This is a genomic window from Clostridium subterminale (genome assembly GCF_039521425.1).
In the GTDB taxonomy this organism is placed as follows: Bacteria; Bacillota; Clostridia; order Clostridiales; family Clostridiaceae; genus Clostridium_J; species Clostridium_J subterminale.
This window is the reverse complement of the sequence record NZ_BAAACI010000001.1, coordinates 865,072-1,095,757: the sequence shown is the minus strand read 5'-3', so window position 1 is coordinate 1,095,757 and position 230,686 is coordinate 865,072. Positions and strand designations below refer to the sequence as shown.

235 protein-coding genes, 1 tRNA gene, 1 pseudogene, 1 riboswitch and 2 other annotated features (2 of these 240 running past the window's edge) are annotated in these 230,686 nt (G+C 29.7%); of the genes and pseudogenes, 222 read left to right on the top strand and 15 right to left on the bottom strand.

What is annotated here, in order from left to right:
• On the bottom strand, positions 1-368 hold the 5' end (the start) of the coding sequence (locus ABDZ93_RS05580) for a sensor histidine kinase (RefSeq protein WP_343824402.1). It extends 1,462 nt beyond the left edge of the window; 368 of the gene's 1,830 nt are visible here — the first part of the coding sequence; its start codon is at positions 366-368; the stop codon falls past the left edge of the window.
• 196 nt (positions 369-564) lie between these two features.
• Between ABDZ93_RS05580 and ABDZ93_RS05575 the strand changes: the two genes are divergently transcribed.
• The 6 genes from ABDZ93_RS05575 (at position 565) to ABDZ93_RS05550 (ending at position 4,485) form a co-directional block, all read left to right on the top strand.
• Positions 565-945, top strand: coding sequence for an NAD-binding protein (locus ABDZ93_RS05575; RefSeq protein ID WP_343824400.1), 381 nt, complete (start codon positions 565-567; stop codon positions 943-945).
• A 1-nt stretch (position 946) separates the two neighbouring features.
• A complete protein-coding gene (locus ABDZ93_RS05570) occupies positions 947-1,312 on the top strand; it encodes an NAD-binding protein (protein WP_343824398.1) in 366 nt (121 codons plus the stop codon).
• A 2-nt stretch (positions 1,313-1,314) separates the two neighbouring features.
• Positions 1,315-1,722, top strand: coding sequence for an NAD-binding protein (locus ABDZ93_RS05565; RefSeq protein WP_343824397.1), 408 nt, complete (start codon positions 1,315-1,317; stop codon positions 1,720-1,722).
• On the top strand, positions 1,707-2,396 hold the full coding sequence (locus ABDZ93_RS05560; protein ID WP_343824395.1) for a potassium channel family protein: 690 nt from the start codon (positions 1,707-1,709) through the stop codon (positions 2,394-2,396). Before ABDZ93_RS05565 ends, ABDZ93_RS05560 begins: the two co-directional genes overlap by 16 nt.
• 77 nt (positions 2,397-2,473) lie before the next feature.
• On the top strand, positions 2,474-4,000 hold the full coding sequence (locus ABDZ93_RS05555; protein WP_343824393.1) for a TrkH family potassium uptake protein: 1,527 nt from the start codon (positions 2,474-2,476) through the stop codon (positions 3,998-4,000).
• Complete coding sequence (locus ABDZ93_RS05550; RefSeq protein ID WP_343824391.1) at positions 3,979-4,485, top strand: hypothetical protein; 507 nt, start codon at positions 3,979-3,981, stop codon at positions 4,483-4,485. The genes ABDZ93_RS05555 and ABDZ93_RS05550 overlap by 22 nt, the downstream gene beginning before the upstream one ends.
• A gap of 58 nt (positions 4,486-4,543) precedes the next feature.
• Here ABDZ93_RS05550 and ABDZ93_RS05545 read toward each other — a convergent pair whose 3' ends face one another.
• Positions 4,544-5,002, bottom strand: a complete 459-nt coding sequence (locus ABDZ93_RS05545) for a threonine/serine exporter family protein (protein WP_343824389.1) — start codon at positions 5,000-5,002, stop codon at positions 4,544-4,546.
• Position 5,003: 1 nt separating this feature from the next.
• Positions 5,004-5,771 carry a threonine/serine exporter family protein gene (locus ABDZ93_RS05540; RefSeq protein WP_343824387.1) on the bottom strand — a complete coding sequence of 256 codons (768 nt, stop codon included), beginning with the start codon at positions 5,769-5,771 and terminating at the stop codon, positions 5,004-5,006.
• Positions 5,772-6,022: 251 nt separating this feature from the next.
• On the opposite strand from ABDZ93_RS05540, the gene ABDZ93_RS05535 reads away from it, so the two are divergent.
• The 9 genes from ABDZ93_RS05535 (at position 6,023) to ABDZ93_RS05495 (ending at position 16,382) form a co-directional block, all read left to right on the top strand.
• Entirely contained in the window at positions 6,023-7,381 is a 1,359-nt protein-coding gene (locus ABDZ93_RS05535) for a sigma-54 interaction domain-containing protein (RefSeq protein ID WP_343824385.1), read from the top strand.
• Between the two features lie 334 nt (positions 7,382-7,715).
• Positions 7,716-8,762: a 2,4-diaminopentanoate dehydrogenase gene (gene ord, locus ABDZ93_RS05530; protein WP_343824382.1), complete on the top strand. Its 1,047-nt coding sequence runs from the start codon at positions 7,716-7,718 to the stop codon at positions 8,760-8,762.
• A gap of 35 nt (positions 8,763-8,797) precedes the next feature.
• A complete protein-coding gene (ortA, locus tag ABDZ93_RS05525) occupies positions 8,798-9,094 on the top strand; it encodes a 2-amino-4-oxopentanoate thiolase subunit OrtA (RefSeq protein WP_343824380.1) in 297 nt (98 codons plus the stop codon).
• A gap of 24 nt (positions 9,095-9,118) precedes the next feature.
• Positions 9,119-10,531: a 2-amino-4-oxopentanoate thiolase subunit OrtB gene (gene ortB, locus ABDZ93_RS05520; RefSeq protein WP_343824378.1), complete on the top strand. Its 1,413-nt coding sequence runs from the start codon at positions 9,119-9,121 to the stop codon at positions 10,529-10,531.
• Positions 10,532-10,603: 72 nt separating this feature from the next.
• Entirely contained in the window at positions 10,604-10,966 is a 363-nt protein-coding gene (locus ABDZ93_RS05515) for an ornithine aminomutase subunit alpha (protein WP_343824376.1), read from the top strand.
• A complete protein-coding gene (gene oraE, locus ABDZ93_RS05510; protein WP_343824374.1) occupies positions 10,966-13,146 on the top strand; it encodes a D-ornithine 4,5-aminomutase subunit OraE in 2,181 nt (726 codons plus the stop codon). The genes ABDZ93_RS05515 and oraE overlap by 1 nt, the downstream gene beginning before the upstream one ends.
• Positions 13,147-13,312: 166 nt before the next feature.
• Positions 13,313-14,641, top strand: coding sequence for a GlmL-related ornithine degradation protein (locus tag ABDZ93_RS05505; protein WP_343824372.1), 1,329 nt, complete (start codon positions 13,313-13,315; stop codon positions 14,639-14,641).
• Between the two features lie 46 nt (positions 14,642-14,687).
• Complete coding sequence (gene orr / locus ABDZ93_RS05500; RefSeq protein WP_343824370.1) at positions 14,688-15,842, top strand: ornithine racemase Orr; 1,155 nt, start codon at positions 14,688-14,690, stop codon at positions 15,840-15,842.
• A gap of 30 nt (positions 15,843-15,872) precedes the next feature.
• Positions 15,873-16,382 (top strand): flavin reductase family protein, encoded by a 510-nt coding sequence (locus ABDZ93_RS05495; RefSeq protein ID WP_343824368.1) that lies wholly within the window; start codon positions 15,873-15,875, stop codon positions 16,380-16,382.
• A 212-nt stretch (positions 16,383-16,594) separates the two neighbouring features.
• Here the strand turns inward: ABDZ93_RS05495 and ABDZ93_RS05490 are convergent, their stop codons facing one another.
• Positions 16,595-16,861 (bottom strand): DUF1294 domain-containing protein, encoded by a 267-nt coding sequence (locus tag ABDZ93_RS05490; protein WP_343824367.1) that lies wholly within the window; start codon positions 16,859-16,861, stop codon positions 16,595-16,597.
• 181 nt (positions 16,862-17,042) lie between these two features.
• Between ABDZ93_RS05490 and ABDZ93_RS05485 the strand changes: the two genes are divergently transcribed.
• From ABDZ93_RS05485 to hcp, 17 genes are all read left to right on the top strand, one after another.
• Positions 17,043-17,948 (top strand): AEC family transporter, encoded by a 906-nt coding sequence (locus ABDZ93_RS05485; RefSeq protein ID WP_343824366.1) that lies wholly within the window; start codon positions 17,043-17,045, stop codon positions 17,946-17,948.
• 72 nt (positions 17,949-18,020) lie between these two features.
• Positions 18,021-18,443 carry a MarR family winged helix-turn-helix transcriptional regulator gene (locus ABDZ93_RS05480; protein WP_343824364.1) on the top strand — a complete coding sequence of 141 codons (423 nt, stop codon included), beginning with the start codon at positions 18,021-18,023 and terminating at the stop codon, positions 18,441-18,443.
• 99 nt (positions 18,444-18,542) lie between these two features.
• Entirely contained in the window at positions 18,543-18,896 is a 354-nt protein-coding gene (locus tag ABDZ93_RS05475; RefSeq protein WP_343824362.1) for a carboxymuconolactone decarboxylase family protein, read from the top strand.
• A gap of 98 nt (positions 18,897-18,994) precedes the next feature.
• Entirely contained in the window at positions 18,995-20,689 is a 1,695-nt protein-coding gene (lpdA, locus tag ABDZ93_RS05470) for a dihydrolipoyl dehydrogenase (protein ID WP_343824360.1), read from the top strand.
• Positions 20,682-21,602, top strand: a complete 921-nt coding sequence (lplA, locus tag ABDZ93_RS05465) for a lipoate--protein ligase (RefSeq protein ID WP_343824358.1) — start codon at positions 20,682-20,684, stop codon at positions 21,600-21,602. Before lpdA ends, lplA begins: the two co-directional genes overlap by 8 nt.
• A 276-nt stretch (positions 21,603-21,878) precedes the next feature.
• Positions 21,879-22,112, top strand: coding sequence for a TIGR04540 family protein (locus tag ABDZ93_RS05460; RefSeq protein ID WP_343824356.1), 234 nt, complete (start codon positions 21,879-21,881; stop codon positions 22,110-22,112).
• A gap of 335 nt (positions 22,113-22,447) precedes the next feature.
• Positions 22,448-23,797 (top strand): TrkH family potassium uptake protein, encoded by a 1,350-nt coding sequence (locus ABDZ93_RS05455; RefSeq protein ID WP_343824354.1) that lies wholly within the window; start codon positions 22,448-22,450, stop codon positions 23,795-23,797.
• A 57-nt stretch (positions 23,798-23,854) separates the two neighbouring features.
• Positions 23,855-24,307: a peptide-methionine (R)-S-oxide reductase MsrB gene (gene msrB, locus ABDZ93_RS05450; RefSeq protein WP_343824352.1), complete on the top strand. Its 453-nt coding sequence runs from the start codon at positions 23,855-23,857 to the stop codon at positions 24,305-24,307.
• Between the two features lie 172 nt (positions 24,308-24,479).
• A complete protein-coding gene (locus ABDZ93_RS05445; RefSeq protein WP_343824351.1) occupies positions 24,480-26,492 on the top strand; it encodes an ATP-dependent DNA helicase in 2,013 nt (670 codons plus the stop codon).
• 383 nt (positions 26,493-26,875) lie between these two features.
• Positions 26,876-29,782 (top strand): acyl-CoA dehydratase activase, encoded by a 2,907-nt coding sequence (locus ABDZ93_RS05440; RefSeq protein WP_343824350.1) that lies wholly within the window; start codon positions 26,876-26,878, stop codon positions 29,780-29,782.
• 3 nt (positions 29,783-29,785) lie between these two features.
• Positions 29,786-31,108, top strand: coding sequence for a 2-hydroxyglutaryl-CoA dehydratase (locus ABDZ93_RS05435; RefSeq protein ID WP_343824348.1), 1,323 nt, complete (start codon positions 29,786-29,788; stop codon positions 31,106-31,108).
• Between the two features lie 154 nt (positions 31,109-31,262).
• A tRNA-Glu gene (locus tag ABDZ93_RS05430) sits at positions 31,263-31,337 on the top strand.
• A 165-nt stretch (positions 31,338-31,502) separates the two neighbouring features.
• A complete protein-coding gene (locus ABDZ93_RS05425; protein ID WP_343824347.1) occupies positions 31,503-31,700 on the top strand; it encodes a hypothetical protein in 198 nt (65 codons plus the stop codon).
• Positions 31,701-31,883: 183 nt separating this feature from the next.
• Complete coding sequence (locus ABDZ93_RS05420) at positions 31,884-32,054, top strand: aspartyl-phosphate phosphatase Spo0E family protein (protein ID WP_343824344.1); 171 nt, start codon at positions 31,884-31,886, stop codon at positions 32,052-32,054.
• 192 nt (positions 32,055-32,246) lie between these two features.
• Positions 32,247-33,215, top strand: a complete 969-nt coding sequence (locus tag ABDZ93_RS05415) for a lysylphosphatidylglycerol synthase domain-containing protein (RefSeq protein ID WP_343824342.1) — start codon at positions 32,247-32,249, stop codon at positions 33,213-33,215.
• Between the two features lie 34 nt (positions 33,216-33,249).
• Positions 33,250-33,930, top strand: coding sequence for a Crp/Fnr family transcriptional regulator (locus ABDZ93_RS05410; RefSeq protein WP_343824340.1), 681 nt, complete (start codon positions 33,250-33,252; stop codon positions 33,928-33,930).
• Positions 33,931-34,131: 201 nt separating this feature from the next.
• Positions 34,132-35,772, top strand: coding sequence for a hydroxylamine reductase (gene hcp / locus ABDZ93_RS05405; protein ID WP_343824338.1), 1,641 nt, complete (start codon positions 34,132-34,134; stop codon positions 35,770-35,772).
• A 268-nt stretch (positions 35,773-36,040) separates the two neighbouring features.
• Here the strand turns inward: hcp and ABDZ93_RS05400 are convergent, their stop codons facing one another.
• Positions 36,041-36,367, bottom strand: a complete 327-nt coding sequence (locus tag ABDZ93_RS05400; RefSeq protein WP_343824336.1) for a hypothetical protein — start codon at positions 36,365-36,367, stop codon at positions 36,041-36,043.
• Between the two features lie 662 nt (positions 36,368-37,029).
• Here ABDZ93_RS05400 and hflX point away from each other — a divergent pair.
• The 5 genes from hflX to ABDZ93_RS05375 all read left to right on the top strand — a co-directional run bounded on the left by hflX (position 37,030) and on the right by ABDZ93_RS05375 (position 43,529).
• On the top strand, positions 37,030-38,277 hold the full coding sequence (gene hflX, locus ABDZ93_RS05395; RefSeq protein WP_343824335.1) for a GTPase HflX: 1,248 nt from the start codon (positions 37,030-37,032) through the stop codon (positions 38,275-38,277).
• A gap of 287 nt (positions 38,278-38,564) precedes the next feature.
• Positions 38,565-39,770: a BaiN/RdsA family NAD(P)/FAD-dependent oxidoreductase gene (locus tag ABDZ93_RS05390; protein WP_343824333.1), complete on the top strand. Its 1,206-nt coding sequence runs from the start codon at positions 38,565-38,567 to the stop codon at positions 39,768-39,770.
• 424 nt (positions 39,771-40,194) lie between these two features.
• Complete coding sequence (locus ABDZ93_RS05385; protein ID WP_343824331.1) at positions 40,195-40,770, top strand: hypothetical protein; 576 nt, start codon at positions 40,195-40,197, stop codon at positions 40,768-40,770.
• 72 nt (positions 40,771-40,842) lie between these two features.
• Positions 40,843-41,103, top strand: a binding site (T-box leader).
• 202 nt (positions 41,104-41,305) lie between these two features.
• Positions 41,306-42,640 carry a branched-chain amino acid transport system II carrier protein gene (brnQ, locus tag ABDZ93_RS05380; RefSeq protein ID WP_343824329.1) on the top strand — a complete coding sequence of 445 codons (1,335 nt, stop codon included), beginning with the start codon at positions 41,306-41,308 and terminating at the stop codon, positions 42,638-42,640.
• A 124-nt stretch (positions 42,641-42,764) separates the two neighbouring features.
• The gene (locus tag ABDZ93_RS05375) at positions 42,765-43,529 is read left to right on the top strand and encodes a MerR family transcriptional regulator (protein WP_343824327.1); all 765 of its coding nucleotides are present in this window, start codon (positions 42,765-42,767) and stop codon (positions 43,527-43,529) included.
• Between the two features lie 101 nt (positions 43,530-43,630).
• Here ABDZ93_RS05375 and ABDZ93_RS05370 read toward each other — a convergent pair whose 3' ends face one another.
• Positions 43,631-45,361, bottom strand: a complete 1,731-nt coding sequence (locus ABDZ93_RS05370; RefSeq protein WP_343824326.1) for a WG repeat-containing protein — start codon at positions 45,359-45,361, stop codon at positions 43,631-43,633.
• Positions 45,362-45,563: 202 nt separating this feature from the next.
• Here ABDZ93_RS05370 and ABDZ93_RS05365 point away from each other — a divergent pair, with 202 nt between their 5' ends.
• The 15 genes from ABDZ93_RS05365 (at position 45,564) to ABDZ93_RS05295 (ending at position 60,754) form a co-directional block, all read left to right on the top strand.
• Entirely contained in the window at positions 45,564-46,241 is a 678-nt protein-coding gene (locus tag ABDZ93_RS05365; protein ID WP_343824324.1) for a cytochrome c biogenesis CcdA family protein, read from the top strand.
• Positions 46,242-46,250: 9 nt separating this feature from the next.
• Complete coding sequence (locus tag ABDZ93_RS05360; RefSeq protein WP_343824322.1) at positions 46,251-46,841, top strand: TlpA family protein disulfide reductase; 591 nt, start codon at positions 46,251-46,253, stop codon at positions 46,839-46,841.
• A 142-nt stretch (positions 46,842-46,983) separates the two neighbouring features.
• Positions 46,984-47,313: a winged helix-turn-helix transcriptional regulator gene (locus ABDZ93_RS05355; protein ID WP_343824320.1), complete on the top strand. Its 330-nt coding sequence runs from the start codon at positions 46,984-46,986 to the stop codon at positions 47,311-47,313.
• 29 nt (positions 47,314-47,342) lie between these two features.
• On the top strand, positions 47,343-47,582 hold the full coding sequence (locus ABDZ93_RS05350; protein WP_343824318.1) for a hypothetical protein: 240 nt from the start codon (positions 47,343-47,345) through the stop codon (positions 47,580-47,582).
• A 461-nt stretch (positions 47,583-48,043) separates the two neighbouring features.
• On the top strand, positions 48,044-48,466 hold the full coding sequence (locus ABDZ93_RS05345) for a hypothetical protein (RefSeq protein WP_343824316.1): 423 nt from the start codon (positions 48,044-48,046) through the stop codon (positions 48,464-48,466).
• Positions 48,467-48,769: 303 nt separating this feature from the next.
• Entirely contained in the window at positions 48,770-50,569 is a 1,800-nt protein-coding gene (gene pepF, locus ABDZ93_RS05340; RefSeq protein ID WP_343824314.1) for an oligoendopeptidase F, read from the top strand.
• Between the two features lie 384 nt (positions 50,570-50,953).
• A complete protein-coding gene (locus tag ABDZ93_RS05335; RefSeq protein ID WP_343824312.1) occupies positions 50,954-51,691 on the top strand; it encodes a M15 family metallopeptidase in 738 nt (245 codons plus the stop codon).
• Positions 51,692-52,104: 413 nt separating this feature from the next.
• Positions 52,105-53,424: an MATE family efflux transporter gene (locus ABDZ93_RS05330; RefSeq protein ID WP_343824310.1), complete on the top strand. Its 1,320-nt coding sequence runs from the start codon at positions 52,105-52,107 to the stop codon at positions 53,422-53,424.
• A gap of 91 nt (positions 53,425-53,515) precedes the next feature.
• A complete protein-coding gene (locus ABDZ93_RS05325) occupies positions 53,516-54,349 on the top strand; it encodes a MerR family transcriptional regulator (protein WP_343824308.1) in 834 nt (277 codons plus the stop codon).
• A gap of 22 nt (positions 54,350-54,371) precedes the next feature.
• Positions 54,372-54,926, top strand: coding sequence for a histidine phosphatase family protein (locus ABDZ93_RS05320; RefSeq protein WP_343824306.1), 555 nt, complete (start codon positions 54,372-54,374; stop codon positions 54,924-54,926).
• A 95-nt stretch (positions 54,927-55,021) separates the two neighbouring features.
• On the top strand, positions 55,022-55,693 hold the full coding sequence (locus tag ABDZ93_RS05315; RefSeq protein WP_343824304.1) for a response regulator transcription factor: 672 nt from the start codon (positions 55,022-55,024) through the stop codon (positions 55,691-55,693).
• 39 nt (positions 55,694-55,732) lie between these two features.
• A complete protein-coding gene (locus ABDZ93_RS05310) occupies positions 55,733-56,791 on the top strand; it encodes a sensor histidine kinase (RefSeq protein WP_343824302.1) in 1,059 nt (352 codons plus the stop codon).
• Positions 56,792-56,885: 94 nt separating this feature from the next.
• Positions 56,886-57,656 carry an ABC transporter ATP-binding protein gene (locus ABDZ93_RS05305; protein WP_343824300.1) on the top strand — a complete coding sequence of 257 codons (771 nt, stop codon included), beginning with the start codon at positions 56,886-56,888 and terminating at the stop codon, positions 57,654-57,656.
• On the top strand, positions 57,646-59,631 hold the full coding sequence (locus ABDZ93_RS05300) for an FtsX-like permease family protein (protein WP_343824298.1): 1,986 nt from the start codon (positions 57,646-57,648) through the stop codon (positions 59,629-59,631). The genes ABDZ93_RS05305 and ABDZ93_RS05300 overlap by 11 nt, the downstream gene beginning before the upstream one ends.
• Positions 59,632-59,863: 232 nt before the next feature.
• Complete coding sequence (locus ABDZ93_RS05295; RefSeq protein ID WP_343824295.1) at positions 59,864-60,754, top strand: class I SAM-dependent methyltransferase; 891 nt, start codon at positions 59,864-59,866, stop codon at positions 60,752-60,754.
• 113 nt (positions 60,755-60,867) lie between these two features.
• On the opposite strand, the gene ABDZ93_RS05290 is transcribed toward ABDZ93_RS05295, so the two are convergent.
• Entirely contained in the window at positions 60,868-61,437 is a 570-nt protein-coding gene (locus tag ABDZ93_RS05290; protein ID WP_343824293.1) for a GNAT family N-acetyltransferase, read from the bottom strand.
• A gap of 11 nt (positions 61,438-61,448) precedes the next feature.
• Positions 61,449-62,240 (bottom strand): lipid II flippase Amj family protein, encoded by a 792-nt coding sequence (locus ABDZ93_RS05285; protein ID WP_343824292.1) that lies wholly within the window; start codon positions 62,238-62,240, stop codon positions 61,449-61,451.
• A gap of 191 nt (positions 62,241-62,431) precedes the next feature.
• Here ABDZ93_RS05285 and ABDZ93_RS05280 point away from each other — a divergent pair, with 191 nt between their 5' ends.
• The 15 genes from ABDZ93_RS05280 (at position 62,432) to ABDZ93_RS05210 (ending at position 73,612) form a co-directional block, all read left to right on the top strand.
• Positions 62,432-62,803: a GntR family transcriptional regulator gene (locus tag ABDZ93_RS05280; RefSeq protein ID WP_343824290.1), complete on the top strand. Its 372-nt coding sequence runs from the start codon at positions 62,432-62,434 to the stop codon at positions 62,801-62,803.
• Positions 62,804-63,517: a hypothetical protein gene (locus ABDZ93_RS05275; RefSeq protein ID WP_343824288.1), complete on the top strand. Its 714-nt coding sequence runs from the start codon at positions 62,804-62,806 to the stop codon at positions 63,515-63,517.
• A gap of 9 nt (positions 63,518-63,526) precedes the next feature.
• On the top strand, positions 63,527-64,225 hold the full coding sequence (locus tag ABDZ93_RS05270; RefSeq protein WP_343824286.1) for an ATP-binding cassette domain-containing protein: 699 nt from the start codon (positions 63,527-63,529) through the stop codon (positions 64,223-64,225).
• Positions 64,212-64,907, top strand: coding sequence for a hypothetical protein (locus ABDZ93_RS05265; RefSeq protein WP_343824284.1), 696 nt, complete (start codon positions 64,212-64,214; stop codon positions 64,905-64,907). Before ABDZ93_RS05270 ends, ABDZ93_RS05265 begins: the two co-directional genes overlap by 14 nt.
• A 4-nt stretch (positions 64,908-64,911) precedes the next feature.
• Entirely contained in the window at positions 64,912-65,160 is a 249-nt protein-coding gene (locus ABDZ93_RS05260; RefSeq protein ID WP_343824282.1) for a hypothetical protein, read from the top strand.
• A gap of 124 nt (positions 65,161-65,284) precedes the next feature.
• Entirely contained in the window at positions 65,285-66,193 is a 909-nt protein-coding gene (gene nadA / locus ABDZ93_RS05255; protein ID WP_343824280.1) for a quinolinate synthase NadA, read from the top strand.
• A gap of 1 nt (position 66,194) precedes the next feature.
• Positions 66,195-67,517: an L-aspartate oxidase gene (locus ABDZ93_RS05250; protein WP_343824278.1), complete on the top strand. Its 1,323-nt coding sequence runs from the start codon at positions 66,195-66,197 to the stop codon at positions 67,515-67,517.
• Positions 67,495-68,334 (top strand): carboxylating nicotinate-nucleotide diphosphorylase, encoded by an 840-nt coding sequence (gene nadC / locus ABDZ93_RS05245; RefSeq protein WP_343824544.1) that lies wholly within the window; start codon positions 67,495-67,497, stop codon positions 68,332-68,334. The genes ABDZ93_RS05250 and nadC overlap by 23 nt, the downstream gene beginning before the upstream one ends.
• A gap of 243 nt (positions 68,335-68,577) precedes the next feature.
• Positions 68,578-69,255 (top strand): pseudouridine synthase, encoded by a 678-nt coding sequence (locus ABDZ93_RS05240; RefSeq protein WP_343824276.1) that lies wholly within the window; start codon positions 68,578-68,580, stop codon positions 69,253-69,255.
• Between the two features lie 132 nt (positions 69,256-69,387).
• Positions 69,388-69,687, top strand: coding sequence for a zinc-ribbon domain-containing protein (locus ABDZ93_RS05235; protein ID WP_343824274.1), 300 nt, complete (start codon positions 69,388-69,390; stop codon positions 69,685-69,687).
• 6 nt (positions 69,688-69,693) lie between these two features.
• Positions 69,694-70,059, top strand: coding sequence for a DUF2085 domain-containing protein (locus ABDZ93_RS05230; RefSeq protein WP_343824272.1), 366 nt, complete (start codon positions 69,694-69,696; stop codon positions 70,057-70,059).
• 117 nt (positions 70,060-70,176) lie between these two features.
• The gene (locus tag ABDZ93_RS05225) at positions 70,177-71,982 is read left to right on the top strand and encodes an FUSC family protein (RefSeq protein WP_343824270.1); all 1,806 of its coding nucleotides are present in this window, start codon (positions 70,177-70,179) and stop codon (positions 71,980-71,982) included.
• 51 nt (positions 71,983-72,033) lie between these two features.
• Positions 72,034-72,507, top strand: a complete 474-nt coding sequence (gene msrA / locus ABDZ93_RS05220) for a peptide-methionine (S)-S-oxide reductase MsrA (protein WP_343824268.1) — start codon at positions 72,034-72,036, stop codon at positions 72,505-72,507.
• Positions 72,508-72,606: 99 nt separating this feature from the next.
• Positions 72,607-73,170, top strand: a complete 564-nt coding sequence (locus tag ABDZ93_RS05215) for an NUDIX hydrolase (protein WP_343824266.1) — start codon at positions 72,607-72,609, stop codon at positions 73,168-73,170.
• Positions 73,171-73,174: 4 nt separating this feature from the next.
• On the top strand, positions 73,175-73,612 hold the full coding sequence (locus ABDZ93_RS05210; protein WP_343824264.1) for an N-acetyltransferase: 438 nt from the start codon (positions 73,175-73,177) through the stop codon (positions 73,610-73,612).
• A gap of 12 nt (positions 73,613-73,624) precedes the next feature.
• Here the strand turns inward: ABDZ93_RS05210 and ABDZ93_RS05205 are convergent, their stop codons facing one another.
• Positions 73,625-74,008 carry a DUF5658 family protein gene (locus ABDZ93_RS05205; protein ID WP_343824263.1) on the bottom strand — a complete coding sequence of 128 codons (384 nt, stop codon included), beginning with the start codon at positions 74,006-74,008 and terminating at the stop codon, positions 73,625-73,627.
• A 644-nt stretch (positions 74,009-74,652) separates the two neighbouring features.
• Here ABDZ93_RS05205 and trpB point away from each other — a divergent pair.
• Positions 74,653-75,819: a tryptophan synthase subunit beta gene (gene trpB / locus ABDZ93_RS05200; protein ID WP_343824261.1), complete on the top strand. Its 1,167-nt coding sequence runs from the start codon at positions 74,653-74,655 to the stop codon at positions 75,817-75,819.
• 367 nt (positions 75,820-76,186) lie between these two features.
• Here the strand turns inward: trpB and ABDZ93_RS05195 are convergent, their stop codons facing one another.
• Positions 76,187-77,530 carry an aminotransferase class V-fold PLP-dependent enzyme gene (locus ABDZ93_RS05195; RefSeq protein WP_343824259.1) on the bottom strand — a complete coding sequence of 448 codons (1,344 nt, stop codon included), beginning with the start codon at positions 77,528-77,530 and terminating at the stop codon, positions 76,187-76,189.
• 148 nt (positions 77,531-77,678) lie between these two features.
• Here ABDZ93_RS05195 and ABDZ93_RS05190 point away from each other — a divergent pair, with 148 nt between their 5' ends.
• The 61 genes from ABDZ93_RS05190 to ABDZ93_RS04890 all read left to right on the top strand — a co-directional run bounded on the left by ABDZ93_RS05190 (position 77,679) and on the right by ABDZ93_RS04890 (position 140,490).
• Positions 77,679-78,119: an RrF2 family transcriptional regulator gene (locus ABDZ93_RS05190; protein WP_343824257.1), complete on the top strand. Its 441-nt coding sequence runs from the start codon at positions 77,679-77,681 to the stop codon at positions 78,117-78,119.
• Positions 78,112-79,320, top strand: coding sequence for a cysteine desulfurase NifS (nifS, locus tag ABDZ93_RS05185; protein WP_343824255.1), 1,209 nt, complete (start codon positions 78,112-78,114; stop codon positions 79,318-79,320). The genes ABDZ93_RS05190 and nifS overlap by 8 nt, the downstream gene beginning before the upstream one ends.
• 2 nt (positions 79,321-79,322) lie before the next feature.
• The gene (nifU, locus tag ABDZ93_RS05180; protein WP_343824253.1) at positions 79,323-79,751 is read left to right on the top strand and encodes a Fe-S cluster assembly scaffold protein NifU; all 429 of its coding nucleotides are present in this window, start codon (positions 79,323-79,325) and stop codon (positions 79,749-79,751) included.
• Positions 79,752-79,764: 13 nt separating this feature from the next.
• The gene (gene mnmA, locus ABDZ93_RS05175; RefSeq protein ID WP_343824251.1) at positions 79,765-80,844 is read left to right on the top strand and encodes a tRNA 2-thiouridine(34) synthase MnmA; all 1,080 of its coding nucleotides are present in this window, start codon (positions 79,765-79,767) and stop codon (positions 80,842-80,844) included.
• 146 nt (positions 80,845-80,990) lie between these two features.
• Complete coding sequence (gene nifU, locus ABDZ93_RS05170; RefSeq protein ID WP_343824249.1) at positions 80,991-81,392, top strand: Fe-S cluster assembly scaffold protein NifU; 402 nt, start codon at positions 80,991-80,993, stop codon at positions 81,390-81,392.
• A gap of 108 nt (positions 81,393-81,500) precedes the next feature.
• Entirely contained in the window at positions 81,501-82,010 is a 510-nt protein-coding gene (locus tag ABDZ93_RS05165) for a PRC-barrel domain-containing protein (RefSeq protein ID WP_343824247.1), read from the top strand.
• The gene (locus ABDZ93_RS05160) at positions 82,003-83,037 is read left to right on the top strand and encodes an AI-2E family transporter (protein WP_343824246.1); all 1,035 of its coding nucleotides are present in this window, start codon (positions 82,003-82,005) and stop codon (positions 83,035-83,037) included. The genes ABDZ93_RS05165 and ABDZ93_RS05160 overlap by 8 nt, the downstream gene beginning before the upstream one ends.
• A gap of 127 nt (positions 83,038-83,164) precedes the next feature.
• Positions 83,165-83,334 (top strand) — a binding site (T-box leader).
• Positions 83,335-83,418: 84 nt separating this feature from the next.
• Positions 83,419-86,064 (top strand): alanine--tRNA ligase, encoded by a 2,646-nt coding sequence (gene alaS, locus ABDZ93_RS05155; RefSeq protein WP_343824245.1) that lies wholly within the window; start codon positions 83,419-83,421, stop codon positions 86,062-86,064.
• 62 nt (positions 86,065-86,126) lie between these two features.
• Complete coding sequence (locus ABDZ93_RS05150) at positions 86,127-86,378, top strand: IreB family regulatory phosphoprotein (protein WP_035133250.1); 252 nt, start codon at positions 86,127-86,129, stop codon at positions 86,376-86,378.
• Between the two features lie 247 nt (positions 86,379-86,625).
• Positions 86,626-87,039 carry a Holliday junction resolvase RuvX gene (gene ruvX, locus ABDZ93_RS05145; protein WP_343824241.1) on the top strand — a complete coding sequence of 138 codons (414 nt, stop codon included), beginning with the start codon at positions 86,626-86,628 and terminating at the stop codon, positions 87,037-87,039.
• Positions 87,040-87,171: 132 nt separating this feature from the next.
• Positions 87,172-87,435, top strand: coding sequence for a DUF1292 domain-containing protein (locus ABDZ93_RS05140; protein ID WP_343824240.1), 264 nt, complete (start codon positions 87,172-87,174; stop codon positions 87,433-87,435).
• A gap of 39 nt (positions 87,436-87,474) precedes the next feature.
• On the top strand, positions 87,475-87,918 hold the full coding sequence (locus tag ABDZ93_RS05135; protein WP_343824238.1) for a Fur family transcriptional regulator: 444 nt from the start codon (positions 87,475-87,477) through the stop codon (positions 87,916-87,918).
• 179 nt (positions 87,919-88,097) lie between these two features.
• Positions 88,098-89,765, top strand: a complete 1,668-nt coding sequence (locus ABDZ93_RS05130) for a ribonuclease J (RefSeq protein WP_343824236.1) — start codon at positions 88,098-88,100, stop codon at positions 89,763-89,765.
• Between the two features lie 214 nt (positions 89,766-89,979).
• Positions 89,980-91,803, top strand: a complete 1,824-nt coding sequence (gene typA / locus ABDZ93_RS05125; RefSeq protein WP_343824234.1) for a translational GTPase TypA — start codon at positions 89,980-89,982, stop codon at positions 91,801-91,803.
• Positions 91,804-91,827: 24 nt separating this feature from the next.
• A complete protein-coding gene (gene mltG, locus ABDZ93_RS05120; RefSeq protein ID WP_343824232.1) occupies positions 91,828-92,817 on the top strand; it encodes an endolytic transglycosylase MltG in 990 nt (329 codons plus the stop codon).
• Between the two features lie 196 nt (positions 92,818-93,013).
• Positions 93,014-93,712, top strand: a complete 699-nt coding sequence (locus tag ABDZ93_RS05115; RefSeq protein ID WP_343824230.1) for an O-methyltransferase — start codon at positions 93,014-93,016, stop codon at positions 93,710-93,712.
• On the top strand, positions 93,663-94,889 hold the full coding sequence (locus ABDZ93_RS05110) for a peptidase U32 family protein (RefSeq protein WP_343824228.1): 1,227 nt from the start codon (positions 93,663-93,665) through the stop codon (positions 94,887-94,889). Before ABDZ93_RS05115 ends, ABDZ93_RS05110 begins: the two co-directional genes overlap by 50 nt.
• The gene (gene udk / locus ABDZ93_RS05105; RefSeq protein ID WP_343824226.1) at positions 94,889-95,515 is read left to right on the top strand and encodes a uridine kinase; all 627 of its coding nucleotides are present in this window, start codon (positions 94,889-94,891) and stop codon (positions 95,513-95,515) included. The genes ABDZ93_RS05110 and udk overlap by 1 nt, the downstream gene beginning before the upstream one ends.
• 89 nt (positions 95,516-95,604) lie before the next feature.
• A complete protein-coding gene (locus ABDZ93_RS05100) occupies positions 95,605-97,269 on the top strand; it encodes a peptidoglycan D,D-transpeptidase FtsI family protein (protein WP_343824225.1) in 1,665 nt (554 codons plus the stop codon).
• A 128-nt stretch (positions 97,270-97,397) separates the two neighbouring features.
• Complete coding sequence (gene sigK, locus ABDZ93_RS05095; protein WP_343824224.1) at positions 97,398-98,099, top strand: RNA polymerase sporulation sigma factor SigK; 702 nt, start codon at positions 97,398-97,400, stop codon at positions 98,097-98,099.
• A 316-nt stretch (positions 98,100-98,415) separates the two neighbouring features.
• On the top strand, positions 98,416-99,414 hold the full coding sequence (locus ABDZ93_RS05090; RefSeq protein ID WP_343824222.1) for a type IV pilus twitching motility protein PilT: 999 nt from the start codon (positions 98,416-98,418) through the stop codon (positions 99,412-99,414).
• A gap of 306 nt (positions 99,415-99,720) precedes the next feature.
• Positions 99,721-100,980, top strand: a complete 1,260-nt coding sequence (gene ftsA / locus ABDZ93_RS05085; RefSeq protein WP_343824220.1) for a cell division protein FtsA — start codon at positions 99,721-99,723, stop codon at positions 100,978-100,980.
• On the top strand, positions 100,977-102,089 hold the full coding sequence (gene ftsZ, locus ABDZ93_RS05080) for a cell division protein FtsZ (protein WP_343824218.1): 1,113 nt from the start codon (positions 100,977-100,979) through the stop codon (positions 102,087-102,089). Before ftsA ends, ftsZ begins: the two co-directional genes overlap by 4 nt.
• A gap of 313 nt (positions 102,090-102,402) precedes the next feature.
• Positions 102,403-103,206 carry a sigma-E processing peptidase SpoIIGA gene (gene spoIIGA / locus ABDZ93_RS05075; RefSeq protein WP_343824216.1) on the top strand — a complete coding sequence of 268 codons (804 nt, stop codon included), beginning with the start codon at positions 102,403-102,405 and terminating at the stop codon, positions 103,204-103,206.
• Between the two features lie 41 nt (positions 103,207-103,247).
• Positions 103,248-103,958: an RNA polymerase sporulation sigma factor SigE gene (gene sigE, locus ABDZ93_RS05070; RefSeq protein ID WP_343824543.1), complete on the top strand. Its 711-nt coding sequence runs from the start codon at positions 103,248-103,250 to the stop codon at positions 103,956-103,958.
• 73 nt (positions 103,959-104,031) lie between these two features.
• On the top strand, positions 104,032-104,805 hold the full coding sequence (sigG, locus tag ABDZ93_RS05065; protein ID WP_147519479.1) for an RNA polymerase sporulation sigma factor SigG: 774 nt from the start codon (positions 104,032-104,034) through the stop codon (positions 104,803-104,805).
• A gap of 486 nt (positions 104,806-105,291) precedes the next feature.
• Positions 105,292-106,854: a ClC family H(+)/Cl(-) exchange transporter gene (locus tag ABDZ93_RS05060; RefSeq protein ID WP_343824212.1), complete on the top strand. Its 1,563-nt coding sequence runs from the start codon at positions 105,292-105,294 to the stop codon at positions 106,852-106,854.
• An 87-nt stretch (positions 106,855-106,941) separates the two neighbouring features.
• Positions 106,942-107,199, top strand: a complete 258-nt coding sequence (locus tag ABDZ93_RS05055) for a YlmC/YmxH family sporulation protein (protein ID WP_343824210.1) — start codon at positions 106,942-106,944, stop codon at positions 107,197-107,199.
• An 85-nt stretch (positions 107,200-107,284) separates the two neighbouring features.
• Positions 107,285-107,740 carry a transcriptional regulator NrdR gene (nrdR, locus tag ABDZ93_RS05050; RefSeq protein ID WP_343824208.1) on the top strand — a complete coding sequence of 152 codons (456 nt, stop codon included), beginning with the start codon at positions 107,285-107,287 and terminating at the stop codon, positions 107,738-107,740.
• 1 nt (position 107,741) lies between these two features.
• Positions 107,742-108,476, top strand: coding sequence for a peptidoglycan editing factor PgeF (pgeF, locus tag ABDZ93_RS05045; protein WP_343824206.1), 735 nt, complete (start codon positions 107,742-107,744; stop codon positions 108,474-108,476).
• The gene (locus ABDZ93_RS05040; RefSeq protein ID WP_343824541.1) at positions 108,476-109,186 is read left to right on the top strand and encodes a response regulator; all 711 of its coding nucleotides are present in this window, start codon (positions 108,476-108,478) and stop codon (positions 109,184-109,186) included. The genes pgeF and ABDZ93_RS05040 overlap by 1 nt, the downstream gene beginning before the upstream one ends.
• Positions 109,176-110,909: a HAMP domain-containing sensor histidine kinase gene (locus tag ABDZ93_RS05035; protein WP_343824204.1), complete on the top strand. Its 1,734-nt coding sequence runs from the start codon at positions 109,176-109,178 to the stop codon at positions 110,907-110,909. Before ABDZ93_RS05040 ends, ABDZ93_RS05035 begins: the two co-directional genes overlap by 11 nt.
• 230 nt (positions 110,910-111,139) lie before the next feature.
• Positions 111,140-111,985, top strand: coding sequence for a phosphate ABC transporter substrate-binding protein (locus ABDZ93_RS05030; protein ID WP_343824202.1), 846 nt, complete (start codon positions 111,140-111,142; stop codon positions 111,983-111,985).
• An 85-nt stretch (positions 111,986-112,070) separates the two neighbouring features.
• Entirely contained in the window at positions 112,071-112,979 is a 909-nt protein-coding gene (gene pstC / locus ABDZ93_RS05025; protein WP_343824200.1) for a phosphate ABC transporter permease subunit PstC, read from the top strand.
• A gap of 1 nt (position 112,980) precedes the next feature.
• Positions 112,981-113,805 (top strand): phosphate ABC transporter permease PstA, encoded by an 825-nt coding sequence (gene pstA, locus ABDZ93_RS05020; RefSeq protein WP_343824198.1) that lies wholly within the window; start codon positions 112,981-112,983, stop codon positions 113,803-113,805.
• A gap of 29 nt (positions 113,806-113,834) precedes the next feature.
• Positions 113,835-114,584: a phosphate ABC transporter ATP-binding protein PstB gene (gene pstB / locus ABDZ93_RS05015; protein ID WP_343824196.1), complete on the top strand. Its 750-nt coding sequence runs from the start codon at positions 113,835-113,837 to the stop codon at positions 114,582-114,584.
• A gap of 60 nt (positions 114,585-114,644) precedes the next feature.
• The gene (phoU, locus tag ABDZ93_RS05010; RefSeq protein ID WP_343824194.1) at positions 114,645-115,298 is read left to right on the top strand and encodes a phosphate signaling complex protein PhoU; all 654 of its coding nucleotides are present in this window, start codon (positions 114,645-114,647) and stop codon (positions 115,296-115,298) included.
• 197 nt (positions 115,299-115,495) lie between these two features.
• Positions 115,496-116,830 carry a DUF512 domain-containing protein gene (locus ABDZ93_RS05005; protein ID WP_343824192.1) on the top strand — a complete coding sequence of 445 codons (1,335 nt, stop codon included), beginning with the start codon at positions 115,496-115,498 and terminating at the stop codon, positions 116,828-116,830.
• 1 nt (position 116,831) lies between these two features.
• Positions 116,832-118,151 carry a ribosome biogenesis GTPase Der gene (der, locus tag ABDZ93_RS05000; protein ID WP_343824190.1) on the top strand — a complete coding sequence of 440 codons (1,320 nt, stop codon included), beginning with the start codon at positions 116,832-116,834 and terminating at the stop codon, positions 118,149-118,151.
• Between the two features lie 138 nt (positions 118,152-118,289).
• Positions 118,290-119,294: an NAD(P)H-dependent glycerol-3-phosphate dehydrogenase gene (locus ABDZ93_RS04995; RefSeq protein WP_343824188.1), complete on the top strand. Its 1,005-nt coding sequence runs from the start codon at positions 118,290-118,292 to the stop codon at positions 119,292-119,294.
• A gap of 134 nt (positions 119,295-119,428) precedes the next feature.
• Positions 119,429-120,373 carry a M15 family metallopeptidase gene (locus tag ABDZ93_RS04990; protein WP_343824186.1) on the top strand — a complete coding sequence of 315 codons (945 nt, stop codon included), beginning with the start codon at positions 119,429-119,431 and terminating at the stop codon, positions 120,371-120,373.
• A gap of 139 nt (positions 120,374-120,512) precedes the next feature.
• Entirely contained in the window at positions 120,513-121,991 is a 1,479-nt protein-coding gene (spoIVA, locus tag ABDZ93_RS04985; protein ID WP_343824184.1) for a stage IV sporulation protein A, read from the top strand.
• Positions 121,992-122,248: 257 nt separating this feature from the next.
• Positions 122,249-123,232 carry an asparaginase gene (locus tag ABDZ93_RS04980; protein ID WP_343824182.1) on the top strand — a complete coding sequence of 328 codons (984 nt, stop codon included), beginning with the start codon at positions 122,249-122,251 and terminating at the stop codon, positions 123,230-123,232.
• An 85-nt stretch (positions 123,233-123,317) separates the two neighbouring features.
• Positions 123,318-123,417: riboswitch (purine riboswitch) on the top strand.
• A 72-nt stretch (positions 123,418-123,489) separates the two neighbouring features.
• Positions 123,490-124,881, top strand: coding sequence for an NCS2 family permease (locus tag ABDZ93_RS04975; RefSeq protein WP_343824180.1), 1,392 nt, complete (start codon positions 123,490-123,492; stop codon positions 124,879-124,881).
• Between the two features lie 268 nt (positions 124,882-125,149).
• Entirely contained in the window at positions 125,150-126,028 is an 879-nt protein-coding gene (locus ABDZ93_RS04970; RefSeq protein WP_343824178.1) for a YicC/YloC family endoribonuclease, read from the top strand.
• A gap of 16 nt (positions 126,029-126,044) precedes the next feature.
• Positions 126,045-126,317, top strand: coding sequence for an extracellular matrix/biofilm regulator RemA (gene remA / locus ABDZ93_RS04965; protein ID WP_035132703.1), 273 nt, complete (start codon positions 126,045-126,047; stop codon positions 126,315-126,317).
• 1 nt (position 126,318) lies between these two features.
• Positions 126,319-126,918, top strand: coding sequence for a guanylate kinase (gene gmk / locus ABDZ93_RS04960; RefSeq protein ID WP_343824176.1), 600 nt, complete (start codon positions 126,319-126,321; stop codon positions 126,916-126,918).
• Positions 126,919-126,923: 5 nt separating this feature from the next.
• A complete protein-coding gene (gene rpoZ / locus ABDZ93_RS04955; RefSeq protein WP_343824174.1) occupies positions 126,924-127,214 on the top strand; it encodes a DNA-directed RNA polymerase subunit omega in 291 nt (96 codons plus the stop codon).
• Complete coding sequence (gene coaBC / locus ABDZ93_RS04950; RefSeq protein WP_343824173.1) at positions 127,207-128,394, top strand: bifunctional phosphopantothenoylcysteine decarboxylase/phosphopantothenate--cysteine ligase CoaBC; 1,188 nt, start codon at positions 127,207-127,209, stop codon at positions 128,392-128,394. The genes rpoZ and coaBC overlap by 8 nt, the downstream gene beginning before the upstream one ends.
• Before the next feature lie 120 nt (positions 128,395-128,514).
• The gene (gene priA, locus ABDZ93_RS04945; RefSeq protein WP_343824539.1) at positions 128,515-130,710 is read left to right on the top strand and encodes a primosomal protein N'; all 2,196 of its coding nucleotides are present in this window, start codon (positions 128,515-128,517) and stop codon (positions 130,708-130,710) included.
• A 12-nt stretch (positions 130,711-130,722) separates the two neighbouring features.
• On the top strand, positions 130,723-131,163 hold the full coding sequence (gene def, locus ABDZ93_RS04940) for a peptide deformylase (RefSeq protein ID WP_343824171.1): 441 nt from the start codon (positions 130,723-130,725) through the stop codon (positions 131,161-131,163).
• A gap of 11 nt (positions 131,164-131,174) precedes the next feature.
• Complete coding sequence (gene fmt, locus ABDZ93_RS04935; protein WP_343824169.1) at positions 131,175-132,119, top strand: methionyl-tRNA formyltransferase; 945 nt, start codon at positions 131,175-131,177, stop codon at positions 132,117-132,119.
• Positions 132,120-132,151: 32 nt separating this feature from the next.
• Positions 132,152-132,847: a zinc metallopeptidase gene (locus tag ABDZ93_RS04930; RefSeq protein WP_343824168.1), complete on the top strand. Its 696-nt coding sequence runs from the start codon at positions 132,152-132,154 to the stop codon at positions 132,845-132,847.
• A gap of 46 nt (positions 132,848-132,893) precedes the next feature.
• Complete coding sequence (rsmB, locus tag ABDZ93_RS04925) at positions 132,894-134,225, top strand: 16S rRNA (cytosine(967)-C(5))-methyltransferase RsmB (RefSeq protein ID WP_343824166.1); 1,332 nt, start codon at positions 132,894-132,896, stop codon at positions 134,223-134,225.
• 8 nt (positions 134,226-134,233) lie between these two features.
• Entirely contained in the window at positions 134,234-135,268 is a 1,035-nt protein-coding gene (rlmN, locus tag ABDZ93_RS04920) for a dual-specificity RNA methyltransferase RlmN (protein WP_343824164.1), read from the top strand.
• A 6-nt stretch (positions 135,269-135,274) separates the two neighbouring features.
• Positions 135,275-136,006 carry a Stp1/IreP family PP2C-type Ser/Thr phosphatase gene (locus ABDZ93_RS04915; protein WP_343824161.1) on the top strand — a complete coding sequence of 244 codons (732 nt, stop codon included), beginning with the start codon at positions 135,275-135,277 and terminating at the stop codon, positions 136,004-136,006.
• Positions 136,003-137,985 carry a Stk1 family PASTA domain-containing Ser/Thr kinase gene (gene pknB / locus ABDZ93_RS04910; RefSeq protein WP_343824537.1) on the top strand — a complete coding sequence of 661 codons (1,983 nt, stop codon included), beginning with the start codon at positions 136,003-136,005 and terminating at the stop codon, positions 137,983-137,985. Before ABDZ93_RS04915 ends, pknB begins: the two co-directional genes overlap by 4 nt.
• Positions 137,986-138,057: 72 nt before the next feature.
• A complete protein-coding gene (gene rsgA, locus ABDZ93_RS04905) occupies positions 138,058-138,921 on the top strand; it encodes a ribosome small subunit-dependent GTPase A (protein ID WP_343824159.1) in 864 nt (287 codons plus the stop codon).
• On the top strand, positions 138,918-139,568 hold the full coding sequence (rpe, locus tag ABDZ93_RS04900) for a ribulose-phosphate 3-epimerase (protein WP_343824157.1): 651 nt from the start codon (positions 138,918-138,920) through the stop codon (positions 139,566-139,568). Before rsgA ends, rpe begins: the two co-directional genes overlap by 4 nt.
• A 1-nt stretch (position 139,569) precedes the next feature.
• Complete coding sequence (locus ABDZ93_RS04895) at positions 139,570-140,199, top strand: thiamine diphosphokinase (RefSeq protein ID WP_343824155.1); 630 nt, start codon at positions 139,570-139,572, stop codon at positions 140,197-140,199.
• A gap of 135 nt (positions 140,200-140,334) precedes the next feature.
• Entirely contained in the window at positions 140,335-140,490 is a 156-nt protein-coding gene (locus ABDZ93_RS04890; protein WP_343824153.1) for a hypothetical protein, read from the top strand.
• Between the two features lie 157 nt (positions 140,491-140,647).
• Here the strand turns inward: ABDZ93_RS04890 and rpmB are convergent, their stop codons facing one another.
• A complete protein-coding gene (rpmB, locus tag ABDZ93_RS04885; protein WP_035132719.1) occupies positions 140,648-140,839 on the bottom strand; it encodes a 50S ribosomal protein L28 in 192 nt (63 codons plus the stop codon).
• A gap of 223 nt (positions 140,840-141,062) precedes the next feature.
• Between rpmB and ABDZ93_RS04880 the strand changes: the two genes are divergently transcribed.
• Genes ABDZ93_RS04880 through ABDZ93_RS04855 form a run of 6 tightly spaced genes read left to right on the top strand, consistent with a single transcriptional unit; the run spans position 141,063 to position 146,775 of the window.
• Entirely contained in the window at positions 141,063-141,413 is a 351-nt protein-coding gene (locus ABDZ93_RS04880; protein ID WP_147519512.1) for an Asp23/Gls24 family envelope stress response protein, read from the top strand.
• Positions 141,414-141,426: 13 nt separating this feature from the next.
• Positions 141,427-143,073, top strand: coding sequence for a DAK2 domain-containing protein (locus tag ABDZ93_RS04875; protein ID WP_343824149.1), 1,647 nt, complete (start codon positions 141,427-141,429; stop codon positions 143,071-143,073).
• A 46-nt stretch (positions 143,074-143,119) separates the two neighbouring features.
• Positions 143,120-145,153 carry an ATP-dependent DNA helicase RecG gene (gene recG / locus ABDZ93_RS04870; protein WP_343824147.1) on the top strand — a complete coding sequence of 678 codons (2,034 nt, stop codon included), beginning with the start codon at positions 143,120-143,122 and terminating at the stop codon, positions 145,151-145,153.
• Between the two features lie 18 nt (positions 145,154-145,171).
• The gene (gene rsmD / locus ABDZ93_RS04865) at positions 145,172-145,726 is read left to right on the top strand and encodes a 16S rRNA (guanine(966)-N(2))-methyltransferase RsmD (protein WP_343824145.1); all 555 of its coding nucleotides are present in this window, start codon (positions 145,172-145,174) and stop codon (positions 145,724-145,726) included.
• A 3-nt stretch (positions 145,727-145,729) separates the two neighbouring features.
• On the top strand, positions 145,730-146,224 hold the full coding sequence (coaD, locus tag ABDZ93_RS04860; protein WP_343824143.1) for a pantetheine-phosphate adenylyltransferase: 495 nt from the start codon (positions 145,730-145,732) through the stop codon (positions 146,222-146,224).
• Entirely contained in the window at positions 146,224-146,775 is a 552-nt protein-coding gene (locus ABDZ93_RS04855; RefSeq protein ID WP_343824141.1) for an ATP synthase subunit B family protein, read from the top strand. The genes coaD and ABDZ93_RS04855 overlap by 1 nt, the downstream gene beginning before the upstream one ends.
• Here ABDZ93_RS04855 and ylbJ read toward each other — a convergent pair.
• On the bottom strand, positions 146,772-147,950 hold the full coding sequence (ylbJ, locus tag ABDZ93_RS04850) for a sporulation integral membrane protein YlbJ (protein WP_343824139.1): 1,179 nt from the start codon (positions 147,948-147,950) through the stop codon (positions 146,772-146,774). The genes ABDZ93_RS04855 and ylbJ overlap by 4 nt on opposite strands.
• A gap of 172 nt (positions 147,951-148,122) precedes the next feature.
• Positions 148,123-149,343: a nucleotidyltransferase gene (locus ABDZ93_RS04845; protein ID WP_343824138.1), complete on the bottom strand. Its 1,221-nt coding sequence runs from the start codon at positions 149,341-149,343 to the stop codon at positions 148,123-148,125.
• A gap of 177 nt (positions 149,344-149,520) precedes the next feature.
• On the opposite strand from ABDZ93_RS04845, the gene pta reads away from it, so the two are divergent.
• The 19 genes from pta to ABDZ93_RS04750 all read left to right on the top strand — a co-directional run bounded on the left by pta (position 149,521) and on the right by ABDZ93_RS04750 (position 166,896).
• Positions 149,521-150,522: a phosphate acetyltransferase gene (gene pta / locus ABDZ93_RS04840; RefSeq protein WP_343824136.1), complete on the top strand. Its 1,002-nt coding sequence runs from the start codon at positions 149,521-149,523 to the stop codon at positions 150,520-150,522.
• Positions 150,523-150,618: 96 nt separating this feature from the next.
• Entirely contained in the window at positions 150,619-151,815 is a 1,197-nt protein-coding gene (locus tag ABDZ93_RS04835; RefSeq protein ID WP_343824134.1) for an acetate/propionate family kinase, read from the top strand.
• 200 nt (positions 151,816-152,015) lie between these two features.
• Positions 152,016-152,558, top strand: coding sequence for a YceD family protein (locus ABDZ93_RS04830; protein ID WP_343824132.1), 543 nt, complete (start codon positions 152,016-152,018; stop codon positions 152,556-152,558).
• Between the two features lie 2 nt (positions 152,559-152,560).
• A complete protein-coding gene (rpmF, locus tag ABDZ93_RS04825; protein ID WP_035132741.1) occupies positions 152,561-152,743 on the top strand; it encodes a 50S ribosomal protein L32 in 183 nt (60 codons plus the stop codon).
• A gap of 102 nt (positions 152,744-152,845) precedes the next feature.
• Positions 152,846-153,838, top strand: coding sequence for a phosphate acyltransferase PlsX (plsX, locus tag ABDZ93_RS04820; RefSeq protein ID WP_343824129.1), 993 nt, complete (start codon positions 152,846-152,848; stop codon positions 153,836-153,838).
• Positions 153,839-153,976: 138 nt separating this feature from the next.
• Complete coding sequence (acpP, locus tag ABDZ93_RS04815; RefSeq protein WP_343824127.1) at positions 153,977-154,207, top strand: acyl carrier protein; 231 nt, start codon at positions 153,977-153,979, stop codon at positions 154,205-154,207.
• Between the two features lie 141 nt (positions 154,208-154,348).
• Positions 154,349-155,047: a ribonuclease III gene (gene rnc / locus ABDZ93_RS04810; RefSeq protein ID WP_343824125.1), complete on the top strand. Its 699-nt coding sequence runs from the start codon at positions 154,349-154,351 to the stop codon at positions 155,045-155,047.
• Positions 155,040-156,125 (top strand): elongator complex protein 3, encoded by a 1,086-nt coding sequence (locus tag ABDZ93_RS04805; RefSeq protein WP_343824123.1) that lies wholly within the window; start codon positions 155,040-155,042, stop codon positions 156,123-156,125. The genes rnc and ABDZ93_RS04805 overlap by 8 nt, the downstream gene beginning before the upstream one ends.
• 232 nt (positions 156,126-156,357) lie before the next feature.
• Positions 156,358-159,915, top strand: coding sequence for a chromosome segregation protein SMC (smc, locus tag ABDZ93_RS04800; RefSeq protein WP_343824121.1), 3,558 nt, complete (start codon positions 156,358-156,360; stop codon positions 159,913-159,915).
• An 11-nt stretch (positions 159,916-159,926) separates the two neighbouring features.
• Positions 159,927-160,838, top strand: a complete 912-nt coding sequence (gene ftsY, locus ABDZ93_RS04795) for a signal recognition particle-docking protein FtsY (RefSeq protein WP_343824120.1) — start codon at positions 159,927-159,929, stop codon at positions 160,836-160,838.
• Between the two features lie 70 nt (positions 160,839-160,908).
• The gene (locus ABDZ93_RS04790; protein WP_343824118.1) at positions 160,909-161,256 is read left to right on the top strand and encodes a putative DNA-binding protein; all 348 of its coding nucleotides are present in this window, start codon (positions 160,909-160,911) and stop codon (positions 161,254-161,256) included.
• A gap of 11 nt (positions 161,257-161,267) precedes the next feature.
• Entirely contained in the window at positions 161,268-162,629 is a 1,362-nt protein-coding gene (gene ffh / locus ABDZ93_RS04785) for a signal recognition particle protein (protein WP_343824116.1), read from the top strand.
• A 39-nt stretch (positions 162,630-162,668) separates the two neighbouring features.
• A complete protein-coding gene (gene rpsP / locus ABDZ93_RS04780; protein WP_035132758.1) occupies positions 162,669-162,911 on the top strand; it encodes a 30S ribosomal protein S16 in 243 nt (80 codons plus the stop codon).
• A gap of 29 nt (positions 162,912-162,940) precedes the next feature.
• Positions 162,941-163,168, top strand: a complete 228-nt coding sequence (locus tag ABDZ93_RS04775; RefSeq protein WP_343824114.1) for a KH domain-containing protein — start codon at positions 162,941-162,943, stop codon at positions 163,166-163,168.
• A 255-nt stretch (positions 163,169-163,423) separates the two neighbouring features.
• Complete coding sequence (gene rimM / locus ABDZ93_RS04770; protein WP_343824112.1) at positions 163,424-163,921, top strand: ribosome maturation factor RimM; 498 nt, start codon at positions 163,424-163,426, stop codon at positions 163,919-163,921.
• The gene (trmD, locus tag ABDZ93_RS04765) at positions 163,921-164,646 is read left to right on the top strand and encodes a tRNA (guanosine(37)-N1)-methyltransferase TrmD (RefSeq protein WP_343824111.1); all 726 of its coding nucleotides are present in this window, start codon (positions 163,921-163,923) and stop codon (positions 164,644-164,646) included. The genes rimM and trmD overlap by 1 nt, the downstream gene beginning before the upstream one ends.
• Before the next feature lie 111 nt (positions 164,647-164,757).
• The gene (rplS, locus tag ABDZ93_RS04760) at positions 164,758-165,102 is read left to right on the top strand and encodes a 50S ribosomal protein L19 (RefSeq protein ID WP_035132767.1); all 345 of its coding nucleotides are present in this window, start codon (positions 164,758-164,760) and stop codon (positions 165,100-165,102) included.
• Positions 165,103-165,218: 116 nt separating this feature from the next.
• Positions 165,219-166,082, top strand: a complete 864-nt coding sequence (gene ylqF, locus ABDZ93_RS04755; RefSeq protein ID WP_343824108.1) for a ribosome biogenesis GTPase YlqF — start codon at positions 165,219-165,221, stop codon at positions 166,080-166,082.
• 67 nt (positions 166,083-166,149) lie between these two features.
• Entirely contained in the window at positions 166,150-166,896 is a 747-nt protein-coding gene (locus ABDZ93_RS04750; protein WP_343824535.1) for a ribonuclease HII, read from the top strand.
• Between the two features lie 67 nt (positions 166,897-166,963).
• Here ABDZ93_RS04750 and ABDZ93_RS04745 read toward each other — a convergent pair whose 3' ends face one another.
• A complete protein-coding gene (locus ABDZ93_RS04745) occupies positions 166,964-167,326 on the bottom strand; it encodes a YraN family protein (RefSeq protein WP_343824106.1) in 363 nt (120 codons plus the stop codon).
• Between the two features lie 346 nt (positions 167,327-167,672).
• On the opposite strand from ABDZ93_RS04745, the gene ABDZ93_RS04740 reads away from it, so the two are divergent.
• The 7 genes from ABDZ93_RS04740 (at position 167,673) to ABDZ93_RS04710 (ending at position 173,984) form a co-directional block, all read left to right on the top strand.
• Positions 167,673-168,419, top strand: coding sequence for a magnesium chelatase domain-containing protein (locus tag ABDZ93_RS04740; RefSeq protein ID WP_343824104.1), 747 nt, complete (start codon positions 167,673-167,675; stop codon positions 168,417-168,419).
• A 531-nt stretch (positions 168,420-168,950) separates the two neighbouring features.
• Positions 168,951-169,298, top strand: coding sequence for a ribonuclease H1 domain-containing protein (locus tag ABDZ93_RS04735; RefSeq protein ID WP_343824102.1), 348 nt, complete (start codon positions 168,951-168,953; stop codon positions 169,296-169,298).
• Positions 169,299-169,493: 195 nt separating this feature from the next.
• A complete protein-coding gene (locus ABDZ93_RS04730; RefSeq protein WP_343824100.1) occupies positions 169,494-169,691 on the top strand; it encodes a helix-turn-helix transcriptional regulator in 198 nt (65 codons plus the stop codon).
• Between the two features lie 142 nt (positions 169,692-169,833).
• The gene (locus tag ABDZ93_RS04725; protein WP_343824098.1) at positions 169,834-170,211 is read left to right on the top strand and encodes a hypothetical protein; all 378 of its coding nucleotides are present in this window, start codon (positions 169,834-169,836) and stop codon (positions 170,209-170,211) included.
• 125 nt (positions 170,212-170,336) lie between these two features.
• Complete coding sequence (locus ABDZ93_RS04720; RefSeq protein WP_343824097.1) at positions 170,337-171,614, top strand: FtsK/SpoIIIE domain-containing protein; 1,278 nt, start codon at positions 170,337-170,339, stop codon at positions 171,612-171,614.
• Positions 171,607-172,200, top strand: a complete 594-nt coding sequence (locus ABDZ93_RS04715; protein ID WP_343824095.1) for a hypothetical protein — start codon at positions 171,607-171,609, stop codon at positions 172,198-172,200. Before ABDZ93_RS04720 ends, ABDZ93_RS04715 begins: the two co-directional genes overlap by 8 nt.
• A gap of 260 nt (positions 172,201-172,460) precedes the next feature.
• Complete coding sequence (locus ABDZ93_RS04710) at positions 172,461-173,984, top strand: RNA-guided endonuclease InsQ/TnpB family protein (protein WP_343824094.1); 1,524 nt, start codon at positions 172,461-172,463, stop codon at positions 173,982-173,984.
• Positions 173,985-174,767: 783 nt separating this feature from the next.
• Here ABDZ93_RS04710 and ABDZ93_RS04705 read toward each other — a convergent pair.
• Positions 174,768-174,974 (bottom strand): helix-turn-helix domain-containing protein, encoded by a 207-nt coding sequence (locus ABDZ93_RS04705; protein ID WP_343824093.1) that lies wholly within the window; start codon positions 174,972-174,974, stop codon positions 174,768-174,770.
• 362 nt (positions 174,975-175,336) lie between these two features.
• Between ABDZ93_RS04705 and ABDZ93_RS04700 the strand changes: the two genes are divergently transcribed.
• From ABDZ93_RS04700 to ABDZ93_RS04400, 61 genes and pseudogenes are all read left to right on the top strand, one after another.
• Complete coding sequence (locus tag ABDZ93_RS04700; RefSeq protein WP_343824091.1) at positions 175,337-175,636, top strand: hypothetical protein; 300 nt, start codon at positions 175,337-175,339, stop codon at positions 175,634-175,636.
• 41 nt (positions 175,637-175,677) lie between these two features.
• Positions 175,678-175,956: an antitoxin Xre-like helix-turn-helix domain-containing protein gene (locus ABDZ93_RS04695; RefSeq protein WP_343824089.1), complete on the top strand. Its 279-nt coding sequence runs from the start codon at positions 175,678-175,680 to the stop codon at positions 175,954-175,956.
• 427 nt (positions 175,957-176,383) lie between these two features.
• Positions 176,384-176,854: a hypothetical protein gene (locus tag ABDZ93_RS04690; RefSeq protein WP_343824087.1), complete on the top strand. Its 471-nt coding sequence runs from the start codon at positions 176,384-176,386 to the stop codon at positions 176,852-176,854.
• 16 nt (positions 176,855-176,870) lie between these two features.
• The gene (locus ABDZ93_RS04685) at positions 176,871-177,728 is read left to right on the top strand and encodes a hypothetical protein (protein ID WP_343824085.1); all 858 of its coding nucleotides are present in this window, start codon (positions 176,871-176,873) and stop codon (positions 177,726-177,728) included.
• Between the two features lie 15 nt (positions 177,729-177,743).
• The gene (locus ABDZ93_RS04680) at positions 177,744-177,929 is read left to right on the top strand and encodes a DUF5659 domain-containing protein (RefSeq protein WP_343824083.1); all 186 of its coding nucleotides are present in this window, start codon (positions 177,744-177,746) and stop codon (positions 177,927-177,929) included.
• Positions 177,930-177,949: 20 nt separating this feature from the next.
• Positions 177,950-179,719, top strand: a complete 1,770-nt coding sequence (locus ABDZ93_RS04675) for a DEAD/DEAH box helicase (protein WP_343824081.1) — start codon at positions 177,950-177,952, stop codon at positions 179,717-179,719.
• Positions 179,720-180,256: 537 nt separating this feature from the next.
• Positions 180,257-180,439 carry a hypothetical protein gene (locus ABDZ93_RS04670; protein WP_343824079.1) on the top strand — a complete coding sequence of 61 codons (183 nt, stop codon included), beginning with the start codon at positions 180,257-180,259 and terminating at the stop codon, positions 180,437-180,439.
• 41 nt (positions 180,440-180,480) lie between these two features.
• Positions 180,481-183,432, top strand: coding sequence for an AAA family ATPase (locus ABDZ93_RS04665; RefSeq protein ID WP_343824077.1), 2,952 nt, complete (start codon positions 180,481-180,483; stop codon positions 183,430-183,432).
• A gap of 512 nt (positions 183,433-183,944) precedes the next feature.
• Positions 183,945-184,700: a hypothetical protein gene (locus ABDZ93_RS04660; protein ID WP_343824075.1), complete on the top strand. Its 756-nt coding sequence runs from the start codon at positions 183,945-183,947 to the stop codon at positions 184,698-184,700.
• A 296-nt stretch (positions 184,701-184,996) separates the two neighbouring features.
• Positions 184,997-185,593, top strand: a complete 597-nt coding sequence (locus ABDZ93_RS04655) for a hypothetical protein (RefSeq protein ID WP_343824073.1) — start codon at positions 184,997-184,999, stop codon at positions 185,591-185,593.
• Between the two features lies 1 nt (position 185,594).
• The gene (locus tag ABDZ93_RS04650; RefSeq protein ID WP_343824071.1) at positions 185,595-185,924 is read left to right on the top strand and encodes a hypothetical protein; all 330 of its coding nucleotides are present in this window, start codon (positions 185,595-185,597) and stop codon (positions 185,922-185,924) included.
• A gap of 40 nt (positions 185,925-185,964) precedes the next feature.
• Positions 185,965-186,543: a GIY-YIG nuclease family protein gene (locus ABDZ93_RS04645; RefSeq protein ID WP_343824069.1), complete on the top strand. Its 579-nt coding sequence runs from the start codon at positions 185,965-185,967 to the stop codon at positions 186,541-186,543.
• A 53-nt stretch (positions 186,544-186,596) separates the two neighbouring features.
• Positions 186,597-186,836, top strand: coding sequence for a hypothetical protein (locus ABDZ93_RS04640; RefSeq protein WP_343824067.1), 240 nt, complete (start codon positions 186,597-186,599; stop codon positions 186,834-186,836).
• Between the two features lie 29 nt (positions 186,837-186,865).
• Positions 186,866-187,015 carry a hypothetical protein gene (locus tag ABDZ93_RS04635; protein ID WP_343824065.1) on the top strand — a complete coding sequence of 50 codons (150 nt, stop codon included), beginning with the start codon at positions 186,866-186,868 and terminating at the stop codon, positions 187,013-187,015.
• A 4-nt stretch (positions 187,016-187,019) separates the two neighbouring features.
• Positions 187,020-187,322, top strand: coding sequence for a hypothetical protein (locus ABDZ93_RS04630; protein WP_343824063.1), 303 nt, complete (start codon positions 187,020-187,022; stop codon positions 187,320-187,322).
• Complete coding sequence (locus ABDZ93_RS04625) at positions 187,322-187,486, top strand: hypothetical protein (RefSeq protein WP_343824061.1); 165 nt, start codon at positions 187,322-187,324, stop codon at positions 187,484-187,486. The genes ABDZ93_RS04630 and ABDZ93_RS04625 overlap by 1 nt, the downstream gene beginning before the upstream one ends.
• Before the next feature lie 86 nt (positions 187,487-187,572).
• Positions 187,573-188,103 (top strand): hypothetical protein, encoded by a 531-nt coding sequence (locus ABDZ93_RS04620; protein WP_343824059.1) that lies wholly within the window; start codon positions 187,573-187,575, stop codon positions 188,101-188,103.
• Positions 188,104-188,170: 67 nt separating this feature from the next.
• On the top strand, positions 188,171-188,344 hold the full coding sequence (locus ABDZ93_RS04615) for a hypothetical protein (RefSeq protein WP_343824057.1): 174 nt from the start codon (positions 188,171-188,173) through the stop codon (positions 188,342-188,344).
• Positions 188,344-188,520, top strand: a complete 177-nt coding sequence (locus ABDZ93_RS04610; protein WP_343824055.1) for a hypothetical protein — start codon at positions 188,344-188,346, stop codon at positions 188,518-188,520. Before ABDZ93_RS04615 ends, ABDZ93_RS04610 begins: the two co-directional genes overlap by 1 nt.
• Before the next feature lie 199 nt (positions 188,521-188,719).
• The gene (locus tag ABDZ93_RS04605) at positions 188,720-189,169 is read left to right on the top strand and encodes a phBC6A51 family helix-turn-helix protein (RefSeq protein WP_343824053.1); all 450 of its coding nucleotides are present in this window, start codon (positions 188,720-188,722) and stop codon (positions 189,167-189,169) included.
• A gap of 248 nt (positions 189,170-189,417) precedes the next feature.
• Positions 189,418-190,065, top strand: coding sequence for a recombinase family protein (locus ABDZ93_RS04600; protein WP_343824051.1), 648 nt, complete (start codon positions 189,418-189,420; stop codon positions 190,063-190,065).
• Positions 190,066-190,067: 2 nt separating this feature from the next.
• Positions 190,068-190,277, top strand: coding sequence for a hypothetical protein (locus ABDZ93_RS04595; protein WP_343824049.1), 210 nt, complete (start codon positions 190,068-190,070; stop codon positions 190,275-190,277).
• A gap of 60 nt (positions 190,278-190,337) precedes the next feature.
• Complete coding sequence (locus tag ABDZ93_RS04590; protein ID WP_343824047.1) at positions 190,338-192,068, top strand: phage terminase large subunit family protein; 1,731 nt, start codon at positions 190,338-190,340, stop codon at positions 192,066-192,068.
• Between the two features lie 24 nt (positions 192,069-192,092).
• Positions 192,093-193,409 (top strand): phage portal protein, encoded by a 1,317-nt coding sequence (locus tag ABDZ93_RS04585; protein WP_343824046.1) that lies wholly within the window; start codon positions 192,093-192,095, stop codon positions 193,407-193,409.
• On the top strand, positions 193,396-194,289 hold the full coding sequence (locus tag ABDZ93_RS04580; RefSeq protein WP_343824044.1) for a minor capsid protein: 894 nt from the start codon (positions 193,396-193,398) through the stop codon (positions 194,287-194,289). Before ABDZ93_RS04585 ends, ABDZ93_RS04580 begins: the two co-directional genes overlap by 14 nt.
• Positions 194,290-194,369: 80 nt before the next feature.
• A complete protein-coding gene (locus ABDZ93_RS04575; RefSeq protein WP_343824042.1) occupies positions 194,370-195,035 on the top strand; it encodes a capsid assembly scaffolding protein Gp46 family protein in 666 nt (221 codons plus the stop codon).
• A gap of 125 nt (positions 195,036-195,160) precedes the next feature.
• Positions 195,161-195,964, top strand: coding sequence for a N4-gp56 family major capsid protein (locus ABDZ93_RS04570; protein ID WP_343824040.1), 804 nt, complete (start codon positions 195,161-195,163; stop codon positions 195,962-195,964).
• 71 nt (positions 195,965-196,035) lie between these two features.
• A complete protein-coding gene (locus ABDZ93_RS04565; RefSeq protein WP_343824038.1) occupies positions 196,036-196,326 on the top strand; it encodes a hypothetical protein in 291 nt (96 codons plus the stop codon).
• 14 nt (positions 196,327-196,340) lie between these two features.
• The gene (locus tag ABDZ93_RS04560) at positions 196,341-196,658 is read left to right on the top strand and encodes a hypothetical protein (RefSeq protein ID WP_343824036.1); all 318 of its coding nucleotides are present in this window, start codon (positions 196,341-196,343) and stop codon (positions 196,656-196,658) included.
• A complete protein-coding gene (locus tag ABDZ93_RS04555) occupies positions 196,655-196,969 on the top strand; it encodes an HK97 gp10 family phage protein (protein ID WP_343824034.1) in 315 nt (104 codons plus the stop codon). Before ABDZ93_RS04560 ends, ABDZ93_RS04555 begins: the two co-directional genes overlap by 4 nt.
• Positions 196,970-196,980: 11 nt before the next feature.
• On the top strand, positions 196,981-197,337 hold the full coding sequence (locus ABDZ93_RS04550; RefSeq protein ID WP_343824032.1) for a hypothetical protein: 357 nt from the start codon (positions 196,981-196,983) through the stop codon (positions 197,335-197,337).
• Between the two features lie 15 nt (positions 197,338-197,352).
• A complete protein-coding gene (locus ABDZ93_RS04545; protein ID WP_343824030.1) occupies positions 197,353-197,919 on the top strand; it encodes a hypothetical protein in 567 nt (188 codons plus the stop codon).
• Positions 197,920-198,033: 114 nt separating this feature from the next.
• Positions 198,034-198,522, top strand: a complete 489-nt coding sequence (locus tag ABDZ93_RS04540; RefSeq protein WP_343824028.1) for a hypothetical protein — start codon at positions 198,034-198,036, stop codon at positions 198,520-198,522.
• Between the two features lie 77 nt (positions 198,523-198,599).
• A complete protein-coding gene (locus ABDZ93_RS04535) occupies positions 198,600-198,851 on the top strand; it encodes a hypothetical protein (RefSeq protein ID WP_343824026.1) in 252 nt (83 codons plus the stop codon).
• 43 nt (positions 198,852-198,894) lie between these two features.
• Positions 198,895-200,583 carry a phage tail tape measure protein gene (locus ABDZ93_RS04530; RefSeq protein WP_343824024.1) on the top strand — a complete coding sequence of 563 codons (1,689 nt, stop codon included), beginning with the start codon at positions 198,895-198,897 and terminating at the stop codon, positions 200,581-200,583.
• 15 nt (positions 200,584-200,598) lie between these two features.
• Complete coding sequence (locus ABDZ93_RS04525; RefSeq protein ID WP_343824022.1) at positions 200,599-201,336, top strand: hypothetical protein; 738 nt, start codon at positions 200,599-200,601, stop codon at positions 201,334-201,336.
• Positions 201,337-201,387: 51 nt separating this feature from the next.
• Positions 201,388-202,164 (top strand): hypothetical protein, encoded by a 777-nt coding sequence (locus ABDZ93_RS04520; RefSeq protein ID WP_343824020.1) that lies wholly within the window; start codon positions 201,388-201,390, stop codon positions 202,162-202,164.
• Positions 202,146-204,101: a phage tail spike protein gene (locus tag ABDZ93_RS04515; RefSeq protein WP_343824018.1), complete on the top strand. Its 1,956-nt coding sequence runs from the start codon at positions 202,146-202,148 to the stop codon at positions 204,099-204,101. Before ABDZ93_RS04520 ends, ABDZ93_RS04515 begins: the two co-directional genes overlap by 19 nt.
• A gap of 16 nt (positions 204,102-204,117) precedes the next feature.
• On the top strand, positions 204,118-204,318 hold the full coding sequence (locus tag ABDZ93_RS04510; protein WP_343824016.1) for a BhlA/UviB family holin-like peptide: 201 nt from the start codon (positions 204,118-204,120) through the stop codon (positions 204,316-204,318).
• 232 nt (positions 204,319-204,550) lie between these two features.
• The gene (locus ABDZ93_RS04505; protein ID WP_343824014.1) at positions 204,551-206,152 is read left to right on the top strand and encodes a recombinase family protein; all 1,602 of its coding nucleotides are present in this window, start codon (positions 204,551-204,553) and stop codon (positions 206,150-206,152) included.
• Positions 206,153-206,241: 89 nt separating this feature from the next.
• Positions 206,242-207,129 (top strand): annotated as a pseudogene (locus ABDZ93_RS04500) (YifB family Mg chelatase-like AAA ATPase); the annotation flags it as partial.
• Positions 207,130-207,147: 18 nt separating this feature from the next.
• Entirely contained in the window at positions 207,148-208,227 is a 1,080-nt protein-coding gene (gene dprA / locus ABDZ93_RS04495) for a DNA-processing protein DprA (protein WP_343824012.1), read from the top strand.
• Between the two features lie 185 nt (positions 208,228-208,412).
• Positions 208,413-210,497, top strand: a complete 2,085-nt coding sequence (gene topA / locus ABDZ93_RS04490; protein ID WP_343824010.1) for a type I DNA topoisomerase — start codon at positions 208,413-208,415, stop codon at positions 210,495-210,497.
• A gap of 233 nt (positions 210,498-210,730) precedes the next feature.
• The gene (gene codY, locus ABDZ93_RS04485; protein WP_343824008.1) at positions 210,731-211,507 is read left to right on the top strand and encodes a GTP-sensing pleiotropic transcriptional regulator CodY; all 777 of its coding nucleotides are present in this window, start codon (positions 210,731-210,733) and stop codon (positions 211,505-211,507) included.
• Between the two features lie 489 nt (positions 211,508-211,996).
• Positions 211,997-212,698 (top strand): 30S ribosomal protein S2, encoded by a 702-nt coding sequence (gene rpsB / locus ABDZ93_RS04480; RefSeq protein ID WP_035132782.1) that lies wholly within the window; start codon positions 211,997-211,999, stop codon positions 212,696-212,698.
• A gap of 128 nt (positions 212,699-212,826) precedes the next feature.
• On the top strand, positions 212,827-213,747 hold the full coding sequence (gene tsf, locus ABDZ93_RS04475) for a translation elongation factor Ts (RefSeq protein WP_343824005.1): 921 nt from the start codon (positions 212,827-212,829) through the stop codon (positions 213,745-213,747).
• Between the two features lie 193 nt (positions 213,748-213,940).
• Positions 213,941-214,663, top strand: a complete 723-nt coding sequence (pyrH, locus tag ABDZ93_RS04470; protein ID WP_343824003.1) for a UMP kinase — start codon at positions 213,941-213,943, stop codon at positions 214,661-214,663.
• A gap of 17 nt (positions 214,664-214,680) precedes the next feature.
• On the top strand, positions 214,681-215,238 hold the full coding sequence (gene frr, locus ABDZ93_RS04465) for a ribosome recycling factor (protein ID WP_035132788.1): 558 nt from the start codon (positions 214,681-214,683) through the stop codon (positions 215,236-215,238).
• 90 nt (positions 215,239-215,328) lie between these two features.
• Positions 215,329-216,087 (top strand): undecaprenyl pyrophosphate synthase, encoded by a 759-nt coding sequence (gene uppS, locus ABDZ93_RS04460; protein ID WP_425544755.1) that lies wholly within the window; start codon positions 215,329-215,331, stop codon positions 216,085-216,087.
• A 15-nt stretch (positions 216,088-216,102) separates the two neighbouring features.
• Positions 216,103-216,897 carry a phosphatidate cytidylyltransferase gene (locus tag ABDZ93_RS04455; protein ID WP_343823999.1) on the top strand — a complete coding sequence of 265 codons (795 nt, stop codon included), beginning with the start codon at positions 216,103-216,105 and terminating at the stop codon, positions 216,895-216,897.
• Positions 216,898-217,140: 243 nt separating this feature from the next.
• A complete protein-coding gene (locus tag ABDZ93_RS04450) occupies positions 217,141-218,295 on the top strand; it encodes a 1-deoxy-D-xylulose-5-phosphate reductoisomerase (RefSeq protein WP_343823997.1) in 1,155 nt (384 codons plus the stop codon).
• A 64-nt stretch (positions 218,296-218,359) separates the two neighbouring features.
• Entirely contained in the window at positions 218,360-219,361 is a 1,002-nt protein-coding gene (rseP, locus tag ABDZ93_RS04445; protein ID WP_343824533.1) for an RIP metalloprotease RseP, read from the top strand.
• A 9-nt stretch (positions 219,362-219,370) separates the two neighbouring features.
• Positions 219,371-220,420, top strand: a complete 1,050-nt coding sequence (gene ispG, locus ABDZ93_RS04440; RefSeq protein ID WP_343823995.1) for a flavodoxin-dependent (E)-4-hydroxy-3-methylbut-2-enyl-diphosphate synthase — start codon at positions 219,371-219,373, stop codon at positions 220,418-220,420.
• Between the two features lie 15 nt (positions 220,421-220,435).
• On the top strand, positions 220,436-224,767 hold the full coding sequence (locus ABDZ93_RS04435) for a PolC-type DNA polymerase III (RefSeq protein WP_343823994.1): 4,332 nt from the start codon (positions 220,436-220,438) through the stop codon (positions 224,765-224,767).
• Positions 224,768-225,318: 551 nt separating this feature from the next.
• Positions 225,319-225,780: a ribosome maturation factor RimP gene (rimP, locus tag ABDZ93_RS04430; protein WP_343823992.1), complete on the top strand. Its 462-nt coding sequence runs from the start codon at positions 225,319-225,321 to the stop codon at positions 225,778-225,780.
• 16 nt (positions 225,781-225,796) lie between these two features.
• Positions 225,797-226,882 (top strand): transcription termination factor NusA, encoded by a 1,086-nt coding sequence (nusA, locus tag ABDZ93_RS04425; RefSeq protein WP_343823990.1) that lies wholly within the window; start codon positions 225,797-225,799, stop codon positions 226,880-226,882.
• A 16-nt stretch (positions 226,883-226,898) separates the two neighbouring features.
• Complete coding sequence (gene rnpM / locus ABDZ93_RS04420) at positions 226,899-227,168, top strand: RNase P modulator RnpM (protein WP_343823989.1); 270 nt, start codon at positions 226,899-226,901, stop codon at positions 227,166-227,168.
• The gene (locus ABDZ93_RS04415; protein WP_343823987.1) at positions 227,158-227,472 is read left to right on the top strand and encodes a ribosomal L7Ae/L30e/S12e/Gadd45 family protein; all 315 of its coding nucleotides are present in this window, start codon (positions 227,158-227,160) and stop codon (positions 227,470-227,472) included. Before rnpM ends, ABDZ93_RS04415 begins: the two co-directional genes overlap by 11 nt.
• Before the next feature lie 17 nt (positions 227,473-227,489).
• A complete protein-coding gene (infB, locus tag ABDZ93_RS04410; protein ID WP_343823986.1) occupies positions 227,490-229,574 on the top strand; it encodes a translation initiation factor IF-2 in 2,085 nt (694 codons plus the stop codon).
• A gap of 18 nt (positions 229,575-229,592) precedes the next feature.
• Complete coding sequence (gene rbfA, locus ABDZ93_RS04405; protein WP_343823984.1) at positions 229,593-229,955, top strand: 30S ribosome-binding factor RbfA; 363 nt, start codon at positions 229,593-229,595, stop codon at positions 229,953-229,955.
• Positions 229,945-230,686: the 5' portion of a DHH family phosphoesterase gene (locus ABDZ93_RS04400; RefSeq protein ID WP_343823982.1), read on the top strand. 233 nt of this gene lie beyond the right edge of the window; 742 of the gene's 975 nt are visible here — the first part of the coding sequence; its start codon is at positions 229,945-229,947; its stop codon lies off the right edge, out of view. Before rbfA ends, ABDZ93_RS04400 begins: the two co-directional genes overlap by 11 nt.

Sequence of the window (230,686 nt, the reverse complement as noted above, 5' to 3'; positions counted from 1 at the left end):
AAAAAATTCTGGCTATACTGAAGATAGTAAGTATCTAGGTTATTTACATATTCCATTTCTCCATCTTCAGTTATATTATTTTTTTCAAAGTAAAAATTGTCTAAAAATAAAGAGCTATTTTTAGAATATTCAGAGAGAGCTTCTTCTTTATCACCAGATATGTAAAGAAATAAGCTCTGTTGTTGATTATAAAGTGCATCCTTCATATTTTCAACAGATTGAATACTTTTATAATTGTTAGTTAAAAGCCCATCTATATCATTTGAAATTGTAATTAAGTTTCTAACTGAAACTAATCCTAGCAATGACATTGCTAGGATTATAACAATATAAATAAGTGATAGTTTTCCATTTAAGGTTTTAATCATAGTTTTCACTCCTTCAGTTAATTCTTATAGTAAAGTAAAGCAAAATATAGCAAAGCTAAGATTAATTAAGCTAATTTAAAAACTTCAATTTCTGAAGTATGGATAATTGTTAATAGTACTTTTAGCTTACTTTGATATTTATATCTAATAAGATTAGAATTAGTAGGTAGTAAAAATTACGTAGGAAGGTAATATTATGTATAACTTAATTATAGGTTACAATAACTCAAGTATCAACTTAATTAAATCACTTATATATAAAGAAAAAGTTGTATTTTTAATTGATGATAAACCATCAGAAGAAATTCAAATAAAGAATAAATTTCTTTATTATTATCAAGTGGATATAACTGATATGAAACAGATACTGGATAAGTCATCGAAAGCAATGTTATCACATGTTTTTATAATAACTGAAGATGATTATTTAAATTTAATGATTGAAGATACTTTGAAATATTTAAATAATGTACAAGTTGTTTATAATTTTAGAGCATTAGAAAAGATATCTACCAATGGTAATAAAAATTCATATCTTCAAGATTTCTTTGAACCATTAGGTAAGGAGGGAATTTAATTTGTTTGTTGTCGTTATTAGTGAAAGCAAATTTATTAATTTATATAAGGAAAGTTTAGACGATTTAAACTTAGATTTCTCGAATGTAATTTCACCACAAGAACTTTCACCAGCATTTTCCGATATCTTTAATAATTACTTATTAAAAAGAGCAGATGTGGTAGTGATTATTACACCTAAAGATCAGTTTAATTTCTATATTTCAAAGGTTTGTAAAACTTTTTATGAAACTAAAAAGGTTATTACATTAATTAATAATTCAAACAATAAAGATATTTTTACTTCAATTGGAGTTTTAGACGTAATAGATTTTAATTGCTATGCAAAAGAAACTTTATATAAATTTTTAGAAAAAGGAGCAGTTTAAATATGTATATTATTATTATTGGATGTGGTAAGATGGGAAGCAAATTGGCTACAGACTTAGCTGAAACATCTCATGATATATGTGTAATAGATAGAGACGAGGAGAAAACGGATAAACTAGGTTCGGGATTTAATGGAAGGATACTAAATGGGGTTGAAATTGATATTGATTTACTAGAAGAAGCAGGTATTGAGGAAGCTGATGTACTACTAGCTCTAACTCAAAACGATAATATAAATATTGTTGCCTGTGAAATAGCACAGAATATTTATAAGGTTCCAACTGTAATTGGAAGAGTATTTAATGATGATAGGTGTCACATTTATAATTCCTTAGGCATTAAAACTATTAATCCTATAAAACTAGCTGTTGGAAATATTAAGGAGGATATAAAATGCGAGCAGTTGTAATTGGTGGAGGTAAGGTTGGTTATTACTTAATAAAAAACCTATTAAATATTGGATGTTTAATAACTTTGATAGAAAAGAATTATGATATATGTAAGAAAATATCTAATGAATTAGATATTGAAGTAATATGTGGTGATGGATCAAATTTAGAAGAATTATCAGAAGCCATTGAAGGAACAAATACTATTGTTGCAGCAGTTACAGGTAAAGATGAGGAAAATTTGATCATTTGCCAAATGAGCAAGCGTAATTTCTCTATTAAAAGTGCTATTGCAAGAATTAACAATCCTAAAAACAGACAGTTATTTAGTAAATTAGGTATAACATCTACTGTTTGTAGTACAGAAGTTATTTCAACTTTAATTGAAAATGAACTTGTAGAGGATAATTTTAAAATTGTAAAAACTTTAGATAGAGGAGAAATGGTAATAATTGAAGCTTATATAGATAAAAATTCCTACTGGAGAGATATGGACATTAAAAGCTTAATTTTACCAAATGACAGTATAATAGTTTCTATTTTAAGAAATAACGAGATTATCTATCCTAGAGGATATACAAAAATCTTACTTGACGATACGGTTGTACTGATAACAAATACCAGTGTATCTCATACATTAAGAAAATCTATTTATGGAGATGGTAGTAATGGTAAGAAATTCGGATTATTTTAAGGGAATATTATTTGAAATCCTAGTTGTAGGAATATATATTATAGTAATTTTTCTTTTGAGTTTTTTAGGGTGATGAAATGAGTGAAAAATATTTAAAGGACTTTAAAGTCATAAATTATTATGTTGGAATTATTATATTGGGAACAATTTCCTTAATGCTTATCCCTATCATCGTAACTATTTTTTATAAAGAGTGGAGTTCGCTTGTAGATTTTATTCTCGCTCTATTTATTGGATTATCTATAGCATTTTCTCTGATTCTTTCGGGAAAAGACGAAAAAGAAAATAACAAAATTGAATGGAAACACGGCCTTATTATTGCATCGTATTCATGGCTGATTTTAATGCTTTTATGTGCCCTTCCTTATGTTTTTAGTGGACATGCAAAATCTTATTTAGATGCTTGTTTCGATGTGATGAGTGGCTTTACTACAACTGGAGTATTTCTTATGCAGGATATAGATCATATGTCTCTTGGAGTTAATATGTGGAGACATATACTAACATTTGTAGGTGGGCAAGGCATGGTCGTATTAGCTTTATCAATACTAATTAAAAATTTTTCTGGTGGATATAAGATGTATGTAGGTGAAGGAAAAGATATTGGACTTTTACCTAATATTAAGGGAACTTCCAAGGCCATTTGGAAAATTAGTATGATATATTTAGTAATTGGTACATTAGCACTTACAATTGATGGTTTATTTATAGGATTATCACCATCTAATTCATTTATGCATGGACTATTTATATTTGCATCAAGTTGGAGTACTGGTGGATTTGCTCCAATGTCTCAAAATATATTGTATTATCATAGTTTTTCATATGAATTAATTACAATGGTATTGTTCATAATTGGTTCGTTAAATTTTGGTCTTCATTTTGCAGTTATAAAGGGAAATAGAAAAGAAATTTTTAAAAATGTTGAAGCACAAAGCTTTTTTATAACTTCTTTTATTCTTACAGGATTATTAGTTATGTTCTTATCAAAGACAGGAGTATACACAGATGCTGTTTCCCTATTTAGAAAGGGTGCTTATCAGCTTTTATCTGCACATACCACCACTGGATTTGGCAACCTTTATGCTAGGCAACTATTATTTGAATGGGGAGATTTTGCAATTTTTATTATGACAATTGCAATGCTTATTGGAGGAAGTGCATGTTCAACAGCCGGTGGATTTAAGGGACTAAGGATGGGTATTGTCTGTAAGGGAATAATTGCAGATATAAAAAGAGTTCTTAGTTCTGATAAAAAGATTTTAACTACAAAAGTTCATCACATTAAGGATATAATTTTAGATGATAGTTTAGTAAAATCATCAATGCTTATAATACTTTGTTATATTGCTATGTTTATTTTTGCAACTTTACTTGGAACATATTATGGCTACTCACTTGTAGAATCAGCTTTTGAGGCAGCTTCTGTAGCTGGAAATGTTGGATTATCTATAGGAGTAACTTCTATAACGATGCCTATACCACTAAAGATTTGTTATATCGTTATTATGTATCTAGGTAGATTAGAGTTTATTTCAGTATTTGCATTAATAGGGTATTTTATAGGAGGAATTAAAAAGTTATGTGTAAGATACAAAAAATAATGTTAATTACAATTATTACAGTGATTTTTTCTTCATTAACGGTACTAGCTAGTGAGGTTACAACTTCTGTAAGCGATCTTATTGATAATGGTCACAAATATGACTCTAAAGTTATAAATATTCAAGGTGAGGCTATTGGTGAACTTTTAGAAAGAGGGGAATATTCATTTGTTAATATGAATGATGGAACCTCTGCCATAGGTATTTATTTAAAAACTATAGATGGAGAGATGATTAAATCTTATGGAAATTACCATAAGATTGGAGATTCAGTAAGAGTTACAGGGGTTTTCAATAGAGCCTGCAAAGAACATGGTGGAGATATGGATATACACTGTGATTCAATGCAAATAGTTTCTAATGGATATGAAAGTACCCATATTATTAGTAAATTCAAGATAATTTTTATTATTGTATTGATGCCTTTTGTAATCTACGGAGCAATGAAGACTTATGGAGTAATTAGAAAAAATCGTAAGGATTAAATATGAGTAATTAAAGAGAAAAATCACATCTAGTTATGTGTTCTTTTCTCTTTAGTTATTATTTAACATTTTCAAGTTTTCGTTGATTTCTTCTGATTTTTAATTTTTGCATCAATCTACTTAATGTAGATACTAAAATAATTCCAACAGCTATAACCCCTGCCAAAGAAATGGTTTCAATACCATAATTTAATGATTTATCTACATTACCTTTAACTGCCTCAAAAACTGTATAATACATTCCACTTCCAGGAACTAAAGGAATAAGAGAACAAACTAAAAATAATGTAACAGGATTTTTTAAAACCCTAGAGAAAATTTCAGCATAGACACTAATGCTAATAGAGGCTATTAGCATAGCCAATACGTTAGAGCTTGATAGGTTTAAAGTTAGACTATAAAAGAACCACCCCACGGCTCCTCCTAGAGCGGCAAAGAACAAATTCCTATCTCTTACATTAAAGAGAACCCCAAAGCCTAAGGAAACAATAAATGCATATACAACTTGAAAAAACATTTTACATCCCTCCCAGAATAAACATCCATATTTTGAAACTAAAAGCAGCTCCAATAGCAATGGCTCCAGCTATCATTATAGCTTCTAGAGTTCTTGAAAGGCCTGAAAGTAAGTCTCCAGCTATGGTATCACGAATAGCATTGGTGATAACAAGACCCGGAACAAGCAACATAATTGAACCTATAATTATCTTATCTTGATGAAATATAGGATTTATATAGGAAAAGAAAATTCCAATTATAGCCGCTAAAGCACCACCTGACACATTAATAAAAAAGTCATTAACACTTAAACGAGATAACATAGAAGATAATAAATTAATTAAAATTCCTGCACCAAATGATATAATAAAGTCATTAAAGCTACCACCAAAAAGTAGGGTAAATGTACCAGTGGTTACTCCAGCAAAAAAAGTTTTTATCTTGTTAGAGTATTTTGGAAAGCTTCTTATATATTTCAATTCTTTTTTTAGTTCATCTAAAGTTAAAGGGTTGCCTTGTATTTGACGAGATAAATTGTTAATTAAGGCTACCTTTTCTAAATCAGTGGACCTAGAAGTAATTCTCTTAATTATTGTACTGTTCCTACCATTTTCATCCATAGTTGAAGTGATTATTGCTGTAGGAGAAACAAAGCTTTCAGCATTAACTACGCCATAAGATTGACATATCATATTTATTGTTTGTTCAACCCTGTAGGTTTCACCACCATTTTCAAGCATTATTTTTCCGGCTTCTGCAGCCAGGTTTACTATATTATCAGTAATCATAGTAGTACTCCTTTTGTTATATAAACTAAAACATATGCAATATCTTATTATTAACATTCATTAAAGATATTATAGAACAAAAAACAAGATAATGTATAATTGTTAGAATAATAAATTTATTATATTACAATATTGTGTTAAATTTATTATATAGGTAAATATTATAGGGCTACAATAATCAAAGATAACTTTCAATATGAAATTGTTTTCAATTTTAGGTTTAATTATATGGGATAGCTAAGGGGGATTTTATGGATAATGTAAATATATTATTAGAAAGTCTAATTAGTAACTTAAAAGAGGGGCTTCACATAGTTGATGATAAGGGAAAGACCATCTACTATAATCATGCCATGGAAAATATAGAAGGTATGAAAAGTGAAGATGTTATGGGAAAAGAAATTCATGAGTATCTTAAGGATATAGAACATTCAACTATACTAGGAAGTTTAAAAGGTGGACATACCTATAGAGATACTATACAAAACTATAGTAATGGGGCAGGTAAGATAATAACTAGTGTAAATTCTACTATTCCAGTAATGGTAGATGGAAAGGTTGAGGCAGTAATTGAGATAGCTAGAGATATGACTCAGATAAAAAAATTAAATGAAACTATATGTCAGTTAGAAAACAAAAGTAAATCAAAGAGAAATTATTATACCTTTAATGACATCATAGGAAGTAGTAAGATACTAAACGAAGAAATTTTAAAAAGTAAAAGAGCAAGTATATCTAATTCTTCTGTGCTCATATATGGAGAAACTGGATGTGGTAAGGAATTATTTGCTCAAGGTATACATTATGAAGGAATAAGAAGAGACAAGCCTTTTATAGCTATTAACTGTGCAGCGATACCAAGTACACTCTTAGAGGGTATGCTATTTGGGACGGTTAAAGGTAGCTTTACAGGAGCAGAAAATAAAAAAGGACTGTTCGAAGAAGCTCATAGAGGAACTATTCTACTTGATGAAATAAATTCTATGGATCCATATTTACAATCTAAATTATTAAGAGTACTTCAAGATGGATATATTAGGCCACTAGGAAGTAATAAGATTATTGATATAGATGTAAGGATTATAGCAACAATAAATGAGGAAGCGGATAAACTTATAAGAGAAGGAAAGCTTAGAAAAGACTTTTATTATAGATTAAGTGTAATTAAATTAATCATACCACCTCTTAGAGAACGTAAAGAAGATATAAGCGATTTATGTGACTTCTTTATAAAGTACTATAATGGCATTCTATGTAGAAATGTAAAAGGGATTAGTGAAGATGTTATGGAGGGATTTTTAAATTATAGTTGGCCTGGAAATATAAGAGAACTTAAAAATAATATAGAAAGTGCTATGAACATGGTGGAAGATGGAGAAATACTAACAAAGGAGTGCTTTGGTAATAAGATTAATTCCGTAGTAGAAGTAACTGCAGAAGAGGGATTTAGAGGAGATATCTCTTTAAATGAATATATAGATAATATTGAAAAAAATATAATAGAGAAGAGTTACCAAAAGAACAATAATAACATAACAAAAACTTCAGAGGAATTAAAAATATCCAGACAGAACCTTCAATACAAACTAAAAAAATATGAGTTACTCTAATTACTTACTATTTAGGAATGAATATATGCAGAAAATATAAATAATATGTTAATAAAAGAATAAATTAAATATTAAAAAAATTAAAAAGTAAATATGCCTAAAATTCGGCAAAGCGTATGCAAAATTATTTGCACACGCTTTTTTCATAGATAAAATCGAGTATATATAGAAAAATTTTTTGCAGTAAAATTTAAAAAATATTGGAATTATATACATTTATCATAATAAGAGTTAGAAAATATAGAGAATTCTATAATTTTATTGGCATGAAAGTTGCTGTAATAGATATTAGTGAAATATATAAAAATAATTTAATCATAAGGGGGATTAAAAAATGGAAAATGTTAAAGTAGCAATTTGGGGCTTTGGAGCTATGGGAAGTGGAATGGCAAAGATGCTTCTAACTAAAAAAGGTGTAGATATAATAGGTGTTTGTGATATGCACCCTGACAGAGCTGGAAAAAGTATTTTTGAAGTTCTAGGAGTAGAGAGAGGCGATAGAAAAGATGTAATAATAAAAGCTAACATAGATGAAGTATTAACAGAAAAATGCTGTGACATTTGTTTATGTGCAACAGATTCTTTCACTAAAAATGCTTTTCCAAAATTAAAATCTGTACTTGAAAAGAAAATAAATGTTATTTCTACAGCAGAGGAAATGTCTTATCCTCAAGCTAAAAATCCTGAGCTAGCTGCAGAATTAAACAGAATTGCAAAGGAAAATGGAGTTACGATTCTTGGAACAGGTATAAACCCAGGATTAATTATGGATTTACTTGTTGTATGCTTAACCGGTTGTATGACTGAAGTAACTCATGTAGAAGCTAAGAGAGTAAATAGCTTATCTCCATTTGGACCAGCCGTTATGGAAGAGCAAGGAGTTGGTATGAAGGTTGAGGATTTCAATGCAGGAGTTAAAGATGGAAGCTTAGCAGGTCATGTTGGTTTTATAGAATCTGTAAATATGATAGCAGATGCCATGGGATGGAAAGTTGATAAATTTGAACAGCAAATGGCTCCAATAGTAACTACTGTAGATAGAAAATCACCTTATGGCTTTGCAGCTGCTGGAGATGTAGCAGGAGTTAATATGACAGGTCAAGGATATGTTGATGGAGAAGTAAAAATAGATATGATTCATCCACAACAAATCGAACCTGAAATGGAAGGTACATTTACTGGAGATTATATAACAATTAAGGGTACACCAGAAGTTAATATGTCAATTAAACCAGAAGTTGATGGTGGACTTGGAACAATTGCTATGTGCGTTAATATGATTCCTCATGTAATTAATGCTAATCCTGGATTAAAAACAATGATAGATTTACCAGTACCAAGGGCTATAATGGGAGACTTTAGAAATTTTATAGATAGATAAACTTATTTAATTATAAATTTGCTTCGGAGGTGAAGATGTTGATTAAGAAGGGTACATTTATTGAAATAGAAACAGTTGTATTACAATGTGAAGATAGATCACCAGCAATTCCAGAAGATACAAAGGAAACTCCACTTAAAATGTGGGTTAGGGGTTTCGTAAATTCAGATTGTGAGCTGGGCGATGAAGTTGAAATCACTACAACTATTGGAAGAACTATGAGGGGTATAGCTAAGGTGGTAGAACCTTCATATTCTCATAATTTTGGTAGCTATGTAAGTGAAATAACCTATATTGGAAAACAAGCTAAGGAAATGATTTTCAATAATTAGTTATACAGAAAGTAGGTGATTGATATGAATAAGTACGAAGAAGTTATGAGCAGAAAAAATCAAATTATGATTAAGTCTGTAGGAATGGATTTTGACAAATATGAAAAGGGAAGTATAGCTTTTGATTATGAAGCAATGATGAGAGATATAGGATATTCCCTAAGTGATATTATGAAAATTCAACGAGAAGTAGGAGTTGGAAATACACCTCTCTTAGAATTAAGAAATATTACTGCCTTGGCAAGAAAGGTATCAAAGACTGGAAAAGCAGCTAGAATATTTGTAAAGGATGAAAGTTGTAATCCATCTGGAAGTTTTAAAGATAGAAGAGCATCTGTATCTGTGTATGATGCTAAGGAAAGAGGCTATAAAGGTGTTGCATCAGCTACTTCTGGAAACTATGGAGCGGCAGTAGCATCTCAAGCAGCTATGAAAGGATTAAAATGTACCATTGTTCAAGAATGTTATGACTCTAAAAAAGTAGGACAACCAGAAATTCTAGAGAAGGGCAGAAAATGTGAATGGTTAGGGGCTGAAGTTTTACAATTAACAGTAGGACCAGAATTATTCTACACATATTTGCAGACTTTAGAAGAAACAGGTTTTTATAATGCATCCTTATATTCTGCCTATGGAATAGCTGGAGTTGAAACTTTAGGTTATGAGATAGCTACAGAATGTAGAGAGAGATTTGGAAAGGATCCAGAAGCTGTAGTAATTACCCATGCAGGTGGTGGTAATGTTACTGGTACAGCAAGAGGACTTATAAAGGCAGGAGCAAGTAATACAAAAGTTATTGGAGCTTCTGTAAATTTACAAGGTCTTCATATGGCAAGTGATAAAGCCTTTAATAGAAAATCCTTTACTACTGGACACACTGGATTTGGTATTCCATTCATGGTATGGCCAGATAGAAGTGACGTACCAAGAAGTGCAGCAAGACCTCTTAGATATTTAGATAGATATGTAACCTTGCCACAAGGGGAAGTTTTCTACATGACTGAGCTTTTAGCACAGCTTGAAGGACTTGAAAGAGGACCAGCTGGAAACACTTCTTTAGCAGCAGCCTTTGTCATAGCTCAAGAGATGGAAGATGACGCAATCTTAGTAGTTCAGGAGACTGAGTACACTGGTGCTGGGAAGCATATAGTTCCACAATTAACCTTTGCAAAGGAAAATGGAATTAAAGTGCTTAGAGGTAATCCAATGGATGAAGTTCCGGGAGAAAATATTATACTTCCAGAGGATCCATCTTATTTGCAAATAGATAATAAAGAGCTAGATGATTATAGAAAATCATTAATTAAAAACACAGTAAAGCTTTTAGAGGAAAAGGAAATTGGACAGGTAGATTTAGATTTCTTATGTGAGGAAACAAAACTTAGAAAAGAAACAGTAATAGATATGCTTAAAGAATTTGGGGTTAATGTGAAATAGGGTTAATAAGTAAATAGGGTAAAGATAAATAATGTGTGAAATAATAAAAAAACCATTAGGGGGAGAGAAGTAGTGAAAAGAGAAGACGATTTTGAAGTAAGAAGAAAACATTTAGAAAGTTTAAGCGATGAAGAATTATATGAAAGGTTTTGGAAATTGACAGAAGAAATAGTAAATCCTATGGTGGATTTAGCATATGGAAATACCTCATCCTCTATAGAAAGGTCAGTACTTCTTAGAATGGGCTTTTCAAGTATAGAATCTCAAGCTATAGTTCAAGAAGGCTTAAAATCAGGACTTCTTGGAAAAGGTATGGGAAACGTAGTTTTAAAATATGCAAAATTAAAGAGTGTGCCATATTTAGAAGCTGGTAGAGAACTTGGAGAAGGAAAAGGCTGGAATGAAGTAACTAATTTATTTGGGGGGGATAAATAATGCTAGATATAAATAAGAAAATAGATGTAGCAGAAATACTTAAGGACTTAGATAAGTATGAACCTAAAAGAAGAGGTTGGCATTGGAGAGAAGAATATAAAGAGCCAATGGGAGAGTTTGAATATAAGGAGATATCAAAACCACTAAAAAATAGTAAAGCACTTCCATCAGCAACTAGCTTTGCTAATATAGACCCTCAACCAAAAGCTGTAATAACTTCAGAAATAGCTTCAGGAAGATTTGAAGATGATATTAGAAGAATGAGAATGGCAGCTTGGCATGGTGCAGATCATATAATGGTTATAAGAACATCAGGACAAAGTCACTATGATAGTTTAATTGAAGGAAGTCCAGAAGGAACTGGTGGAGTTCCAATAACTAGAAAAGAAGTTAGAGCTACAAGAAAAGCTCTTGATATGATAGAGGAAGAAGTAGGAAGACCAATAAATTTCCACTCCTATGTATCAGGGGTTGCAGGTCCAGATATTGCTGTAATGTTTGCAGAGGAAGGAATAAATGGAGCTCACCAGGATCCTCAATATAATGTACTTTACAGAAACATAAATATGGTTAGATCCTTCGTGGATGCAGCAGTAGCAAAACATATAATGGCATGGGCTGATATTTTACAAATAGATGGAGCACATAATGCAAATGCAACTGCAATGAAGGGCTATAAGGTAATGCCTGAACTTATGGTTCAACATGCTATAAATTCAAAATTCTCTGAGAAGGTTGGTATGAAACAAAGCAATATATCACTATCTACAGTACCACCAACAGCACCACCAGCTCCATGTTTAAGATATGATTTACCTTATGCTGTAGCACTTAGAGATTTATTTAAAAACTATAAAATGAGAGCACAGATGAACACAAAATACATGGCATCTTGTACTAGAGAAGCTACAGTAACCCATTCATTAAACTTGTTAATATCTGAACTTACTTCAGCAGATATTCAAAGTACAATCACTCCTGATGAAGGAAGAAATGTACCTTGGCATTATAATAATATCCATGCTGTAAATACAGCTAAGCAAGCTTTAATTGGTATGGATGGCTTAATGGATATGATAGAGCTTAAAAAGGATGGATATCTTCCGGGGAAGGTTAGAGAACTTAAGGAAAGAGCAGTATTATTCCTAGAGGAAATGATTGAAAATGGTGGATACTTCAAAGCTGTAGAAGATGGATTCTTTGTAGATTCAGGAGAATATCCAGAAAGAAATAGTGATGGTATTGTAAGAAAGATAGATGGAGGTATTGCTGTTGATACAGTAGTTCCAAGAGATAAAGAATACTTTGCTCCAGTATGTGCTCACTTTGGATATAATAATGTTCCAGAAGAATATAACAAACCATGTGATGCAATAGATGAATGTACATTATGTAATCATAGCAAAATAGTTTATATAGATGAACTTGATGAAGAAGATAATGTTAATGTAAGAATGGCTAAAAATAGTAAAGAGGAAGGAACTATAATTCCAGAAGTAGAGTGGAAGAATGATGGCTATGTATCTACAACATTATTCCTAACTGAAGAGGAAAATATAGCAGAGGCTGCAGCCCTTGAAATAGGAAGACGAATGAATTTAACTGATGTAGAAGTTATTCATAAACAAGTTATGCAAGATGCAGAAGGTACTTTAGTAGAAATCAAAGGTAGAGTAAGCTTTGCAATTAAAAAAGATGAACTTAAGATTCCAGAAAAGCAAGAGCTTTTACCAGATGATGTAATGAGAGATTACGTTAAGAATAATCCTATTAGAGTGGTAGCTGCTACTGTTGGAGAAGATGAACACTCTGTTGGGCTAAGAGAAATTATAGATATTAAGCATGGTGGTATTGAAAGATATGGTATAGATGTAGTATATCTTGGAACTTCTTGTCCAGTAGAAAAATTAATAGATGCAGCTATTGAAACAAAGGCTCAAGCTATAATAATGAGTACTATTATCACTCACAATGATGTACACACTAAGAACATGCAAAAGATTCATGATTTATGCATAGAAAAAGGTGTAAGAGACAAATTCATAATAGCTTGTGGAGGAACTCAAGTAACTAATGAGATTGCTGTAGCTCATGGTATGGATGCAGGCTTTGGTAGAGGAACTCATGGAAATAATGTTGCATCCTTTATCATTGAAACCTTAATGAAAAAAGAACAATAATAATTTGAAGATTTATTATTAGATAAACTAGATTAAATAATAAAAAATATATGATATTTATATAAAGTACTGGGGGTGTCTCAAATAATTAAACTAAGTTTACCTTAAGGATAGATTAATGCTTAGTAAAATTTTGAGGTATCCCCTTTAAACTAGGAGGGCAGCTATGAGAGTTGAATATTTAATAGCGGAAATCGGAAGTACAACCACTGTAGTAACAGCCTTTAATTTTAAAAAAGGAGTTGAGGTTGTAGGACAAGGTAAAGCCTTTACTTCTGTTTTACAAGGTGATGTAACTATTGGACTTAGAAATGCAATTAATGAAATGGAGGAACAGTTAGGAGAATCCATTGAATATGACAGAATGATAGGTACTAGTAGCGCCGCAGGAGGCTTAAAGATAACTGTTCATGGATTAGTACAAGATATGACAGTTAAAGCTGCAAAGGAAGCAGCCCTGGGTGCAGGTGGAATTATAAAAATGGTAACAGCAGGTAGGCTTAGAAGAACGGATATTAAAAAAATAAAAGAAATAAATCCTAATCTTATAATGATTGCAGGGGGGACAGACTATGGAGAGAGGGAAACTGCCTTAGACAATGCTGAAATTATAAGAGATGCTGAGCTAAATATCCCTGTGGTTTATTGTGGTAATATAGCTAACCAAGAGGAAATAAAAGAGATATTTGAAGGTAGAGAACTTTATGTAATAGATAATGTATATCCTAGGGTAGATGAATTAAATGTTGAGCCTGCTAGAGGAATAATTCAAGATGCTTTTGAAGTAAATATTGTTAAAGCGGGTGGCATGGATAAAATTAAGGAAATGGTGGATGGAGCTATAATGCCAACTCCTGGAGCTGTAATGGAAGCCACAAAGTTACTCTATGAAATAATTGGTGATGTAATAGTTGTGGATGTTGGAGGAGCTACTACAGATGTTCATTCGGTAACAGAAGGTAGTGTGGAAATTTTAGATATATTAGTGACTCCAGAACCAAAAGCAAAGCGTACCGTAGAAGGTGATTTAGGGGTATATGTAAATAGAGAAAATGTATTAGAGCTTTTACAACATCACGAATTAGAAGGAAGAACTAAGGATAGTATAAGTAGTTTTATTAAACCTATTCCAACTACAGAAGAAGAGAAATATTGGAGTAGGGTCCTTGCTCAAAAGGCTGTAAACACTGCCATAGATAGACATGTAGGGCAAATTAAAAGAGTATACAATTCAGGAAGAAAGTTTAGTGCCTATGGAAAGGATTTATCAATGGTTAAATATATCATAGGTACAGGGGGTGCTCTAACTAGGTTAGGTAAAGGCAAGGAAATGCTAGAGAGTATAAAGGATGTTAAGGGAGACATTACCATGCGTCCCACAAAAGATGCAAGGGTACTACTAGATAATATGTATATCATGGCCTGTGCTGGAGTTTTAAGTAGAGAAAATAAGGAAGCTGCAATAGAATTGCTTAAAGCTAGTTTAAATTTATAATGACAAATTAAATTTTTAGTTTCTGTAAAGGAGGGGGAGTTAGAGAATGGAAAAATGTTATTCAGAAGTAGAATTAAATCAAGAAAATTTAACTTATAATACTGCCATTGAACAAAAGTTATGGAAAGAAGAAGTAAAGTATAGATATCCTAGAATTGAAATTGATTTAAAAAAATTAACCTATAATACTAAATTTTTATTAAATATGTGTAATGGAAAGATGATAGATGTAGCTGTAGTAACTAAGGTATTTTGTTCACACCACGATATAGTTCAAGGTGTTTTAGATGCAGGGGTAAAAACCATAGGAGATTCAAGAGTGGCAAATTTAAAAAAGATAGCAAATTTAAATTGTGAAAAGCTACTGCTTAGAATTCCAGCTCTTAGTGAAGTAAGGGAAGTGATCATGTATAGTGATATTTCCCTTAATTCAGAGATAGATACAATTAAGGCATTATCAAAGGAAGCTATAAGAGCTAAGAAAACTCATAAAATAATTTTAATGGTGGATTTAGGAGATTTAAGGGAAGGTGTTTTAGAGAAAGATGCACTAGAAATGTCCAGGGAAATTATTAAATTGCCTAATATAAAGCTTATGGGGATAGGAACAAATTTAACTTGCTATGGAGGAGTAATACCCGATGAAGTAAATTTAGGAAGGTTGCTTAAAATAAAAAACACTATAGAAGAAGAATTAAATATTAAGATACCTATAGTATCAGGAGGAAATTCTAGTAGTTTGTATATGGTAATGAATAAAACTATTCCAGAAGGAATTAATAATTTAAGACTTGGGGAGTCAGTGGTTTTAGGAAGAGAAACTGCTTATGGAAGAGATATTCCAGGAATGTTTAAAGATGTGTTTACCTTAAAAGGTGAAATCATAGAAATTAAGGATAAGCCATCAGTACCAATAGGAAATATTGGCATGGATGCTTTTGGTGAGGTTCCAACCTTTAAGGATAGAGGAACAATAAAAAGAGCTATAATTTCAATGGGAAGACAAGACGTAAAAATTGATGGAATAACTCCTAGAGATGAAAAAATAAGAATATTAGGTGGCAGTAGTGATCATCTTTTATTAGATGTAACGGAAAGTGAAGCTAACTACAAAGTTGGTGATATAATTTCCTTTGATGTAGATTATGGAGCATTATTATCTTCAATGACCTCATCCTATATAAATAAGTGTATAATGTAAATAAAAAAATAATTTTAAGGAGAGATTTGAATGGTTGATTTTAAATTATTTACTGAAGACTTAAATGTAGCAATAAGGAATCTACATGAAAAAGGTGCCTTTTTAACTGTAAAGGCTGGAGATGAAGTTAATACTATGACAATAGGTTGGGGAAATGTTGGCTTCCAATGGGGAAAACCTATATTTACAGTACTAGTAAGAAAGCATAGACATACCTTTTCTATTATAGAAAAAGCTGATAACTTTACTGTAACAATTCCTCTTGATGATAGCTTAAAGGAGGAAATTAAATTCTGCGGTACTAAATCAGGAAGAGACTATGATAAATTTAAGGAATGTAATTTAAAACTAATTCCAGCTAAAACTGTAGATACTCCAATAATAGAAAAATCTAATGTATTGACTTATGAATGTAAAATAGTTTATAAACAAGAAATGAATCCAGAGTTTTTATCTGATTCAATAAAGAGCTCAAGCTATCCAGCAGAGGACTATCATGTATTATATGTAGGTGAAGTAGGAGCTTGCTATAAACTATAAAACTGTATTTTAAATTGAATTAATAGCTTCCTATATAAATATTTGTATAGGAAGCTATTTTTATATGGAACTATAAAAATAGTTAACTATGAAGCTATAAAACTATATAACTAGTTAACTATTTGTTCTATTCATGCGGGTTTCAGGGGTTTACTATATAATACCAGTGAAAACATACTGAAAGTTCAAGGATCAAGAAGCCATTTCTATAATTATAAACTGCTAAAATAAGTTAATATAGCTATTTGTATAACAAGGATAAGAGGAATACCAATAGTGAATTTTTTATGCTTAGTTTTATGTCTAAAAGTGCTCATACCAGCTAACATACCAATGGAACCTCCTATTATAGATATACAGATAAGAGCTTTTTCACTAACTCTCCATTGTCTTTTTATAGCCTTCCTTTTATCTATTAACATTATAAAAAATCCAATTAGGTTTATTACTACTAAATATAGAATAAAATTATTAAACATAAGACCTCCTAAAGTATTTATATATTTAATTTATATTATATAAAAATAAAAAGCAATAAAAGTGTATTTAATTTAAATAATAATTAAGTTTAACAATAAATATAAAATAATAATTAAAAACCAAAGAAAATAGAGTATAATTAGTATGAAATTTAATTTTTTATGTATGGGGGATAATTTAATGGATGCAGTAAATCAAGTTTTAGTTCTATCCATTATGATGGTTATAGGAATATATGCTAGAAAGAAAGGCTTTATAGATGATAGAGTAGAGAAGGGATTAAGTGCAATATTAATCAATATAACTTTACCGTTAATGATAATAAATAGTTTTTGCTTAGAATTTGATAAAGATATTATGGGAAATGCTATAAAGATATTTTTATATTCTATAGTTATACATTTAGTACTACTTATTTTATCAAGATGTATATATTTTAAAGCTAATGATAGAAAGAAACCGTTACTTATATTTACAACATCTTTTTCTAACTGTGCATTTATGGGATATCCAGTATTAAACAGTATTTTTGGAGAAATAGGAGTGTTTTATGCTTCAATTTTTACTATGGTATTCACTGCTTTAGTGTGGACCATAGGGGTATCTTTGTTTACAGGGAAAATATCTATGAAGGAAGCTAGTAAAAGCATTTTAAAAAATCCATCTATATGGGCTGTAATTATAGGAATTATAATATTTGTAGGTCAAATTAAACTACCCTTTGCCATTAACTCAACGGTAAAAAGTGTAGGAAATATGACCACTCCAATATCTATGATAATCATTGGCTCTATGCTTTGTGGTTCTAACATAAAGGAAATGATAGGAGATTTTAGTTTATACTATTTATCTATTGTTAGACTAATTTTAGTTCCTATAGCAACATATTTTACTATGAATATGTTTAATATAGATTCAATGTTGGTAGCTATATGCACTTTACTTATGGCTATGCCAGGAGCGGTGGTAGGACCTGTAATTGCATTATCTTCTGGTGGAGATGGTAAGTATGGCTCACAGTGTATATTTATAACTACACTTTTATCCGTAATAACTATTCCACTATTTATATATTTAGTAAGATAATTAATTATATAGGTAATAGGTTTTAATGATTTAGCTATTTTAAATAAGTATAGAAGGGAATGTAAATTATATATGTTTGATTTAGATGATTGCATTGCATTTATAACAAATAAAAGTGCAAAGAAATTAGCTGACGAATTTAATAGAAGATTACAAGAGAATGGTACAACTAGAGTACAATGGATAGCTTTATTTTATATAGGAAAAGCAGGAGAAATTTCTCAAAAAGAACTTTCGGATTATATGGATATAAAAGAGTCCTCAATGGTAAGACTTATAGACAGAATGGAAAAGGAAGAGTTGGTAGAGAGAAGAAAGGATTCTGAAGATAGAAGAATAACAAAGATAATATTAACTGATAGAGGCAAATTTTTAAAAGAAGAATTGATGCCTATAGGACAAGAGTTTCAGAATGATGTAGTAAAGGGAATATCAAAAGAAAATCTAGAAGTTTTTAAAGAGGTTTTACAAAGGATGACATATAATATATCTTAGCTATTGACAATACCACCCCATGGTGGTATTTTTATATCATAAATACTTGCAGTGCTAATAATTGCACTAGCAACTATTAAACGATATGGGGGTATAGATATGAAAAAAGATGTAAGAGAAATGTTAAATGACTTCATGAATGGACTAGGTGAATTAGGAGAAACTAATGGAGAGAATGTTAACGCTTTCATGGGATTATTAGGTACAACATACGCAGAAGGTGCATTAGATACTAAAACAAAAGAATTAATTAGTGTTGGAATTGCAGCTTATAACAGATGTGAATATTGCATAGTTTTCCATGTTTATAAAGCTTTAGAAGCAGGAGCAATAAGAGCTGAAATAATGGAAGCTGCTATGGTATCTGTTGCCTTTGGTGGTGGTCCAAGCATGGCATATTCTGTCACACTACTAAAAGATGCTATTGACGAATTCGAAAAAGATTTTAACTAATTAAGATTTTAAATTTAAGACCCTGAGTATTATGCTCAGGGTCTTAAATACAGAATCTTAAATTAATATATATTTTTAGTATTAAAGGAGATGTTGAAATGGATATTAAGTTAGAAAGTCTATCAGGAAAAAGTAAATCTGCTAAAGTAGGTAAAATTAATATACAGGTTGGAGATAACGTTAAGTTAAATGATGTATTATTTCAGATAGAAACAAATAAAGGAAATTCACCTGTAAAAGCTAAAGGAAGCTATAAAATTGAAGAAATAAAGGTTACAGAGGGACAAGAAGTAAAGGTTGGAGATACATTACTTATAGTAAGTGGAGAAGTTATAGCAAAAGAAACTAAAAAAGTTGATTACTTTGGTAGCTTAATACAGGGTAAAAAAGAAAATTTAAATATAGACCTTTTAGTAGTAGGTGCAGGACCTGGAGGGTATGTTTCTGCTATATATGGAGCTAAAAAAGGATTAAACACTATATTAGTGGAAAAGGATAATTTAGGAGGAACTTGTCTTAATGTAGGATGTATTCCTACAAAATCTTTAGTTAAATCTTCTGAAGCATACAATGAAGCATTGAACGGAGAAGAATTTGGATTTGAAGCAAAAGATATAAAGCTAGATATGAAAAAGGTTATAGCTAGAAAAGATAAAATTAGAAATAATTTAGTTGGTGGTATAGATTATCTATTAAATAAAAACAATATAAGACTTATAAAGGGAGAAGCATCCTTTATAGATAATCATAAAGTATTAGTGAAAAAAGGTAAAGATGAATATACTATTGAAGCTAAAAACATTATTATTGCTACTGGTTCTAAAATATCAAAAATAAGTATTCCAGGTATAGAACTACCTTTTGTATTAAATAGTACAGAAGCTCTTAGTAACACAGAATTACCAAAATCAATTACTATAATTGGTGGTGGAGTTATTGGTATGGAATTTGCATTCTTGTATTCAAATTTTGGAGTTAAAGTAAACGTGGTTGAATACGAAAATAGAATTCTTAATATGGTGGATTTAGATGTTTCTGAGGAAATACTTGATATAGCAAAATCAAAGGGCATAGGTATATATACAAGCTCAAAGGTTACTAGAATTGAAAAATCTGAATCAGGTGAAGGTATAGTTATATTTGAAAATGAAGGTAATGAAAAGCTTTTAGTTTCAGAAAAAGTATTAGTTGCAATTGGCAGAGAGCCTAATGTGGAAGGACTAAATCTTGAAAATACTGATATAGAACTGAATGATAGAAATAGAGGTATAAAGGTTGAAAGTAATTTAAAGACGAATGTGGAAGGTATATATGCCATTGGAGATGTTAATAACAAGATCCAATTAGCCCATGTAGCTTCACACCAAGGAATTGTATCAGTTGATAACATATTAGGAGAAAATAAAGAGATGCAGTATGAATGCATACCTAATGTAATATTTACAGCCCCAGAAATTGCTTCAGTTGGTCTTACAGAAAAACAATGTATTGATAAAAATATTAATATAAAAATAAGCAAGTTCCCTTTTGCAGCCAACGGAAAAGCATTAACTATGGGTCAAGAGTATGGATTTATTAAAATAATAAAAGATTTAGATTCAGGTAAAATTGTTGGAGGGTCAATAATAGGTCCAGATGCTTCATCACTAATAAGTACTCTAACTCTTATTATTCAGCAGAACATATCAGAAGAGAGCATAGCAGAAACTGTATTTGCACATCCAACTACAGGTGAAGGTATTCATGAGGCAGTATTAGGATTATCTATAGGAGCAATACATTATAATGAATAAAGTAATTATATCAAAGGAAGTTAATCCCTATTATAATTTAGCTCTAGAAGAAGATTTGTTTAGAAATATAAAGTCAGGAGAAACCATATTATATCTTTGGCAAAACGAAAATACTGTAGTTATTGGAAGAAATCAAAATCCTTATAAAGAATGCGATTTAGGTTATATGAAGGAAAAAAATATCATATTAGCAAGGAGAATATCTGGAGGAGGAGCAGTTTTTCATGATTTGGGAAATTTAAACTTTACTTTTATAACAAAGGAAATTGATAGTAATTTAGATAAACAACTTCAGATTATAAAGGATGCTGTAGAGGAGTATGGTTTTAAGGTTGAGTTTTCAGGAAGAAATGATTTACTTTTGAATAATAGAAAATTTTCAGGACATGCGTTTTATTGTGAAGATGGTAATTATTTTCACCATGGTACTCTTATGATAGATGTAGATATTACTAAACTTGAAAAAGTTCTTACTCCATCTAAGTTAAAACTAAAATCTAAAGGCATAGAATCGGTAAAAAGTAGAGTGATAAATTTAATAGATATTTGTAGTGAATTAACAGTAGAAAATTTAATACAGTCATTGGTAAGTTCCTTTAAAAATATTTATGGAAATTTTCAAAAAATAGATATTTATAATATGAGCAACTATGTACCTAAACTATATGATGAATATTCTAGTAAGCTGTGGAATTATGGTGAAAGTCCACAATATGATGTAGTCTTGGAAGAAAAAACTGGCATAGGAAATGTGGACATAAATTTAACAGTGGAGTCAGGAAAAATAGTAAGGGTTAAAATATTTTCAGACACTTTGGAGAATATCGATTTAAGGAAAATTGAAGAACAGCTTATAGGTATCATTTTCTCCAGAGAGGAAGTTATAAAATTGATAGAAAAGTATATAAGTTAGATTATAGAAAAAATGGGTATAGAAATATTTATATAAACCATAATATTCTTAGGCTAAAATATATTTACCTCAGCTAGATAAGTCAAGAAAATTTAATATTTTTAATATGGATTATATTTTAATGATATAATCCATATTTTTATGTAAAATAAACCTTGGTAATTAAAAATAATGTAGGGTATAATATGTATATTGTCAATGTAGTAGCTAATAAATAAATTTTTGCTAATACATTAATATTATAATTATTATTGTAAAACTATGGAGGATTATAGCATGAGAACAATTTATAAAAATCCTAAGGAATTAGGTGCTTGTTTAAGAGACATTGTAGATTTATACAGAGATGATTTAATGACCTACGATAAATTATCAGATAAGGTTATTAAAATTGTAGATTCCAATGTAGAAAGATTCTTTAAAAATGGCGATGTTGAAATAAAGATTGCGAATATACTAGAGGAAGATAGAATAGCAATTATAAAAGATATATTAGAAAAAAACAATTAAAAAGCCTTATTGCATAAACATATAAAAAAGATAAGCTTTATTGATTTAAATAATATAAGTTTATCTTTTTTTATTTAGGTTAAGTTTAAAAAAATTAATTGTATAAAAATATACACACATGTACATAGAAATAGTTGTGTATACTAAAGTTGATATATTAAATTTAAATTATATATAGCAATGTTAAATCCGTGTTAAATAGTTAAATTTTATCACAAAGTCTATTTAATAAGGTGTATAAATTATATATGATGTATGAAGGAAATCAATTACAAATCATTAAATTTAAAATAAGAAGATGTTTATTTGAAGACTTATAGACTGGGGGTAATTTTATGGAAAGTCTTAAAATTTTAAAGAAAACTAAATTGAGTGAAGTGCAGGTATTAGCTCTTGGGTTTTTTATAGTAATTTTTATTGGAGGTACAATATTAAGTTTACCCATATCATCTGCTAGTGGAGAGGCTACAAATTTCTTGGATTCACTATTTACGGCTACATCTGCTACCTGTGTTACAGGGTTAGTTACAGTAGATACAGGTACTCATTGGAACTTATTTGGGCAGACGATTATTATGATACTAATCGAAATCGGTGGTCTTGGATTTATGTCTTTTGCCACTTTTATATCTGTATTAATAGGAAGAAGAATTACTTTAAAGAGTAGACTATTAATGCAAGAAGCTATGAATACTTTTAATATTCAAGGGTTAGTAAAAATGCTTAAAAAGGTTATGCTATTTACTTTTATTATACAGTTTATAGGAGCATTGATACTATCGACTCAGCTAATACCAGAGTTTGGTGCAGCTAGAGGTTTATATATTAGTATATTTAGCTCTATATCTACCTTTTGCAATGCTGGATTCGATTTATTTGGAAATTTTAATAGTTATACAGGATATTATGATAATTCTATTATACTTTTAACTGTAAGTGCATTAATAGCTATTGGAGGATTAGGCTTTATTGTATTGTTAGATCTTTATAACTATAGAAATACAAAAAAGTTATCTTTACACTCTAAGTTAGTGTTATTAATAACTGCTATACTAATAGTGGGAGGAACTATAGTCATGTTTATTCTAGAATACAATAATCCTAATACTATAGGAAATATGAATTTTAAGGACAAAATAGTAAACTCTATTGTAGCTTCCATAAGTCCAAGAACAGCAGGAATTAATAGTGTACCAATAGATAAGATGACTACAACATCAAAGTTTGTAACTGTTATACTTATGTTTATTGGAGGTTCCCCAGGCTCTACAGCAGGTGGATTAAAAACTTCCACCTTGGGTATAATTTTATGTACAGCTATTTCCGTAATTAGAGGAAAAGAAAATGCTGACATATTCGGCAGGACGATTCCTAGAGGATTACAATTAAAAGCTATTACTCTTTTAATTATAGGAATGGGATTAGTAATGACAGTTACCATGATGCTTACTATAGCTGAGCCAAATGAAGCCTTTTTAGATGTATTATACGAAGCTACATCAGCTTTTGGAACAGTAGGATTAACTACAGGTGTAACTCAGAGGCTGAGTGAACCGGGAAAAATCATAATTATCACGTTAATGTATTTAGGAAGAGTAGGTCCACTTACTGTAGTAATGGCTATAGTAAGCAGAAAGAAAGGCGCCAATTACAAGTATCCAGAAGGAAAGATATTGATAGGATAACACATTTGTGAAATATTAAATAAAAAAACTGTTTTGTATTTAGGAGGTTAATATGGTATGGATAATAAATATATGAAAAGAAGTAAGGAAGAGTTGAAAAAAATATTAACCAAGGAGCAATATAACGTAACTCAAGAAAATGGAACTGAGCTACCTTATATAAATGAATACTTTGATTTTTATGAAGAAGGTATTTATGTAGATATAACAACAGGAGAACCTTTATTTATATCTAGTGATAAGTTTAATTCAGGATGTGGATGGCCAGCTTTTTCAAAGCCAATTGATAGAGATTTTATTAAAGAAAATATAGATAAAAGTCATGGAGTGGTTAGGACGGAAGTGAGAAGTAAAAATGGAGATTCTCACTTAGGGCATGTATTCTGTGATGGACCTGATGAACTAGGTGGATTAAGGTATTGTATAAATTCAGCTTCACTTAAATTTATTCAAAGTGATAAGATGAAGGAAGAGGGATATGAAGAGTACTTAGATTTACTAGATAAATAAATGTACAGATGAGAGTATGGCATTAAGATGTGATTAAATAGATTTATCTATTTAATCACATCTTTTTCTATGTTTAAGAAATTAAATATAGAAATCTACGGTTGTATTTTAAGAAGAAAAATGTGAAAATATAGCTATGTTATTAAAAGGTTTAACAAGAGGAGGGATATATATGTTTTGGTTTTCAGAAGATAGTAAGACATTGGAGATGAAATTTTCTAAGGAAGATGAATTACAACAGCTAGTATGGAATTTTTTTATGAATAAAATTCCTAAGCTAGGTTTTGAGCAAAGAGAAGGACAAGAAGACATGGCTTTAGATATATGTAATGCCATAGCTGATAGAGAACATACTATAGTGGAAGCAGGAGTAGGAATAGGAAAATCCTATGCATATATAGTTCCCTTACTTTATTATAATAAGCTTTTTAATAAACCTGTATTAATTGCTACATCAACTATAGCTTTGCAAGAGCAACTTATTAAAGATGTTAAAAGAATTTGTTCCTATATAAATCATAAACCAGAAATAGTTTTAGCTAAAGGCATGACTCATTTTGCATGCAAAAGTAGAGTAGATAAATATTTTAAAGAGATTCATAGAAAAGATTTTAATGATGATATGGAAATATTATGTAATTATATAAATAATGGAGTAGTCGATAGAAAAAATATCAAATTAGATGTAGATAATAGTATATGGGACAATGTAAATGTAAAGGCAACAGATCACAATAGTTGTGAACATTATAATAGTTGTAGTTTTATGTCTCTAAGAAGAGATATGCTAAATACGGATGGTGTAATTTTATGTAATCAGGACTTATTAACCGTACATTTTCAAAAGTTAAAGAATGGACAAAAGGGGCTTTTAAATGAGAAGATAGATTTAATTGTTATAGATGAAGCTCATAATTTAGAGGAAAAGGTTAGAGCATCTTTAATTGAAAGTTATAACAAATATAAAATAAAATCTATTTTAAAAGATATAATTGAAACTATAAAAATATCATCAGTAAGAAGAGAAAGTTACGAAATTTTTATGAATGTAACCGATACTTTAAATATTATTTTCAATAAACTAAGTAATCAAGTAAAAAAACAAATTAATTCATCACCTAAGGGTGAAGAAATGGAAAAGTTTTTTATTAACATAGATGAAATACGAGAAGAGCTTTTACTTTTGAATAGTAAAATTGATTTAATAAATTATAAGATACAATTTTATAGTGATAATAATTTATGTGAAGAAATATTAGAGGAGTTAGAGAATCTTAGAGAATTTATAAAAAGTTTGATAGATATAAAGAGTAAGAATTTATTTTGGTTAGAAAACTTTAAAGATATTCATATATTTGCATGTCCTAAAGATATAAGTAAGGAGATAAATTCTTTATATTTTGACAAGTTAAAAACTACTATATTAACTTCAGCAACCATTGCAGATAAGAACCAAGGTAGTGAAGAAGAGAGATATGAGTATTTTATTAAAAGTACAGGATTTCCAACAAATTCAGGATTTTTATCACCACCAAAACCATCACCTTTTCCTTACAATGATAATGCCATGATATACTATACAGAAAATATGCCTCATCCAGTAGAAGAGAGAGAAGGGTTTATAAAAATTGGAGCGGAAAAAATAGTAAGGCTTCTGAATATTACAAAGGGAAAAGCTTTAGTTTTATTTACTTCTAAAAGTGATCTTAAGGAAGTTTATGAAATACTAAAACATAAAAATTTAGGATATAGTCTTTTAAAACAACAGCATATGTCTTCTCAGGATGATATACTTGAAGAATTTAAAAAAGATGAGAATTCCGTATTATTAGCTACAGGAACATTTTGGGAAGGAATAGATATGCCTGGAAAATCATTATCAAATTTAATTATATTTAAGCTACCATTTCCGGTACCAGATCCAATTATAGAATATAAGAGGACTTTATCAGAAGATTTTTTAATGGAGATAAGTGTACCGTTAATGATAGTAAAACTTAGACAAGGAGTAGGAAGGCTAATAAGAAAGCATGATGATAAGGGGATAGTAGCAATCTTAGATTCTAGAATTGGTGAATTGTCAAATAGACCATATAAAGATATAGTATTTGAATCTCTCCCTATTAAAAATAGAACTAATGATATAAGAAAAATAGAAAATTTTTGGATGAAAATGGATGAATAGAGCTTAAGCAAGATATAGAAAGAAAGTCATTCTATATCTTGTTTTTTATTATAAATATCATGAAATAACGGCTTAAAGTACATTAACAGTAACTTGAAAATATTTTATATAAGTAATATAAATTAAAGTATATGATTGTATATTTATAAATATTTAATAATAAAGTAATATTTATGAAATTAAAAAACTATAATTTCTAAAGAAGGAGAAATAGTTATTTGCGGTATGTTAAATAATAGTTAAATATATATTATTTAGTAAAAAAATATGTTATCATATGTTGTTTAGATAATATTTATAAGATTTATATAACTAAATCTTTAATTTTTTGTTTTAAAAGGTTAAAAGCTATATAGTATGGCATTGATTTAGGGGGGGGTACTATGAAAATAGGAATTGATGTGGGCTCAACCACAATTAAATCTGTGGTTTTAAATAACTTTGGAGAAGTTATTTATCAATCATATGAACGTCATTATTGTAATATAAAAGAAAAGACTTCAGAATTGCTAAAGAAAATTAGAGACAAGTATCCAAGGGAGAAATCCATGGAACTAAGCATCTCTGGATCTGCTGCTATGGGGATGGCAGAAAAATGGAAGGTACCCTTTGTTCAAGAGGTTTATGCAACAAGGATTGCTGCAACTACTTTAGAAGATGATGTGGATGTTATCATTGAATTAGGGGGAGAAGATGCTAAAATACTATTTTTAAAGGATGGTATGGAAGTAAGGATGAATGGCTCATGCGCAGGTGGAACAGGAGCATTTATTGACCAAATGGCTACTTTGTTAAATATGTCCTTAGAAGAAATGAATGAAGCTGCTAAGCATTATAATAAGATTTATACTATTGCTTCTAGATGCGGAGTTTTTGCTAAGTCAGATATTCAACCTCTTTTAAATCAAGGGGTAGTAAAAAGTGATTTATCTGCGAGTATTTTCTTTGCTGTTGTAAATCAAACTATTGCAGGGTTAGCTCAAGGTAGAGTTATAAAAGGTAATGTATTATATCTTGGAGGACCACTAAGCTTTAACTCAGAATTGAGAAAAGCCTTTGATAAAACTTTGAGGTTAACAGGAAAGTGTCCAGATAATTCACTATATTATGTTGCTTTAGGAGCAGCCTACTATGCAAGTGAAAAAGTAGATATAGATAACTTGATTATTACTTTAAATAGTTATAAGGAAGAAGAGACTTATACTATGGCACCACCACTATTTACAACAAAAGAAGCCTATGATGAGTTTAAGCTTAGACATGAAAAAAGTAAGGTATTGATAAAGGATGGAATAGATATTTCATCACCAATAACTATAGGAATAGATTCTGGTTCTACTACTATAAAGATTGTTGCTATTAATGATAATAAAGAAATTGTATCTTCAATTTATAGACCTAATAGTGGAAATGCTGTAGAGGTAGTCAAGGAATACTTAGAAAATTTATATAATACATATCCAGAAGTTAAAATTTCAGCTGTTGCAGCAACTGGATATGGTGAACAATTAATAAAAAATGCCTTTAAAGCGGATTATGGTATTGTAGAAACTGTAGCTCATTTTACAGCAGCTAAACATTTTATGTCTAATGTTGACTTTATTATTGATATAGGAGGACAAGATATAAAATGTTTTAAGATACATAATGGAGCTATAGATAATATATTTTTAAATGAAGCTTGTTCGTCAGGGTGCGGTTCTTTCTTACAGACATTTGCTAATGCTCTAGGATATTCAGTGGAAGAATTCGCTCAATTAGGATTATTCTCTAAAAATCCAGTAGATTTAGGTTCTAGATGTACTGTATTTATGAATTCTTCAGTAAAGCAGGTGCAGAAGGATGGGGCTACCATAGAAGATATATCAGCAGGATTATCTGTTAGTGTGGTTAAAAATGCACTTTATAAAGTAATTCGTGCCAGTAATGCAGAATCCTTAGGAAAAAACATTGTAGTTCAAGGAGGAACTTTTCTAAATGATGCTGTGCTTCGTGCCTTTGAACAAGAATTAAATGTACAAGTTCTTAGACCTACAATTTCTGGGCTTATGGGTGCTTATGGAGCAGCTTTATATGCTAAGGAAAAAAATAAAGAGAAGAGTACTCTTCTTAATAAGAATGAACTAAGAAATTTTAACCATGAAGTAAAAATGACTAACTGTGGGCTATGTAATAATCATTGTAGATTAACTATAAATACCTTTGGAGAAAGTAGAAAGTATATTGGAGGAAATCGCTGTGAGAGACCTATAAATAATAAAAATCATGGAGAAGTGACTAATATATATGAGTATAAGAGACGTTTGCTAGATAGTTATCCTAGAATTTCAGGTAAAAGAGGAAAAATTGGAATTCCAATGGGATTAAATATGTATGAATTATATCCATTTTGGTATAAGTTTTTTACAAGTTTACAATTTGAAGTAGAAAAATCCGAGCCATCCTCAAGGGAAGTTTATCTAATGGGGCAAACCACTATACCATCAGATACTGTATGTTTTCCAGCAAAATTAATTCATGGACATATACAGTCATTAATAAATGGTGGAGTAGATACAATTTTTTATCCATGCATGACCTATAATATACAAGATAGTTCAGCTGATAACTGTTATAACTGCCCTGTAGTTGCATATTACTCTGAAGTAATTGAAGGAAATATGCCGGATGTTTCAAAGGTAACCTATATTTATGATTATATAGGAATTCATAGACCTAAGGATTTTCCAAAGAAGATGCATAAAATATTGATGAAATATTTTAAGAATATATCTTTAAAGGAAGTTAAGGAAGCAACTGCTCTTGCTTACAAAGAATATGAAAGATATTTTGAAAAAGTAAGGATAAAAGGTGAGGAAATTATTGAGCAAGCAGGAAAGGAAGGTAAAGATATAATTATCCTTGCAGGTAGACCTTATCATATAGATAGTGAAATTAATCATGGAATTGATAAGTATATTAATAGCTATGGAGCTGCAGTTATATCTGAAGATGTGATTTCTCATAAGGTAGATAAGTTAAATCTTCAGGTATTAAATCAATGGACATATCATGCTAGATTATATAAGGCAGCTAAGTATATAACAGACAAGCCTAACATGAATTTAGTTCAGTTGGTTTCCTTTGGTTGTGGTGTAGATGCAATAACTACAGATGAAGTAAGAGAAATTTTAGAAGATTCAAATAAGATATACACCCAAATTAAGATAGATGAAATTACTAATTTAGGAGCGGTACAAATAAGACTTCGTAGTTTATTTGCAGCAATCCATCAAGGGGAGGGTGAATAATTAATGGATAAGGAAAATAAAGTAACCTTTACTAAAGAGATGAGTAAAGATTATACTATATTAATGCCCATGATGGCACCTATACATTTTGAAATTTTAAAAAATGTATTTGTAAATAGTAAATATCACATAGAACTTTTAACTAATAAAGGTGAATCTGTAGTACAAACAGGACTAAAATATGTTCATAATGACACTTGCTATCCAGCTTTACTTGTTATAGGTCAAATGATAGATGCTTTAAATAGTGGAAAGTATAATATTAATAAAACAGCTTTAATTATCACTCAAACTGGTGGAGGATGTAGAGCATCCAACTATATATACTTACTTAGAAAAGCTTTAAAAAAGGCTGGGTATGGACAGGTTCCTGTTATTTCTTTTAATTTAGCTGGAATGGAAAAAGATAGTGGCTTTAAAATTACATTGCCTATGGTTCATAAAATGTTATCAGGAATTATTTATGGAGATCTTTTAATGCATTTAGGCAATCAAGTTAGACCTTATGAAATAAATAAAGGTGAAGGTGAAAAAGTAGTAAAAAGATGGATTGAAGAATTAACTTTGCAATTTAAAAATAATAAGGCTTTTTCCATAAGAAAAATTAAGGCTAATATGGATAATATAACAAAAGATTTTGCAAATATAAAAATAGAAAAAACTCCTAAAGTAAAAGTTGGTATAGTAGGAGAGATATATATTAAATATGCAAGTTTAGGAAATAATGATTTGGAAGCATTTTTAGCTACACAGAATTGTGAAGTTATGATACCAGGAATTCTTGGATTTGTATTTTATTGTACGGACGAAAGAATAGACAATATAAATCTTTATGGTGGAAGTAAGGTAGTTAAGTTCATTGTTCAAAAATTTATGAATTACCTAATGAAAATTGAGAGTTTACTTATATCTTCAGTAAAGGAAAATTCAGATTTTATACCACCATCATCCTTTAAAGAGACTAAAAAGTTAGCAAAGGGTGTAGTTGGATATGGTAATAATATGGGAGAAGGGTGGCTTCTTACAGCAGAAATGTTAGAGTTAAATAATTTAGGATATAAAAACATTATTTGCACTCAACCTTTTGGATGCCTGCCAAACCACATAGTAGGTAAGGGAATGGTAAGAAAAATAAAAAATAATCACCATGATGTAAATATTGTGCCTATAGATTATGACCCTGGTGCTACTAGAGTAAATCAAGAAAATAGAATTAAACTTATGCTTGCCATTGCTAAGGAACAGCTAGAGGAAAGGGAACTTCATATTAAGCCTAAAGATGTTGATGCTAATATTGAGATAGATAAGGAAATTGCATCAGTATAAAAAACCTATGAATTTTAAGAAAGTCATTCAATCACAAATCCCAATAGATATTAATAAATCTATTGTATAATAAAATAATTCATAATATGGAATTTAATTAGATAATATGATATTATTAACAGGTAAAGAGAACAGATAACTTAACTGTTAATAAGGCTTGTTGGTCAAGTGGTCAAGACGCCACCCTCTCACGGTGGAAACAGGGGTTCGATCCCCCTACAGGCTACCATATTAATAAAAGGATTTAGCTATTAAAGCTAAATCCTTTTAATTTTTATATTGAAAATTACTTTCAAAGAATAGATAATATTTGAATTTTTGGATTATATAAATGGGTATATGAATCTTACTTATTGAAGATAATAATATAAATTACATTTTAGGAGGTAAAATTATGACTTTAAAAAATGAACATCATTCTCTATTACAAAATAATCCAGGGACTATAGAAAGAGACCTTGGAAATGAAGTAAGAAATATAGTTAGTGATAATGAATTAAAAAGTGAAGCTAACACAAAGAGGAACAAGGAATCTATAGAAAATTCCATAGAAAAAGGTGAAGGATATCTTTACAACACATTAGAAGATTAACATAGTGAAATAATTATATATTAAGAGAAGCAAATTTACTTTATTAATAAGTAGATTTGCTTTATTTATTTTATTAATTACAATAGTATAAAATAATTAATTTTAAATAAGTGTTAAAATTAATTATTTTTTATAAAGAAGAAACCCTCTTATTGCTATAATTATAGCGAAAGGAGGGGCGATATGGAAAAAATTGATAAAATGGATAAAAAGGTTTGTGAAATGAGACAAAATTTACAAAAGTTAATTAGTGAAAAAACTAATTTACTAGATCCAGAAGTAATTATCGCAAGCCAAAAACTCGATGTGGTTTTAAATGAGTATCATACAATACTTAGAAAAATCCTCGAGTAACACAAAGGTTGGAGAGATTTAAAGTCTCTCCTTCAAGGAGCCGAAATAAATCAATAAAAGTATACCATATAATCTAAAATATAGATTTTAATGCATATAAGTAGTAGAATGGTAATATGTTGAAGATATAAGCTAAATAAAATATGTATAAATATTTTATTTAGCTTTCAAATTGGATTAGGGGGACGTAATGTGAGTGGTGGTCAAGGAAAAAGCAAAGTGAAAAGTGGAGGAAAGATTTTAGTTCCTATAATAATTATGTTTTTTGTAATTTATGAGGCTAGAAGTATATTTAAGGAGATAGATATAAATCAGGTTCTAGATATATTAAGAAATATACCTAATACATATCTTGTAATATTTTTAATATCTGCAATTATATCTATATCATTTTTGTGCTTTTATGATGTAGTACTAGCCGATCATTATAAATATAATATAAATAAGTTTAAGGTATTTGTAGTTGCCTGGATTGCTCATAGCTTTAATGACATAATAGGTTTTGGTGGGCTTACAGGAGCTACACTTAGAACAGTTTTATTTAAAGATGAAAATATTGATACTAAGGACATGATAAATTTTAACATGATACTAATACCAACCACTATAGTAGGATTATCTGTAATGTGCTATTTAGGAGTATTAAATGTATTTAAAATATATCCACTGTTACATAGTCAAAAGTGGCTCTGGATAGTGATATTAATATTCTGTGCCTTTTTGCCTATATATTATTTTTTAGATAGGTTTACTTGGTTAAGCAATAAACTTGAAAAATTAAATTTATACTTTGAAGGAAGTGTAAATTTAAAGATAAGATTAACACTTCTATCTACCTGTGAGTGGATAGTAAGAAGTATAATGTTTTTTACCATATCTAAATATTTTAAAGGTGATGTAAGCTTTTTATCAGTTACAGGAGTAAATATATTGGCCTGTATTGCTGCACTTATAAGTTTTATACCAGGAGGTGTAGGTTCCTTTGATTTAGTAGCTATAATGGGACTTAAAGCTATGGGATATTCGCCTAACTCAGCTTTGTCAATAACACTTTTATTTAGACTATATTACTTTATAATACCTTGGATTATTGGTGTAATTTTATGGATAGCCAGAAGTGTATTAAGGTCAAATAAATTAGGTAATCATATAAGAGAATAAAATAAGTTAATATAAGAAAAGAAGAGGATGTACAATGAAAGATATATTAAATGCATTACAGAATAACTTTCTTTTTAAAGGAATTGATTCTGAGAATTTGAAAAATATTTATGAGGAAACAAAATACCATATTAATAAATATAATAAAGGAGAAATTATTGCTCATGAGGAAGAAGAGTGTAGTACTGTAGGGCTTATTTTAGAAGGAAACATTGAGCTCCAAAGGATATATCCTAGTGGTAAATATATAGTTTTAAACAAGCTTTCTGTTGGTGATGTGTTTGGAGAAGCTATAATATTTTCAAAGCAGGGTAACTATCCAGCTACAGTTATAGCACTAAATCAATGTAGTATATTATACATAAATAAAGGAGACATGCTAGAACTATTTTCAAGGGAAAAAAGAATACTTGAAAATTTCTTAGAACTTCTTAGCAATAAGGTGCTAATGTTAAATTCTAAAATTAAAAATATATCCTTTAAGAATATAAAACATAGAGTTATAAATTACATACTAGAAGCTATGAAATTGCAGAAGGGTAACGTAGTTAAATTAAAAGAAAACAAAGAAAGTATTGCAGCAGCTTTAGGAATTCCAAGACCTTCTTTGTCAAGAGAGCTTATAAATCTTAGGGATATGGGATATATAGATTTTGATAGAAGCAATATAAAAGTATTAGACATAGAAGCTTTAGAGGAAGAAATGTTTAATTAAACATGATGCAAGCAATAAGTATTATGAAATCCTAGATATTTAATAAAATCTTGTAAAAAAATATATATTATTATAGGAATTCGTAACATAGGTTACGGACTCCTATAATTTTTTTATGTACAATAATACCATAGTTCAGATGAATTCAATTATTAAATTAGTAAAATAAAAATATTATTAAGAAATAAAGGGGAGTTAAATATGGAGAATAAGATGTTTTGTTTTCAATGTCAAGAAGCAGCAGGTTGCAGCGGATGTACTGTAAGAGGAGTTTGTGGTAAGACACCTGATCTTGCAAAACTTCAGGATTTATTAATATACACTACAAGAGGATTATCAGAAGTTGCTACAAGAGCTAGAGAAGAAGGAGTAACTGTTTCTAATATAATAAATAGAGCTGTAACTATGAATCTTTTCACTACAATTACAAATGCAAACTTTGATGATGCAGTATTCTATAAAATGGTCAAAGAAACTTTAAATCTTAAGGAAGAATTACTTTCAAAATTAAGTAACAAAGAAGGTTTAAGTAGTGCTGCATTATGGACAGCTGAAGCAGAAGCAGAAATGGATAGTAAAGCTGGCTTAGTAGGAGTATTGGCTACTGACAATGAAGATATTAGAAGTCTAAGAGAAATGATAACTTACGGATTAAAAGGATTAGCTGCATATGTTAAACATGCTAATGCACTAGGATATGATGATGAAGCTATATGTGCATTTATGCAAAAAGCTTTAGCTGCAACAGCAGACAATAAGATAACAGTAGATGAATATATAGCATTAACATTAGAAACTGGTAAAGTTGGAGTAGATGGTATGGCATTACTTGATAAAGCTAATACTGAAAGCTATGGACACCCAGAAATTACAAAAGTAAATATTGGAGTAAGTAATAAGCCTGGAATTCTTGTTTCTGGACACGACTTAAAAGACTTAGAGCAATTGTTAATTCAAACAGAGGGTACAGGAGTAGATGTATACACTCACTCAGAGATGTTACCAGCTCACTACTATCCAGCATTTAAAAAGTACTCACACTTCATAGGAAACTATGGAAATGCATGGTGGAAGCAAACAGAAGAATTTGAAAGCTTTAATGGACCAATTCTTATGACTACAAACTGTATAGTACCACCTAAAGATAGCTACAAAGCAAGAGTGTTTACTACAGGTGCTGCAGGATATACAGGATGCACACATATTGCAGCTGATGAAAAAGGAAATAAAGATTTTTCAGCATTGATAGAATTAGCAAAAACTTGTGAAGCTCCAATAGAAATTGAACACGGAGAAATCATTGGAGGTTTTGCACACAATCAAGTATTAGCCTTAGCTGATAAAATTGTAGAAGCAGTAAAAACTGGAGCTATAAAGAAATTCTTTGTAATGGCAGGTTGTGATGGTAGACAAAAGAAAAGAGAATACTACACTGACTTTGCAAAGGCATTACCACAAGATACAGTAATCTTAACTGCAGGTTGTGCAAAATATAAATATAACAAGTTAGATTTAGGAGACATTGGAGGAATTCCAAGAGTACTTGATGCAGGTCAATGTAATGACTCATACTCACTAGCACTAATTGCTTTAAAATTAAAAGAAGTATTTGAGTTAGAAGATATAAATGAATTACCAATAGCATTTAACATTGCATGGTATGAGCAAAAGGCAGTAATAGTTTTATTATCTCTACTACACTTAGGAGTTAAAAACATTCACTTAGGACCAACACTTCCAGCATTCCTATCACCAAACGTAGCTAATGTTTTAGTTGAAAACTTTGGTATAGGTGGAATAACTACCGTAGAAGATGATATGAAAATGTTCATGGAAATGTAATTGAAAAAATTAAATCTATAGTTAAACCCAATATGTAACTGTTAAAAGAGGTTCACTAAAATTAATATTCTAGTGAACCTCTTAATTTAGAGTAAATTTCTTTATCCGATGACTACCAGCTCTAATACTCCAACTTTTTTAGAGTGGGAGTTAAGAGCTGTTACGTCTCTGGATAACGCTTTCCCATAAAGGACAACGAATTCTAAGTATCAAAAATACTGATACTTAGAATTCTGTTAGTAAGCTTCAGAGAAGCTAAGAAATCTGTTTATTTAAGACGAGATTCAATCCAAGCTAGGGCACCTGGGTACATAGAACCATCATTGTCTAAAGTAACTTGAGAAATGAAGAATATTTCATTATCTTCTTTTACTTCATCTAAAGCTATCTTTATATCCTTAGAATTCATTTCAGTATGTAAAAGAAATGTAGTTGGCATAATATTTGCCCAAGATCCCAAAGATTTAATTTTTCTAGGTAGATTACTATGGTGATGATGATGCTCGTGGTTGCAATTTTCATCATGTTCGTGATCATGGTCACATTCATGGTTATGAGTTTCAGCTATATAATAAGTTATTTGATATACTGACATTTTATTACCTCCTCTAGGTAAGTTTATGTTATTTAACATGTATTATACATAAAATGAAAGTGATTTGCAATTAATAATTCATTTAAATGATAGTATGTAAGAAATTTAAAATATATATTTTATAGGTTTATAAAATAATTTATTTATTAATAAGTCATTATAATGTTTACAACTTAAGCAATGTATGCTATATTATTGGTAAATGATTACAAAGAAAAGGAGCGGTATGAAATGAAAAAATTATTTATAGTTTTAAAGAAATTTAATAAAATCCATACTGCTTATAAAGATAAGGTTATTTAAGGCTTTATTTATGTAATTTATTATGTTATTAATTAAGTAATTATAATACCTTGAGCAGAGAAATGGATAACTTTCTATGCCAAGGTATTTTTTTATTATTATATTAAATTTTTAGATTTGGAGGATGTAAAAATGAGAATTAAGAGTAGTATTTTTAGTGTTAGACTAAGAGGTTAAAAGGCGGTTTTATGATTTGGCCTTAGATGTGGCTATCTAAAGTGTAATTTAGATAGTAGAATTTGCTCCTAAGATATATCATGGAGATTTCTTTAAAGGATATTAACTTTAAAGTTAAAATTCTATAATCATAAATCCGTACTATAGGAATTAAAAATAGTATGATTAAGGAGATTATGGAAATGAAAAAAATAGGAATAGTAGTAGGGATAAATATAAATAATGAAAGTGGATTTGAAGAATCTATAGTTGAGCTTAAGAATTTATGTATGGCTTGCAATATTGAAGTTGTAGGAGAACTTGTACAAAATTCAAAACAAATTAACAAGGCACATTATATTGGAAGTGGAAAGCTTGATGAATTAAGAAGTTTAGTAAATAGAGAAGAAGCTGACATAGTAATTATTAATAATGAATTATCCTCATCTCAATTGAGAAATATAGAAAAGAGTATAGAATGTGAAGTTATGGACAGAACGGCATTAATACTAGATATATTTGCAGAAAGAGCGAAAACTAGAGAAGCAAAGCTTCAGGTAGAGGTAGCAAGGCTTCAGTATTTATTGCCAAGACTAATCGGTGCTAATGAAAATTTAGGGCGTCAAAGTGGTGGTGTAGGAACAAGAAATAAAGGTGCTGGAGAGAAAAAATTAGAGCTTGATCGTAGGAAGATTGAGGAAAAAATAGCTGCACTAAATAAAGAGCTTGAAGAGTTAAAACATCAAAGAGAAACACAGCGTAATTTAAGAAGAAAGTCTAGTGTGCCAAGAATAGCTTTAGTAGGATATACTAATGCAGGAAAATCATCAATTATGAATAGTATGATAGATACATTTAGAGATAGTGAAGAAAAGAAGGTTTTTGAAAAGGATATGTTATTTGCAACCTTAGAAACATCTATAAGGAGTATACAGCTAGAGGATAATAAAAAGTTCTTATTATCTGATACAGTAGGATTCGTAAGTAACCTACCACACGATTTAATAAAGGCCTTTCGTTCTACTTTAGAAGAAGTTTGTGAAGCAGACTTATTACTTCATGTTGTAGATATCTCTAATCCAGATTATAAACATCAACTTAAAGTAACCAATGAAACTTTAAAAGAAATAGGAGCAGAATCAGTTCCTATGATTTATGTTTATAATAAGATCGATTTATTAGATGGTTATTTAGCTGAAGAAAATGGAGTTTATATATCAGCAAAGAAGAAGTTAGGGATAGATAAACTTATAGAGACTATATCTAGCAAGGTATTTAATGATTATATAAATTGTAATATGTTTATACCTTATGACAAAGGGAATTTGTTATCTTATTTAAATGATAATGCAAGAGTTATAGATAGAAAATATAGCAATGATGGTACAGAGTTGTCTATTGAGTGTTCTAACATAGATTATGAAAAGTATAAGGAGTATGTAATAGGCTAAACTCTAAAATGAGGCATATGGAATAAGCAAAATAAAATAGTATAAATAACCTAGTTCACTTCAGGTTGATTTTTAAAGAGAAATCTAGATGAACTAGGTTTTTTTATGTAGTGAATAATCTAAGTTTTTATAGATTATGTTATAGTTTTAAATTAAAGTGTTATAGGGTATTATATAAGTGAAATGTACATAGAATTCTTGGTCTAAGAGAAAAAATTAATACATATAAAAATTATAAGAGCTACATGTTCATAAGAGTAATAGAAGATTAGTGAGGAGAGAAGTATATGGCAAAGGTTATAGTTGTTGGAGGAGGACCTGCTGGGATTATGGCAGCCCTTAGTGCAGCAAAAAATAATGAGGTATTATTAATTGAAAGAAATAATGAGATAGGTAAGAAATTAAAGCTTACAGGAGGGGGAAGATGTAATATAACAAATAATAGACCTATAGAAGAGCTGTTTAATAAAGTAGTAAATAATAAAAAATTTCTATATAGTGCTTTTTATACTTTTTCTAATGAAGATTTATTAGATTATTTTTCAAAAAATAACCTAGAGTATAAGATTGAATATGATGAGAAGGTATATACAAAAAGTGATAAAGCTGATGATGTTATAGAAGTTCTTAAAAATGATCTCCTAAAAAATGGAGTGAAGATTTTATATAATACTATGGTTGAAGATTTTATAGTTGAAGATAACACCATAAAAGGAGTTGTCATTAATAAAGAAGAAAGAATATATGGTGATAAAATTATAGTAACAACAGGTGGGAAGAGCCATCCAACTACAGGATCAGATGGAGCTATATATAGTATATTAAGGAAATATGGACATACTATAAAACCACTATATCCAGCACTAATTCCACTAGTCATAAAGGAAGACTTCATAAAAAACCTACAAGGGGTATCCATGAAGGAAGTAGTTCTTAAGACAAAAATAAAAAAGAAAAAGATAGAAATCTTTGGTGATATTATATTTACTCATTTTGGAATATCAGGGCCAGGAGTTTTAAAGTTCTCTTCATACATAAATAAGGAATTAGAGAATGGTGAGATAGAGATTGCTTTAGACTTTTTAGAAAGCAAATCTAAAGAAGAGCTGTCGGATATAATTAGAAGTAATCCTAATAAAGATATATTAAATAATTTAAAGGGGATTCTACCTCAAAACTTTATAAAAGAGATATTAAACTTACTAGAATTAGCAGAAACTAAACCTAGGGATTTAAAGAAAGAGGACGAAAGAAAGCTTATAGATTATATAAAAGAAATGAAACTTACCGTTAAAGAAACACTGACTATAAAAGCTGCTATGGTAACTAGTGGAGGGGTAGAGGTAAAGGAAATAAAATCTTCCACTATGGAATCTAAAATAATAAAGAATCTTTTCTTTGGTGGAGAAGTAGTAGATGTAGATGCAGAAACAGGAGGATATAATCTTCAGATAGCATTTTCTACAGGATATTTAGCAGGTAGCGACTTCTAAATATTTATACAATTAAGGCATCTTCAAAAAATAAGTAAGTCAGAATGCTCGTCTATTTTGTATTATCTGATGACTATCCGCTCTAATACTCCCATCTTCTTAAAAGTGGGAGTAAAGAGCGGCTACGACCCTAGATAACGATTTCCCCTAAAGGACAACGACTTCTAAGTATCAAAAATACTGATACTTAGAAGTCTGTTAGTAACCTTCAGTGGGAGTAAAAACCCCCTCTGAAGCAAAGAACTCTGTTTATACTGCGTTAACAGAACCCTTAGATAGTGCTACTATCTGCGGAACCTGTTTCCTTGTCTAACTTAAAATATACTTCCAATCTTTGACTTATTATTTATTTTCAGATGCCTAATATATAAACAATAAAAAGTATGATATAATAATTATTATTAAATAGAGTAAGGAGAGTATTATGGAGAGTAAAGTAGCTTTATTATATGAAAATGGTGAATATAGTATATGTATAAATGAGACAGTTATTAATACTTATGATAATATAGAAGATTCGTTTGAAAAGTTTAAAATGGTTGTAAAAAATAACTCAGTAGCAAAGGCTACTAGTTGGGATAGTATTGAAGAAAATTTAATGGAAGTTAAAGATGAAAGATTAGAAATAAATAGTGAATATAAAACTATAGCCTTTGAATCCATGAGATATTTTTATAATACAGGAAAGATATTTTATATAAAAAATGGTGAAATGGTGGAACTTATAAGAGGATATAATTTATTCTATTTTACTTTAACTATGGTTTTAGAAGGCAAAGTTCAAGGTTGTGAGGATATATTAGAGTTTTGCAAAGAAGTTCTAGATAATAAAATTACTTATGGAATTACTGATACAAGTATTTTAGTTTCATCAGCGGCCTTTAATTACGGATATACAGAATATAATTTTACAAGTGGAAAAATCAATAAGGGTGCATCTATAGAAAAATGTAGTTTTGATGAATTTAAGGCTTATGTATTAGGAATCATTAGAAAATAAAAAATTATAAAAGTATAAAAAAATATTGACATAAGTTTAATTTGCGTATATTATGAATAACATATAAATTCAATAAATTCTATGAAGAGAAAAAGTAAGTAGTATTTTTGCTCCAAAGAGAGTTGGCATCTTGCTGAAAGCCAATGTTCAATATACAACTGAAAATCATCTCTGAGAAGCGACGCCGAAATATTTTAGTAGGTTTTGCCGGAGTTTTTCACCGTTAAAAGAAAAGCGTATTGTTGGATACGTAGCTAAGTGTTGTAAGTGAATCTATTTATATAAATTTGCTTACAAAATTAGGGTGGTAACGCGGTTTAACCCGTCCCTTGTTTTTCAAGGGACGGGTTTTTTGTTTGCATTAGAGATCTAAAGTATGAATGTAGTTTAACAGAGACATAGAAAATATTTTGAATATATATCATCACTACAGAAAGAGTCTTAGGATTCTAATTAAATAAAAAAGGAGGAGATATTATGGATAATGAAGATGCCTTAATATAAAATTTATAGTATAAACAAGGGGGAGACAAGAGTGAACAACTTATCGAAAAAAGATTTAGTATTAATAAGCTTAATGCTTTTCTCATTATTTTTTGGAGCAGGGAATTTAATATTTCCACCATTTTTAGGACAATCAGCTGGGGGAGCAACTTGGATTTCTATGGCAGGATTTTTTATAACAGCAGTAGGATTTCCAGTTTTAGGAGTAGTTGCAGTGGCTAAATCAGGTGGATTGTATAATCTAGCAAAAAGAGTTAATCCTTTATTTGCAAGTATATTTACAGTACTTATTTATTTATCTATAGGTCCTTGTTTAGGTATTCCTAGAGCAGGAAGTTTACCCTTTGAAATGGCAATAGCACCATACTTACCACAGAGTGTTTCAAAACCAGGGGCTCTATTTATCTTTACCCTAGTATTCTTTTCAATAGCCTACTGGATTTCATTAACACCTGCGAAACTAGTAGATCGTATGGGAAAAATTTTAACCCCTACTTTACTAATATTAATCTCTCTAATCTTCATAGCTACAATTTTTAAACCCTTAGGTAGCTATGGGATAGCCACAGAAGAATATATAAATTCGCCTTTTGTTAAGGGATTTCTAGAAGGATATTTAACTATGGATACTATAGCTGCTTTAAACTTTGGAATAGTTATAGCCTTAGCTATAAAATCTAAAGGGATTAAAGAGGAAAAAATAATTATTTCAGCTTCTGTAAAGGCTGGTATAATAGCAGGGATATTATTAATAGTAATTTATTCTATACTGGCACACTTAGGAGCAACCAGTGGAGGAAGATTTGGAGCTACTGAAAATGGAGCACAAACTTTAACTAATATCATGACCTATATATTTGGAAAACCAGGAGCTGTACTTTTAGCAGTGATATTTACATTGGCTTGTCTAACAACTTGTGTTGGACTTATAACTTCCTGCAGTCAATACTTTTCTACATTAACTAGTAAATTATCATATAAAACTTGGGTTAGAATATTATCAATTTCTAGTATGACCCTTGCCAATATGGGATTAACAAAAATTCTTGCTATATCAGTGCCGGTATTAAATGCAATTTATCCAATAGCAATAATGCTTATAGTCCTTGCAATGTTAGATAAGTTATTTAATGGAAGTACATTTGTATATGGATTAACAATATTATTTACAGGAGTTGTAAGTGTTATTGATGCATTAGGACAAGTTGGAATAGAATGGAGTTTTATTGTGAATTTATTTAACAAGTTACCTCTTTATTCTAAAGGATTAGGGTGGGTTGTACCTGCACTAATAGGTATAACATTAGGAACTATATACAAGGTAGTTGAAGAAAAGATAAGTTATAATAAAGTAAGTGAAATATAAGAACATTATGGAAGAAAGGCATAATATAAATAGATTAAAATTTAAAGGGAAAATAATTTTTATAAAAGCTGTTGACATTCACGCTGCGTAAAGCTGTATATTAAATATTGAGAGGAGTGAGAATATGGAATATACAGTGCAAAAATTAGGTACGTTAGCAGGAATAAGCACAAGAACCCTTAGATATTATGATGAAATAGGAATTCTTAAGCCGGCAAGAATTAATTCATCAGGATATAGAATTTATGGGCAAGAAGAAGTGGATAGACTACAACAAATATTGTTTTATAGGGAATTAGGGGTTAATTTAACGGATATAAAAAATATAATAAATGAATCTTCCTTTGATGGTTTTAATGCACTTATAGAACATCATCAGAAACTCCTTGAAAAAAGAAAACAGATAGATTTGTTAATAGCTAATGTTGAAAAGACTATAGCTAATAAAAAAGGAGGAATTAAGATGAGTAATAAAGAAAAGTTTGAAGGCTTCAAACAAAAACTAATAGATGAAAATGAGAAGAAGTACGGTAAAGAAATAAGAGAAAAATATGGCGATGAGGAAATAAATAAATCTAATGCAAGAGTGAAAGGTATGTCAGAAAAAGAATATGAGGAAGTGACAAACCTTGCAGAAGAAATTATAAATACTTTAGAAGCGGCTTTTAAAACTGGTAATCCAGCTGGAGAACTAGCTCAAAAAACAGCAGAATTACATCGCAAATGGATAGAATATTACTGGAGTAGTTATAGTAAAGAAGCCCATGCAGGACTAGCTCAAATGTATGTAGATGATGAAAGGTTTACTGCATATTATGATGCAAAACAACCAGGGATGGCAGCTTTTTTAAGAGATGCTATATTCATATATACTGAAACTGACAAATAAAACTTTTAACATTAAAACTTAAGGATATGAAAGTATGTCTCCAAAGTATAAGTTTTTTAGATAAACTTAGTGTAAGGCTTTGGAGACATCCTTATTTATTATTAATTAAATGAGTTATAAAAACTTCCCTCTTTGCAAAGCATAGAATCTACATATTTAAAAGGAATTTTGAAGGTAACAAAACCAGCAGCATAAGGTGCAATCTCATAAGGTGCAAAATATATATAAAGATTATCTTCATCTACATAAAAGCTTTGATCAATAGTAATACTTTTAAAGCCATCTTCATATACATAAGAATATTGAGGATCAGTTTCTATCATATTCTTTATGATTTTATTTATTTCATTTATCCAATAAGTAGTACAACTAAATAAATCAGATAAGGAATAAAATTCTCCAGTTTTTAAGTTAATATTTGGTGTACTTCTAGTTGTCATACCATGAGCAGCACCAAAGGGATAATAATAGGTATTTATTTCTGGAACATATAAATCTTTTTTAAAGAATAAAGTTTCAAAATTTCCATAGAGATTATAGTCTAAGACTTCATTACTATCAACTACCTTAAGAGCGCATAATTCCCTTAATCTTGAATTGATATTTTCTATTACTATAGATGGGGTAGACTTGTGAATTTGAGGATAATATACTAAATAATTTACATTAGGTTTATACTTAAGCTTCAGTAGAGTATATTGATCATTTAAATTAATTCTATTATTAGGTTCATAAATTATATCACCATTCTTACTCATGTAATACGGAACATAGTCTATATTGGCATAAACTATGTCACACTGAAGATCTAAGATACCGGTGCCTTTAACTATAGGAAGATTTCTAGCTATTCTACCATTAAGGTCTATAAAGAAACTATTTTCAAGATTATAGGCAGAGGCTAATCCATTTTTAAATTTTTCCACATCCAAAAAGTTGAAATCTGTAAGGATATTACCTTTGTTATCACCTAATGCGTATATATTATTCATAAAGATATCAGCATTAGTACCACGATAAATACCTAATGCAAATCTATTTTCTCCAACATATTTTATGTGGTCATAAAGGAAAGGATATAAAATATGGTCAGATAAGGTTACAACACCATATCCACCTATATAATTAGGCGAGGTACTTACTACCATGTACCCATCATTTACAGGGGAAGCAGATGTAAATTTAGGTTTTATAAGAACATGACCGTATATATCTACATACCCAATAAGCCCTCCTAGGGTTTCGGAAAAAGTTAATACATTTTCATTATAATTACCTACAAATTTATAAGGAAAGGTTGTAAGAATAGCTCCACTTTTATCAATTACCTGATAGGTACAGTCACGGGATTTAACTAATGCATAGTTATTTTTAAAGTCACTACCTTCTAAATAATTTGGTGGAATTACTTCATTACCATCTCTATCTATATAACCATAGAGATGTTCATCGGAGGAAGTTTTAATATTAACAAGGGCTAAAGAATCACTATAGCTAGAGACGAAGACATATGGTTTTTTAGTAATTATTTTTCCACTTTCATCTATAACACCCATAATATCTTCTTGTACATATACAGCTCTAGATTCTACGAAAGGCTCTATAGAATTATATACAGGTGGAATTACATATTCTCCATTAATGTTAATAACACCACAATTATCATCTTTGCAAACTATAGCTAGTTTATTTTCATCGAAGCTTGCTGCTTTAGAAAAATCAGGTGATATAATAAAATTTCCTTTAGAATCAATATATCCATAGAAGCTTCCTTTTTCTGTATTTGTTAGAGCTGGATATAAATCTATACAAGATCTTTTAAAATCACTCATAAATACACTCCTATTCATTACTTAATATTAGTGTATTTAAGTTTATTTAATATGTTTCAATGAATTTATAAAGTTTAACACAAATAAGAATTAATTATTAAATTTATATGCATTATAATAGAAGGTTACCAAAAAGTGACCAATTGAAAGGTTAGATGTATATTGATATATTTATTGTAAATAATTTTGAGAGGAGTAAGATATGGAATATATTTTATTATTTTTAGAAGGAATTATAACCTTTATATCTCCATGTATTTTACCAATGTTGCCTATTTATATTTCTTACTTTGCGGGAGATAATAATTTAGAAGATGAAAAGAAAAATAACGCTTTAATAAATGCTCTAGGATTTGTAATTGGTTTTACAATAATATTTACCTTATTAGGAACCTTAGCGGGAACCTTTGGAAGCTTTATTAGAAATTACTATACACTACTAAATATAATAGGTGGAGGAATAATAGTTATATTTGGTCTAAACTATATGGGGTTATTTAGAATTCCAATTTTAGAGAGAAGCTTTAAGATGGATATGAAAATAAAATCCCTTAAATTTATATCTTCAATTTTATTTGGAGTAGTTTTTGCAATTGGATGGACACCATGTGTAGGTACATTTTTAGGCTCAGCCCTTATGATTGCTGCTAATAGTCAGCATGTTTTAAAGGGAGCTTTAATGCTGTTTGTCTATAGTATAGGATTAGGAATCCCATTTATTATGTCTGCTATTTTAATAGGGAAGTTAAAGGAAACCTTAGATTTCATAAAAAGAAATTATAAAATAATCAATGGGATTTCTGGAATAATTCTTGTAGTCATAGGAATTGCAATGATGACGGGTTATTTAAATAAAATACTTTCAATTTTAAGTTTTTAGGAGGTAATTATGAAAAATAAAAACATAATTATATGGATAATAGGCTTCATTATATTTTTTATAGTGGTTTATCTAGGATATAATGAACTATCATCTAGATATGAAAAAAATAAAACAAATGACAACAAAGAAATAAGTGATAATCTTAACCAAGGTGAGGATGGTAGTGCGGAAGATACAAAGGTGGAGGCTACAGATTTTACAGTATATGATGAAGAAGGAAAAGTAGTTAAACTATCAGATTATAAGGGAATACCTATAGTGTTAAATTTTTGGGCTAGTTGGTGTGGACCTTGCCAGAGTGAAATGCCTCACTTCAAGAAAGCATATGATAAATATGGAGAAGATGTCAAGATTTTAATGATAAATATGACAGATGGACAAAGAGAAACTGTAGAAAGTGCTAAAAAGTTTATGGAAGATAATGGATATGATATGATTACCTTATATGATAAGGACTTAGATGCTGCTATGAAATATAATATTTCAGGTATACCAAGAACTGTTTTTATTGATAAGGATGGATTTATTGAAATAGATAGAGTTGGGGTAGTGAATGAAGAATTTTTAGATGAAATGATAGGGAGAATTAAGAAATAGACAATACTATTAACAATTAGTGAAAAAATTTATTAAGGGTAGCTAAAGAAAAATAATACAGGTATAATAGATACTTAATAGCGTATACTGACTTAATTATATGACAGTATTTCATAGAGGTATATACTAAAGGAGAGAAGTTATGTTTGTAGCAAATAATGAAGAATATCACTGCCCGGTAGAAGCTTTAGCCAATATTTTAGGAAAGAAATGGGTAGCTAATATAATTTGGTCACTAAGGAAAGATAGTAAAAGATTTGGAGAATTAAAGCGTCGCATGAAGGGATGTAGTAAGAAAATGCTATCTCAGCAGTTAGAAATTCTTATAAATAGTGAAATCATAGATAATGAAAAAGAGATAAACAACAATCAAGTAGAGTCAATTTATTATCTTACACCTAAGGGAAAAGCCCTACTTCCAGCTATTGAGCAAATGATTTTGTGGGGAGAAAAAAATTTACCTTGCAAGTAAGACTTTAATAAAAATAAGGAGAAAGCAAGATGAATAAAATAAAATTTAGTTTAAATAAGTTTTCTAATTTTCTATTTTATATAGGAATAATTTTAGGGATTATAGGTTATTATCAAATCTATAAGGAAAGAGCTATGATACCTTCAGGAGTATGTCCTATAGATAATAATAGAGGCTTGATTATAATATCAGCGTTGATTCTCATTAGTTCAGTAATAACTTCCATCATATATGAAAGAAACTTAAAAAAGAAAAGCTTAAAAGAATAATATAAAAAGGATATCTTAAGGCTATTAAAGTTAATAGGCTTAAGATATCCTTTTATGTTAAATTTATAATGAACTTTAGGTTTTAAAGTATTAATAAAATAAGTTATAATGGTTATTAGTAATGATAATTTAGGGGAAACTATTGTCATAGTTAAATATATAATTTTTGCGAAGAAAATCCCTTGAGCTAAATATTTTACGTACATAAATATTTAGTTTTTTAATTTAAACTGTTTAAATATGAAGCTATTTAAAATTATACCTATTTATATAGAAAACTATATAAATATATAACTATTTAAATAGTTGTTCTGTTCATGCGGGTTTCGGGGGTTTGCCATTTAAATAGAGGAGTAAAAACATGCTAATATATGAAGCGCAATAGCTATATTGTTAGCTCATTTTATTAGTATAACAAGTTAAAAAGGCAAATACATAGGACGATTAAAAAGGAGCTTAAAATGGAAAACTATATAACTAAAGATAATGAGTTTTATAATGATGTGGAAAATTTAGAAAAATTAAATGAGTATAAGTCAGACATAGATGAAGCAATTAGAACTATCATTTTTAAAGAAGATAGATTAGTTTTTGCTAGTGTAGTAAAGGTAGCGGATATTACTAACATAACTGTTTTTAAGTATCCTGAATTAAGAGGATATATTTTAGAGAAAATAAAGTTTGAAAAGGAAATTCAAGCTATAAATAAAAAAGTAGATAGAGCTATAGCTAGATTAAATAAAGGGAATAGAAGAATTACTTTTATTTCTTTAATGAATAGCTGCAAGTTTAACTCTGATCATGTATATAAGAATCCATACATAAAGGAGAGAATTAGGGTTGCTGTTATTGAAAATACTAGAAGCTTCTATAAAAATAAGTAGATATTTTACAAAAATGTATATTAGGGTATAATGGTATTTAGGAAAAATTTTATCCTATGACTACCAGCTCTAATACTCCCATCTTCTTCAAAGTGGGAGTGAAGAGCTGCTACGTCTCTGGATAACGATTTCTAAAGCTTCGCAGAAGCTAAGAACTCTGTTAATCCGATGACTACCAGCGCTAATGCTCCCACCTTCTTCAAAGTGGGAGTAAAGAGCTGTTGCGTCCCTGGATAACGATTTCTAAGAATTCTGTTTATAAATAATTAAATTCATTATTAAATAACAATATGGAGGTGCAATATGGCAACATTAGAAAAAGTAAAGACAAGAGATGAAGTAGAAGAAAAATATAAGTGGAAAGTAGATAAAATGTATGCTACTGATGAAAAGTGGGAAGAAGATTTTAAAAATTTAAAGGAAAAGGCTCCGAGTCTTTTGGGATTTAAGGGTCAGCTTAATGTGGGACCTAAACTTTTAGATTATTTACATCAATATGAAGAATTAGGGAGCCTATATGAGGATTTAGTAGTATATGCTCACTTAAGAAGTGATGAAGATAAATCTAACTCTAAATATCAAGTTATGATGGATAAAATATCTACTTTTGGAGCTGAACTCAGTGGAATAGTTTCATTTTTCCTACCAGAACTTTTATCCATGGAAGTTGAAGAAGTTAAGAAACTTATAGAAAATACTGCTGGCTTAAAACATTATGAAAGATATATTACTAATATTTTTGAAGGAAAACCTCATATTTTAAGTGAAGCAGAAGAAAATATATTAGCAAATGTTAGTGATTGTCTAAGTGCACCAAGCAACATATTCACTATGCTTACTAATGCTGATATAACCTTCCCAAAAATAAAAGATGAAGATGGAAATGAAGTAGAACTTACTGCTTCAAATTATTCAGTATTTATAACAAGTAAAGACAGAAAAGTCAGAAAAGAAGCCTTTGAGGCACTGTTTAATACCTATAAGAAGTATGAAAATACAGTATCAACTTCTTATACTGCCGCTGTAAAGAACTTTATTTTTGAAAGTAAAATTAGAAAATACAACTCTTGTCTTGAAGCATCTTTGAAACCTAATAAAATTCCTGTAGAAGTATATAAAAATGTAGTTAATACAGTTAATAAAAGAATAGACTCTCTTCATAGATATGTAGAGTTAAAAAAGAAATTACTTAACTTAGATGAAATTCATATGTATGACCTATATGTTCCAATTATTGATGCACCAAAGTTTAATATAACGTTTGAAGAAGGAGTAGCTCTTTGTGAAAAGGCTCTAAAGCCAATGGGAAAAGAGTATATAGATATCTTTGATAAAGGTGTTAAAGAAGGTTGGATTGATGTATATGAGAATAAGGGAAAAAGAGGAGGAGCCTACTCTAGTGGAAGTTATACTTCTATGCCATATATCTTATTAAACTATAAAAATCAAGTGAATGATGTATCTACTTTAATCCATGAAATGGGTCATAGTATACATTCACATTATTCAAGAAACAATCAACCATATACCTATGCAGATTATGAGTTATTCTGTGCTGAGGTGGCATCTACTACTAATGAGTGTTTATTAATAGACTATTTAATAAAAAATGAAGAAGATAAAGCTAAAAGATTATATTTAATAAATCAACAACTTGAAGGAATTAGAACTACTGTATTCAGACAGACTATGTTTGCAGAGTTTGAAATGATAGTCCATGAAAAGATGGAGCAGGGTGAGGCTTTATCTAGTGATGATTTATGTCAAATCTATCATGACTTAAATGTTAACTACTTTGGAGAAGCTATGGTAGTAGATAGTGAAATAGACATTGAATGGGCAAGAATTCCTCACTTCTATAGAGATTTTTATGTATATCAATATGTAACAGGCTTTGCAGCTGCTAACTCCTTCTATGAAAAAATTCTTAATGAAGGGGAAGGAGCAGTAGAGAAATATAAGAGCTTCTTAAAAGCTGGGTGTAGCGACTATCCAATTGAAATACTAAAAAAAGCTGGGGTAGACATGACTACACCAAAACCATTAGAAGATACAATTAATAGGTTTGATCAGCTTTTATCCATGTTAGAGGATGAAATTTAAAAATTATATATTTTAATTAAACAACACTTTGGTATTAGGAAGTTTTTATAATACTAAAGTGTTGTTTTTATTATAAAAGGGCAATACTGATACCTATAATCCACTGTCAAATATATGCCTAGCTTTACTATATGAAAATTAAGTTTGTTTTCCTAAAAAATTTTAAAAAGTAAATTTACAATTGTGAAATTTACTCAGTTATATGCTTATTTGGGAAAAATAATAACACTGTAGTACATTAGAAATAATACAAGTATAACTTTTATATAATCAAATGAAGAATACATTCAGTAAAAGCTGCATTTTACAACTTTGAAACAAAAATATAGAGATGATGAGAAATCTCCTTTGTATATTTAATATAAGAAAAGGAGGAGGGTACAAATGAAAAAAAGAAAGAGTAAAAAGAAAATTAAAAATAAAGCAAGGTTTAGTATAATACTTATAATATTTATAGTTGGTATAAGTTTAAGTGAAAAAGGTATCAAATTATTAGTGGAAAAAAATATGGAAAAATATAACTTATCAAAAGTTGAAAATAAAGAAAAAGTTTTAGAGGATAAAGAGATTCTAATGGTAAATAGAGATAACCCTTTAGATAAGAATTTTGTACCTAAAAATTTAGTTAAACCTAATACTAAATTTATAGGTAATGGTGATCCTAATGTTAATAAGTTAGAAGCAGTTGCAGCAAGAGCATTAGAAAATCTTTTTCAGGATGTCAAGGATGAAGGGATAAATCTACTTGGAGTATCTGGTTATAGAGATTATAATTATCAGAAAAAACTCTATGATAATGCAGTTATGAGTTCAGGAAAAGCATATGCAGATAAGTATACTGCAAAGCCTGGTACTAGTGAACATCAAACAGGATTAGCAATGGATATACTTTCAGAGGACTATCAGGTATTAGATGATGGATTTAAGAACACTGATGCCTATAGGTGGATAGAGAAAAACTGTAGTAAATATGGATTTATTATAAGATATCCTAAAGGTAAGGAGAATATCACAGGCTATAATTATGAACCGTGGCATTTAAGATATGTAGGAAAAAAAGTAGCAGAGGAAATAATGAAAAATAAAATTACTCTAGAAGAGTACATAGAAATGAAAAAATAAGAATGTTACAATGAAATAAAGATACATAATTAAAATTAATATTACTTAGAGAAGAAAAAATATCTTTAGATGAACTGAATATAGAGGAATGTGTTATAAATGCTTGTGAAGCTTTAAGTTATAAGGCTAATAGTAAGGATTTAGATAAGATAAACTTGATTTAAAGAACTCTATAAAAACTATTTTTAAGGTAGGATATAGATTAGAAAATTAAATTTTCTAATCTATTTTGTTGGATGTTTAATGGGGCTGTTTCAGAACTAATTTTTTTAGTTAATGCTAAAACAGCTTTATGATTTATAGGGAAAATAAGTATATAAATTTATGGATATATTTGAAAAAACTATTGACTCTATACTAAGGATAGACTTTATTATGTATAAGGTAGGATAAAAAACGAAGGAGAATAAAGTATGGAAAAAGATAATATGTTAAAAGAGTTTTTTAAGTATGCAGTACCTTCTGCACTTGCCATGTTTATATCATCTTTATATACAGTAGTAGATGGAATATTTGTAGGACAAGGTGTGGGTGATTTAGCATTAGCAGCAGTAAATATTGTACTTCCGTTTACAGTGATGTTATTTGGACTGGCTTCAATGTTTGCAATAGGTGGAGGAGCTTTAGTATCTAAAAACATAGGTGCAAAGAATATAGATAGAGCAGTAAGCATTTTTAGACAAGTATTTAAGTTTCTTTTAATAGCTAGTGGTATTATAAGTATTATATGTATTATATTCACAGAACAAATAGTAACTATGTTAGGAGCAACATCAAATTTAAAAGGGTTAGCTGTAGAATATCTAAGATTTTATGCAATCTTTTGTATACCTAACTTAATAGGGATAGTACTAAGTAGTTTTGTTAGAAATGATGGAAGACCAAAACTTGCAATGATATCAACAATTGCAGGAGCAATAACTAATATTGTACTAGACTATGTATTTATATTTAAGTTTGGATTAGGTATAAAGGGAGCTGCAATAGCTACAGGACTTGGTCAAATTGTCACAGTATCTGTATTATTGCCACATTTTATTATGAAGAAAGGTTACTTAACCTTTGGGAATGTAAGAATAAATAAAAGTGATTTAAAAGAGTTCTGCTTAATAGGATTCCCATCGTTTTTCGCCCAAGGGAGTTATTCAATAATGGTGTTAATACATAATATTGTTTTAGTTAATTTCATTGGAGAAATGGGAATTTCAGCTTATAGTATAATTAACTATATAACAACAAATATATATATGGTTCTTTATGGATTAACTTTAGGGGTACAACCTCTTATCAGTTATAATTTTGGTAAAAAAGATGGGGAAAAGATGTTAGGATTCTTTAAAGTAACATGTATATTCTCCACATTGATAAGTGGATTTTCTGTTGTAGTATGTTTTGTGTTTGGGCCAACACTCATAGGTATATTCACGGCAGATCCTGTCATTGCAAACCTTGCATACATAGCACTTAGAATAGCAAGTATAAGTTATTTCGTAGTTGGAATAAATTTAAATACATTAGTTTATTTTCAAGCTTTAGAAACACCAAAGTATTCAAATTTAAGTTGTCTTTTAAGGTCTGTTATATACTTACCGATTTCATTAATGATACTCTATAAAATATTTGGAGCAAATGGAATCTGGGCAGGTACAATATTGTCAGAAAGCCTTACATTTATAACTATAAGTATAATGGCAAATATAAGAGTTTCTACCAAAGAAGTATTAAGTGTATAGAATTTAGCATAGTAAGGCTGTCCAAAATTTAAATGTTTTTGGACAGCCTATTTTGGAAATTTAGGATATAATAGTATGGAGGTGATAGTATATGGATACAAGATTTTCAATTGGTGAAGTATCTAAACTTCATAATATTTCTATACAAACATTGAGGCACTATGACAAAATTGGCTTACTAAAGCCTGTATATGTAAATGAAAAGAGCAAATATAGATATTATTCAGTAAAACACTTTATAATTTTAGATTTGATAAAACAATGTAAAGCAATGGGGTTATCTCTAGATGAAATAAAGATACTAGTAAATAATTATACTTCTATTAACTCTATTTTAGATATAATAACAAAGCAAAAAGAAATAGTAGAAGAGAAGATAAAAGAGTTGGATAACATAAAAAATAATATATGTTTTTTAGAGGATAGAATTCAAACAGTATTAAAAGAGGGGGTAGATGAGCCTTTTATAAAATACTGTGGTGAAAGAAAATTTATAAAATATAGTAATACACATAGATATACAGAAGAATTTGAAATAAACCTATCTAAAACCTTAGGATATATAGAAAAAAAATATGGAAGTACTAATAAAGAACTAGTTTTTCCAACATCCTATGTAGATTTTAAAAATCAAGAAAAGTTAACATACAATAATTTGATGATAAGTATAAATGAAAATATGGACATAGATGAGAAAAAAGTAATTACATTAAAGTCTGGAAATTATATTACAATAAATTTTGATGATGATTATAAAGATACAAGCAAATATTACAGAAAGTTAGTTGAGTATATTGAAAAAAATAATATAATAGTTAGTGGAACTTTTTATGAGATATACATAATGACAAGATGCGGAATAGATAAAGAAGAAAAAGCTTTAGGACAAATTCAAATTTTAATAGACGAAAATAAGGAATTTTAAATGACAATATAGGAGTGATAGCATGAAGAACATTTATCTAATTAGACATTGTAAGGCATTTGGACAGCCGGCTGAGGCAGAGTTAACAGAGGTCGGCATTGGTCAAGCAATAGAATTAAAGAATTATTTATTAAAATATAATATTAATTATATAGTATCTAGTCCCTATGTAAGGGCTATAAAGACAATAACACCCTTTGCAGAACACTTAGATTTAAAAATAAATATTGATGAAAGGGTAAGAGAAAAATTATTACTACCTTATGTAGTAGAGGATTATACCCCCTATTTATTAGCAGCCTATGAAGATATGGATATAACCTTTCATGGAGGAGAATCTTCAAATCAAGCTACTAAAAGAGCCACCGAAGCTTTAACTGATATTTTAAAACTAGAAGAGGAAAATGTAGCAATAGTGACCCATGGAGAGTTATTTTCCTTGATAATGAGGTACTTTAATAAAGTTTCAGGTTTTGATTTTTGGAAAAACTTAAGTAATCCTGATGTATATTTATTGAGATTTAAAAGTAATGATATAAATAGTATTATAGATATTAAGAGAGTATGGACAGATTAGAATAAATCAAAAAATCCTTAAAAAAAGATAAAAGCACAATAAGTTTTGTTAAAATACACCAAATTAGATATAATCATAGAAGAGGTGATTAACTTATGAAAGAAAAAATTTTCATTATCGAAGATGAAGAAAAGATTAGAAGAGAGCTAGGCACTTTTTTAAGTAGATATGGATATGACATTGTGACTTCTGATAATTTTGAAGATATAGTAGAAGAGGCTTTAGAAGCAGAGCCTAATTTAGTATTATTAGATATTAATTTACCTTATTATGATGGATACTACATTTGCAGAGAAATAAGAAAAACTTCTAGTGTGCCTATTATTGTTGTAACTAGCAGAGATAGTGATATGGATGAATTAATGAGTATGAATCTAGGGGCTGATGATTTCATTACTAAACCCTATAATACTCAAATACTTTTAGCTAGAATTGCATCAATTATTAGAAGAACCTATAGCAGTAATGATATGGAGATTTTTACTTGTAGAGGACTTAAATATAATCTTTCTACTAGTGAAATAGAGTTTAATGATGAAAAACAAGAATTAACTAAAAATGAAAGTAAAATTCTATATACATTAATTAAAAGTAAGGAAAAAATAGTTTCTAGAGATGAACTTATGAAATGTCTATGGCAATCTGATGAGTTTGTAGATGACAATACCCTAACTGTAAACATAAATAGATTAAGAAAAAAAATAGAGGAAATAGGAGCTGTTGGCTATTTACAAACTAAAAGAGGGCAGGGATATATTTTAGCTTAAAATATTAGGATGAATTAAAGCTAAAGGAAGGACAGTTTTATGAAGTTTAGAGAATATATAAAAGAAAAGATGATTTTTTTAGTTATAAACTTAATAACTCTTCTATTCACAGGAATCTTGTTAAAAGCACTAAAGGTAGATAGTTATGCTATTATTTTTGTTGGAGTTTTAAACTTTATAGGAGCATCCTTGTTTTATATATATGATTATTTTAATAAAAGAAAATATTATAATAATCTTTTACAAGGGTTAAATAATTTAGATAAGAAATATCTTATATCTGAAATAATAGGAGAGCCAAATTTCTTAGAAGGAAGAATTTTATATGAAGTAATTCAAGAGACAGATAAAGCCATGAATGATGAAATATCTGCTTTGAATATTAAAAATAGTGAATACAAGGATTATATAGAGCTATGGGTTCACGAAATTAAAACACCTATAGCATCCAGTAGATTGACAATAGAAAATAATCCATCCTCTGTGACTCAGAGTATAGAAGAGGATTTAGATAAGGTAGAAAATTATATAGAGCAAGCTCTTTTTTATACTAGAAGTAATAATATAGAGAAGGATTATATGATTAGAGAGATTAATCTTAAAAACTCTATTAGCACAACTATAAAAAGAAATGCGAGAATCCTTATTGAAAAAGGAATTAAAATTGAAATGGATAATGTAGATAAAACAGTCTATGCAGATAGTAAATGGGTAGAATTTATATTAAATCAGATCATATCAAATTCAATTAAATATATGAAATTTCCTAAGAGTAGTAGGGAGAAGTCATCAAGTAAAGGAAATAAAAAACAAGATACTATTAAAATATACTGCATAGAAAAAGCAGGAGACATTATTTTAAATATAGAAGACAATGGTATAGGCATTGGTGAAAGCTCCATAGGTAAAGTATTTGAAAAAGGGTATACCGGAGAAAACGGAAGAATCTTTGGAAAATCCACAGGAATAGGATTATACCTTTGCAAAAATCTTTGTGAAAAGCTAGGACTTGGTATAAAGATAAGGTCTAAGGTTGGTGAAGGTACTACAGTATCCATTTTGTTTCCTATAAATAAAATGTTCATATTAAAAAGTTAACCTAACAAAAATGTAAGTTTTCTGTTAGGTTTTTCTATGGATGGAGATTTTCTATACATGTAATATATAGGTATAGAGAACAGGAGGAAAGAAAATGAATAAAGAAGTATTAAAAGTAAGTAATATAGAAAAGTATTATGGAAGTAATGGAAATATAACTAAGGCTATAAATAACATTAGTTTTTCTGTAGAAGAAGGAGAATTCATAGGAATAATGGGGGCTTCTGGTAGTGGGAAAACAACCTTATTAAACTGCATATCTACCATAGATAAGGTAACTAGTGGTCATATTCATATTGAAGGAAAGGATGTAACTTCAATAAATTCTAAGGGATTAGCTAAATTTAGAAGAGAAAATTTAGGGTTTATATTTCAAGATTTTAATCTTTTAGATACCTTAACTGCCTATGAAAATATTGCACTAGCACTAACTATTGGAAAGGTAAATCACAAAGAAATTAATAGTAGGGTTGAAGAAGTTGCTAAGAGCTTAAATATAGAAGAAGTTTTAAACAAGTATCCTTACCAAATGTCAGGTGGTCAAAAACAAAGAGTGGCATCAGCTAGAGCCATTATAACAAAGCCATCTTTAGTACTTGCAGATGAACCTACAGGTGCTTTAGATTCAAAATCTGCAAAGATGTTACTAGAGAGTTTAGAAGATTTAAATTGTAAATTAAGAGCTACTATAATGATGGTAACCCATGATGCCTTTACAGCTAGTTATGCAAATAGAATTTTATTTATTAAGGACGGAAAGATATTTAATGAATTAATTAGAGGAAAGGATTCAAGGAAGGAATTCTTTAATAAGATCATTGAAGTGGTAACTCTACTTGGAGGTGACCAAAGAGATGTATTTTAAATTAGCTGCTAGAAATTTAAAAAGAAGTTTTAAGGATTATACTATTTACTTCTTAACATTAGTATTTGGTGTATGTATATTTTACACCTTTAACTCCATTGAAGCTCAAAGCATTTTAATGGAAGTTAGTGAAATGCATAAAAATATGTTTCATCTAATAAGCAACATTATGGGAGTAGCATCTATATTTATTTCCTTCATATTAGGATTTTTGATAGTCTATGCTAACAGTTATTTAATTAAAAGAAGAAAAAAAGAGTTTGGAGTTTATATGACTTTAGGTATGGAAAACTCTAAGTTATCCTCTTTATTATTTATAGAAACTATGATGATAGGAGTAGTTTCTCTGGGATTAGGTCTTATATTAGGAATATTTTTATCACAAGGACTATCTGTTGTTACGGCAAAACTTTTCAAAGTAGACTTAACTACTTTTAAATTTATATTTTCTATGGATGCATTTATAAAAACTATTATTTGCTTTGGAGCTATATATTTTATAATTCTTATCGTTAACTCTATTACTGTAAGAAAGGTAAGGCTAATAAATTTATTGACTTCTGCTAAGGTTAATGAAAAAGTGAAGATTAAAAATGTATGGACTTCTGTGGTGATATTCATAATTAGTGTAGTAACTATAGGTTATGCATATTACATAGTGCTTAAAAATGGAATATCTACTTTTGATAAAAATCTATTAATAGCTATTGGACTTGGAGCTGTGGGAACATTCCTGTTTTTCTTCTCCCTTGCAGGATTTTTACTTAAGGTTGTTCAAAGTAGTAAGAAGATATATTTAAGAAATTTAAATATGTTTGTATTAAGACAAATTAACAGCAAGATTAATACCACATTTATATCTATGACCTTTATATGTCTAATGCTATTTGTAGCTATTTGTACTCTTTCAGGAGGACTTGGAATAAGTACAGCTATGAATGCTAAGATTAAAGATCTAACACAGTTCGATATGAGCTTTTGGGATAATGGAGGAGCAGATATAGAAGCAGTGTTAAAGGAGCACAATGTAGATGTATCAAAATATGAAGATAACTATGTAAGTTTTAAGTATTATGATAGTGGAGTTAGCTATAAAGATTTTTTAAGTAAAAATGGATTAAAGAATGGAGACAATTATTATCCTGTATCTAAGAATTTAAACATTAATGTCATGAAAGTATCTGATTTCAATAAGCTAATGAAAATGCTAAATAAAGAAGAAATAAGTCTTAAAGCTGGAGAGTATGCAGTTTTTGGTGATATAAGTGATATGACTAAAAATCTACAAGAAGCTTTAGATAATGGCAGAGAAATCAGTATAGGCAGCAACAAACTTAGACCTTACAATGGAAAGGCTTTAGATGTAGTAATTTACTCTTCTATGATGAAGCATAATATTTGTACATTTTTAGTAGAGGACTCACTAGTAGAAAATCTAACACCTATTATGGGTAATTTAAATATAAACTTTAGTGATGATGGAAGTGAAATAATAAAAGACTTAGAAGAGAATATTAGAGGGAACTATGCAGATGGAAATCTACAGACTTATTATTTAATCAGGAATGAAATAATAGAACAGTCTACTGGACTAGGAGCTTTAGCTTCATATCTAGCAATATACATGGGAATCATATTCCTAATCACATCAGCAGCAGTATTAGCACTTCAACAGCTATCAGAATCTGCAGATAATACAGAAAGATATAACCTTTTAAGAAAGGTTGGAGTAGAGGAAGCTATGATAAATCACTCTATATTGACTCAAGTAGCAATTTATTTTATGACGCCTCTATCCTTAGCTATAATTCATTCCATAGTAGGACTAAAACTAGCTTCCGATATAGTAGCAATATGGGGAGGAGCAAGTATGGTAGAGCATGTATTTATTGCAGCCTTTGTACTAGTTATTGTTTATGGTGGTTACTTCTTAGCAACATATTTCGGAAGTAAAAAAATGATTAAAGGAAATTAGTAAAAAGTATAAATTTTAAAGCATATTAATATAGTGAAACTACTTCAAAATAAATAGATTTTGAAGTAGTTTCTTTTTAATGTATAGATATTTATAATAGAAAATGCTACCATATAAATAATAAATTTTAATTATATGGAATAAAAAATCTTTTAAAAAAAAATAATTTGAGGAGCTTGTTGAGTAGACAGAACAGGTAATATTACCATAATTTTATTAAAGGGGAAAAATTATGAATGAGTTATATTGGAATGGAAGATTGGATTTTTTAAAAGCCATACGTACTGGCTGGTGCAATGATGATTATATAGAATTCCTTGTAGAGAAGGTTTGGAAAATTAGTAAGCCTGTAAATATCATTGATTTTGGTTGTGGCTTTGGATATGTTGGATTACTATTATTGCCCATATTACCTAAAGGAAGTACATATACAGGTATTGATATTAGTGATACACTCTTAGATGATGCAAAAAACATTTTTGCAAATTCAGGTTATATAACAAAATTTATAAAGGCGGATTTGAATGAGTATACACCAACTGAAGATTATGACATAGCTATATCGCAAGCAGTCTTAAGACATATTCCAAATACAAAGAATATTCTTGAAAAAATGATACAATCAGTTGTAAGTGGTGGTTTAGTTGTTTGTATGGAGGCAGATCTAGAAATAGAAAAGACAGGTCAATATTTTAGTGGATTAGATTACATTGAACTTGGAATGATACCTTTACATCGAAAAATGTATAAGAAAGAATTAGAAAATGGAGGTAGAGACTATAGAGTTGGTGTTAAAATTCCTGAAATTATGCAAGAGTTAGGGTTACACAATGTTGGTGTGCGAATGAATGATAGGGTTAAATTTATTAATCCCCATGGTAATAAAGAAGAACATGCTAAGCAGTTTGATGCAATTACTACGGCTTGGAATTGGAATAAACAACTATCGGAGAATGAAAAAGTTGACTATATAAATTCTCTTATAAATAGAGGTTTAAGTGAGCAGGAAGCTAAAATGTACTTAAATGGTGAGTCAAAAATAGGTGAATATGTTATGAGAAATAAAGATAGTGCCTATATTATTCAAACACCATGTACCCTTATATCTTATGGTACAAAATAGTGAAATAGACTCTCTAAAAATGTAAAGTAGCTAGGTTTGTATTGATACAAGCCTAGCTACTTTTATATTGTAAATTAAATTTTACTAGAAGGTCTAGTTAAAAGTATAAGCGATTATTCAATGAAAGGATTTAGTAAGGCCATATGTACATGGTCCTCCCACTTTCCATTAATTTTTTGATATTTTTTAGATAAACCTTCATCTTGAAATTTAAGCTTATTTAGTACATTTAAAGAAGAATAATTATTAGGCATAACGGTAGCCTCGATTCTATGGAGGTTATACTCATTAAACATAATTTCTATTCCTTTTTTTAGTACCTCTGTAATGTACCCCTTATTGATTTCTTTATAATCAATGCTATAACCTACATGACAAGATTGAAAGTAACCTCTTATTATATGATTAAAGCATATAGTACCTATGATATTTCTAAAATTTGTATCATCCTTTTTAAATATCCAAAGTCTTAATTGAGTTCCATTATCTATATCAATTAATTCTTGTGTTAAGGCTTTTTTTCGATTTTCTATGGTATAAAAGCTTTCATTTCTCAGCGGATCAAATTTCTTTAAATGTTCCCTATTACGATTGAAATAATCTAGTACCAGGTTAGCATAGGATTCATCTATAACCTTTAAAATAAGTCTTTCGGTTTCATATATTTTATACAAATTGAACACCTCTCATTATATTAAAGAATTTTAGCTACTAATACTATTATATAAGAAGCTGGGATAAGTAGTGGAAGAGCAGCAAAGGTTCCTATAGTTTTACTTCCTATCATGGCAATAACACAGCTACGGAAATCTTCTTCAGGGCACTTACCATCTATAACATCATCAGTCATAATGGATAGTTGTGGATCTATAAAAATAGACATTAGGATTGTAGCAAATCCATTTATCACTGAGGATAGGGTTATACAAGTTGCCCTTAAATCAGGAACTATGGTACCAGCATAAATTGGTGCTAACGATCCTACAGTTAATATTGCAACTGCAATTATATTATAAATTATTATTTTTAAAGGTAACTTTTTAAAATTAATTTTAGTTACACTTTCTTTCACTGGAATTGAAATGCAGTCTCTCATATAATGGACACCTGCCTTTGAAAAACTGTGCATAATCAGCTTGGGTATAGATTTATCAATTGAAAAACGGATAACCCCTTTATAAAATAATTTCTGAAAAGTAGGAATTAGAAATGCACCTACTAGGGTAGCTATACCAGAAACTATAATGATTAAATTAAAAAGGTTTAATACATCACTTCCCCCTGTACTATTCTCAACAAACTTTGTTAACAGAGGGGCTTGAAAAGTTAAGGCTGTTCTTGATACTAAAGATAATACATTAAATACAGCAAAGGTTATTGCTATTTTACCTGTTCTAACACCTACAAGTCTCACAGAATAAGCTAATGTTCCGATTATGGAAATTATAAAATTTAAAACTAAAACAATTATAATTTGAGTACTCAAAATTATTCCTCCGTTCTATTTTCAAATATATCTACATTTTTACAACAATTAGAAATTTATTATTAGTATATACCATATTTATAAATAAAACTAGGTGGTTGAATTTAAATGGAAAATTATCCTTGACTTTCATAAAATACTACTGTACTATTTAAGTAATACAGTAGTACGGTGGAGGTGAAGAAGTAACTTTGAACATAAATAATTTTGAATTTAATAATAATGAACCCATATACTTTCAAATAATTGAGTTAATAAAGAAATCCATTGCAACTGGAGAATTGAAGCCTGGAGATAAGCTACCTTCAGTTAGAGAAATGTCAGCATCATTGGGAGTCAATCCTAATACTCTTCAGAGAGCTTATGGAGAGCTTGAAAGGTTGGGAGTAACTTATACTAAAAGAGGAATGGGTTCCTTTGTATCCGAAGAAAAAGCGAATTCAGATGATCTTCAGGATAAAATGGGAAAAGAAATAGCAAAAAAATTTCTTAAAGATATGAAATCTATAGGCATATCAAAGAAAAGAGCTTTAAAAATTATTGAATTAATGGAGGAAGAGTAAATGAAAATGGGGTTTAAAAAATCTTTAATTTTAAGTGGATATAACAAGGGGATGTTAATTGCTATTGCAATCTATGGAATTTGCTATGGGATACTTTACATTGCATATTTAAATGGATTAGTAGGTATTAAAGATGAAGTTTATTTAGCTTTAACAGGAAGTTCAGTTGCAAACAACTTAATTTATCCAATTCATATTATTACTGGTTTATTGGAAGAAATTATGCCCATAGTACTGGGGATCATACTTTTTACAAATTACTTGAAAATATTTTCATATAAGGCCATAAGAATAAATATAACACCTATAAGTAATAGGAAAAAAATAAGTAATTTATTTTTAATTTATGGTATGTATTATCTAATGTATATGGCAATTTCTATTATATTTGCGATTTTAATAGGCGGAATTGAAGAAGTAAATATAATTAAAATAATGGTACATTATATTAGTAGAATAGGATCAGGTGGAGCTATAATACTGCCTCTTATTATTGCAGATGTGAAAGGTAAGAGCGAATTACTCGAAACTTATGGAAATATGTTTTGGGGAGCTATGCTAATACTATTAACAGGTATAGCTATTTTAATTATTATGATTTCATTAGATACTCAGGGAATGGGACAACGTGTAGTTGATAGGTTACTTTTTATAATAAGCATCATTGAAGGCTGCTATATTCTAAAAAAAATAGATAAATTAAAGATAGCATAGGGGGAATTGATGGTGATTAAATTAATTAATATAAATAAGGTATATGATAATAAAGTTATCCTTGATAATGTAAATATAGAAATAAATAAGGGGGAAATAATAGGACTTTTAGCTCCTAATGCAGAGGGGAAAAGTACTTTTCTTAAAATATTGGGAGGTCAGATATCCTTTGATAGTGGGGAATATTATTTTCAAGGTAAAGCCTTTAATTATAAGGACAAAGGACTAATTGGATATATGAATGATACACCAATAATGCCACATAGCTGGAAGGTAAGTGAATGTGTAGATTATTATGAGGAATATTTTAAAACCTTTAATGTGGAAAAATCATTAAATATGCTAAAAAGGTTTAATTTGGATTTGAATAATAAAGTTAAGAACTTGTCAAAAGGAGAAAATGAAAAGCTACATCTAGCACTAGCATTAGGAATAGATGGAGTGTTATACATCATGGATGAACCTCTTGCATCTATTGATTTAATTGCTAGAGAAGAAGTTATAAGTATAGTCTTAGAAAATTTTAGTTCAGAAAGCACTATGATAATTTCAAGTCATTTAGTAGCAGATATAGAAAGAATGCTTGATAGAGTTATTCTTTTGAAGAATGGGAAGATAGAAAAAAATCTACTGGTAGAAGATCTAAGAATGGAAGGGAAATCAGTGGTTAAGCTTTATAAGGAGGTGTATGGGAATGGTAAAAATTAAAAGGAATTGGTTATATGATGTAAATACAGTTATACTAATTTTTATGAGTAGTGCAGTAGTAATAGGCGTAGTTTCATTACTTTTTATAAATATTAAGCCAATAACCAAAGAAGAATTTCGAGTTATAAAAACTATATATAATCAAATATTTAATATGTCATTATTTGGTTTTTCTATATATCCTTTCTTTGCTTTTGGAGCTATATGTCCACAAATGGGAAAAGAAAAGATATATTTGAATACTTCTAATTTGCCTTTTAGTAAGAAGCAGTTATTTTGGAAGGGAATTAAGGGATGGCTTATGATTTTTCCAATATATCTTTTAGTGGGTATACTAGTAGGCTTATTAGTTAGTATAAAAACTGAAACCTCTGGAAGAGTTTATTTGTGTTCCATTTTACAATCAATAGCTATTATAGTATTTCTATTAGTATTACAAATGCAAGTGATAGCAGCAATTATATTAGTTTATGCTAAAAGAATAAAATGGTATAAGGCTATGTCAGGAATTATATTAGGGAATATAATTTTAATGGAACTATGTATGTTAGGAATAGAAGTTTTTAATATTGATACTCTTAATAATTTAAATTGGATGTTTGGAATTTTAGTTATATTTATTCTGGGGAGTATAATTTTGCTTTCTGCTTGTTGGCAAGATGTTGAGAATATAAATAGATAATTATGTGACTAAGAGTTTTACGTCTACAGCAGTTGGAATTACAGTAGATGAAGGACTTTTATCTCTAGATGATAGAGTATTAGAATTATTTCTTGAAGATGCTCAAATATGTCCATCAGATAATCTTATAAACTTAAAAATTAAGGATCTTTTAAAAATGGCAGTAGGTCATGGTAATGGATATTTAATGGCAGATTGTAGCTTTGGAACTACACCAAGAGGAGAGGTTTGGCTACATCTTGCTAGTAGTTAGTAACAGCTTAAATTTTATATAAACATTTTCTATGATAACTTCACATATTATTGACAAGCTCCAAGATGGTGCTATACTAGGTGTATATACAGATGTATAGTTACATGACGGAGGTGTGTAAAATTTGGGTTTAAAAGAAGACATATTAAAGTTAAAAAAAGAGAAGAATGCTTTAGTTTTAGCTCATCTTTATGAAAAAGCAGAAATACAGGAAGTTGCAGACATAGTAGGAGACTCATATTTTTTAAGCAAGAAAGCTATGGAAAGTTCTAAAGATATAATAGTATTTTGTGGAGTAAAATTTATGGCTGAGAGTGCCAAAATATTATCACCTAATAAAAGGATATTAATTCCAGTAAATGATACTACATGTCCAATGGCAGATATGGCTACAGTAGATAAATTAAAAGCTATGAAATTAAGAAATCCTAAAGCAAAGGTAGTAACATATATAAATTCAAATGGAGATATTAAAGCATTATCTGACGTTTGTGTTACATCATCCTCTGCTAAGTCAATTTTAAATAACATAGAGGAAGAAGAAATAATATTCCTTCCAGATAGAAATCTAGGTAGTTATTTGCAAGAAAATATACAGAGCAAGAAATTTATACTTTATGATGGGTTTTGTCCAGTTCATGAAAGAGTTGAAGAGGAAGAGGTTTTAACTTTAAAGAATAGATATCCAAATTTTAAGGTACTAGTTCATCCAGAGTGCTCTAAAAAAGTAAGAGATTTGGGAGATTTTATAGGAAGTACTTCTGAACTTATAGAATATAGTGTTCAAGATGGAACTAATGGATTTATAGTAGTAACAGAGGAAGGCGTTCTTTATCAGATGAAAGAAAAAAGTCCCAATAAAACCTTTATCCCTATAGAAAGTGGAATGATTTGTCCCAATATGAAAAAAATATCAATGGAAGATTTATATAATTGCTTAATTAATGAGGAGTTTGAAGTGCATATTGAAGAGGAGCTAAGATTGAAAGCACATAAATCTTTAGAAAATATGCATCTTCTATCTAATAAGTAAAATGAATATAAAATATGATGTATTAATTATAGGGACAGGTATTGCAGGCCTTTATACTGCTTGTAATTTGAAGGATAATCTTAGGGTTTTAATAATAACTAAAAATAAGTTAAGAGATTGCAACAGTTATCTAGCTCAAGGTGGTATTTCAACCCTAAGGGATATTGAAGACAAGGAAGCTTTTATAGAGGATACTTTAAAAGCTGGTAATTACAAAAATAAAGTGGATGCTGTTACCCAGATAGTTGAAAATTCTACTGACAATATTAATAGACTATTGAGTTTAGGAGTAGATTTTGATAAGGATACTCATGAGTTAAACTATACTAGAGAAGGCGGTCATAGTAAGTATAGAATAGTACATTCTAAAGATGAAACCGGGAAGGAAGTAATAGAGAAGCTAATCAATTATGTTTCTAGTAAAGAAAATATAACTATATTAGAAGATGCTACATTACTAGATATAATTCAATATAAAAATAGGTGTATAGGTGGAGTTATAGAATACGATAATGAGATTATAACAATAAATGCTAAAGCTACAGTATTAGCTACTGGTGGCATTGGGGGGATCTTTAATTCTACCACAAATATAGAAACTATCACAGGGGATGGTCTTAGTATTGCATTAAAGCATAATGTTCTTATGAAGGATATATCCTATCTTCAACTTCATCCTACCGTATTATATGAAGAAGAGGTAAGAGGGCGTAAGTTATTGCTATCAGAATCCCTTAGAGGAGAAGGTGGAGTAATAAGAAATGCATTGGGAGAGAAATTTGTAAATCCTCTATTACCTAGAGATATAGTTTCAAGAGAGATTTTAAAGGAGACATGTAAGACACCTCAAACACCCTATGTTTACTTAGATATGACTAATAAATCTAAGGAATTTTTAATCAATAGATTTCCATATATTTATGAGCAATGTTTAAAACGTGGATATAAGATGGAGAAGAATTTATTGCCAATTGCTCCAGCCCATCATTATTGTATGGGAGGAATTAAGGTTGATTTAAATTCAAAAACCTCCATGAAAGATTTATATGCTATAGGTGAGGTTAGCTGTACAGGTGTACATGGTAGCAATAGATTAGCAAGCAATTCTTTATTAGAGGGTTTAGTTTTTAGTAGAAAGGCAGCACAGCATGTTAATTTACTTGTAGATGAAGGTGAAGATAAGCTAAGTGGCGAATTGGTTGAAAGAATAAATCTTAAGGCTATAAGTGGTGTTAAAAATGCAAATGAGGAATATAAGTATAAGTTTATTAGTTATTTGAAGGGAAAGGTAAATGGTGAATATGTTAAACTTTTTAATTGTTGATGATATTATTAAGAGAGCTTTAAAAGAAGATAGTCCCTATGGGGATGTAACTGTATCAGCTATAGTTTCTCCGCTAGAAAGAGCTGAGGTTGATTTAATAGCTAAAGAGGAAGGTATAATTTGTGGATTAGATATTTTTAAAAGGGTATTTGAAATCTTAGGAGAAGTTGAAGTTAACTTGTTTGTTAAGGATGGAGACTTAGTAAAGAATACTATGGTTATCGGTAAAGTAACAGGAAATGCGGGCAACATATTAGTAGGAGAAAGAATAGCCCTTAATTTACTTCAAAGAATGAGTGGTATTTCTACTTTAACTAACAGATATGTAAAGAAACTAGAGGGACTTAATACAAAAATATTAGATACTAGAAAAACTACACCTAATTTAAGAGTTCTTGAAAAGTATGCAGTTAAAATTGGAGGAGGAGTAAATCATAGATTTTCCTTATCCGATGGAATACTTATTAAAGATAATCACATTGGATATGCAGGTAGTATAAAAGAAGCCATTGAGTTAGCTAAAAAGAATTCTTCTTTTGTAAGAAAAATAGAAGTTGAAACTGAAACTAGAGAGCAGGTTTTGGAGGCTCTAGAAGCAGGAGCTGATATAATTATGCTTGATAATATGAGCCCAGATTTAGCAGGAAATATGGTTGAACTAATAAATGGAAGAGCTTTAACAGAGTGTTCAGGTAATATTACCTTAGAAACAGTGTTAGACTACGGTAAAACTGGAGTAGATTATATTTCATCTGGAGAATTAACTCATTCTGTAAAGGCCTTTGATATCTCACTAAAAAACTTTAGGAAAATATAAATATAAAGTGATATAATTATTTTAAGTATGATTACTATGTTGAAATATATGGTAATCATATTTTTTATTTAATGGATTAAATAAACAGAGTTCTTTGCTTCAGAGGGAGATTTTACTCCCTCTGAAGTGTAGAAATCGTTATCCAGGGACGTAGCAGCTCTTTACTCCCACTTTGAAGAAGATGGCGTATTAGAGCTGGTAGTCATCGGATAAATATTAGTATGACAAAGGAAAGGACAACATATGAGAATTAATAAATTATTTAGTAATCTTGGAATCTGTTCAAGAAGAGAGACTAATAGGCTTATAGAAGAGGGAAGGGTAAAAGTAAATGGAATACTTTCTATTCCTGGGCAATGGGTAGAACTAGAGGATGAAATTTTAATTGACAATAGGCCTATTACAGCTAGGAAGAAAATTTATATAGCCTTTAATAAGCCCATAGGAGTTACATGCACTGCAGCTAGTGATGTGGAAAATAACATCATTGATTTCATAAATTATGAAGAATATATATTTCCAGTAGGAAGATTAGATAAAGAATCTCATGGATTAATTCTCATGACTAATGATGGTGAACTAGCAAATAAAATATTAAATTCAGATAATTATCACGAAAAGGAGTATGTAGTAAAGGTAGATAAACCTATAGATGATAATTTTGTAAGTAACATGTCTACAGGTGTATGTATTCTGGGAGAAAAGACTCGACCTTGCAGCATTATAAAAGTAGATGAATATACCTTTAAAATTATATTAACTCAAGGACTAAATAGACAGATTAGAAGAATGAGTAAAGTCTTAGGATATAATGTGATAGATTTAAAAAGAATAAGAATTTGTTCTATAAATGTAGAAGGAATAGAGAAAGGTATGTGGAGATATCTTACTGAAGATGAAGTTAGGGTCTTAATGATATAAAAGAAGTAATATATTTCCTATGTATATACTATAACTTGGAAATTTTTGTTGCAATATTAATAAAAAATTTATATAATGTTAATAGAAAATGTAGAAAATAAAATAATATTAAACATTAAGGGGGTAAAAAGGATGTTTTGTAAAAATTGTGGAAAAGAAATAGACAATAATGCAGAAATATGTCCGTTGTGTGGAGTAAGAGTAAAGGAAGCCAAATCGGGGGCTGTAGATAATCCATCTCATTTAGCGGGTATAGCATCATGTTGTTTTCCGATAGTAGGAATAATTTTATATTTCTTATGGAAAGATGAAAAACCTAAGTCAGCTAAAACACTTTGTTACTGGATGATAGGTGGAGTAGTAGCTTGGATAGTGTTCTATATTTTATGCATTGTTATAGGCTTTGCATCAGAAGCAATGTATTACTATTAAAATCAAATGAAGTCTATAGATAAATTACTACATTATATGTTTCTGTGTCATAGAATACCTGAAAGATCTTTTTTTTATAAGGGAAAGCAGTTTCCAATATGTGCAAGATGTACTGGAATACTTATAGGATATTTATTTGGAATTATATATATTATATTTTCTGAAAAACCTCATCTTTTAATTGAGATTTTACTTATCATGCCATTAGCTATTGACGGCATGGGACAATTTTATGGTTATTGGACTAGTAATAATATAAGAAGGTTATTAACAGGAATTTTTGCAGGTATTGCTGCCATAGGCTTTTTTAGAGCTGCTATAGTTCTAGGACTTAACACTGGAAGATACATATTTAAATTAATTATTATGTAAAAAGACATCCTAAATTTTAGGATGTCTTTTTTTAGTTATTACAATATTATATAGAATACATAAGTTAATTTAGCTAATAATAAGTAGATAAATATTTATAATAAGGATGTTAGTGTTATGTATAATAAACTAGTAAAGAAATTTAATATGAATACATATTCAATGATAAAGCATGGCTCAGTAGCTGTAATAACTCTGTTTGGAGTAGGCATATTATTTGGAGTTAAGAATATAATGATTGCGTTCCCTATAGCCCTTACTTCAACGGTTATGGGAAGACAAAATTTTCAGGTTAAAACCTTTAATAAAGCCATTAAAATAATCCTTATTGATTTAGTTATTGTTCTAACAGCATATTTTTCATCTATAAATATATTTTGGGGGATACCTATAAACTTTTTTGCTATTTTTCTTATAATGTATACTATAGTATCGCCCTATGATTTAACTTTTTATAAACCCTTTATAATGCTATATGTATTTACTCAATATGCGCAGGTATCATTAGGAGAACTACCTTTAAGAATTTTATCTGTAATCTTTGGAGTTTTAATAGTAGTAGGAGCAAGTTATATAAATAGAGTAAATGAAAGGTCTATTTTAGGAAAAAGCATGCAAGAGGCCTTTATTTTAATAAACAAGCAATTTAAAAATATCTTAAGGGGAGAGTATGATAATACCATAGAAGATAAATGTTCCAAAATAATGAGAGATATTGCTTATAAAGTATATGTAACAAGACATAGAAGATACTTAACCACTAACCTAGGGAAAGTTCAATTTCAAATATTTATTAATGTAGAATACTTTAATTTATACATGATTCAAGTGTATGGAGGTATTAAAAATTCAAGTATTTCTTGGGAATATATAGAAAAATTAAAAGAAATAGTAGAAGATATAATAGAGTTATGCAAAGATGATTTAGAGCTACAAACTATAAAAAAATCTATTGAGAACTTTATAAAAGAGTGGAATAAAGATGAGGAATATCACTTAGAGATGTCCTTAATACTAGAAAACCTTCTTAGTAGTATTAAGGAATTGAACTCCATAGAGAAAAGAGGTTCTAATAAAGTATACAAAGAGTGGGCTAGAGCTGACATAGATAAAACCAGAGTGACCTTCAAAGAATATTTTAGACCTAATACTATAAGATTTAAATTTGCTATTAGAATGGCAATAACCCTTACTATAGCACTACTTATTGGAGAGTTTTTAGGTTTTTATAAAGTAATATGGGCAGCAATAACTGTAATGTCTATTATGCAACCTTATTATGAAGATACTATTAAAAAGGCTAGAGAGAGAGTTATAGGAAATATATTAGGCATTTTATTTACAGGAATATTTATTAATCTGGTGGATTCTAGAATAGTTACTTTAGGAATTTTAACTATTTCTCTTTACTTAATTTATGCTTTTAAAGAATATTATAAAATATCACTATTTACGGCTATCGCATCCATATGTATAGCATCTTTCACAGAAAATATAAATGTATTGATTTCATATAGAATAGTATACGTAATTATAGGGGTAATTATTGTCGTTATAGCCAATAGAGTTGTTTTCCCATATAGGCTAAAGGATGGAGTGGAACAACTTATAGATAAAATTGCTAGGCTGAATAAAAAGCTCATAGAAGATAGTATGGAATTTTTGAAAAGTAATAAGCAGATTCATGAAATAAGAGATTTGATTATTCATTCAACTCTTTTATGTCAAAAGCTTTATATGAGAAATCTTCAATATAATGATGAAGAAATTAATAAATTTATAGCCATTAATAATAAATATGTGATAGAAGTAGGATATAGGGTATTAATGGTCTATGAGAAAAATGAAGATGTCAAGAAGGAAAGTATAGAAGCTGTATTGAAGTTATATGAAGACTTTAATAATAAGATAAGACATATGTAATAGTAAGAAAAATTATAGGTATTAAAGAAAGTGTATAAAGGAGTTAATAAAATGAAAAGAATTGTACTAGCAGGAGGATGCTTTTGGGGAGTAGAGGAGTTTTTTTCTAGAATTCATGGTGTAATAAATACAGAAGTGGGATATGCCAATGGTAGGACAACAAATCCTATATATGAAGATGTTTGCTATGGAAATACATATTTTGCAGAAGTATGTATGGTAGATTTTGATGAAAGTATAATTCCCTTAGAAGAAATATTAAATAAATTTTGGTCAATTATAGATCCAACCACACTGAATAGACAGGGAAATGATATAGGAAGTCAATATAGAACTGGAGTTTATTATGTTGATAAATCAGATGAAGAAATAATTATAAAAGCCATGGAGAAATTACAAAAGAACTATATAAAGAAGATAGCAACAGAAATAAAACCCTTAGAAAGTTATTATAAAGCCGAAGAATACCATCAAAGGTATTTAAAGAAAAATCCTAATGGATATTGTCATATAAGTTTAGATTGATAGGAGGTTCAATGCAGTTTATCTATACTGTATTGAACCTTTATGTTACTATAAAGTAAATAATTTTAAATTATAAAATGCTATAAAGGAGGCTTAACCATGGGATGGATTGAGGAGATAAAAAATTATATTCCACATAATGAGGAAGAAGAAAAAGATAAAAATGTGGCTTTATTAAGTATAAGTCAATTTAATAATTTGTTGACTAGAGAAAATCCATTAATTCATGTAACCAGTTCAGGTTATATTGTAAATAATCGTAGAACTAAAGTTTTAATGGTTCATCATAATATTTATAAAACTTGGTGTTGGACAGGTGGTCACGCTGATGGGGATGAAGATTTACTTCATGTAGCAATAAAAGAAGCTAAGGAAGAAACAGGAGTAGAAGATATAAGACCTATTACTCCAGAGATATTATCTCTAGACATAATAGAGGTTATTGGACATTATAAAAGAGGAAAATATGTATCAGCACATCTTCATCTATCCCTTGCATATTTGCTAGAAGCTGATGAAGAGGAAGAAGTTAAAATTAAAGAAGATGAAAATAGTGGAGTTAAATGGCTTCCTATTGATGAAATCTACAAATATAGTAACGAGGTTAATATGATAAAATTATATGAAAAATTTAATGATAAAATAAAAAGTAGAGGGTGGTAATGCTATGAGTATAAGAGAATTCAATATAGAAGATTTAGAGGAAGTAGTGGCTATATGGCTAAATAGCAATATAGCAGCTCACAATTTTATACATGAAGATTATTGGAATTCTAATTATGAATTAGTGAAAACTCAATATATACCAAATTCTGAAACATATATTTATGAAGAGGAAGGCAAAGTGAAGGGGTTTTTAAGTATAATGAAGGGTGAGTTTATAGGTGCAGTTTTTGTAAATGTTAATTATCAATCAAAAGGTATAGGTAAAGCACTTATTAACTATGTCAAGGAAAGATATAATAAGCTATCACTTACTGTTTATGAAGAGAATATACGAGCAGTAAAATTTTATAAAAGAGAAGGGTTCAATATTATTCTTTCACAAATTGATGAAGCTACAGGTAAAAATGAATTAATTATGGAATGGAAAATGGATAGTTAGTTATAAGTGCTATTAAAATAGTATTCTCTTTGTATATAATAAAACTATAAGATTAAAGCCATGAAGAAGATTGATTATTATATACATTGTAAGTACTAAATTAGCAGTGATATTTGAAATTAATAGACCATTTAATGTTGCACTTTTTAGTCGATAATTCCAGTAAAGGATAACTAACAATACTATAGACATTTTTAAAAAGAAAGATAAAGGAATATTAGTCACAATATTTTTTGCCATAACATTAGCCTCAAAAAATAGGCCTCCATACTTGCCGACAAAGATCCAAGTAAAAAATAAATCACTAATATTTAAAAAGAAAATAAAAAGTAATTTTTTTCTTATAGATCTTGAAGTTATAATTTCTGATTTAGTTGTAAATTTAATAAAATTCATACAATAACACCTCACAAAAAAATATATCCATATTATGTTAAAGTATACTGTTATGGTAGAAGAATTTATATGAATTATAACTTAACAAGTGATTATTATATAATAACTAATAATCGTTGATGAAAGTACTATAGTTTTTTTATATAGTGTTGACATGTCCACTGTATAAAATATATAATAGAAAAAACATACAATGGTAAAAAATAAATATAATTTAGTTTGATGATAAGGAAGAGTAGTTTAATTTAGCTTTGATAAAGAGAGTTGGGGATGGTGGAATCCTAGCATGAAGGAATTAGATGAATGGACCTTTGAGAAATAAGAGGAAATCAATGGTGAGAGTACTTGATATCGTAGGCTACACGTTATAGTAGATGGAGTATGTAAGTACTTGAAATTAAGAGGCATATTGATAAATTTGTATTAGTGTATTTATCGATGGCAATTTAGGTGGCACCACGGAACTATCTCCGTCCTATTTTTATAGGACGGAGTTTTTTTATTGCTTTTTATTATTGTGTGGGAGTATTTGGATTGTTTTAGGTGGTGGTATGTATGAAATGAGAGTGGGAAGAAGTTAAAGAAAAACTTAATAGATTTAATAAAAATTATAGAATTATTTTTTGAGAAAAGGAGAGTTTATTATGAAAGGATACTTTGGTAAATATGGTGGAGCCTATGTTTCAGATGATGTGAAAAAGGCTTTAGGTGAGTTGGAAGAAGCTTTTGAAAAAGCTATTGAAGATAAGGAATTTATGAGGGAGTATAATTATTATTTAAAAGATTATAGTGGTAGGGAAACACCATTATATTTTGCTGAGAACCTAACAAAGTTTTGCGGAGGAGCTAAAGTGTATTTAAAGAGGGAAGATTTAAATCATACAGGAGCCCATAAAATAAATAATGTTTTAGGACAAATACTATTGGCTAAGAGAATGGGTAAAAATAAAGTAATTGCAGAAACAGGGGCTGGTCAACATGGAGTTGCCACAGCTACTTTAGCCGCAAAATTTGGAATGGAATGTGAAATCGTAATGGGGGAGGAAGATATAAAAAGACAAGAGCTTAATGTGTTTAAAATGAAAATATTAGGAGCAAAAGTTACTCCAGCAAATAGTGGTACTAAAACATTAAATGATGCAGTGAATGAAGCTTTAGAAAAATGGGTTAAAAATATTTCAGATACTTTTTATGTCCTTGGTTCTGCAGTTGGACCCCATCCTTACCCAAGGATTGTTAAGGAATTTCAGAAAATAATTGGTGAAGAGGCTAGAAAACAAATATTAGAAAAGGAAAATAAACTTCCTAATTATGTAGTTGCCTGTGTTGGGGGAGGAAGTAATGCCATTGGAATATTTACAGCCTTCCTAGAAGATAAAGATGTTAATCTTGTTGGAGTAGAGGCAGCAGGTTATGGAGTAGAAACAGAAATGCATGCTGCTACAATAACAAAAGGAAGAGAGGCTATTATTCATGGTATGAATACCCTTGTTTTAAAGAATGATAGTGGAGATGTTAAAGAAGCGTATTCTATTTCCCCTGGACTTGACTATCCAGGAGTTGGTCCTGAACATGCATTTTTAAGTGAAATTGGTAGAGCAAGATATAAATATATTACAGATAATGAAGCTATAAATGCTTTTATGACTTTATCAAAGTTAGAGGGAATAATACCAGCCGTTGAAAGTGCTCATGCTATTGCTTACACTATTAAATTAGCAAAAACTCTAAAACAAAATGAAGTGATAGTAGTAAGTCTTTCAGGACGAGGTGACAAGGATGTGTCTACTATAAGTAAACTTCTTAATTAGTACATTTAAGCTGTTGCTAATTTAATCATATAATTTTATAAATGAAATGCTTTTATTTTACTTTGAGTATGAAAATTTTACCTAGTTTACTATATAAATATTAATATAGGAAACTAGGTAAATAGTTATTCTATTCATGTAAGTTTGAAGGGATTCTGACTTTTAAGAGTATAAATATATCTGGATGAGGAATATTAACAGATGCATTATTAGCACTTTAAATCGAAATAACAAATTAGTTTAATTAAAATATAAAAGCTGTCTCAGATAACTTGCCTATGTGTTACATTAATGTTGAAATTGAACTTAAACTACTTAAATTCAATTTCAACACAGAGTAAAACTTAGTGGATTCTGGGACGGCTTTCTATATTAAGCTACTTTGTATTGAGCTATATTTTTTAAGATAATAACCCTTATTATCTGTAATTTTTTTTATGGCATATAAAAACTTATCGATTTCATCTATTGTATTGTAAATTCCAAAACTAACTCTAACCATACCAGGCTGAATATCTTTAGATACAAGAGTCAATTTTTCTATCATGGAGTCAGGAATTTTTAAAAGCCTTTGTAGATATGGATGAGCACAGAAACATCCACTTCTTACAGCAATGCCAAATTCATAAGCCAGTATTTTAGCAACTATAGTATGATGCATTCCCTCTATATTAAATGGAATAATGCTAACTTTATTTTGAAAGTCGGAATAATTGCTATATATTGTTACTGAATGTATAGATTGAAGATGTTTTGTAGTATATACAGTTAAATATTTTTCATATTCATCTATATTTGACATTCCAATTTGTGAAAGCTGATTTATAGCAGCACCTAAAGCTATTGAACCAATAAGGTTTGGAGAGCCAGCTTCTTCCTTATCAGGGGAAGCAGTCCATATTACTTTATCGTGAGATACGAATTTAATGGTTCCTCCACCGGTATGGTCAGGTTCATACTCATTAAAAAAATCTTTAGGTCCAATTAATACACCACAACCAAATGGGGCATACATCTTATGTGCTGAAAAAGCAACAAAATCAATAGGTCCTAAAGGGAGTTGAAGTCCTACAGAAAATTTACTGTGAGGAATTAGTTGAGCTCCATCCACTAAAATCTTAGCTCCATAACTATGAGCTAAATTTGCTATGGTATATATAGGGTTTTTAATACCAGTAACATTCGAAGCTCCAGTTATTGCAACTAAAGAAATTCTTCCATTATATAGTTCTAGTTTAGATTTTAAGTCATTCATATCTAAATAACCGTCATCATCTACTTCTACATATTTAACTTCAAAGTTTTTTCTCCATGGCAAATCATTAGAATGATGCTCCATAGAAGTGGATAGAATAATTGATTCCTTATATTGACTAGATAATATACCAGCTAGCTTATTTATAGCTTCAGTACAGTTTTTTACATATATAACATCCATCATATCGCTATAATCATTTATGAAAAATTTCACAATTTCTCTTGAGGTCTCATACATATAGGTGGATAATTGTGATTTATATCCATCTCCTCGATGTATTGAGGAGTAATAAGGAGAAAAATTTATTACTTCATCAATTACAGATTTTAATGGAGGCGTTGTAGCTGCATTATCGAAATTGATACCTATGCAATATGATTTATCTAATAATGGAACTTTAATATTTACTCCATAAACTAACTCTCTATACGGGTTATCCTTAAAGTTACTCATTTTTTACCTCCTTAAATAAATAGTTGTTATTATATATTATTAAAGATATATTTTATTGGTGCAGATATTAAAAGAATAGTTGACATAAACACTCTGATTTGATATTATTAAACCATAGTAAAGTACTCAACATTAAGGAATGATGTTTATGAAGTTATCAACCAAGGGAAGATACGGAGTTAAAGCTATGGTCGATCTAGCTATTAACTTTGGAAAGAGTCCCATATCTATTAAGAGTATTTCAAACAGACAAAATATTTCAGAATATTATCTTGAACAGTTATTTTCTGTTTTAAGAAAATCAGAGCTAATAAAAAGTATAAGAGGAGCCAATGGAGGATATATTCTAGCCAAGGATCCAAAGGAAATCACGGTATATCAAATATTGGATGTGTTGGAAGGGCCTATTGAAATTTCAACATGCCTAGATAGTGATGGCTGCAACAATATTGATTGTTGTGCAACTAGAATAGTATGGAAAAAAATTAAGGATAGTATTGACTCTGTAACAATGGCAATAACTTTACAGGATATTGTAGATGATTATTCTAACATATTGAAAATTAAAGGAGTGGACCTAAATGAATAAAACAGTTTATATGGATTATGCGGCAACAACATACACAAAACCAGAAGTATTAGAGGAGATGATACCTTACTTTACGGAGTTCTATGGTAACCCATCATCTATATATTCGATTTCAAGGGAAACTAAAAAAGCTATAGATAAAGCAAGAAATAGAGTGGCAAAAGCTATTAACGCCGATCCAATGGAAATATATTTCACTGGCGGTGGATCAGAAGCAGATAACTGGGTAATCAAAGGAATAGCACTTGCTAACCAAAATAAAGGAAATCATATCATAACTACTAAAATAGAACATCATGCTGTACTTCACACTTGTGAATATCTTGAAAAACAAGGGTTTGAAGTAACTTATTTGGATGTAGATGAAGAAGGACTTATTAGATTAGAAGAACTTAAAAATGCTATTAAGCCCAATACTATATTAGTAACTATAATGACTGCTAATAATGAGATTGGTACTGTACAACCTATTAAAGAAATAGGTGCTATATGTAAGGAAAGAAAAGTTTTCTTCCATACAGATGCAGTTCAAGCTATAGGTCATATAGAGATGGATGTTAAAAATATGGATATAGATGCATTATCTTTATCAGGACATAAAATTTATGGTCCTAAAGGTGTTGGAGTTTTATACCTTAGAAAAGGTATAAGAATTCATAACTTACTTCATGGTGGAGCTCAAGAGAAAAATAGAAGAGCGGGAACAGAAAATGTAGCTGGAATAGTTGGCTTAGGAAAAGCTATAGAACTAGCTATGGAAAACTTAACCAAAGAAAAAGAAAGATTAATTTACCTAAGGGATAAACTTATAAAGGGATTGTTAGAAATTCCATATTCCAAACTTAATGGTTCTGTAGGAGATAGAAGACTTCCAGGAAACGTAAATATTAGTTTCGAATTTATCGAAGGTGAATCAGTTCTTTTAATGCTTGATGCAAAAGGAATATGTGCTTCTAGTGGAAGTGCATGTACATCTGGATCTTTAGATCCATCTCACGTATTATTGGCTATAGGACTTCCTCATGAAGTTGCTCATGGTTCATTAAGACTTACTATGGGTGCTAAAACAACAGAAGAAGAAGTAGATTATGTAATAGAAACTGTACCTGCAATAGTACAAAGACTTAGAGATATGTCACCATTATATGACAGTTTCTTAAATGGAAAAATTAAAAGTTTTTTTAATAAGGAGGATAAATAATTATGATATATAGTGAAAAGGTAATGGATCATTTTACAAATCCAAGAAACGTTGGAGAAATAGAAAATGCTAGCGGAATTGGAGAAGTTGGAAATGCTAAATGTGGAGATATAATGAGAGTTTATTTAAAAGTTGAAGATAATAAAATCGTAGACTGTAAATTCAAAACTTTTGGATGTGGATCTGCCATAGCTTCTTCAAGTATGGCTACAGAGCTAATAAAAGGAAAAAGTTTAGATGAAGCATGGACACTTACAAATGTAGCTGTAGCAGAAGCTTTAGATGGACTTCCACCAGTTAAAATGCACTGCTCAGTTCTTGCAGAAGAAGCTATTCATAAAGCTATAAATGATTACAGAGAGAAACAAGGATTACAGACTTGGGATTACGAAGAGCATGATGATATACATGATCAAGTCCATGGAGAATAGGTGTGATACTTAAATGAAGAAAAAAGTTGTAATAGGGATGAGTGGAGGAGTTGATAGTTCTGTAGCAGCATATCTTTTAAAAGAACAAGGATATGATGTAACTGGAATTATGATGAAGCTTGCCCCAGATAATCCTGAATATGCGGAAAATGAAGGAGGATGCTGCTCTCTTTCAGCAGTTAATGATGCTAGACGAGTAGCAGATGTTTTAGATATACCCTTCTATGTTATGAATTTTAAAGCTCCTTTTAAAGAGCATGTAGTGGACAATTTTGTAGAGGAATATTTCAGCGGAAGGACCCCAAATCCATGTATAGAATGTAATAGAAAAATAAAGTTTGAAGAGTTTTTAAGAAAAGTTCAAGGGTTAGGTGCTGATTATATTGCTACTGGGCATTATGCTACTATAGACTTTGAAGAGGGAAGATATAGATTAAAGCGCTCAGAAGATGATAGAAAAGATCAAACCTATGCTTTATATACTCTAACACAAGATCAATTAGCACATACCTTAATGCCTTGTGGAGCTTATTCTAAAACAGAAATCAGAGCTATTGCTGAAAAGATAGGTCTAGAAGTCTTTAGAAAAAAAGACTCTCAAGAGATTTGTTTCATACCTGATAACAATCATGGTAGTTATATTTCTAGATTTAGTGGAAGAGAAGTTGTACCAGGAAATTTTGTAGATAGTACTGGAAGAGTTTTAGGAAAACATAAGGGCATAGTTTATTATACTATAGGGCAGAGAAAAGGTCTTGGAATTGCTCTTGGAAAGCCTGTATTTGTAACTAACATAATCCCGGAAAGAAATGAAGTAGTTTTAGGAGAAGAGTCAGAAATCTTTAATACTACCCTTATCGCTAAAAATATAAATTTAATTCCTAGGGATAGAATAGAAGGAGAGATTATGGTTCAGGCTAAGGTAAGATATTCAGCTAAACCAGCTCCTGCAAGGCTAGCACAATTAGATGAAAATCATATTAAGTTAGAGTTTGAAACCCCTCAGCGAGCTATAACTAAAGGGCAGTCTGTTGTTTGCTACCATGGTAACATAGTTGTTGGTGGGGGAATTATTGAGACTGTTGTAAAATAATAAATTATACTTGATTTTAAAGCACAATAAAAAAGTATTGAATAATATGTCAGGGTTGTCTTAAAGTATTTATTTAGGCCTATTAATAATGTAAGCTTAGTATAATCTTTAAGGCAATCCTTGATGCTATTCTAGGAGGTATTTTTATGGATTACAGTGATAAAGTTCTAGAACATTTTTATGCACCAAGAAATGTAGGTACTTTACCTGATGCTGATGGTATAGGTGAGTGTGGAGATGTAAAGTGTGGAGATGTTATGAAGATATATTTAATCATAGAAGATAATGTGATTAAAAATGCTAAATTTATGACCTTTGGTTGTGGATCTGCTATTGCCTCATCTAGTATTGCCACAGAACTTATTATTGGAAAGACTCTAGAACAAGCATGGAATCTTACTAATGAATCTGTTATAGAAGCGTTAGATGGGTTACCATCTTCTAAGATTCATTGCTCTGTACTTGCAGAACAAACTATACATAAGGCTATTAATAACTATAGAGAATCTTCTGGTCTTGAAAAGTGGAAAGATAAGTATGACAAGTAATAGATGATATTTATAGTTATACATCATAGTCCAGTTTAATATTAGTATAAACTCTCTTTAAATAGGCAAGGATAGAAATATCATTTCCTATTGAAGGGAGTTTATTTTATGGCTAAAAGTAGAGATTACATCTATATGGATGTAATGAATATCCAAGGAAAAAATGTAGGATATATAAAGGATTTATTAGTTGATTTTAATAAGGGGGAAGTGATAGGATTTAAAATTAATCCATATAGGCTACTGGGTAAGGAGTTTAACATACTAAAAGAGAATATAGTATATTACAAGTCTCAGTTAATAATTAACAATATAGTTAAGGATAGGTATTTGGAATTTTCAACTATTATGAATATGCATGTCATAGACAAATATTCAAATATATTAGGTTTAGTAAGTGAGATTATATTTGATGATGACTTTCAAATAAAAGGACTTGCAATAAAGGATTATAATATATTCAGTATGTTTAAAAGTAGAAGTATTCTATTAAAATCAAATTTAATACTAGGAGATGAGTATATACTATATACAGCTGAAAATATCAATATCGATTTGAAATGTATGCCTAATGTGGGAAAGAAAAAAGCTACTAATAAGGATGTATATTATGAATAAGATTGATTGGAATTGGAGTATATTAGGTAAGTTAGCAATAGCTCTATTAAGCATAGGTATAATAATATTTTTATTATGGAAATTTCCTATTTTTACAGAGGTATTAGGAGTGGTGACAATATCCTTTATAATTTCATATAGTATTAGACCTTTTCATAAGCTTTTTATAAAAAGGGGCGTTAATAGAAAGTTAAGTGCTTTAATAGTAATTCTCTCTATTTTATTATTTGTAGTTATAATATTTTCTATTTTAATTCCATGGATATATAATGAAAGCGCTAATTTTACAGAAGTAATAGGTGAGATGAAAAGTTATTATGAAAGAATTACCGGAAATATTAAATATGTTACTGATAGTCCTTTTGTTAAGGAGGTATTATATAATTCCTACGGAAAATTTAAAGATACACTTATGATAATTGTAACGAATTTATTATCAAAAATTGTATCCATAGCTGAAAATATGCTATTGTTATTTATAATACCAACTTTAGTATATTTCTTTTTAAGTGACGGAGATAGCATTTCAAAGGGAATCATGAAATATATGCCTTTTAACAATAAACACGCCATTAGAAGAGCTTTAAATCATATAGATAAGGTAATGGAAAGGTATATAATAACTCAATTTGAATTATGTGGAATAATTGGTGTATTAACTTTTATAGCACTAAAGATAAGTGGTATAAAATATGCTTTAATATTATCTTTAGTAAATGCAGTGTTTAATATAATACCATACTTTGGACCAGTTATAGGAGCCATTCCCATAATTCTAATAGCACTTTTGACATCTACTAAGAAAGCTATTATAGTTGTATTTTGGTTATTTGTAATTCAACAGTTAGAAGGAGATATTATATGTCCTAAAATTTTAGGTGAAACTGTAGATTCTCATCCAGTAACCATATTATTACTACTTATAATAGGTGGGAGTATAGGTGGAATTTTAGGGATGATTATTGTAATTCCAGTATGGGTAATGATTAAAATAGTAGTATGTGAAATAGATTATTATTTATTTTAGTTTAGAATTGTTGACAATTGCTGAAATGCTAAATATAATTTATCATATAAGTAGAGAACCCAAATTTACGATTTGGTGTGAATCACTTACTCAGCGAACGTAGTGAGTCGAGTTTCATATAAATAAATATGAAGTTATGATAAGAATTAGTAGATATGGGAAGCTTTCAGAGAGAAAGTGGTTGGTGAAAACTTTCAGTGAAACATATTGAAGCTGTCTTGGAGCTATAATTAATTAAGAGATACTAGTTAATCTAGTATAATTAGGGTGGTAACGCGGAAAACTTTCGTCCCTTTTCAGGGATGGAAGTTTTTTTTATTTTATTTTAGTAAAAATTGAATAAAAGTCATTGATATTAGAAAGAATTAGGAGGAATGTAATATGAATAGTATGAGTTTAAATGAAATAAGAGAAAGTTTTTTAAAGTTCTTTGAAAGTAAAGAACATTTAAGATTAAATAGTTTTTCTTTAGTGCCTAAAAATGATAAGAGTCTTTTACTAATAAATGCTGGTATGGCACCTTTAAAGCCATACTTTACTGGTATTCAGACACCGCCAAGTAAAAGAGTTACAACTTGTCAAAAGTGTATAAGAACTGGTGATATTGAAAACGTAGGTAAAACTTCAAGACACGGTACTTTTTTTGAGATGTTAGGAAACTTTTCTTTTGGAGATTATTTTAAAGAAGAAATTATAGTATGGGCTTGGGAATATATAACGGAGATTTTAAAAATATCAAAGGATAAACTATATGTAACTATATATCTTGAGGATGATGAAGCATTTGATATTTGGACTGCAAAAACTGACATAGATCCAAGTAAAATTTTTAGATTAGGCAAAGAAGATAACTTCTGGGAGCATGGTGCTGGTCCATGTGGTCCGTGTACAGAAATTCACTATGATAGACAATCAGATCTTCAACAAATAAAGACTACTGAAGAATTCATTAAAGCTAGTGATGAGGATAGAATAATTGAATTTTGGAACTTAGTTTTCACACAATTTGATGGAGATGGTAAAGGTGGATATGAGAGATTAGCCAATCCTAATATAGACACAGGAATGGGATTAGAGAGAATATCTACTATAATGCAAGGTGTGGATAATATATTTGAAGTAGACACAATTAAAGATGTTTTAAATGCAGTTTGTAAAAAATCTGGTAAAATCTATGGTGATAATAAAGACTTAGATGTATCTATAAGAATAATCACTGATCATATAAGAAGTTTAACTTTTATGATTGGAGATGGAATTTTACCATCTAATGAAGGTAGAGGATATGTCTTAAGAAGACTTCTAAGAAGAGCTGCACGACACGGAAGAATTTTAGGAATTTCAGGTATATTCTTAAATGAACTTTGTGATGTAGTTATTAAAAGTTCAAAGGATGCTTACGGAGAGCTAGAAGAGAAAAAAGATTATATTAAAAAGGTTATAGGTTTAGAAGAAGAGAGATTTGAAGAGACTATAGATCAGGGTATGGATATATTAAAGTCTTATATTGATGAGATGAATACAGAAAATACAAAGATTTTAAGCGGCGAAAAAGCATTTAAACTTTATGATACATTTGGGTTTCCTGTGGAGCTTACTGAAGAAATTTTAGTTGAAAAAGGAATGGAAATTGACTTTGAGGCTTTCCACAAAGAAATGGAAAATCAAAGAAATACAGCAAGAGCTGCAAGAGGTACTTCAAACTACATGGGAAATGATGAAGGTGCATTAAATAATATTCCAATGGAAATAACTACTGAGTTTTTAGGATATGATGCCATAAGTAGTAAGGGTAAAGTATTATTTATGATAAAAGATGATGAGTTTATAAACCAGGTAGGCGAAGGTGAAAAATTTGTAGTTGTTACTGATAAAACTCCATTTTATGCAGAAATGGGTGGCCAAGTAGGAGACGTAGGAACTATATACACTGATAAATTCCAAGGAAGAGTCTACGATTGTAAAAAGAGTACTAGAGGTCATATACTTCACTTTGTGGAAGTTATTAAAGGTGAGCTTAGAATAAATGATATAACTGAGCTATTAGTAGATTCAGCTATGAGAAGTAATATATGTAAAAATCATACAGCTACTCATATGCTTCATGAATCTTTAAAGGAAGTTTTGGGAGATCATGTAAATCAAGCAGGTTCTTATGTTGATGGAGATAGATTAAGATTTGACTTTACTCACTTCTCGGCTATGACTCCAGAACAACTTAAAGAGGTAGAAGAGAATTTAAATAGTGAAATTCTTAAAGCTTATGATGTAAATACGGAAGTTATGACTATAGATGAAGCTAAAGAAAAGGGAGCTGTAGCTCTATTTGATGATAAGTATAAAGAGGATGTAAGAGTTGTATCTGTAGGTGAATATAGCAAGGAGCTATGTGGTGGAACTCACGTTAAAAATTCAGGAGAAATTGGGCTGTTTAAAATTCTAAGTGAGAGTGGAGTAGCAGCTGGAATTAGAAGGATTGAAGCTGTTACAGGTATTAAATCTGAAAGCTATGTAAATGAAAAAGAAGAATTATTAAAAGAAATATCTGCAACATTAAAATGTGGAGAAAAAGATTTATTAAATAAGTTAAATGGATTACTTTCTACTTTAAAAGAAAAAGAAAAAGAAATACAAGGATTAAAAGAAAAACTAGCTAGTGGTATTGAAGATGAAATAATTAATGAGGCTGAAAATATTAAAGGAATCAATGTGATTGCAGCTGCTTTAGATGATATTGAAGGAGATGCACTTAGAAACTTATGTGATAAACTTAGAAGTAAGGTTTCAGATGCAGTAGTAGTTCTTGGTAGTAGAGTTGCTGGGAAGGTTCAGTTTGTAGTAATGGCTAGTAAGGAAGCAGTTGCAAAGGGTGCCCATGCTGGAAAGATTATTAAAGAGGTAGCTATCATCACTGGCGGTGGCGGTGGCGGAAGACCTGACATGGCACAAGCAGGTGGAAAGAAACCAGAAAAACTAGATGAAGCAATTTCAAAGGTAAGTCAAATAGTAGAAACTTTAGTAAAATAGTATACTTTTTGCATTCAATGATGGTATAATAGAAAATAAAGTAAGGGTAAGAAGGTGATATAATGGATAAACAACATACAGTTCAGTTTGATGTAATGAAAGATAAGAAAGATATGACAAAAGTTATACTAACTGATGTATATGATGCTCTAATTGAGAAGGGCTATAATCCAGTTAACCAGTTAGTAGGATATCTTATATCTGGCGACCCAACTTATATAACTAACTATAATGGCGCAAGAGCATTAGTAAGTAAACTAGAGAGAGACGAGATATTAGAAGAAGTTTTAAAATCTTATCTAGATATAAAATAAAAATGCCTTTTAAGGCATTTTTATTTTAAAATTACACATAATATAGAATATGTAAAAGTGTAATATGGTTCATTAAAGATGTATATAGTGTTGGAAGAATAAATTAATTTTATTCATTAATGTTAATTATAACAGTATAAAATTATTAATTTGTAATGAGCAGAATAAGGGGCATCTATATAAGGATAAAGAAGAGGTTTATCATAATGGATTTCCTATGTTCGCAATATGCAGTGAGGAGAAGGACATGAGAGTACTTGGATTAGACGTGGGTGACAGAACTATTGGAGTAGCTATAAGTGACCCACTAGGCTTTACAGCTCAAGGAATTACTACCATTAGACGAAAAAAGGAAGAGGCAGATATAGAAGAAATTATAAAAATATGTAACGAATATAATGTTGATACTATAATTTCGGGACTACCTAAGAATATGAATGGTACTATAGGTGAGCAAGCAGAGAAGGTACAAAGATTTTGTGAAGCTTTAAAGGAACATGTAAATATAGAAATTAAATTTTGGGATGAAAGACTTACTACTAGGGCGGCCCATATGGCTATGTTAGAAGCTGATATGTCAAGAAAAAAAAGAAAAGGTTTAGTTGATAAGATAGCGGCTACATATATTTTGCAAGGATACTTAGATAGTCTTAGTAAATAGTAGTTACATGTCTAAGATTATATATAGTATAAATTTAATTAGGTAATTATAACTTACATAATGGAATTATATTATGGATAAGTTTTATATAGAAAGAAAAATATCACGAAGATATAGAAGGAGGGAATTTTCATGGAAAATTTTTTAGAAAATATAACATTGACTGACGAAGAGGGTAATGATGTTGAGTTTGAAGTTATAACCAAGTTAGAAATAGAAGAGACAGAGTATTTTATAGTAGCACCTATTGATGATGAAAATGAGGATGCAATTGCACTAAAAGTTGTAAAGGATGAAGATGGAGAAGAATACTTTGCAACAGTAGAGGATGAAGAAGAGTTTAACATAGTTAATGATGCTTTTGAAACTCTATATGATGAAGGGGTTATAGAATAAATATACTTCACCTAGTGGTGGAAGGAGTTGTGTTAATTTATGTCTAATGTGAAAATTGAAAATTTAAAACTTATTCTAAAAGAAAAGGGCTATAAATTGACACCTCAAAGAAGGTCTATACTTGATGAAATTATTAAAAATGAAGGTAGCCACTTAACCACAGAAGAAATATATGATTTAGTAAAGGTTAATTGTCCAGAGATTGGACTTGCAACTGTATATAGAACTGTTCAGTTATTAGAAGAAATGGGAGTTCTATATAAACTTGATTTAGATGATGGATGCAGTAGATACGAACTTTGTGATGAAGATGAAAGTCATCAACATCATCATTTGATTTGTCAAAATTGTGGTAAAGTCATTGAGGTTGAAGGAGATCTTTTAGAGGAGTTAGAACAGATAATAGAAAAAAAATACAACTTTAAAATTAAAAATCATAGTTTAAAGTTTTATGGAATTTGTGATAATTGTTCTTTACAATAATAAGAACTTTATTATTAGTAGAGATGTTATATAAATCTATACTATATGATATTTAAATTTCTATTAAGAATTAAATATCTATATGTGCAGATTAAATTAAGATGCTCAAAAAAACTTATCTTTTATTAATAAAGTTGGCAGAGCATAAAGTAAATTATGTAGAAAAGGAGGGTAGAGTTTTGAAAAAAGAAAAAGAGAAGATTAAAATAATTCCTTTAGGGGGATTAAATGAGATAGGTAAGAACCTAACTGCTATAGAATATAAGAATGATATAGTTGTTATCGACTGCGGACTTAAATTTCCAGATGATGAGATGTTGGGAATTGACGTAGTTATACCAGATGTTACCTATCTAGTTAAGAATGCTGATAGAGTAACTGGAATATTCTTAACCCATGCTCATGAAGATCATATTGGTGCTCTACCATATGTATTAAAGCAAATTAATGTTCCTGTTTATGGGACTAAACTTACACTGGGAATCGTGGAAAGTAAATTAAGAGAGCATGCATTATTAGGAGTGGTTGACTTAAGAGAAGTTAAACCAAAAGATATCTTAAAGCTTACTAGTGTATCTGTAGAATTTATTAAAACAAATCACAGTATAGCAGATTCGGTAGCTATAGCTATACATACACCATTAGGTGTAGTACTTCATACTGGAGATTTTAAGATTGACTTTACACCTATAGATGGCAAGGTTACAGATTTAACTAGATTTGCAGAGCTAGGAAAAAAGGGAGTAACAGTACTTCTAGCAGATAGTACTAATGTAGAGAGACCAGGATATACTATGTCTGAAAGTATAGTTGGGGAAAGTTTTGAAAAAATTTTCCATGGTGCTAAGGGAAGAGTTATTGTTGCAACCTTTGCTTCTAATATTCATAGGGTTCAACAGATAATTACAGCAGCTAAAAAGTATAATAGAAAAGTTGCTCTTTCAGGTAGGAGCATGGAAAATATTATTGCGGTTGCTATAGATCTTGGATATATTACTATAGAAGAAGATGCATTAATAAGTATAGATTCTATAGGGAAATATCGTGATGATGAAATAGTTATGATAACTACTGGAAGTCAAGGTGAACCTATGGCAGCTCTTTCAAGAATGGCGGCTTCTGAGCATAAAAAGGTAAATATACAAAAGGGAGACCTAGTAATATTATCTGCATCGCCAATACCGGGAAATGAGAAATTAGTTTCTAAGGTTATAAACCAATTGTTTAAACAGGGGGCAGAAGTAGTATATGAATCCCTAGCAGAAGTCCATGTATCAGGTCATGCCTGCCAGGAAGAGTTAAAACTTATGCAGTCTTTAGTAAAACCAAGATTCTTCATCCCGGTTCATGGGGAATATAGACATTTAAAGCAACATGGTGAACTAGCTGTTAAGTTAGGATTGCCAGAAAAAAATGTGTATATAGGAGAAAATGGAGATCTTATTGAAGTTAGTAGAACATCTATAAGAAAAGCAGGTACAGTAGCTTCAGGTCAAGTCTTTGTAGATGGACTTGGAGTTGGAGATGTAGGAAATATTGTTCTAAGAGATAGAAAACATCTATCACAGGATGGTATTTTAACTGTTGTAGTTACTATGGGTAAAGGTACTGGAAGTGTTATTGCAGGTCCAGATATAATTTCAAGAGGCTTTGTCTATGTTAGAGAATCTGAAGATTTAATGGATAAGGCTAGAGAGGTTGTTAAAGAGGCTCTTGCACATTGTGAAGAAAAACACATTACAGAATGGCCTACTATAAAAGCAACAATTAGAGAAGCTCTAAGAGAGTATCTATATGAAAAGACTAAGCGAAGACCAATGATTTTACCTATAATTATGGAAGTTTAAACAAGTTTCATTTTTCATTAATTGCTTTAAGAGAAGATTACACAAATAGTAATTAATGATAAATCTATTCTGTATTGGGATTTAATAATGTTTTAATAACATTGACTTTTTATCCACATAATATTAGAATTGAAATAGTTAATTTAAATTGGATACTTAAGTATCCAATTTTATTTTGTAGTTTATTATTAAAATAAAATTTTGGAGGAAAAATATGAATTTATATACAAGAGAAGATATAAGAAACATTGCTATAATAGCCCACGTTGACCACGGTAAGACAACTTTAGTGGATGCACTTTTAAAGCAAAGTAAAGTGTTTAGAGAAAATGAAGTAATGCAGGAAAGAGTTATGGACTCAAATGACTTAGAGAGAGAAAGAGGAATAACTATTCTTTCAAAAAATACTGCAGTAATGTATAATGGAGTTAAAATAAACATTATAGATACTCCAGGCCATGCTGATTTTGGTGGAGAAGTTGAGCGTGTACTTAAAATGGTAGATAGTGTTTTACTTGTAGTAGATGCTTATGAAGGAGCTATGCCACAAACTAAGTTCGTTCTAAAAAAGGCCCTTGAGCTTGGACTAGATCCAATGGTTGTTATCAATAAAATTGATAGAAAAGATGCAAGACCAGAGGCCGTTATAGATGAAATCTTTGACTTATTTGTAGAGTTAGGTGCTACAGATGAGCAATTAGATTTTAAAGTAATATATGCATCTGCTAGAGATGGAGTTGCTGTATCAGAACTTGAAGATGAACCTGTAGATATGGTTCCACTATTCGAAGCAATTATTGAAAATGTGCACCCACCAAAAGGTTACATAGACGAGCCATTACAAATGCTAGTAACATCAATAGATTACAACGAATATGTTGGTAAAATTGGAATAGGTAAGATTGAAAGAGGAGCTATTAAAAAGAATCAAACAGTAGCTCAAATGTCAAAGGACGGATCAAAGAAAAATGTAAAAGTATCAAATGTTTATACTTACGATGGATTAAAAAGAGTTGAGGTAGAAGAAGCTAAACTTGGTGATATTATAGCTATATCAGGAATTCCTGGTATCAATATTGGAGAAACAATAGCAGATGCTGCAAACCCAGAAGCATTACCATTTGTAGATATTGATGAGCCAACTCTTAGTATGAACTTTATAGTTAATAACTCACCTTTTGCAGGTCAAGATGGAGACTTTGTTACATCTAGACACTTAAGAGATAGACTTATGAAAGAACTTGAAACTAATGTAAGTTTAAGAGTTGAAGAAACTGATTCAGCAGACTCATTTAAAGTTAGTGGAAGAGGCGAACTTCACCTTTCAATTCTTATTGAAACTATGAGAAGAGAAGGATATGAATTCCAAGTATCTAAGCCATCCGTTATATACAAACATGAAAATGGAGAACTTTTAGAGCCTATGGAAAACTTAACAATGGACGTACCAGAAGAGTATATGGGAGTTGTTATGGAAAAGATGGGTCCTAGAAAAGCAGAGATGGTTAACATGACAAGTGCTGTTAATGGATACACAAGACTTGAATTTAAAGTTCCATCAAGAGGAATAATTGGATTAAGAAATGAGTTTATGACTGAAACTAGAGGAAATGGAATAATGAACCACGTTTTAGTCGGTTATGAAAAATACAAAGGTGACATAGTTGAGAGAAACAGAGGATCTCTAGTTGTTTTTGAATCTGGAGAGTCTATTGGATATGGATTATTCAATGCACAAGAAAGAGGAAGATTATTTATAGGACCAGGAGTACCAGTATATCAGGGAATGGTTTGTGGAGAATGTTCTAGAAATGAAGATATCGAAGTTAACGTATGTAAGAAAAAACATCTTTCAAACACAAGATCTTCGGGATCAGATGATGCATTAAAATTAATACCAGTACCTAATATGTCATTAGAACAATGTATAGAATTTATAGCTTCTGATGAGCTTGTAGAGGTTACTCCAAAAACTATAAGATTAAGAAAGAAAATACTAGATCCAACCCTAAGAAAGAGAGCAGCATTAAAAAAATAATATTTCCATTCATGGGGGTGTAATATGAAGAAAATTGTAGGTATAGTTGTAATAGTGCTAATAGCAATATTAACAGCCAGTGGCTTTTATTACATTTATGCGACAAAGTCTCCATTAAAAGGTGATGAAGTCACCATAGTTGTAAATGAGGGGGATTCGCTTTACAACATATTAGATAGGTTAGATAATCAAGGATTAGTAAAAAATAAAATGTTAACCAAGGTTTATATGAAGTTGCATAATACTTCAGTGGAACTTGTACCAGGAACATTTAAGGTGTCAGGTAAATCAAGTTTTGAGGAAATAATTGCTGTTTTAGAAAATAAAAACAATGAAGGATCTATATCTGTAACTATTCCAGAAGGATATGATATAGAAAAAATGGCTATATTATTTGATGAAAAAGGATTATTTACTAAGGATGAGTTTTTGAAAGCAGTAAAGGAATATCCAGCTCCAGATTATATTCCAGCAAAGGAAGGAAGAAGATATGATTTAGAAGGATTTTTATTTCCTGATACATATTTCTTTAATCCAGGGGTTAAGCCTAATGAAGTTATTGCTACTATGAATAATGCTTTTAATTCTAAAATTAAGAGTATTATTCCTGAAGGAACTAATGTTTACGATATAATAACTATAGCTTCTCTTATAGAAAATGAAACTAGAGTTGAGGAAGAAAGACCATTAGTTTCATCAGTTATATACAATAGGTTAAAGAGTGAAGATACGAAGAAGCTACAGATTGATGCTACAGTTATATATGCTTTAGGTGAGCATGTAGATACAGTTTTATACAAGCATTTGGAGATAGATTCACCTTATAATACTTATAAAATTAATGGGTTGCCAATAGGTCCTATATCTAGTCCAGGGTTATCATCAATTTTAGCAGCAGTTAAGCCTGAAAGTACTGACTACTTATTTTACGTTTTAGAAAAAGATAAAATGCATCATTATTTTACTGATAATTATGAGGACTTTGAGAATAAGAAAAAAGAATTAGGATACTAAAATATTAAATTTATCATAAGAAGTTATAAGCTCAATAATTTTGAGCTTATAACTTTGTACTAAAAAAATTATAAGGAAAACTTTAATCTATGTAGTTATTATATTCTTAGTAATAAGTGTATATGATATGGATAAGAGGTTTTGAATATAGTGTATAAATAAAAATTAAATTATATAGGATTATATGGAGGAAGATATGAGCGGTATTACATATGATTATATGGAAAAGTACTTAAGAGGTCTCATAGGAGATTCTAAAGGGATGTTAAAAGAATTAGAAGATTTTGCGGAAGAAAATGCAGTACCTATAGTTCAAAAGGAAACTGCTAGATTAATAGAGTTTATGATTAATTTGAAAAAACCTAAAAAAATACTTGAGCTTGGAACGGCAATAGGATACTCCTCCATTTTAATGTCCTTAGCATCGGAAAATAATGTTACTATAACTACCATTGAAAGAGATGAAAAAATGGTAAACATAGCAATTGAAAATATAAAAAAGGCAGGTTTAAATGATAAGATATCAATAATACAAGGTGATTGTTTGGAAGTTCTTGAGAACTTAGATGATGAGTATGACTTAATTTTTATGGACGCAGGAAAAGGTCATTATTGTGAGTTTTTACCTCATTGCATAAGAATGTTATCAAAGGATGGAATAATTATATCAGATAATGTATTATTTAGAGGTATGGTTGCATGTAAAGACCTGATGATAAAAAGAAAGATTACTATAGTAAAAAGAATGAAGAAATATATGGAGACAATCTCAAAGGATGAAAACTTACTTACAACAGTAATACCAATGGGAGATGGTATAGCATTGACAGTTAGGAGGAATGAAAATGAAAACACCGGAACTATTAGCTCCAGCAGGGAACTTGGAGAAGCTTAAAGCAGCAATAAATTTTGGAGCAGATGCAATATATCTAGGTGGTAGCAAGTTAAATCTTAGAGCCTTTGCAGATAATTTTAGTAATGAAGAATTATTAGAAGGTATAGAATTTGCTCACTCAAAAGGAAAAAAAGTTTATGTAACTTTAAATGTATTTCCACACAATGATGATTTAGAAGGGTTAGAAGAATATCTAAAAGAATTATATGAAGCAGGAGTAGATGCAATTATAGTTTCAGATCCTGGTATAATTATGATGGCTAGAGAAACAGTACCAGATATGGAGTTACATTTAAGTACTCAAGCAAATACTGTTAACTGGAAGACTTGTGAGTTTTGGCACAAGATGGGCGTTAAAAGAGTTGTTTTAGCTAGAGAATTATCTCTTGCAGAAATTAAAAAAGTACAAGATAAAATACCTGAAACTATGGATTTAGAGATATTTGTTCATGGTTCTATGTGTATGGCATATTCAGGAAGATGTCTTATATCAAACTATATGGTAGGAAGGGATTCTAATAGGGGATCTTGTGCACAACCATGCAGGTATAAATATCATCTAGTAGAGGAAAAGCGCGAAGGAGAGTATTATCCTATCGTGGAAGATGATAAAGGAACATATATAATGAATTCTAAGGATTTATGTATGATTGAACACATTCCAGAATTAATGGGAACTGGAGCACTATCATTTAAAATAGAAGGTAGAATGAAGAGCACTTACTACGTTGCAAGTGTTGTTAAAGCATATAGAGAAGCTATAGATGAATACATGAGATCACCAGCAGAATATAAATTTAATCCAAGATGGCTAGAAGATTTAAATAAACCTAGTCATAGACAATATTATACTGGATTCTATTTGAATGAAGAAAATAAACAAGTTCAAGATAGCTCAGCTTATGTAAGAAATTATGACATTATAGGTATAGTTAAGGATTATAACAAAGAAACGGAAATAGTTACCATTGAGCATAGAAATAAAGTAGTCGAAGGATCTCAAGTTGAAGTTTTAAGACCAATAGGCTCAAATAAGCAAGTTGTACTAAGAGATCTTCATGATGAAAAAGGAAATAAAATTGAGTCAGCACCTAGTGCTAAAATGATATATACTGCTAAAGTTGATGAAGAATTAGAAGAAAATGATATTATTATAAAGGCTAAGGAGGAAGTTTAATGAAACGTCCAGTTATAATAGGAATAACAGGTGGAACTGGTTCAGGGAAAAGTACCATAGCAAAGGAAATATGTAAAAGCTTTGATGGAAATTGCATAGCTATGATAGAACAAGATTGTTATTATAAGGACCAAAGCCATTTAACTATGGAGGACAGAGTAAAGACAAACTATGATCATCCATATGCCTTCGATACAGCCTTATTAGTAAGTCATTTAAAGTCTATAAATGATGGTAAAGCTATTGAAAAGCCTCAGTATGACTTTGAGGTACATAACAGAAAAAAAGAAACTATTCTAGTGGAGCCAAGAGAAATAGTAATAGTTGAAGGAATCCTTGTCCTTGAGGATGAATCGCTTAGAGATATGCTAGACATAAAAATATATGTAGATACTGATGCAGATGTAAGATTTATAAGAAGGCTAGTAAGAGATATTAATGAAAGAGGAAGAACTGTAGATTCAGTAATAACTCAATATTTAACTGTGGTTAAGCAGATGCATGAACAGTTTACAGAAAACACCAAGAAATATGCAGACATTATTATACCAGAGGGTGGCCATAATAAAGTAGCTATAGAAGTTATTAAAGGAAATATACATCAGATATTAGCAAGACAAGATTAAATAAAATATAATTCAGTGTATACAAGTTTCAAAATTTGGTATTAAACACCTTTCTTTAGTCAAAGATTATACTAAAGGAGGTGTTTTTATTGTTTCAAAAAAGTTTCAAAAGGCAGATAACTGCTAGAAACTATTGCCTATTATCTATTATTGTATTAATGTTTATAGGATTAATTATAAGGTTTATCCATGTTCAATTAATGGAAGGGCCTACACTTTTAGTATCTGCTAATGAACAATATTACTATGAAGAGGATATAAATAATATTAATTTTAAATTGCTTGATAGAAATAATAATAATCTTTTTGAGAGTACATTAAAATATTATGTAGTGATAGATCCATTAACCTTTTATACACTAAACGAAGAAGTAGCTTTTATTTCAATGAAAAATGTATCCTATATACTACGAAGTTTTAAGAAAGATTACGATATCTCTTTATTACAGTATGAAATGGAGAATGGAAATAAACAATATGAGATTGATAAAGAATGCTATGAAAAATTAAAAAATATAGAAGATGTAAAAGGAATGTATGTATATGAATATACTGAATATAAGAAGAATAATGATTGGAATATAAAAAATATAATAGCTAGTGGAGTAAAATATTCTGATAATTCCAAGATGAAAGATGAGGGAACTTTAGAAAGAGAAATATATGAATATACGAAGGATAATAAAAAAGAACAATTAAAGCTTGAAAAGGATGTTAGTGGTAATATTATTAAAGAAGTATTTAGTGATATAAAAGGTAATAATAATGTAGTTACAACCTTAGATTATAATATTCAAAGAAAGATAGAAGAAATTTTAAAAAGTAAAAATTATGAAGAATATGGTCAAATTGGAGCAGTATTAATGGAAAGCGGCACTGGTGATATATTATCAATGGCGCAGAAAAATGATAGTTTATCTAATGTAAATATTGGAATACCTAGTGGAAATGGTTTTCTACTTGGTTCTACTTTTAAAACTATAGTATATGAAGCAGCATTGGAAAATCAACTAATAGGAATAGATGAAAAGTTTTATTTAAAGGGGATTTTCCCTAAAAGTATTGAAAAGTTAGGTTCATATAATATGGAACAAGCATATATAGCATCATCCAATGATACGTTTGCTCAGATTGGGTGGAAGGTTGGAATGGATAGAATATATGAATTATCTAATAGATTAGGATTATTTAATAAGACCCTAAATCTTCAGGATGAGAAAAGTGGAACTATAGAAGGATATAAGGTAGAAAACAACTTAGATATTATTACTAATACTTCTATAGGGCAAACAGTGAGAACTACACCTATAGCAGCTTTATCTATTCCCAATACAGTAGTTAATGGTGGTAAGTATATTAAACCTAAAATTATAAAGGAAATTGTAAGTGAAAAAGGTAAAACTTTAAAGAAGTATGAAAGTGAATCTAGAAAGGTGTTTAGTGAAAGTACTGCTAACATAATTAAAGCAGGTATGATAGGTGTAGTAAATGATGATCTTGGTACAGGAAGTAATGCTAAAATAGATAATATAGAAGTTGGTGGAAAAACTGGAACTACTGAATATTTTGAAGGAGATAAAAAGTGTTCTGATGGGTGGTTTGCAGGTTTTTTTAAATACGATAACAAATACTATTCAATGGCTATATTTTTACCACAAATAGAAGAAAAGAGTGGAAGTAGTCAAGTTGCATGTTCTATATTTAAGGATATAATAGAAAATTTAATTCAAGGTAATTATATGCAATTAAATTAAAGTTAGATTTCATGTTATATGATATACCTAAAATTTGAAATTTTTCTTTTAAATAAATATTTCAATATAGTCACTTTTCCCCTAAAGTAAACATATTATAATAATAAGCACTATTAGGGGGAGCATAAATGTTTTGCTTGAGTTGGTTATTAAACGTAATTAGCGAATATGCCTTACTTACAGGATATGTTTCAGGAAATAACTCTTTTCCACAACCACTTACAGAAGTAGAAGAAAAAGAATATTTACAAAGATTAAAAGATGGAGAGCCTGAAGCAAAAGGTGTCTTAGTTGAAAGAAATCTAAGATTAGTAGCACATATAGTTAAAAAATATTCATTTCCTGGGAAAGAAGTAGACGATTTAATATCAATTGGAACTGTAGGATTAATTAAGGCTATAGATTCATTTGATATGGATAAGGGAACTAGGTTAGCAACTTATGCTGCAAGATGTATAGAGAATGAGATTCTTATGCTCATCAGAAACAACAAGAAAATTCGAAGTGAAGTATATTTGCAAGATCCTATAGGTTTAGACAAAGAAGGAAATGAAATATCTCTTATGGACATATTAAGTAGTGATAAAGATTCCATTTTGGAGGTAGTAGAAAATAAAATACAAGTGAAAAAGTTATATTGTATACTGGAAACGTGTCTTCAAGAAAGAGAGAGAAAAATAATAGAAATGAGGTATGGGTTAATAGATGGAAAACCAAAAACTCAACGAGAAATAGCTTCAATATTAGGTATTTCAAGATCTTATGTATCGAGAATAGAAAAAAGAGCATTAAAGAAACTACTTAAAGAATTAAATTTTGGCGAAAGTTAATAATGTATCTTAATTAAATATTTGACATATAATTGTTTTTATACTGTTAAAGATATTGATATGTATTGATTCATAAAGAGATTATGAATCAATACATATCATATTTTTTAGAAACTTTTAGTCTAATACTAAAGAAATTAAAGAAATTAAAGAAATTAAAGAAATTTTAAATGCCAATATAAATATAAATAAATTTAATACGATTATATACATTGATAAGCTAATGAAAATTATAGTAAACTTAAAGTGAAATAAAAAATTAGAAATGTAATAATGTAGGTGGAAATATATTTTATGATGTATAAGGAGATAACAAATGGAGTTAAAGGAACTTTTAAAATATGTGGTTGAAAATGAAGGTTCAGATCTGCACCTGTCTGTAGGAGCACCACCAATTCAAAGAAAAAATGGAGAACTATTAAATGTAATAGAAGAAGTTTTATCCCGAGAAATAGTTAAGAAATACAGTAAGGAAATCCTTGGAGAAAATTATTTGATATATAATGAAGTAGGGGAGATGGATATACTATATACTCTACCTGATGTAGGAAGGTATAGGGTTAATATATATAAGGAGAGGGGTTTTGATACTATTGCAATTAGAGTAATACCAGTAAAAGTTCCCACTATAGAAGATTTGAATATGCCTACAATTATAAAGGAATTTACAAATAAAAAAGATGGCCTAATTCTTATAACTGGTCCAACAGGAAGTGGTAAGAGTACTACCATGGCTGCTATGATAAATGAGATAAATTCAAATAAAAAAACTCACATTGTAACTTTGGAGGATCCTATAGAGTATTTACATAGTCATAAAAAATCACTGATAAATCAACGGGAAATAGGAAGAGATACTGAAAGTTATGATAGTGGACTAAGAGCTATCCTTAGAGAAGATCCAGATGTGATTTTAGTAGGAGAGATAAGAGATTTAGAAACTATGTCAGCAGTGCTTCTAGCAGCAGAGACAGGACATCTAGTAATTTCTACATTACACACCATTAGCGCTTACAAAACTATTGATAGAATTATAAATTATTTTCCCTCAGAACAGCAATTAAGGATACGAAATCAACTTTCTACGGTGTTAAGAGGGATAGTATGTCAAAGATTATTTAAGAAGATGGATGGTAGTGGAAGAATTGCAGCTCTAGAAGTAATGGTTAATACCCCAGCAGTTCAAAATTTAATTAGGGAAGGAAAAATACATCAAATACCATCAGCTATGGAAACTTCATCAAAATATGGTATGCAAACTATGGAAATGGCTATAAGTAAAATTAATAGATATATAGATAAAGAAGAGTTATAAAATGATAGGGTTATGTTGATGAAAACCTATAATATCAATGGTATGGGGAATTTAACTATTGTGTTTTTTAAAATTAAGTTTTATACTATAGATAGAATATAAATGATTAAATGGCATATTTATATTCTATTGAAATAATTTCATTAATTACATGCATATTGTAGGGTGGTATTATAGAGACTAGACAGTATATAAATTTATTCTGAAAATATCCTTCTATTTTGAAGGAATTTCAACTTTTATGTTGAATATACCTTTGTACACTGTAAACTTCTTAGGAAGTAGAATGTGGGAGGAATATGATATATGAATAATTACATTGTTGGGATAGATATAAGTTCTTCAAAGGTGTGTGGAGTAGTTGGGAGATTAGATCAAGAAAAAAAAATACAAATTGTGGGCATTACTACTTCAGATTATGAAGGAATTAAAGATAATGTAATGTTGGATGAAGAGGATATTTCTTATATATTGCGCAATGTAGTAGAGCGTTTAAAGGAAATTGTAAATTCACCATTAGAAGAAGCATACTTATCTGTACCAATTTCCTTATGTGAAATTGTAAAGACTAAAGGGGTTTTGTCATTCCCTGAAATAAAAGAGATTAGCAAAGAAGACATATTAAATGTAGGAGAAGTTGCAAGGTTTTGTGTTGGCAAGGATCAAGAAATTGTCCAAGTTGATATTGAAGAATACATAGTTGATTCTATGAAGAATATTACTAATCCATTAGGAATGAAAGGAAAAGTACTAGAATCAGAAGGCAACGCATTTATACTAAGTAAAAAATATGTTGATGGATATAAAAAATGTTTAAAAGAAGCTGGAATTGAAGTAAAGGGATGGGTAGTAAATGCTATAGGTATAGGCAAGGATATAATTGAAGATTTTGAGCTTGCTAAAGGTGTAGCAGTCATTGATATCGGAAGTTCTAATATGGAAGTTACAGTTTTTAAGAATAATAGATTCTTAGATTGCTTTTCAGTATCCTTAGGTGGTAAGAATATTACAAATGATATTTCTATCTGCCTAAAGTTGTCATTACAAGATAGTGAAAGACTAAAATTTAAATGCAATACTTTATTGAAAGAAAACTCCATAGGAAATCATACAATAAAGATTAACACTAACGGAGATAGTATAGTTGAAATTAATTATGAAATGTTAGTGGATATAATAGGTGAAAGAGTTAAAGAACTACTTGAAATAATAAGTAAGCGCATTGAAAAAGAGCAATTAAGTGATCAAATTGGCAATTTCGTAATTGTTGGAGGTGGAATATCTTTATTTAGAGACATTACGACTATAGCTTCAGAGCTATTAGGAAAGCCAGTTAGAATAGGTGTTCCAAGTTATGTTGGAGCAGCAAATCCAATATATTCAACAGCTACAGGAATCATAAGAGATGTTTTAAGTAAAGAACAATTATTTAATAATGAAAATAGTTCCTGTGAAAGTAGTAATGAAAATTTAAGTAGTAGCAATAATGGAAATAAAGAAAATAAGTTTATAACAAGAATAAAAGGAATTCTAAAGAGTTTTTCTAATGAGGAGGTAATAAAGTGATTGATTTCGATGTTCAAAATGATGATTTATGCAAAATTAAAGTTGTAGGCTGTGGTGGCGGTGGGAACAACGCTGTAAATAGAATGATTGAAGAAGGACTTAAAAATGTTGAATTTATAGGTATTAATACAGATAAACAAGCACTAGTTTTATCTAAAGCAGAGTTTAAAATTCAATTAGGAGACAAGCTTACTAGAGGTTTAGGTGCAGGTGCTAATCCTGAAATAGGAAGAAAAGCTGCAGAAGAAAGTAAAGAAGAAATAATTGAAGCACTAAAGGGTGCAGATATGGTATTTGTTACTTGTGGAATGGGTGGAGGAACCGGTACAGGAGCTGCACCGGTAGTAGCAGAAATAGCAAAATCTATGGGGATTTTAACTGTAGGTGTTGTAACTAAGCCTTTCCCTTTTGAAGGAAGAAAAAGAATGATTCATGCAGAAGCTGGGATTAAGGCTTTAAAGGAATCTGTTGATACATTAGTTACAATTCCAAATGAAAGACTATTATCTCTTGTAGATAAAAAAACTACCCTTGTAGAATCTTTTAGAAAAGCTGATGATGTTTTAAAACAAGGTGTACAAGGTATATCTGACTTAATAACTATACCAGGATTAATTAACCTTGACTTTGCAGATATCAGTACTATCATGGTTAATAAAGGTCTTGCTCATATGGGAGTAGGTGTTGGAACTGGTGATAATAGAGCACAAGATGCTGCAAGAGAAGCAATAGCTAGCCCACTTTTAGAAACTTCAATTATAGGAGCTACTGGAGTGCTCTTAAATGTTACTGGAGGATCTGATTTATCTTTATTAGAAATTAATGAAGCAGCGCAAATAGTACAGGAAGAAGCAGACCCAGATGCAAATATTATATTTGGGGCTGTAATTGATGAGAGCTTAAATGATGAAATAAGAATAACAGTTATTGCTACGGGATTTGATTGTGAAAAAGCTAAAATGGAAAGTGGAGTAAGCTTTGACTCTATTAAAAGTCAGAGTCCTAAATCAGAGGTAGCAGCAACTCAATCAAGTGAAGCTACTACACCTTCTAAAGAGGAAAGTGAAGATTTTACAGTTCCTACATGGCTTAGAAAAAGCATGAGATAATATAAGTACGTATTTTATAGAGGGGCTATTGCAGAATGATTTTTAATCATTCTGCAATAGCCCCTTTTTATTTAAATTTTATAAAAATCAATGGAAAAGACTTAAATAGAATTAATCATATTCTATTTAAGCCTTTTATTTTTTTAAGCAGTTTATGTTTAAATTGCACAGTTTATTTTTGAATAAATACCTAATTTAAAAAATAAATCGTAAAATGACATAATTTTCTAGTAATAAGATGAAGTTTTACAATAGAATTTTACAAATTTTACCGTGACTAATCTATATAATAATCTTTAAGGGGGTAAATAAAATGGTAGTGTACTTAGATATACTTTTGCTGGAAAACTTTTTAGTAAATTTATTTTTACTAACAATAACCATGCAAACTATAAAAAAGAAGGTTTCAATGGGAAGATTAATGTTAAGTTCAGCTATTGGTGCTTCATATGTTTTAGCGATAGTAATTCCGAAACTACAGTTGTTTACGTCTACACCCTTTAAAATAATAGTAGCAATACTAATGATAATAATATCCGTTAAAGATAAAAGTATGTTTGAAGTATTAAAGGCTACAGGAATATTTATACTATATTCTGTACTTCTTGCAGGAATGGCTTTTTATATAGCTATAAAGGATAATCCATCTTTATCATCAAGTGCTATGATATATAATTTTTCTTATAAAAATCTTATATTGTCTTTAATGATTGTTTATATATTAATTTATAAGTTGGTTGTATATGTAAAAGATAGACGATCCTTAACTAATTATGTGTACACCACAGAAATATGTATAGATAATGTTAAGACTATAATAAAAGCATTTCTAGATACAGGTAATGAACTTAGAGAGCCAGCAACTAATTTACCTGTAATAATTGTAGAAAAGAAGTTTTTTAAAGATTTAAATTTAAAAACCCATAACATATATAATATCCCTTATTCCGTTGTCAGTGGAGGTAATGGAAAACTTATTGGAATTAGACCAGATAGCGTGAAAATAAATATTAATGGGGATATAAGAGAAGAAAGTTTGATATTGGCATTTTGTGATAAAAAGCTTAGCAAACATAGTGATTATAATGGACTTTTACCAAGGGGGATTATAGAATAGGAGGAATTTTTATGAATAAGCTATTAAAAAGATTTTTAGAAATGAGAAATAGGTTGCAGAGTATATTAAGTAGATTTTTAAGTAAGTTTAAGGGGTTTGCCAAATCAATATACTACATAGGGGGAAATGATGCATTGCCACCACCGTTGACTAAAGAGGAAGAAGAAATTTTGGTAGAAAACTTAGAAATGGGGGATGAAAGTATAAGATCTATCCTAATTGAACGTAACTTGAGATTAGTAGTTTATATAGCAAGAAAATTTGAAAATACAGGAGTAAATGTAGAGGACTTGATATCAGTAGGAACTATAGGACTTATAAAGGCTGTAAATACCTTTGCTCCTGAAAAGAAGATCAAGTTAGCAACATATTCTTCTAGATGTATAGAAAATGAAATACTTATGTACCTAAGAAGAAATAACAAGATAAAAACAGAAATATCTTTTTATGAGCCGTTAAATATTGATTGGGATGGAAATGAACTATTATTATCAGATATATTAGGGACTGATAGCAATGTAGTATATAACTATATAGAAGAAGAGGTGGATAAGCAACTTCTTGGAATTGCTATGAATAAATTAAATAGTCGGGAGAAAGAAATAATAGAGTTGAGATTTGGACTAAATGGAATTACAGAAAAAACCCAAAAGGAAGTTGCTGATATGCTTGGTATATCTCAATCCTACATTTCTAGGCTAGAAAAAAGAATAATTAAGAGACTTAAAAAAGAAATTAATAAAATGTTATAAGGTTGTCTTTAGTATAAAAAAACTACATCAGGAGATAATTTTAATGTAATTATTCTGAAGGGAATGAGACCTTATGATGATTAATAAAGTAGAAATTTGTGGAGTGAATACTTCGAAACTACCTGTATTAAAAGAGAAGGAAATGAGGGAACTACTAATCAAGATAAAGCAAGGTGATAAGGGCTGTAGAGAGGATTTTATAAAAGGAAATCTAAGGTTAGTGTTAAGTGTGATTCAAAGATTTAATAACAGAGGGGAAAATGTGGATGACTTATTTCAAGTAGGCTGCATAGGTCTTATGAAGGCTATTGATAATTTTGATTTAAGTCAAAATGTTAGATTTTCCACTTATGCAGTACCGATGATAATTGGAGAAATTAGAAGATACCTTCGGGATAATAACTCTATTAGAGTAAGTAGATCTTTAAGAGATATTGCTTATAAGGCATTACAAGTAAGAGATAAGCTTGTTAACAAGGATAATAAGGAGCCAACTATCTCTCAAATTGCAAAAGAACTAGAAATGCCTAAAGAAGAGGTAGTATTTGCACTAGATGCAATTCAAGACCCGATTTCATTATTTGAACCTATTTACCATGATGGTGGAGATGCCATATTTGTTATGGACCAAATTAGTGATAGCAAGAATTTAGATGATGGATGGCTTGAAAATATATCAATAAAAGAAGGCATGAAGAAGCTTACAGATAGGGAAAAATTAATCTTAAATTTAAGATTTTTTCAAGGAAGGACCCAAATGGAGGTTGCTGATGAAATTGGAATATCTCAAGCTCAGGTTTCAAGGTTAGAGAAGACAGCACTTAAACATATGAGAAAACACGTGTGATATGAATATTTACAGGTAGGTAGCTTAATTTTAGAATTAAAACTAGATGCAATATTTTATGTAATTAATTCATAGTATATTAGAAATTTATATTGCAAAAAAGTTAAAATTGAAATTTATAAGTAAGCAAAAAGGAGCCTAGGCTCCTTTTTGCTTTATAGGATATTATAGATTTAAAATATGTGAATAATTGGATATAAGTTTTCATATATAGATAAATATTTATAAATTATTCAATGAACTATATAAAGAGGTTATGTGCTATTAAGATTAAAAATTAGATAAAATTTGATTAAAAGATAGTTGTTCTGTTAAAATATTTTTATGATAGATATTATTTGATTTAGTGTGTTAAAGTTCTTCATGAATTTATTATCTTAATATAAAAAATAGGGTATTGTGATTCAATCACAATAGAAGTTATTAATAGGATTAGTTATACTACAATATTTTACTAATTAAAAATTTAGATAAGGTGGTGGAAGAATGGAAGGAGAAAAAGTAAAGGAAATTCTGATGCATAGGAAAAATATGAAGTTTAGATTGGTGATTCAAGGAATTATTATAGGCTTAGTAACTGGAGGAGTAATAGTAATAAACCGGGTATTGATAAACAAATTGTCTATGTCCTTTAATAAATTATATTTATGGGGAAGTAAAGATTTACTAAAAGCAACTATAGTAATAGGAGTTTTAGCTTCCATTGGATTATTAGTTGGAATTATGGTAAGGCAGGAAGGGATGATTTCAGGGAGTGGTATTCCACAGGTAAAAGGAAGAGTTATAAATAAATTAAAAATGAATTGGCTTAGAATATTAATATATAAATTTATTGGGGGATTTTTATCCTTAGCAGCAGGACTTTCTGTTGGAAGAGAAGGCCCATCGGTTCAAATTGGAGCTTCTATAGGAGAAGGAGTTGCAGAAAAAACTTATAAAAAGATGCCAGTTAAAAAGGAATTTTTGATAACAGCAGGAGCATCAGCAGGGTTGTCTGCTGCATTTAATTCACCTTTATCCGGTATAATATTTGCGTTAGAAGAAATTCACAGAAATTTTTCTCCACTAGTATTATTGACAGTTATGCCAGCTGCTATAACTGCAGATTTTGTATCAAAAAGGTTTTTAGGCATTGAACCAGCATTAACTGTTGGTGCAATGGAAGCCTTACCATTAAATTATTATTGGATTTTAATTATATTAGGTATTCTAACGGGAATAATGGGAGTTATATTTTCAAAGGGGATATATTTATTTCAAGATATATACTCTAAATTTAAAAATATACCTCAAGAAGTTAAAGTAATGATACCATTTATAATAACAGCGATTACTGGATTAGTAGCACCTATGTTATTAGGTGGCGGTCATGAATTAATATTAGATTTATCATTAGGAGAAAAATCAATTTTATTTTTAATAACAGTATACATAGTTAAATTTTTGTTGCTTTTAATTTGTTTTGGATCTGGAGTACCAGGAGGTATATTCCTTCCAATGTTATTATTAGGATCAATTATAGGAGCCATAGTTGGAGATCTTTCAATAGATATTTTTGGAATAAATAATTCGTTTATTATCAACTTTATAGCATTAGGTATGGCTGGATATTTTGCTGCTGTAGTTAAAGCTCCTATAACGGGAATTATTCTTATAATGGAAATGACTGGTTCGTTTAATCATTTATTGTCTTTATCAGTGGTAGTTATAATTTCATACATTACTTCAGAATTGTTAAGAAATGAACCTATTTATGAAGTACTATTAGAAAGACTACTTAAAAAGGTCGGATTAACTAAAGAAGAAAATAATAGCAAAAAGACTATACTAGAATTTTGTATTGAAATGGGAAGTATAGTGGAAGGAAAATTTATAAATGAAGTTAATTGGCCAAAAGGATGTCTTCTTGTATCTATAAAAAGAGGAGATAAAGAAATAATACCAACAGGTACTGTAAAGTTAATTGGTGGAGATTATATAGTTGTTTTAGTAAATATAGATAAACGATCTTTTGTAATAGAAGAAATAAATAAACTTTCTTTAGTATAAAAAAGAGTCCAAGCTCCCTTTTTTGTTCTATACTATTTTAAAAAGAATATAGATAAAATGATATGAAATTTAAGGAGGGAGTTTTTTATGGAGACTTCAATGTTTGCGGTAAATAGTTTGAAAACCATGGAAATTATAGATATTAATACAGGTACTAAGCTTGGGTATATAAAAGATTTTAAAGTTAATTGTGAAGAATATAAATTAGAAGCTATCATACTTCCAACGCAGAAATCTGGATGGTTTTCCAAAAATGAAGACATAGAATTACCTTGGGAGAGAATTAAAAAAATTGGAGTAGATGTTATTTTAGTAGATGGAGAGGGAATTGTTGAAAATAATTAGAAGAAAAGAATTAATTATATACAAATAGTGAATACTTTGTGTATAATCGTAGTATAAACAGAAAAACTTAGAGGATGTGATTAAAGTGAAGTGTCCTTATTGCAATGGAGAAGAAAGTAAAGTTGTAGATTCGAGAGCAACAGAAGATGATGGTGCAATTAGACGAAGAAGAGAATGTCTTAATTGCAATAAAAGATATACTACCTATGAAAAAATAGAGGATATACAAATATTTGTTATTAAAAGAAATTTAACTAGAGAGGTATTTAACAGAGATAAAATCATAAGTGGGGTTATAAGAGCCTGTGAGAAAAGACCTGTATCAAGACTAGAAATAGAAAACTTAGTAAATTCGATTGAAAAAAGACTTAATAATACCATGACTAGTGAAATAAATTCTGAGGAAATAGGAGAATTAATATTGGAGAAATTGAAAAGTATGGATGAAGTTGCTTATATAAGATTTGCATCTGTATATAGAAAGTTTGATGATATTAATAGCTTCATAGAAGAGATAAAGGGATTAAGTGGTGATAAGTAATATGAAATCTTCTAATATAGAAAATTATGAATTTCTAACCTATGATTTAGGTGATGTAACCATTGGATTTTCTACAGCAAAATATGACTTAAACTTCAATAAAGCTCTTGATGAAGGAAAATCCAATTTGAATAATTTAAAAAAATGGTTTGGAGTTAATGATGTTGTATTTTTAAATCAAGTTCATGGAACTAAAGTATATTCTTATGATAAAAATGTGTCTATAGTAAACTATAATGGAGATGGTGTTGTAACAAAAGAAAAAAATGTGGCTGTAGGAGTATTTACAGCGGACTGTGTACCGATAGTTCTAGTGGATACTAAAAATAAAGTAATAGCAGCTCTTCATAGTGGTTGGAAAGGAACTTTAAATAATATAGTTTCTCAGGGTGTTAAAGTTATGAAGGAAAATTACGGTTGTGATGAGAGCTATATTAAAGCTTTTATAGGACCTCATAATAAAAGTTGTTGCTATGAAGTAAGCCGGGAGCTTATAGATACTTTTAAAGATTATGATTTATTTAAAAATAAACAGATTAATTACGGTAGAAACTTAGATTTACAAAAATGTGTTGAAATACAGTTAACAAATGAAGGAATAAAAAAAAGTAGTATAGTATGTTTAAACTTATGTACATACTGTAGCAGGAATAAAAAATTATATTCCTATAGAAAAAAAGAAGAATCTCATGGGAGGTTATTTTCCTTTGCATTTATTCATGAGATTAAGGAGTGATATTTATGGAGAAAACAATATTAGTAGTTGATGATGAGGCACATATTCAAGAGCTAATCAAATTTAATTTAATTAAAAATGGATTTAAAGTTATAACTGCTGATAATGGAATTGATGCATTAAAAATAGCTGAGGATGAAAAGCCAGATCTAATATTTTTAGACCTTATGTTGCCAGGGATGGATGGATTAGAAGTATGTAAGTCTATTAGAAAAAAATCATCGATAGAGTCTACTCCAATAATTATGATTACAGCTAAAGGTGAGGAGCTAGACAAGATTTTAGGATTAGAGTTAGGCGCAGATGATTATATAACGAAACCTTTTTCGGTTAGAGAATTAGTAGCTAGAGCTAAAGCTATATTAAGAAGAACTAGTTTTAAACAAGAGGATAATAGCTATAAATTTGGAGATATAAGTATAGATTATCAAAAACACGAAGTATATAAAGGAAAAGAAAGAATAGAACTTACATTAAAGGAGTTTGAACTCTTAGAAATACTCATAAAAAATAAAGGCAAAGTTATGACAAGAGATTTTCTTTTGGATAAGATATGGGGATATGAATATGTAGGAGAAACTAGAACTGTAGATGTCCATGTAAGACATCTGAGACAAAAGATAGAGGAGAATGATAAGAATCCAATTTATATCCAAACTATTAGAGGTATAGGATATAAATTTAATTATGGAGAAAGTTATGAAAGATAATTCACAAAGAACTATGAAAAAAAGACTAATGCTAAGTGTTTTTGTAGCATTAGTTTTTGTATTGGGATTTATAACCACAGTATTTTATGCAATAGCTACCTATGAAAGTGAAGATAATGCAAAAGAGCGATTAAGTGTATATGCTTATCTAATAAGTGAACAGTTACATAATATTGACCAAGATAATTTTTCTAAGATAGTAGATAAAATGAAAAATTTGAATGTTAGAATTACCATTATAAATAGCAATGGTACTGTTGAGTTTGATTCTTTAGGTAGTGAAAAAAAATTAATAAATCTGAATCATAGAGATGAAGTTATCATGGCTAAATCTAAGGGAGAAGGAACTGCTACTAGATACAGTGATAGGGAAGGTACATATGTTATTTATTATGCTGTAGCTATAGCAGATGGTACAGTGATTAGAACTTCGACCCCTGTGAAAGGAACTCATGAATTAAATAGTGCATATATATTATGGTATGGTGGTGCTATACTTATAACGATTCTTATTTCTCTTTGGATTGCCAATAAGTTATCATATATAATTGTTAAACCAATTAGAGATTTAGATGTTGTTACTTCCATGGTTATTAATGGAAATTTAAGTAGAAGAATTAAGATTACTACCAATGACGAACTTGGTAAGTTAGCTTTGAATTTTAATCAGATGGCAGACAGACTTGAAAATAGTTTACATGAAGTAAGTGAAAAGCAAAATAGACTTTCAGCAATACTTCAAAGCATGGAAAGTGGAGTAATAGCTATAGATAATAGTCATAATATTATAATGATAAACAACTATGCAAAGAAAATTTTTAATATTAAACAAGATGTAGTAGGAAAGCCAGTTGAAAATATATGTAACGAAGTAAATTTAAAATTCATGTTTTCTATGAGAGATAGAGATATTAAGGAGTTTAAGTTAAATGTTCCTACTATGAAATTTCTAAGGGTTAGAACTGCAGATATTATAGTTCATAATCATCAACATATTGGAGCTGTAGCAGTAATACAAGATATTACAGACTTAAAAAAGCTAGAAAGTATGAGGACTGAATTTGTGGCTAACGTATCTCATGAACTTAAAACACCTCTTACATCTATAAGGGGCTTTGCTGAAACTTTAAAAGAGGTTGATGATGAAGCGACTAAGAAAAAGTTCTTAACTATAATAAATGAAGAGGCAGAAAGACTTACAGCACTTATATCAGATATATTATTGTTATCTCAGATTGAACATAAACAAGAGTTCAAGAAAGAAGTGTTTAATGCAAATAAGGCTATAGAGGATGTATTCTATTTAATGAAGAATACTGGAGAACAAAAGCAAGTATATGTCAGCATAGTAGGAGATGAGATACCAGATATTTTAGGAGATAAGGATAAGTTTAAACAAATGCTTATAAATTTAGTGGATAATGCAATAAAATATAGTGAAGCTTTTGATACAGTAGTAATTACAAAGATTGTTTATGATACCTATTTTAAAGTTATGGTAGAAGATACTGGTATGGGAATTGCCGAGGAATATATACCAAGACTTTTTGAAAGGTTCTATAGGGTTGATAAAGCAAGGTCTAGGGCAAAGGGTGGAACTGGATTAGGTCTTGCTATAGTTAAACATATAATCATTGGATTTAATGGTAATATAGATGTAGAAAGCACTTTAGGGGTTGGAACTAAATTTATTATTACAATTCCATATTATACAGAAAAATAAAATTAAAATATTATATAGTAAATTTGTTAAGGGCTAGAGGGAATCCTCTAGCCCTTTTCTTGTGAAAATTACTAATAAAATCATAACTTAAATTGATGAATCTTTCCATTTGTGTTAACTATAATTAACTTAAGTAAAGTTTTTTTAATAAAGGTATAATAATGGGTTAACTAATAAAGACTAAAATAAGTATTGTAAGATAAATTAAAAGTAAATTGGAGGGAAATAATATGAAAAAGAAATCAATAAAAATATTAATAGCAGGAATAGTTGCAACAATAACTATGGGATTATTAGTAGGTTGTGGAGGAAAGGATACTTCCAATTCAGATAATAGCAGTGATAGTGTAACAATTAAAATATCAGGCTCAACTTCTGTAGGACCATTAATGGAAAAAGAAGCAATGGGCTACAAAGAAGAAAATCCAAAGACTACTGTTGAGGTTCAACAAATAGGATCTTCTGCAGGAATAAAAAATGCTATAGAAGGTGTTAGTGAAATAGGTATGTCTTCTCGTGAGTTAAAGGATGCAGAAAAATCAGAGGTTGCCGAAACTGTAATAGCTTATGATGGAATAGCTTTAGTAGTTCATCCATCAAATGAAGCTGAAAATCTAACTATAGAACAAATTAAAGGCATATATACAGGAGCTATAACAAACTGGAAGGAAGTTGGAGGAAAAGATGCTCCAATAGTAGTAGTTTCAAGAGAAGATGGTTCAGGAACCAGAGAAGCTTTCCAAGAGATTGCAGGATATACATCAGAAGAGCTAGATAAAAAGGCAACTATAGCAGAAGGTAATGGAAGTGTTAAAACTACAGTTTCAACTAATGAAAATGCCATTGGATATATATCTTTTGAGCAATTAGGTGATTCAGTAAAGGATTTAAAGGTTGAGGGAATAGAAGCAATTCCAGAAAAAGTTTTAAATAAGGAATATAAATTATCAAGACCTTTCTTAGTAGTTTATAAAGAAGATAAGCTAACAGAAGGTGGAAAGAAATTTATAGATTATATTTTAAGTGACAAAGGTCAGGCGATTGTTGAAGAGGCTGGTGGAATAAAAGTAAAATAGATAATCTATGTGCCACAATGGATATAGACCTTTGAGATAAAATTTATATTAAAGGTCTATTGAATTTAAATTGGAGGTCAAATATATGTCAGTAAAATCAGTTAATACGGAAAAACTACAAAAACCAAAGGGTATAAAATATATCATTGATAGTATATCAGAGAATATTTTTAAAGTATGTGCTTTAGTAGCAGTAATAAGTTTAATCTTAATAATAGGTTTTGTGTTCTATAAGGGGTTAACACCATTCATATCTAAAGGGTATTCCTTTAGAGAATTTTTACTAGGAACAGAGTGGATACCAAGTTCAGATAAGTATGGAATTCTTCCTATGATCATTGCTTCTATATATGGAACATTAGGTTCCCTTGTAATAGGGGTACCTATAGGAATATTAGCATCTATTTTTATTGTGGAAATAGCACCTAAATCAGTAGCAAAGATAATGTCTCAGGGAGTGGAGTTATTAGCAGGAATTCCTTCTGTATTATTTGGAGTTTTTGCCCTTGGAGTAATAGTACCAGCTATTCAAAGTAAATTAGCTCTTCCTAAAGGTCAAAGTTTGCTTGCAATTATAATAGTACTTTCAGTAATGATGCTACCAACTATAATTTCAGTGGCAGAAACAGCTATTAGATCAGTGCCCAAACAATACAAAGAGGCATCTTTAGCCTTAGGGGCATCTCAAATTGAAACTATATTTAAGGTGATTTTACCCGCGGCTAAGTCTGGAATTTTAACAGCTATAGTCTTAGGAATGGGAAGAGCTATAGGAGAAACTATGGCAGTTATCCTGGTTGCTGGGAATAGCCCTATAATACCAACTAATATAACAGATAGTGTAAGACCCCTTACAACAAATATAGCTTTGGAAATGGGATATGCCTTTGGAACTCATCAAGAAATGCTTTTTGCAACGGGAGTAATTCTATTTTCCTTTATTTTACTATTAAATTTTGTAATAGCCAAAATAGCAGAAAAGGCAGGTAATTAATATGAGAAAAGTAAAAGATAATATGCTAAAATTTATTCTATGGTTATCTGCAGCTATTACAGTTCTAATTATTGCAACTATAGTCGGATATATATTTAAAAAAGGATTTAAGCTTATAGATTTTAACTTCATTTTTGGAGATTATTCTCCTACAAATGGTGGTGGCATATTTCCGATGATTGTTACTACTTTACTCACAGTAATAGTATCATTATTGATATCAATTCCCATAGGTATTTGTGGAGCTATATATCTACAAGAGTATGCAAAGCAAGGAAGAGGAGTTAAATTAATTAGGTTCGCAACAGAAAGTCTTGCAGGTATACCATCCATAATATATGGGTTATTTGGAACAGTATTTTTTGTATCTACTCTCAAATTACAATTTTCAATTTTATCAGGTTCGTTAACATTAGCTATTATTGTACTACCTGTAATTATAAGAACCACAGAAGAAGCCTTAAAGACAGTTCCTCAAAGTTATAGAGAGGGTGCAGTAGCTTTAGGTTCAACTAAATTTGAAGTACTATACAAAATAATAGTTCCTAGTGCGATGCCAGGAGTTTTATCAGGAGTAATATTATCCATTGGAAGAATTATAGGAGAGTCAGCAGCAATTCTTTTAACAGCTGGAACTGTGGCTTCTATGCCAAAAAATCTTTTATCTAGTGGTAGAACTCTTACTGTTCATGCTTATCTAGTTACTAAGGAAGCGGGTAATATAGAACTTGCATCTGCAATTGGAGTAATATTGATATTTATAATATTAGCTCTAAGTTTAATAGCTAAGGGAATTACTAAAACAATAAATAAGGAAAAATTTTAATTACTAGAATATAACTAGGGGGAAATAATATGTCAATAATTTCTGTAAAAGATCTTAACTTGTTCTATGGAACAAATCATGCTCTTAAAAATATAAATATAGAAATTGATAAGAATAGTGTTACAGCTTTAATAGGACCATCAGGATGTGGAAAATCAACCTTTCTTAGAACGTTAAATAGAATGAATGATTTAATTGATGATGTGAAAATAGAAGGGCAAGTTCTTTTTGAAGATAAAAATATATATAAAGAGTTAAATGAAATAGAGCTAAGAAAAAGAATAGGAATGGTATTTCAAAAACCAAATCCATTTCCAATGTCTATCTACGATAATATTGCCTATGGACCTAGAATTCATGGAATAAAGGATAAAAAGAAGCTAGACGAAATTGTAGAAAAATCTCTTCAAGGAGCAGCTCTTTGGAAAGAGGTAAAGGATAGATTGAAAAAAAGTGCTATGGGATTGTCGGGAGGTCAACAACAAAGATTATGTATTGCCAGGACTATAGCTGTTGAACCAGAGGTTATACTAATGGACGAACCAACTTCTGCCCTAGACCCAATATCAACTTCTAAGGTAGAGGAACTTATGGATGTACTTAAAGAAAAATATACAATAGTAATAGTAACTCATAATATGCAACAAGCTGGACGTATATCAGATAAAACCGCCTTCTTCCTAAATGGAGAAATTATTGAGTATGGAAAGACAGAAGAAATGTTTCATATACCAAAGGATAAGAGAACAGAAGATTATATAACAGGAAGATTTGGTTAGTAAAAGAATGGAATTATGTGGTAATTAAAAGTTAAAATTTATAAAGTGTAGGTGAAGAAGATGACAAGAAATAGTTTTGATCTAAAATTACAACAGCTTCATGAAGATTTAATGGCTATGGGTGAAGCTGTGGTTAAACAGATAGAGGATAGTATTAATGCATTAAAGGATCAGGATAAAGACTTAGCAGAAAAAGTAATTGAAAAAGACGATGTCATAGATAAGTTTGAAGAAGAAATAGAAGATAAATGTGTAAAACTAATGGCTACAGAACAACCATTAGCTGGTGATTTAAGAAGAATATTTATAACTACCAAAATCATAACAGATTTAGAAAGAATGGGAGATCATGCTGTAGATATAGCTAAGATAGCTAAAAAACTTATAGGAGAAACTTATATTAAGGAACTTATAGATATACCTAAAATGGCTAAAATTGTGGAGAAAATGATTAAAGATTCTTTAGAGGTATATATAAATAGAGATATAAGTAGAGCATATGAAGTAAGTAAAAAGGATGATGAGGTAGATATACTATTTAAGAGTATATTTGCTGAATTACTTGTAATAATGAGAAATGATCAAACTACAATAAATCAGGCTAGTCAATTTTTGTTTGTATGTAAGTTCTTAGAACGTATGGCGGACCATACTACTAATATTTGTGAATGGACTATATATTTAGAGTCAGGAGAAAAACTAAAATTAAATTAATCGAAATCCACCTTCGAATTATAAGTTGGCTATGTATAGTCAGCTTTTTTATTTGATTAAAAATAAAGTTAGATTTTTGTTGAAAAATAGGAAGCTTTGAGGTAATCTTAATGAGGTGCATTGACTAGGGAATATAATTAAGATAATATAACATAATAGTGGTATAATCATGCTATATTAATGAAGGAGATACAAGTATGAAAAATGAAATAAGTAAGGTTATCCCAGGTTCCATTGCAGAGGAAGTAGATATTGAAGTTGGAGATAGACTTTTAAGGATAAATGAAAATTATGTTAAAGATATAATAGATTATAAATTTCTTATTACTGATGAGGTACTACTTTTGGAAGTAGAGAAGAAAGATGGAGAGATTTGGGAAATTGAAATAGAGAAGGATTATGATGAAGATTTAGGGATAGTATTTAGAGAAGGAATTATTGATAAACCTATGACATGTCATAATGACTGTGTTTTTTGTTTTATAGACCAGTTGCCTAAAGGAATGAGGGAAACTTTATATTTTAAAGATGATGACTCTAGATTATCCTTTCTACAAGGAAATTTTTTAACTTTAACTAATATGAAAGAAGAGGATATAGAGAGGATAATAAAATATAAGATAAGTCCAATAAATGTATCTGTACATACTACAAATCCAGAACTTAGAGTTAGAATGCTCAACAATAGATTTGCAGGTAAAATATATGATATACTTAAGAGGTTAGCAGCAGCGGGAATAAAGATGAACACCCAAATTGTTTGCTGTCCAGGAATTAATGATGGAGAAGAATTGGTTAGCACTATAGAAGATTTATATAGTCTTTATCCTAATGTTAATAGTGTAGCAGTGGTACCATTAGGAATAACTAAGCATAGAGAAGGATTAAGGAAGTTAAATTTATTTACACAAGAAACTTCTTTAGAACAAATTAATTTAGTTAAAGTGCTACAAGAAAAGTACTATAAAGAAAGTGGAACACCCTTTGTTAGATTGTCAGATGAATTTTATATAGTATCAGGGGAATCATTACCAGACTCTGAGCATTACCAAGGATTTGATCAAATCGAAGATGGTGTAGGAATGGTAACTCTATTAAAAGATACCATAGATACTACACTTTCAGATTTAAAGAAAGATGGAGTGGGATCTTTTACCTTTGTAACAGGGGCTTTAGTTTATCCTGAAATAGTACATATAAAAGATAAAATTCAAAGGTTAAATAATAAGATAAATATTAATGTAGAGAAGATACCAAATAAGTTTTTTGGAGAAACTATTACAGTAACAGGGCTTTTAACAGGAATAGATATAATAAACACACTTAAAGAAAGAGAAGTTGGCGATTATATAATAATACCTGATAACGTACTTAGAAAAGGATATGAACTTTCTAATTCAGATGAAGCCATACTATTAGATGATTATACTGTGGAAGATTTATCTAGAGAACTAAATAGAAAAGTTATTATTTGTGATTTCACAGGAGATGATTTAATAACTATAATAAATGAACATTTAAGGGAGGATTAATATGGGAAAACCAGTAGTTGCTATTGTTGGAAGACCAAATGTAGGAAAGTCTACACTTTTTAATAAACTAGCAGGAAAGAGAATAGCTATAGTAGAAGATACACCAGGAGTTACAAGGGATAGAATTTATGCTGAGGCTGAATGGCTAAGACATAACTTTACAATTATTGATACTGGTGGGATTGAGCCAGAAAATGAAGATATCATAATGGTTCAAATGAGAAGGCAAGCAAATATTGCTATAGAAACTGCAGATGTAATTATATTTATAGTAGATGGTAAAGCCGGTCTTCATCCATCAGATTATGAAGTAGCACAGATGCTTAGAAAATCAGGAAAACCAATAACATTAGTAGTAAATAAAATTGATAGAAGAGAATTAGAAGATAATGCTTATGAGTTTTATAACTTAGGTATAGGTAATCCGGTAACTATCTCAGCTACTCAAGCGCTAGGGCTTGGAGATATGCTAGATGAAGTTGTAGCTCATTTTGATGAGTTAGGAAGTAGTGAAGAAGATGAAGATTACATAAAAATTGCCATGGTCGGTAAGCCTAATGTTGGAAAGTCATCACTTATAAATAAGTTGTTAGGTGAAAATAGAAATATAGTAAGTAATATTCCAGGTACTACAAGGGATGCTATTGATAGTAAATTAGAAACTGAAGAGGGTAAATTTATATTAATAGATACTGCAGGATTGAGAAGAAAAAGTAAGATTAAGGAAGAGATAGAAAGATATAGTGTTATAAGAACTCTTACAGCCATAGAGAGAGCAGATGTGTGTATATTGATTCTTGATGCTACAGAAGAGCTAAGTGATCAAGATGAAAAGATTATAGGATATGCCCATGAACTTAATAAGGCTATAGTTGTAATAGTTAATAAATGGGATTTGATTGAAAAAGATGATAAGACTATGAATGATTATAAAACTAGAATCGGTAGAGGATTATCTTTTATGCCGTATGCTAATTATCTGTTTATATCTGCTTTAACAGGTCAAAGGGTAAACAAAGTTTTAAATGTAGCTAAAGAGTGCTACAATAATTATACTAAGAGGATAGCTACAGGAGTATTAAATGATGTGGTAAGTAAGGCTGTACTTATGAATGAACCACCAGTAGTGGCATTAAGAAGACTTAAGATTTACTATGTAACTCAAGTTGATATAAAACCGCCTACATTTATATTTTTTGTAAATGACCCGGCCTTATTACATTTCTCTTATGAGAGATATTTAGAAAATAAGCTAAGGGAAAGTTTTGATTTTAAAGGTACTGGAATAAAAATTATATTTAGAAAGAGAAAAGAAGATTAGTAAAATATTTTTATTCTCTGTTGCAAATGTATTTTCAGTAAATTATGAAGGAATTAATATAAATAATGAGAATAAATAATATAATATTTATTCTCATTATTTTATAGAATTAAATATATAATTTAAGAAAGCAGGGATATGGTGAATAAGATTTCATTTATAGGAGGAGGAAGTTTTGGTACCGCTTTAGCTATATTACTTTCTAAGAAAGGATTAGAATGTTCTGTATGGTGCCATAGTGAAAACACAGTTAATGATATTAATATAGAAAGAGAAAATACAAAGTATCTTAAGGGAATTACCATACCAGAAAAAGTTACTGCCTATGGTGATCTTGAAGAAACTATAAAGAATAGTAACATAATAGTTCTTGCAGTACCTTCAAAGGCTATTAGAGAAATTTCGAAAAAAATAGAACCTTTTCTTAAAGGTGATGAAATAATTGTAACTGTAGCTAAGGGAATAGAAAATCATACATTAAAAAGAATGTCAGAAATAATTGAAGATGAAATAAAGGATCATCCTATAGTAGTTCTATCAGGTCCTAGTCATGCAGAAGAAGTAGCAAGGGATATACCTACTACAGTAACTGTAGCGTCAAAGGATATGGAAGCTGCAAAAAAAATCCAAGATATATTCAGTAATAATACATTTAGAGTTTATACGAATAATGACCTAATTGGAGTTGAAATAGGTGGAGCGTTTAAAAATATAATTGCTCTTGCTGCTGGTATTTCAGATGGTATTGGATATGGAGATAATACAAAGGCAGCTTTAATGACAAGAGGAATGAGTGAAATAATAAGGGTTGGAACTAAGCTTTCAGGAAAAGCAGAGACATTCTATGGGCTTACAGGAATGGGTGACTTAATAGTTACTTGTACAAGTATGCATAGTAGAAATAGAAGAGCGGGAATTTTAATTGGAAGTGGAAAGACAATGGAAGAAGCTATAAAAGAGATAGGCATGGTCATAGAGGGAATTGAGGCTGTTAAAGCCTTTTACGAATTAAAGTCTAAAACAGGTGTAGATATGCCAATAACCACTGCGTTGTATGAACTTCTTTTTAATGGTAAGAATGCTAAAGAGTGCGTAATGGAATTAATGGGAAGAAAATATAAAGATGAAAGCATTAAATTATAAACATTTATTTAATTTAAATATTTTATTTTGAGAATAGATTAATATTTGATATAATAATATAAATTAGATAAATGAGAATCAAGTTTATTTTCAATGAAATATTGAAAATAAAGGTAGGAGGCTAACAAAAACGTATGTTGAATAATAAAAGCTATCAAAAGAGAAAAAATGCATTTTATAAAAAGCAGGATATTTTCTATAAAAAGAAATCAGGGTTTAATAAGGGAACTACAATAATTATAGGTTTATTATTTTTAGTGGGTATAATGATTGGACTTGTATTAAAGGAAGATTCAAAAATCCTTAATGTAGCTAATATATTAAACAATGATTATGAGAGTGAAACTTCTAATTATAATTCAGGAAAAACAACACCCTCTAGGGGTAGTAGTGGCAATGAATATGGCAATTTAGAAGAAGCACCTGATTTAAGTGATTCTATGGTTAGCTCTACCTTAACAAAAGAAGAGATAGATGAAATAAAAGAGATTATTAATAGTGATACAACAGGGTTATACACATTGGTAAATAAAGGGAATCTACTTTCTAAGGATTATATGCCAGAGAATTTAGTTATTCCTAATATCAACTTAGTATCTGAAAGAAGCAATGAAAAAAACTTAGTTAGTGCGGCTATGGTTAAGGATTTAGAGCAGATGTTTTATGATGCTCAAGCAGAGGGGATGAATTTATTTTTAAGTAATGGATTTAGGGGATATGAGTCTCAGGTATATATTTACAATGAAGAGATTCAAAATAAAGATAGTAAGCATAGTGAATATGTTGCAAAGCCTGGTGAAAGCGAACATCAACTTGGATTAGCCATTGATATTACCAGCAGTGATATGTCTTTTGAATTAAACCAATCCTTTGAAAATACAAAAGAGGGTGCTTGGGCTTTAGAAAATGCGTATAAGTATGGGTTTATCTTAAGATATACCAAGACTAAAGAAGATATAACTGGATATAAATATGAGCCATGGCATTATAGATATGTTGGAAATAAAACTATCAGTAAACTTTGTCACGATAAGGGCCTAACCTTAGAAGAATTACTTGATTATGCTAAAAGTGAATAGTTTAATTTAAAACCGTATCAAGTATTAAAAGTTTTCCTTTTAAAATAAAAAGGAGAACTTTTTTTATTTTATTAAGGCATAATATTAATTTTATATCAATATATATATAATGTTAATATGTAGTTGCGGGAGGGTAGCCTTGGAAAATTTTGATATATATAAAGATATAGCAGAAAGAACTCAAGGGGATATATATGTAGGGGTAGTAGGACCAGTTAGAACAGGTAAATCTACTTTTATTAAAAAGTTCATGGAACTAATGGTTATACCGAACATAGAAAATCCTCATAAGAAGGACAGAGCAAAAGATGAATTGCCACAGAGTGGATCGGGAAAATCTATTCATACTACAGAACCTAAATTTGTTCCTAACGAGGCTGTAGAAATTCAGTTTGAGGATGGAGTAAAATTTAAAGTTAGAATGGTTGACTGTGTTGGATATATAGTAAAGAATGCATTAGGCTATACAGAGGCTGATGCCCCTAAAATGGTTTCTACTCCATGGCATGATTATGAAATTCCATTTGAGCAAGCAGCAGAAATAGGAACTAAGAAGGTAATAACGGATCACTCTACAATAGGCATAGTTGTAACTACAGACGGAAGTATTACAGGCTTAGATAGAGAGGATTATGTAGATGCTGAGGAGAGAGTTATAAAGGAGCTTAAAGAGATAAATAAGCCATTTATAATCATTCTAAACACTGTAAATCCTAATTCAGAGGAGAGCAAAGAACTACAAAGGGAACTAGAAGAAAAGTATGATGTACCTGTAAAAATTATGGATGTAATGAATATAGGAAATAAGGAAATTACAGAAATATTTGATACAGTATTAAGAGAGTTCCCAATAAAAGAAATAAATATTGATATGCCTCAGTGGATGGAGAGTTTAAATTCATCTCATTGGTTAAAGGTAAACATAATGACTATTCTAAAAGCCATGTGTAAAGATATCTATAAAGTTAGAGATGTTAAGAGATGCCTTGATGCCTTTAAGGGAATTGAATTCTTATCAGACATAAAAGTTAAAGAAATGAATATGGGAGAAGGTACTTCCTGTGTGGATATTAATCCAAAACATGAATTATTCTATAAAATTCTTGGAGAGATTTGTAATACTGATATAAAAAATGAAAATGATTTATTAAACATTATGGAGAATTTCTATAAGGCTAAAATAGAATATGATAAGGTTGAGGAAGCGTTGAAGGAGGTTAATGAAACTGGTTATGGTCTAGTTGCACCACAACTTACTGAAATGAAGTTAGAAGAGCCTGAAATTGTTAAAAAGGGCAATCAATATGGAGTTAAACTAAAAGCTTCAGCTCCATCACTGCATTTAATTAAAGCTGATATTGAAACGGAAATTCAACCAATAATGGGTAGTGAAAAGCAAAGTGAAGAGTTCTATAAATCAATTCTGGAGCAATTTGAAAATGATCCATCGCAAATTTGGCAAAGTAACATGTTTGGCAAGTCTTTAGAAGAACTAGTTAAAGAAGGGCTTCAAAATAAACTTTACAAAATGCCTGAGGATGTTCAAATTAAACTTCAGAAAACACTTCAAAAAATTATTAATGAGGGAAATGGTGGACTTATCTGCATAATTATCTAATGAATAATAAAGCTTTTTCTTCAAATTCAAAAATATAGTTTTGAAATTAATATTAATTTCAAAACTATATTTTTTATTGCACAATTACCATCATTGCAATATATTTAACGATGTAAAAGATTTTATTGAGAATATTTATAATATATAGGGCATATTTACAATACACTTGAGAAAGATATATAATTAAAATTGAATTTAAGTGTAATGATCTTTTATTTGGGATTGTAAATAAAAAATATTTAGGAGGTACATAAAGCATGAGTAAAGTTGTAGTAATATTTAATGGCGGAACTATATCTATGAAGGTTGATGAGAAAATAAAAGCAGCAGTACCTAATTTAACAGGTGAAGAAATAATGTCCATGGTAACAGGTATTGAATCTTATGCCGAAGTAGAATCATATACATTTTCTAGTCTTCCAAGTCCGCATATGACTCCAGATATAATGCTAGAATTATCAAATTATGTTAAGAATTTTTTAGAAAGAGAAGATGTAGATGGTATAGTAGTTACCCATGGAACAGATACCCTAGAGGAAACAGCATACTTTTTACAGCTCACTATAAATAGTGAAAAACCAGTAGTAGTTACAGGTTCTATGAGAAATAGTTCTGAGCTTGGATACGATGGACCTGCTAATTTAGCAGCATCAATTTGTACGGCTACATCTAAAGAATCAAGAAATCGTGGAGTAATTGTATGTTTAAACAATGAGCTAAATTGTGCCAGTGAGGTTACAAAGTCACACTCTATGCACCTTAACACTTTTCAAAGTCCAGAATTTGGACCTATAGGTATTGTTGACAGTAATGAAGTAAGGTTTTATAGAGAAAGCACTACAAAGGAATATATAAATACTGATGTAATAGAAAATAATGTTCAGCTTATTAAGTCATGTGCAGGAATGGATGGAACCCTTATAGATTATTGTATTAGTCAAGGAGCTAAGGGATTAGTAATAGAAGCCATGGGGAGAGGTAATATTCCACCATTAATGGCTGACTCTGTAGGAAAAGCTATAAATAAAGGTGTGGCAGTAGTAATAGTTTCTAGATGCTATAAAGGGAGAGTTCTAGATAGTTATGGCTATGAAGGGGGAGGAAAACAGTTAAGAAATATGGGAGTAATATTTGGAGATAGTATGCCAGGGCAAAAGGCCAGAATAAAGATGATTTTAGCTCTTGGTAAAACAAGAAATTTAGATGAAATAAGAGACATATTTGAAAAAGGACATTATTAATACACGAACAATATAAATAAAAATAAAATAAATATACGGAAAATCATTGACATAGGTAAAGAAAGTTGATAATATAATCATGTAAAAAGAAATAACCACTAATTTTCATATAGGTCTAATACGATGGATTAGATGTTTCTACCGGATACCGATAAAATCCGACTATGAGAATTCCTATGTTAAAAAAGCTGTCACTGGAATTCTTATCCGGTGGCTATTTTTTTGCAATAATATATATTTATAGGAGGACAAGCTTTATGGAAAAATTTTTTAAGCTAAAGGAAAATGGAACTGATGTCAAGACTGAAATAACAGCTGGAATTACTACTTTTTTAACTATGGCGTATATTTTATTCGTAAATCCACAAATATTATCTATTACAGGAATGGATAAAGGTGCTGTATTTTTAGCAACAATACTTGCAGCGGCTATAGGAACTTTTATTATGGGGTTTGTTGCTAATGTTCCTTTTGCTCAAGCACCAGGCATGGGGTTAAATGCTTTCTTTACTTTTACTGTTGTTTTAGGGTTAGGTTTTACATGGCAACAAGCTCTTGCTATGGTATTTATATGTGGAATAATTAATATTTTAATTACAGTAACTAAAGTTAGAAAAATGATAATTAATGCAATACCGCTATCACTACAGTATGCTATATCAGGAGGAATTGGATTATTTATAGCTTATATTGGAATTAAACAATCACATTTCTTAAACTTTACAGGAGATGCTGTTAACCAAGTGTTTGCAACAGATGCATCAATTAAATATTTTGATATATTACCATCATTAACAAATTTTACAGATCCAATTGCGCAACTAGCTCTAATAGGATTGGTAATAACAATTATTTTAATGTTACTTAAGGTTAAAGGTTCTATTCTTATAGGAATTATAGGAACTACGATTATTGGTATATTTACTGGAGTTACTCAAGTTCCTGATTTTTCAACAATAGGATTATCAATACCAAGTTTAGCACCAACATTTTTTAAGTTAGATTTTGCAGGATTATTTAGTGATCCATCTAAAATTTTCTTTGTAATTACTACTATATTTGCTTTTTCTATCTCTGATACATTTGATACTATAGGGACTTTTTTAGGAACTGGAAGAAAAGCAGGTATATTTGATGAAAATGATGAAAAGTTATTTAATCAAGGAAATAATAGATCATCTAAATTAGAAAGAGCTTTATTTGCGGATGCAACTGCTACATCTATTGGTGCATTATTAGGAACAAGTAACACTACAACCTATGTAGAAAGTGCAGCAGGAATTGGTGCCGGTGGTAGAACAGGGTTGACTTCTGTTACAGTAGGTGTGTTATTTTTACTATCAATTTTCCTGTCACCATTAATGGGGATGGTTCCAGGAGCAGCTACTGCACCAGCTTTAATAGTTGTTGGAATATTAATGATGGAATCTTTCGGTAAAATAAACTGGTCTGATTTCACAGAAGCTATGCCTGCATTTTTTATTGCAATATTTATGCCGTTAGCTTATAGTATATCAACTGGTATAGCGGTAGGATTTATATTTTACTGTGTAGCTAAAATATCTACTGGAAAAGCTAAAGACGTTCATCCAATAATGTATGTTTCAGCAGTTCTGTTTTTACTAAATATTATAATTACAGCACTATAATATAAAGTATTTATGTTATCTAGTTTGTACGTTATATTTTTATAACTTAGAATGAAAATATATGATTAAATAAATAAAGAATCTGTGAACTTGCAAGTTCACAGATTCTTTATTTTAATGTATAAGTAAAATAAAGGGGTTTTTCTAAGGTTTTCTAAAGAATATTTCATTTTTCTTTAAAATTCTTTTGTTTATGGGTTGAAATAAGCCACATACTTTATGTATAATAAATAAAGAATTTAAGAAGGTCTAGAAGGGTGCGTTGTATATGATAAAAAGCATGACTGGATTTGGAAGAGGTACATCAGAGGGCAAAGCATCTAGTTTTATTGTGGAAATAAAGACAGTAAATCACAGGTACTTTGAACTTAATGTTAGAATGCCAAGAACTTTAATATCTTTAGAAGATGGTATAAGAAAATATGTGAATGACAAGATTAAAAGGGGTAAGGTAGATATATTTATTACTCAAAATCAAGGAGCTAACGAGGATATGGCTGTAGTGATAAATGAGAGTTTAGCTGAGAATTATGTGGAAGTATTACATAATTTAAGGGATAAATATGATTTAAGAGATGATATTTCTGCTACAACCTTAGCAAGGTTTCCAGAGGTTCTAAAATTAGAACAAAAGGAAGAAGATTTAGAAAATACATGGAAGATATTATTACCAGCAGTGGAAGAGGCAGTACATAATCTTGTATCCATGAGGGAACAAGAAGGTGAAAAACTTTTGATAGATATTACAAAGAGATGTGAATGTATTTCAAGTAATGTTGATATAATTAATAAAAGGGTGCCTGAAGTTACAGAGGAGTACAGAGCAAGACTTCTAAAGAAAGTGGAAGAAATTTTAACAGAAAAAAATATTGATGAAAATCGTATTATCATGGAAGTAGTTCTTCAAGCGGATAAAACCTGTGTTGATGAAGAAATTGTTAGACTTAAAAGCCATGTAGCGCAAGTTATCAAGACTTTTAAACTAGGAGAGCCAATAGGTAGAAAATTAGACTTCATTGTTCAAGAAATGAACAGAGAAGCAAATACAATTGCGTCTAAAGTTAACGACCTGGATTTAACTAATATAGCACTTGATATAAAAAGTGATATAGAAAAAATTAGAGAACAGGTTCAAAACATAGAATAAATTTAGGAGGTAGGGAATGGGTATAAAACTTATAAATATTGGATTTGGAAATATTGTTTCAGCAAATAGATTAGTAGCTATTGTTAGTCCAGAATCAGCGCCTATAAAAAGAATAATTCAAGAGGCTAGGGATAGAGGTATGCTTATAGATGCTACCTATGGAAGAAGAACTAGGGCAGTTATAATAACTGATAGCGACCATGTAATACTATCTGCTGTTCAGCCTGAAACAGTAGCACATAGATTATCCTCTAAGGGAGATGATGCTATAGACGAGGTAGAGGATTAATATGGGAAGTAAAGGACAATTATTAGTTATATCTGGCCCATCAGGAGCAGGCAAAGGGACTGTATGTAAGGCGCTAATTGAAAAAAATCCAATATGGATTTCTACATCTTGCACTACACGTAAACCAAGAGAAGGTGAAGTAGAAGGAGTAAATTATTTCTTTATAGATAGAGAAGAATTTTTAAAAAGGATCGATAAAGAAGATTTTCTAGAATATGCAGAGGTTTATGGGAATTTTTACGGAACACCTAAGTCTGAGGTTTTAAAGATGTTAGAAGAAGGTAAAGATGTAATATTAGAAATAGATATCCAGGGTGCATTAAAGATTAAATCTTCATATCCTAAAGGAATATTTATATTTATTATGCCTCCATCGATGGAAGAACTTAGAAATAGAATAACAAATAGAGGAAGTGAAACTCCAGAGTCATTAAAGACTAGAATGGAGTGTGCTTATGATGAAATAAGCTTTGCATCTAAATATGACTATGCCGTTGTAAATGATAAGGTTGAAGATGCAGTTAAAAAAATTGAAAGTATAATAATTGCAGAAAAATGTAGAGTTTTTAAAATAAAAGATGAGCTATTAGGGAGGTTCTAAAAAATATGAGTAATTCAAAAAGCAATTCAATGATTAATCCATCTATTGTAGAGCTATTAGAAAAAGTGGATAACAGATATTCATTAGTAGTATCTACTTCAAGAAGAGCAAGAAAAATAATTGACGGTGAAGAGCCAAAAGTACAAGGAGTAGGAGCTAAGCCATTAACTATTGCTATTAATGAAGTTAAACAAGGAGTAATAGAAATTAGAGAGGCAGATGATAAGTTTACTAATGTTCAAGAACTAGAACTGGTAAATGAAGAGGCGGAAGAAGGCTCAAATTTAGATGCGTAAGAAAAATGTAGTTGTTGGAGTAACCGGTGGAGTTGCAGTCTATAAGGCTCTAGATGTTATAAGCAGATTGAAAAAGAAAGACATAAATGTGGATGTTATTATGACAAAGTCTGCTTGTGAGTTTGTTACTCCATTAAGTTTTCAATCATTAAGTCAAAATGCAGTAATTAAGAATATGTTTGATGAACCGAGGGCTTTTGAAATTCAGCATATATCTTTAGCTAAAAAAGCAGATGTACTAGTAGTAGTTCCGGCTACAGCAAACATTATAGGTAAAGTAGCAAATGGCATAGCTGATGATATGTTGTCAACTACTATTATGGCTACTAATGCAAAGGTAATCTTTGCTCCAGCCATGAATACTAATATGTATAATAATCCTATAGTTCAAGAAAATATAAAAAAACTGATAAGCTATGGATATGAGTTTATAAATCCTAGTAGTGGGCGATTAGCTTGTGGAGATGTGGGAGATGGGAAACTTGCTGATACAGAAGAAATTGCAGAAGTAATTTTATCACATCTTCATGAACCGAAGGACTTATTAGGTAAAAAAGTGCTAGTAACAGCAGGGCCTACTAGAGCTAACTTAGATCCAGTAAGGTTTTTAACTAATAGGTCTACTGGTAAGATGGGATATGCTATTGCTGAAGAGGCTAGAGATAGAGGAGCAGAAGTGGTTCTTGTCAGTGGGCCTACCAGTATAAAAGCACCCATAGGAGTTAAAATTATAAAAGTAGAAACTAATGAAGAGATGTTAAATGCAGTTAAAGCAGAATTTGATACCAGTGATATTGTAGTTAAATCTGCAGCAGTAAGTGATTACAAACCGAATACTTATTCAGATAAGAAGATAAAAAAGGGACCAGGTAATTTAAATATAGAATTAGTAAGAGATAACGATATTCTAAAGGAATTAGGAACCCTAAAAAAACATCAAATTTTAGTTGGATTTGCAGCTGAGAGCAATGATGTAATAGAAAATGCTCACATAAAGCTAAAAAAGAAAAATCTTGATTATATTGTAGCTAATGATATAACTGAAAGTAATGCAGGCTTTGGAAGTGATACTAACAGGGTTACCATTATAAATAGAGATGGAAAGGAAATATCTCTTGAAAATATGAGTAAAAGATTAGTTGGATATGAGCTTTTTAATATGATTTTAAACAATAAATAAAAAAGAGCGACTAAGTCGCTTTTTTTATTATTTATTTACATAATATATCTGATGAATTTTAAAAATAAAATATAGTTAATAGTTAATTTAGAATGGAGGTATATACCTCTAGAGGGGGGCATAAAAATGTATCTAGGGATTATTGTAAATAATGAAGCTGTAAAAGTAGATAAAATATTTACATATAAAGTGCCAGAAAGCTTATATGGTAAGGTTAAAAAAGGCAGAATGGTTACAGTTCCCTTTGGAAATGGAAATAAGAAAATATATGGATTTATAGTTGATATATTTTATGATATAGATGATAATACTAAGTTGAAAGAAATTGTTGATATAGATGACAGTATGGAATTTCTTACGGAGGATAATATACGTCTTATTGAAATTATGAGAAAAAAGTATTTATGTACTTATTTGGAATGTATAAAAGTTATGATTCCCAGTGGAATAACAAAAGGAACAACCTTTAAAACTAAAAATAGTATAATTATTGGGAGACCATTAACAGAGAAATATAATAAAGAAGAATATATAAACATTATAAATTTTATAAAAGAAAGTAATGGAATTTATAATAAAGCAGAACTTACTAGTGAATTTGACTTTTCTTTATATAGGATTAACACGTTAATTAAGCATGGATTCTTATATATTAAGAAAACTATAGTTAATAGGTATAATGAAAATACATATAGAAGATATGAGGAAAAAATATTAAATCCAATCCAACAAAGGTGTGTTGATACTATATTATCGCATGGGAGCAGTGATAAATTTCTTATTCATGGTATAACTGGTAGTGGAAAGACCGAGATATATATGACCTTAGTAAAAGAGATGATAAAAAGCAATAAAGATTCTATAATATTAATTCCGGAGATAGCCCTAACGCCTCAAATGGTTGAAAGGTTTAAAGGGAGGTTTGGTAGAGATATAGCTATATTCCATAGTAGATTATCTATAGGTGAGAGATTTGATGAATGGATGAGAGTTAAAACGGGAAATGTTAAAGTAGCCATAGGTGCTAGATCTGCAATTTTTCTTCCTTTTTCTAATTTAGGACTTATTGTTATAGATGAGGAACATGAAACCAGTTATAAATCAGATAGCGATCCAAAGTATCATGCAAGAGATGTAGCTAGTTTTAAAGCTGAAATTGAAGGCTGTAAAGTGGTACTGGGATCTGCGACACCTTCAGTTGAAACTTATTATAAGGCTACGGAAGGTGAATATGATATAATTACTTTAAATGAGAGAGCTGATGGAGCTAGTCTGCCAACTATAGAGATAGTAGATATGAGGGAAGAGCTAAAAGAAGGAAATAAATCTATGTTTAGTAGAAAGCTTTATGAAGAGATGTCAGAGTGTTTAGGAAAAAAAGAGCAAGCTATAATGTTCTTAAATAGAAGAGGATATTCTACTTTTGTATCTTGCAGAGAGTGTGGTTATGTATTCAAGTGTGATAATTGTGATATTTCTCTTACCTATCATAATGATAACAATTTAACTTGTCACTACTGTGGAGCAAAGCAAAGAGCCTTAAAAACTTGTCCTAAATGTAAAAGTAAATATGTGAAATATTTTGGCGTAGGTACAGAGCAAGTAGAACATAGTGTTAGAAAGACCTTTTTAGATAGTAAACCTCTCAGAATGGATTTTGATACTACAAGAGGAAAAGATTCTTATGAAAAAATTTATAGAGATTTTTCAGCAAAGAGATATAATGTATTAATTGGTACGCAAATGATTGCTAAGGGCCTGGATTTTAAAGAGGTAACCCTAGTAGGAATAATAGCTGCAGATTTATCTTTAAATTTACCAGACTATAGAGCAGCAGAAAAAACTTTTCAATTAGTAACTCAAGTAGCTGGAAGAGCAGGTAGAGGAAATAAGGCTGGAAAAGTAATACTGCAGACTTATAATCCAGATAATTATAGTATAGTTTATGCTACTGGAAATGATTATAAAAGTTTTTATGAAGAAGAAATAGTTATAAGAAAGCTAAGGGACTATCCACCCTTTTCTAAAATTTTGTGTGTAAATTTAAGTAGCGAAAACGAGGAAAATTTAATAAAATGTATACAAAATTTAGCGAATAAAGTAAGGATAAAAAACTATGAAAGTGATAAAATTGAGTTATTAGGACCGTGCCCTTGTGGGGTTTCCAAAATAAAAAGTTTGTATAGATGGCAAATTATAATTAAAGGTGAATTTGATGATAATTATGCCATGGATATTAAAAACTTAGTCTATGAACAGATAAATTATAAAAATATAAGGATTAGTATTGATATAAATCCAAATAGTTTACTGTAAGGGAGAATAATTATGGCATTAAGAAATATAAGAGTTAATGAAGATCCAGTATTAAGGAAGATTAGTAAAGTAGTTAAAAACATTGATGAGAGAACGCAAATCTTAATTGATGACATGCTAGATACTATGTATGAAGCTAATGGAATTGGTCTTGCAGCTCCACAAGTGGGGATTTTAAAGAGAGTTATTGTTATAGACATTGGAGATGGGCCAATAATGCTTATAAATCCAGAAGTTGTAGAGGCTAATGGTGAAGTAAAGGAGATAGAAGGATGTCTCAGTGTGCCAAATCAACAAGGATACGTTATAAGACCTAAATATGTGAAAGTTAAAGCAGAAGACAGAGATGGAAATTCTATTGAAATTCATGGGGAGGACCTTCTGGCAAGGGCTCTTTGTCATGAAATAGATCATTTAAATGGAATAGTATATACTGATAAGACAGTTAAGTAGGAGGTATTAAGATGAATATAGTATTTATGGGTACACCAGATTTTGCAGTACCATCATTAGAAGCAATCATTGAGAAATATGGAGTTAAGGCAGTATTTACTCAACCAGATAGACCTAAAGGAAGAGGGAAATCTGTAGCAATGTCACCAGTGAAACAGGTGGCACTTAAACATGATATAAAGGTCTACCAACCAGAAAAATTAAGAAATGAAAAAAGTTTAATAGAAGAATTAAAAAATATGAATTTAGACTTCATAATAGTTGTAGCCTTTGGGCAAATTCTATCTAAGGAAGTATTAGATATACCTAAATATGGATGCATAAATCTTCATGGTTCGCTACTTCCTAAATACAGAGGTGCAGCTCCAATTCACTATGCTATTATGAAGGGTGAAAAGGAAAGTGGAAACACTACTATGCTAATGGATATAGGGTTAGATACAGGAGATATGCTTTTAAAGAATAAAGTGGAGATTACAGAAAATATGACTACAGCAGAGCTTCATGATGAACTTATGAACAGTGGTGCTGAACTCTTAATTGAAACTATAGAAGGAATTTATAATGACAAAATAACTCCTATAAAGCAAGGAAAAAGTGAAAGTTGTTATGCTAGTATGCTAAACAAAGAGATGGCAAAGATTAATTGGAATCAAAGTTCTAAAGATATACATAGTTTTGTGAGAGGACTTTACTCTTTCCCAATAGCTTATACCTATTATAAAGATGAACCAATGAAGGTAATTGAAACTAGACTTACTTATGAGAAGTCTTCTAAAACTCCTGGAACTATTTTAAGAGTTAATAAAGAAGGAATGCTAGTTTCTACTGAAGATAATAATATATTAATAACAAAGGTCCAATTTCCTAATAAAAAGCCATTAAAAGTAGAAGAATATATAAAAGGAAATTCTATTGAAGAAAATATAATATTAAAAAATTCAAAAGAAAAGTAAAAATTAATTATGTTATATAAGGAGATATATATATGGGATACTATTATAGAAGTTTTTTTGATCCAACAATGATTATTCTTATACCAGCTCTTATTATTTCAATATGGGCTCAGATGAAAATAAAAAGTAGTTATGCAAAGTATTCACAAGTATATAGTAGAAATAGATATACTGGAGGTCAAGTAGCTAGAATGATATTGGATGCCTATGGACTTTTTGATATACCAGTATTAGTTACAGGAGGACATCTTACAGATCACTATGACCCAAGTAGAAGAATAGTTAACCTATCCAATGATGTATATAATGGCACATCCATTGCAGCTATAGGGGTAGCTGCCCATGAGATAGGTCATGCAATTCAACATAAGGAAGGATATGCACCTATCAAAATAAGAACAGCTTTGGTTCCTATTGCGAATATAGGCTCTCAAGCATCTTGGATATTATTTATTTTGGGAATTGTAATGTCTCTTACACCATTAGTTAACTTTGGTATTATATTATTCTCAGCAGCAGTACTTTTTCAGATAGTAACGCTACCTGTAGAGTTTAATGCATCCAATAGAGCTATAGCCATATTAAGTGCAAAGAATATACTTTATGAAGACGAAGTAAAGGGAGCAAAAAATGTATTGACTGCAGCAGCATTAACTTATGTAGCTGCAGCGGTTACAGCTATTGCACAGCTTTTAAGACTCATTGCTATTAGAAATAGAAATGATTAATAGATAAAATTAATAGATACTAGAAATCGTAGATAGGATGATATGAATGATAAGTGCTAGAGAAGTAGCAGTAAATACCATAATACAAGTCTTTGAAAATAAGGCTTATTCTAATATTGTTTTAAACAACAACCTTAGCCAATGTAATCTTGAAGATAAAGATAAAGCATTAGCTACAGAACTTGTTTATGGTACTATAAAATATAGGTATGCCATTGATAAAATACTTAAGACCTTTTTAGAAAAAAAATTTGACAAAACAGATAGATATATTTTAAATTTATTAAGGGTTTGTATATATCAGCTTAGATATTTAGATAAAATACCTGAGTTTGCTGCAGTAAATGAAGGTGTTAATTTAGCTAAGACTAATGTATCTGTAGGAGCTTCTAAATTAGTTAATGGTGTACTAAGAAGTTATTTAAGAAATAAGGATAGAGATTATTATCATAAAGAAAATATTAATGAGAAATTAGCATTTTTATATTCTTGTCCTCAATGGATGGTAAAGTTATTTATTGAGCAATATGGAGAGGAAATTGGAGAAAAAATACTAGATGGACTTAATAAAAGACCAGCAGTTACAGTTAGAGTAAACTCCACAAAAGGGGATTTTGATCATGTTTTTCATGATTTGGAAAAAAATGATTATAACGTAGAGGCTGGATCAATATGTCCTGAAGCTATAAGAATTGTAAGAGGAAAGAGTGTAGAGGATAATCCATTGTTTAAGAAAGGAGCTATTACTGTTCAAGATGAAAGTGCTATGCTAGTAGCCCCTAGTATGGATTTAAAGGAACATATGACTGTATTGGATTTATGTAGTGCTCCGGGAGGGAAAACTACCCATATCGCTGAAATAATGGATAATACAGGTATAGTTAAGGCTTTTGATATTTATGATCATAAGCTAGAACTAATAAGAAGTAATAGTGAAAGACTAGGGCTAACAAATATTCAATTAGATATATTAGATGCTACTAAAGAATGCAAAGAATTAATAGATGTAGGAGATAGAGTACTTATAGATGTACCTTGCTCTGGACTAGGAATAATAAGAAAAAAGCCAGAAATTAAATATACAAAAAAAGAGAAAGAATTAAAATCTTTAATAGCAGTTCAACGTGAAATAATGAAGAATGCAGCTAAATATGTGAAACTAGATGGAATAATTTTATATTCAACTTGTACTATAAATAAAGCGGAGAATGAAGGAAATATAAATTGGTTTTTAAGTAATTTTAAAGATTTCAATATAGAGCCTTTAAATTTTGGACAGGTGGAGAATCTAGTCTATGACGAAAAGGGTTGCGTAACAGTTTTACCTAATGAATATATGGATGGATTTTTTATAGCAAAAATTCGTAGAAATAAATAGGAGTAGAAATGAAAAATATATTAGATTTAGACATAGAAGAACTTAAATCATGGATGAAAGAAAATGGTGAAAAAGAATTTAGAGCTAAACAAGTATTCTCTTGGATTTATAATGAAGTTTGGGACTTCAAAGAGATGACTAACATATCTAAAAATACCTTGAAAAGATTAGAAAATAATTTTTTTATAGGAATACCTAAAATAGTAGAAACATATAGTTCTAAAAACAGTGATACACGAAAGCATTTATTTCTTTTACATGATGGTAATATAGTTGAAGGAGTGGTTATGCAGTATAATCACGGTAATTCTATATGCATATCAACACAGGTAGGATGTAATATGGGTTGTAAGTTTTGTGCTTCAACCATTGGAGGGGCTGTTAGAAGTTTAAGTAGTGGAGAAATGTTAGGTCAGATTATGGTTTCACAAAAGCAACTGGGAGAGAGAATTTCAAATATTGTACTTATGGGAAGTGGAGAACCACTAGATAACTATGATAATGTTGTAAAATTTATTAAGGATGTAAATTCTGATTATGGACTTAATATAGGACAACGACATATAACTATTTCTACTTGTGGAATTGTACCTAAGATAAAGAGTTTAGCAGATTTAGATTTACAGATAACTCTGGCAATTTCATTACATGCTCCTAATGATGAGTTACGTGTAAAAACTATGCCTATTGCTAAGGTGTATTCTATAGCTGAGCTTATTGATAGTTGTGAATATTATATTGATAAAACAGGACGAAGAATTACATTCGAATATGCATTAGTAAAGGGCGTAAACGACTCTAAAGATCAAGCTGGGGAATTAGCAAAATTAATAAGAGGTATGTTATGTCATGTAAATTTGATTCCTATAAATGAAATAGATGAAAATGACTTAAAGAAATCAAATGCAGAACAAGTTAAAGCATTTAGAGATATTTTAATGAAACATGGAATTGAAACTACTGTTAGAAAAGAAATGGGTTTAGACATAAATGCTGCTTGCGGTCAGCTAAGAAAAAGTTATATAGAAAAAAGGGAGTTGTAGTTTTTAATGGGGAGATTATTGGGAATAGAAACGGATGTTGGAAATAAAAGAACTTTTAACGAAGATTCTGTTGGCTACTATGAGGAAGAGGATTTTGGTATTTTTGTAGTAGCTGATGGCATGGGAGGGCATAATGCTGGTGAAGTTGCTAGTAAGATTGCTAAAGATACCATTATTGAATATGTAATTAATCATAAAAATGATAGGTCTCAAGAGGAAATCTTAAATGAGGCAATCCTAAGCGCTAATAGAAAAATATATAGAGAGAGTTTATTAAATGAAGGCTGTAATGGAATGGGAACTACTCTTGTAGGAGCTTTTGTGAGAGGAAATAACTTAACTATGGTAAACATAGGAGATAGTAGAGGATATGTTCTAAAGGACGGAGAGCTTGTTAAGGTTACAAAAGATCATTCATTGGTACAAGAACTATTAGACAATGGAACAATAACTAATGAGGAAGCTAAGAATCATCCTAATAAAAATGTTATAACAAGGGCTTTAGGAACTAATCCAGTAGTGATGGCTGATTATTATAATCTAGATATAAGAGATGTTTCAAAAGTTATTCTTTGTAGTGATGGACTTACTAATGAAGTAAGTGAGGATGATATTTTTAGAGTTTTACAAAATTATAATGGCAATCAATGTTTTGAACTAATAAACATGAGTAAGAAAAATGGTGGGAGAGATAATATTTCTATCATTGTTTTTAAAGGAGAGTGGGAGTGCAGATGATAGGAACTATGTTAGGAAATAGATATGAACTCATAGAAAAGATTGGCGAAGGGGGTATGGCAGTAGTATATAAGGCTAAATGTACTATTTTAAATAGATTTGTAGCAATTAAAATACTAAAGACAGAGTACTCTAATAATAAAGAGTTTATGGAAAAGTTTAGAAGGGAAGCTTTAGCTACAGCAACTTTTTCACATAGCAATATAGTTAATATTTACGATGTAGGTTCAGAAGGAAACATTAATTATATTGTAATGGAATTGGTGAATGGAAAAACTCTGAAAGAATACATAAGAGAAAATGCACCTCTTTCTATGGACTCAACTTTAAAGATTTCAATACAAATTGCTAAAGCTTTAGAATGTGCTCATAAAAATAAAATTATTCATAGAGATATAAAACCTCATAATATATTAATAAATGAAGATGGAGTAATTAAGGTTACAGATTTTGGGATAGCTAAAGCTACTTCATCTGATACTATAACTCATACTAATAAAGTTATTGGTTCTGCACATTACTTCTCTCCTGAGCAAGCTAAGGGAAAGATAGTTGATAATAGGACAGATATATATTCTTTTGGAATTGTAATATATGAAATGCTGACAGGGAGAGTTCCCTTTGATGGAGAAAGCGCTGTAGCAGTGGCTCTTAAGCATATACAAGATACTATTGTTCCTCCCAAGGTTTTAGTGCCAGAAGTGCCAGATAGCCTAAATAATTTGGTAATTAAGGCTACACAGAAGGAAGTTATAAAAAGATATAATAATGTCACAGATATGTTAATAGATTTAATGAAAATAGAGAATAATAATAAGTATATAGTAACACCTTCCAATATGGATAATGATTATACTACAGTAATGGATACAACCCAAATTCAAAATACCATGTATGCTAGTAATCTTGGAAAGAAATTAGCTGATAGTAATATTGATGATGAGGAAGACGAGGAAGAAGACGAGGACTATGAAGACTATGACCATGAAAAGAGAAAAACAAGTACGTGGAAAAAGGTACTATTAGTTGGAGGAGCTCTTTTATTAACTATTCTGGTTGGTATATTTGTGGGTACTAGTATATATAATAAAGGCAACGGCGATGTTAAAAAAGATGAATTAAAGGTTCCAAAGATAATTGGACTCACAGCAGATGAAGCCAAAGCTGATGTAGAAAAATTAGGCTTAACTTATGTAGTATTAGGGGAAGAAGCTAGTGATAAACCAGCTGGAACTATAATTGCAGTATTTCCAGCAGAAGGTACTGCAGTAAAAAAAGAAAGTGAAGTTAGAGTAAGGATTAGTACAGGACCAGGAGAGATTGAGGTGCCAGATGTTGTGAAACTTGGTAAAAGTGTTGCTCAGGATCATATAGTTACTCAAGGTCTTAAGGTTGGAAAGATAACAGAAGACTTTTCTGATGAAATAGAAGAAGGTGCAGTAATAAGCACTAATCCAGGAGCTAAGGCTAAGGTTAAAAAAGGTGATACGGTAGATATAGTTATAAGTAAGGGCTCTAGGATAAAGAAGAAAACAGTGCCAGATCTTAGTGGGTTAACGCTTAAAGAAGCAGAGCAAGTATTAGCAGTTTCAAATCTTAAACTTGGATCTACTACTGCGGTAGTAACTGATGATAAAAGCAAAGATGGAAAGATATTCAATCAAAGTGAACCTGCTCAAACTTCAGTTCAAGAAAATGAAAAGATAAGTGTTAATTATTATCAATATAAGGATCCAGATGAAGGTAAAGTTGTAGTTCCTAATTTCATAGGAAAAACCATTGAAGATGCACAAGCAGCAGCTAACTCACATGGAGTTAAAATAACCATTACTGGAGATAAAAAAGGTCTTATAGTAAGTCAAGATGTACCTGAAGGTCAGAAGGTAGCTGCAGGAAGTACTATAAATCTTACATCTCAGGTAAAAGCTCCAATTGTAGATGACAATGATAAAGATAAAGAGAAAGATAAAGAACCTTAACAAATGAAGTGATATAATCCTTAGGTAAGTTATAAACTTGCCTAAGGATTAATTAAAATTTAGGAGGAATATATGCAAGGAGTAATAGTTAAAGGAATTGGTGGATTATACTATGTGGATGTTGATGAAAAAATTATAGAGTGTAAAGCTAGAGGAAAGTTTAGACATAAAGGTGAAACTCCTATGATTGGCGATGAAGTAATCATAGAAGAAGAAAATGGAAAAGGTGTTATAACTGAAATATTAAAGAGAAGAAATCAACTTATAAGGCCTGCCGTTGCTAATGTAACTCAAGCTTTTGTAGTAGTTACCAGTAAAAATCCAGATTTAAATTTAAGTTTATTATATAAATTTCTAGTATTATGTGAGTATAATTATGTAGTACCTATTATATGCTTTAATAAAATGGACATTGAAAGTGAATATAGTAAGAAAATAGGTAATATGTTAAATGAAGCTGGATATGAAATAATGTATGTACAAGGAAAACATGGTGTTGGTATAGAGCAATTAAAGGAAAAGATCAGGGATAATATCACTGTATTTTGTGGTCCTTCTGGAGTTGGTAAATCTACTATATTAAATAAAGTTTTAGGTAGAGATGCTATGAAGACTGGGGATATTAGTGATAAACTAAAAAGAGGAAAACATACAACTAGGCATAGTGAACTCATAAGGATAGAAGATGGATTTTTAGTTGACACACCAGGATTTTCTTCTTTAGAGTTAGATTTTATAGATAAAGAGGAACTACAACATATGTTTCCTGAGTTTGAAGAATTTAAGGATGGATGTAAGTTCAATAATTGTGTTCATTACAAAGAACCAGGTTGTATCATAAAGGAAAAGGTAGAATCTGGAGAAATAAATAAAAGTAGATATGAATTCTACATAAAAACTTTAGAAGAAATTATAAGTAGGGGGAATAGAAAATGATAAAATTATCACCATCTATATTGTCAGCAGACTTTGCAAATCTAGGAGAGCAGGTTAAAGAGATAGAAAACCATGGAGCGGATTGGGTTCATATAGATGTTATGGACGGAATGTTTGTACCTAATATATCCTTTGGAGTACCTGTTATAAAATCCATAAGAAGTCTTACAACCTTAGTTTTTGATGTACATTTAATGATTGAAGATCCAGCTAGATACGTAAAGGATTTTGTAGATGCAGGAGCTGATATGATAACAGTTCATTATGAAGCAGATAGACATATAGACAGAACTATAAAATATATTAAAAGCCTAGGAGTTAAAGCTGGAGTAGCATTAAATCCTGGCACTCCTGTTTCTATGATAGAAAACTTAATTCCAGATTTAGATATGGTACTTATCATGTCAGTCAATCCAGGATTTGGAGGTCAAAAATATATAGAGTATTCAGCAGATAAAATATTACAGGTTAAAGAGTTAAAGGATAAGTATAACAAAGAATTATATATACAAGTTGATGGAGGTATAGATGCAACAAATGTTAGTAAAGTTGTAAAGTGTGGAGCTAATTCTATAGTAGCGGGTTCAGCTGTATTTAAAAATAATGAAATAGAAAAGAATATAATAAATATAAGAAGTGGGTTTTAACATGCAAGTAGTTATTGTTGGAGGTGGAGATTCTCCAAGCAAAGAAATTTTAGATAAATACATAAATGAAAAATCTATAATTATAGCAGCAGACGGAGGAGCTAACGCTCTTCTAAATCATGAAATACATCCAAATTATTTACTGGGGGATTTTGACTCTATTGATGAAAAAGTTTATAAAGAAATAAGCAATAACTCTAAAACTATTAGATTTCCAAAGGAAAAGGATTATACAGATAGCCATATAGCTTTTAACAAGGCAGTGGAGTTAGGAGCTACAGAAATTATTTTTTTAGGGTGTACAGGGAAAAGAATTGACCATTTCTTTGCAAACTTATGTATTCTTAATGAAGGTTTAAAAAAATCTATAGATTGTCGTTTAATAGATGAGTATAATGAAATCTATCTTATAGATAAGCCTACAAATATCTTTGGGAAAAAAGGGGATGTATTTTCCTTATTTAGTTATTTAGAAGATACTCATAATTTAACTATAGAGGGAGTTAAATATAAATTAAAGGATTTTGAGCTAGCACAAGGAAACAATCTCACTGTATCTAATGAATTTGTGGAGGAAAAAGTTAGCATATCTTTTTCTAAAGGATGCCTTATAGTAGTTAGAATTCATTAAAATATAACTTATAAATTTAATTAATAAAAATTACAGTCATTATTAGAATTGGTGATTGTAATTTTTTTTATTTATGTACCACTTTTTAGGACGATACATATAATGATACTAAAAGGCTTATGGGGGAAGTTAAGTATGAGGAGTAGGACAACTAAAAGGTTGGGACTTATTGTTAGTTCTGTAGGAGCAGGAATAGTATTAGCTATGCTAATTCCATTTTGGGGGTGGATGATAGCAATAGGTTGTGCAATTATATGTGCCGGATGGTTTATAATGAATAAGTTTTGTTAAGAATTGGTTAAGGAGGTTAAAGGGTGACTATAAGAGTAATCAAATTACCTAAGTTTTTATCTAAGATAGTTAGAATTTTTATAAGAAAAAAACATAATTATTAATTTTGCACATAAAAAAAATGCAACTATAAAAGTAGTTGCATTTTTTTTACCATCTAAACGGCACGTTGAACCTTACCAGAACGTAAGCATCTAGTACAAACGTGTACTGTCTTAGGTGAACCGTTAACTATAGCTTTAACTTTTTTTAAGTTTGGAGCCCATTTTCTTTTTGATTGACGGTGAGAGTGAGAGAATTGTACTCCTGAAACTACACCTTTATCGCATATTTCACATCTTCTTGACATATATTACACCTCCTCAAAATTCCAACATACTGCTATAAATCAAACACAAGTTATTTTAACATAATTATTATGATTGTTGCAAGTATTAAGAAAAATAAACACATACCATTATATTATACATATTGTTATAATAAAATTCAATGATATATATAATTATATTAGTTGAATTAAATCTTAAGTTAATATAAAATGTTTATAAGGTATAATTAAGGAGGAATTGATTATGAAAGCTAATATAACAACTGAAATAGGAAATATATACTATTCTGAAGATGTAATAGCTAATATAGCAGGTGTATCAACCATGGAATGCTATGGAGTTGTTGGCATGGCTTTAAAGAATGCTAAGGATGGTTTATGGGAATTACTAAAAGCTGAAAACCTAGCAAAAGGAGTTAAAATAACTCAAAAAGAGAATGCTATAGCTATAGAATTATATATAATTGTTGAATATGGAACTAAAATTGCAGTAATAGCTAATAATATAATACAAACAGTTAGATACAATTTAGAAAATCTTACAGGCGTTAAGGTTTCTCAAGTTACTGTTAATATTCAAGGCATTAGAGTTTAAGGGGGAACACAAAGTGGCATATACACAGATAAATGGACGTGATTTTTCAAATATGATAAAAAGTGCTTCAAATGCATTAGAAAAGCAGAAAGAATATGTAAACTCCTTGAATGTATTCCCTGTACCAGATGGAGATACAGGAACAAATATGTCTTTAACATTTAAGGCTGCGGCTAAAGAAATAGAAGGCTTAGAGAATAAGGGAATAGGAGAAGTGTCTAAAAAATTAGCTAAGGGTGCTTTAATGGGAGCTAGAGGAAACTCTGGAGTTATTCTTTCTCAAATTCTAAGAGGTATGGCAAAAGGACTTGAAAATGCAGAGGATGCAACCATAGAGGAAGTTAAGAATTCCTTTGTAGAAGGCTCAAATTTTGCTTATAAGGCAGTTATGCGACCAACAGAAGGAACGATTCTAACTATTATTAGAGCTGCTGGAGAAGCTGCTATATGTAGTGAAGCTGAAAATATAGTTGAATTATTAGAAGAAGTTTGTGAAGAAAGTAAAAAGATGCTTGATAAAACTCCAGAAATGTTACCACAGTTAAAACAAGCTAAGGTAGTAGATGCTGGTGGAATGGGATTATTAATAATATTAAGAGGTATGGTAGAAGCTTTAAAAAATAAAGGTGAAGTTTCTTTAATTAATGACCTAGAAGGTGAATCAGAAAATAATTATGATATTCCAGAGCTAGATATGGCTCCAGAGGATATTAAGTTTGGGTATTGCACAGAATTTATCATACTTAATGAAGTAAAAGATATACCAAAGTTTAAAGATTTCCTTGAATCTCAAGGTGATTCATTAGTTCTTGTGGGATTAGAGGATATAACTAAGGTTCATGTTCATACTAATGATCCAGGAGCCGTTTTATCTAAAGCAGTAGCCTTTGGGGATCTTTCAAAAATTAAGATTGAAAATATGAGAGAACAACACAGATCTTTATTAGGCATAGATGAAAGTAGTAATGATGCAGTAGTAGAAGAAATCAAAGAAGACCCTAAGGCTTATGGATTTGTAACTGTAGCTAGAGGTAATGGAATTTCTACAATATTTAAAGATCTTGGTGTAGATGAGGTTATTGAAGGTGGTCAGACTATGAATCCTAGTACAGAGGACATAGTTAATAGTATTAATAAAATTAATGCTGAAGTAGTATTTGTACTTCCAAATAATAAAAATATAATAATGGCAGCTACGCAAGCTGTAGATTTAATAGAAGATAAAAAGGTTATAGTAATTCCTACCAAAACTATCCCTCAAGGAATTACAGCTATAACTATGTTTAATCCAGATGGTATTGCAGAAGAAAATGAAGCATCTATGAATGAAGCTATAGAAACTGTTACTTCTGGTTCTGTAACTTATGCTGTTAAGGATACAGAGGACAATGGTAGACATATTAAAGAGGGAGATATTTTAGGATTATTAGAAGGAAAAATAAATGAAATAGGTCAGGATGTATATGCTGTATGTAAGAAGCTTATAGAAAACATGGTAAATGAAGATAGCGAGCTTATTACTATATTCTATGGTGAAGACTGTGAAGAGGATAAGGTTGATCAGTTAGCATCAGAATTAGAAGAAGCATACCCAGACATGGATGTTCAATGTTTTAGTGGTGAGCAGCCATTATACTATTTTATTACATCAGTAGAATAAAAGCCTTAGGGCTTTTTTTCTATGTTAGCCATATGGAGTTGATAAGGTGAATATTTATAGTAATATTACAGTCATTAAAGGGGTAGGTCCTAAAATGGCTGAGAAATTGAGTAAATGTGGAATATATAGTATTTTAGATTTATTACTATACTTTCCAAGAGACTATGAAAGTATCTTTATTGTTGAAGATTTAGATGAAGTAGATTCTAAGGGAAAGATAATACTAGAAGTTGGAGTAGAGAGAATTTTTCCTGATATAAGAACAAAAACAGGTAAAGTTCTTACAACCATTAGATTTATTCATAAGGGAAGATTAATTAAAGGAATATGGTTTAATCAACCCTATGTGAAAAGTAGTTTTAGAATTGGCAGTAGATATGTTGTAAGTGGCATTATAGAGAAGCAAGGTAGAGAGTTTATAATTAAGAATGGAACCATAATGAGAAATACCACTACAGAGAGTACAGATATTATGGCAAGATATCCTTTGAGAGATGATATTTCTAATACTTTTTTAAATAAAATAGTTACAGAAGCTTTAAACCAGGTTAAGATACAAGAAAATTTACCAAAGTTAATTTTGGATGAATATGATTTTATGTCTTTAGATAGTGCTATAAGAAATATACATAATCCTAAAAGTTTAAAGTTATTAGAAGAGGCAAGAAGAAGATTAAAGTTTCAAGAGTTATTTACATACTCTTTAAAGCTTATGGCCTTAAAAAATAGAAGTATTAATTCAAAGGGAATTTCCTTTACCATGTCAAAGGAGCTGAAAGCTTTAAAGGAAAGGTTACCTTTTCAGTTAACAGATGCACAAACTAGAACTGTTAGAGAAATACTAAGAGATCAAAAGAAGCCTATTCCTATGAATAGATTAGTTCAAGGGGACGTAGGTAGTGGAAAGACTATAGTTGCTTTTATTGCCCTTTTTAATGCTATTATGAATGGATATCAAGGTGCCATGATGGCACCTACAGAAATATTAGCAAAACAGCATTATTATGAGGCATACAAAGTGTTTAAGGGTTTTAACATCACCATAGAATTACTAACAGGAAGCACCACAGAAAAAAATAAAAGCCTTATAAAAGAGAAATTGTTAAAAGGTGAAATAGATTTAATAATAGGTACTCATGCTCTGATAGAAGATAATGTACAGTTTAAAAACTTAGGGCTCATAATAACCGATGAGCAGCATAGGTTTGGTGTTGGACAAAGAACAAGACTTGGAAATAAGCGTGAAGATATTGATGTACTTGTAATGAGTGCTACACCTATTCCAAGAACCTTATGTTTATATCTCTATGGAGACTTAGAAGTATCTATAATTGACACTTTACCACCAGGAAGAAAACCAATAGATACCTATTATTTACCTATTCAAGAAAAGGGAAGAATATATAATTTTGCTTTAGAGGAAATAAAAAAAGGAAGACAGATTTATGTAGTTTGCCCCTTGGTTGAAGAAAATGAAGATATGAAACTGAGTTCCGTAACAGCACTATATGAAGAACTTAAAAAAAATTACTTTAAAAGTATGGAAATCGCCATTCTTCATGGTAAAATGAGTAATAAAGACAAAAATTTAATTATGAATGAATTTAAAGAAGGAAACATCAAGGTGTTAATATCCACTACAGTTATTGAAGTAGGTGTAAATGTACCTAATGCAACGGTTATGATTATAGAAAACGCAGAGCGTTTTGGACTATCGCAATTGCATCAGTTAAGAGGAAGAGTTGGAAGAGGATCACATAAATCCTATTGTGTTCTTGTAGCTAATATAAAAAGTGAAACAACTAAAAAGAGAATGGACATAATGAAAAATAGTAATGATGGTTTTTATATAGCAGAACAAGATTTGAAATTAAGAGGAAGTGGGGAAATGTTCGGACTTAGACAATCTGGTGAAAATGGATTGATTCTTAGCGATTTAGCAGAGGATTTTCCACTATTTAAAATAGCAAATCAGGAAGCTAAGAAATTTTTTAACAATGAAGATGAAGAAAACAAAAGAATACTTAAAGAAATAATGATTAACTTAGAGAAAAGCACCAAGTATATTTGCTTTAACTAAGGGTAGAGGAGAGAAAGAATGAGAGTAATTGCAGGAAAAGCTAAAGGGAGAAAGTTACTATCACCAGAGGGGATGGGCACTAGACCTACCCTTGATAGAATTAAAGAATCAATTTTTAACATAATACAAAATAAAGTAAGAGGTAGTATAGTTTTAGATCAGTTTTCTGGTACAGGAAGCTTAGGGCTAGAGGCTGCAAGTAGAGGAGCAAAAGAGTGTCATCTAATAGACATGGGAGATGTAACTTACAAGTATTTAAAACAAAATATTATCAATCTAAAATTTGAAGACTTCTGCACATCTTATAAAGGTGATTCATACAAGTACTTAGAGGAGTTTGGAAGAATAGGAAGGGTCTTTGATTTAATATTTATAGATCCACCTTATGCTAAAGAAATGATTCCACCAGCACTAACTCTTATAAAAAAATATAATTTACTACAAAGAGATGGTTTAATTGTAACGAAAATAGATTCAAGTGAAGAAATTTATGAAGGCTATGAAGATATTGTTTTAATAGATCAAAGAAAATATGGAAACACCACTGTATGTTTCTATGAGTTTAAGGAGTAAAAAATGATTAAAGCAGTTTATCCAGGAAGTTTTGACCCAATAACAAATGGTCACTTAGATATTATAAAAAGATGTTCATACGTATTTGATGAAGTTACAGTAGGTGTATTACTAAATCCTAACAAAAGTGGGTGGTTTAGTATCGAAGAAAGAATAGATCAAATAGAAAGAGTTGTTAAATCTTTGCCAAATGTAAAAGTAAAAAGTTTTACAGGCCTTTTAGTTGATTTTATGGAAGCAGAAGACAGTGATGTAATGGTTAAGGGACTTAGGTCTATGTCAGATTTTGATTATGAATTTCAGATGGCATTAATGAATAAAAAGCTTGATAAAACAAAAGAAACTATGTTCATGATGACTAACTCTAAGTACTCTTATCTTAGCTCATCAGCTATAAAGCAAGTGGCTTTGTTTAAGGGACATTTAGATGGTTTAATTCCAAAAGAATTAGAGGGTGAAATTAGAGAGAGAGCTAAAAGTTTTGAGGGGGAATTATAGTGAAGGTATTAGAACTATTAGATTATCTACAACAAACTATTGATATGTCACCAAAGAATTTAGTAGGTAAAGTATCTATTAATAAAAAAGAGGTCTTAAAAACTCTTAATGAAATGAGAAAATTGTTACCAGATGAATTTGAAGAAGCTAAAAATTTAATGAATCGTAAAGAAATAATCTTAGATGAAGCAAGAAGTGAAGCAAAACATATTATGGAAGAAAGTAGAAAAAGAGCACAACAAGAATATGAAAACTGTGATGTGTTAGTAGCTGCTAAAAAAGAAGCAGAAGAAATATTAGAAAATGCCAATGAGGAAGCAAAAAAAATTAAAGGTGAAGCTAATAAGCAAGCTAAGGATTTGAAATTTGGCGTTATGAATTATGCAGACAATACCTTGAGTAATTTACAAAAGGATATAGATATTATAGGAGAAGAGTCTTTAAAGGTTATACAAAATGAAATGGAAGAAATGCTTGTAAAGTTATATAAAGAAATTTCTTCCACTACATCTAAGGTAAGAGAAAATATTAAAGAATTAGGAAATGATTAAAAACAATCTCGTAGCTTTTTAAATATAACAGGGAGAGTAAATATAAATATTAGTAGGACTAAAAATCCTGTTTTAGATGATAGCACAGTATTGTTCATGAAAAAGGTTTCTTGCTCAGCTAGAGAAAAGTGGAGCTTTAAGAATAACAATGTTATCAAGGTGCAAATTAGTCCCTGAACAAGTTTTAGAGATAAATATTTTTTCATTGATACTTTATATTTGTAAACAAAGGAGTATACTTGGAAGGTGATAGATAGACCACTAAAACCTATTAAGAAGCTACATATAAGAATTTTAATATTTAGGGTTAAGGAGCTTGTAGCTACAATGTTACATCCGTTAGTAATTTCTATAAATCCAAGGACGATTCCATCAAGGAGATCGTAATTAAAAATACCCGAATTACATAAAGAAATAAGAGCAGTGTGATATATTCCACTGCTTTTTATTATGTTTATAATTACAGAAAAGATAACTACAAAACTACCTATGGATAAGCAAGTTTTAGTAGCATCTTCAAGGGCATTTTTTATAGCTACTCCAAAGTTAATATTTTCTTTTATCTGTGTAGCAGCAACAGAAGAATTGCTATAGGATATATATTTACTAGTCTTTTTAGTAGGTAATATTAACCCCATAACAATACAAGACAAAGCATTTGAAATGAGAAGTATATAGCCTAAAAATGCACTATGGAGCATTGCAGTACCAACGGTGCCTATAATAAACAGAGGGCTTCCATTGGTGGCTATATTTAAAAGTCTTTCTAGGGTTGGTTTATCAATAATCTTCCTTTCATAGAGTTCACAAGCATATCTAGAGCCAAGAGGATATCCACAAAATAAACTAGCTAAAATAACTACACTACATTCCTTGGGCAGTCTTAAAGGAGTACATAGGATTTTACCTAGAAATTTAGAATAGATTTCTATACCTCCAAAAGAAAAAATTAAATTAACTATAACCAAAAAAGGAAATAGTGATGGAAATACCGAGTAAAAAAACAATTTGGCTCCACGGATAGTAAAGGATATGCAATTTTGGGGATTCAGTATAATGTAAATAATTAAAAGAGAAAATACCGCTGTAAGTAGTAGGTTTTTTGATGATTTTCTTAATAATAAATATATTAACAATATAATAAGTACGATTACAATAAACAATAATACCTTCATATAAATAATCCTTTTAAATTGATATACTTAAATATATTTTTTATTATGGTAATATATGATATAAAATCAAGGAAAATAAAAACTTCAAGGTACAGTCTCAAAACAATTCACTAAAAATTAATCTAAGATTTAGGTTATTTTGATATGGTTCCTTGAAGAAAAAATTTTATATCTATAATATAATAGGGCTTTGTAGATAATCTTCCTTAGCACTTATAGAAGGGTTTAGAATACTATAGCCACTAGTGCATTGTAGGTCCAAACTTAAGGTAGGACTTATATCCTTTGGTAGTTTTGAATATATTGGTATAGAAGAGTTGCTCTTCATTGATTTTAAAGCTGTAGCTCCATTTTTAGTGAAGCCCAAAATACGAGCGTATGGACAAGGGGCTTTACGCATTTCTATAGTATTGTATTCATAAAAGCCTAGAAAGTACTGACATAGTATTCTACTAATTCTAGTATAGGTATATCGTTTACTTTTTATCATTTCGATACAGTGTTCATAATCTTTTGCATCTTTTAATGTAGTTAATATCTTATTGTGGAGACCTTCAGAAGAGTCTGGAATTAATTCAAAATAGTTTTCTTTGCTAGTCATGGCTTTATACTTTATATACGGAAACATCATATAATCAAAGGGAAAATTATAATTTAGGTTCTTGAGTTCTACTATATTCTCGTAAACACTAGGAGGAACATGGGATACTAATTCTTCTATTAAAGCATTTGATTTTAATATTTTTCTAATAGAAGTGGCACTTGAGAATATATTATTTAAGTTAGTACTATTGTAAGCCCCGCCTTCTCTTTTTATAGTATATGGCACAATATTGCTATGAAGCTTCTTTAAGCTTTTAAGGTATTCAATACCTAAAATGTTATTAGAAGAACTTAGATTATCAACTAAATCTTTTTCATTATAATAATTTTTTCCTTCTAAATAGTGAATTAAAGCTGAAGAACGGGCCTTTGGAAATGGTAATCCTTCATCCAATTCTTCTTTCAGTAAGGATTTAAATAAAGGAGGTTCCTCTACTAGCAGGTGAGATACTTCCTTAAGAAAGTTTACATCTCCAGCTTCACTTCCAAAGCAAATTGAATCTACTATCCCTAGACTATTAAGAAGACTTATAGAGCCATTAGAAAAGAATTCTGCAGAAGATAGACTGTATATTGCAGGGAGTTCTAAAACAATATCTACACCATTATTTAAAGCCATTGAAGTTTTTTTCCACTTATCTACTACGGAGGGAATACCTCTTTGATTAAAGTTCCCACTCATAACTGCAATAATTAAATCACTATTAGTTAATTCTTTAGTTTTATTTATATGAAAAAGGTGTCCATTATGAAGAGGATTATATTCCACAATAATGCCTGATATTTTCATTTGAATTACCTCCTGTACTTATATAACCATAGATTATATCAAAAAAATGTTAATTATCATAGACATATTATTAAATTAAATAAAAAAAATTCAATATAGAGGTTGAAAAATATATGTAAAAAGGGGTATAGTAATAAGGGATATTTAGAATATTTTTACTGAAAGGGGTAAGAAAAAATGAGTTTTACACAAAAGGTATGGAAATTAGCACAGCAAGAGATGAAGACAATAGTACTTCCAGAAGGTGAAGAAGAAAGAAATTTAAAGGCTTCAGAAATTATCCAAAAAAATAAAATAGCTAGAGTTATATTAGTAGGTAGCGAGGCTAAAATTAAGGAAAATGCTAAGAGCTTCGGAGTAAATATTGATGGAATTGAAATTGTAGATCCAGAAGTATCACCAAAGACAGCAGAGTATGCAAAAGCATTTTATGAACTTAGAAAAAATAAAGGTGTTACAGAGGAAAAAGCACTACAAACAGTTAAAGACCCTGTTTATTATGGAACAATGATGGTTAAACTAGAAGATGCCCATGGGTTAGTTTCAGGAGCAGTACATAGCACAGGTGATTTATTACGTCCAGGACTTCAAATTATAAAAACAGCTCCAGGAATAAAAGTAGTTTCAAGCTTCTTTGTTATGGAACTTCAAAACTCACCATATGGAGATAATGGCACTTTATTATTTGGAGATTGTGCAGTTAATCCTAATCCAACATCAGAAGAGCTTGCATCAATAGCTATAAGTACAGCAGAAAATGCAAAGACTCTATGTGGAATAGATCCAAAGGTTGCAATGTTATCTTTCTCAACCATGGGAAGTGCTAAACATGAAAATGTAAATAAGGTTGTAGAAGCTACAACAATGGCAAAAGAAGCTAGACCAGATCTTGCAATAGATGGAGAATTACAATTAGATGCAGCTATAGTTGACAAAGTAGCAGGACTTAAGGCTCCAAATAGTACAGTAGCAGGAAATGCTAACGTTTTAATATTCCCAGATTTACAAGCAGGAAATATTGGATATAAATTAGTTCAAAGATTTGCAGGAGCTGAAGCTATAGGTCCAGTATGTCAAGGATTTGCAAAACCAATAAATGACCTTTCAAGAGGATGTAGTGTAGATGACATAGTAAATGTTGTAGCAATTACAGCAGTACAAGCACAAAATAGCAAATAAATACCTGAAAATATAATATTGATTTAATTAAAAATATATTGTAATCTAATATAATGATATATTAATATATTACAAATGCGTCAGGAGGAAATAAGAATGAAAGTATTAGTAATAAACTGTGGAAGTTCTTCATTAAAATACCAATTAATAAACATGGAAACAGAAGAGAGCTTAGCACAAGGATTAGTTGAAAGAATAGGAATTGAAGGTTCAATTTTAACTCAAAAGGTTCCAGGAAGAGATAAATATATAATAGATCAACCAATGGCTGACCACAAAGATGCAATAAAATTAGTTTTAGACGCATTAGTTGATGGTAACCATGGAGTTATATCTTCAATGGATGAAATATCAGCAGTAGGACACAGAGTTGTTCATGGTGGAGAAAAATACTCAGAGTCTGTAGTAATAGATGATGCGGTTATGGCAAGCTTAGAAGAGTGTGTAAAACTTGCACCACTTCATAATCCAGCAAACATAATTGGAATTAATGCTTGTAAGAGCTTAATGCCAAATACTCCAATGGTTGCAGTATTCGATACAGCATTCCATCAAACAATGCCAAAAACTGCTTACATGTACCCACTACCATATGAGTTATACACTAAATATGGAATAAGAAAATATGGTTTCCATGGAACATCTCACAAATATGTATCAGCAGAATGTGCTAAATTAATGGGCAAAGACATAAAGGATGTTAAAATCATCACTTGTCACCTTGGAAATGGAGCTAGCTTAGCTGCTATAAAAGATGGTCACTGTGTAGATACAAGTATGGGATTCACTCCACTTGAAGGAATAGCAATGGGAACTAGATGTGGAAACATTGACCCTGCTATAGTTACATTCTTAATGAATGAAGGAAAAATGACAGCTAAAGAAGTTGATAATTTAATGAACAAACAATCAGGAGTTCTTGGATTATCAGGAGTAAGTAGTGACTTCAGAGATATAGAAGATGCTGCTAAAGAAGGAAATGAAAGAGCAGTTCTTGCTTTAGATGTATATGACTACAGAGTAAGAGAAATGATTGGTGCTTATGCTGCAGCAATGGGCGGAGTAGACGCAGTTGTATTTACAGCAGGTCTTGGAGAAAATGCTATAGAAACTAGAGCTCAAATCTGTAAAGGCTTAGAATTCTTAGGGATTGAAATAGATGATGCTAAAAACAATGTAAGAGGAAAAGCTACAGAAGTAAGCAAAGATGGAGCTAAAGTAAAAGTATTTGTTATTCCTACAAATGAAGAATTAGTAATAGCAAGAGATACTAAAGAACTTACTTCAAAATAATTAAATTGTTATGTGCTTGAGTAAAAAAATAGCTTTTAACCTTAAGGAAAAAATATACATGTGTAAATTACCTTGACTTTTATCGGTATAATTTATATAATAACTTGTGTTTGAATGATATATTTACTTAACTTAAGGAGGGAAGTTGGAGCTTTACTCAAGCTATGCATTTTGCATTATATATAACTAGTCTTAGTTATATGAGAAAAAACACGTATATTATGTTTTTTCAGAGTGTTGTTATGATTATAAACTTTAAAGATTTAAATGATAAGAACTATGAAAGAAAGAATATAAATATCGAAATTGAGAAAGATAAGTTTTTCGATGGCAGTGAAATGGTAAAATACTCCAAATCTATTAAGTTTAATGGGTTTTTGCGTCGCAAAAAGGAAATTATAGAACTTATTGGTGACGTAGATACTGAAGTATTATTAAATTGTTCTAGATGTACAAAAGCTTTTTCTTATGAAATTAAGGTACATATAGAGGAAGAAATATCAAACACTGATGATTGTGAGATTATCTCAACCAATACTGAGAATATAGATATTTATGAAATTATTGAAAACAGTATTCTACTTGAATTACCTGTTAAAAGGTTATGTAAAGAGGATTGCAAAGGCTTATGCCAGACTTGTGGGAAAGATTTAAATTTAGGACAATGTTCTTGTACTGATTTTTATGTAGACCCTAGACTTGAAAAGCTATCACAAATGTTTTCTAACCATAAGGAGGTGTAATAATGGGAAATCCAGCTAGAAAATTTTCAAAAGCAAGAAGAGATTCAAGAAGAGCTCAAACTTTTAAACTTGGCTTACCAGGAATAGTAGAGTGTCCTCAATGCCACGAAATGAAGCTTGCTCACAGAGTTTGTAAGAACTGTGGTTACTACAAGAATAGAGAAGTTGTTTCAACTGAGGAATAGGAAGAAAGTCGATAGACTTTCTTTTTATTTTTTTATGTGGAAATTTTAATGAAAAAAATATATAATGTATTTAAATATTTTAAAATCATGAAGGGGGTTACTATGAAAGTTGTAGTTGATGGAATGGGTGGAGATAATTCACCTGAAGCTATAGTAGAAGGCTGTGTCCTTGCACAAAAAGAATATGATATACATATAATAATAACAGGTCAAGAAGAGCTTATAAAAAAAGAGTTAGAAAAATATGAATATAATAAGGAAAGAATAACTATTTTAAATACTACAGAAGTTATTTCAACTAATGAAGCCCCAGTAAAAGCGCTAAAGACTAAAAAAGATTCATCTCTTGTGAAAGCTTTGGAATTAGTTAAAAATAAGGAAGCGGATGCAATTGTATCTGCTGGAAGTACAGGAGCCTTCTTAGCAGGCTGTACTCTTATTGTAAAGAGAATTAAAGGTATAAGCAGACCAGCACTAGCTCCGGTTATGCCGGGTAAAAATGGTCCATTTATGATAATAGATGTAGGAGCTAATGCAGATTGTAAACCTCATTATTTAACTCAATTTGCTCAAATGGGTAAGGTATACTTTGAAAATGTATTAACTGTTACAAATCCTAGTGTAGGTCTTATAAATATAGGATCAGAGGAAGAAAAGGGGAATGAATTAACAAAGGAAGCTTACCAACTTTTAAGACAAGAGAATATTAACTTTATAGGAAATGTAGAGCCAAGAGAAATTCCTAAAGGAGAAGTAAATGTCCTTGTATGTGACGGTTTTGTAGGCAATACCGTATTAAAGATGTATGAAGGTGTTGCAGAAACCATATTCAGTGAGCTTAAAAATGAAATAGTGAGTTCCACAACAACAAAAATAGGTGGACTATTACTAAAGCCTGTATTTAAGAAATTTAAAAAGCACTATGATTATAAGGAGTATGGTGGAGCTGCATTTTTAGGAGTTGATGGTATTTGCATAAAAGCTCATGGAAGTTCCGATTCCAAGGCTTTAAAAAATGCAATTAAGCTTTCTAAAACCTATTATGATACAAAAGTACTAGATAAAGTTAAAGATGCTTTTAAAGAAGAAAAATAAAATTTTAAAATAAGTGAATAAAATTTCATAGGTTTAGTATATTATAATATAGTATTTATAAATAAATAGTTGATTATTATCCAATATGCTATTATATTAAATAGTGATATTATATTGAATTTTTAGGAGGTAAATAAAATGTTTGAAAAAATAAGAGCAAAAATCGCGGAGCAACTAAGCATAGATGAAAATGATATAACTATGGACTCTGGATTTGTTGATGATTTAGGAGCAGACTCATTGGACTTAGTTGAATTAATTATGGCCCTTGAAGAGGAATTTGACATGGAAATCCCTGATGAAGATGCAGAAAAAATAACTATCGTGGGAGATGTAGTTGACTACATAAAAGCGCGAGTAGAAGAATAATATCAGCAGGTTCCGTAGAAATGCGGAACCTTATTTTTAGATTTATTCTTGAATTTATTTACTTGAATACTAAGATTGATATAAAGTTAGTACATTATTTAGATAAATTGAAGAATAAACCTTGGTGAAAGAGGTAAAAAGATGAAAATATTAAAAAACACATTTGAATTAAAAAATAAATTAGGAATTGATTTTAAAGATTTAAATTTATTACAAACAGCCATAACTCATAGTTCTTATGCTAATGAGAGGAATACAGCCTTTAATGAACGCTTAGAATTTTTAGGAGACACAGTTTTAGAATTAATTATATCTGAATATTTGTTTACCAATCACAAAGACGAAACTGAAGGGTACCTTACTAAGGTAAGAGCTTTAATTGTATGTGAAAATTCTTTATTTGAAATAGCTAAAAAGTGGGAATTGGGAAAATACATATATATGAGCAAGGGGGAAGAGTTAACTGGTGGTAGAACCAGAGTATCAATTTTAGCTGATGCTGTAGAAGCTATTATTGCTGCAGTGTACTTAGATCAAGGACTTCTAGTAGCTAAGGAATTTGTTCTTAATAATTTTAGTTCAATTATTATTAAAGCGGTTAAAAATGAAATAATTTTAGACTACAAAACCAAGCTTCAAGAAACATTACAAAAAAATGGAGATGTAGATATTTCTTATACTCTTATTAACTTTGAAGGACCGCCTCACAGAAGAGAATTTTTTGTGAAAGTATTAATTAATGGAGAAGCTGAGGGAAATGGCTCAGGATATAGTAAAAAAGAAGCTGAGCAAATGGCAGCTAGGGAGGTTCTAATTAAGAGGGGTGATATTAGTGAGTAAAAATCATTATATAATACCTATATTTGTTCCTCATATAGGGTGTCCTCATACTTGTGTGTTTTGTAATCAGGATAGTATTACTGGAGACGCAGGGGTAGCTGGTAGCACAGGAAATGTAGATGGAAATTATGTGAAAAAAGTCATAGAGGATTACTTAGAAACTATAGATAGTAGTGATGCTATAATTGAGGTGTCATTTTTCGGTGGTACTTTTACTGGAATTAATATGTGTATCCAAAGAGAATTATTATCGGTAGCTCAATACTATAAAAAAATAGGAAAGGTTAAATTTATAAGATTATCTACAAGACCAGATTATATAGATCAAGAGATTTTAGAACATCTTAAAAGCTTCCATGTAGATATTATAGAATTAGGAGTTCAATCATTAGATGAAGAAGTTTTACATAAGTCAGGAAGAGGTCATAGTGCAGAAGATGTGGAGAAGGCATCAAAGTTAATAAAAGAATATGGATTTACCTTAGGACATCAAATAATGCTAGGACTTCCAGGTGATACAAGAGAGAAGGATATTGAAACTACTAGAAAAAGTATTTCTATGAGTCCAGATATCTGTAGAATATATCCATCCTTAGTTATTAAGGCAACACCTATGGAAAAACTCTTAAAGGAAGGCAAATATAAGCCATATACTTTAGAGGAAGCTGTAGATATAAGTAAGATAGTTTACGGAATGATGGAGAGTAATGATATAAAGGTTATCCGAATAGGTCTTCAACCTACAGAAGAGATTAGTGCTGATGGAGATGTGATAGATGGACCTTTTCATCCTGCTTTTAGAGAACTCATGGAGAGTAGTGTATACTGCGATATAATTTATGACTATTATAAAGATAAAAAAATAGATGGATGCAAAATATATATAAATCCTAAAGATATATCTAAGCTTTATTCTAATAAAAAGCAATATTTTAATCTGCTTTTAAAAAAATTAAAGTGTAGAGAAATATCTGTAATTCAAGAAAGAAATATAGAAAAGTCTTCCATAGGGTTTTATAATGGCACAAAGTTAGATATAATTAATCAAAAGGATTATTTAAAACTTAAATTTCAATAAAATCTTTTATTATATAGGTTGAAGTAAATATATATTTTAAAGTATCCTATTATAACTAAGAGGATACTTTATTTAAGATAAAGATATTAAATTAAAGTTAGGAGTGAGTTTTATGAGGATTACTAAGAAGAAAAGAGAAAAGTATATAAAAATAATAACTACTTGTATATGCATTGCTATGGCTGCAGTACTTATTTTACCTATTATTTTAGGGGCTTAGGAGTGTGAATAGATGTTCTTAAAATCTATCGAAATAAGAGGATTCAAATCCTTTGCAGATAAGACGGAACTTACATTTAAGCAAGGAGTAACTGTAGTTGTAGGTCCCAATGGAAGTGGAAAAAGTAATATCTCAGATGCTGTAAGGTGGGTTCTGGGTGAACAAAGTATTAGGAATCTTAGGGGAGACAAAATGGAAGACGTAATCTTTGCAGGTACTCAATATAGAAAACCTGTAGGTCTTGCTCAAGTTTCCCTTACTTTAGATAATAGCGACTCTGATTTAGATATAGCCTATTCCCAGGTAACCGTAGCAAGAAGATTGTATAGATCTGGAGAAAGTGAGTATTTAATAAATAATACTGTATGTAGGTTAAAAGATGTACAAGCTTTATTTATGGATACAGGAATAGGTAAGGAAGGATATTCCTTAATAGGCCAAGGTAAAATTGATGCAATCTTAAGTGCAAAGTCAGAGGATAGAAGAAAGCTATTAGAAGAGGCAGCCGGTATAGTAAAATATAAAACAAGAAAAGAAGAGGCTGAGAAAAAACTTGATAATACAGAGCAAAATCTTATTAGAATAAATGATATTATTTCTACCTACGAAGAAAGGCTTCCATCATTAGAAGACGATTGTGAAAAAGCTAAGATATTCTTAGAGGCTTCTGAAGTGATAAAAGTAAAGGAAGTTAATATAATCATAGATTTTTTGGAGAAAACTAAGAATAACATAGATAGATACAACAATATCATAAATGGGGTAACTGCAAATATAGACACCTTGCAGAAAGAAAAACATGAATTAAAGCTGGCTTATGAAAAGAGAAATGAAGAGTTAGAGACTTTAAATAATATTTTAGAAGAGAAGAAAAAGATTTATTATGAGAGTCAAAATAAACATCAAGGAGTACTTGGAGAAGTTAAACTCTTTGAAGAGAAAATATTACATTTGGAAGAAACTATAAATAGATTAAATAGCGAAATACTACAAAAAAATCAGTATATTGAAGAGGCGCATCTAAAAATCGAAAATCAAAGAAAGAGTATAGCTGCCTTAAAAGAAGAAGAACTAGACATAAATAATAAAATAGAAGAAAAAGAAGTGGAGTTAACTAATGTATTAAATAGTGTAACTAGTGATAATAACAAGCTGAAGGAATTAGAGAAAGTAAAATTTAAGTATTATAATAATATTAATTCTAAAACTAGCGAAATAGATATTTTAAAGAATAACATTGAAATTAGCAGTGGCAGTGTAGAAAACTTAATATTAGATGTTCAAACTTTTAAAAATTCTATATTAATAAATAACAAGACCAAGGATCATTTAATAGAAGAAGAGAGTAAGGCTGGTATTAATATTGCTAAACATGAAGAGGAAGTTAAGGAAAATAGAAAAAAACTATCTAAGTGTAAGCATAATTTGGAGATTTTAGAGAAAAAATTAAAAGAAATAGTAAGAGAACAAGGCAATAAAGAAGCTAGGTTAAATGCTTTGATAACTTTAGAGAATTCCTATGAAGGATATAATAGATCTGTAAAACTTCTTATGCAACACATAGAGAGTAGTAAGAATTATAAAGCAAATGAGGATTGCTATGTACTTGGAGATATAATAAAGGTTCCAGAGAGGTTTGAAAGGGCAATAGAGATTGCGATGGGAGCTAGTATATCTAATATTGTCACTAAGGATGAACTTATAGCTAAAAATCTTATTAATTTCTTGAAAAGTAGTAAAATAGGAAGAGCAACCTTTATGCCTATAAACATAGTTAAAGGTAAAAACTTAGTGGTAGATAGAACTGTAAGGGATACTAATGGGTATATAGGTATTGCTAGTGAACTTATAGAATTTGAGGATAAATTTAAGGGTGTTATTGATCAAGTTTTAGGCAAAACTCTTGTATGTGATACTATGGATAATGGACTACATATATCTAAAATTAGTGGCTATAAATATAGGATTGTTACATTAGATGGAGAAATATTTAATCCGGGCGGCTCACTAACAGGAGGAAGCTATTCTAAAAATGCTAATGTTATTGGTAGAAAGAGAGAAATTGAAAAATTAACTGAGCAAGTAGAAGAAAGTCACGGAATAGTTGCTCTTAAAAATGAAGAAATAAGATCAGCTAATGTTGAGATTAAAGAACTAGATGATAGAGGCCTTAACTTAAGAGATGAAATACACTACGAGAATATTAATATTACAAAGATTAAGGGTGAAATCTCTAGGGTCACAGAAGAGGAATTAAGAAATAAAAGAGAACTTCAAAGAGCTAGTGAATACCTGGGTAAGGAAGAAGAAAAAATTAAAGGTCTAAAAGCTAAATTAACTCTTTCAGAGCAGGAATTAACTCAGATTAAAGAGAAAGCGAGAGAATTAGAAGGGCAATATGATGAACATAATAATAAAACTAAGGGTAAAAACTTATATATAGATGCCATTAAAGATGAGTTAACTTCTGTAAAAATAAATAAGGCAAAACTTTTAGAAGTTATCAGTAACAATATTCAAGAATTAGATAGGATGAACCAGGCAGTAGATAGAGAGAAAAGGCTAATTGAAAGTAACTTAAGAGATATAGAGGCATCTGCTTTAGCTAAGGAAGAATATAACATAAATATATCTAAAAGTACTGAAAGTACTAAGGGGATTATTAAGTTACTTAAGGAGTTAGAGCAGTTCTTTGAAGAAAGCCAGGTAGAAAAGATAAAAATAAAAGAGAAAATACCAGTTATAACTTCAAAAATTGAAGATATTGATTTACAATTAGATAAACTAGAAAAGGAAATTCATAAAAATCAAATTTCTTTAGCTAAAATTGAATCAGAAGAAGAAGCTCTTTTAAAGAAGCTTAATGAAGAGTATAATCTTACCCTTGCAGAAGGATTAAGTTTTAAGCTGGAGGGTTATGATATAGCTATATTAAAGAATGAAGTTGCAGAATTGAAAAAGAGAATAAGTGATCTTGGAGTAGTTAACCTAGGAGCCATAGAGGAATTTAAAGAAGTAAATGAAAAGTATACCTTTATGAGTACACAAAGGGAAGATTTAGTTAAGTCTAAGGAAGAAATAATTGAATTCATAGGCGAGATAACTGAAAAGATGAGAGATGTGTTTATGGAGAATTTTAAGCAGCTTAGGATTTACTTCAATGAGACTTTTAAGGAGTTATTTAAGGGTGGAAGTGCTGATTTAAGTCTTCAAGGAGATGATGAACTTACTTGTAAGATTGAAATAGATGTAGAACCACCAGGAAAGAAACTTCAAAACATAAACCTACTATCAGGAGGAGAGAAGGTTTTATCAGCCATTGCACTACTGTTTGCAATCCTAAAGATGAAGCCAACTCCATTCTGTATACTAGACGAGATTGAGGCAGCATTAGATGATGCTAATGTACTTAGATATGGAGAATTTTTAAAGAAATTCTCGGAAAATATACAGTTCATAGTAATAACTCACAGAAAAGGAACCATGGAAACCAGTGATATGATTTATGGAGTTACTATGGAAGAAAAGGGTGTATCTAAGGTAGTATCCATGGAATTTAATAAGAAATAAGGAGGCTTAACATGTTTGGAGGATTTTTTGATAAGTTAAAACAGGGACTTAGCAAAACTAGAAATACTATAAATGATGCAGTGACTCAGGTATTAAAGCTTGCAGTTACTATAGATGATGATTTATATGAAGAATTAGAAGAAGTATTAATAACTAGTGATATAGGAGTAGAGACCTCAATAGAGGTCATTGAAAGGCTTAGAAAAAAGGTTATTTCTGAAAGAATCGATGATACTGAAGAGATACTTCCAGCTATGAAATCTATAATTATGGAGATGCTAGGAGACTATGATACCTCAATAATACCAGAGACAATACCGGAAGTAAGATTAGTCATTGGTGTTAATGGAGTAGGAAAAACTACATCCATAGGAAAAATGGCTGCTAGAATTAAAAATAATAATTATAAAGTTTTATTAGCAGCAGCAGATACTTTTAGAGCAGCAGCTATAGATCAGCTAGAAGTTTGGAGTAATAGAGCCAATGTGGATTTAATAAAACATCAAGAAGGTTCAGATCCAGCAGCTGTTATATATGATGCAGTACAGGCTGCAAAAGCTAGAAAAGTTGATGTGTTAATTTGTGATACAGCAGGTAGACTTCATAATAAGAAAAATCTTATGGATGAGCTTGGAAAGATCAATAGAGTTATCGATAGAGAGTATGGAGAAGCTAAAAAGGAAACTTTATTAGTTTTAGATGCTACTACTGGACAAAATGCAGTTATTCAAGCAAAACAATTTATGGAGGTATGCCCTATAGATGGTATAATTCTAACAAAGCTAGATGGTACAGCTAAGGGTGGTATAGTTATCTCTATAAAACATACTTTAAATATTCCAGTTAGATATATAGGCGTAGGTGAAGGCATAGATGATCTTCAAGAATTTAATTCTAGAGATTTTGTAGAAGCTTTATTTTAACTGTTAAGTAAAAATACTTGACAGCCTAAAATTAATTTGTTAATATAAGTTTTGTGAGTTGGGTGATTATATGGAAAAAAGAGTTGAAATATCAATTTTGCTAGATTTTTATAACTTATTACTTACTGATAAACAAAGAGATATTATGGATTTATATTATAATAATGACTTATCTCTATCAGAAATAGCAGAAGTTAATAATACTAGTAGGCAAGCAATTCATGACTTAATTAAAAGATGTGGTAATCTTTTAGAAGAGTATGAAGGCAAACTTAACTTAATGAAAAAAACCTTAGCTATAGAAAACTCTAAAACTGAAATTATTAACAAATTACAAAAATTAAAAGGTACTACTTCTGAAGAAAATATAAAAAAAGAAATAGACCATATAATTAAAGATATAGAAGAGAATGTATAGGAGGTTTTCATATGGCTTTTGAAGGACTATCTTCCAAATTACAAGAGACCATAAAAAAGCTAAAGGGTAAAGGTAAGCTTTCAGAGAAAGATATCAAAGAGGCTATGAGAGAAGTAAAACTTGCTCTTTTAGAAGCCGATGTAAATTATAAAGTTGTTAAAAACTTTGTAAAGTCTGTTAGTGAAAAATGTCTTGGTGACCAGGTTATGGAAAGTTTAACTCCAGGTCAGCAAGTAGTTAAAATAGTTAATGAAGAACTAACTGAATTAATGGGAACTACTGAAAAGAAAATAGAATTTGTTAACAATGGAATAACTATGATAATGTTAGTTGGTCTCCAAGGTGCAGGTAAAACTACCATGGCAGGAAAGCTTGCTCTAAATCTTAGAAAAAGCAATAAAAAGCCATTATTAGTTGCATGTGATGTTTATAGACCAGCAGCTATAAAACAACTACAAGTTGTAGGAAAGTCAATAGATGTTCCAGTATTCACTATGGGAGATAAAAATAGCCCAGTAGATATTGCAAAAGCTTCTATTGAACATGCTAAGAGCATTGGAGCTAATGTAGTCATTGTGGATACAGCAGGAAGACTTCACATAGATGAAGCTCTTATGGGGGAACTTGAAGACATAAAAGCTTCAATAAATCCATCAGAAATTTTATTAGTTGTAGATGCTATGACAGGTCAAGATGCAGTAAATGTAGCTGAAACCTTTAATAATACACTAGATATTACAGGAGTTATTATTACCAAGTTAGATGGTGATACTAGAGGTGGTGCTGCACTATCTATTAAAGCAATCACTGAAAAACCTATAAAATATGTAGGTATGGGTGAGAAGATGACAGATTTAGAAATCTTTCATCCAGAGAGAATGGCATCAAGAATCCTTGGTATGGGTGATGTACTTTCTTTAATTGAAAAAGCTCAATCAGCTATCGATGAGAAGAAGGCTACAGAACTTGGTAATAGAATGATGAATCAAGAATTCAATCTTGAGGACTTTTTAGAAACTATGAACCAAATGAAAAATTTAGGACCTATGGGTAAGTTAGTTGAAATGATTCCAGGCTTCAATGCAAAGGAATTAAAGGGAGTAGATTTTTCACAAAGTGAAAAGGCTATGGGGAAGATGGAAGCAATAATACATTCCATGACTGCAAAGGAAAGAAAAAATCCGAGTATAGTATCTTCTTCACCATCTAGAAAGAAAAGAATAGCTGATGGCTCAGGTTCTAACATTCAAGCAGTTAATAAGCTTTTAAAAGACTTCGAGATGATGAAAAAAATGATGAAACAGATGAAGGGCGTTGGAGGCAAGGCTGGTAAATTTGGTAAAAAAGGCTTGTTTGGAAAATTACCTTTCTAAGTTTAAATAAACATAACCTTTGAAGGAGGTGAAAATATAATGGCAGTAAAAATAAGATTAAGAAGAATGGGTGCTAAAAAAGCTCCTTTCTACAGAATAGTTGTTGCTGATTCAAGATCTCCAAGAGATGGAAGATTTGTTGAAGAGATTGGATACTACAATCCAACTACAGAGCCTGTAACTGTTAAAATCGATGAAGAGAAAGCAGTTAAATGGGTAAAAAATGGAGCTCAACCAACAGATACAGTTAAAAGACTTTTCAACAATGCAGGAATAAAATAGGAAAGTTTAATTGATTGGAGGCGCAATCCATGAAAGAATTACTTACAATTATTGCGAAATCATTAGTTGATAACCCTGATTCTGTAAAAGTAAATGAAATTACTGGAGAGCATTCTATAATTTTGGAATTAAAGGTTGCTGAAGAAGATATGGGGAAAGTAATTGGAAAACAGGGAAGAATAGCTAAGTCTATTAGAACTGTTGTTAAAGCAGCAGCGATTAAAGAAAATAAAAGAGTTGTTGTAGAGATAATATAAGAGTTAGGAATACCTAGCTCTTATTTTTTTATCTATTATAGTTGACAAGAATCAGAAGAAATTATTATAATAAACAGAGTTCTTAGTATCAGTATTTTCGATACTTAGAACTCGTTATCCAGGGACGTAGCAGCTCTTAAGTCCCACTTTGAAGAAGATGGGAGTATTAGAGCTGATAATCATTAGATAAATAAATGTTTATGAAAATTTTTTGTGTTAATAATATTAAGTAATTAAATTGTGAGGAGATATACGATGAGGGAATTGATGAGTGTTGGGCAGATAACTAAGCCCCATGGAGTAAGAGGAGAAGTTAAGGTGCTTTCTCTAACAGATAGCTTAGAAAGATTTAGAGACTTAGATAAGGTATACATAGATGATAAAGAGATAAAAATTACATCAGTTAAACTTCAAAAGGATAGGGCTATATTAAAAATAGAAGGAATTGACTCAATTGAAGAAGCTGATCTTTATAGAAATAAATATCTTCAAGTTAAAAGAGAGGATGCTATAAAATTACCAGAGGGTAGCTATTATGTTGCTGACTTAATGGATTGTTATGTTTATGATACAGATGGAGAAGAATTAGGAAAAGTATATGATGTTATTGCAACGGGAAGTAACGATGTATATTGGGTTAAATCAGAAGGAAAAGAAGACGTGTTAATTCCCGCTTTAAAAACCATTGTAGAAGAAGTAGACATAGTAAATAATAAAATTATAATAAAACCAGTGAAGGTATGGTCTGAATAATGAAGATAGATATTTTAACTTTATTTCCAGAGATGTTTCAGATGTTTAATCATAGCATCATAGGAAATGCCATGGAAAAAGGTATATTATCTATAAATACAACTAATATAAGAGACTTCTCTACAAATAAACATAAAAAGGTTGATGATTACCCTTATGGGGGTGGAGCAGGTATGGTAATGACTCCTGAACCTATTGTAAACTCCATAAAACATCTAAAAGAAAAAAATAAAGGAAAAGTTATATTTTTAGGTCCTAGAGGTAAAACTTTAAACCAAGAATTGTGTAAAGAGCTTGCTAAAGAAGATGAGTTAATATTTTTATGTGGTCATTACGAAGGTATAGATGAGAGAGTATATAAATATATAGATATGGAGATTTCTCTAGGGGATTTTGTTTTAACTGGAGGGGAAATGGCTTGTATACCTGTAGTTGATAGTATTGCTAGAATGATACCAGGAGTTTTATCCTGTGATGAAAGTTATGAAGAGGAATCTTTTTATGAAGGATTATTAGAATATCCTCAATATACAAGACCTTTTTCCTTTGAAGGTGATGAAGTTCCAGCGGTATTAATATCTGGGCATCACGAAAATATAAGAAAGTGGCGAAGACTTAAATCATTGCTGATTACAAAGGAAAAAAGAAGTGACTTATATAAAAATATAGAGCTTACTAAAGAAGATAAAAAGCTATTGGAGAATTATCATAAAAAGGATAAATAATATTGCACATTGAAATATTATGTGATAAAATGAGGATTGTGCTAGTACGGGCGGTCCTCTGTCACCAATGTGAGTAAGAACGTCAGAATAAAATTTAGGAGGGAATGCACAATGTTAGATATAATAAAAGCTATAGAAGCAGAACAATTAAGAACTGACTTACCTGAGTTCAATGTAGGAGATACAGTTAAAGTTCACATCAGAATCAAAGAAGGTAACAAAGAAAGAGTTCAAATATTTGAAGGTACCGTTCTTAAAAGACAAAATGGTGGAGCTAGAGAAACTTTTACAGTAAGAAGATTTGCATCAGGAGTTGGAGTTGAAAAAACTTTCCCAATAAATACGCCTGTTATAGAAAAAATCGACGTAGTTAGAAGAGGAAAAGTAAGAAGAGCTAAATTATTCTACTTAAGAGATAGAGTAGGTAAGGCTGCGAAAGTAAAAGAAAGAATGTAAGAAATTGGGGCTAGATAGTCCCTTTTTTTATTATATATATAGAAGTATTTATTTTAAATGTGGTCAATACTAAAATAGTTAATATATCTAATTATAAAATCTTAGGAGTGAGATAAATGAGTATAAACTGGTTTCCTGGACATATGGCAAAGACCAGAAGAGAAATAAAAGAAAATCTAAAATTAGTAGATGCAATAATAGAAATTCGCGATGCAAGAATAGCTTCTTCAAGTTCCAATCCAGACATTGAAGATATCTGCAGTGAGAAGCCTAGAATAATATTATTTAATAAAAGTGACCTTAGTGAGGAATATGTAACAAAGAAGTGGGTGAATAAATTATCTGACGATAAAACTAGAGTATTGTCTGTTAACTGTCTTACAGGGTCAGGTCTGAACAAAATAAAACCTACTCTAGATGGGCTTTTAAAGGAAAAGCATGACAGGTTAAAAAGTAAAGGTGTAGTGAATATCATTACCAGAGTAATGGTTGTAGGAATACCTAATGTGGGAAAATCTACCTTTATAAATAGGATGGCAAAAAACAGTGCTGCTAAAACGGGAGATAGACCTGGGGTTACAAAGAGTAAACAATGGATAAAAACAAAGATGGGAATAGAACTTATGGATACTCCAGGAGTTTTATGGCCTAAATTTGAAGATGATACAGTGGGGCTTAATTTAGCATTTACTGGCGCTATAAAAGATGAAATAATGGATGTTGAGGAGTTGGCATTAAAGCTTATAGAAAGACTTCAAAATACCCATGGAGAAAGGCTTATGGAGAGATATAAGCTTAAAGAATTAGATGAAAATCCTCTTACTAATATGGATAATATAGGTAAAAAAAGAGGTGCTATAATTTCAGGTGGAAACATAGATTATAATAGAGTAGCTGTAATGCTATTAGATGAATTTAGGGGGGGAAAGTTAGGTCCTATTTCACTAGAGGTACCTGATATAGAAAATAAGTATGAGTAGTACAAATTTTTTGAAAGAAATTAAAACTATGAGATTTAACGACATAAAATCTTCTGTGCGAGGATTTATGTCATTAAAGGATGTAGGTAGCCATGAAGTAGACTATGAAACTATATATCAAGTGTTGAATAAGGATCATAGGAAAAATGTAAGAGCTTTAGGAGAAACCGTAAAAAAGTATGTAGAGCACTATAAAAATGAATATGCTAGAGTAGAAAAACTATACGATTTTGATAAAAGCTATGGATATGACATTGTAGCAGGTGTAGATGAAGTTGGAAGAGGACCCCTAGCAGGGCCTATAGTAGCCGCTGCAGTAGTTCTTGATAATAACTCAAGGGATTTAATATTACGAATAAATGATTCTAAGAAGCTAACTAAAGAAGTAAGAGAAGAGCTAAGTGAGATAATAAAAAAAGAGGCAATAAGTTATTCTATAGCACTAAAAACTAACAGAGAAATAGATAAAAAAGGTATAGGATTTTGTAACAATGAAATCTTTAAAATGGCGGTGGACGAACTAAATGTTACTCCTGATATAGTATTATCTGATGGATATACTATAAGAGAATTTAACCTTAGAAATGAAGCTGTAATTAAAGGAGACACTAAAAGTGCTGCCATTGCATGTGCATCTATAATAGCTAAAGTATATAGAGATAATATGATGGAAGAATATGGTAAGAAATATACAAAATATTACTTTAATAAGAATGTAGGATATGGTACCAAGGAGCATATAGATGCAATAATTCACCATGGTAGCTGTCCAATTCATAGAGAAAGTTTTATAAAAAATATACTTAACAAATAATTAATAAAATAAAAAATACCTGAATAAAAAAGTTATCTAATTACTTTTTTATTCAGGTATTTACTTTTTAGAAAGCATTTTTAATAAGAGTAATATTAGGGGTTTCACCGGAAGATATAAGAGTTACCTCTATGGCATCAAATCTAAAATAGGATTTATGTATATTTTTTGAACAAATATAATATTCAGCAGTTTTATATAACTTTTTTTTCTTAGTGTTTGTAATGCTTTCTAAGGGGGTACCATATCTTTTACTATATCGGGTTTTTACCTCTATAAAGCAAATATAATTGTCATTCCGAGCAATAATATCAATTTCTCCTAGCTTACATAAAAAGTTTTCTTCTAATATTATATATCCCTTTTCTTTAATGTAATCTCTAGCTAAATTTTCTCCATAGCTACCTATAGTTTTATTTAAAATCTTCATTTAAAAATAACCTCATATAAATTAACTTGTTTATATATTAGACAATATAGTCTTAAGTTAAACTTTTATTTAATTAAAATTTTTATGAAACTGATTTATTCTAAATTCAATGGTCAATACTTACATTTATAAACAGAGTTCTTTCCTTCATAGGTAGTGTTTTTACTCACTATGAAGGTTAGAAATCGTTATCAAGGGACGTAGCAGCTCTTTACTCCCACTTTGAAGAAAAGCAGAGAGTCCAAATCTATGATTTGGCGCGAATCGCTTTCACAGAGTGCTATTGGAGTATTAGAGCTGCTAGTTATCGGATAAAGTTGGAAATTTATATTTAGAAGGTGAAATTGTGTCAATTCAAATAAAGAGCGCAGCCTTTTCCGGAGTGGAAGGTATATTAATTAATGTGGAAGTAGATATCACTTATGGATTACCTAATTTTAATATTGTAGGCCTAGGAGATACGGCTGTAAAGGAATCTAAGGATAGAGTTAGATCAGCTATAACCAATTCTTCTTTGGATTTTCCAATTAGTAGAATAACTGTAAATTTAGCTCCAGCCCATATACGAAAGGAAGGCTCACACTATGATTTACCTATAGCTGTAGGGATTCTTTTAGCAACTAATCAACTTTTTTTAGAAAATCCAGATAATTTTATATTTATGGGTGAGTTATCTTTAAATGGAAGTGTAAATAAAATAAAGGGAGCTCTACCTATAGTAATTGAAGGTATAAAACATGGGGTAAAGAACTTTATAGTACCTATGGAGAATAAAGATGAATGTGCTTGCATTGAAGGAGCAAATATATACCCAATTAAAAATTTAAATGAAGTAATTCATCTTTTTACTTATAATGATGTGAAGCCATATACAATTACGAACAGAGGCGAGCTTAAAAATAAAAGTTATACATTAGATTTTGAAGATGTCATAGGACAACAAGCAGCTAAAAGAGCCTTGGAAGTGGCTGTAGCAGGAAATCATAATGTACTTATAATATGTATTAATACCAAGTGGTGTTATTACATGATAAACCTAATGACTTGGTATTTAAAAGAATACGGAAAGTCCTTAGGTTTTTATTATATTTAAGGCTATAGTTGAGAAGGAGTAATCTATATTTAAAATAACCTATCGTAAGAGGTGTAGAACTCCCCACAGCATGAAAAAAGTTGCTAGAGGGTAAGGGATAATCTACGTCTTATAACCGTAACTATAAGGCGTAAACCCCTGTCGTGTACCGTTAAGGTGAGAATCCGAGGGACAGGTTAATAAAAGGTAAGGCTAGGAAGTCTAGGTGTAGAGATACACGAGCATATAATTAGTTAAACTTAGAATAAGTACAATTGTAGGGCTAGAATGTAATTGTTAAGACTAATATGCCAGTTACGGATATTAAAACGAGCGATACAACTCCGACTATACAAAAATTAAAATCGTTTGATATAGGGGATTCTATGCTTTTTTACAAAACATAGGTCTCTTATATCTACTCGCAATGTGTCCACCGCCAACCAAAAATTAACATGTTCTAAACCAAAAGTCTAGTCTTAATTTTAAAGTTTTTATTAGATATAATAATAGTAATAAGTTTAAAGTTAAGAAATTAAGAAGGTGAATAAAGTGTGTAAATACTATGCCATTAAAAAAGGACATAACACGAAAGATAAGATAGTAACAACGTGGGCAGAGTGTGAAAAGATAGTAAAAGGATATCCGAGTATATATAAGAGTTTTAAGACAGAAGAAGAAGCAAAGGCATATTTGAAGGATATAAAAGATGTAGATGAGAAATTAGAGAAGGATATAAAAGCACAACAATACACTAAAAAGAGAAAAGCAGAAACAACTTATCTGAAGGGTATAAGAGTGCCGAATGAACTAATGCAAAAATTTAAAGATAAATGTAATATGTTTAAAGAGAATGAAGAATCAGTAATAGTAGATTTAATTAAAGAGTGGGTAGATTAATTTCTACCCATTTTTTTCATTTAGTTTAAAGTAACTAACATATATATTATTAAAACATTCAAAGCAACTCCACAACCTAAAAGCCATATTTTCAAACCATATTTTAAAAAATCCATAAACTCACCTCATGAAAATCTTTGACAATAAAAGGAAATAATATACTGAGATAGAATAATATATATTAGAGGTGATGATATGCTTAAAAATAGGTTATTAGAGATAAGATTAAATAGGGGATATAAAAATAGTAAGGATTTTGCAGACTTCTTAGGAATTAGCAGAAGTATGTATAGCATGATAGAAAACAATAAAAGAGTAGTTGGGTTAGATAATGCTTTTCAAATAGCTGAGAGACTAAATATGAGAATTGAAGATATATGGTATAAAGAATAATACCTATATCTTTTTTTATTGTGATTTTAATTTACAATATGAAAAAATATTTGTTTAAATGTGAACATATTTTATACCTAGTGAATATATTTATAGTAGGTACAAATTAATAGTACACTTTAAAACGAAAGAAGGAATACACATGATGAATTATTTAGTAAGAGAAGCAGTTAATACCTATTGCCCTAAAACTCAAAAATTCGATATTAATGAACATTGCTATAGCTATAAGAGCTATTTAAAAGTTGCAATTAATTTAAAGTATGTATTAGATAATTGTTTATTTAATGACGATACTTTATGCAACTTTATTAAAGAGTTAAACAAGGCAATAAGTAAAAGTAAAAAAAGATATAGTAATAAATACTATACCTTTGAGGATGAATTATTTGATAAGTTAGCCGACCATAGCATAACGAAATCAAAGTTCAAAAAAATGAATAGGAAACTTAGAATGATTATACTTCAATATAAACTTTCTAATGTATTCAAATTCAATACTAATCCAACTATAGATTAGTTTAACAATTGAGATTGAACTCTTATTATAATTTAAGTCACCATACTTAAATTTGAGTTCATCTCTTTCTCTCTACATATAGCTTAACCAAAGCTATTAATTATATTCATTTTGGAGGTACTATTATGATTACTGAAATAGGAGTAGCTACAACATTAGTAGCAGGATATAACTTATATAAGTATAGGAATTACTACAAAGAAAATAAGATATTTAGAGATACAATAAAAGTAAAAGATAAAGAGTTTTATATCATAGCAACTCAATTAACTGACTATGGAACTGAATTTATAATATCTCTCAAAAATAAAGAATTTAAGGAATTGGAGGGGTTTAGAGATTTACTAAAAAATAATTTTAAGGGTGATATAGAAATAGAGCAAAATGATAATGGCACTGCTACAGTTAGAGTTATTAAGAAAGAAATAAATGAAAAATTTAATCCAGTAGAAATAAAGCCATATGAAGTTTATATAGGATTAGATAATCACTTTGAACCTATTATAGTTAATCTTAATCAATACCCACATATTCTAATTAGTGGAGCTACAGGTTCAGGTAAAACCCAGGAATTAAAACTTATATTAAGTAATCTTATTAATAGTAATAGTGAAAGAGATATTAATATTTACTTCTCTAATATATCTGAATCTAATGATTTTAAGAATTTTATAAGATGTAAACAAGTTAAAGCTTATGTAGAAAAGATAGATGAAAGTTTAAAGATGTTTGAGTATATTAATCATATGTATAGTAAAAGGTTAGATATATTCAAAAAGAACAATGTAGCAGATATAAAAGAATATAATGCTAAGTTTCCCAACAAAAGAATGGCTTATGATTACTTAGTTTTAGATGAATTTGCAGATTATTTTCCATCCAATAAATTAGAAGAAGGTTATGAAACTAAGATTAAATGTTACAACATATTAAAACACTTAGTTAGAAAAGGTAGAAAAGCAGGTATATTTTTAATTATTGCTTTACAAAGAAGTGATACTACTGTTTTAGATCCATCATTAAAAGCTAACTTATGTACTAAAATATCTTTTACTCAGACTAATTCTGCTAGTAGTTTAGTGATATGTGATACTACTGAACTAGTGGGATTACAACCTAGAATATTTATGACTACTTATGGAAGCAATAAAGTATGGTCTAAAAGTCTTTATATTGACGATTGCATGATTAAAAAATGTGTTAAAGAAAGTATATCAAATCATAGATTAAATACATTCCTAGAGCCTATTAGAGAGCAGAAACAATATAATAAGGTTGTAGAATTAAAAAATAAAAAATCTAAAAAAGTAGTTAAAAGAAAAAAAGATGAAGTGGCAGTAGAAAAAGTTAGCAGAGTTAAAAATATAGAAGTAACTGAAATTAAGCAGGGTAGAAATGTATAAGAAGGATAGAGATAATAAAATACTGAAGTTTATAGAGGAACATGGAAGTATCACTATAAATATTTGTGCTAACTTGTTTTTTAATAATGCTAATAATAAATATGACTTAGCTAGAAAAAGGTTGAGAATATTATATAAAAATAAATATATAAAGAGAAATAAAGAAGTAGGAGCAGAAGTAATATATTATCTTAATAGACCTCTCAAACCTCATAATTTAAAGCTATTAGAGGTATATAGTAGACTTTGCACAATTGGGAATGTAATAACATTCGAGAAGGAGAAAATGGTTCTATGCCCAAATAAAAAGCGTAAAATAGATGGATTTATGGAAATAGAAATAGATGATGGTGAGTATATAAATACTTATCCAGTGATTATTGAAATTGACTATACTCATAACACTCACATTGATAAAATTAAAGATGTATATAATAGTAATTATTTTCAAAACCAATATGGATTTTTACCGAGTATTTTAATTGTAAAAAAGAATGAGTGGGATAAAAAATTAAATGGATATGAAGATATAACTATAATTAATTTGAATTGGAATTTAGATAATATAGAAGAAGTGTTTAATTAGCACTTCTTTTTTTATGCTCATAGATGAGATTTATAATAAATAAATTATACCTATAGAATTGTACTATATTAAAAGGTATATATTAAGGGTTGAATGTATTGAAATTATGCAGTTTTAAAAGCTAAATAAGTAATAGAGAAATGTGGATTTAAGGATTGGCGATAATAGGTAGTCATTTTATATTTTGTGAAATATTTAATTAAGAATATATCTAATAAAATATACACATTATATAAGGGGAAGGAGAGTGTGAATAAAAGGTGAAAAAAACAAAAAAAGAAATATGTAGGGTTATGAAATATGAAATAAAACCAGTAGATTATACAACAGAAGAATGGGATATATTATATAGCAGAATATTAAAAGAAACTAATTATTTGTTAAATAAAACAACTTGTCTATGTTGGGAATATGAAAATTTAGCTAGTCAATATATCAAAAACGTGTCATATGATAAAAATAGGATGAATGAAATATTGGATTATACTGATTTACAAGGGTTTTGTTATGATAAATTAAAAAATGAATCAATTATGTATTCTTCAAATTTATCAGCCACCATTAAACTAGGAGCAGATAAATGGAATAATGATATTGAAGATATACGGAACGGTTTAAAATCACCTTCAGTATTTAATAAAAAAGATTTTCCAATTGAAGTTGCAGGTAATACCATTGAAATTTATAACGAAAATAATAAATATTATTCTAATATAAAAATGATTAACTTGAACTATAAAAAAGAAAGAAATAAAGAATCGACAAGTGTCTTATTTGAAATGATAGTAAAGGATAATACACAAAAGGTTATACTTCATAGAATTTTAGATGGTACTTATAAAGTTGCAGGGAGTAAAATGCAAATTAGAAAGAAAAGAAATAAGGCGTGGTATGACTTAATATTGACATATAAATTTGAAGTGGACTCCGTTAAAGAATTAGATAAATCTAATATTTTAGGAATAGATTTAGGTGTAAAAAAGGCTTGTGTAGGAGCATTTAATAATAGCTTGGATAGATTTTTTATAGATGGTTCTGAAATAAGCGAATTTAAGAGAAAAACTGAAAGTAGAAAAGTAGCATTACAAAGACAATCTAAATATTGTGGAAAAGGTAGACTGAATCGAGGATATAAAACTAGAATGAAACCTTTGGAGAATGTAAACAATAAAATATCGAATTTTAGAGACACTACAAATCACAAATATGCAAAACATATAGTAAATCAGGCATTAAAACATGGATGCGGAGTTATTCAGATGGAAGATTTATCAGGTATTAAAAAATCGGACAAAAATAGTAAATTCCTAGATAGTTGGTCATACGATGATTTACAAAGGAAAATAAAAAATAAGGCAGAGAAGTACAATATAGAGGTTAGAAAGGTATCACCTTTATATACATCTCAGATGTGTTCATGTTGTGGGTATATACATAAAGAAAATAGAAAAAATCAATCTAATTTTATGTGTATTAATTGTGGAGCTAAGAGAAATGCTGATTATAATGCTTCACTAAACATAGCACAAGAAAATATAAAAGTTAAAATAAAAATTCAATCATATATCCAAGATTTATTTAAAGAAAACTATATAGATAAATTTCCTATGAAAAAAATAATGGATGTAGAAGGTGGAGTTGAGTTATATAACGCGGTAGAAAAATTTTTAAAACTTCACTATGATTTAAAATCAGTCCAAAATAAAGAAAAGATAAATAAAATAAATGATAGGATATTAAGACAAACAGAAATAATAGATAAAATATATGAAAATATGAAGTAGTGAGGTTATAAATACCTTAAACATAAGTAAGGGTGATTGGGCATCCTAAAATCTAATTGTAAAATTACAACCATGGCACACTAGATTGGAGATTGTTAGTCTCGATAAGTTATAGTATATATGCCATTATACTACGACATCCCCCATAGCAATATGGTAAGTTCTTAATAATTGTTTTTAAGACATATAACAAAAACTGAAATATCAATGGGTAGAGGTATGTAAAGGTGTCTAAAAATATTCAGTATCATCATGTAAATAAATTATTAAATTGTATTCTAAGCTAGTCTACTTTAAATTCCAATATAGATGTATTAACGGGTGTAACGATTTTAGCTATAAAAATGATACTTGTAAATAAATAAGAACTTAAAGGGCGTACCAAATGCAACCACTACGGGCTACTAGGTAAAAATGATACTTGTAAATAAACAAGAACTTAAAGTAGTATATCTATATATTACCAGTAGAAAAATATTTTGGAAAACAAAAGTGATACTTATAAATAAATAAGAACTTAAAGTAGATTAATTATACTATATTTAGGTATATAGCCAAATAAAAGTAATACTTATAAATAAATAAGAACTTAAAGCACTTCAATCTGCACCTAAATTCATATCCTCAGAAAAATAAAAGTGATACTTGTTAATGAAAATAAAATATATAGAATACGGAATATAATTAACATATATTTTAGAATTTAATTTTAAAATAAATTTAAGAGAGTTTAATAGCTCTCTTTTTTTATTGAAAAGAAAAAGGCTATACATAAGTATAACCTTAATCTTCATCTACATATTCTATTATTTCTGACAGAGGACAATTAAAGAATTCACAAAGTATATTTAGATGTTGTTTATCTACCTTTTCAAAAGTACCATTGCAATACCTGCTTATTGAATTCTTACCAATGCCTGTTGCTTCAGATAATTCTTTCTGAGTCATTCTCTTTTCAGCTAATTTAATATGCAATTTCATATCTATCATTTAATCACCTCATATTCATATCTTCATGTTCATATTATATCATAGGACGTGAAAAAAGTTCAATAAAAATAAATTATTTACTTATAAACGGTTGACAATACCGTTTGAAGGTAGTATTATTAAATCATAGGATAAATCAAACAAACAAGGGGATGGAAAAATGATTATTAACTTAAATGATTTAAAAAAAAGAAATTACTAGAAGAAATGAGAAGGGATAGAGAAGCAATAGGTAGGTTGCTAGAGGATTTGGCAAAGCAAATAGAAAAAGAAATGGAAGAATTGTATAGAGAATACTATAAAAATGATGATGGAATATATTAATCCAATTAAACCAAATAAAAAATAGGGGGAATATAAAAATGATGAAAAATGTATTAAAAAACGCAATTAAAAATGTGGAGGATATCATGCTTAGTATGGATTTATTCTTAGTAAATATTTTAGAGGGTGAGGACAACTTAGTCATAGATAACCAAAATGAAGAAGATGTAATAGTATTTAAAAGCAACATTAATTGGAACTGGAGCAATGATGACGGATTAGGACTACATATATGGGATGGAGAAAATAAAGTATCAATGTCAGTAAACAATGTTGAAGAGGATGAAGATAGTTTTGACAGGTTATATGTAGGTAATTTACTCTTAACAGTGATGTAGACCCAGTTAAACAAGGCAGAGTATTTGGAGAATATGAGAAATTGTGTGGGATACAAGTTGGTAGACCAAATAAATTAGGACAAATTGACCGAATTTCTCAAGAACAAATGGCTAAAGAATTAGGAGTGGATGTTAGAACCTTGAGAAGACTTAAGCAACTTCAAACTTTATCCCCAGACCTGCAAGAGCTTATATCAGACGGTACAGTAAAGTACACTACAGCACTCTCTGTATGGTCTAAATTGAGCCAAGAAGAACAATCTAAACTCATAGAGGATTTGGGTCGTGATAAGATTAAAACTCTTACACAGAAGACTTAATATGTACAAATATTATGCAAAGAGGTAATAAATACCTAAAATAAAATCCAAATTTTAACACAATTAAAAAAGAGCAGTTAAATAACTACTCATACAATCGAAATTTGATGAACGAATTATATGTACCAATTCAAACAAAATATGGTACAATTAAATTATATCTTAACTCTTAAAAACTATATAATTATCTCACCTTAATTATATATTACAGTAGTCTTAACGTAATGTCAAGAAAAATTACTTATATAACGTTAAGAAATTTTAATGAGTCATACCAAGGGTTTGAGGTGGTGGAAATAATTGTATTTATAACCTTAAGAGATGATAATAGATTGATTTTGTACCTTTGAAAAAGGGTACAAGCATGAGTCTGTTATGGATTCTAAAATATTAAAGGATGGTGACCTGCACCAGAAGGAGAGAAAGAATGAAAATAAAGTTTGAAGAATTAATTAACCAAAAAAAAGTAAAGGAAGAAATTGAAAGAAGATATATGAAGGTTGCAGAAAATATAATTGGTATGCCTAATTTTTATAAGCAATATGTATATTTAACTGATGAAGGTAATGTTTATATAGCTGATGGCTTTTATGAAACTGATGAAGATTTGATTAACAATGGTAAAGCTTTAATGATAGGTTATGCAGAAGGAATAGGAGAGTATTCCAACATGAATGAATGGAAAATAAGTGAGTATTTAAATAATGAGCAATTAGAATCGTATCATAAATTTTTACAATATAAATATGGTGAAACTTTTACAGATGAATATGATGATTTCAATTGGAATGATGTTAAGGAATGGAATGAGGATTTTTATAATATAGTATGCGGTTGGGATAGAACTCAGATAATAGAAGAAAATTTAATGAGTATAGGAAATAGAATTATATTTTAGGAGAGGAGCAATGTAAATGAATAAAGAAGAAAGACAACTATTATTAGAAGAATTGATGGCTAAAGAAATTAAAAAAATGAGAAAGATTGTTAAAAAGTATAATCGAGAGCCATTGTTGTACACACCAGTAGAAATTAAAGAATCTAGTGAATTAGAAGAAAATGTGGCAGGTCGTATAACTAAAGATGAAAATGAGGACAAGTGGCTCATAGAAATTGATAGAAAAGTAATAGATTTGTACTATAAAGAAACAAATGATAATTGGGAAAATAAATACAACAAAAAGTATTTAAAAGGTGTGATTGGACACGAATTAACTCATGCATGGGTAGAGGAAAATTATAATATTTTTTTTAAGGATGTAAATGGAGATAGCAGTATTATATTTTTAAATGCCTTAGTGATGTTTGGATACACAAGCCATCATAAATGTTGGTTTAGATGGCGTTGGGACAGTAAAAATGTTGTTAAATGTTCTAATAAAGCCGAATTTGATAAATATGTAATAAGTATATATAAGAAGTTTAATCTGCTAGAACAAGCTTATACATATAATTGTTTAAAAGGTAATGTAGGGGAAAGTATAAAAGTTAAACTAACATTCCCATGCGATTTTAACGTGTATGGATTACAGAAACTAATGTCCGCAGAAGGTGACTGTAAAGGCTATAAGGATGGTGATAAAGGTACTTACAATAGCAAGGATATAACTTTAGCAGTCGGATGTATGGTGGACTTAGATAAGCTAGACCAGTACATAGAAAGAGCCTTAGAAACGGATATAAGCAATTATAAGATATATAACTATGTTAATTATACATATAAAGGTGAAAAATTAATAAGAGAAATAAGTAAGAAAAGTAAGGTTGCGTAGAAAGGATGTAAGAGAATGAAAGTAATAAAAAGTAAGAGATTAGCAAATTATTTAACTGAAAAAGGGTTTAGAATTGCAAAGATAGATACAGATAAAATGAATCCTAACTATCTTATATTTCTGTTTAAAATGACAGATGAACTTGACCATGCATTGAAGGAATGGACTAAGAAAGATAAATATACATATGGAATTAATTAGGATAGGAGGATTTTGCGAATATGGAATGTTACGAATTACAAGAAGAAAATACGGAATTAAAATTATTAAAACAAGAAATTACATATGGAAATAATAAAGATAAATTTAAGACTTTTGCCATAGAAACCGCAGGAGGAAAAACAACCACATCAATAGATGCCATGATTGAAGGAATCAAAAATCCGTTTAATAAAAGAAAGTACATATTTATTAGTAAATTCAAGGCTGAATGTCTTGACATAACTAAAAAGATAAATAGCAAATTTCACAAACAAAAAGCTATTGCATTGATATTTGATGAAACCATGAAATCAGAGTATTGTACTAATAACATATATGAGATTAAAAATTATGAAATTATAATCACTACTCATTCTACATATTGCAATATAGTTAATCCAACTACAGAAAAACATAAAGAGTTAAGGAATGTGATAAGTAATAAATTTCACACCTTGATAATAGATGAAGAAATCAATCCTGTTAAAGATGGTTACTTTGAATTTTCTAAGGCTGAAATTGAAACGTTACAAATATTATTAAATTCATACAATAAAAATATTGGAAATGATTTTAGAAATTTGGTTGATAAATTACTAGAGGAATTAAATAGTAGTGAGTATAAACCTAAAAATCAATTACATAGAGTTAAAGAGATAGACATAGACAAGTGTATTATAGATGAATATTATCTTACTATAAAAAATGATATTAAATCTATGAATGAAGAATGGTTAAAAGATAATACAAAAGAGACCATAAATTCACTACTTAATAAAATAGACTACATATACAATACATGGATATCAATAATTGATTATATTGCACTTATAAATGTGAAAGAGGGAAAGATTTACTCCTATAATTATAATTTTAAATATTTAATGTTAAAAAATAATATTTGGCTAGATGCTTCAGCAAGTTTTTATACAATGTATCAGAATAAATTATTTGATGTGGTTGGAACTAAAAGAATAATTAATCACAGTAAATGTAAAGTAAATATAACAAAAATAAAGACAACTACATCTGCAAAGAACATTGATAAAAACTTTAGAGACATCATTACTAAATATATTAATTCACACGTAGATGAAAATAATAAAGGATTAATATTAACGAAGAAGATAGAATGTACAAGTCTTTTAACTGAAGAAAAGTATCTGAAAAATAATACTAATATATCAATTTTAAATTTTGAAAATATGAGGGGTGTAAATAAATATAGAGATTACAAACAATGTTTTTATATTCACACCTATAGATTAAGTCCTGCTTACTATGTATTTTTGTATGAGTATTTTAATGATGTTGTACTAAAGGATGAAGAAATTGAAGTAAAAAGAATTAATATTAACGAATGGGGATTTGCTAATAAAAAAGACATACAGGAATTAATGATTAGTGATATGGCGAGTAGTATGTACCAAGGACTAAAAAGAGTACAAAGAAATGATGAGCCTAGAGCAGTATTTCACATATTTTGTAAAGAAACGGATGTAATAATAATGGCATTAGAGCAAATGGAGGGAATAATGACTAAGGATATTTTAAAAATTACTGAAGAAAAACCAACAGGAAATAAAGAAACTATAATAAATTGGATTGAGAACGAATGGGATAAAAAAAGAATTACTTGTAAAGATGTCTATGAAAACTTAGGAATACCACAACAAACTTGGTCAGCAATATGGAAAGATGAAAATTTTATAAAGTTGATGAAGAAGAAAAGAGTAAAAATAGGTTATACCAAACATAGTAAAAAAACAATGTACTTAATGAAATATTAACCTATTAGATACCTTTTGAAACCATGTAACCGTTGGTATGACTACGTTACAGAGGTTTTATTATTACAAATAAACATTGTTTCTATATAAGTAGTTCTATTAGAATATATGTCCATTAATATCTTTAAAGTACCTTAAACCATTGATACAACTATGTTTAAGAGGTGTGAAAGGTATAAAAAGGTATACATAAAATATTATAAAAGCAACTGACATTTAAGGAGGTCTTTAGCCGACGAAAATGTACGTATAGCCCTAAGTAGGGCGATATCTGACCAGAGGGAAGATAATACGGAAGGGTATGAAACATATAGATATTAAGAGTGTAATTGGTAACTACGAAACATGGATGCCTTATGTAAGCTTAACGGCGGGAAAACAAGTTTCGGACTCTCACTATCATCAATAAGCTTATAATCCAAAATACAATTTACTTACTTAACTTTGAGTTGTCGTGTTTTACGACATCCAAGGGAAATAATCTTTACCTCAGGTCAATAAAAATAACATTTTAATAGAAGGGAGGTTAGATCCAAAATGCAAATATATAAAATACATAAAAAATCATTAGCTTATGAGCTTATAGGACAAGGGAACATACTTTTAGATAAAGAAAAGAATCTAAAGGATAACAACAGATGGATTTACATATTCAAAGATACAGAAAAATTACATATAGACTTAACAGAGATAAATCAAGAACTACATAGTAATAGATAATTCAAAAATTAATTCAAATAATTCAGAAGGAGTGTAGAAAAATGAAAAATAATGGAATAAAAATTAAATCTATAAATGGAGCAGAAGTATTAAAATTAAAAGATGGTAGACAAGAAGAATATGGTAAAGCTGTATTTAGCAATAGTTTATTATTAGATAAATTAAAAGAATTGGGATTAGCAATAAGTAAACAAGGCGGAACTAATGATATAATATCACTTAAATTTGATTATAAATATACAAGTCAACAAGCTGATAAAATGATAGAAGATTACAATATTATTAAAGCAAATAATAAGTTAATAAAGAAAGATAATAAAGAAACAATAGCTAGAATAAAACAATTAAATAAAATGATAGAAAAAGCTGAAGGTAAATTAGTTTTATATAAAGAAGAAATTGAGTTGCTTGAAGATGAAAAAGAAATAAATAAATTAAATGAAAAGATAGGAACTAGAAAAGCCAAATTAGAAAAATATAAAAGTGAATTATCTGAAATTGATAAAGAATGTATAAATGAAATTTCTAATAACAACGATGCAATGAAACAACTAGAAAAAAATATAGACGAAAATACATATAAAAAAGATGAAATTAGAGATTTATTATATACAGAAGGATTCTCTTTAGATACATATAAAACAGTTAATAAAGAAAAGGTATTTGATAAAACTATAACATATAAATTTTGGTTTAGAACAACAGGTAAAGCTAAAAAAGGTGAAGATTATTTTATAAATTCTGAGTTGTTTGACGAAATTGACAAATGGCAAAGAATGGGCATTGAGTTACCCCAGATAAATGCAAAGCTAGTAGAAATGGAAGCCTATAAAAGTTTAGTAGCATCTGCAATAGAAGATTATATAGTTATTAAACCAAGTGAAATATTAGTAGTAAGTGATTTATATAGTTATAGTGATATGCAAGATGTAATAAAAATTATTAGAAATGAGATTACTGGAGAGAGTGAAGCTATACATACTAGAGAACAATGTAAAAATACTATTTGGGATGGTATGTGTTTGTTGCAAGGTGGAAAAGGCTTTAGAGGTTTAAGACATCATTTTTATAAAACAGGAGCATTTTGTTGTAATTTTCAAAAGTATTTTAAAGAATATTACAAAGAGAATTATGAAACAGCTACTATTGTAGATAGATATAATAGAGAGGTTAAAGTAAAAGACATAAAAATGATAACTACTGAAAATGCCATGAAATGGGAGAAATTCTTAGGAGTAACTAAAGAAGCATTTGAGGAGTGGGCAAAATGGGTTGAAGAGAATGGTTGTAAATTTGGCATATGTAAAAGAAATCATGCAAGTAAATATGGTAGTAAACAGAGAATGAGTTATCAAATTATACAAACACTACCAATTAAAAAAGATAATGTTGAAGAATTATTTGCAGATTCTAAAGAATATATTAATAAGCTACAAAATGATGATAAGTTCTTTGTTGAACATTTGAAGAGAACAAAATCCGATGTAAATAACAACTTATTATTAGCAGATTTAGCAACTACATATCCAACTTTTATTAATAGTTATTATTTTAAAGATAACAGAAAAGCAGAAATTAACAAATATAAAGATACATTAAAAAAAGGGAAGCTGCTTTGTGAGGGTGACAATGAAACTATTTTGGCAAATCCGATGCTACTATTGAAATATTGCACAGGGCAATTAGATGAGTATATTAAAGATGGAGTTATAGAAGGATATGCAGACAGTACATTACCGAATAAAAATAGTTGTTATTGTAAAAGGTTTAAAGATGGTGAAGAAATTGGAGCATTTAGGTCTCCGCATAATTCTGTAAATAATATCTTACATTTTGAAAATGTAATTGATGAAGAAATGGACAAGTATTTTAGTGATTTTGGTACTAATGTAATAGCAGTAAATATGCTTGAAAATGACGTACAAGACAGGGGTAACGGTATGGATGAGGACACAGATTTCTTGCTATGCACTAATAATAAATTAATATTAGAAGCGTGTAAGAAGGCTCAAAGTTATCCTACAATCGTTAATGGATTTGTACAAACTGATAAAACTTATAATAATACAATGGAGGATTTAGCTAAAGTGGATTGTATATTACAAAACAGTCAAAAGGCAATTGGAACTTCTAGTAATGTTGCACAATTATATTTAAGCCAATACTGGGATATGATTAATAAACAGGATATAGAAACAAAAGAAATAGAAGATTATAATTATCATTTTATTGATAAAGTTACTGAAGATGAAGAAATTAAAAAATTATTAGACAATGTATGTATTCTTAGTGTTCTTGCACAGGTATCCGTGGATAGTAGCAAGAGAGCTTTTAAAGTTGGTAATGGAGATGATGGATTAAATAAAGAAATAAATAGAATTAGAAAAGAATTACCTGCTAAAGCAAAGCCTATCTTTTGGCAATATACAAGTTCTGAATTTGAAAATAAAGAAATAGAAAAAAGCTTAAAGACTAAAAATGGATTTAAACAATTATCTAAAAAAGAAAAACAAGAAGCAATTAAGGAAGAAAAGAAAAACATGATTAATAGCTTAGTTGATTTTAATTGTCCATTTAATTGGATTTTAAAAGAAATAGATAAAATAAAAAGTGCTAATACAAAGAATAGAGTTCCAGATGCGAATTTTTTAGTAGCATGGGGAGATAAAAAGACACAGGATAGAAAACAAGCTACAAAAGTAGAAAAACTGGCTCAAGATTTTACTGATGCTACTAAATTTATAAAGAGTGAAGCTGAATTAGACACAGAAGAAGAAAATAAATACTATTCACTTTTATACAGAGAATTTATTAAAAAAATATGTGGATTAAATATAAAACAAGATACTATGTCACTGTTAATAAAAAGAGCATTAGATAAAGATAATAAATTTTTACGTAGCAACAAGCAGATTAGAACGAAATTGTTAAATATGTTATATAAATACAATAGAGATAGCTTTATTAAGTGCTTTAAGGATTATTTAAAATAACAAAAAAACTCCACACCCTTTAATGGATAAATGGCTCTATTACTGGGTTTGGAGGTGATTATAATTGTTTGTATATGAGTAAGAGAAAAATAAAATATTTAGTAACTTACTAACGCTATTAGCGAGTGCGTTTAATAAATATGCAACTCTAGTCGACTAGAGATATTAGGGGTGGCAAAATCCACCTCTTTATAATCTAAAGAAGAAAATTTATTGGTTTTATGTTTAACAAATATGTAGATTATTACTACAGAGTCCTCCGAGAATGACGGGGAATTAAATATGTAGAATATCATTCATGTGCTTGTGCAGTAGTTGGCAGTTCCCCAACTGTCTTCTACTATTTTATTTGTTTTAAATTGAGCTATATTTATCTAATTATACTATATCATATACAAATTACAATATCAATACTTTTTATAAAAAAGTTTAAATTAATTATTGAGTTGTAAAATGAAGGATAATAATGAGGTTTGTAGAAGTATAAATATGGGGGAGAGGTGGAGAGAGAGATGGAAGAAAAATTTATGGGAATTGATATAATTTATGATAAAAATTTAAATTATGAAGACATTCAGTTTTATAAAAAACTAATAATTGAAACTTTTAATGAAATGAATTTTGAACCTAAAATAGATGGATATTCATTAGTTAGAAAAATCGAACTATGTTGTGAGAAGGATAAAAGATTAGGCTCTTATGAAGCAGTATTTAGGCGTATTGTAGGCTCTATAATAATACATGTAAATATTCACGAGGAAGATGAAAAAGTAAATTTTAAAGAATTATTATTTCATGAACTTACACATGCTATTTTTGAATTTAATATATTTTATAAAGAACTTAGAAATTATGAGTATCTTAACTATGAATACCCGTTATCATTTATTAATGAATATAATACATATAAAAAAACTTATAATTATTTTATTAAAGAATTAGGAGAAGAATATGCTAAAAGATTAAAAAATCATTTTAATGATATTCATGATGAACTTAATAATTTTAAGTATATTGAAAATAATAATGAAAATAAAGATTATTTAATGAATTTATTAGGAAATAGATTTTCTTTGAGTGTAATCTTTTTTGAGTTAGAAGAATATAGTAAATATCCAAGCTTACTATTAAGCGGATATGAAATAAAAATGGTGGCTTTTTTACAATGTTATCAGGATATAAGTAGTCAGAATAGAGTTTTATTAGTGAAGGAATATATAGATAATCTTATACAATATTATAAAGTACATATATGGAAAATTAAGTAATGTTACAATTTTTAGGCTTAGTATTTATACTAGGTCTTTTATTATATCCCAAATTAAAGATTGTTAAAGATTGTTAGAGATTATTATTAGTTAATAGTAATAATTTTAATACAGTTTTAATAACTGTGCTTTTAATAATACACTTGACAGTAGTAACAACCTACTATAAAAAGTTGTAATTGTGCTAGATTGCTCATAGAGTTTCTGAAGGGTTCTCTCTAAAAAATCCTCCACCTTTCTATAAGATATTTAAGGCTCTGTATAAGAGTCTTTTATTATATAAAAAAATAAATTAAATGAAAAGAAAGAAGGATGTAAGAATGGAAAAAGAAGTATTTAAATTTGAAGTTAAAGTGAACGGAAAAGAGATTGCAGAAAAAGTAATGAAAGAAATGAACAAAAATATAAGAATGGAGAAAAATAAAAAAGTAGCTAATGCTATATGTAAGAGCATACAAGATGAGTTACACATGAGAAGAAAAGTAGATTATATTGTAGACTCAGAAAATATATGTGAATTACATGCATACATTAATGACTATGATTATCTAATTGTAAGAATTAAATTATTAACACAAGAGAATAAAAGTTATTTAGAAATAAAAGAGTATGTTGATATTGTGATGTTTATATTAAAAGAAAAAGATGATGAAATTCATAGAGCATCTACATTAGAGAAAGTACTTATAGATATGTTAGAAGAGTGTAAAGAAGATAATGATTTTTATATCATGAATGGATTGTTATGTCATCAAGGAGTAGACCTATTTGATTTAAGTGAAATTGAAGAATATCACGTTTATAACGGTGAAGATATGATATTAACTTTATATGAAGATGATGTAAAATATTTAATTCTATTTAATGAAAATAGAGTGGAGGAAGTAGAATAACATGATTTATTTTGAAGAAGAATTAACTCCATTAGAAAAACTTGAAGAGTACATAATGAATGAATATGATATGGAATTCTTGAATGATGAAATAATAGGAAAAGTAAATACTATTGAACAACAAATTGCTAATAATAATAGAGCATTACAAGAAGTTGAATTAAAGGATTCTTGGGAAGATATAAAATCTAATATTCGTGAATTAGAGAAGTATAAGGATAGAGGTTTATTTTGCAAGTATGCAGTACATATGGATAGTTGTTTGTGGGGACAAGGATATGTGATATTTGACCAAGATTACAGATTTATAGATTTTGTTAGGACTATTTAAGAGTTGGATTAATTTAGGAAGAGGTGTAGAAAGAAAGAAGATGGAAAGCGAAGAAAGAAAAGAATATAAAAGACAGTGGTATTTAAAAAATAAAGAGAGAATAAAGGAAATGAATAAAAATAATCCTTTATTTAAAGAAAGAAGAAGAAGAGAAAGCAAAAGACAAAGGGAAGATAATCCAGAATACTTTAAAAATTATTATCAAAAAAATAAAGATAAGTGGAAGTTCTATAATAACAAAGATTCGTTTAACTGTGTTTATAGATTTATTTCAAAAAGTGGAGAGATATTAAGGATTGGCAGTACGGGTAATCTGAAGCTTAGAATAGCTAACTATATGTCAAATGGATTAATGTCGGATAAGTTAGAGGATATAAGGTTAAAGGAATGGTTTAGTTTATTAGAGTTAGATAGAATAGAGTACATATTGTGTAGTGACCGAGAAACTGCATATCTAGTTGAGTATAATCTTATACAACGTAATGTTCCTCGATTCAATATTGCAGAGAATTTAGATATGGAAGAGTGGGATGAGGATGTAGAAGATTTGTGGCAAAAGTGGGAAGGACTAGACTATTACAAGTGTAAATATAAAGCTTTGTGTAATGAGAATTTATAATATTTTTTAATTCTCATTTGAGAGTCAAATAATAATAAAAAGAGGTGAAAGAAATGTATGAATGTAAAAATTTAGATGAAGCAATTTGGTTTAGATTAAATGATTTAGAATTAGAAGTTGTTAATGAAAATGGAAGAGTAATGTTTCTATGCAATGAAAATCAAGAGAATTTCAATGATGTAATTATGGAATATTTAAGTGCTAAAAGTGGTTTTAGAGATATAACTTGTAACTATACTAAGCTCTTAGAGAGTACTAGATGGGTAAAAAATAAGTTGTATGAAAATAAATAATTGAAATAAAAAAAAGAGAGGTAAGAAAGATGATGGAAGGATTAGGATTTATATTATTAGGGATTTTAGCAATGATGCTATTATGTGGATTCTTTAAAATTGGGGGAGTTATTGGAAGTTGGTTAGACCTTAAAAAAGTTGAATTAGAAAATAAAAGAAAGAATATAGAGGAGAGATAGAAATATGGAATATATAAGAATTGAGTATAAAGATAGAGTAAAAGAAATTAAGGAATTTAAAACTAAAGAAGAAATGGGGATGTGGATAGCAGATATTTTAATTGATACTAAAGAAATTAGATATGAAGATATGAGTAAGAAAATAAGAATAAACACTAAAGATGGAAAAGAGATAGTTAGAAAACTTTATGATGATAAGGCAAGTATTCTTGAGAATATAGCTACCATGATTGATGATATTAAATTAGAAGAAGATAGAATAAGTGTTATTACTATTATTGAGCCTAGAGTTGGAGTGTTTAAGTAATGATTAAGAATTATACGTGGGATATAAATGGACAAGAGGATTATAAAGTAGCATTAAAAGAAATTGAACTTCTAAGGGAACAACATTGTAATTTTTCAACGGTGGAAGTTCTTGATAGAGATAGGAATGTTGTTGCAATTTTATTGGAAGTTTACAATGTATAGAATTGTAATATTTTAGAGGTTTTTATAACTTCTTGTAGAATATAGAGATTTAGTGAAATTTAAATATTTTATGAGGAGTGATAGATTTGTCTAAAAAAGATTTCAAGCGTCTTGATAAATATAAGGATATATTATATGACATAACAAGTATAAAGTCACGTAGTGAATATGAAGAATTACGTAAAATATGCAAAGAAATATATTTGAAAACATTAAATAATAAGTCTGAAATTCGCATAGAAAAAGAGAGAGTTAAAAATAATCTAGAGAGTATTAAATCACCATATTTTCAAATGGCTTTAGGTTTAACTGTATCATTTATATCATTTATCGTTACTTTTTATTTTGGTAATTTATTAAAAGAGTCTGAAATTTTTCTATTCATAGGCTTTTGCATGTTTAGTATAATGCTATATATATTCTTTTTAAAAACAATAAGTATTTTTTTAGAAAGTGAAAGAAAAGTTAATGCATATAATATATGTATTAATGTTTTAGATGAATTAGAAAATGAAATGATTATCTCGGATAAGATTAATAATAATTCTGCTATACTTAAAGAGATTGCTATAAATGATATAGAAGATGATAATAAAATTAATAGAGCAAAAAATTAAAGAGAGATTAAAATAAGGCATCCATAATGGGTGTCTTTTATTGTGTAGAAAAAGAGGTGTTTCTAAAATGAAAGTTAGAAAGTATTATCACCATGTTTATAATTTAGTCAATGATGAAGATTGGAAAAAATATTGGAGTGATATAGAAGTATTTAAGAGTGAATTTGGTGAGGATAATATTGTATATTATAGTGCTGATAATCATGGATTCATTACATATGATATTGAGGTGAATATATAATGGCTGAGATTAATAAGACATATATGCATGAGTATTTTTATACTAATAATACTGAGTACATAAGAGCCTTGGATGAAGTTAAGAAGTTTAAGGACAAGTTTAGAAAATATAATGTGATAATTTATAATGATAAAGATAAAAGTATTTTAAGAGTGTGGGTAAATATAATAGAATAAATAGTAGATAGAGCCTACTAGTATTAGTAGGCTCTTTTGTATTATTTATTTTCAGCAATAATAATTATTATTTAATAGATAATGTGCATACTATATATTGTGGTTAATATGAGTTTGAATTTGATTTATATACCATATATAGTGTGTAAAATTGGTGAAATTGTATTGTAAATTTGTAAGTAAAATGGAGGTGATAATAATGGCATTAACAGAAAAACAAAATGAAGTTATAGATTTATTAATTATGGGAAACCTTAGCAAAGAGAAGATTGCAAGTCAGGTAGGAGTAGCATCAAAGACAGTTTATAATTGGTTAAATAATAATGGTGAATTTAAGGCAGAACTGCAAAGACGTACAGAGGTTTTTAATGATGGTAGAATGACAGAAGCACAGAATAAATTATCAATATACTTAGATATGGCTATTAGAAATATAGCTGAGATAGCTAATGACAAGGATAACCCCAAAAGATTTGAAGCTAATAAGTATATAGTAGATAGAAAGTTAGGTAACACTACAACTAAGATAGAGCAGACTACAGAAGATAAGAGTAATAAAGACGATAAGTCTAAAGACCTCGATGATTTATTAGAAGAGATACAAGAAGATAATATAGTAATACCAAAGGTGAAGACTAAAGGTGCTTAGTGTATTGGTAGTATCAAAATGTATACTTAACGATACTATAAAATGATAACCTACTTAAGCCATTTATAAAGGGTAAAAACAATTTAAAAAGTATCGAAAGTATGTGTTGACATTTTGATACCTTAAGAGTAGAATATAGCTATAAAGAAAAGATAGAGGGGGGTACTTCTAAAATATACCCCTTGTAATTTGTGGTGGTTAGCTACATAAAATTTTTTATAATTTTTAAAACTCAAGGAGGTATTAAAATGTTATACTTTGCTTATCATAGAACTTCAACTACTGACCAACATTTAGATAGAGGTATAAAGTCAATAAATGATTTTATACAAGATAGAAAAATTAGTCTTCATCATTCGATTTTTACTGACCAATGTACTGGAAAAAACTTTTCAAGACCAGGATACAAAAGCATGAAAGAAGAAATGTTATTTCAAATTAACCAAGGTAATGAAGTATCGTTAATAGTTACTGAATTAGATAGACTTGGTAGAAATAAGCAACTTACATTAAATGAAATTAGGGATATGCAATCAAAAGGTATTAGATTAATGGTTTTGGAAATACCAACTACTTTAATTGAATTACCTAATGATAATAATATGTCTAAAATGATGATGGAAACTATAAATAATATGCTTTTGGAAATGTATGCTTCATTTGCTCATGCTGAAATGGAGAAAAGGTCTAAAAGACAACGTGAAGGAATTGAAGCTAAAAAAGCTCGTAATGAATGGTCGGATTATGGTAGACCAAGAGCTTTAGATTTTAATAAATTTAGTAAAGAATATAAAAGAGTTCTTACTGGTGATATTAAACCAACTGAGTGCATGAGATTATTAGGAATAACTAAGCCGACATATTATAGATATAAAAAAGAATATGAGGGGAAATAATTATGAAAATTGGAATGAGAAAACCTAGCATTAAGAAATCCATCAAAGCCAGGACAACAGGTCAATTGAAAAGAAAAGTTAAAAAAGCTATTATACCTGGCTACGGTAAAAAAGGAATGGGATGGATAAGAGATCCTAAAAAAGCTATGTACAATAAAGTATATAGAAAGACTACCTTTAGTATTTGGGATTTATTTAAACTATTCAAGTAGAGAGCCTATTTATATAGGTTCTTTTTTAATGCAAAAAATTAAATAATAGGAGGTGTTATAGTGATTTACTATGATGATAAAGAATTTGAAACAGAATCTAAGTTTGAAGTTTATCTACTTAAGAAATATCTTACTAAGAAATATAATAATGAAGATGCTATAGCACTTCTTGAGAAGAATAGAAATAATCTAGATGAAGTTGCAAATTTATTAGGGAAAAAGGATATAGCATTTTTCTGTGAATACTATTTATCAGATATTTTTATTGTTAAAGATACCAATGAAGCTAGACAACTTTCATCATCACATTATGAGATGTGGGAATTAGCTAACGATACTTTTATAGGTGATAAATATGATAAAGTTAATATTATTTGTCCTCGTGGATTTGCGAAAACAACTATATTTGATTTAGCGATTTCTGTATGGTTAATCTGCTATAAAAAATCTAAGTTCACTTTACTAGGAGCTAAAAAAGATGATGATGCTATTCAGTTTGTAGATTCAATAAAGAAGGTTTTTAAAGAAAATATAAAGATAATTGATAATTTCGGATTACTTATTAATAATAGAAAATTTAAAGTAAATGCTAATGAGATTGAATTTACTAATGGTGTATATATAAGGGCTATCGGTTCTGCTTCATCCGTTAGAGGTGCTAACTGGAAGGGTATTAGACCAACAGTAGTAATAGCAGACGATTATCAAGACGAGAAAGATATACTAACAGACGATGCTAGAGAAAAGAAATATAATAGATGGACTAAAGAAATTGAACAGGTTGGAGATAAGGCAGTATATAGAAAAGGTGAAAAAATAAAATCAGCGACAAAAATAATTTCTATTGGAACTGTATTACATATAGACTGTCTAATGAGTAGATTGAGTAGAAATAAAGATTATTTTACTATGCTAAAAAGAGCAATAATTATAAATGATGATAAAACTGTAGATGATATTTTTGAAAGTGATTTATGGTTGAATTGTAAAAAACTTTACTTTAATGATAAAGATGAAAACTCAAAAGAAACAGCCAAACAATTTTATATAAACCATAAAGTAAAGATGAAGTTTCCTGTGTTATGGGAAGAAAAATGGGATTGTTTTAATGATTTAGCTATTCCTTATTGGGAAAATAGAATGTCCTTCATGAGTGAGTTAATGAATGATGCAAGTTCAATAGGTGAGAAGTGGTTTAAATCTGTTAGAGAAGAAAGTGAAGATTATTTTAAAGATATTTTTTATAACAAGACTATGCTTTGTGTTGACCCTGCTTCAACAACTAAGAAAAAATCAGACTACACGGCAATGGTGATAGGATCTACTTCTAGTACTGGATTTAATTATATTAGAGATATTGTTATGCAGAAATTTGAATTTAATCAATATTGTAAAAAAGTAGTTGAATTATTAGAAAATCACGAAGATATAACACATATTTACATTGAGAAGAATACTTTTCAAGGAGCAGATGTAACCAAAATAAAAGAGTTGATATCTGAAAATCCTAAATTAAGAAATAGAAGATTTGAATGGATTAATGAAATGCAACGTAAAAATAAGGATGAAAAAATATCTACTATAGTTGACCAAGTAAATAATGGACAGATAATATTTAATAAAGATTGTGAAGATAGTAAAGATGCAATTAAACAAATATTAGATTTTCAGGGGCAACAGTATAGTGTTCATGATGATTTTGTAGATGTAGTAGCCGAATGTGTTAATAGATTAAAAGAAATAAAAACAATTAGTAAGATAACTTTATTACATAGAAGTTGTCTTTTTTAATGCGAAAAATAGGAGGTGAAGTAAATGTTATATAATAAAGAAATTGCTGAAAAGATGTACAAGAAATATAAAGATAATCAAAATACATATCAGAAAATGTATAACTATAAAATAGGAAAAACTGATATTGTAAATGGTTATATTAAGACAGATAGAAGTAATAGAGTATTACAAGACAACTATATTAAAACATTTATTGCTGAAGAAGTTAGTTTTATGGTGGGGATGCCAATAACTTATAGTAGTAAAAGTGGTAATAATGAAATGATAAAAGAGATAAATAATAATGTTTATAATGAAATACTAGATACTGAACTAGCTGATACCATGCTAACTTTTTCTGAAGCTTATGAACTATATTATATAGAAGGTGCAAATGAAGAAAGAGAATTTAAGATTAGTACATATACCCCTTTAAATTCTATAGCTTATAAAAATCAAGATAATGAAGCGGAGATGTTTATGTATTTCTACTATAAAGATTTAGATGATACATTATATATGGATGTTATAGATGATGAATATATATATCATTTTAATGAAGATTTTAAAGAGGTAGAAGAACCAAAAGAACACTATTTTAAAAAATGTCCAGTAGGAATTTCAATTTTACCCAATAGTATATCAGATACTTTATATCATAATATTAAATCTTTACAAGACAATTATGAGTTACTTATGAGTGATTGGAGTAACGAAATAGGTGATACTAGATTAGCTTATTTAAAAATGATAGGTACAGATATAGAGGATGAAGATGCTAGAAAGATGAAAGAAATGGGTATATTACAAGTTCCAGAAAAAGGTGATGTAGGATTTTTAGTAAAGAATATATCTAGTGATTTTTATAATACATATAGAAATATTATTAAGGAAGATATTTATAGAGTTGCCCAACACATAGATAATCAGACCCAAATTCAATCCAATACTTCTGGTACTATGTTAGCCACAAGAATGAACTGTTTAAGAATAAAGATAACGACTCAAAATCAGTGTTTAATTAATTGTATAAGAACTAGATTGAAGTTTCTATTTAAGTATCTTAATATTGCAAATGGTGCTAATTATAACTATAAAGATGTTCTTATAATGCCACAATTAAACTTGCCTAGTAATGATGTAGAAACTGCTCAGATAGTAAGCCAATTAAATGGTAAATTATCCATTCAAACTGGATTAGAAAGGCTATCAAACGTTACTAATGGTAGAGAAGAATTAATAAGGAAGCTTGAAGAAGATGTATTAATAGCAGAGTATCAGAAGAAAATTAATGATATCTTGATGAGTGGTGACGTAGATTTAGATAATATTGAAGGTGAAGATGATGAAGCTATCTAAAGATCAACAATTTTATGTGGATTTAACTGAGGAATTTAATCAAGAATTATATAAAGTGTGTGACGCTAAAATTAGTAAAATTCTAAGCATCCATAAAAAAGATAGAGATAAATTATTAGGCGAGATAGGCAAAATATTATTAAATAATAACATAGAAGATAATAGCTTAAATTTAAGCAGCACTGATAAATTAAAACTTAATAAGAAGCTAGATGATATTATAAATGATATTTTCAAATCACAAACAAAAGATGAAATATCTAAGGCTAAGGATGTATTAACTACAATAGGATTAGATAAATATTATTCTAATTCCTATACATTATCTTTAGGACTTGATTTTAAACTTAAAAAAGTCACTGACAAAACACTCATTGGGATTATTGAAAAGACCATTGAGGGTAAAAATTACAGTGATAGGATTTGGGATAATAAAAATCAAGTTGCTAAAGCTCTAAGAGTAGAAGTTAAAAAGTTTCTAAATGGTGAAATAAATCTAAATGAGATTGAGAAGGTAATTAAAACAAGATTTAATTCTAATGCCAAAGTTACTAAAAGATTAGTACAGAATGAAACAGCTAGAGTTATGAATCAAGTTAACGAAGAATTTCAAGCGGAACATAATATTGAATATGTTATGTGGTCAGCTACACTAGATGATAAGACCGAGGACTATGATGCATCACTAGATGGTAAGGTTTTTAGAACTGATGATGATAGTAGACCTATACCAATTGATGATACTCACATCGGGTGTAGGTGTTGTTATATTAGTTTACCAAATGAAAATTATAGACCTTCAAAACGATTAGATAATAAAACAAAAGAGAAGATAGATTATAAAACTTATAAGGGATGGAAAGAAGAACAAGACCTTTAAAGGGTCTATTTTTATGTAGAAAAATATTTTATGAACTAGGTAGGATATAAATACTACTTAGGGCGAAAGGAGATTTTAAAATGAAGAAAAATGAATTATTAAAATTAATAGAGAATTTAGAGGATGAAGCAGAAGTGCTTGATACTATAAAAGAACATGAAGAAATAAAGTCTTTAGCTAAGGACTTTGATGTTAATGGAATAGCATTAGAGGACTTTACAAAACTCTTGCAAGAGAATAAAGAAATAAAAGGTTACTGGACTAGTGAAAAAGATAGAGCAGTATCTAAGGGGGTTAATACTTTTAAAGAAAATAACCTTCAAAAGCTGATTGATGAAGCTATAAAGTCTAAATCAAATGAAGGTAAAACTCCAGAGCAGATAGCACTTGAAGAAATACAAGCCAAATATGAAGCTATGGAAAAACAAATGAAAATGAAAGACTTAGAATCTAAGTATAAAGATACTTTAAGTGAAAAAGGTTTAGATACTAGATTAATGAAATTTATCTTATCTGAAAACGAAGAAGATATTACTAAAAATATAGAGTTCTTTACTGACATAATATCTAGTAATACTAATTTGAAGGTAAATGAAAGATTGAATGAATCTAGTTATAAGCCTAAGAATAATAAGGATTTAAACATAAAAACTATGACTAAAGATGAATTATTAAAGATGGGATTTATTGAACAACAGAAATTTGCAAATGAAAATCCTGAAGAATATGAAGAAATAATGAAGTAGGCAATTAGGAGTGTTGAAATGATATATACACAATTAATTGTCTTTCCTTATGTCTTTTTAAAAGTTTGAATTAGACGTTAAAGAAAAATAACTACTATAAAATTAAAAAGGTAGGTAATTGTAATATGGCAAATACATTAATTAATAACAAAGTATTAGGTGAAGTAATAGGAGCATCACTTCCAAATAAATTAAAATTCGCTCCTTTAGCTAAAGTAGATACAACTCTACAAGGACAAGCAGGGGATACTATAACCGTTGAAAAATATGGATATATTGGTGAAGCAGTTAAGGTAGCTGAAGGTGGACAAATTCCAACTTCAGATTTAACAATGACTTCTCAAGACGTAAAAGTTGTAAAAGCAGGTAATGGATTTACATTAACTGATGAAGAAGTTGGAAGAAGAGGACAGGAAGTTGTAAATGAAGGAAAGTCTCAACTAGAAAAATCTATACTTGATGGAATTGATAGTGATTGTTATACAGCTTTAAAAACAGCTAGTTTAACTAAAACATGTGTTGCTCAATTAACTTATGATGACATTGTAGACGGTGTAGGCTTATTCGGTGAAGAAGATGATGAAGCAAAAGTATTATTTATAGCACCAGACCAAAAGACTGCTATGTTAAAAGACCCAATGTTTATAAGAGCAAGTGAAATGGGAGACAAAGTAGTTATGACAGGTGTTATCGGTGAAATAGCAGGATGTCAAATCGTTGTATCAGGAAAAGTTAAAAAGGTAACTAATAAATTTACTAATGTAATTGTGAAAGCAGGAGCATTAGGAATTAAATTAAAGAAGGCTACAAACATTGAAGAAGACAGAGATGCAGGTCATGCAAAATCAACTTGGTATGGAACTCATCATTATGTAGCATATCTTGCTGATGCAACTAAGTGTGTAAAAATAGTAACAACTGAAGCTTAATACATAATTAGTAAAGGTAGGGGAATAATCTCCTCTACCCTATCTTTTAAAAAGAGAGGAGAATGATAATAATGTATACTGATTTAGAATTAGAAACAATAGCAATAAATTCTATTAAAAATTACTTGAATGTTGTAGGTAAAGAAAAATGGACAGATGATTATATTAAATCTAATTATGTTATGGCAATTAAAGTAATAATAGATAACTATAAAAATATGATTGAAGTTAATAATGGAATATCTAATATTAGCTCTATTTCTCAAGGAGGACAATCTATTAGTTTTAATAGTAACTCCAATTCTTTTATAAGTGAAGAAGTAAGATTATTACTTCCTAGACCTTTTATTAGGCTTTATTAGTAGAGGTGAATGATATGATATTTTTTAAAAATAAAACTATAGAAACCACTACTAAAACTAAAGAGAAAAATAAAATAGGGAAACTAGTAGAAGGTTATAAAAAAGATGGAAATAGTTATAGAGTAAATATACAACCGATGGATATTAAAGCTATTAAATATACATTTGGTGAAGATATAATAGCAGATTTTCAGATGTATTGTGATGAACTTTTAAATGTTAAGGATATTATTGTTATGGATAATAAAACTTATTCTATAGATAAAGCTATTCCTTGGAATACATATAATCTATATGCGATTAAATCTGTAGACGTGGAGGTGATATCATGAAGAAAGTAAACAATTTAAAAAAAGTGATGGATAAATATAAAGATGCAGTAAAAGAAGCATCTGAGGAAATCTCTATTACTGAGTTAGCTAATATTCAAGCGAATACACCAGTAAAAACAGGAGATTTAAAAAAAAGTATAGGAACTTCTGTAGAGGGAGATGGATCTAAAACTGAAATTGTTTGGGGTTCTGATTTAATATATGCTCCAAAAGTTGAGTTTGAAAATACCTCTTATTTACGAGATACCTTAAGAGAAAACCATGACCAAGTTGTAGAAATCCTTAAAAAGCACTTAAAAGAAATAGAGTAGGAGGTGCTTAAATGGTAGACTTAGAAGTTGTACAAGAGAATATAATTAATCTAATTAACTATGAAAATTTATTTTTAGATGAATTACCGAGTGATTTTGATTTTGTTAACAATATAGGTATAGTTGCAAAGATAGGTGACTCTATCCAAGATAATACTTATCGAAATGATTTAACATTAGAATTAAGATTAGTGGGTAATAAAAATAAAAAAATAGATATGCAAAGATTGGCAATGGAATTAGAACAAAAATTAAATAAAACATATTTTTTAAGTTGTAGAATTATAAAACAAAATGCTTTTTATTCTAGTTATATAGATGAAGATAAGCAAAATATAGTTCTACAATTTTATATTTTAAAATATTAGAAAGGACGTGTTGAAATGAGTGATATTAAAGATATGAATATCTTGGTTGATAGTGCAGTTCTGTATTACGGAACATTTGACTTAACTACTGGACTAGATACAGTAATGACCACTATAAAGGATAAAGAATTAGGTCTTGCTAAAGGTTCTTTAAAATTTGAAGCCAAACCCGAGATTAGAGATATTGAACATTGTGGAGCTTTGGAAAGAAAGATAGCAGGTTTACAAAGAGTTATGAAATGGGATGTAAAAGCAGAAGCAGAAATACTTGATTTTAATAAAACTGTATTAGAAGCTAGTTTAATAAAGAAGGTTGAAAATACATCTACCAAGTTTGATGTATATGAACCATCTGATACAATAGATGTTGCTGATTATAAAGACTTGTTGATAGTAGGTCAAAAACATGGAAGTTCTGACCCAATTATTATACATATTTTGAATTCCTACAATGCAGAAGGTATTGGGTTTGAAACCAAAGACAATGATGAAGCTAGTACTGCTATGACATTTAACGGATGTTATAAGTTTAATAGCAACGAAAAACCATTTAGAGTTTATATGCCTAAAGCAGTAATTTAAGGGATAGAGTAAAATCTATCTCTTTATTTGTATTGATGATTTAATTTAGTCTTCTATTTTTGAAGACTAGAAGATTAATAGAATTATTAAAAGTTAGAAAGGAAGTTAGTAAAAATGATAAATGAAAATAATGAATTAATAATAACAACAACTGAAGCAATGATGGTGTTAAGAGTAATAAATAAATTAAATATGAAAAATGAATTAGTAAAGGTTATTGGAGAATTTACTAAGATACAACAAGAATCTGAACAACAATATAGAAAGTTAAGAGAATTAATTTTAGAAGATTGTGGTGGAAAAGATGAATATATTATTTTAAGTGATGATGATAAAGAAATAATAAGTAATAAAATATTACTTAAAGATAATGGAATACAAGAAAAATTAGTTGCACTAGAAGAAAAACAAAATAGTTTAGGAACAGATATTTTATATGAGTTTGTAAGTAAATTGCCAAGTGCAGAAAAAGAGGTATATAAAGCATTAGCAACTATATTTAATAAAAGTGTAAAAGAAGTTGAAACACAAGAGTTAGATAAAACTATTTATATGATTAAAGAAATTGTTAAATGTAAAAGTATTATAAGTTTTTTCAAATAAGCAATCAGCTTGAAGATATAAGCATTAATTTAGATTATATTCTTCTTAAAACTGGTTGCTTAAGTTATATAGAAAAAATGGATCTAAACGATTCTATATATATTATCACGAATGTCATAGAAGGATTTATAGAAGATAGGACATATATGAGATATTGCTTTGATAATATATTATTGCAATTTACTGGAAAAACAATGTCTTATATAGATTATAAATCTGAAATTGGTGGAATACCGAAAACTAATAATATAGAGATATCACAAGTAGAAAAAGAAAAAATAAGAAATAGTGCATTAGAGACTTTATCTAGTTTAGCTTTAGTTAATTAGATAATCTCTCTTTTTTATTTTAATAAAAAGGGAGGTGAGAAAAATGAGTGATGTATTTGATTTGCAAGGTAGTATTAAACTCAATTCCAGAGAAGTATTAGATGGATTATCAAAGGTGGACAAACAGGTTGATGCAACTGGAAACTCCATGGAAAAACTTGAAGGCAAAAGTGGAAAAGTCGGAAAAGTTATGGGTGGATTAGGTAAGAGTATAGCAGGTGCATTATCTATTAATGTTGTTAAAAACTTTGCTATGGATTGTGTAAAAGGACTAGATGATATCTACCGTTCTAATGCTAAGTTAGAAGCCATTTTTAAATCCACTGGAAAAGCAACTCAGTCACAGATAGAGGAACTGAAGGAATATGCAACTACATTAGAAGGCGTAGGAGTTGTAGACGATGATGTAACTAAAACGGGTATGGCACAACTAGCGACTTTTAACTTAACTAGTGATTCAATTAAAACTTTATCTTCTTCCATGCTAGACCTAATTGTGAACCAAAAAGGTGTAAATGCTACGCAAGAGGATGCAATGGGAATCGCAAATCTCGTGGGTAAAGTAATGACTGGAAACACTAGTGCTTTAAGCAGATATGGTATTACTTTAAGTGAAGCACAAGAAAAAGTTTTAAAAATGGGAACGGAACAAGAAAGAGCTGCAATGTTGGCTGAAGTTTTAGGGCAAAACTTAGGTGGTGTAAATGAAGCTATTGCTAATACACCTGAAGGTAAATATAAACAAATGCAAATGTCGTTGGACGGTATGAAAGATACTTTAGGTGAAGCTTTATTACCAATGATTTTAAAGGTTGTTGAAGCAATTACTGCAATGGCACAATGGTTTGGTAATTTAAGTCCAACCATGCAAAAAGTAATATTGGTCGGTGGATTAGTAGTTGCATTTTTACCAGGGTTAATAGCTATGCTAAGTGGATTAGCTACCGTTGCAGGTGCTTGTGGAATATCATTTACAGCCATGGCACTTCCTATATTAGCTATTATAGCAGTTATAGGAGCGGTTATAGCAGTAGGGGTTTTATTGTATCAAAATTGGGATACCATTAAAGAAAAGGCATCTCAACTAGGTAACTGGATAGGTGAAAAATGGAATAACATTAAAGAGAAAACCTCAGAGACTTGGAATAACATGAAAGAAACTACCTCTCAGGCTTGGAGTGCGATGCAAAATAAAATTGAAGAACATGGCGGTGGGATTAAAGGTGTTGTAGGTCTTGTAGGAGAAGGCATGAAGAAGTCTTGGGGAATGGCTTTCGATGCCATGGATAATGCAACAGGTGGAAAATTATCGGATATGGCAAATAAAGTTAGTGAAGGGTTAAATAAAGTTAAAGATTTCTTTAGTAATTTAAGATTGTCAGAGATAAAGATACCACATATAAAGTTACCGCATATAGGAGTAACAGGTGAGTTTAGCTTAAAACCTCCTAGAATACCTAAATTTAATGTAGATTGGTACTCTAGCGGTGCGATATTTAATAAGAAAACAATATTACCTAATGGACTTGGATTTGGAGATGCCAATAAAGGACAAGGAAATAATCCAGAAGCAGTAATACCTGTAGATAATTTAAGGGATATGATTAAAGACTTATTGCAAGTGACTGTTATTATTAACGTGGATGGTAGAGAATTTACAAGAACTGTAGTAGCTCCACATCAAGAAGAACTTGATAAATATAATACAAGAAATCCAAGATTAGCATATTAGAGGGGAGGTATATAAATGAATATAGCAAGTGATATATATAGTGTAGATACACCAACTCATGATTTTAGGTTTAATAGAAACTATGCAACCGACTTTAATTTATTAGTTGGCGAATACCCATCCATACCTTCTTTGAATGAAGAAGTTGAAGAGGTGTTAATACCAGGTACAGGTAAGATATTAACTACTAAAAAAAATGAATATATAGATAGACAAATAAAGTTTAAATTGAAAATGATAGATATTGAGTATTTTTGGGAAGAGATAGATGCTATTAAACTATGGTTAAGTGATATAAAAGACAATAGGTTATATTATGATAGAGAAGATAGATATTTTGAAGTGAAAAGAACTATCCTAGGAGATATATTTAAAGAGTTAAAAATGTATGGGGAGTTTGAAATTACTTTTATAGTAAAGCCATTCATGGTTGGTATGACAAATTTAAAAACATTTTTAGAAAATAATTTTGTTGTAAAAAATCGAGGCACTGTTGAAGTGAATCCTATTATAACTTTATACGGTAATGGAAATTTTCAATTAACAATTAATGATGAAACATTAACTATTAATAATGTAGTTAATCAAGTAAACATTAATTCTCATTTGATGCTTTGTACCAATGCTGACGGTAGTAATAAATTAATGGATATGTTAGGTAATTTTCCAACTTTAAAAGTAGGAAATAGCAATATAACTGTATCTGAAAATGTAGTAAACACAACTATAAAATTTGATAACTTATACAGGTAGAGAAATTATCTCTACCTTATTTTTATTTAAAAGAAGAGAGGAAGAGATAAAGTGAGATATATATTAGAAAATGAATTTAAATATAATTGGATGGATGCAGAAAGATGTTCTTTTAGTCCATATGACACAACATTTATATTAGAAAAAAGAGTTAAAAAAGATGGTGAACTATTAGAAAATGTAGGTAATTATATAGAAGTTCCCTTGCAAATTAGAAAAGTAGATGAAAATGGAATATCTAAACGGATAGAGGGTGTAGAAGTAGAATTTATCAATAGATGGTTATTTGGACATTCAAGCGACCGAGATTTAGAATTTCAAAAAAGGATCTATAAAGGGTTATTTAGAAAAGGTTATAGGTGGAAAGAAAATGCTTCTAATGGTGAACTAGATGTTATTTTTACAATGGTCGATAATGCTTTTGCTTATAGTCGTTGTGATAGTAAAAAGATACGAGATAGTAGAATTGTAAAAATTGATAATAAAAGTAATGCAATTGATTCTATAGAAACTGAACTTTGTATTAATCTAATAGATAGTAATACCAGTAGTGTAACTATAGAAAATCTAACCAATAGAAATAAAATGATTTTAACTAACTTAGAAAGTAAGGAATGTTTATATATAAATGGTCAAAATAAATATATTGTAAGTAAGATAGATAGAAATAGAAACATATATCCCAGATTTCAAGGGCAATATATTAAATTAAATAAAGGTGTAAATGAAATAAAAATAACTACAAACGGATTAAATGAAATTGAAATTATACATCAACCAATTTTTATAAATGAAAGCGAGGTGCTACAATGTCCAGAAATATCTTAATAAGTATATTTAATAAAAATACTCCTAAGAGTAAAGTTCTATCTTCCAATGGACTAGCTATTTTGGATAATATCTGTGTAGATTGCACAACAGAAGAAGATTTAAGTGGTAACTATACTTTAGATGCTACATTCCTCATTGATGATAATGGATTATATAAACATATTACCGAAGAAGCAATATTAAAAGTAAGAATGGATTATGGGGACGAAATATTTAGAATTGCAAAGGTAAATCCTAATAGAAGAGATATAAACGTATTTGCTCGTCAAATAACCATTGCAGATTCTTTAGACATATTCCTAGATGATGTAAGACCTACTAATATAAATGGACAAGGTGCTATATCTTATATGCTTCAAAATTCTAATGAGTATAAAACTAATAAACAATATGCTAGAGATTTAGAGGTATTTTCAGATATTTCTACTTATAATACTGCTTATTATCAAAATATGAATTTATATAAAGCTCTTCATGATACCGACCAATCCTTTGAAAATAGATGGGGAAAGTGTGAAGTACAGAGAAGAGGATATAGAATTAATATAAATAAAAAAATTGGAACTAATAGAGGATTCCAAGTTAGAAGTAGAAAGAACTTGGTAGGTTTTGAATATGAAACTAATATAGATTCCGTATTCTCACGGATTAAACCAAAGGGATTTAATGGAATTACTATAAGTGGATATGTAGATAGTTCTCTTATTAGTAATTATCCTAAAATCAAAACTATTGAAATTAAGTACGAAGATGTAAAAGTTAAAGATGCAAATACTTCTAGTACTGATGAAGGAATGATATTTGATACTTTGGCATTAGCACAAGCAGAATTAATTAGAAGGGCAACATTAGAGTTTACCGAAAAACATATTGATGAATTACAGGCTAGTTATAGGGTAAGTTTTGTGCAACTAGAAAAGACAGAAGAATATAAAGACTATGCAATACTAGAAAGATGCTATCTTGGTGATACAGTAGCAGTTATAGAAGATAAATTAAATATTAATATAAATGTTAGAGCCATTAAAAAGAAATATGATGTATTAAGACAGATGGTAAATGAAATAGAACTAAGTAATTCTAATTTAATTAATAAGGGCGTAAGTATAGCAAGTATTATTAAAGAACTAGAGAGGATACCTGACGGTGATGAAATATTACAACAAGCTAAAGAATCAGCTAGTGCTTTAATTAAAGCAGGATTGAAAGATAGTTATGTAATAGTCAGACCAAATGAAATTTTAGTAATGGATACTAAGGATGTCAATACTGCTACTAAAGTATGGAGATTTAATGTAAAGGGATTGGGGTATAGTTCTACTGGATATAATGGTACATTTGGAACTGCTATAACTATGGATGGGGCTATAGTAGCAGATTTTATTACAACAGGAGTATTAAATGCCAATCTCATAAAAACAGGTGTACTTTCTAGTATAGATGGTAGTGTATCTATAAACTTATCCAATGGAGCTTTTAGCATAGGTGGAAGAAGTGGAGATGTTGCTACTCATACTGGAAGTTATTCTGAGTGGAAGAATAATGATGGCTCTATAACTAGATGTGATGCAAGTGGATTTTATAATAAGGTAGGAACTTCTAAAAGAGAATACCATCATTTAAGTTATAATACCACAGTCTTATTTCCATCTTATAGTGGAAGTGGTACTGGTTATTCTACAAAGTGGGTTACTTTACCTAGCGAATTTAGAGGTAAAGATATTAATGCAACTGTTAGTATAAGTGAAGCTATGGCGAATGATGTACCGAGTGGATTAGGGGTTATTGGCTCTATGGGGACATATGTACAACAAATAGATAAAGTCGCAGGAAGAGTACTTATATATGGTTTTATGAGTGGCTATGATGTAATTAATAAAAACTGGCACAACTTAAATCACAAGTTAATTGTTAAATTAACAGTTATAGCATAAGAGAGGAGGTTTTTATATGGAAAGTGAAATCATTAAAATGGTAGTTTCCTACGGAATATTTGCAGTTCTATTCGTTTATTTATTCTTTTATATGTTAAAGGATAGCAAGGTTAGAGAAGCAAAATACCAGGAGATTATTACATCACTTACGGACAAGTTCGGAGTAGTAGAAGATATAAAAAAGGACGTAGAAGATATTAAAAATAAAATGGTTTAATACATAATTCAAAAAGGTGATAAGTAATTGATCTTACTTGTTACCTTTTTTATTTTAGGTGATTACATAGTTAGTAAGAATATGGAAGGAGTGATATAATGAAAAAAGATAAAGACAAGGAATTAATAGATAAGTTAAAGAAAATACTTGATGTAAGTAAAAAGGTATTAAAATAGATTAAATATAAATGATATAATAAAAAATATAGGATTAGAAAAGAGGAACATATAATATGAAGAAAGTAGTTGCGTATTGTAGAGTAAGTACAGATAAATTAGACCAAGTTAATAGTTATGAAAATCAGAAAGAATCATTTAAAAAACAATTAAGTAAAGAAAATGGTTATAATCTTATTGAGATTTTTGCAGATAAAGGATTAACAGGTACAAACTTTAGTAAGAGAGAAGAATTTAATAGAATGTTATTCATGGCAGGTGTTGACATTGATAAGGTTAATAATACATATGTTTATACTGCTAATAGATATAGAAAGAGTAAGTTTAATTATATATATGTAACAAATACAAGTAGATTTGCTAGAAACATAGAAGTAATAAGCATAATAAGAGAATTAAAAAAGAATGGAGTATTTGTAATTTTTAATGATATTAACAAGTCTACAGAAAACCCAGAAGATGAAATGATATTGAATATATTATTTACTATGGACGAACAAGAAAGTAGAGATAAGTCTTCCAAAGGTATAAATGGTCACAGAAGAAGTGCAATTAACAACGATAGAATATCTACCAATGGCAGATTGTATGGTTATAAATACATAAAATCAGAAAATAGATTGGAAATTATAGAAGAAGAAGCCGAAGTAGTAAGGTTAATATATAAGTTATGCAGTGATGGTCTAGGACAAAGGAAGATTATAAATGAATTAAATTCTAGGGGTATAAAGACTAGGAACGGAGTAAATTTTGGAGTAACACAAATAAATAATATTCTTAGAAATATTAAGTATTGTGGAATAAGTGATAGATTAAAATATGTTGCACCTAGGCTATTTTCTACTAGCAAAATAAAGAGAAACAGTGAAGAAAATATAATATATAAAGAAACAGATAGAATACCATCAATAATAACTAAAGAAATATATGATAAAGTTCAAGAAGTTAAAAAAGAAAGATTAGTATTAACAAGGGATGGAAAAGTACCTAGGCATAAAGGTGATAATATATACAATGGTAAAATAAAATGTGATTGTTGCGGAGCAAATTACAGTAGGAATATAGATAGAGGAAGAGTATTTTATAATTGTAGTAAGAAGAAAGCCAAAGGAGTTAATGAGTGTAACAATAAAAATCTATCTGATGCAAAATTGAATGAGAAAATAGATGAACGTTTGAAAAATTTCTACTTATATATATGTAGAGAATTTAAATCTATAGAAGAAATACTTGAAATTAAAATTAAAGAATATGAAGAGTTAATAAAAAATCAAAATTTACTTTCTATAATATATAGTAAAAATGAAGACATAAAAAATCTAAAAAGTAAAAAGAATAGATTATTAGATTTATATTTGGATGGAGGTTTGAATAAGAAGGACTTTGTTGAAAAGCAAGAATTTATAGATAATCAAATAACTGAAATTGAAAAAGAAATTAATGATTTAGATAATGGTGTAAGTGAAAACTCTAATATTAAAAATGAATTAGTAAATATAAAAAGAGAACTTGAAAGACAAATTAAAACTACAAAAGAAATAAGTAAAGAAGATTTTATAGATATTATAGATACAATTCATGTTAACCAAGAAGAAGTAATGATAGTAACCAATTTAGAAAATATGATTCAAGATGTTAAAACATTTTTAAATGAATAAATTATTTGTAAATGAATAGAAAATAATTTATGTGTAAAGACTTAAAAATATTTTATTATTATTTTTTAAGTCTTTACTTGACATTGATACATAATGTACTTATGTATGGAACTCCAGGTTCGGGAAAAACCATGCTTGCAGAGAGAGTTATTTCTATTATGCCACCCCTTAACGATGAAGAAGCTCTAGAAGTTACTAAGATATATAGTATTAGTGGAGAGCTTAAGGCAGAAGGCTTAATGGAAAATAGGCCATTTAGAAATCCTCATCATACTATTACTAGTACTGCTTTAATTGGAGGTGGCAGAAATCCTTCTGCAGGAGAAGTATCATTAGCTCATAACGGAGTGCTATTCCTAGATGAAATATTAGAGTTTGATAAGAGAGCTCTCCAAGTTCTGAGACAGCCTTTAGAGAATAAGAAGGTAAGAATATCTAGAATAAATGGAACTATAACTTATCCAGCAGATTTTATGCTTGTAGCAGCGATGAATCCTTGTAATTGTGGAATGTATGGAAGTGAAACTAGGCAATGCAAATGTAGTGATAGTGAAGTGAAAAGATATTTATCTAGATTATCGGGACCTTTATTAGAGAGAATAGACATTTTTACCCCAGTAAATTCTATATCCTATGAGGCTATAAATAGCGATAGAAAAGAGGAAAAATCAGAAATTATGTTTCTTAGGATAGAAAGGGCCAGGGAGATACAAAAAGAAAGATTTAGGAATGAATCTATAAAATATAATAGCAATATGTCTACTAGCCATATAAAAAAATATTGTAACCTTAATGAGAATTCTAGTAGGGTTCTTGAATATACCTACAAAAAATACGGACTTAGCACTAGGGTTTATAATAGAATTTTAAAAGTAGCTAGAACTATTGCGGATTTAGAGGGGAATAAATCCATAGAAGAAAATCATATTATTGAAGCACTTCAATATAGAAAATATATAAGGGAAGACATAATATAACGAATTAGGAGAATATAGATGGTTGATTTATTTAAATTATGGATTATTACTACAGAAGTATCTAATAATATAAAAAAATGTATTTATCATAAATATAATGATTTTGATACCTTGAGAAAAATAGTGTTTAATGATAATATGACACTATTGCCTGAAAAAATTGTTGAAAAGTTTCAAAAATCTTATATAAAAATTGAAGAGTTAGCTTCTCAAGAATATAAGCCACTTAAGGATATAAATATTTGCACCATAAACGATGTAGATTATCCTAAAAGCTTATTACAGTATGATGATGCACCCTTTGGTATGTTTTATAAGGGAAATATTTCAATGATCAATGAAAAAAAGAATATTTCTATTGTAGGTTCTAGGAAGTGTTCTAGATATGGTATAGATGTAACTAATAGCATGGTGGAGCAGCTAAGTCCTTACGAAATAAATATTGTAAGTGGTATGGCTAAAGGCATTGATTCTGTAGCCCATAAAGCTGCAATAAAAAATAAAATTAACACAGTTGCAGTTTTGGGTAGTGGCATTGACGTTATATATCCAAAAGAAAATTATAGACTATATCATGAAATATTAGAAAAGGATGGGTGTATAATTAGTGAGTTTCCGTTAGGAACACCACCTCTAAGTAGAAATTTTCCTATGAGAAATAGAATTATTAGTGGTATATGTGAATTATTAATTGTAACTGAAGGTGGAGAGAAGAGTGGTACGCTAATTACTGTGGGAGCAGCATTAGAGCAAGGAAAAAATATAATTGTTGTGCCAGGAAGTATATTCTCAAGTGAAAGTAAAGGAACTAATAAATTAATAAAAGATGGTGCATATGTTTACACAGACATAGAGGATGTGTTAAATTTATTGAATATTTCTAAGGTTTGGATGGATAATAGAATTATAACTACTGTAAAAAGTAAATTAGAGGAAAGAATATATCAAATTATAGATGATAATCCTATACATATTGATAAAATAATTAAATTAGTTGATATTGACATTAATCGATTATATAAGTTATTATTTGAGTTGCAAGTAAAAGAGGAGATTTTATGTTTAAGTGGAAACTTTTATGTTAGAATTAATAAATAAAAAATTAAAAATTTATGAAATCTTTGATAAAGTTTGTATATTATGACTTGCAATGAGATAATAATATTTTAAAATATAGTAGGATGTAGAATTTTATATATAATTGAAGAGATTATGAGAATTTGCATAGTGCTTATAAATATGTTATAAAGTTAAAAATTATAAGCTATAATGGAGGGGTTAGAATGGGGCAAAGATTAGTCATAGTTGAGTCGCCAGCAAAAGCGAAAACCATAAAGAAGTATTTAGGAAAAAATTATGTAGTAGAAGCATCTATGGGGCATGTAAGAGATTTACCTAAAAGTCAGTTAGGGGTAGATATAGAAAAAAATTATGAACCCAAATACATAACTATTAGAGGTAAAGGAGAACTTTTAGACAAGATAAAGAAGCAAGCTAAAAAAAGTGAAAAAGTATATCTTGCTACGGACCCTGATAGAGAAGGGGAAGCTATATCTTGGCATTTAGCTAATATATTGAAAATAGATACTGAAGAGTCATGTAGAATTGAATTTAATGAAGTTACAAAAACTGCAGTAAAAAATGCTATAAAATCTCCAAGAAAGATAAATGAAAATGTATTTGATGCTCAACAGGCTAGAAGAGTATTAGATAGATTAGTAGGATATGAGATAAGTCCTATTCTTTGGAGAAAAGTAAAGTGGGGTTTAAGTGCGGGAAGAGTACAATCTGTAGCGCTTAGAATAATATGTGATAGAGAAAAGGAGATTCAAGCTTTTGTACCAGAAGAATATTGGACTGTGGAAGCAAAAGTATCTAAATTGGCAGAAACAAAAAACTTTACAGTGAAATTGCATAGTAAAAAAGGGAAAAAAATTGTTATAAACAATGAAGAAGAAGCTAATAATATCATAAAGAATGTACAACAAGGTGAGTTTACGGTAAAGGAAATAAAAGAAACAGCTAAATCTAAAAATCCACTACCACCATTTACTACTAGTACTCTTCAACAAGATGCCTATAGAAAAATAAATTTTTCAACTAAAAAAACCATGGCAACAGCACAGCAGCTGTATGAAGGTATAGAAGTTAAAGGACATGGTACTGTTGGTCTTATAACTTATATGAGAACTGACTCAGTAAGGGTATCAGAAGAAGCTCAAGGTGCTACTCTTGAATTTATAAAAAATATCTATGGAGATAAATATGCACCAAAGGAAAAAAGAGCGTATAAAGGAAAGAAGGGAGCACAAGATGCTCACGAAGCTATAAGACCTACAAATGTAGAGATTACTCCAGAAATTGCTAAGGAGACCTTAACTAATGACCAATTAAAACTTTACACTTTAATTTGGAATAGGTTTGTAGCTAGTCAAATGGAGTCTGCAATGATTGATTCTACATCAATTTCCATATCCAATGGAGAATATTTATTTAAAGCTTCAGGATATAAGGTAAGATTTGATGGGTTTACTAAAATCTATGCTAGAGATAGTGAAGATGAAGATGAGAATGAAAAATTACCAACTTTAAATGTAGATGAAAAGTTAAAAGAAAAATCTGTTGATGGAAAACAACATTTTACTCAGCCACCTGCTAGATTTTCAGAGGCGTCCCTAGTTAAAACTTTAGAGGAAAATGGAATAGGTAGACCGAGTACTTATGCACCTACAATTACCACATTATTAAGCAGAAAATATGTGGATAGAGAAAAGAAGGTATTATTTCCTACAGAACTAGGATTCATAGTTAATAATATAGTTAGTGAATATTTTAAACAAATAGTTGATGTAGAATTTACTGCAGAAATGGAAAGTAAATTAGATAGTATCGAAGAAGGAAATGCTAATTGGAAATCTGTAGTAGAAGAATTCTTTGTACCACTAAAGGAAGTTATAGAAATAGCCGAAAAAGAAATAGCTAAGATAACTATAGAAGATAAAGTATCTGACATACCATGTGATAAATGCGGAAGACTTATGGTCATAAAACAAGGAAGATTTGGTGAGTTTCTTGCATGTCCAGGATATCCAGAGTGTAAAAATACAAAGACCATGGCTAGAGAGTTAGATGTAAAGTGTCCTAAGTGTGGAGGAAATGTTTTAGAAAAGAGAAGTAAAAAAGGTAAGATATTTTATGGATGTGGAAATTATCCACAGTGTGATTTTGTAAGTTGGCATGAACCTACAGAAAAGAAGTGTCCTCAATGTGGAAGCGTTATGGCGAAAAGATATAGCAAAGCAAAAGGTGACTATTTAGAATGTATTAACTCAGAATGTAAGCATAAAGAGTTAACAGATAATAAGTAAAATGGTTTATATTAGTTAAAAGTTAACTTGAAGTAAAGTTTAATTTAAAAAAAGATTAAATATGTCGAAAATAAACAAAAAACATGTTGATAGAATAAATTCTATATGTTATCATGGTATATGGCAACGAAACAATTCTAAAATTTGTGAAAGAAAAGAATATTTTGAATTATTTAAAATGTTGCAGTGATAAATAGCATTATGAAAATTATAAAAAAGAAGAAGGAGGAATAATGATGTCATTATTAGATAAAACAAGAAAATTAAATAAGATTTTACAAAAGTCAGGTTCAGAACCAGTAGTTTTTGATGATATATGTGGACTTCTAAGTGAAGTATTAGATTGTAATGTATATGTAATTAGTAGAAAGGGGAAAGTTTTAGGATATAATCTTTCCTATGGATTTGAATGTGATAAAGTTAAAGAACAAGTAATTGAAAATAAGAGATTTCCAGAGCAATATAATGCTAAACTGCTAAATATAGATGAAACAAAGGCAAATATGCCAAGCAGTGGAATTTGTGTGTTTAATGGAGAAGTTCAATGTGACTTTAAAGATATGTTATCAACTATAGTACCTATTAATGGTAATAGAGAAAGATTAGGAACTTTATTATTATCAAGATTTTCAAAACAGTTTACTGAGGATGATTTAGTTATTGCAGAATATAGTGGTACTATTGTAGGAATGGAAATGTTAAGGGCTAAAACTGATGAAATAGAAGAAGAAGCAAGAAAAAAAGCTATAGTTCAATTAGCTATAGGAACTTTATCTTATTCAGAGTTAGAAGCTGTAGAACATATATTTAATGAACTTGATGGCAGTGAGGGACTTTTAGTTGCATCTAAAATAGCAGATAAAGTTGGAATAACTAGATCTGTTATAGTAAATGCTCTTAGAAAGTTCGAAAGTGCTGGAGTTATAGAATCTAGATCTTTAGGAATGAAGGGTACTCATATAAAGATTCTAAATGAGAAGCTAATAGATGAGTTAAACAAGCTTAAATAATTTAATAGAATATGTAGAAAAACATTAAAAATAAAAATCCTGATAAGGGATTTTTATTTTTAATGAAGAAAGTTTATACATTACTACTATGTATTTTAAAATTTTCCTAGGGAACTATATAAATAGTTACATAGGAAACCATTTATATAGATACATATAGAACTACATAAATATTTATAATGGAAACTATTTAACTATATAAATAGTTGTTTTATCGATGTGGGTTTCAGGGGTTTCCCTTTTAAATAGTGTAATTAATACATACTATTTATGTGAAAAGTTTATTATTGTATTAGTAATGTTTTAACTAGTAAAATAATTTAAATTAACCTTGTTATTTAGAAATAAATTTGTTGAATATTGATTTTCTATATGATATAATACACAAGGTAAGAAAATACACACACTACTGAATTTATTAAAAGGTGCTTTAAGGAGTAGTTAATAAAAATGATGGTAGTGGAGGAAAAAACCAGGAGGTATATTAAAATGGCAGTTATTTCAATGAAACAATTATTAGAAGCAGGTGTTCACTTTGGACATCAAACAAGAAGATGGAACCCTAAAATGGCTCCATACATTTTTACTGAGAGAAATGGTATCTATATCATTGACTTACAAAAAACAGTTAAGAAAATTGATGAAGCATATGATTTCATAAAATCAGTATCAGAAGAAGGAAAAGATATATTATTTGTTGGAACTAAAAAGCAAGCTCAAGAAGCTATCCAAGAAGAAGCTATCAGATCAAGCATGCACTTTGTAAACAACAGATGGTTAGGTGGAATGTTAACTAACTTCAGAACTATTAAAACAAGAATAGGTAGACTTGAAGCTTTAGATAAAATGGAAGAAGATGGAACATTTGATGTTCTTCCTAAAAAAGAAGTTATTCAACTTAAAAATGAAAGAGAAAAATTAGAAAAGAACCTTGGCGGAATTAGAAATATGGATGCTAAGAATATTGGAGCTTTATTTATAGTTGACCCAAGAAAAGAAAAAAATGCTATACTTGAAGCTAAAACATTAGGAATTCCTGTAATAGCAATAGTTGATACAAACTGTGATCCAGATGATGTAGACTATGTAATTCCAGGAAACGATGATGCTATAAGAGCAGTTAAATTAATAACTGAAAGATTAGCTGATGCTATAATTGAAGCAAGACAAGGTGAAGAAGTAGCTGAATAATATAGCAACTTTCAAAGTAAATTTCAAACAGCCTCATCTATGGTTGTAAAACATATGAAATTTTAAAGGTAGATGAGAGAGAAATCTTTCATTTACCTTTTTGTTAGGAAATTAAAGGAGGAATAAAGATGATAACAGCAGCAATGGTAAAAGAGTTAAGAGAAAGAACTGGATCAGGAATGATGGATTGTAAAAAAGCTCTTAGCGAAACAAATGGAGATATGGAAAAAGCAGTAGAAGTTTTAAGAGAAAAAGGATTAGCAGCAGCAACTAAGAAAGCTGGAAGAATAGCGGCTGAAGGTATAGTTACTACTTATATATCAGAAGATATGAAGACTGGTTCTGTGGTAGAAGTTAACTGTGAAACTGACTTCGTTGCAGCAAATGATGACTTTAAAGCATTAGCAGCAAATGTAGCTAAAATGGCGGCAACTACTACTGTAACTACTGTAGAAGAATTATTAGCAGAAAAATATGTTGGAGATGAAAGCATAACTCTTCAAGACGCTGTTACAGCTCTAATTGCAAAATTAGGTGAAAATATGTCTGTTAGAAGATTTGAAAAATTTGTAGTTGACAATGGAATAATCCAAAGTTATATCCACGGAAATGGAAAAATAGGTGTTTTAGTTCAATTAGCTTGTGAAAAGCAAGACGAAGTATTAAAAACAGTTGCTAAAGATGTAGCGATGCAAGTAGCAGCAGCTAATCCATTATTCTTAAATAAAGATCAAGTAGATAATGCATCTTTGGAAAAAGAGAAAGAAATTTACAGAGTTCAAGCTCTTAATGAAGGAAAACCAGAAAACATAGTTGATAAAATGGTAATGGGAAGAATAAGCAAATACTACAAAGAAGTTTGCTTAGTTGATCAAGTATGGGTTAAAAATGGAGATTACACTATAAGCAAATATCTTCAAGAAGAAGGAAAGAAACTTGGAGCAGCTATGGATGTTGTTAAATTTGCTAGATTTGAAAGAGGCGAAGGAATCGAAAAGAAAGAAGAAAACTTTGCTGAAGAAGTTCAAAGACAAATGCAAGGAAAATAATACAAGATAATATTAAAGAGAACCTAGGTTCTCTTTTTTTAAAATCTACATGTATTATAATAACTATTTAACTAGGAAAAAAGTATATTTATATTGGTTTATCTCATATAATATGCATAGGCTAATTTAGTTATTATTAATAAAGATATAAAAATATGGTGTAAATATATTGAGTTGGAGGTATAATGTATATATGGAAACTGCGAAATATAAAAGAGTCATGCTTAAACTTTCAGGAGAGGCACTAGCGGCAGAAAAGGGGTACGGCATTGATTTTGATACAGCGAACACTATTGCTTTACAAATTAAGAAATTAGTTGAAATGGGTGTTGAAGTAGGTGCAGTTGTTGGTGGCGGCAATATATGGAGAGGTAGAAGTGGTGAAGGTATGGACAGAACTACCGCGGACTATATGGGTATGCTTGCTACATGTATAAATGCTTTAGCATTACAAGATTCATTGGAAGCTATAGGTGTTAATACAAGGGTTCAAACAGCTATTGAAATGAGAGAAATAGCAGAACCTTACATTAGAAGAAGAGCAATGAGACATCTTGAAAAGGGAAGAGTTGTAATATTTGCAGCAGGAACAGGAAATCCATATTTCTCCACAGACACTACAGCAGCTTTAAGAGCAGCGGAAATAGAAGCAGAAGTTATTTTGCTTGCAAAAAAAGTTGATGGGGTATATGATAAAGATCCTCACAAACATGATGATGCAATTAAGTTTAATAACTTATCTTATATCGAGGTATTAGAAAAAGGATTGCAGGTTATGGATTCCACTGCTACATCCTTATGTATGGATAATCAAATACCTATTCTTGTATTTGGTTTAGATGAGCCTCATAACATTATAAAAGCAGTAAAAGGTGAAAATATTGGTACGTTAGTATCATCTAATATATGTAAATAATTGATGGAGGTAATTTTATGGTAAAAGATATCATTAAAAATGCTGATGAGAAAATGAACAAAACTATTTTAAGCTTACAAAATGAGCTTGGAACATTAAAAGCTGGAAGAGCAAACCCTACAATGCTTGATAGAATATTAGTTGAAAGTTATGGAACAATGGTACCTCTTAACCAAGTAGGGAACATATCTGCTCCAGAACCAAGAGTTCTTCTTATTCAACCATGGGACAAAAGTTGCATGAAAGACATAGAAAAAGCAATTTTAAAATCAGACTTAGGAATTAATCCAAGTAATGATGGTCAGGTTATCAGACTAATTGTTCCAGAATTAACTGAAGAAACTAGAAAAAATTTAGTTAAGTCAGTTAAAAAGTGTGGTGAAGATGCTAAGGTTGCTATCAGATCTATCAGACGTGATGCCAATGATAAGATTAAAAATTTAAAGAAGAATAGTGAAATCAGTGAAGATGAATCTAAAAAAGCTGAAGATCAGATTCAAAAAGAAACTGATAAGTTTATCAAATTAATTGATAAGGCTATAGAAGAAAAAGAAAAGTCAATAATGTCAGTTTAATATATGTAATAAAACCTGCAAATATTGCAGGTTTTATTATTATATATTTGTGATATAATAGCATCATGATTACTTGAAATGGAGAGGTATATTTTGGATATATTTAAGTTTAAAAAAGACATAATCAAAGAAAAAATACAGTTGGATATGGAACGAATTCCAGCCCATATAGCTATAATTATGGATGGAAATGGACGTTGGGCTAAACAAAGAAAACTTCCAAGAACTATGGGACATAGAGCTGGTATGAAAAATATAAAAATGATGGTAGAGGAATCTAGCAATCTTGGAGTTAGATATTTAACTTTATATGCTTTTTCCACAGAAAATTGGAAGAGACCAGTAGAAGAAGTAGGGGCATTAATGGATTTAGTAGTAGAGTTTATAAATAAGGAATTTGAAGAACTACATAGAAATAACGTAAGACTTAACTCCATAGGCGATATAAGTAAGCTTCCTGAAAAATCAAAGGCTTCTATAGAAGATGCAAAGTATAAAACTAGAAACAATACAGGATTAACTCTTAACATAGCATTAAACTATGGAGGAAGAGATGAGATTGTAAGAGGGGTTAAGGAAATAGCCAAGGAAGTATTGGAAGGAAAGTTGAAAGCAGAAAACATAGATGAAAAGGTTATATCGGACCATTTATATACTAGTGGTATGCCGGATCCGGATATTATTATAAGACCAAGTGGAGAACTAAGAATTAGTAATTATTTATTATGGCAAAGTGCTTATTCTGAATTTTGGTTTTCCAATATAAATTGGCCTGACTTTACAAAAGAAGATTTGAGAAGAGCAATTAGTGATTTTCAAAATAGAGATAGAAGATTTGGTGGAGTATAGTAAGAGGTGAGGCAAATGAATGAAAGATATATAGGAGCGATGATATTAGTTCCTTTATTGTTATTTATATTTTTAGGGGGATATTTTCTAAAGGTTTCTGTAGTATTATTATCCCTTGGAGGAATGTATGAATTTTACAAGGTAATTAAGGTGGATGGATATAAACCTATAGCTATAGTAGGATATTTATTATGTTTAATTTATTACATATATCTAGGACGGGGATTTAATTTAAACATTGCTGTTGGTGTATTTATCTTCGTAGTATTCCTATTAATGATAGTGCCAGTATTTGATACTGATAGAAACTTCGTTGATGTGGCATTAACCATATTACCTTGTTTTTATGTAGGTTTATTTTTTAGTTTTATATTATTACTTAATAATATGGAAAATGGTGAGTTCTTCATATGGCTCATATTTATATCCTCATGGGGATGTGATACTTTAGCTTATTATTTTGGAAGATATCTAGGAAAGCACAAATTAAATCCAAAGGTTAGCCCTAAAAAAACAATAGAAGGTGCTATAGGCGGACTTATAGGAAGTATTTTAGGCTGTACAATTTATGGGTATATCATAGCTCAATTTGGAGTGGTAGTACCCCTATATAATTATATAATAATTGGCTTATTAGGTGGTATTTTTGGACAGTGTGGAGACTTAGTAGCATCTTCCATAAAAAGACATGCAGGTGTTAAGGATTATTCTAATTTAATTCCTGGACACGGTGGTATACTAGATAGGTTTGATAGTATATTACTAGTATCTGTGGTTGTATATTATTATATTAATATTTTTCTAGCATAATGATAAAAAAGTTTTATTAAGGTATTATATTAAGATATTGTTAATTCAAGGGATTTCTCAAAAAATTTACTAATCTTTAAGAGGTGGGCGTAATAATATAAGTACATGCTCAACAGCAATTTATGATTAGACTATTTTGAGAAGTCCCTTTTAAAATTTAAAAGTAATTTAACTATTAGGATTTTGTATTATACCATATAATAGGGTATAATGTTTTTAGATAAAATTAAAGGAGCGTTAACAGTGAAAAACATAAGCATACTTGGAGCCACTGGTTCCATAGGAACACAGGCATTAGATATAATAAGAAATAAAGAAAATCAAATAAACTTAATAGGAGTTACAGCTCATAGAAACTTTAAAGGTTTAGTGGATATTATAGAAGAGTTTAGTCCAAAATATATAGGTATAACAGATGAGAAGTGTTATGAAGCTATAAAGGAATACTGCAAAAAGGAAGATAAACACGTAAACCTATTTGGGGGAGAAGAAGCTCTAGAAAAAGTTGCTACTTTAAAAGAAATAGATACGGTTTTGACTTCTGTGGTAGGAATTGCTGGATTAAAGCCAACTATTAAGGCTATTGAAGCTAAGAAAAATATAGCATTAGCTAATAAAGAAACTTTAGTAGTTGCTGGAGATATAGTTATGGCAAAGGCAAGGGAAAATGGTGTTGCAATCCTTCCAGTAGATTCAGAACATGGAGCTATATTCCAATGTATTCAAGGAAATGAAAGAAAAGATATAAGCAAGATAATACTTACAGCTTCAGGGGGGCCATTTAGAGGTGAAACTAGAGAGCACTTGAAAGAGATTACCCCTAAAGAGGCTCTAAAACATCCTAAATGGAACATGGGAAGAAAGATTTCCATCGACTCATCAACTTTAGTAAACAAGGGCTTAGAAGTCATAGAAGCACATTTTTTATTTGGGGTTGACTATGATGAAATTGAAGTTATAGTTCATCCACAAAGCATTGTACATTCCATGGTAGAGTATCAAGATGGTTCTATTATTGCTCAATTAGGAAGTACAGATATGAGGTTACCTATTCAATATGCACTAAGCTATCCTGAGAGAAGGACAGCTGTAGCAGATAGGTTAGATTTTAAAACTATCTCAAATTTAACCTTTGAAGAGCCCGATATAAAGACCTTTAGGTGTTTAGAACTAGCATTTAAAGCAGGAAGGCTTGGTGGAAATATGCCGGCAATTTATAATGGAGCTAATGAAATAGCAGTAGAATTATTCCTAGATGAAAGGATTAAGTATCTACAAATAGAAGAGATAATAGAAGACGCCATGAATAAGTTTCATCATGTGAAAAATCCAGATTTACAACAAGTTTTAGACATAGATAAACAGGTTAGGGAATATGTTTTAAAGAGATATGTATAAGTGAATAGAGTGGAAGGGGAGAAAAATATTGCAAAGTATTATAGGTAATATACCATATATTTTAATGGCTTTACTTGCATTTAGTGTTTTAATTATAGGACACGAATTTGGACATTTTATAATGGCTAGAGTTAATGGTGTAAAGGTCCTTGAATTTTCCTTAGGTATGGGACCAAAGTTATTTTCCATTAAGGGGAAAGAGACAGAATACCTTATTAAAGCACTTCCAATTGGTGGTTACGTAAGAATGTATGGTGAAGAGGATGATGTAAGTGTAGTTGATGATAGAGCCTTTTCTAATAAGACATCCTTTCAAAAGTTAACTATTGTAGCAGCAGGCCCTATAATGAATTTTATAATAGCTATATTGTTCTTTAGTTTAGTAGGAGGAATTAAAGGTCACTCTACTAATATTATAGATAAAGTAGTAGAAAATTCACCAGCCATGGAAGTAGGAATAAAAGCTGGAGATAAGATAACCGAAGTTAATGGTAAGATGGTTACTACCTGGGAAGATTTCTTTAGTGAGATTTTTACAGGAGAAGGTAAACCTGTTAATATGCAGGTAGATAGAAACGGAGAAAAGATAAAACTTGATTTAGTGCCCCAATATAATGAAGCAGAAGATATATATCAAGTAGGGGTATCTTCTAAAGTTGTAAAGCCTAACTTTATAGAATCTATAAAATATGGGCTTAATCAAACGGGAAGCACTATAAGGCAGACCTTTGGTTTCTTTGGTCAATTATTTAAAGGAAAGGTTTCTTCTGATGATGTAGGAGGACCTATAAGTATAATAAAGATTTCAGGTAAAGCTGCTCAGCAAGGAATTCTTACCCTATTAAATATTATGGCTTTATTTAGTGTTCAGTTAGCTATATTTAATGTAATTCCTTTCCCAGCCTTAGATGGTGGATGGATATTCCTATTATTATTCCAGATTATAACTGGAAAGGAAGTAAACAAAGAAAAGGTAGCAACAATAAATTACTATGGGTTTTTAGCATTGATGGGACTTATGGTTTTGGTATTGCTAAAAGACATTATAAATCCTATTCAATTTTAGGAGGAAATTATGAAGAGAAGAGAAACAAGAAAAGTTAAAATTGGAGATATATATATTGGAGGAGATTCTAGGATTACAGTGCAATCAATGACTAATACAGATACAAGAGATGTATCGGCTACAGTAGAGCAAATTTTAAGACTTGAAGAAAGTGGTTGTGATATAGTAAGATGCGCTGTTCCTGATATGGAAGCTGCAGAATCTATAAAGGATATTGTAAAAGAAATTCACATTCCTTTAGTTGCAGACATACATTTTGATTATAGATTAGCATTAAAGGCTATAGAAAATGGAGTTTCTAAACTTAGAATTAATCCAGGAAATATTGGTGATATAAGCAGAGTTGAGATGGTGGCAAAGGCTGCAAAAGAAAGAAATATACCTATAAGGATTGGAGTTAACTCGGGATCTCTAGAAAAGGAAGTCTTAAATAAATATGGTAGAGTATGTAGTGAGGCTTTAGCAGAAAGTGCTCTTAACCATGTTAAAATTCTAGAAGCAGTAAATTTTGAAGATATAATCATATCTATAAAATCTTCTGACGTAGTTCAAATGATAGAAGCTTATAATATAGTTTCTAATAAGGTTAATTACCCTCTGCATATTGGAGTTACAGAAGCAGGAACAATATGGAGAGGTACTGTTAAGTCTAGTGTAGGTATAGGAGCTCTTTTAGCTCAAGGTATAGGAGATACACTGAGAGTTTCGCTTACAGGAGATGTAGTAGAAGAAGTTAAGGTAGGAAGAGCGATATTAAAATCTCTTGGAATGTTAGATGATGGAATAAAATTTGTGTCTTGCCCAACCTGTGGAAGAACCCAAATAAATCTTATTAAGATAGCAGAAGAAGCAGAAAAAAGGCTAAGTAACATAAATAAAAATATAAAAGTAGCTATTATGGGATGTGTAGTTAATGGACCAGGAGAAGCTAGAGAAGCAGATGTAGGAATAGCTGGTGGAAAGGGAGAAGGTCTTATCTTTAGAAAGGGTGAGATTGTAAGAAAAGTAAAAGAGGAAGATTTACTCGATGAATTAATTAAGGAGATTGAAAGTTTATAGATAGGAGGAAGCTAAATGACATTGTCAGAACTACTGGGATATGATAGTAGATTGCCTATTTATGAAGACATCATCATATATAAAGTTCAATATCTAAAACAAAGTGAGATGGTTAAAGTAGTATTAAAACATAAAAGTTCCTTAGAGGATCCTATGAAAGAGGATATATGTAGTCTTATTAAGGATAAACTTAGAGATTTGGGTACTATAGATATCTTGTGGTATAGAGATGTAGAACATGTTGCTTTAGAAGATGTGGTGGGAGAGTATTGGATAGACGTCATTAACTCTCTTGCCTCATCTTTTCCTTCTGCTAAGACTAGTTTACTAAAAGCAGTTAAAAAGCTAGAAAATGACAGAATTAACATAGGTATATCTAATGAATTTATATCTAAGATGCTTTGCCATAAGAATATAGATAGATTAATACAAAGTGAAATTTATAATATGTTCAACATTAAAGTAGAAGTGAAAATATACTATGATGAATCTGCTATTGAAGAAGATTATATCCTAGAAAAGCAAATTGAAGAAAAGAGAATAGTAAGTGATATTATAGCAAATAGCCCTAAGGTTTCTAGTAAGTCTAGTGATAAATCTAAAGAAAAGGTTAAAGAAGCTAAAGGTGATAAGAAAAGTAATCCTTGGAAGGATAATTATAGAAAGAGTAAAGAGCCTTTAGATGACAATGTGGTATATGGAAATAGAAATATAAATGAAGAAACCACAGAAATGTCTGAATTAAACATGGGTTCTGGTAGAGTAGCTGTGGCTGGAGATATATTTAAGGTAAATATATTTGAAGCTAAAAGTGGGAAAATTTATCCATCTTTATACATTACAGATTACTCTGGCTCTATAACTATAAAAATCTATCCAAGAAGCAATGAGGAAGTAGAGAAGCTATTAGAAGAGTTAAAACCAGGAGTATGTTGCAAGGTTTATGGGGAAGTAGAAATTGATAGATTTTCTAAAGATTTAGTGTTAAATGCAAAGTCTATTGTAAAGTTGAAACCTAGTGAAAGAATGGATGGTTGTGAAGTAAAGAGGATAGAGCTTCATGCCCATACCACTATGAGTTCTATGGATGCAGTGGTAACACCTTCAAAGCTTATTGCTAAAGCTGCTAAATGGGGACATAAGGCAATTGCTATAACAGATCATGGCGTAGCTCAAGCCTTTCCAGAGGCTATGGATGCAGGAAAGAAACATAATATAAAAATTATCTATGGAGTAGAGGGATATTTAGTCAATGATGGAGTTGGTATAGCTACAGGTTGCAGGGGAATAGATTTTAATAGTTCCTTTGTAGTATTTGATATTGAAACTACAGGGTTTTCAAGTCATCAGGATAGTATTATAGAGATAGGAGCCGTTAAAATAGAGGATGGACAGGTTATTGATAGTTTTAATGAACTTATAAATCCAGAGATAAGTATTCCTTATAAAATAACAGAACTTACAGGTATAAATAATGACATGGTGAAGGATTGTAAAACCATAGAAGATGTACTTCCTAGATTTTTAGATTTTGTAGGAAATTCTGTAGTAGTAGCTCATAATGCAGAGTTTGATACGGGATTTATTAAGTCTAAGTGTAGAAATCTTGGGTTGCAGTTTAAAAATGGAGTTATTGATACATTGCCTTTAGCCAGATTTTTATTTCCACAACTTAAAAAGCATAAGCTCAATGTGATATGTGAGCACTTAAAGATATCCTTAGAAAATCATCATAGAGCTGTGGATGATGCTAAGGCTACTGGGGATATTCTTTTAAAATGTTTTAATATGCTAAGAGAGAGGGAGTTTAATAATTTAGACCAGGTTAATAAGGAATATTTAAAATCCTTTGATGTGAAAAAAGCTCCTACATACCATATAATAATTTTAGTTAAAAACCAACGTGGGCTTAAAAATCTATATAAGCTAATTTCCTTTTCTAATTTAGACTATTATCAAAGAAGACCAAGACTTCCTAAGAGTTTAATAGAAGAATATAGAGAAGGCCTTATTATTGGCTCTGCCTGTGAGGCTGGAGAAATATTTAAAGGAGTTCTAGCAGGAAGGTCCATGGAGGACATGGAACACATAGTGGAGTTTTATGATTATTTAGAAGTGCAGCCCATTGGAAATAATGAATTTTTAATAAAAAAGAACATGGTTAAAGATGAAGAAGGACTTAGGGATCTAAATAGAAGGGTATGTGAACTTGGTGATTTCTATAATAAAAAGGTAGTTGCAACAGGTGATGTACACTTTTTGGAACCTAGAGATGAAGTTTTTAGAAGAATTTTAATGGCTGGAAAGGGTTTTGATGATGCTGATAATCAGCCTCCTTTATATTTCAAAACCACTACAGAAATGTTAAGAGAGTTTTCCTATTTAGGTGAAAAAAAGGCCATGGAAATTGTGGTAGAAAACCCTGAATATATACAAAGCTTAGTTGAAGAGGTTAAGCCTATTCCTGATGAAACCTATGCTCCTAAAATTGAGGGTGCAGAGGATGAAATTAGAAACATGACTCTAAATAAAGTAAAATCTATATATGGAGATAATCTTCCTGAAGTTATTCAAAAGAGACTTGATAAGGAGTTAAATTCTATTATAAATAACGGATATGCGGTGCTTTATCTTATAGCACAAAAATTGGTAGCAAAATCTATCAGTGATGGATACCTAGTTGGATCTAGAGGATCTGTTGGATCCTCATTTGTAGCAACCATGTCAGATATAACAGAGGTTAATGGACTTCCACCCCATTATGTATGTCCTAATTGTAACCATAGTGAATTTATTCTAGATGGATCTATAGGTTCGGGAGTTGACTTACCAGATAAAAACTGTGAAAAATGTGGAACTCCTTATATAAAAGATGGTCATGATATTCCATTTGAGACCTTCTTAGGTTTTGAGGGCGATAAGGAACCGGATATAGACTTAAATTTCTCGGGGGATAATCAAGGTGATATCCACAGATATACAGAAGTTTTGTTTGGAAAAGGTCATACCTTTAAAGCTGGAACCATAGGGACTATTGCAGATAAGACTGCCTATGGGTATGTTAAAAAGTATTTAGATGAAAGAGATATAAATACTACTAATGCAGAAATAGAAAGATTAACTATTGGATGTACTGGGGTAAAGAGAACTTCAGGGCAACACCCCGGAGGAATTATGGTTGTGCCTAGTGACAATGAAATATTTAATTTTTGTCCAATACAACATCCAGCAGATGATCCAAATTCAGATATAATAACAACTCATTTTGATTATCACTCTATAAGTGGTAGACTTTTAAAACTTGATATACTAGGACATGACGACCCTACCATGCTGAGGATGCTTCAAGATTTAACTGGAATAAGTCCTCAAAGCGTACCTTTATCTGACCCGAAAGTTTTGAGTCTTTTCACAGGAACAGAAGGTCTTGGCATAACTCCTGAAGAATTAGGTTGCGAAGTTGGATGTTATGGTGTTCCAGAGTTTGGAACTAAATTTGTAAGACAGATGCTACTAGATACAAAACCACAAACATTTTCTGACCTAGTTAGAATTTCTGGTCTCTCCCATGGTACTGACGTATGGCTTAATAATGCTCAATATTATATAAAAGAAGGGTATACTACCCTTAAAGATTGTATATCTACCAGAGATGATATTATGGTTTATCTTATCTATAAAGGACTGCCACCAAAGACTGCCTTCACCATCATGGAGAAGGTTAGAAAAGGAAAAGGTGTATCGGAAGAGTTTGAAGCCATAATGAGAGATCATAATGTTCCTGATTGGTATATAGAGTCCTGTAAGAAAATAAAATATATGTTTCCTAAAGGTCATGCCGTTGCCTATGTAATGATGGCTATGAGAATAGCTTATTTTAAGGTTCATTATCCAAAGGCTTATTATGCAACTTATTTTACTGTTAGGGCAGACGATTTTGATGGTGATTTAGTTGTAAAGGGTGAAGAAGCAATGAAAGATACTATGGATGAATTAAATGCTTTGGGGAATAATATAGGTACGAAGGAAAAAGGTCTTCTTACAACCTTAGAACTTTGTTATGAAATGTACAAAAGAGGTATAAAATTTCTACCAGTAGATGTATATAAATCAGAGGCAGTAAAATTTACAATAGAAGGGGACAATATAAGAATTCCTTTAAGTGGACTTACTGGAGTAGGTGAAAATGCTGCAAAAGCAATAGCAGAAGCTAGAAATGATGGAGAATTTATATCTAAGGAAGATCTTCGTATAAGAAGTAAAGCAACAAAGACTGTAGTAGAAGCTTTGGCTAATCATGGAGCCATAGGAGACTTACCAGAAACAAATCAACTAAGTCTTTTTTAACAACTGGTTATTTAAATAGTTTAAGTTAAGGTGCCATTAGATAAACAGATTTCTTAGCTTCTTCAAAGCTTAGAAATCGTTATACAGGGACGTAGCAGCTCTTTACTCCCACTTTGAAGAAGAAGGGAGTGTTAGAGATGGTAGTCATCGGATAAATACCTCAAAGGATTTAAAACCATTGCATATTAAAAATAGCTATGATATAATTGTACTTAATGAGCTAGTTATTATGATAATCTTTGAGGGAGAGTAGGATTTATGCCTACTCTCTATTTATTAAAACGCAACCCTAAGTTGCGTTTTAATTATAAAGTGAAACTTAGTTTGAGTTAAAGTTTCATATCTCACTAAAGCTAGTTGAACTCATACTTTAAAGGGTTCTATGGCCATGTAAATATTATCCATGACCATTTGAACCAATACTTTCAGCTTCAAAAGAAGATGGGAGTGTTACAGCGCTAGACATAAGACAAATATTATATAACAATAAAAAATATTAAGTTTATTATTAAAGGTTTAAAGGAAATATAATAAAAAGGAGGAAATGTATTATGAACAGTAGCGGTGTTGTGGAAAAACTCCATAGTAAAATTACTAATATAGTTGAAAAACTTGGATTTGAACTTTATCACTTAGAATATGTACGTGAAGGCGGACAGAATATTTTAAGAGTTTTTATAGAGAATGAAAAAGGAGTTGCTTTGGATAACTGTGTAGAAGTAAGTAAGGCTGTTGGAGAAATGCTAGATATAGAAGATCCTATAAAAGAAGAATATAATTTAGAAGTATCATCTCCAGGGATATTTAGAACCTTATTCACCAAAGAACATTTTAATAAATATATAAATCATAATGTGGCTGTAAAACTTTCAGCATTATTTGAAGGAAAGAAAAAATATGAAGGGATATTGAAGGGGTTTGATAGCGAAAACTTAATATTAGAAATCAATGATAATGAAGTTGCAATACCAATGTCAAAGGTTTCGTTAGTTACGCTAAACCCAGCTTTATAAGGAGGATATAAATATAATGAGCACCGGATTTAAGGAAGAATTTATAGATGCTGTAAAACAACTAGTTGTTGAAAAAGGAATTAGTGAGGAAATGCTTTTTACTACTATAGAGGATGCTTTAGTAGCAGCATATAAGAAAAATTTTGCAAAGTCTCATGCAAAGGAACAAAATGTAAGAGTATGGGTTAATAGAGATACAGGAGAAACACATGTATACTCATTAAAAGAAGTTGTAGAAGAAGTATATGATGATGTAATAGAAATATCCTTAGAAGATGCTAGAGAAATCAGTGCTAAATATAATTTAGAGGATATAGCAGAAATTGAGGTTACTCCAAGAGATTTTGGAAGAGTTGCAGCTCAAGCAGCTAAGCAAGTTGTTATTCAAAGAATCAAGGAAGCAGAGAGAACTCTTATATACAATGAATTTATAACTAAGGAATTTGACATAATAACAGGTATAGTATTAAGAAAAGATAGAGGTAATGTATTTATAGACCTAGGTAAACTAGAAGCTGTATTAGGTCCAAATGAGCAAATGCCGGGAGAATCTTATACATTTAATGAGAAATTAAAGCTATATATAGTAGAAGTTAAGAAAAGCTCTAAAGGGCCACAAATCGTTGTTTCAAGAACACACCCAGGGTTAGTAAAAAGATTATTTGAGTTGGAAGTTCCGGAAATATACAGTGGAATTGTAGAAATAAAAAGTATATCTAGAGAAGCTGGTTCAAGAACTAAAATAGCCGTATGGTCTAACGATGAAGAAGTAGATCCTATGGGAGCTTGTGTTGGACCTAAAGGAGTTAGAGTTCAAAATGTAGTAAATGAACTTAAAAATGAAAAAATTGACATAATAAAATGGAGTAAATTACCAGAAGAGTATATTGCTCATGCACTAAGCCCAGCTAAAGTCCTATCTGTAGATATTGATGATGAAGGAAAGAGTGCTAAAGTTGTAGTAGACGATAATCAACTATCATTAGCCATAGGTAAGGAAGGTCAAAATGTTAGATTGGCAGCAAGACTTACTGGATGGAAAATAGATATTAAAAGTAAGAGTCAAGCTGAAAACATACAAAATGAAGAAAGTAACCTTTAAAGGTAGGTGATATTTTATGAAGGTAAAAAAGATACCTCAAAGAATGTGCACTGGGTGCATGGAAATGAAGCCTAAGAAGGAACTTATAAGAGTTGTTAAAAATAAGGAAAATGAGATATCTATAGATTTACATGGTAAAAAACCTGGTCGTGGAGCTTATATCTGCAGAAATATTGAATGTTTAGAAAAAGCTGTGAAAACTAAAAGACTAGAAAGAAATCTAGAAACTAAGATAAATGATGAAATATATGATAAACTAAAGGAAGAGATAGTTAATGCAGAATAAATTTTTAAGTTTTCTAGGCATTGCAAAGAAATCTAGAAACTTAGTAGAAGGATATAATACATGTGAAGAAGAAATTAAAAGAAATAAAATTCACCTATGTATTTTATCCTTAGAGTGTTCAGAAAACACTAAGAAAAAATTTGAAAAATACTGTGATGACAGAAGGGTGCCTGTAATAGGAAACATACCCAAGAGTGAACTGGGTATGGCTATAGGTAGAGAAGAAATCAATGTGTTAGCAGTAAAAGACGAAAAAATTTGTGAAAATTTAATAAAGTTATGGAAAGAGAATTACGGAATGTAAATTCGGGGGTGAAAGTTTTGGCGAAAGTAAGAATATATGAGTTAGCTAAAGAATTAGAAGTTTCAAACAAGGAACTTATAAGTGTATTAATGGATGAGTTCGGTGTAGAAGCTAAGAATCACATGAGTGTTATCGATGAAGAGGATGCTGATCTTATAAAAGAGCTATATGAAGAACAGAAAAAAGAATCAGCTGAAAAGAAGGAAATCATTGAGGAATATGAATCAAAAATCAATGAAGATATTAGTAAGCAGCAAAGAAAAAATAGCAAAATAAGAAAAGGTGGAAACAAGAAAAGCGAAGAAAAAGCTGATGATACACCAGATGAAGTAATCGAAATGGAAGAAACTATTGTTGTAAAGGACTTAGCTGATAAGCTTAAAAAGCCAGTGGTAGAAGTTATAAGAGCTTTAATATTCCAAGGTGTTATGGCAAGTGTAAACCAAGAAGTTGACTTTAAAACAGCTGAAAAGCTTGTAGAAAGCTTTGGATCTATTGCAGTATTAAAAGAGCAAAATGTTGGTGATGTTGCTGAAGAACAAGAGGATGAGATTGATGCTCTAGAAGACGAAGCATCAGAAGCAAAAGAAACTAAAAGACCACCAATAGTTACAGTAATGGGTCACGTTGACCACGGTAAGACATCATTACTAGATGCAATAAAGAAATCTAAAGTTACAGCAACAGAAGCTGGTGGAATTACTCAACACATAGGTGCTTATACTGTCGATGTGAATGGAGAGAGAATTACCTTCCTTGATACTCCAGGTCACGAAGCTTTTACATCTATGAGAGCTAGAGGAGCTCAAGTTACAGATATAGTTATATTAGTAGTAGCTGCAGATGATGGAATTATGCCTCAGACTGTTGAAGCTATAAACCACTGTAAAGCTGCAGAAGTACCTATGATTATAGCTATTAACAAAATGGATAAAGAAAGTGCAAATCCAGATAGAGTTAAACAAGAGTTAACAGAATATGGATTAGTAGCTGAAGATTGGGGTGGGGATACTATATGTGTACCAGTATCTGCTCACACTAAGGAAGGTTTAGATAATCTGCTTGAAATGATTACAATAAATGCTGAAATGTTAGAATTAAAAGCTGATGCTAACAGAAGAGCTAAAGGAACAGTTATAGAAGCTAAATTAGATAAAGGTAGAGGACCTGTAGCTAGTATACTAGTTCAAAATGGAACTTTAAAATCAGGAGATTCTATAATAGTTGGAACTACGTATGGTAGAATCAGAGCAATGATTGATGATAAAGGAAAAAATACAAAAGAAGCTGGCCCGTCTATGCCAGTAGAAATATTAGGACTTTCAGAAGTTCCAGCAGCAGGAGACAGATTTACTGTTGTTAGAGATGAGAAGACAGCTAGAATAATGGCAGAGTCAAGAAAAGAAAAGATTAGACAAGATCATTTCCAAACATCTAATAGGGTATCTATGGAAAACCTATATAACCAAATCCAAGAAGGTAAGGTTAAGGAATTAAGTGTAATAGTTAAGGCTGATGTTCAAGGTTCAGCAGAAGCTGTTAAACAATCCATAGAAAAACTTTCTACAGATAACGTAAAAGTTAGAGTTATCCACGGAGCAGTTGGAGCTATAACTGAAACAGACGTATCTCTAGCTTATGCTTCTAATGCTATTATTATAGGTTTCAACGTAAGACCAGATAATAATGCTATTGCAGTTGCAGAAAGAGATAATGTAGAAATTAAAACTTATAGAATTATCTATGATGCATTAGATGATATTAAATCAGCAATGATTGGTATGCTTGAACCTGAGTATAAGGAAGTTATTACTGGACGTTGTGAAGCAAGACAGGTATATAAAATTTCTAACGTTGGTACTATAGCAGGATGTTATGTTCTTAACGGAAAGATAGCAAGAAACTGTAAAGTTAGAGTATTGAGAGATGGTATAGTAATTACAGAATCTACTCTTGCATCTTTAAAGAGATTTAAAGATGACGTTAAAGAGGCAGCAGCTGGATATGAATGTGGACTTAGCATTGAAAAATTCAATGATATAAAAGAAGGAGACATTATAGAAGGCTATATTATGGAAGAAATTAAACCAAAACAATTGTAATAGGAAGGAGTGATCTCCATGGCTAACTATAGAGGCGGCAGAATTAATGAAGAAATAAAAAAAGATGTTAGCAACACTATTCAAAACAAAATAAAGGATCCTAGACTTACAGCTATGGTAAGTGTAACAGATGTAGAAGTAACAAGAGACTTAAGCTATGCTAAAGTATTTGTTAGTATATTTGGTACAGAGGATCAAAAGACAGAGGCATTTAAAATTCTTAAAAGCTCAACAGGCTTTATAAGAAAAGAAATAGGAAAAAGTGTTAAGTTAAGACATGTTCCAGAAGTTATCATTGAGTTAGATACAACTTTAGATAAAGCTAATCATTTGGAATCTTTATTTAGAAAGATAAAGGAGAATGATTCCAATGATAACTAGGAATATAGTAGATATCATAGAGAAAAGTAATTGTATAGGAATTACTTTTCATCAATCACCAGATGGTGATTCTCTAGGAAGTGCCACAGCCCTACTTCAAGGGCTGAGGGCACTTAATAAAGAAGCATATATACTTTCTAAGGAAGAAATTCCCGATACTTTTGAGTATTTACCTTGTGGTAAGGAAATCACAGGATTAATTCAACAGGTAAAGGAAGGTACAGATTTAATAATTGTACTAGACTGTGGAGATTTCAAGAGAATAAATGCTAATTTAGATGTGGAGAATAGGCAATATAAGCTTGTAAATATAGATCACCATCTAAGTAATGAAAAGTATGGTGATTTTAATTATGTAGATATAAATTCTTCAGCAGTTGGAGAAATAATTTATGACCTATTAAATCAATTAAAAGTAGAAATTACTAAGGAGATAGGTGAATCAATCTATACTTCTATTTTAACAGATACAAGTTCTTTTAAGCATTCCAATACTACAAGTAGAACACATGAAATAGCAGGAGAAATTATTAAAACTGGAGTTAACTTTAATAAAATTCAAAGACAAGTATTTGAAAATAAAGAATTTAATAAAGTTAAATTTTTTGGAAAAGTAATAAGTACTTTAACATTACATCTTAATAATAAAGTTGTATTTATGGAAATTAATGATGCTATGCTTCATGAAGTGGGTTTAGAGTCCATGGATTCTTCCGAGGTTATTCATTTTG

Bases quoted from the DNA above. Each gene is read 5' to 3' on its own strand.
- ABDZ93_RS05560 (WP_343824395.1), top strand. From the start codon at position 1,707: ATGCGAGCAGTTGTAATTGGTGGAGGTAAGGTTGGTTATTACTTAATA.
- ABDZ93_RS05545 (WP_343824389.1), bottom strand. From the start codon at position 5,002: ATGTTTTTTCAAGTTGTATATGCATTTATTGTTTCCTTAGGCTTTGGG.
- msrA (WP_343824268.1), top strand. From the start codon at position 72,034: ATGAAAAGAATTGTACTAGCAGGAGGATGCTTTTGGGGAGTAGAGGAG.
- orr (WP_343824370.1), top strand. From the start codon at position 14,688: ATGGAAAAATGTTATTCAGAAGTAGAATTAAATCAAGAAAATTTAACT.
- der (WP_343824190.1), top strand. From the start codon at position 116,832: ATGGGAAAACCAGTAGTTGCTATTGTTGGAAGACCAAATGTAGGAAAG.
- ABDZ93_RS04720 (WP_343824097.1), top strand. From the start codon at position 170,337: ATGATTACTGAAATAGGAGTAGCTACAACATTAGTAGCAGGATATAAC.
- lpdA (WP_343824360.1), top strand. From the start codon at position 18,995: ATGGATATTAAGTTAGAAAGTCTATCAGGAAAAAGTAAATCTGCTAAA.
- nifU (WP_343824253.1), top strand. From the start codon at position 79,323: ATGATATATAGTGAAAAGGTAATGGATCATTTTACAAATCCAAGAAAC.
- ABDZ93_RS04555 (WP_343824034.1), top strand. From the start codon at position 196,655: ATGAAGAAAGTAAACAATTTAAAAAAAGTGATGGATAAATATAAAGAT.
- ABDZ93_RS05150 (WP_035133250.1), top strand. From the start codon at position 86,127: ATGGATAAACAACATACAGTTCAGTTTGATGTAATGAAAGATAAGAAA.
- frr (WP_035132788.1), top strand. From the start codon at position 214,681: ATGGTAAAAGATATCATTAAAAATGCTGATGAGAAAATGAACAAAACT.
- nifU (WP_343824249.1), top strand. From the start codon at position 80,991: ATGGATTACAGTGATAAAGTTCTAGAACATTTTTATGCACCAAGAAAT.
- ABDZ93_RS04435 (WP_343823994.1), top strand. From the start codon at position 220,436: ATGACATTGTCAGAACTACTGGGATATGATAGTAGATTGCCTATTTAT.
- ABDZ93_RS05495 (WP_343824368.1), top strand. From the start codon at position 15,873: ATGGTTGATTTTAAATTATTTACTGAAGACTTAAATGTAGCAATAAGG.
- ABDZ93_RS04705 (WP_343824093.1), bottom strand. From the start codon at position 174,974: ATGATAGATATGAAATTGCATATTAAATTAGCTGAAAAGAGAATGACT.
- ABDZ93_RS04715 (WP_343824095.1), top strand. From the start codon at position 171,607: ATGTATAAGAAGGATAGAGATAATAAAATACTGAAGTTTATAGAGGAA.
- ABDZ93_RS04970 (WP_343824178.1), top strand. From the start codon at position 125,150: ATGATAAAAAGCATGACTGGATTTGGAAGAGGTACATCAGAGGGCAAA.
- ABDZ93_RS05115 (WP_343824230.1), top strand. From the start codon at position 93,014: ATGAGCGGTATTACATATGATTATATGGAAAAGTACTTAAGAGGTCTC.
- ABDZ93_RS04680 (WP_343824083.1), top strand. From the start codon at position 177,744: ATGAAAGTAATAAAAAGTAAGAGATTAGCAAATTATTTAACTGAAAAA.
- nusA (WP_343823990.1), top strand. From the start codon at position 225,797: ATGAGCACCGGATTTAAGGAAGAATTTATAGATGCTGTAAAACAACTA.
- rbfA (WP_343823984.1), top strand. From the start codon at position 229,593: ATGGCTAACTATAGAGGCGGCAGAATTAATGAAGAAATAAAAAAAGAT.
- ABDZ93_RS05485 (WP_343824366.1), top strand. From the start codon at position 17,043: ATGGATGCAGTAAATCAAGTTTTAGTTCTATCCATTATGATGGTTATA.
- ABDZ93_RS05225 (WP_343824270.1), top strand. From the start codon at position 70,177: ATGTATAATAAACTAGTAAAGAAATTTAATATGAATACATATTCAATG.
- ortA (WP_343824380.1), top strand. From the start codon at position 8,798: ATGTTGATTAAGAAGGGTACATTTATTGAAATAGAAACAGTTGTATTA.
- ABDZ93_RS04930 (WP_343824168.1), top strand. From the start codon at position 132,152: ATGGGATACTATTATAGAAGTTTTTTTGATCCAACAATGATTATTCTT.
- ABDZ93_RS05350 (WP_343824318.1), top strand. From the start codon at position 47,343: ATGAATAAAATAAAATTTAGTTTAAATAAGTTTTCTAATTTTCTATTT.
- ABDZ93_RS04545 (WP_343824030.1), top strand. From the start codon at position 197,353: ATGAGTGATATTAAAGATATGAATATCTTGGTTGATAGTGCAGTTCTG.
- ABDZ93_RS05190 (WP_343824257.1), top strand. From the start codon at position 77,679: ATGAAGTTATCAACCAAGGGAAGATACGGAGTTAAAGCTATGGTCGAT.
- ftsA (WP_343824220.1), top strand. From the start codon at position 99,721: ATGAATAATTACATTGTTGGGATAGATATAAGTTCTTCAAAGGTGTGT.
- ABDZ93_RS04690 (WP_343824087.1), top strand. From the start codon at position 176,384: ATGAAAATAAAGTTTGAAGAATTAATTAACCAAAAAAAAGTAAAGGAA.
- trmD (WP_343824111.1), top strand. From the start codon at position 163,921: ATGAAGATAGATATTTTAACTTTATTTCCAGAGATGTTTCAGATGTTT.
- ABDZ93_RS04565 (WP_343824038.1), top strand. From the start codon at position 196,036: ATGTATACTGATTTAGAATTAGAAACAATAGCAATAAATTCTATTAAA.
- rnc (WP_343824125.1), top strand. From the start codon at position 154,349: ATGAAAATATTAAAAAACACATTTGAATTAAAAAATAAATTAGGAATT.
- ABDZ93_RS04980 (WP_343824182.1), top strand. From the start codon at position 122,249: ATGAGTAAAGTTGTAGTAATATTTAATGGCGGAACTATATCTATGAAG.
- sigG (WP_147519479.1), top strand. From the start codon at position 104,032: ATGATGATTAATAAAGTAGAAATTTGTGGAGTGAATACTTCGAAACTA.
- fmt (WP_343824169.1), top strand. From the start codon at position 131,175: ATGAATATAGTATTTATGGGTACACCAGATTTTGCAGTACCATCATTA.
- ABDZ93_RS05300 (WP_343824298.1), top strand. From the start codon at position 57,646: ATGTATTTTAAATTAGCTGCTAGAAATTTAAAAAGAAGTTTTAAGGAT.
- gmk (WP_343824176.1), top strand. From the start codon at position 126,319: ATGGGAAGTAAAGGACAATTATTAGTTATATCTGGCCCATCAGGAGCA.
- ABDZ93_RS05035 (WP_343824204.1), top strand. From the start codon at position 109,176: ATGAAAGATAATTCACAAAGAACTATGAAAAAAAGACTAATGCTAAGT.
- ABDZ93_RS05110 (WP_343824228.1), top strand. From the start codon at position 93,663: ATGAAAACACCGGAACTATTAGCTCCAGCAGGGAACTTGGAGAAGCTT.
- ABDZ93_RS04995 (WP_343824188.1), top strand. From the start codon at position 118,290: ATGGTGAATAAGATTTCATTTATAGGAGGAGGAAGTTTTGGTACCGCT.
- ABDZ93_RS05355 (WP_343824320.1), top strand. From the start codon at position 46,984: ATGTTTGTAGCAAATAATGAAGAATATCACTGCCCGGTAGAAGCTTTA.
- ABDZ93_RS05345 (WP_343824316.1), top strand. From the start codon at position 48,044: ATGGAAAACTATATAACTAAAGATAATGAGTTTTATAATGATGTGGAA.
- mltG (WP_343824232.1), top strand. From the start codon at position 91,828: ATGAAGAAAATTGTAGGTATAGTTGTAATAGTGCTAATAGCAATATTA.
- rpmF (WP_035132741.1), top strand. From the start codon at position 152,561: ATGGGAAATCCAGCTAGAAAATTTTCAAAAGCAAGAAGAGATTCAAGA.
- ABDZ93_RS04515 (WP_343824018.1), top strand. From the start codon at position 202,146: ATGTCCAGAAATATCTTAATAAGTATATTTAATAAAAATACTCCTAAG.
- ABDZ93_RS05400 (WP_343824336.1), bottom strand. From the start codon at position 36,367: ATGTCAGTATATCAAATAACTTATTATATAGCTGAAACTCATAACCAT.
- ABDZ93_RS04580 (WP_343824044.1), top strand. From the start codon at position 193,396: ATGAAGCTATCTAAAGATCAACAATTTTATGTGGATTTAACTGAGGAA.
- coaBC (WP_343824173.1), top strand. From the start codon at position 127,207: ATGCGTAAGAAAAATGTAGTTGTTGGAGTAACCGGTGGAGTTGCAGTC.
- ispG (WP_343823995.1), top strand. From the start codon at position 219,371: ATGAAGAGAAGAGAAACAAGAAAAGTTAAAATTGGAGATATATATATT.
- mnmA (WP_343824251.1), top strand. From the start codon at position 79,765: ATGAAGAAAAAAGTTGTAATAGGGATGAGTGGAGGAGTTGATAGTTCT.
- ABDZ93_RS05325 (WP_343824308.1), top strand. From the start codon at position 53,516: ATGGATACAAGATTTTCAATTGGTGAAGTATCTAAACTTCATAATATT.
- pstA (WP_343824198.1), top strand. From the start codon at position 112,981: ATGAGAAAAGTAAAAGATAATATGCTAAAATTTATTCTATGGTTATCT.
- ABDZ93_RS04415 (WP_343823987.1), top strand. From the start codon at position 227,158: ATGCAGAATAAATTTTTAAGTTTTCTAGGCATTGCAAAGAAATCTAGA.
- ABDZ93_RS04670 (WP_343824079.1), top strand. From the start codon at position 180,257: ATGCAAATATATAAAATACATAAAAAATCATTAGCTTATGAGCTTATA.
- pstB (WP_343824196.1), top strand. From the start codon at position 113,835: ATGTCAATAATTTCTGTAAAAGATCTTAACTTGTTCTATGGAACAAAT.
- ABDZ93_RS04895 (WP_343824155.1), top strand. From the start codon at position 139,570: ATGCAAGTAGTTATTGTTGGAGGTGGAGATTCTCCAAGCAAAGAAATT.
- ABDZ93_RS04575 (WP_343824042.1), top strand. From the start codon at position 194,370: ATGAAGAAAAATGAATTATTAAAATTAATAGAGAATTTAGAGGATGAA.
- ABDZ93_RS04730 (WP_343824100.1), top strand. From the start codon at position 169,494: ATGCTTAAAAATAGGTTATTAGAGATAAGATTAAATAGGGGATATAAA.
- ylqF (WP_343824108.1), top strand. From the start codon at position 165,219: ATGAGTATAAACTGGTTTCCTGGACATATGGCAAAGACCAGAAGAGAA.
- ABDZ93_RS05240 (WP_343824276.1), top strand. From the start codon at position 68,578: ATGAGAATTAATAAATTATTTAGTAATCTTGGAATCTGTTCAAGAAGA.
- ABDZ93_RS05005 (WP_343824192.1), top strand. From the start codon at position 115,496: ATGAAAAATGAAATAAGTAAGGTTATCCCAGGTTCCATTGCAGAGGAA.
- ABDZ93_RS05030 (WP_343824202.1), top strand. From the start codon at position 111,140: ATGAAAAAGAAATCAATAAAAATATTAATAGCAGGAATAGTTGCAACA.
- ABDZ93_RS05160 (WP_343824246.1), top strand. From the start codon at position 82,003: ATGAATAAGATTGATTGGAATTGGAGTATATTAGGTAAGTTAGCAATA.
- ABDZ93_RS04650 (WP_343824071.1), top strand. From the start codon at position 185,595: ATGATTTATTTTGAAGAAGAATTAACTCCATTAGAAAAACTTGAAGAG.
- ABDZ93_RS04645 (WP_343824069.1), top strand. From the start codon at position 185,965: ATGGAAAGCGAAGAAAGAAAAGAATATAAAAGACAGTGGTATTTAAAA.
- ABDZ93_RS04975 (WP_343824180.1), top strand. From the start codon at position 123,490: ATGGAAAAATTTTTTAAGCTAAAGGAAAATGGAACTGATGTCAAGACT.
- topA (WP_343824010.1), top strand. From the start codon at position 208,413: ATGGGGCAAAGATTAGTCATAGTTGAGTCGCCAGCAAAAGCGAAAACC.
- ylbJ (WP_343824139.1), bottom strand. From the start codon at position 147,950: ATGAAGGTATTATTGTTTATTGTAATCGTACTTATTATATTGTTAATA.
- ord (WP_343824382.1), top strand. From the start codon at position 7,716: ATGGAAAATGTTAAAGTAGCAATTTGGGGCTTTGGAGCTATGGGAAGT.
- ABDZ93_RS05135 (WP_343824238.1), top strand. From the start codon at position 87,475: ATGTCTAATGTGAAAATTGAAAATTTAAAACTTATTCTAAAAGAAAAG.
- ABDZ93_RS05440 (WP_343824350.1), top strand. From the start codon at position 26,876: ATGAAAATAGGAATTGATGTGGGCTCAACCACAATTAAATCTGTGGTT.
- def (WP_343824171.1), top strand. From the start codon at position 130,723: ATGGCATTAAGAAATATAAGAGTTAATGAAGATCCAGTATTAAGGAAG.
- rpmB (WP_035132719.1), bottom strand. From the start codon at position 140,839: ATGTCAAGAAGATGTGAAATATGCGATAAAGGTGTAGTTTCAGGAGTA.
- ABDZ93_RS04675 (WP_343824081.1), top strand. From the start codon at position 177,950: ATGGAATGTTACGAATTACAAGAAGAAAATACGGAATTAAAATTATTA.
- ABDZ93_RS05195 (WP_343824259.1), bottom strand. From the start codon at position 77,530: ATGAGTAACTTTAAGGATAACCCGTATAGAGAGTTAGTTTATGGAGTA.
- sigE (WP_343824543.1), top strand. From the start codon at position 103,248: ATGAGAAATAGGTTGCAGAGTATATTAAGTAGATTTTTAAGTAAGTTT.
- ABDZ93_RS04595 (WP_343824049.1), top strand. From the start codon at position 190,068: ATGAAAATTGGAATGAGAAAACCTAGCATTAAGAAATCCATCAAAGCC.
- ABDZ93_RS04510 (WP_343824016.1), top strand. From the start codon at position 204,118: ATGGAAAGTGAAATCATTAAAATGGTAGTTTCCTACGGAATATTTGCA.
- ABDZ93_RS04550 (WP_343824032.1), top strand. From the start codon at position 196,981: ATGGTAGACTTAGAAGTTGTACAAGAGAATATAATTAATCTAATTAAC.
- ABDZ93_RS05060 (WP_343824212.1), top strand. From the start codon at position 105,292: ATGGAAGGAGAAAAAGTAAAGGAAATTCTGATGCATAGGAAAAATATG.
- ABDZ93_RS04530 (WP_343824024.1), top strand. From the start codon at position 198,895: ATGAGTGATGTATTTGATTTGCAAGGTAGTATTAAACTCAATTCCAGA.
- ABDZ93_RS04835 (WP_343824134.1), top strand. From the start codon at position 150,619: ATGAAAGTATTAGTAATAAACTGTGGAAGTTCTTCATTAAAATACCAA.
- phoU (WP_343824194.1), top strand. From the start codon at position 114,645: ATGACAAGAAATAGTTTTGATCTAAAATTACAACAGCTTCATGAAGAT.
- pta (WP_343824136.1), top strand. From the start codon at position 149,521: ATGAGTTTTACACAAAAGGTATGGAAATTAGCACAGCAAGAGATGAAG.
- ABDZ93_RS05550 (WP_343824391.1), top strand. From the start codon at position 3,979: ATGTGTAAGATACAAAAAATAATGTTAATTACAATTATTACAGTGATT.
- ABDZ93_RS05435 (WP_343824348.1), top strand. From the start codon at position 29,786: ATGGATAAGGAAAATAAAGTAACCTTTACTAAAGAGATGAGTAAAGAT.
- rnpM (WP_343823989.1), top strand. From the start codon at position 226,899: ATGAAGGTAAAAAAGATACCTCAAAGAATGTGCACTGGGTGCATGGAA.
- codY (WP_343824008.1), top strand. From the start codon at position 210,731: ATGATGTCATTATTAGATAAAACAAGAAAATTAAATAAGATTTTACAA.
- ABDZ93_RS05445 (WP_343824351.1), top strand. From the start codon at position 24,480: ATGTTTTGGTTTTCAGAAGATAGTAAGACATTGGAGATGAAATTTTCT.
- ABDZ93_RS05375 (WP_343824327.1), top strand. From the start codon at position 42,765: ATGGAATATACAGTGCAAAAATTAGGTACGTTAGCAGGAATAAGCACA.
- ABDZ93_RS04570 (WP_343824040.1), top strand. From the start codon at position 195,161: ATGGCAAATACATTAATTAATAACAAAGTATTAGGTGAAGTAATAGGA.
- ABDZ93_RS05330 (WP_343824310.1), top strand. From the start codon at position 52,105: ATGGAAAAAGATAATATGTTAAAAGAGTTTTTTAAGTATGCAGTACCT.
- ABDZ93_RS04750 (WP_343824535.1), top strand. From the start codon at position 166,150: ATGTCATTAAAGGATGTAGGTAGCCATGAAGTAGACTATGAAACTATA.
- ABDZ93_RS05480 (WP_343824364.1), top strand. From the start codon at position 18,021: ATGTTTGATTTAGATGATTGCATTGCATTTATAACAAATAAAAGTGCA.
- acpP (WP_343824127.1), top strand. From the start codon at position 153,977: ATGTTTGAAAAAATAAGAGCAAAAATCGCGGAGCAACTAAGCATAGAT.
- ABDZ93_RS05275 (WP_343824288.1), top strand. From the start codon at position 62,804: ATGAAAATGGGGTTTAAAAAATCTTTAATTTTAAGTGGATATAACAAG.
- ABDZ93_RS04665 (WP_343824077.1), top strand. From the start codon at position 180,481: ATGAAAAATAATGGAATAAAAATTAAATCTATAAATGGAGCAGAAGTA.
- ABDZ93_RS05295 (WP_343824295.1), top strand. From the start codon at position 59,864: ATGAATGAGTTATATTGGAATGGAAGATTGGATTTTTTAAAAGCCATA.
- ABDZ93_RS04700 (WP_343824091.1), top strand. From the start codon at position 175,337: ATGATGAAAAATGTATTAAAAAACGCAATTAAAAATGTGGAGGATATC.
- ABDZ93_RS04625 (WP_343824061.1), top strand. From the start codon at position 187,322: ATGATTAAGAATTATACGTGGGATATAAATGGACAAGAGGATTATAAA.
- ABDZ93_RS04505 (WP_343824014.1), top strand. From the start codon at position 204,551: ATGAAGAAAGTAGTTGCGTATTGTAGAGTAAGTACAGATAAATTAGAC.
- sigK (WP_343824224.1), top strand. From the start codon at position 97,398: ATGTTTTGCTTGAGTTGGTTATTAAACGTAATTAGCGAATATGCCTTA.
- ABDZ93_RS05140 (WP_343824240.1), top strand. From the start codon at position 87,172: ATGGAAAATTTTTTAGAAAATATAACATTGACTGACGAAGAGGGTAAT.
- ABDZ93_RS04790 (WP_343824118.1), top strand. From the start codon at position 160,909: ATGGAAAAAAGAGTTGAAATATCAATTTTGCTAGATTTTTATAACTTA.
- ABDZ93_RS05490 (WP_343824367.1), bottom strand. From the start codon at position 16,861: ATGTTTAATAATTTTATTCTATATTTAGTAGTAATAAACCTAATTGGA.
- ABDZ93_RS05230 (WP_343824272.1), top strand. From the start codon at position 69,694: ATGAAGTCTATAGATAAATTACTACATTATATGTTTCTGTGTCATAGA.
- ABDZ93_RS04745 (WP_343824106.1), bottom strand. From the start codon at position 167,326: ATGAAGATTTTAAATAAAACTATAGGTAGCTATGGAGAAAATTTAGCT.
- ABDZ93_RS04845 (WP_343824138.1), bottom strand. From the start codon at position 149,343: ATGAAAATATCAGGCATTATTGTGGAATATAATCCTCTTCATAATGGA.
- rsmD (WP_343824145.1), top strand. From the start codon at position 145,172: ATGAGAGTAATTGCAGGAAAAGCTAAAGGGAGAAAGTTACTATCACCA.
- ABDZ93_RS05575 (WP_343824400.1), top strand. From the start codon at position 565: ATGTATAACTTAATTATAGGTTACAATAACTCAAGTATCAACTTAATT.
- rpoZ (WP_343824174.1), top strand. From the start codon at position 126,924: ATGAGTAATTCAAAAAGCAATTCAATGATTAATCCATCTATTGTAGAG.
- tsf (WP_343824005.1), top strand. From the start codon at position 212,827: ATGATAACAGCAGCAATGGTAAAAGAGTTAAGAGAAAGAACTGGATCA.
- ABDZ93_RS05535 (WP_343824385.1), top strand. From the start codon at position 6,023: ATGGATAATGTAAATATATTATTAGAAAGTCTAATTAGTAACTTAAAA.
- ABDZ93_RS05455 (WP_343824354.1), top strand. From the start codon at position 22,448: ATGGAAAGTCTTAAAATTTTAAAGAAAACTAAATTGAGTGAAGTGCAG.
- plsX (WP_343824129.1), top strand. From the start codon at position 152,846: ATGAAAGTTGTAGTTGATGGAATGGGTGGAGATAATTCACCTGAAGCT.
- ABDZ93_RS05475 (WP_343824362.1), top strand. From the start codon at position 18,543: ATGAAAAAAGATGTAAGAGAAATGTTAAATGACTTCATGAATGGACTA.
- smc (WP_343824121.1), top strand. From the start codon at position 156,358: ATGTTCTTAAAATCTATCGAAATAAGAGGATTCAAATCCTTTGCAGAT.
- pyrH (WP_343824003.1), top strand. From the start codon at position 213,941: ATGGAAACTGCGAAATATAAAAGAGTCATGCTTAAACTTTCAGGAGAG.
- nifS (WP_343824255.1), top strand. From the start codon at position 78,112: ATGAATAAAACAGTTTATATGGATTATGCGGCAACAACATACACAAAA.
- ABDZ93_RS04725 (WP_343824098.1), top strand. From the start codon at position 169,834: ATGATGAATTATTTAGTAAGAGAAGCAGTTAATACCTATTGCCCTAAA.
- hflX (WP_343824335.1), top strand. From the start codon at position 37,030: ATGAAAAAAATAGGAATAGTAGTAGGGATAAATATAAATAATGAAAGT.
- rlmN (WP_343824164.1), top strand. From the start codon at position 134,234: ATGAAAAATATATTAGATTTAGACATAGAAGAACTTAAATCATGGATG.
- msrB (WP_343824352.1), top strand. From the start codon at position 23,855: ATGGATAATAAATATATGAAAAGAAGTAAGGAAGAGTTGAAAAAAATA.
- rsmB (WP_343824166.1), top strand. From the start codon at position 132,894: ATGATAAGTGCTAGAGAAGTAGCAGTAAATACCATAATACAAGTCTTT.
- ABDZ93_RS05360 (WP_343824322.1), top strand. From the start codon at position 46,251: ATGAAAAATAAAAACATAATTATATGGATAATAGGCTTCATTATATTT.
- rimP (WP_343823992.1), top strand. From the start codon at position 225,319: ATGAACAGTAGCGGTGTTGTGGAAAAACTCCATAGTAAAATTACTAAT.
- ABDZ93_RS05505 (WP_343824372.1), top strand. From the start codon at position 13,313: ATGAGAGTTGAATATTTAATAGCGGAAATCGGAAGTACAACCACTGTA.
- udk (WP_343824226.1), top strand. From the start codon at position 94,889: ATGAAACGTCCAGTTATAATAGGAATAACAGGTGGAACTGGTTCAGGG.
- hcp (WP_343824338.1), top strand. From the start codon at position 34,132: ATGGAGAATAAGATGTTTTGTTTTCAATGTCAAGAAGCAGCAGGTTGC.
- ABDZ93_RS05425 (WP_343824347.1), top strand. From the start codon at position 31,503: ATGACTTTAAAAAATGAACATCATTCTCTATTACAAAATAATCCAGGG.
- rseP (WP_343824533.1), top strand. From the start codon at position 218,360: ATGGCTTTACTTGCATTTAGTGTTTTAATTATAGGACACGAATTTGGA.
- ABDZ93_RS04535 (WP_343824026.1), top strand. From the start codon at position 198,600: ATGGATCTAAACGATTCTATATATATTATCACGAATGTCATAGAAGGA.
- rpsP (WP_035132758.1), top strand. From the start codon at position 162,669: ATGGCAGTAAAAATAAGATTAAGAAGAATGGGTGCTAAAAAAGCTCCT.
- ABDZ93_RS04880 (WP_147519512.1), top strand. From the start codon at position 141,063: ATGAAAGCTAATATAACAACTGAAATAGGAAATATATACTATTCTGAA.
- trpB (WP_343824261.1), top strand. From the start codon at position 74,653: ATGAAAGGATACTTTGGTAAATATGGTGGAGCCTATGTTTCAGATGAT.
- ABDZ93_RS05215 (WP_343824266.1), top strand. From the start codon at position 72,607: ATGGGATGGATTGAGGAGATAAAAAATTATATTCCACATAATGAGGAA.
- ABDZ93_RS04890 (WP_343824153.1), top strand. From the start codon at position 140,335: ATGAGGAGTAGGACAACTAAAAGGTTGGGACTTATTGTTAGTTCTGTA.
- ABDZ93_RS04775 (WP_343824114.1), top strand. From the start codon at position 162,941: ATGAAAGAATTACTTACAATTATTGCGAAATCATTAGTTGATAACCCT.
- ABDZ93_RS05540 (WP_343824387.1), bottom strand. From the start codon at position 5,771: ATGATTACTGATAATATAGTAAACCTGGCTGCAGAAGCCGGAAAAATA.
- ABDZ93_RS05320 (WP_343824306.1), top strand. From the start codon at position 54,372: ATGAAGAACATTTATCTAATTAGACATTGTAAGGCATTTGGACAGCCG.
- pstC (WP_343824200.1), top strand. From the start codon at position 112,071: ATGTCAGTAAAATCAGTTAATACGGAAAAACTACAAAAACCAAAGGGT.
- dprA (WP_343824012.1), top strand. From the start codon at position 207,148: ATGGTTGATTTATTTAAATTATGGATTATTACTACAGAAGTATCTAAT.
- typA (WP_343824234.1), top strand. From the start codon at position 89,980: ATGAATTTATATACAAGAGAAGATATAAGAAACATTGCTATAATAGCC.
- ABDZ93_RS05390 (WP_343824333.1), top strand. From the start codon at position 38,565: ATGGCAAAGGTTATAGTTGTTGGAGGAGGACCTGCTGGGATTATGGCA.
- ABDZ93_RS05335 (WP_343824312.1), top strand. From the start codon at position 50,954: ATGAAAAAAAGAAAGAGTAAAAAGAAAATTAAAAATAAAGCAAGGTTT.
- ABDZ93_RS05315 (WP_343824304.1), top strand. From the start codon at position 55,022: ATGAAAGAAAAAATTTTCATTATCGAAGATGAAGAAAAGATTAGAAGA.
- rimM (WP_343824112.1), top strand. From the start codon at position 163,424: ATGAGGGAATTGATGAGTGTTGGGCAGATAACTAAGCCCCATGGAGTA.
- ABDZ93_RS05460 (WP_343824356.1), top strand. From the start codon at position 21,879: ATGAGAACAATTTATAAAAATCCTAAGGAATTAGGTGCTTGTTTAAGA.
- ruvX (WP_343824241.1), top strand. From the start codon at position 86,626: ATGAGAGTACTTGGATTAGACGTGGGTGACAGAACTATTGGAGTAGCT.
- ABDZ93_RS05205 (WP_343824263.1), bottom strand. From the start codon at position 74,008: ATGAATTTTATTAAATTTACAACTAAATCAGAAATTATAACTTCAAGA.
- rsgA (WP_343824159.1), top strand. From the start codon at position 138,058: ATGCAAGGAGTAATAGTTAAAGGAATTGGTGGATTATACTATGTGGAT.
- ABDZ93_RS05090 (WP_343824222.1), top strand. From the start codon at position 98,416: ATGGAGTTAAAGGAACTTTTAAAATATGTGGTTGAAAATGAAGGTTCA.
- ABDZ93_RS04630 (WP_343824063.1), top strand. From the start codon at position 187,020: ATGGAATATATAAGAATTGAGTATAAAGATAGAGTAAAAGAAATTAAG.
- ABDZ93_RS05235 (WP_343824274.1), top strand. From the start codon at position 69,388: ATGTTTTGTAAAAATTGTGGAAAAGAAATAGACAATAATGCAGAAATA.
- ABDZ93_RS05055 (WP_343824210.1), top strand. From the start codon at position 106,942: ATGGAGACTTCAATGTTTGCGGTAAATAGTTTGAAAACCATGGAAATT.
- alaS (WP_343824245.1), top strand. From the start codon at position 83,419: ATGAATAGTATGAGTTTAAATGAAATAAGAGAAAGTTTTTTAAAGTTC.
- ABDZ93_RS05555 (WP_343824393.1), top strand. From the start codon at position 2,474: ATGAGTGAAAAATATTTAAAGGACTTTAAAGTCATAAATTATTATGTT.
- pknB (WP_343824537.1), top strand. From the start codon at position 136,003: ATGATAGGAACTATGTTAGGAAATAGATATGAACTCATAGAAAAGATT.
- ABDZ93_RS04605 (WP_343824053.1), top strand. From the start codon at position 188,720: ATGGCATTAACAGAAAAACAAAATGAAGTTATAGATTTATTAATTATG.
- ftsY (WP_343824120.1), top strand. From the start codon at position 159,927: ATGTTTGGAGGATTTTTTGATAAGTTAAAACAGGGACTTAGCAAAACT.
- ABDZ93_RS05420 (WP_343824344.1), top strand. From the start codon at position 31,884: ATGGAAAAAATTGATAAAATGGATAAAAAGGTTTGTGAAATGAGACAA.
- ABDZ93_RS05305 (WP_343824300.1), top strand. From the start codon at position 56,886: ATGAATAAAGAAGTATTAAAAGTAAGTAATATAGAAAAGTATTATGGA.
- ABDZ93_RS05385 (WP_343824331.1), top strand. From the start codon at position 40,195: ATGGAGAGTAAAGTAGCTTTATTATATGAAAATGGTGAATATAGTATA.
- ABDZ93_RS04540 (WP_343824028.1), top strand. From the start codon at position 198,034: ATGATAAATGAAAATAATGAATTAATAATAACAACAACTGAAGCAATG.
- ABDZ93_RS05370 (WP_343824326.1), bottom strand. From the start codon at position 45,361: ATGAGTGATTTTAAAAGATCTTGTATAGATTTATATCCAGCTCTAACA.
- ABDZ93_RS05270 (WP_343824286.1), top strand. From the start codon at position 63,527: ATGGTGATTAAATTAATTAATATAAATAAGGTATATGATAATAAAGTT.
- ABDZ93_RS05210 (WP_343824264.1), top strand. From the start codon at position 73,175: ATGAGTATAAGAGAATTCAATATAGAAGATTTAGAGGAAGTAGTGGCT.
- remA (WP_035132703.1), top strand. From the start codon at position 126,045: ATGGGTATAAAACTTATAAATATTGGATTTGGAAATATTGTTTCAGCA.
- pgeF (WP_343824206.1), top strand. From the start codon at position 107,742: ATGAAATCTTCTAATATAGAAAATTATGAATTTCTAACCTATGATTTA.
- ABDZ93_RS04585 (WP_343824046.1), top strand. From the start codon at position 192,093: ATGTTATATAATAAAGAAATTGCTGAAAAGATGTACAAGAAATATAAA.
- ABDZ93_RS05165 (WP_343824247.1), top strand. From the start codon at position 81,501: ATGGCTAAAAGTAGAGATTACATCTATATGGATGTAATGAATATCCAA.
- rpe (WP_343824157.1), top strand. From the start codon at position 138,918: ATGATAAAATTATCACCATCTATATTGTCAGCAGACTTTGCAAATCTA.
- ABDZ93_RS04610 (WP_343824055.1), top strand. From the start codon at position 188,344: ATGGCTGAGATTAATAAGACATATATGCATGAGTATTTTTATACTAAT.
- ABDZ93_RS05410 (WP_343824340.1), top strand. From the start codon at position 33,250: ATGAAAGATATATTAAATGCATTACAGAATAACTTTCTTTTTAAAGGA.
- pepF (WP_343824314.1), top strand. From the start codon at position 48,770: ATGGCAACATTAGAAAAAGTAAAGACAAGAGATGAAGTAGAAGAAAAA.
- rplS (WP_035132767.1), top strand. From the start codon at position 164,758: ATGTTAGATATAATAAAAGCTATAGAAGCAGAACAATTAAGAACTGAC.
- lplA (WP_343824358.1), top strand. From the start codon at position 20,682: ATGAATAAAGTAATTATATCAAAGGAAGTTAATCCCTATTATAATTTA.
- nadC (WP_343824544.1), top strand. From the start codon at position 67,495: ATGTTAAACTTTTTAATTGTTGATGATATTATTAAGAGAGCTTTAAAA.
- ABDZ93_RS04640 (WP_343824067.1), top strand. From the start codon at position 186,597: ATGTATGAATGTAAAAATTTAGATGAAGCAATTTGGTTTAGATTAAAT.
- rpsB (WP_035132782.1), top strand. From the start codon at position 211,997: ATGGCAGTTATTTCAATGAAACAATTATTAGAAGCAGGTGTTCACTTT.
- ABDZ93_RS05565 (WP_343824397.1), top strand. From the start codon at position 1,315: ATGTATATTATTATTATTGGATGTGGTAAGATGGGAAGCAAATTGGCT.
- ABDZ93_RS04455 (WP_343823999.1), top strand. From the start codon at position 216,103: ATGAATGAAAGATATATAGGAGCGATGATATTAGTTCCTTTATTGTTA.
- ABDZ93_RS04525 (WP_343824022.1), top strand. From the start codon at position 200,599: ATGAATATAGCAAGTGATATATATAGTGTAGATACACCAACTCATGAT.
- ABDZ93_RS04915 (WP_343824161.1), top strand. From the start codon at position 135,275: ATGGGGAGATTATTGGGAATAGAAACGGATGTTGGAAATAAAAGAACT.
- ABDZ93_RS04600 (WP_343824051.1), top strand. From the start codon at position 189,418: ATGTTATACTTTGCTTATCATAGAACTTCAACTACTGACCAACATTTA.
- ABDZ93_RS05365 (WP_343824324.1), top strand. From the start codon at position 45,564: ATGGAATATATTTTATTATTTTTAGAAGGAATTATAACCTTTATATCT.
- ffh (WP_343824116.1), top strand. From the start codon at position 161,268: ATGGCTTTTGAAGGACTATCTTCCAAATTACAAGAGACCATAAAAAAG.
- coaD (WP_343824143.1), top strand. From the start codon at position 145,730: ATGATTAAAGCAGTTTATCCAGGAAGTTTTGACCCAATAACAAATGGT.
- ABDZ93_RS04655 (WP_343824073.1), top strand. From the start codon at position 184,997: ATGAAAAGAAAGAAGGATGTAAGAATGGAAAAAGAAGTATTTAAATTT.
- ABDZ93_RS04560 (WP_343824036.1), top strand. From the start codon at position 196,341: ATGATATTTTTTAAAAATAAAACTATAGAAACCACTACTAAAACTAAA.
- ABDZ93_RS04830 (WP_343824132.1), top strand. From the start codon at position 152,016: ATGAGAAAAAACACGTATATTATGTTTTTTCAGAGTGTTGTTATGATT.
- ABDZ93_RS05310 (WP_343824302.1), top strand. From the start codon at position 55,733: ATGAAGTTTAGAGAATATATAAAAGAAAAGATGATTTTTTTAGTTATA.
- ABDZ93_RS04615 (WP_343824057.1), top strand. From the start codon at position 188,171: ATGAAAGTTAGAAAGTATTATCACCATGTTTATAATTTAGTCAATGAT.
- ABDZ93_RS05265 (WP_343824284.1), top strand. From the start codon at position 64,212: ATGGTAAAAATTAAAAGGAATTGGTTATATGATGTAAATACAGTTATA.
- ABDZ93_RS04685 (WP_343824085.1), top strand. From the start codon at position 176,871: ATGAATAAAGAAGAAAGACAACTATTATTAGAAGAATTGATGGCTAAA.
- oraE (WP_343824374.1), top strand. From the start codon at position 10,966: ATGCTAGATATAAATAAGAAAATAGATGTAGCAGAAATACTTAAGGAC.
- ABDZ93_RS04635 (WP_343824065.1), top strand. From the start codon at position 186,866: ATGATGGAAGGATTAGGATTTATATTATTAGGGATTTTAGCAATGATG.
- ortB (WP_343824378.1), top strand. From the start codon at position 9,119: ATGAATAAGTACGAAGAAGTTATGAGCAGAAAAAATCAAATTATGATT.
- ABDZ93_RS05250 (WP_343824278.1), top strand. From the start codon at position 66,195: ATGAATATAAAATATGATGTATTAATTATAGGGACAGGTATTGCAGGC.
- ABDZ93_RS04660 (WP_343824075.1), top strand. From the start codon at position 183,945: ATGGAAGAAAAATTTATGGGAATTGATATAATTTATGATAAAAATTTA.
- ABDZ93_RS04990 (WP_343824186.1), top strand. From the start codon at position 119,429: ATGTTGAATAATAAAAGCTATCAAAAGAGAAAAAATGCATTTTATAAA.
- spoIIGA (WP_343824216.1), top strand. From the start codon at position 102,403: ATGGTAGTGTACTTAGATATACTTTTGCTGGAAAACTTTTTAGTAAAT.